Source organism: Brevibacillus sp. NRRL NRS-603 (genome assembly GCF_003013445.1).
Lineage (GTDB): Bacteria > Bacillota > Bacilli > Brevibacillales > Brevibacillaceae > Brevibacillus > Brevibacillus formosus.
The window spans coordinates 1-229,860 of sequence record NZ_PXZN01000024.1 but is presented as its reverse complement, the minus strand read 5'-3'; the positions used below and the strand labels follow the sequence as shown (position 1 = coordinate 229,860).

The following is a 229,860-nucleotide window of genomic DNA, read 5'->3' as shown; positions in this document are numbered from 1 at the left end:
TTAAGATCAGCCTGACCATGCTGGCGGACGACTACTTTTTTCTTCGTGCCGTCAGGGGTCTCCATTTCAAGCGCGGTGACTTTTGCAGAAATCCCGCCTTTTAACTCCCATGCACGAAGGAGCTTGGCTGACGGGTTCATATTATGTACCAGGCGTGTCCATTTCTCATCCATTGTTTTACCCCCTTTATGCTCCACTGTCTGATTGTTTGTACAGCCCTACTTTCATCATATCTATATACGATTCTAATTCCGCAAAAAAGGATTGGACATGTGCAAAGCCTTTGTCACTAGCGTCGTAGTTTTCGCGGACGTACTTTTGCGTCAATGCCTCTACAGCCGACAGCAAAAAATGCAGCGCCTTCTGTGGATCGAACTGCGCTTTGATCATTGATGTATCGACATCATCCAAAAACAAGGGAAGATATCGCGCATTGAACTTGGCCTCCCTGTCTTCGATCTCAGCCCGGCATTCCTCAGGATAATCAAAAAAGGTCGCTACTGCCATTTGATAAATAGCCGGTTCCTCGGCGAAGAGTGCCATTTTCGCATGATTGACGTGAAGAAATCGCGCAAAAAAGTCCTCCGGCGCCGCTTCCATTCGCGTCTGTATATAGGTAAAAAAACGTTCGATACAGGCATCGACAATCGCGAGAAACAGTCCCTTTTTATTCCCGAAAAAGTGGAACAGCATCCCCTTTGATACGCCTGCGTTCTGGACGATTTGATTGGTGGAGCCTCGTTCGTAGCCTTTCGCGGAAAATTCAACAAGGGCCGCTTCCAACAGCATTCGCTTGTTCGGCTCCAACGTTTCGTCTTGCCAGATTTCTTTTATGTCCGCCACCTTCTCCCCGTTCTTCTTTTTCCTATCATAACGCACATTGACCAGGTGGTCAAAGTGGAGTTATACTTTCCTCGAAGACTTCATCATCCCTATTCCACCACAAGGAAGTGAGCCTGATGACACGGACTTTTCCCGTATTCGCCCGTATCATCCTTGGATTGATTTTGCTTGGAGCAGGTGTGAATGGTTACATAGTCTTGTTTGGATTTGAGCCTATCTTCCCAACGAGTCCTGCCGCCATGAAGCTTTTGCAAGGGTACCTGCTTGTCTTGGTCAAAACCGTCGAAATCATCTGTGGATTGCTATTCCTGACCAACCGCTTCGTCCCACTGGCCCTAACCGCCACTGCTCCTCTTGCTGTCAACATCTTGACGTTCCACCTGTTTGTCGATCCCGACATGCTTACTATGGGACTGATTGTCGCGATATTGGAAGTGTATTTGCTGTGGAGCTATCGTCGTAGTTTTCGTCAGTTGATGACGATGTAGAAAAAAGATGTATTCCATCGGTTGTAGCAGGGCTTCCGGACAGCTGTAGATTTTTTCGTGGGTTTAAAACGTTTTGCAAGTTAACGCAAGGAAAGCTTCTGAAAGGCCAATTCAATTAGAAAAAATCATCTTAGAACCACTTCTCAACGAATTAACTTAAGCTACGTAGGAAGAAGCGAATTTCCAGTCCAAGCGCCTCTGGAGCCCAACCCAGCTTCGGAAAAAATGGCGGGGAATTTCAGCTTCACTTATGAATGACCTCCTCGAAACTTCTACGTTTGAAGCGCTCCCGCCATTTTTTTCGAAGCGGACAGTGTATACCCCTTGCGGGGCGTAGGCCGAAGCGTAGACTGGAAATTCGCTTCTTCCCCCCACTACAGTAACGTTTATAAACATAAAAAGGGCCGGTACCAGGAGGTGTACCGGCTTTTCAATATCATCTTTTCGGTAAATTAATCTGCCATGATAATCCGTAACGATCTTGAACCCATCCGAACTTTTCACTGAACGGATATTGCCCGAGCGGCATAAGTACTTGTCCATCCAAGGAAAGCTGTCCAAAAACCCGATCAGTCTCTTCCTCCGTATCGCAGTCCACAAACAATGAAATCGCCGGAGTAAAGGCATGATAGTCACCGTTCGTATTGTCGATACACATGAAGGTCTGATCTTTTAAGGTGAAGGTGGCGTGCAGGACTTGTCCATTCTCGTGATGCATGATCTGCTTGATTTCAGAGCGATCAAAAATAGAAGTGTAAAACTTCATCGCTTCTTCCGCTTGTCCGTGGAACATGAAAAACGTAGTGATAGCTTGCACTGACAATCACTCCTTTTCGTGATGCTATACATATCCATTCTGCCCGTTCCTCCAATATGCATAACTCTGCTTCACACTAGAAAGTCATTGTCGTTATAACATCCTTAACTGAATACTATCTCCCTTTCTCATTTATCGTGATTGATAACAACAGTATCACCAGGTCTTATATCATAAACCGTTAAATCTTTAACATCAGAAAGCAAAGCAGAGAGTTCGCTTGGCCGACCAGTTAAAAAATCAAATACGCCAAAATGTGTCGGGATAACATTTTTTATATTTAGCAATCGGACTGCCTTAGCAGCCTCTCGGGGGGACATCGTATAAGCATCACCGATCGGCAATAGTGCCAGGTCTGGAACGTATAATTCAGCAATTAGAGCCATATCACCAAATACGTTTGTATCCCCAGCGTGATAGACAGTGTATCCATTTTCGAATTTGATTACGTACCCCATAGGCTCCCCACCATAGAGAATCTGATCACCATCAACGAAAGCCGAGGAATGGTCTGCATGTACAGCAGTAACCGCAATATCTTCAAATTGTCGAGTTCCACCTTTATTTATCGCAACAATATTTTGAACACCTTTTTTCTGGAGAATAAAAGCCAGTTCCCAACCTGCCAATACGCTGGCACCTGTTTTTTGCGCAAGCCAAACGGCATCTTCAGCATGATCTCGATGTGCATGTGTTAAAAAAATGTAATCTACTTTTTCTATGTTTTTAATCGTTTCGGGACAGGAGGGATTGTTTTTAATCCATGGATCAATAAGTATTTTTTTATTTCCAGATGTTTTTATATAAAATCCGCCAAAACCAAGCCATGTAAAAGAAATATTTCGGTTTAACATGTTGATACTCCCCCTTTTAAAAACTTCTATCTGTAAAAACTTCCTTAGCTGCGTTCAGTCCATTTAATGCGGCGGGGAAGCCAGCATAAACGGCCATTTGCATCATTATTTCCATGATCTCTTCTTTTGTGCATCCAACATTTAAGGCACCGTTAATATGAACTTTCAGTTGAGGGATTGCGTACCCAAGAGCGGTTAAGGCTGCAACAGTCGCAATCTCACGAGATTTCAAGTCCAATCCTTGCCGGCTATAGATGTCTCCAAATGGGAATTCAACTAATAAACGTTCAAAGTCAGGGGCGATTCCTTTCAAAAACTCACGAGTATGAACACCAGATTCTCCGACAACCTGATTCATTACTTGTGAACCGACTTCATACCTTATTTCTGCCATCTTTAAAATCCTCCGCTTCTTTGTTATCTGTACCTTCAATGTAACTCTCATAAAATGAAATTTTTTGAGTTACGGCATTTATAAACAATTCAATATTCCGTTGTTGCTCGAGCAACTTATTCCGATGATCCATAAGAATCGAAAGTCGATTCCTAACTGGTTCTTTGGGCATCTCCCCGGCTTCCAAACGTTCTAGAATGCATCCATCTTTTGTGAACTCCGAAATATCTTCAAGTGACATCCCTGTTTTTTTGAGAGTCGCCATGAAAATAAGAAAGTTTACATCAGAATCCCTGAATTCGCGTATTCCATTTTTGGATCTCTTTATTTTAGGAAATAATCCACTTCTTTCATAAAATCGAATGGTATGTGCAGAAAGTCCGGTTCTTTCCGCAACTTCTTTAATATTCATTTCGAGGAGCTCCTTCTGTTGTCGACTTGGTCCAATCTTACACCTTTGAGTTGACTCTAAGTCAAGTTGCCTGTTTGCTTAATCCATTCAGTCTAAAACGTTATTTTTGGAGTCTAATTAGTGCTTTGGAATTTTTGTAAGAGAATTAGAAAAAGACAGGCAAATGCCTGTCTTAGTTAATGTTTGGTTTCACACGTAAAGAAATGATGCGACGACTCGCTATTGAGGCTTAGACTCGGTTACTTCCCCTTTTTCGGATATGCTCGCCCCATAGGAAATTCGGTTGAGCTTGTCGATGATCCTCTGTTTGTTTTTTTCGTCCATCGGAGCAGGCTGGCCGTTCGTGAGCTTTACCGGGATCACGCGGCTCTTGCTCCCGTCTTTTGTAAATGTTAGTTGGACCATCACGGCTTCGCGACCTTTCGGATTGCGCGAGGTGGTAAACACAAAATTTCCTACGCTGTAGTAGATCGGCGCCTTTTTATAAAACTCAACGCCCATAATCGAATGGCTGTGCGACCCGACTATTGCATCGACACCGCTGTCGATCAGCTTTTTCGCCATCTCACGCGCATAAGGTTCCGGGTAATCCTTATATTCCCGATTCCAGTGCATGACCACAATCGTAATGTCTGACTCCGCCACTGCCTTTTTTACATGGGAAAGCATCGGCTCGTACGAATAGGCATGTGCGAGACCTGGCTTGTTTTTTCGCGCATACCAACGCTCATTTGGAAGGACACGGCTGATCCCGATGACTGCGACGCGTTTTCCCTTGATCGTTTGGATGTAGGGAGCGAATGCTTCTTCCTCGTTTTTCCCTGCCCCTACGTAACCGATCTTCGCCTTTTTCAAATGCACCATCGTGTCAGAGAGCGCGTCTTGTCCATAATCCAGCGAATGATTATTTGCCAGATTGACGACGTCGAAGCCCGCGTTCACAAGCCCCTTCAACGACTCTGGCTTCGCACGATAGGTATATTCCTTTTTTTCCGGACGCCCCCGCGTACTGACGGGTGTCTCCAGATTGCCAATCGTCAGATCTGCCTGCTTGAGAAAATCCGCTGTTTTTTGAAACGGATAATCTACGCCGTGACGCCCGATCTGATTCCCAACGCTCTTATCCAAAATCATATCCCCGACAAATGCAACCTGAATAGAATCCTGCTCTTGCACATCCTCTTCGCTGCTCGCCTGGACGGCGCCAGATTCCGTTCCCATCGCAATACAGAGCATCACGGCAGCTACCCCGATTATGGCGTGTTTCCATCGTCCAATTTTCATGCCTCTTTCGCCCACTTCTCTTTTTTGCTTCCATTCTAGAAGCCGCGGGATGTGAAGCCTGTTGAAGCATGTCTGGCTTCCTTGGAAATTTCTCGCCGAAAAGTGACGGGCATGCAAAAGATGGCGGTTTGGGTCCTGCTCCTAGAGTCATAATATTCCTTCTTTTTCCAAATGTCGATTTTTGCCGATAACCAGTATAATGGATACATAAGATTCTAAATACATAGGACGGTACAAACATGCTCCATCATTCCATTATGCTGAAAACCAAAACAGCAATGCCCGCCGCTCGGTCGAATAGCGTTCATAGGAGCCGACTGCTGCAAAAAATGGACGCTGGTCTGCAATGCCGACTAACCACACTATACGCTCCAGCCGGTTATGGAAAAACGACCTTGCTCAGTCAATGGGCTCATCAATACGGCGGTTCCACCGTATGGCTCTCACTCGATGAGATGGATAATGACCTGATTCGCTTTTGGAGATACATCGTATTTACACTGTCTGAATCTGACTTCGCTGAACTCTCCGAGCGAATGGAACCCGCCATGAAGGCAACCAGTCATACCTCGATCTTTACCTTCATCGATTGTCTGCTCAATGAACTCGCTGCTACGACACAGCCCCTTGCTATCATTCTCGATGACTATCACGTGATCTCGGATGAGACGATTCACAACAGTCTTGCTTATTTTTTGGAATATGTCCCGAGTCACGTCCATCTGTACATCGCCAGCCGCAATTCATTGCCTTTTTCTTCAGTCAAATGGAACGTACGCCATGAAGTGTGTCACATTGAGGCGAGACAATTTCTTTTCAGTCAACAAGAGACGGACAGCTTTTACCGGCAGGTTCACGATTTACCACTGACCGAAACGCAAATTGAACAGCTGGTGAAAAGTACGGAGGGTTGGGTCGCCGGCTTGCAGCTCGCAGCCATTTCACTGGTGAATACGGAGAATCACGATCAATTTTTTGCCGGATTTAATGGCTCTCATCGCAATATTTCGGAGTATTTGTTTCATGAAGTGATCATGCGACTTCCGGAAAAGGAGCGCAGCTTCTTGCTCAAAACCTCTGTGCTCGCGAGAATGGACGCTCACGTGTGCCACGCTCTCACCGGCCTGAACCAGTGCCAACAAATGCTGACCCACTTGCACCGCCAAAACATTTTCTTAATCCCACTGGATGATTACGGGACGTGGTATCGGTACCATCACTTGTTTGCCGATTTTTTGCGCAGTCAATTGGAGCAGACAACTCCCGGTGAAGCACGTGAGCTGCACCGACTAGCCAGTGAGAGCTATGCGGAGCGTGGAATGATGGACGAAGCGATCGATCATGCGATCGCCGCTGCCGATTACACGCTGGCTGCAAGCTTCCTTGCCCAACATATTCCGGTATTGCTCCAACGCGGCGAGTTTTCCAGCTTTCTCAGAACGCTGGACAGCATCCCTGAACACGCGAACCATTTCTCACCACTTTTTCGCCTGCTCTATGTGTTCCTCTTGGTTGCTTGCGGTTATACGGATCGGGCAGAGCTTGCCCTCACCCAATTGGAACAAAGCGCTGTGAGCCTGGAAGACTCGACGGAGCATCAACAGTTTTTGAGCGGGGTGTTTTTTGTGCGGGCGAATCTGGTGTTTGCAACTGGAGATTTTGAGAGCTGGATTGCCAGTTCATCACAGTTAAGTGGTGAGCTGCCAGAGAGCCCGTTGTTTTACCATTTTAATTACAACACGACTGAGCCCTTTATTCGGCGTACACGATTCGGGTTAAAAGGGATGCTGTCCGATCAGACTGAGGCTGTTGGCAAGCAGTTCTCCGGCATACTCGAGGCACATGGCTGGAAGGATTCCTTGATCAATCTGTATGTCGTTCAGGCACTGGCAGAGGGGCTGTATGAGGAAAACAGGCTGGAAGAAAGCCTCGATCATCTCCAGCGAGTTCGTTTGGTCGCACTGCAAAAGAAAATCCCAGGCCTGCTCGTCCCCTATGCGTTGACATACTCCAAGCACAAGCTAGTGGAGGGGAATTGTGCTGCGGCACGAAAAATCATTTCAGAGGCGCGGGAAACAGTCGCAGGCTGGGGTGTCTCGTATTGGTTAAACCCATTACAAGCATTTCTCGCACACATCGCGATCCAGGAAGGGGACATCGCTTTGGCGAAAACGGAGTTGTCCAAGCTTCCCCCTTCCATTTTGAATCAGCCTAGCATTCAGAGAGAATTAGAAGTTTTGACTTATGTCCGCTTGCTTCTCGCCCAGCAGCAGGAACAGGAAGCCTTGCGTATTTTAACGATCCTAAAGCCAGCTAGTATTCGCGAGGAGCTGTTGATCAGCCAGGTAGACATCGCCATTCTGCAAGCGCTCGCCCACCAGCAGTCCGGCAATAAAAAGGAAGCGCTGGCTTTCCTCCACGAAGCCCTATTGATTGGAGGAAACAACTGCTACGTCCGTAGCTTTCTGGACGAAGGAACGGCGATGTCTCACCTCTTGCACGATTACCAGCTGCGCTTGAAAAAACGATCCCAACAGCCAGGTTCGTCCGTATCGGCTGCGTATGTCAATCAACTGCTATCCCTTTTCCCTAAGAAAATGGAGAAAAGAAAAGCTCCTTTGATCGAGCCGCTAACCGGAAAAGAAATGATCATCCTTTCCATGCTGGCCAAAGGCGCATCCAACAAGATGATTGCCGATGAGTTAGGGAATACGCTCGGGACGGTCAAGGTGTATTTGCATCGAATATATGGCAAGCTCGGTGTCACCAATCGTACACAGGCTCTTCTGAAAGCCCAAGAAATTTCGCTGTTGGAAAATAGCCCTGTTGATTAACGGATCTTTTCAATATGTTCTTGCAGAAAAGCGTCCAACTCGCTAGGTTCTCTGCCGAGGACACACAATACTTCGTCTGTCGGCTTTCCTTGGATTGCTACTGGCATAGCTTGAACCACTCCGGCATGTTTGCATACTCCATTCAAATTATGTCGGAGTGCTTCAGGCGAAGTGCAGCAGATCGCCTTCAATTATTTCGGTCCCATCCTGATTGCCCCATCCAGCCGGATCGTTTCTCCATTCAACATCGGATTGGTGATGATGCTGTTCACGAGCATCGCGTATTCTTGCGGATCACCCATGCGAGCGGGAAAAGGAACAGTCGCACCCAACGCAGCTTTTTCAGAGCGCGGGAGCTGATCGAACATCGGTGTGTCAAATAAGCCCGGAGCAATCGCCATCACGCGTATGCCATACCAAGCCAGATCTCTTGCTAGCGGCAGGGTCATGCTTACAATTCCGCCTTTGGAGGCGCTGTAGGCAACCTGCCCTACCTGCCCTTCAAAAGCCGCCACCGATGCAGTATTAATGATGACACCCCGCTCCCCCTGTTGGTTCGGCTCGTTTCCTGCCATTTGCTCCACTGCCAACCGAATGACATTAAAAGTACCGATCAGATTGACTGAAATGACTTTGCTGAAGGATTCCAGTGGATGTGGCCCGCTTCGCGACAGCGTTTTTTGTGCCAAACTGATGCCCGCACAGTTAACCACGGCGTGAATCGTACCGAATGTGCCAGCAGCCTGATCGATTGCCTCTCGTACACTCACCTCACTCATGACATCCGTATGCACGAACAAAGCATTCTCGCGCCCCAGCTCATTCGCCAGCGCTTGCCCCTTCTCTACCGTCAAATCAAGAATGGCTACTCTTCCCCCGTGTTGAACTACATTCCTCACAGCGGCTTCTCCCAAACCGGAAGCACCACCCGTTACAATGGCAACGACTTCCCGCATATTCAAGCCATTCTCTCCCTTCCTCTGCAATTGCATCCGCATTCAGAAAAAAGCACTGCAAGTTGGATACCAACCGAGTTCCCCCTCGTCGTACGTGGTTTTTACAAGTGACAAGCAGTCTGCACCTTCTCAAATCCAGACAGGTGTGAGACATCTGTGTCCGGGCAAAGGACAGTTGTGCTTCTCCATCTCCAACATTTTAGTGCTTGCTATTTACAATCTAGCCCATTATATTTTACTTACCGGTAAGTAAATAAAAGTGGAGAGGAAAGAACCCTGATGAAAGTGTCTTCTACCAGAGTCATTGGTCTCGATTTTGCGAGGGCGTGGGCCATGCTGGGCATGATGATCGTCAATTACGTCGTCATCTTGAACGCAGAGCATAACGGACCTGACTGGCTCATTGCTTTATCCAGTTTGTTTCAAGGCAGAGCCTCTACCGTATTTGTTGTTTTAGCGGGAATTGGCATTGCGTTTATGACAAAAAAAGCGAGGATCTCAGGCGACTCGGCCCTCTTGCAGACTAGCCGCCGCGTCCTTTGGAACCGCTCCTTGTTTTTATTTGTGGCCGGGATGTTGCTTTATCTCGGTGGTTGGAGCGGTGACATCCTGCATTACTACGGTGTGTATATGCTCATCGCCTCTTTCCTCCTCGTCGTATCTGGAAAAACGCTTCTGCTCGCATTTAGCGGCATCCTGCTCACAGCTCAAGCGCTACAGCTGTCGCTCAACTATTTGCAAGGGTGGGACTCGAGGCATCCCTTTATCGAGTATCTTGACTTTTGGACAGTCGAAGGATTCTTGCGCAACCTGCTGTACAACGGTTATCACCCGGTATTTCCATGGATGTGCTTTTTCCTTCTCGGCTTGTGGCTGGGTCGACGAAACCTGCTCGATCGATCTGTACGCAAAAAAATGTTGGGTTGGGCAACTGCCCTGTTCGTCAGCTTGGAAGTTTTTTCGTATGGGTTGATCAAGCTCTCTATTCCGGTCGTCGGAAACGAGATGGCTCTATTTTTATGGGGAACGAAACCAGTTCCACCCAACCTGTTTTATGTGCTATCCAGCTCAAGCACGGCTGTCATCATCATCCTTCTGTGCGTCAGCTTTGCGGAAAAATTCGCAAACAGCTGGTTTACGCAGACATGGGTAAAAACCGGACAGCTGACACTGACACACTACGTCAGCCATATTATTATCGGGCTCGGATTCCTCGCCTTCATTGGCAGACTCGAAAATCAAACGCTCACTTTTGCGATGCTCTACGCCGTAGGATTCTTCCTCTTTTCCATTGTGCTCACGCTTATATGGAGACGTTGGTTCGTGCGAGGACCGTTGGAAAGCTTCATGAGAAAAATAAGTGGGTAACCAATCTGTGGGTTCATCCGTCTGCTATATAGGAGAATTTTACTAATCATTAGTCAGACGAACTGGAGATGATCTCATGAGTCCTATGGTTTTTTTCAAAAAGGCTGTCCCCGCGAATGCAGAGCAACTCACCCAAATTGCTATTCGCTGCTTCGCAGAAGACGTCGAAAAGTACGGAGAGGGCCCTGCCGGACATGACCAGCCTGACCAGCATATTTTGTTCATGCAAAAGGCCCATTACTATACGATCTTGCTGGACGACCAGATCGTCGGCGGTTTTTGCCTCATTCCAGTCGATCATGAGCATTTGGAACTGGGGATCATCTATGTCGATCCTGATAAGCAAAACTTGCGTATCGGCAGCCAAACCATGCAGTTCATGGAGGCCGCGTATCCACACATCAAGAAGTGGACGCTCGATACTGGCTATGAAGCCGTACGCAACCAACACTTTTACGAGAAATGCGGTTACAAAAAGGTCGGCGAGACTGAGCCGAACGCAGCGAATGGTTTTTATAAATTCAGGTACGAAAAACGGATACCTAAATAGATAGATGGAAAAGGGAGAACAGCTACAGGCCATTCTCCCTTTTTCTTTCATCGCCCTCATTTTCGAATGCCCTTCTTGGTCGCCAATTCCAAGTAGTACGTCGTTTCTGCCTGTGTTTCCTTCGTAAATGCTTCACTTGCCGCATAGGCCGGCTCCACTTGGATTTCACTCAGCTTTTGCAAAAAGGCTGGGTCCTTTTCCATTTTGGCAATCGCTTCTTCCCATTTGCGGATAACTGACTCTGGCGTTCCTTTGGCAAAAGACACTCCCGTCCACCAGAAAACCGACAAGCCTTGAATCCCTTGCTCCTCCGCAGTCGGGACATCAGGCAGGAACGGGCTTCGCGTGTCACCGGATACGGCGAGGACTTTGACCTTGCCCGCTTGCAGCATCGGCATGATCTCCCCCACTGTATGCACTGCTAAAACTGCGTGCCCTCCAGCGACTTTCGGGACGGAATCAGAGGCGCCTTTCGTCACGATCATTCTCGTCTTGGCGAAGTCAGCTCCGATCACATCCAGCCACTCTGCTACCCCAAAAGCGGAAAAGCCTGCTGGGCCTACAGAAGTCCATGTTAACTGCTCTGGATTCGCGCGCACCCACGCGGAAAATTCAGCGAAGTCTTTCCAAGGCGCGTCGGCTTTCACAGCAAAAGCAAGCGTCCCTTTGCCAATCCTGGCTGTATAGACTTGATCCTCGTTTGTAATCGGCGGTGTTTTCATCCCGGCAGCGAGCATGGTCGTATTGGATACATTGACAGCAAGAGCTGTGTAGCCATCGTTTTTGGCTTGCTTTAAAGCATACTCCGCTCCTACCGCCCCACCACCTCCCGCCTTGTTGACGACGACGATGGGCTGCCCCCATTCCTTGCTCAAATAATCTGCTGCCGCTCTGGCCACGAGATCGACTCCGCCCCCGGCAGAATACGGCACAATATACTCCACCTGCTTCGATGGATAGGCCGACTCGGCTGTACCTTGATTTCCACATGCGCTGACGGCTACCCCCAAAAGCAGTGACATCATGACAGCCGCCCATTGTTTATACCCTTTCAATGACTTATCCTCCCTACGCGACATCTACTCCCCGATCTCGCTCTTCTTTCAACCGTTGCTGTGTCCGGCGGTTCAGCATCATAGAGATGATCAAGAGTGCTCCTGCTACCAGCAAGATGGTCAATGATAGCGGCCGAAACAAAACAATGCTAAGATCACCCGATCCCATCGCCATCGTTTGAATGAATGATTCTTCCAGAAGAGGTCCCAGGATGAAGCATAAAACCAGCGGAACAACGGGCCATTTATATTTGGAAAAAACATACCCAAGTCCGCCAAACAAAAACGCTACCCACACATCAAACATACTGTTCCGGACACTGTATGCCCCAATCGTGCAGAACATCAAGATGATCGGAGCCATGATGCCATATGGCACCCTCGTCAATTTGACCCACACCCAGACCATCGGGAGGTTCAGCACGAGAAGCATCGCATTCCCCACAAACATCGAGGCGATGACCGTCCAGACAAAGCTCGCATTTTGTTCAAACAAAACAGGGCCCGGTGTTAATCCGTAAATCATCAAGCCTGCCAACAAAATCGCCAGTGGCGGTGAGGATGGAATTCCGAGCGAAAACAGCGGGATGAAGCCCGCACTGCTTGTTGCATTATTCGCTGCTTCTGGTGCCGCCACCCCTTCGATCGTTCCCTGACCGAACTTTTCGGGATGCTTCGATAGTTTTTTCTCCATATCGTACGCCAAAAACGATGTGATCGCAGCCGAACAGCCCGGCAGCAATCCAAGAAAAAAGCCGACAATCCCGCCCCTCAACATGGGCCCGGCACTTGCTCTTAAGTCTTCCTTTTTCGGGTAGACGCTGCCTGGCTTGCCAATCAGGGTGGCTGTGCGTTTTTCATCAATCCCTTTGAGGACTTCTGTAATCGCAAACAATCCGATAATGATGCTAATCATGTCAAAGCCGCCGACCAACGCGGGGACGCCATAATCAAAGCGCGGCATTCCTGAGGATGGTCCCAGCCCAACTAAAGCGAGCGTATAGCCGAATGCCCCCATCAAAAACGATTTGACCAATGATCCTCCTGACAGACTGACCATCAGCGTGAGAGCCAAAATCATCAGCGCAAAATATTCAGGCGGTCCGAATTTTAACGCTTGATCTGCTAGAATCGGAGCGAAAAATACAAGACCGATGACCCCCAGTACCCCTGCACCAAACGAAGCCACTGCGGATATCCCCAGTGCCGGCCCACCTCTCCCTTTTTTCGCGAGCGGATAGCCATCCAGACACGTGGGAACTGATGATAGCTCCCCCGGGATATTGAGCAGAATCGCTGTCGTCGAGCCACCGTACATGGCACCGTAATAAATACCTGCCAGCATGATCATCCCTTGTGTCGGCTCCAGAACGGCTGTCACCGGAAGCAGAATCGCGATGGCAGAGGTGGGACCGAGGCCGGGCAATACACCTACAAAGGTGCCAATAAGAGCGCCGAGTGCTGCCATGAGCAAATGCTCCGGCGTAAGGGCTGAAGCAAAACCAGCCAGTAGTAATTGGAACGTCTCGATGATCAGCACCTCCTTATCATGCTTGCTCTAAAACAAATCTCCTCCAGGCAGTGTGATATGCAGCGAGTAGATAAACACCACATACAGCCCCCCTGTCAAAAGGACGGAGTACACGATGGACGTACGCCACCGATAGCTGCCGATCAGTATAAAAAATGTAAAGGAGACAATTAGCGTAGCCATTGTGTAGCCAATCGCGCCGAGCAGCCAGACATACAGCAACAGGAATAAAAAGCAAAGCAGCAGACGCAGCCTTTTCCCAGGAAAAAGCGGTCCAGGATTTGGAGAAGAGGCTTCCTCCGTCACACGGAATGATTGGACCAGCAGCACACCTCCGAGCAAGAAAAACAATAAGCCGAGAATCGCAGGAAGCGTGTGATCCCCTACGTACAAGGACGTCGAAAATGCCTCCAGACGATAGGCCTCGAATGATATGACGACTCCAAGGAACATACTTAGAAGAGCACCGATAAAATCTGGCTGATTATCCGGGGGTCTCATGTGTATCACCTCAGCAAAAAAGCTACCAACAGCCTATGGCACATGCGCCCATTGTGTGCGAAAGCATAAAAAAACTACCATAGCCAGTCCGCACGGGACACAGCATATGGTAGTCAATTAGATTTCGATTTGGTTGCTCAGACGAATAATGGCATGAGCCACTTTCGCTTCATACGTCTCATTGCTTTCAAGCTCGCTCCAAAGCTCTTTGATATCGCCGTTCGAAACATCGTGGATCATGAGCATTTTCAAAAGCTTCTCCATATTGGCTTGATTGCGGATCAAATGAGGCTCCATCCGCTTTACCACCATCCATAATTTTTGCGAATCGACCATCGTCGTCGTCACCATCTGCATCCGCTACCCCCATACCAATTATAACTATATATAACTATTTATAATTAATTATAACGAATTACTCAAGTAAAAATGTTGTCTTCCGACTTCTGTACAGCTTTGGATTTCTTCGTGCATGAAACATTTTGTACGAATAAGAAATGCCCTCCAATTGGAGGGCATTGATTGTATGGTTCAGTATGTTGCTTATGTTTCTACTGTCAGAGAATAAAAGATGATTACCAAGGCTCCGGCCAGCCATATTGTATAAATAGATTAGATTGCTTGGCTGGTTGTTCTACTAAAACTGGCATTGTAATGAAGGCGGTTAACATACACAAAGACAATATCCATTTCTTCATGACCTATACCTCCTGTTTGGATCTATGATTACTACTTCCATTATACACGTTTACCAATTTATGGAGTATACCAACAGGAAGATTTTTTTTCTGTGACACATAGAATTCAAAAAGAACACTAAGACTCTTATCTGCTTGTTTTATCTCATTGATTGCCCGATAATAATTCACGCTCTCCACAAGACTATCGATTCCCAGGTCTACTTCGTTTTTTTGAATGTAAAAGATGCCCTTCGTTCGGAAATACAGTCCCATTTGATTGTATTGATTCGGAGTAGTTAAATTCTCTGGCAAAATCGATGCTTCTGCCAAAAATAGTTCACGAATTTTCTTTTCTTCTCCTACCTGGAGATAAATCTCCAACAGATCATTCGCGATCACAATTTTGTCATCCTGTGCTTGTTGCGCAAGACACTCTTGTAATACCGGAATGGCTTTATCAAATTTCCCCGTCTTTCCGTATAGTTTCCCCCGAATATGTCTGGCATGTTTATGCACCTCGGGATAATCGAACATTTCGTATCTCTCCAGATAAAAATGTCCCAATGTATAGTCTTCCAGCTCAAAGTAGGAAATGATGATCGCAAGGATCGCTGCTGCTTTTTGCTCACTCTGACTATGATCGATTTCAAGCCCTTGTTTACACAAATGAATGCAATCTGAATAGAATCCTAGACGCAATGCATGGAAGGAAAATTTGTAGTAGGTTAAAATTCGCTCATTGATATGCAGATAGGACGTATAGTGCAATAGCTCCTTCCCTTCTACATAGGTTTGATCTAGCTGGCTTAGGTTTTCGCGTCGAATCATGTATCGTTGGAAAAGCGACCTTGCCAGATACAAAGGAATTCCATTCTCACGTGAGTAGTCACAGATCACGTCATAAAGAGCCAAGCGCAGTTCTTCACTCGCTTCCGTTCCGGCGGTTTGATACAGATAGTCTAAAGAAAGAAATGTATTGCTTTTGGGACAATTTAGCAATTGCAAAGCGACTTTGTTGGTAAGAACCACATTCCTCTCTTGCATCACAGCCTCTAATAGAGTCCGAAGTGTCGCTTCGCGCTTAATTTTATGTAAATAGGGTACGATCGCTGTATAGAGTGGAATATCTAGTTCTTTTGCCAGTTTCATAACATGCTGCATGTTTGGTAAAGTAAAGGCATCGGATTCTATCTTACTAATGGTTCCAGAAGCTACACCTGTTCTTTCTGATAACTCAGTCAGTGTTAAGTTTGCTCTATTTCGATATACTCGTAATATGCCCCCAAAGGTCTTTCCCTCTGAAATCACAGCAAATACACCCTCCTGATGATTCCTTTTTATGGATATGATAGCACAATAAACCACGAATGATATAATCGATTTGAATCATTTTTTAAATAGATTACACTTTTTACTAGAGTAAAGGAAGAAAAATGGATTGATCATACCTATACTTGGCAACATAAAAGGCTTCAATCCAAATTTGAGTGGATGAAGCCTTTATGCGAATTTGAGCAATTGGTTTACTGAATGTGGCATGAATTCTTTTAAGTTGTACTGTCGAATGGATGACTTATCAGACGTCATTACATTGAGAAAGATAAGCTTGTGGAATCCATTCCTTACACAAGCCTCCAAGATTCGGTACTCCACTTGTTAAGAACGACTTGATATGAAACTACGCTCATCAATAATTCATTGTCATAAACTCCAGTATTTCCGCTTCATCCATTTTCTACTTATCTTTTCACTTGGAATTGTAGCGTTCAGTTAATTAGGTTTGTCTAGCTGCAACAGATATTGTTCTAGATTGGTTCATGAATAACTCCAGTAGGAAATCCGTATTTTCTACTGGGGTTTTAGAATTGATTGAGCCTAAAGATTCTTCTGGAAGGAGATTAGGGGAGAATGACCTTGAAAGGGTCCTTCAAGGTCATAAAATCATTCATATCATTCATCAAAATTATCGAGCCAATACATTGGCTTACCAGTATTAGAGATGGATTTAAGTAAATCTAATGTTTCTTTCTTTTTCTGTATTATTGCCTCTTTAAGTTTATTAGGAGCAATATCCTTTATATCTTCCAGCATGCAACATTCTTCGAATAATTCAATCATTTCCTTGTTCGCTTCATTATCAGTTAATAGTTGAGCTACATATGGGCGGTACAGGTATGCATATGCCTCTTCAAACGTTACAGCTCCTTCAAGCAAAGAATCAAGCATACCGATGTTTAATACACATAAAAATTTTTGAATTTCTATTGATTCCACTAATTTAATTTGCATATTGACATTTCCACTCCTTACTAAGGCATACGACTTGACGAATTACTCCAATTATTTTTTACTTTTACATTGAACACCTGACCAGATTGACTTTGGAAGTAGTGGATTGAGATTTTTCTACCGCTTGCATTTACTCCATCCTTATAAACTTTATCCCAAGCGCCCGGTTCAATTTCGCGTAATTGATCAAGTAACTCTAAATTTTTTATATTATGCTTCACTGTTCCATTTTTAGCAGCTGAAAACCCTTGTGGATATTCTGGTGCATCTTTAATTGACTTATATACATGTTTCAATGCACAGTTATGAACCCAAATCCGAAGATCTGATACAAAGTACGAGTGGAAGTCCTCAACCTCAAAGTTATAAACCTTTACTCTTTTTCTCTGTTTTTCTATTTTATCTATTCCGAGTTTAGTACCGTCACTCGATACAAGCAAGTCACCGTTTTTCAGGTCTTCTACTAGAGTCCACCCTTTATTATCAACCCAAAAAGGATGCTCTCCTGTAACCTCTATGATTTCATTCCTTATGTGGATATAATAGATTTCATCTGCTTGTTTTTGGAACAGCCCTACAATTTTTTTATATGCTACTTCGCCAGTTTCATCAGACTTAGCAAGAACCTTATCCCCTACTTTAATTTCCTCGATAGATTTTTCACCTTCGTCTGTTAAAACTAGTGTTCCAGCTGGAAAACAGTTACAATCATCAAACAAATCATCCAAAGTTTTTACGGCTGCTTTTAGTATTTTCCCACCCTTAGTAAATACTCTAAATTGAGGAATGTAGTCTCCTGCTGTTTCATAGATATAAAGGTCGCCAGTAATTAATAATTCTGCAAATTTCCCATATCTATCGTAACCTAATGATGCGCCCTTACCACCATATATTAATAAGCGATCCGTAACTTCCCCTTTTTCCTCCAGAGGTTCGCCTCCAAAACTCATGTTGATATCACCATGAGCACTCCGGTTCATTACCATCTCAAAAGCAATTACAGACATGAGAAACTCTTCGTTATATTCCCCTTTGGTAGGCCCATCGTAAAACAACATCTTGGTTAAGTGTTCTTGCATCAGTTTGATGTTAGCTGGCGAAACAGTGGCATTATAATAGTTTATTGTTTCTTGGACAGTCATTTCTTCTTTTTCAATGGTATTCAATACACTAATTGTTCCAGTAATTTCATATTGGGGTGCATCTGTCGCCCACAACTTTACAAAATACGTGCCATTTCCTGCGCGTTTTCCAGGCTCAAGTCGATTGTATCTGCCATGCCACGTAAATTGATTTGTTTTTGCTTGTACATTATTTCGTGTTTCTTCGTACACCACTTGGCCCTTATGTTGAACCTGAATGACAACAGTAGGGTGGCTCTTATTAAATGTCCATTGTAACGTAACATACTTTTCATTTCCTGCTGTGGTGTCTAGTGTTTTATTTTGCGAAGCTATTTCTAAACCATGAAATCCAGCATTATACCTACCGTCACCCCATGGTTCAGGTTCTGAAAGCAATTGGTTATGTTGGTTTGTTTGTTTTTTATTCCAGATCACTTTCGCATAATAAGTACCCGTTTTTTGGGGAAGAAACAATTTCTCTTCCATATTAGGAGAGAAGATTTTTAGTGGGCTTCCATTTTCGTCTTCTAGAATTAACACATTATTATCAACATATAGGTTTAAGTATGCTAATTCATCAACAGTTAGTTTAAAGTAATCAATATCATACGCCGAGGATAATCGATCCGTGTATATTTCATTCCAGTTAGCTGGAATTGCGCCTTCTCTTGTGCTATCGGCATCCACTGCTTCAACTGTAATACGAGTATTCAAACTGTCATTGGGAGCGCTTAATTTTAAATAGTATGCTGTGCCTGCACTCAAGTGATATTCAAGCTTCGAGAAGAGCTTTCCATATGGCCCCTCCGGAACGTTATCATTTTCTGCCAATAATGTTGTGAACGTATCATCAGAATATAATTGAAGGTACGTATCGTTTTCGGGTCCTTCGTTCTTAAATGGGCTGGTAAAAAATCGATAGTTCCCAGAAACTGGAGGAGTAAACTTGTAGTACAAGCTCTTACCAGAGTTTGCTGTTACATCTATAGGCTCATTTTCTTTCAAAATTTCAATATTCTCAGGTTCTGGGTTAGTAGATGGCGATGTAGAGGGGGGCTGCCATGGTTCTACCCCTTCTATATTGATCGTAACCACATCACCAGGAGCTTTATTCTGATCGGTTATCCGAATAAAATATATCCCCGAAGTCAAGGCAGTATAAGTAAGAGTATCACCCGAAGAAGATACAATTTTTGAACCATTTGGGTCATCTAAAAGAGTTATTGATCCTGTCCAACTGAGTCCTTTTTGCACTATTTTGATAGTTTGATTTGCTTGTGCCTTTACAATGTACCAAATGTCTTTAGATGAGCCAAAAGTATCTGTCTGAGGCGCTGGGAACGATACTGGTGTGGATACGAGCCATTCATACTTATTTTCTCCACCACTTCCTCCAGTTAGCATCTTGATATAGTACGTTCCACTTGTCTCGATCCTTACATCCATACGTGAAGTAGTATCAGATAGGATTTCTTTTTTTGCACTATCATACAAGACCCAGCCTTCAAGCGGTGAAGAGCCTTTTCCCCAAAGATGATAATTCAATCCTTCTTTTAATTCCGTCCGAAAGAAGATACTATCATTACTCGGAGTGGAAAAAGTAGCAATCGTTCCTTTTATCCCATCTAAAGAAACCGAATATGCTTGATTAAGATCAGACCCATCACCAGCTGTGATAGAAACTGTCTTTCCGCTACTTCCTGAAACTACTATAAAATAGGTACTCGTTTCCGTAGGGGTAAAAGTAAGCGTGTCTAAAGAAACCGTTTTTATAGCAGGTTTGTTCGGATCATCGTATAAGTACATACCGGCACCAAAACCACTCAAACCTGGTGTATAAACTCTTAAGGTATGATTTGCTTTTGCTTTCACTTGATACCATATTTTCTTTTCTGGCCCAATCGTATAGCTTTGAGGCGTAGATACCGATAGAGGGATCGATTTGAGAATATAGTATTCGTGCTCCCCAGCATTCTCACCGGTTAACAATTTAATATAGTATGTTCCACTTGTATCAACCTTGATATCAGTACGTGAAGTAGTACCGGATAAAACCTCTCTTTGTGCGCTATCGCACAAAACCCAGCCTTTAACTAATGGGTCTCCCCAAATGTGATAGTTATATCCCTTTGTCAACTCCGCAGCAAAGTAGATACTATCGTTACCAGGACTTGAGAATTTTCCTATACTCTTTTTATCGTCTTTATCAAAAACGATTGCATATGCTTGCTCAATGCTAGATCCATCACCAGCAGAGATAGTAATTTTTTGTCCACTGTTGCCCTTTATTTTAATATAGTAAGTACCGGTGGTTTTGGGTGTATACGTTAAGGTATTCTTTGTTGTGTAAGCTAATGATGGTTGATTTGGATCACTGTAAATGTCTTTAGAGGTCCCTCTCCCCTGAAGATCAGGTGTAAATACGCTTAACGTATGATTCTCTTGTAACGTAATAGAATACCAGTTATACCCTGAAGCTCCGATTGTATCTTCGACAGGACCAGGTGTAATTAATGGTTTGATCTCCTCTGGAAGAACGGAATTCAATGCATTCTTTTGTGAGGTAATTTCTACCTCATTCGAGATAAGCATTTCACCAGTTAGTCATGCCCGTTACTACATAGTATCTAGATTCATCAGAATTTTGATCAATGGAATGATCTACGTAGGAGGTTTCCGTTAGTTTTGAAATTAACTCTTCATAACTTTGAGAATTACTGCTGCGCATTTTTACGCTATAACTCGTAATTTTGTCTTCCGTATTCCAACGAAGAACATTCCCGTTCATTGTTGGAGTTACATCAAGATCAATACCTTCTTGAGGATCAGTTACATCAATTTCAATATCTACCATCTTATCTTCATAATAAACACTGATCAGTGTTGTTCCTTCAGCATGTGCAGTTATCTTGCCATTACTAACACTAATTATCGCTTCGTCTTTTACCTTCCAAAGAGCCTCGTTTGTAACGTCTTTCATTGTGCCATCTGGATTTTGAAGCTCAACGGTTACTTGTTTTTCACCACCTACATCTAAAGCTACGTTATGAAGAGAAGGAATTAATGTAGGTTCATCCTGATGTATCTGTACAGTAGTTACATTTGATAAAGTTTGTGATCCATCGGTGCCAAGCCCAATAATTCTATACTCATGAGTGGCTCCCTTTTGTAATGAGGTATCCTTATAATTTGTTGCCCACAATTCATCCGTTATTTGTTCGAAGTCTTCATTGCCAACTCGACGTTGTACAATATACTTTGAGTTTTCTGACCATTCACTCCAAGTCAACTGGATTTCTTCGTTTTCTTGTTGCGCACTAAGGTGAATAGATTCATCGGTACCAACCGATACTTCCAGTTGGATTTCTTTTTGATTGTAAAAGCCGATGATCCTCGTTTTCCCTGCATTCATTGCTTCTATCTTTTCGGTGGTTATCGAAACAATACTCTCATCTTCGACTTTCCATTCTATCTTGGTGCTTACATCTCTAGTCGTACCATCTGTAAACCTTGCAATTATTTCTACTGATTTGGATTCACCGACTTGAAGGTCAAGCCTAGTAGAATCAGTTTCTAATGTAAAGTCATTCTGTCCTTTTTTCATTTTGATTTTCACTGGCTTTGAAACAACGGAATCGCCATTAGATAAGTTTGCTTCAACCCTATAGTAATAGGTTGTACCAGGTCTGACTGTATCATCAGAAAAAGTGTTCTTCTTCAGATCAACCGCAAGAACTTCGTATTTCCTCTTACTTTCTCCTCGTTTCACTGTATAACTAGTAGCATCTACATTTTCCCAGCTTAAAATGGCACTTCCTTCATTTTCACTTGCCTTAATCTCTAGGTTCTCTTGATTAGGTGATACTTGAACAGGAATTTTTAATTCTTGTTCTCCATACTGAACAGTTACCAAAGTTGAACCAATAGCTGTTGCTGAAAACTGTCCGTCTTTAATAGATACAATGCCTTTCTTTTTTGGGGTCCAAGAGACCTCTTGAGTTACATCGCCACTGTTGCTATAAGAGTCACTGAAGATACGAACGTTTGTCGATTCCCCGAGTCGTAATTCCACTTTTTCATGAGATGCGAATAATGATTTTACGCTTTGATCAATCGTCTCTTCTTCAGAACTTGGGAGATTCACCTCTTGTAAACTGGACGCAGACACTCTTTGCACCGCATTTGGAAGATAGCTTGTTGGGACTGAAACTGTTAATAATAGAACGAAAGCTAAAAATATTCTTAGGTACTTCTTCAAAAAAACGCCTCCATTATCCCTGTTTTTTACATAACATATAAATTTTAGATTATATATCCATGTTTTTACATAGGTCTTTTTTCTGGTTTTTTACAAATTATTGCAGGATACTAAGAAAAAATGAAAGGGTATCCCTTGGCCATAATTAGCCTTATGAGATAGCCATACTACGTTGCTTCACTTCACTGATTCATTTATTATTTTGCTTTTTTAATGATTACCCATTGTTGGCTATCCTTCATACAAATAAAAAGCTGTCGCCCAGCCCATGCTTACGAAAAGCATAGCCCGACAACAGCTTCACCTATCCTTTCATTACTCCATCGTCAAAACAACCCGACCATTGATTTGACCTTTTTCCAAACGCTCCAATACATCATTGATCTGATCAAGCGGCTGCGTCTCGATAATCGCACGAACCTTGCCGCGTGCCGCAAAATCAAGTGCTTCTTGCATATCCTTGCGCGTCCCCACGATGGAGCCTTTTACTGTCACTCCATTCAACACCGTGTCAAAAATCGGAATCGGCAGCTCTGCATTCGGCAAGCCAACAACGACGAGGGAGCCGCCGCGTCGAACGGATTTGTAGGCTTGTTCAAACGCCTTCTTGGTAACTGCCACACTGATCGCCCCGTGGACACCGCCCACCTGCTCTTGAATGGCTTGTACCGGATCAACCTCACTGCCGTTTACTGTCACATCTGCCCCTAGTTCTTTGGCCAAGTCCAGCTTTTCCTTGTGAATATCGACCGCTACGACGTTGTAACCCATCGCCTTGGCATATTGGAGAGCCACATGCCCCAAGCCGCCGATGCCGTAGATCGCTACCCATTCACCTGGCTTCACGTTTGCTACCTTCAATGCTTTATAGGTGGTTACCCCAGCGCACAGGATCGGCGCTGCTTCCACATCGCCCAGCTCGTCAGGAATCCGCGCGACGTAAGCAGCGGGCGCTACGCAATATTCTGCATAAGCACCGTCGGCGGAATAGCCCCCGTTTAACTGCTGCATGCACAGGGTCTCCCAGCCTGTCAGGCAGTAGTCGCATTCGCCGCAAGCAGAGAATAGCCACGGAATGCCTACCCGATCACCAATTTTCAGCGAGGTAACACCTTCCCCCAGCTTTTCGACAACACCTACGCCCTCATGTCCAGGAATCAAAGGCAGCTTTGGCTTTACAGGCCAATCCCCATGTGCCGCATGCAGGTCCGTATGGCAGACACCACACGTCTTGATTTTTACCAGAACCTCACCGTGTCCGACCTCTGGAATGGCGACTTCCTTTACTTCCAGCTTTTGATGGAACTCGTTGACTACTGCTGCTTTCATCTTGACCTTCCTCCTCTTTTATCCCCTTCAGGCATGTGCGCAAAGGGCAGGTGTTCTTCCTGCCTCCTACTAGTTGCAAGCAGTATGCCAACATGAAAGCGCTTTAAAAACGAGTCATTATGCGGCTTGTTTTCTTCCACGCAGCCGATATTGCGGCACATGAGCCGAAAAAACGGCCCACTTGCCAACCTTTTGGCCGAAAAAGGGTATTCCTCCCTGCCTGCGGTATTACTACGTAGTGGAAAAAGGGGGCGAAAGCATGCAAATATCCAAGTTCATGACGCCGGAAATCATTTTCGGGAACCAGTCTCTCGGTCAGGTAGGGGAAAGCTTGCGCAGATTGGGAGCTTCTCGCGTCTTTCTTGTCAGTGATCCGGGGGTGGCAAGCGCAGGCTGGGTCGAGCGGATCATCTCTTACTTGCAGCAGCAAAAGCTCGACTACCATTTATGGACCAACGTGACAGCCAATCCGAAAGATTACGAGATTCATGCCGGGATTGCTGAATATCGCGCCAAGGAATGCAATGCCATTCTCGGTGTTGGCGGAGGCAGTGCCATCGATGCAGCTAAGGCAATTGCACTGTTGGCTACCAACGAGGGAAGCATCGTCCAATACGAAGGGGTCGATAATATCCGGCATCCTCTTCCTCCCATGGTGATGGTACCGACGACAGCCGGCTCCGGTTCGGAGGTTTCGCAATTTTCCATTATTGTAGACAGTGCACGCAAGGTGAAAATGGCGATTATCTCCAAATCGCTCATACCCGATATCGCCATCATCGACCCGCAAACCTTGATGACCAAGGACAAGCTGCTCACTGCCAATACAGGCATAGATGTGCTGACACATGCCATTGAATCGTATATTTCGCTCGCCGCAACGCCGCTGACCGAGGTGCATTCTCTGCAAGCCATACGTCTCATCGCCCAGCATCTGCGCCCATCTGTCGCCAGTCAATACAATACAGAGGCCAAGCAAGCGATGGCCATGGCGAGCCTTCAAGCCGGAATCGCCTTTTCCAACGCCATACTCGGTGCTGTGCATGCCATGTCTCATCAGCTTGGGGGATTCCTTGACGCTCCGCATGGTGAGGTGAATGCCATCCTGCTCCCCCATGTACTCGAGTACAACTACATCGCCGCACCGGAAAAGTACAGGCAAATCGCTGAATGCCTCGGTGAAAACACGGCGGGCTTTAGCACACATGCCGCCTCTCGTCTCACACTCAAAGCGGTCAAGGAGCTGGTAAGCGATCTGGAGGTGCCTCAATCGTTGTCGGACATCGGGGTGCATCCGGAGCAAATCGACCTGCTCAGTTCTCTCGCTGTCCTGGACGTGTGCATGACGACCAATCCTCGCGACATGACCGTCCACGATGTCGCGACGTTGTTTCGCCAAGCCTTGTAGGAGGTTTACCATGCATACTAAACAAGAGATTCTAGAAAAATTGACCGGGATTCAATCTTCGCGAAAAAGCTATTACAGCGAGCTCGTCTATCTGATCGAGGAGATGAAAAAGAAAAACAAGCAGCTCGCCGTGATTAACCAGCTGACACAAATCCAGATCAACGCCACATGGCAACAGACAACCAGTTATATCGCTGCACAGCTCTCGCAAATTCTCGTGTTCGAGCATTTTGCCCTGACGATTGTGAAGGGAGGCATGCTCTCCTCGTATCTCGCCACGTGGAATGACGGAGATTGGCAATGCCATACGCTGACACAGCCTGTTTCAGTGGAAGCCCCTGTGCTCACCAGGCAGGTTCATCTTACCCTTGCGGAAGTGCTGCCAGAGCATCACGCCACCTCTGTTCCACTGCGCAGCCAATTGAATCAGACCTTTGGTTTTCTGACACTCTTACGCCAAACAAAGCAGCCAGTCGATCGGGACGAAACCGAATTGATCCAGCTTGTCGCCAGCCATGTCGGTGTCGTCGTAGAAAACAGCCTGCTTTTTCAAGACGTGAGTGAAAAAATCAAAATCGAAGCCCAACTGATTCAATCTGCAAAAATGGCTGCGATTGGCGAGATGGCTGCCGGCATCGCCCATGAGCTGAACAGTCCGCTCACGGCCATCCTCGGAAACTCTCAATTGCTCATGCGCGAGATGACAGATGCAGATGCACCAGCGGCTCCTTTGATGAAAGACATCTATCAATGCGGGGTGCGCTGCAAAAAGATCATTCAAAACCTGCTCACTTTCTCTCGGCAGGAAGAGTACTTGTTTTCCACTACCTCTATTGACGAGGTCGTAGAGGACGTACTGGGGCTGATTGGCTACCAGCTGTCTGTTTCCGGCTTGACCATAACCCGGGAAATGTCTGAGCCTCCTCTGCTGTTTCATGGAAGCCGTCATCAGATCGAGCAAATTGTCATTAATCTCCTGTTAAATGCACGGGACGCCGTGGCAGGCAGGGAATCTCCACACATCGTCATCCGTTCCTTCCTCGTACAAGAAGACAATAGCTCTTACGTAGGCTTATCCGTTTACGATAACGGCACAGGGATTTGTGCAGAGCAGCTTTCACAGATTTTTCAGCCCTTCTTCTCGACGAAGGAACGGACAAAAGGGACTGGTCTTGGACTTTCCGTCAGTCTTGGAATTGCAGAAGCACACGGCGGGAAGCTGTTTGCCGAAAGCGTGGAGGGAGAATACAGCAAGTTTACGATGCTTTTGCCACTGTTAGCTGACGAGGAGGACAACGATGGAGAAAAAACGGATTTTGATCGTGGATGATGAAACAGAAGTGACTACCTTTTTCACCTATTTCCTCAAGAAAAAAGACTGCGATATCGTCGTCGCCAATTCTAGCAAGGACGTGGAACGGTTGCTTCATACGGATACTACCGGCTTTCATGCTGCACTCGTGGACCTGAAGCTGCCAGATGCCGACGGATTGACGCTGCTCAAACAGATCAAGGCCGTGTTTCCCGCCTGCGAAGTTTTGATCATGACGGGCTACAGTACGATTAAATCGGCTGTTACAGCGATGCAATGGGGAGCGCGCGATTACTTAGAGAAGCCGTTCGACGACCTGAGCAGTCTGGAGCAGGTCATCGACGCGGTGCTCTCCTCTTCCAGCAAACACAGCGATCACCTATCCCAAGAAGCCGCCCAATATGGTATCGTGTATTCATCTGACAGTCCGATGGCCAATGTATGCGCAATTGCCAAAAAATTAGCAAAAAAGGCGATCCACGTGCTTATTGAGGGCGAAACGGGTACCGGCAAGGAGCTGATGGCCCGTTTTCTCCACGGAGCAAGCAATCGTGCCCAGCAGCCTTTTGTCGCTTTTAACTGCGGAGCCGTGCCGGAATCCTTGCTGGAAAGTGAGCTGTTCGGTTATGAAAAGGGCGCTTTTACGGGAGCGCTCAAATCTCGCAAAGGCTTGTTCGAGCTGGCACATAACGGAACGCTCTTTCTTGACGAGATCGGGGAGGCTCCCCCTTCTATCCAAGTGAAGCTCTTGCGGACACTAGAGACGGGAGAGTTCATGCGCGTCGGTGGCGAGCAGATCGGTCAGAGCAATATTCGCTTTATTTCTGCTACGAACCGCGATTTGGAGCATGAGGTCGAAATGAATCGTTTCCGCAGTGACCTGTTGTATCGCCTGGAAGGGATCAAGCTGTCGATTCCGCCTCTTCGCGAACGGATTCAGGATATTCCCACAATCGCGCACTACTACTTGCAAAAGCGCAGTGGAGGGCCATTTGAAATCGAGCAGGATGCCATTGAGCTCTTGCAGCGCTACGATTGGCCAGGCAATGTCCGCCAACTGATCAACGTACTGAATCAAACCATCGCGTTGCACGAATGCGAACGACTGCGTGCCGAGCATTTGCCAGCGAATTTGCGGAGCCGCACGGTACAGGTGCATCCACCCACTGTCCCCAAACGGATCGAGCAGGTCATCGATCACGAATGCGAGCGCTTTGTCGATACGATCAGTCGCCTTGTCACCTCTGTAGACGGGATCGACTTCGATTATTTGATCAAGCGGGTTAAACAGCTCGAAGGCGAGATCGGGCGAACGATTATCGCAAAAGGCTTGACCGAAACGAATGGAAACAGGCAGCTTTTAAGCAAAAAATTAAACATCACCAAACGGACGATTCGCTACATTTTGAACGAAAAAGCATAACGTCTGCATTGGAGCATCTAGGAGGCATTTACGTCGTGGTACCCGAAAAACCTTTCTCGACCCTGAAAAAAATCCCTGCTGACTTCTCTCTATCTGCCGTTATTGTTGGACTCATCGCCACGATGGTCTCCTATGCGGGACCATTGCTGATCGTCTTTCAAGCTGCCAAGGGTGCAGGACTCAGCGATGCTGTCCTCGCCTCTTGGATTTGGGCCATCTCGATTGGGAGCGGCTTAACATGTATTGTGCTCAGTATCTGGTTTCGGACCCCGGTAATCACGGCTTGGTCGACGCCGGGGGCGGTCCTTTTGGTCACCAGTTTGACAGTATACTCCTTCCCCGACGCGATTGGCGCGTATATTTTTTCAGCCGTGGTCATTACACTCGTCGGCGTTTCCGGTTTGTTTTCCGTCTTGATGAAATACGTCCCGCAGTCGATTACGACCGCCATGCTCGCGGGGATTCTCCTGTCCTTTTGCGTAGAAGTCTTTGTTTCCATGCAGCACCTGCCAGCATTGGCTCTGCCGATGATCTTTTGCTATTTATTCGCCAAACGCTGGTCTCCTCGGTATGCCGTTGTGCTTACGCTTTTTGTCGGCTTGGGTGCCGCTTTTCTTTTGGGGCGTTTGCAAATGGACAATGTTCAGATGTCCCTTGTCCAGCCTGTCTTTACGATGCCGACGTTTTCTCTCGATGCGATCATCGGCTTGGGGATTCCATTGTGCATCGTCGCGCTTGCCTCTCAGAATGCCCCAGGAATTAGCGTCTTAAAAGCAGACGGGTACGATACACCTGCTGGACCGCTCGTAACGACTACTGGTATCGCGTCGCTGTTGCTCGCTCCTTTTGGTTCACCGGGAATCAATCTTGCGGCGATTACAGCAGCCATTTGCACGGGAAAAGAAGCCCATCCGGATCATGCCAAGCGCTACATCGCCGGAATTGCTTGCGGGGGGTTTTACTTAATCTTTGGAATGTTTGGGGCTACAATGGCTTCAGTGTTCGCTGCCTTGCCCAAAGAATTGATTGCCGTCATTGCTGGCTTGGCTCTGTTTGCTTCACTCAGTTCCAGCCTCGCACAGGCGATGAGCGAAGCGAAGGAACGGGAATGCGCCCTGGTTACGTTTCTCGTCACGATTTCCGGCATCTCCATTGGCGGAATCGGCGCTGCTTTCTGGGGCTTGATTGCGGGGGTAATCACCCATCTGATTTTGAATGGGAACGTGAAAAGCTGGTTTGGGAAAAAGAAGAATACGCAGCCGTTGGCATAGCTGCCTGAGCGTGAGGAGAGAGTCCCGTGAAAAAATGGCTTGGTGTCATCACTCTTTCAGCTTTCCTTTTGGCGATCGGCTCTGCTTGCATGACGAAGGAGCCCACACACTCCTCACGTGGTTTTGCGCTATCGAAAACTTTTTCATCCGCAGAAGAAATCACCCAAGACGCCATGGTTATTTTGAAAGGCACCGTTCCCAAAGCATACAAGAAGAAAAAAGCGAAGTGCTCTTATTCTATGTGTATGAAGTAACCGTGGACAACGTATTTCAAAACCTCACCGATCACCATATTGAGGCGGGAGATACGATCAAGCTGTACCGCATCGTAGGTTTTCAACCTGATAAAGATAAAGAGATCGCTCCGATTGCGGATCATAAGCAGACTGAAATTCCAGAAGGCGAGTATCTTCTGTTTCTCAACGGTGGTTATGATGAAGAAGTTGGTCACGCGAGATGGTTTCCAAATACCCCCAATCAGTTATTTAAAGCGACTGGTGGGGACAGCGGCACCGAGTATAAGAACGTGTTTGTGTCAGACGAGATTCCATCTATTACGGAAGAGGATGTACTGGATGCAATCTAAGAAACGGCTCCTCGAATGAATCTGAGGAGCCGTTTTGTATGTCTCCTGAAACTAGCGGTAAAACCCTTGCTCCTCGGCGTAATTTCCCCAATGCGGGCGACTGCCGTCTCTATCTGTAAAAGGATACTCCTCCGACAAGCCCCATGTACTGAGCGTTTTCCCTGTTTTTTCTGAGACAGCCGGGTCCGAAGCCAGCGCAACTACCGCTCGACCGATGTACGTAGGTGTTTCCGACATGAGGAAGTGCTTATCTTGCTTCGCTGCCTCTCTCCACGTTTCTTCTGTCACGCCAAAATGATCGAGCATCGCTTCTGAGCGCAGGAAGCCCGGTGTTAAAGCCAACGCGGTAACCCCGTGTGGACGCAGGTCCTCTGCCATCGACACAGCTAGGTGAATCGTCGAGATTTTTGCCAAGCTGTAGTACAGATTGCCTCGGTACCGATAGTCGATTCCGTCTGTAATCTCGATGATCAGCCCTTTTTTCTGTGCCACCATAAGTGGAACCGCATAGTGACTGGTGATCATATGCGTACGAATGGCGCGTTCTTGCATCAATAAGCCGTCTGCCAATGGCTGCTCCCAGAACGGCGTCCCCCAGTGAGTCAACGGATCTCCACCCCAGATGTCATTGACTAATAGATCGAGCTGACCATTTTGCTCTGCTTTTACTCGCTCAAAGAACGCTTTTACCTCTTCTTCCTGCGTATGATCGACTCGCACAGCGATCCCGTTTCCGCCGCTTGCCGTCACGAGCTCTGCTGTCTCTTCTATCGTCTCCTGACGTACCATATCAGAGTGTTGACCACGCACCGTGCGTCCCGTCACATATACCGTCGCCCCTGCTTCTCCCAGACTGACTGCAATCCCCCGTCCTGCTCCTCTTGTGCCGCCTGCTACCACCGCTACTTTGCCTTGTAATGGTTTCATTCGTAATTCCTCCTTTTCGATTCATGCGTCAAGAATAACGAAGTAAATATGACAACTGCTGTCATATTCGTTACGATACAATCAAAGTAATGTTGTGACTTTCTTCTAGGAGGGCTTTTTATGCGGGCAGATCGACTCCTTACGATCCTGTTACTCTTGCAAAACCACGGTCGCATGACATCCAAGCAATTAGCAGAAAGGCTGGAGGTATCCGAGCGAACCGTTCATCGTGATATGGAAGCTTTGAGTGCGTCAGGTGTTCCCGTCTATGCGCTGCGCGGTGCAGATGGGGGCTGGGCTTTGGCAGAAGGGTATCGCAGTAATTTGACCGGAATGAAAATAAATGAGCTGCAATCACTGCTCGTAGCCTCCCCAGCTGCCTTGTTGAATGATCTCGGACTGCATGAAAATTATGAAGCTGCTTTTCTCAAGCTGCTGTCCGCACTGCCAAAAACTGTTCAGCAGGATGCCATCCACGTACGCCAGCTCCTTCATATCGATGGGGCTGGCTGGCATGAATCGACGGAGACGTTTCCGTTCTTGTCAATCGTTCAAGATGCCGTTTGGCTCTCCCGCAAGCTGTTCATTCGTTACATGCGCGATGATGTGGCCGTAGAGCGCATTGTTTGCCCGCTCGGACTCGTCGCCAAGCGAAGTATTTGGTATTTGGTCGCCAAAGTGGACGAGGACATGCGAACGTACCGGATTTCACGACTTTTAGATGCACAACTCCTAGATGATAGCTTCCTCCGCCCAAGTGATTTCGACCTCGCTTCTTATTGGGAACAATCCACTTTGGACTTCAAGTCCAGTCTCCCACGTTATCCTGCGCGGTTGCTCGTCAAAAAAGGGACGTTGCCTGCTGTAAAACAGGAGCGTTATATAAAAATAGCTTCCACCCAAGCCGCAACAGACGACTGGATGGAAGCAGAGGTTGAATTTCACACACTTGCGTCAGCATGCTCGCTGGTGCTCAGCTTTGGCCCGCATATTCAAGTATTGGAGCCACATGAACTGAAACGTGAGGTTATAGAGCAGGTGCGTGCTACACTTGGCCTGTACGAGGCCCCGAATTAGCAAGGACTTTTGTTTCTCGTCCGTAGATGAGCAGGACGATTGCTCCCACAATCAACACCGTGGTAAATACACTAAAAATGAATGTGTAGCTGTAATGATGCGACGAGTAGTAACCGACGAGATACGGTGCGATAATACTGCCGATTCTTCCGACACCAGATGCCATACCAGAACCGGTAGCGCGCAGCGGTGTCGGATAATTTTCTGGCGTGTACGCGTACAAAGCACCCCAGGCCCCCAGATTGAAGAAGGACAAGAAGGCTCCCGTTACCAACAGCTCCATGGTTCCAGTGCTTTGTCCAAAAGCGAAGGCCATCACCCCAGTCATGAACAAGAAGGTCGCCAGCGTCCATTTTCGTCCCCATTTCTCCACGAGATAGGCTGCCGCGAAATAACCTGGCAGTTGGGCCAACGTCATGATCAGCACATACTGGAAGCTTTTGATCATCGTAAAGCCTTTGTCGACCAAAACAGATGGCATCCATAAAAACATACCGTAGTACGAGAAAGCAATTGCAAACCAGACGACCCACAGCGTAATTGTCTCTGTGCGATGGGACGTCAACAGCTTTCCAACAGGAATGTTCTCGGCCTGCTTTTGAAACTGAGGAGATTCAGGAATGCTTCGACGGGCAAACAAAGCGTACACGACGGGCAACGCCCCGATCATGACAGCCACACGCCAGCCATAGTCCGGAATGATGAAATACGATATGACGGCTGCCGCGATCCAACCGACCGCCCAAAAGCTCTCCAGCAGTACAACCGTACTTCCCCGCTTCTCCGGTGGCGCAAACTCGTTTACCAGCGTCGAGGCTACCGGCAGCTCGGCACCCAAACCAAGTCCCATCAGGAAGCGGAACAGCAGCATGGTCGCAAAACCAGTCGCGAAAGCGCTCGCAAAACTCGCCAAGCCAAACAAGATCAAAGTCAGCAAAAACACTGGCTTGCGGCCAATTCGGTCAGCCAAATAGCCACCTGCAATCGCCCCAATCGCCATGCCGACGAGATTGCCCGTCCCTAAGAGCCCGGCCTCTTCCCCCGTCAAACCCCATTCTTGTCGTAATGCCACCATAATAAAAGATAAAAGTGCAACATCCATGGCATCGAACATCCAGCCAAAACCGGCTGCCCAAAAAACTTTTTTGTAAGGCTTTGACATTCTCGTTCCCTGCTTTCCTTTCTTTTGCGCATGATAGTCGCGCCTAGTTATCATTTCACTTTTTCGTCCAATATCCTGCTCACGAAAAAAAGTTCGACTATTGTGATAGTATGCTTTCCCAAGAAGCTCCATTCTAACCGGACCATGCCAAAAAGGCAGTCCAATGATTCGTAAGACCGCCAGTATAAAATAAGGGATTCTTGTTCTTATTGAGGAAGCCGCTGAATGAATCTATTCATGAGCAAAGAAAGAGAAATCAAGATAGGAGGGTCGTCCGGATGAGGCACATGAAGAGTAACTTGCTGATGAGGGACGATTGCAGTTGATGTGACAATGATTGGTTTCTTGGAACGTGTGCGCAATGTCTCGTACGGCAAGAGAAAATCCATCGCCTGCATGCCCCAGGCAACAGATGTCGCCATCAAGTAATACGTGCCCGGCTTGACATTGGTAAAACAAAAGCGACCTAGCGAGGGCAGCAATGTGCCGTATAAAGGAAGACCTTCTGGAATCGGCTTGGGAAACAATCCAATTAAAATGACGCCTTGAAAAGGCTCTGTGGAATCGATTGTCCCTGCAATGGTCATCGGTCGCTCGGGGGCAGGATGTAACCGCGTCCACTCGGTCAACTGCTGCAAGGAACGGAGACGGTTTTCCGCTAGCTGGGCCGTTTCTCGAAATTCGCTAGGCGATACCCCGACACGCTCCGTAAAACGGGTAGAGAACGTCCCCAGGCTCTGCTGTCCAATTTCCAGACCGATGTCGCGAACACTCATGTTCGTGCGTAGCAATAAATCCTTTGCCCGTTGGAGTCGCATGGTCGATACGTAATAAAGAGGCGGGAGACCGATTCTTTCTTTAAAAATCCGCGCAAAATGATACTGACTATACGCAACATGATTCGCCAACCGGGAAAGTGGCAAAGGCTCGTCTAAATGCCGATGTATATAAGCGATCACTTCGTCAATTTCGGTATACCTGTCCATCGATCGAGCTGCTCCCTCCCTCTTCTGCATAGTCATATACAGAACGTTTGTTCTTAAATAAAATTTACCATAATTTTCTGAACGATGGAAGGAGTAAATTACAGCAGCTACGCTTTTGTTTTCTGCAAACGGATTTCGTCCAGAAACGCTTGCATCGTATTCGTTACAAATGAATCTTTTCTGCGAATAAAAACGGTTGTCACCTCATGATAAGGCTCCGGGATGCGATGAATATGCACCGTTCCGCTCTCGACCAAGTGATGTACGGCCGACTTCGGCAAAATAGTAATGCCGATCCCCGCTGCTACGCCCCCGATAATGGTCTCAAACGTACCGAACTCCATCACTTTTTTCGGAATCAAGCCCTCTACCTTCATCCAAGTCTCTAACCGTTCTCGATACCCGCACCCCTTTTTGTAGAGCAAAAGAGCTTTCCCTGTGATATCACTGGCAGTGAAGGAACTGCTTTTCGTTACCAACACAAGCTCCTCTTGAAACACTTGCTCTTGCTCGATCAAAGGATGGTTGATCGGTCCACTCACGAACGCTCCATCCAGCGCGAGATCCAGTACCTTTTGCAGCAAATGCTCTGTCACGCCCGCCTTAAGTGAAATATCCACATGCGGATACTGGCTGCAATACGAGGATAGTAACTTAGGAAGGGCATTGATCGTCTCGACCATTCCAACCTCCAGTACCCCGGAAGGCTCGGAAGCTCGATGGAAGTACTTTTGCATTTCTTCGAATTTGGCGATGATCTCTCGCGAATATTCGAGCAGGCGCTTCCCTTCTGTATTTAAGGTCATGCCTCGCTTGTTGCGATAAAACAAAGGTGTCCCCAGCTCTTTTTCCAGCAGCTTGATTCGCGCCGTCACATTCGACTGAACGTAGCTCAACTCGGCTGCGGTCTTGCTCACGCTGCCCAATGTGGCGACCATCTGGAATATTTTCAAATCATTGATCTCCATGTTTCTCCCCTTCCTTTCATCTATCACTAAAAATGATACATAAAGTTATTATCAATCATTATACTAACATATTTCCATCCAGTATGATGTGGTAAGTCAACATCTAAGAGAAAGTCCAAAAAAGCGTCTTTTTGGACACATATGAAAAGGGAGAAATCGCATAATGAACAAGCAACTTCTTTTGGGGTCTATTTTCTGCATGGTCGCCAGTATGTCATGGGGGGCGATGTTTCCAGTTGCGCACATCGCACTGCAAGAAATCGATCCATTTTACTTCTCATTTCTTCGCTATTTTTTCGTAACGATCATTTTGTGCGGTTTGCTCTGGGCAAAAGAAGGCTTGTCAGCTTTTCGTTTGGAGGGGCGCGGGAAGTCGCTGCTGTTTTTTGGAACAATGGCGTTTACCGTCTACAATATGGGAGTATTTCTCGGGCAGGATTTGATGGGAGAGCCGGGCACGATTGCAGCATCCATTATGGAAGTGCTCATGCCGATGATCTCGATTGTACTTTTGTCCATTACCACTAGAAAGCTGCCGCCGTACTATACTTTGGCAACGATTCTCGTAGCTTTGGTCGGCGCGGTCCTTGTTATTACCAATGGCAATCTTACCTTCTTTACTACAGCAAGTGAGCATTTGATTCCGCTGTTCTTCATTTTCATCGGTGTCGTGGGTTGGGTTGTCTACTCGATCGGCGGTGGGCGTTTTAACACATGGTCTACGCTTCGTTATTCCACGTTGACGTGTCTCTTAGGAACAGGAGTGAATTTCGTGATTGTCACGATTTCCTCACTCTTTCAATGGCTTCCGGTTCCTACCGTCGAAACGGTGATGTCCATTAAATACGAAATGGCGTTCATGGTTCTTTTACCCGGCTTTGTAGCACTTTTGAGCTGGAATGCAGGCATTAAGCTGCTCACTCCGCTCAACGGCATTTTGTTTATCAACCTCGTTCCGATCACAACCTTTGCCATGATGGCGTTTCAAGGTTATGAGATCAGCCGTTACGAATTGTGCGGCACCTTGCTCGTGATCCTTGCCCTGATTGGGAACAACCACTTCCAGAGAAAACAGCTGCAATACCGTACAGTCACCAAGCAACAGCCGAGCGGAAGAAAAGTTCCTTCTACATCGTGATTCTCAAGGTGTCACAACTACTGTCGTGCGTCCCACAAAATAAATGGATAGAAATTCAGCTAACCCTGGATCTCTATCCATTTATTCTTTTGTTAGGCAATTGGTTAAATTCGCCATGTTTCGACATAAACAAATTCAGGGTATCCATTAACTATCTAAGAAATTAACGCAGAGATGCAGACAATGGAGGAATTTTATGGCATGGCGAAACACCATCTCATTTAAAATGATTTTATCTCTGACATGTGTCATTCTCATTACCTTTTCTTTGTTGGGCTACTGGATTTATTCAGAAACACGCGCGTTAATTTTGAGCAATGTTGAAAAAAGTCTCCAGACGAACAGCAAAAGTCTTGTCGCAGAAATAGATGCTCTGTTAGAGGAGAAAGCGGTTCTGGTACGACAAATGGCGACCAATCAACAGGTTCTCAAGCTGCTTGGTTCCGACCTTGACAGGAATACCGTTCATACGGATGCGCGTTATCAGGATGTGATGGTTTCTCTTGATGCGATAGCTGGCACAGACCCGATGCTTTCGTTGGTATGGATTGCCCATGAACGAGGGAACTTTTTGTTGGGAAACGGGAAGACACTTTCCAAACCGGATTGGGATATCCAAACACGTCCATGGCATGAAAAGGCTGGAGCAAAGGACGATGTATGGTTTTCCGATCCTTATGTGGATGCGATGACTGGCAAGCTGGTTATCAGTGCCATTCTGCCTGTTAAAGACGGAGGAAAAGTCCTTGGATTTGTTGCAATTGACCTGCTGCTGGACAAGCTGCCGGAAATCATGAACGTCTATAAGCTGGGAGAGTCGGGATACAACTTCCTGCTGTCCAGCGACAGTACGGTCCTGTATCATCCGCAGACTGAATTGGTGATGAAAGCCAAGTTTACAGAACAGGAAGGGGATCGTGGCCGTATCGCCACCAAAATGATTAAGGGCGAAAGCGGGGTTGAGGAAGCCGACACCGATGGTGTGAAAAAATATGTTGCCTACTCTCCCATCCCCATAACCGGGTGGTCCGTTGGGGCAACCATTACCGTAAAAGAAGCGCTGACAGAACTCGAGCAATACAACACGCTCCTGCTGTTGGGCATGGCTTTATCAGGCATTGGACTTGTACTTGTTGTCTATATCTTAACTCGCCGTCTTCTCAAGCGACTGTTAAGCTTGACTACTGTCCTTCAGGTATTATCCACAGGCAATTTGACTGTGAAATGGCGTGATTCTTCCCGTGATGAGCTGGGAGTCGCTGCGGATAGTCTGAATACGATGATCGATTCGTTCCGCACTACGATTCAGCAGGCGCATGACACGGTTGCGATTCTTGCAGGCTCTTCACAGCAATTGACGGCAGTCTCGGCAGAAGCCGCACAGATGGGCAACCGAATCGATGCGGCGATGAGAAGTATCATGCAAGGGACAGATTCTCAGCATGAAGGGGCGCAGCAGACGGCGCTCGCGATGAACGAAATGGCGGAAGGGGTCCAACGAGTAGCTACATCTGCAACTGAGGTCTCCGCCTTAACCCAGGACTCGCAGGCAAACGCGGAGCAAGGGAATCTTTTGTTGCAGCAGGTTGTCACCCATATGCACGGGATTCGCAAAACAGTAGGTCAATCCTCAGAAGACATGGACAAGCTCGAACAGATGACCAAACAAATCGGAACAATTGTGGCAGTCATCAATGAGATAGCCATGCAAACGCAATTGCTTTCATTAAACGCCTCGATTGAAGCGGCTCGCGCGGGTGAACACGGCAGAGGTTTTTCTGTTGTGGCGAGCGAGGTGAAAAAGCTGGCGGAACAAACAACGAACTCCCTTGGGGATATCACCAGCATGATACATGATATTCAGTCCATGACTGATAAAGCTGCTACAACCCTTTTATCAGGCGTAGCAGAAGTGGAGCAAGGCGTGCATCTGATCGAGCAGGCAGGAGAAATGGTTGGGGGCATCTACCGAAATATCGTAGAGATTACCGCGCAGACGGAAGAGGTTTCTGCATCTACGGAAGAAATCTCAGCGGGTACGGAGGAAGTGGCTGCCTCCATGAACGAGATCGTCGCGATCAGTCGCTCCGCTTCCGAACATACGCGAGAGGTAAAACAATCAGTAACATCACAGCTGGCAGCGATGAAAGAAATTGCGCAAGCAGCTGAATCTCTCAGTATTACCGCTCAGCAGCTTCAAGAAAGTCTGTTCCGCTTTTCGGTAGAAAATGAGGGCAAGGAACAAAATTCGCAAAAATAATACGGGCGAAATGGACAAGGCTTCCTGCGAATACAGGAAGCCTTGTCACCTTTCATCCACTTTAGCACAGGTAATCTGCATATTGCCGTGCCAGCACCTTGTTCGTTTCAATCCAGAGCTTCCGTTGCAAAATCGTCGGCCCCAGCCTTTTTTCCATAAACCGCAGCATCGCCTCGTTCTCTTGTTCGACAAAGCACATGCCAAAGGGAAAAGTGGGCTGTGCCTGCGCGATGGTTTTCATCAGCAAGGCTATTCCCCTTGCTTTCTGCTGATACTCTTTCTGAACATGCATGGCTTTGTACAAAAGCAAATTACTGGCCATTCGCTGCACGATTACCCAGCCGATGACCTTTCCCTGATAACGCAAGCCTGTACTGTAATCAGGATCGAATTTTCCTTCTTCAAAAAATGGCGACAAAAGCGACGTGTACCATTGCCCTTCACCTTGCTCAATTTCCAGGCGCTCTGCTGGGGTCAGGTCTCTCCAGGGAAAAAGGGTAAAACCTTCGGGGAGCGCAAGCCTCTCTACCCACTGGCACTCTCCCAGCCGCATCGAGCCGAGTGTGTACATATAGGTTTTTACCTTTGGCAACTGCCAGCCTTCCCTGATCGCAATTTTGGAGAGCCATGAAAAATCTTGTGCTTTGATGAAACCTGCAAACTGTCCATCGCTGATGCCTTGCTCTCTCATTTTTTGCTCAGCGTGCCACAGCAGCTTCATGCCCATTCCCCGCCGTTGATGCCCCTCTGCTACCACAAGCTCGATGATCTTGGCCTGTCCTTCGCTTACAGCGGATCGCCCCAAAACGATGCCCGCAGGCTGATTGTTGTTAGAAGCCCCAAATCCCCAAATGGATGAGCTGTTGATCTGGTCCAGCCACTCCAAGTGCTTGGGGTGCACCAACGATTTATACGCCCGTGCAGTGCTAGCAGTCAGTTCCTCTAGTTGCAATGTTCGTACCTCCTCGATGGACTTTGGCTTACTCATTGCTTGGGTTTTACAGGTGCTGTTGCTGTCCCTTGTATAAGATTCCCGGCCTTATCCCTCATGAAGCCTGGTCCAAAGGAAACCTTGCTCTGTTCCGTAATGAGAGACCCGAACGTGTTGTAGAACGTATCCTGAAACGTTACGCGAATGGTGTTTCCTGACACCTGGAATCTGGCATACCCTGTTACCTCTCTCATGTCGTCAAAATTCCCGGATGGTGAGAATAACAACCGCAAATTGGGGTTCGGGTCATTACGAAGCGGTTCAGACGCCGACAATGTATAGGTTGTTCCCTCTTCGGTGACGTCTGGGGACAATTGTGGGTTAGTAGCATCAAAGCCGATACCGATCTCCTCTGTATCCAGCAAATCTTGGCCCCGATACAGCTTGAACACCGCATAAGAGTTATCATCTTCTGTAACCGTTGGCTTGGCCTTAATCGTCACGCCATAATCTCCATGGTTCATTTCCAGTAAAGACCCGTCGACCTCAACGGTGATGTATTCCTTTTCGTTGATCACAAAACGGTCCAACTGGTTGTCATATTTGTACGAGAGAGGCTGGTTTTTTACAGATACCTCAAGATATTCGCTCAATGCCCTTTTGTCCATTGCCGGCTCCCATTTGTCGGCAATCGTAACTTGACGGTTCTGAGTCGGAGCAATCGGCAGCTCGATCTTTGCATCTGGCAAACGATCTACGCGGGGAATGTTGAACAACATTTGTGCTTTTGCCACATACGACATCCAGTGTGTTTTTTCTGGACTTTCACTCAGAAGCTCGACCTTGGAAGAGGCCGCATCGATCATTTCCTGAGTGACCTTGGGCCTCAGCTCGATCATATCATTCGTCGTATATAGACCCTCGACTGCTCGCTTCACTTCCTCCAGCAGATTGTTCCCTTGATCAAATAGCTCCTGTGCTTTTTGGATGTCCGCTAACAGTAATACCTTTGTCTCCGAACCATCCTTTAGCTTATTTACCTTTGCCTTCGCCGCATCGATCGTGCTCTGTGTCACTTCTGGTTTTAGCGCTGTCTGGTTTTCATCGGTGAACAGGTCTCGCACGGCTTTTTGGGATTCCTCCAGCAAATTGTTCCCGTTATCCAGCAACGTTTGTGCCTTCTCGATATCGGCGAGCAGAACTGGCTTTTCCGATACACGATTGTCCAGACCCTCGACTAGCTTCTTCGCATCATCGATCTGTTTCTGGGTCGTTCCTGCCCGTAGCTCCTCTTTCTTCCCATCCGTAAACAGCTCTTCGACTGCTCTCTTCGCTTTTAGCAGAGCCGGAATCGGGGGAGGATCGATTGGGGGCGGAATCACAATGACGGGGTCTTTGAAACGGATGGAGAAACTGTCACTCGTGACATCTTTCTGTGCCCGCTTGATGTTTCGCTTGTCGATCGTGAAGCTGATCTCTTTTACAGTGTCCGCGACTGTATGCTTTCTAGCCTGTCCCGTAAACAAAATGGTGAGCTCGTCGTCGCTCTCTTGGTTGACCTCAATATCCAGCCCGTCAGGCAAATTATGTACCTCGATATCATCGGCAGATAGTTCACCAAGGAACTTGCCATTAGACAGCTTGAGCCTCTGTTTGGCTGTGATGCTGCCATCATTTGCTCCTGATTCTTCTATCACCGTCTCGCTGACAGAAAGCGCGGGCAAATCAGGCAGCTCGGCTCCATCTACGGCTACCTCAAAGACAGCTTCTGCATCATCCATTTTTGCCGTAATTTCTACCAGTCCTTCGTTCTTGGCTGTTACCTTCCCCTCAATGTTGACGAAGGCAATTCGTTTATTGCTAGAGCTCCAGAGCAGATCCCGTCCAGTAACAATGCGGTCATTTTCATCGAATGCAACAGCGATCAGCGTCAACGATTTATCCGTATGATCTTTGGTAGATAGCCGGGCATCCTCTGCGACCGTTACCAGCTCGATCCGCTCTGCTTTTGTCCCTCTTTCGGCCATTACGAATGGTTCGAATTCCTCTTCTTCACCGTTATACTGCAAGCGAAGGGAAACCGTCTGTTCTTTTTTCGCGGCACGAATCGGTGAAAAACTGAGCAACACTAGCTGTTCTTCCTCTAGCCAAATAAAGTTTTTGATTTTGATCCGTGTAGGATTTCGATCATCTATAGCGGCTGTCAAACGGAAATCCTTTGCAGCAGGTGCCTTGTCTGGAGCATTCTCCAATCGATAGGCTATAAAACCATTTGTCGCTGTATGCCCCTCTGACTCTAGCAAGGACTCCCATGACTGGTTATCTTCTTCTACTACTTCCACTGATGCCTCTCGTACTTGCTCATCCGTTTGCTCTTCTGCTACTGATGCGCTGGCTGGCCCGATTGTCTGGCTTTCTTTAATCGGATAGGAAACGGCTGCATAGGCATTGCCGACAAAAGAAAGCAAAAAACCCGTGGATACAACCGCTGTTAGGATTGTTTTGGCTTTTGGCTGCTGTTTGCCCATATGTAAATACCCCCTCTTTTTCTTTTGTATGACAAAATCATGCAAACTAATGCTATCAGAGGAGAAAATGAAAAAAACCTAACAAAAGTTAGGTTTTTTGACGTTCTTTTTTTAGACGAGTAACAGATCGACAAAAGACGCTTGATCCAGCTTCCCGAAAAACTCCTGAAGATTGATGCCGGCGAGTCGCTCACTGACCGAGGATCGATCGTACGGCGTATCTCGCAGCACTGCTTCAAGCTCTGCTACATCACGTACACCAAAGAAATCTCCGTATATCTTCGCTTCTTTAATTTTGCCTTTCTCAATATCAAGCTGGATCTCCACCGTGCCGATATCGAAGCGTTTAGATTGACGATAATTGCTTTTCGGTGACTTGCCGTAGTTCCACTCCCAAGTCTGGTAACGGGAACGGGAAAGCTCGTGAATGTTCTCCCAATCCTTTTCAGTCAGCTTGTATTCTTCGACCTCCCCTTCTCCAAAAATCGAACGGAGAATCGCCTGACGGAACTCTTCAATGGTCATCTTCGTCTCCAAAAACTCCGAGATGTTGGCGACACGGCTGCGAATCGATTTGATCCCTTTGGACTGGATCTTCTCTGCGTTTACCTTCAGCGCAGACACAACGTTTTCCATCTCCGAATCAAAAAGCAGCGTGCCGTGGCTGAACATCCGTCCTTTGGTCGAATACTGCGCGTTGCCAGAAATTTTCCGTTCTCCGACCTGTATGTCATTTCGTCCTGTCAGTTCTGCTTCTACTCCTAATGTTTTCAAGGCTTGTACCACAGGAGCCGTAAATTTGCGGAAATTGTGAAAGGATTCGCCATCATCATTCGTAATAAAGCTGAAGTTGAGATTGCCCAGATCGTGATAAACAGCGCCACCTCCAGACAGTCTGCGAACGACATGAATATGATTTTCCTCTACATAAGTCGCATTAATCTCCTCAATTGTGTTTTGATTTTTCCCAATAATAATAGAAGGTTCATTGATATAAAACAGCAAGTAGTCGTCACTATTGGGCAAATGCTTCAAGGCGTACTCCTCAATCGCCAAATTGATGCGCGGATCTGTAATCCCTTGATTATCGATGAATTTCATGAGATAGCCTCCATCCGTAAGCGTTCTATCATCCTAATCATACCATTTCCCGTTGGTCTATACTGCTTTCGAATCCTGCTCAAGTAAGAAGCATTGTTTCCTAATCTAATATTTTTTGTTGATTTTTTGAAAATCCTCTATAAAAACGTTTACATATTGTCGATAATTGACGTAAGTCTAGGGGCAATCATCTTGGTGTTTTCTTTTCTAGATGAAATACTATGGATCAACGAGGTGTTCTTTATGAAAACAGCCAAGTTTTCCCGTTCAAGCTCTCTACGAACTAAGCTCGTCCTGTTATGTCTCCTGCTATTGGCGCTTCCTTGCCTTAACATCGGAATTCAGGGCTATTATTCTGCGAGCTACAGCTTGGACGACTTGGGCAGCCGCATCTTAAAAAACAATGTGAACTTGACGATTGAAATGATTGATGTTCTCCAGAAACAGGTCGAAGCTGGAAAAATCAGCAAAGAAGATGCACAAGAGCAAGTAAAAATTCGCATCCTCGGCCCCAAGCAGTCGGATGGAACCCGCTCGATTAACAAAAATGTCGATTCCGGTGCCAGTGGATACATGTTTGTTCTGGATGAGAAAGGTGTCATGCTGGCCTCTCCTTCCATTGAGGGGAAGAATCAGTGGGATACAAAAGATTCTGACGGTGTCTTTTTTACCCAAGAAATGATAAAGCGCGGTCAGGAAGGTGGCGGCTTTACATACTATCAGTGGTCGAAGCCAACGGAGCCCGATGTTCTCTATCCGAAAATCGCCTATTCCAAGCTAGACCCTCACTGGGGATGGATCGTAAGCGCAAGCAGCTACATGGAAGACTTCAATGCCCCTGCCGAAAGTGTACTGTCTGATTTAATGATCGTGCTGGGAATCTCCTTGATCGTCGGATTCGTCGTCTCGTGGTATGCCTCCGGTTTCATTTCCAAGCCTATTACCCTAGTTGCCGAGCGTGTGAAAGAAATTGCTGGTGGTGATCTGTCCGGCAAAGACATCGTCGTAAAAAACCGTGATGAAATCGGACAATTAGTCCATGACGTGACCCATATGACAGAGAATTTGCGCGAGCTCATCTCTCGTGTCCGCATTAGCTCTCTGCATGTCGCTTCTACCTCTGAGGAGTTGACGGCGAGTGCAGAACAGACGAGTAAGGCAACCGAGCAAATTGCCGTTACGATGCAAGAGATCGCCCTCGGAGCAGAGGATCAGTCCAAAACGATCGATGGAACAGTCAAGACGATCAACGACATGTCCTCGAGTCTGCAACAAATTGCATCCAGTTCCGAACAAGTCTCTCTGACAGTCGATACAACGAACATGCTGGTCTCAAACGGCAATGAAGCGATTGTCGGTGCCATCGCTCAAATGAATTCCATCAACACGACTGTCCAAGAGCTGGCAGAATCAATCAAAATGCTTGGCCACCGATCTTCAGAGATCAGCAATATTGTCGAGGTCATCACCTCGATTGCCGAGCAAACGAACCTGTTAGCGCTAAACGCTGCGATCGAAGCTGCCCGTGCTGGAGAGCATGGACGTGGATTTGCTGTCGTCGCCAATGAAGTACGTATCTTGGCTGAGCAATCAGCAAAATCTACCCAGCAAATTAAAGACCTCATTAGCGCGATTCAGGTCGATACGAACAAAGCCGTATACGTGATGCAGACGACGACATCTGAGGTTTCGGCTGGAATCGAAGTCGTACATGAAGCCAGCAAGGCCTTCCAGGAAATTTTGTCTGGAACAACAGAAGTAGCACGCCAGATTCAGCAAGTTACCTCTGCCACTCACCACATGACAACCGGAGCAGAGCAAGCTGTCCATTCCATTGAAGCGATTGCCACCACTGCGGAGACAACGGCTTTCGGAACACAAAACATTTCGGCTGCCGCTGAACAGCAATTAGCCTCTATGGAGGAAATTTCGTCCTCTGCTGCTTCCTTGTCAAAAATGGCGGACGAGCTGCATGAATCAATTCAACAATTTAAGGTGTAATAGCATCTCTGAAACGAAAAAAGGCTGCCTTTGCTGGTCAACACTGACCTCGCAAACGCAGCCTTTTCCTCTCCCGATCACCCTATTTAAACCCGAGGCGGTTGCTCCGCTTCCCATGTAATCGAAATCGTCGTCCCCTGCCCGACAGTTGTTCTCACCTCAATTGAACCACCAAACGCTTCCACTAATGCTTTTGTAATGACCATCCCAAGGCCCGAGCCTTCCGTCCGAGACTCAGTGTCTGTGCCGCGATAATACCTCTCAAATAGTCGATCTGCTGTTTCTTCATCCATCCCGCTACCGTTGTCACTAAAAATGAGCAGAGCTGTAGATGGCTCGACTGCCTGTACGCTGATGGACACAACCGTACCATTTTCATTGTGAATCAAGGCATTGGCAACCAGATTATCCACGATACGCTGAAACCAAGGCTTGTAGAGGAGCATGTAAACAGGTTCGGCAGAGGGGGTAAACTGGATGCAGCCTTCCGGGTAAAACGGATGTTTTGCTGCTTCCGTAATGGCATCAGCTGTGCAAACATTCAAGTCAACGAGCTCGACTGTAGGGGCGCCTTGTCCGTTCCTCAATCGATACGTCAGCGCCAAATCGTTGATCAAGTCCTCCATATACGCAGACTTGTCCAAAATAATTTTGGCGAAAGCATGTACCTCTTCTGTCGTCCACGTATACTCGGCATTTCCTAACAGATGCGCGTACCCTTTAACAGAGGACAGCGGCGTTTTCAAATCATGGGAAACGCCTGCGATCCACTCATTTCGCAATTGCTCCGTTTCCTGGCGAAGCTTTTCATTGCGGTAAAGCGTTTGCGACAAGGAGTCCATCGAATCGATTACATCTTGGTAGAGACGGTATTTGCGCTTTCTCTTCCCTCGCTTGTCTTGGCTTAACGGAACACCATCCGCATTGGCAGGCTCCTCGTACCTTCCTCCACGCAGTAAGGTCAGCCACCGTAATACGTGAACAATCGGTGCCCCAAATCGCTGTCCGAACAAGTAGGACACAATCCCGAAGACGAACATCGCCGACAAGAGCAACATGCCCATCCCGATAAAAAGGGCCTTACTTTCCGGTGTCAAAAGCGGTTCTTCCCCGGGAGTCGTTCCTGGCAACGGATAACTGAGTACCCAGGTTTGACCGCTATTTTGATCATAATGCGATACGATTGTTGCCCCGTAGCGATCCGGGTATACCGAGCGGAGCGCCAGCTCTTCCAACGAGAAGTCCTTGATCGCTTTTGCAGGCTTATTGAAGGAAGCCAGCTCTGTTCCCTTCGGATCAAGGAGCTGCACCCAGCCCGCCTTACTCTTCAATTGATTTTGGATACTCGGAGGAAGCATGATCTCGTTATTTTTATGGTCTGCCTCCTCGATCACCTGTTGCAAGAAATCGTCATCGCGGTTCGTCATGCCATACAGCAAGGTGTAAACTACGCCGTCTTTCTCCTGTATCCATAATGATAGCTGATACGGGAATGGGCTTTTTCGGAGCCAATAAGCCGTTAACTGGCCAGGACCGTAGTAGCTGGGTACGTCAGGCGGAGTAAAAAAAGAGTCAGTGACATACCCCTTTTCATCAATCCGCTGAAGCCACCCTCCGCTATCTCGCACCTGCTCCAGCAGCTTCGGGTCAAAATGGACATCCTCTCCCTCTACTTCAATGGTCTGGATTAGCCTCTGCAAGCCGACACTCTCAAATTGACGCGAGGACTGTACTTTTGACATTTCTTCAAGCGTCCAATATAACGTAAACCCGGCTAGTACAAAGAGAATCAGGCCAACTAGCACCAGCCACAAGACCAAATGGAGCGCAATTCTGCTCTTAATATTCATAAGGAAGGCCCTTTTTCACCATTTTGTACCCGAGTCCCCTGACGTTCACCAAAAACTCCGGCTGCGCTGGGTCGGGCTCGATGCGCTCCCGAATCCGGTGGATATGTACCATGATGGTGTTGTCATCACGTAAGCTATTTACGCCCCATACTCGTTCGTACAGCTCGCTTTTCGAAAATATCCGATTCGGATTTTTACATAAAAATAGCAACAGTTGAAAAACAAGGGACGGACAAGGAATGACTTTCCCCTCCACATAGAGCTCGCCTGCTGCTTCATAGACTTGAAAACGCCCAAAATCATAGACCCCTTGAACGGGTGCTGTCGGCACAACCGAGTTCGGTTTGTGCGTGCGGCGAAGCAATGCCTTAATCCGTGCGACGATCTCCATCGGATTAAACGGCTTGGTCACGTAATCATCCCCGCCAACGGCAAATCCGGTCAGCTTGTCAAAATCGGTATCTCTCGCACTCAAGAATAGAATCGGCGCATCCGTCAGACGGCGGATGAATGGACAGGCTTCTATGCCGCTCATGTTTGGAAGCGTTACGTCTAGGACGATCAGGTCATAGCTTTTTCGTTCGCATGCACAAAGCGCCTCCTCAGACGTTTTCACCTTGTCGATCGAGTGAAATCCTTCTTTGTGCAGTACGGTTTCAAGCAATTGGAGAATGGCTTGCTCATCGTCCACGAGAAGGATAGCTGCATCTTTCACGATCACTTCGCTCCTTTTGCGCTTTGCGTTATCCTCCATTTTATCATGCGTAGTGCCAGCGCGCGTCCGCAACAACCTTAACGGAATCATAATTTTGCCGCGACAGATTTAAGCATCCTGTAAGCCAGCGTTTCATGTCCGATAAGAGTGGCTTTCTATAATGGAGCTAGCGCTAAGAAAAAGATAGGAGTGGCGACATGAAAAAAGTTTGGATTTCACTCGGTGTAGGAGCAATTCTTTTGACAGGATGTGCTGCGCAATCAGAAGCAACCACAATCCCCTCTACCACTGAATCCCCCACAAAGAAAGAAGAAGGTGCAAAGACGATGACGGTTCAAGCGGAATCTATTGTGCAAGCTCTCCTTAACGGAAAAATAGAGGAGGTCTATGAGCAAACAAGCCCGTCATTCAAACAGCAGGTTTCAAAAGCACAGTTTGTAGAAGGGTATACGGCTTTCAGCTCGGGGTTGAAGTCGTGGAATCACCATTCCCACACGTCTGTAAACGGCAGCTATTATGGTACCTGGGTGGATCAGGACGCCAAACGAGGCCTTGTCCTTTCGATGGATGAAAAAGGGATCATTACGGGTGTTTTATTAAAGCCGCTGCAAAGCTACCCTGACACCGACAATGCTTTGACAAAGCTGGCGTACAGCGCACCGTTTACAGGTGAGTGGTATGTGTTCTGGGGAGGTCAGAATGTCCTTTCGAACTATCACTACGAGGTGGATAGCCAACGCTATGCATACGATCTGATTCAGGTCAAAGACGGATTATCTTACAAGGGTGATCCTGCGAAAAACGAGAGCTACTTCGCATTCGGGCAAGAAATACTCGCTCCGCAGGCAGGAACCGTCGTGCATATCATCAATAATATCAAGGATAATGTCCCTGTCGGAGCGATGAACGCACAGCAGCCCGCTGGCAACGTCGTCATCCTCGATCATGGCAATGGAGAATACAGCTACTTCGCCCATTTGAAGGAAGGCTCCGCTAAGGTAAAGGTTGGCGATCGTGTGGAGAAGGGGGATTTGCTTGGGCAATGCGGCAACTCTGGCAATTCCAGCGAGCCTCATCTGCATTATCAGGTCTCTGACGGAAAAGATTTGTTCCATAGCAAATCCATTCGCGTGCAGTGGGAGAACGGATTGAATCCTCGTCAAGGTGACAGCATTCCTGCGAAATAAATGGTGTAGCTGTTAAACAGAGGCAGTCCATCCTTTTGTATTGTATCCAAAGAGATGGGCTGCCGCTTTCTTTTAGAGGACAATATCATACTCCATTGTCTTCGCAGTCTGTTCTGCTACTTCCGCACCTACTAATCGCTTGATGATGTGAAAGGACATATTGATCCCCGCTGAAATTCCAGCAGAGGTGACGATATTTCCTTCATCCACGAATTTTACTCCTTTTTGCACAACGACCTCTGGAAATTCCTTTTCCATTCGATCGAGACTTGCCCAATGGGTCGTTGCCTTTTTGCCCGATAATAAGCCCGCTTTTGCAAGTAAAAAGGCTCCTGTGCAGACAGAGGCCATCAGCTCCACCTGCTGCATTTGCTCACGAATCCATTTAATCACTTGCTCATTATGCACTTCTCGCTCCCTCGCACCTACCCCGCCAGGAATGATGAGAATGTCAAAAACAGGCATATTGGCAAAGCTGTAATCAGGTTGAACCTTCAGACCATTCAGCGTTTGAATCATGTTCCCTTTTTCCGATACCGTTTCTACACGAAAAGGTATATGGCTGTCATTTTCCATAGATGTCACCGAGAATACTTCAAACGGCCCTGCAAAATCCAACACCTCCACATCGTCAAACAAAAAAATTCCTACTCGCCATTGCTTGGTCTCCATGTGGCTCTCCCCCATTTCGTATTTGGATATATTTTACAATAGACTTTTGCGAGCATCTTTAGTTTTTTTAGCTGTAAGATTCTGCTAGAGTCATTGATAGAGGATAAAAAATGATGGAGGAGGTCCGCTGTCTGATGAGTACCAGCCCAAATATTATAGAGGTCGCGTCCCTCATAGGAGAACCATCCCGCGTCTCCATCCTGATCAGCCTGATGAATGGCAAGGCACTCCCCGCCAGTGAACTCGCACGAAACGCAAAAGTCACCCCCCAAACGGCAAGCACGCATTTGGCAAAGCTGGTGGAAGGCGGTCTTTTGGTCAGCGAATCACACGGTCGACATCGCTACTATCGCCTGGCCAGCCCTGATGTCGCCCATGCCCTGGAATCATTAATGACGATCGCTGCACCTAAGCCGGTTCGTTCGTTGCGCGAGTCTGACCAATTGCGAGCCATCCGCTATGCCCGTACCTGCTACGACCATCTCGCAGGAGAAGTTGGCGTTGCCCTGACGCAGAGAATGCTGGAAATGCAGTTAATGGAAGTATCTGATCAAGACTACGTGCTCAGTGAAGCGGGAAAAACCAAGCTGCAATCACTCGGCGTAGAACTTGTGGCCAAGCCGAAGAGCAGACGTCGCTTTGCTCGTCCGTGTTTGGATTGGAGCGAGCGACGGCACCACTTGGCAGGCAGTCTCGGGGCTTCACTCACCCACCGATTTTTTGAGCTTGGCTGGATCGAGCGAGTGCCAGGCGGGAGAGCAGTCCGTGTCACGCCGTTGGGCAGCTCTGGATTTATGACCGAGTTCGGACTGCATGTAGATGAATGCAAAAAGCACAGCTAGCCCTGGGGAAAAGAACCTGGATGTTGTCAACATCCTAGATGAGTGCTATTATGGGGATAGAATTCCGATAACTTCCAGCGATTACGGAAACAATAAAAAAATCGGCACGGTGCGCCAACACCATGCCGGTCAGTACAATAAACGGTTCCCTGCAAGGGGATCGGCTCAGCAAAAATTTAGATTAGTCAAGAATGACCGCCTTGGTTACCAGTCTCAAGGGCGGTCATTTCTTTTTAGTCAGGGCAACAACGATTGTTACGACTAGGCCCAGCAGTCCGACAATAAAGCCGCCAAACTGGAGCATTAGTGTAAGTGTTTCGTGAGTAATTGCCACGTTCCCACCTCCCTTCGTTTCCGACATGGGAGATGAGCCGACCACCCTTGAGAGCCGAGTCTATGTACTTGTCCAAATTTTACTACAGTTCGGAATTACATTCCAGTCATTGGTAAGTTGATGTAAAAAAGCACAGCTAGCTACTCTGCCAGCTGTGCTTTTTCACTTACTTGGCGTCGTGGAGCAAACGTCCAATTCACCAAAAAAATCCCTGCGAAAATCAACAATCCTCCCACATACACATGCGATTGCACTACCTCACCCAGCAACACCCACCCCGACAAAACACCGAAGAACGGAGCGAGGAATAAAAAAGCACTCGTCCTGCCCGGATCTCCGTGATTCAGCAAGTAAAACCACGTCGCAAACTGCACAATGGAAGCCATGATCGCGAGCCAGAAGACGATGAATACAGCGGTCGGTGTCACAATCAGCTTAGGCGTTTCCAGCGTGAACCCCATCACCAGGAGAAGAATTCCTCCGAACAGCATCTGATAGGCTGTCATCACCCACACATTGAAGCGGACTCCCCACTTTTTGACGAGAATCGTAGCCATAGACCACGCAAGGGCGGACCCGATACCAAACAGCGTTCCCGTCTCCCATTGCAGATGGAAGCCAAGCGTGATGAACACCCCAACCAGTCCAATCAGAACCCCCATCCATTGCGTCAGCCGATAGGATATCCCTAGAAACACCGTTCCCCATATGACCACGAGCAGTGGATTCATAAACGTCAGGATCGAGGATTCACCCGCTGTGATTGTACGCAGACTCAAAAAGATACATCCCATGACGGCGGCCGTCTGCAAAAATCCGATCACACACAGCTTCCCCCAGTCACCCGCCGACTTCGGGAGCGGTTTTTTCCATACCCACGCACCCATGATCAGTCCTGCCAACGTAAAACGCAGTCCTACCAGCAGCAATGGTGAAAAATAGGCCAATCCAATCTTTCCTACCGCAAAAGACGAGCCCATCAATGATGTCGTCACGACGACAAGTATGCCGAACAAAATTCGATTCATGGCGTTGTTCCCCCGTTTCAGGCAAGCTACTTGTTTCCTCTTACATGTAGTGTACCTGACGGTTAGTTCGATGAGGGTCGAAGTGTATTATTGGTTTACAGTTGATACTTCTCTACCATCTTGACCCCGATTCGGTTCAGCAAGATAGCGAGCACCTTCCAAACTGCTTGACGATAGAACGGCAAATGTTTGACATACACCGCTGTATATTCTGGTTCCCCCTCGGCTCCCCTGTCCGCTTTGAATGCGCCTACGCCCGCACTTTGATGGAGCAGGATGCCCTTGCTCTCTGCTTCTAGTACCAAGAGGCACGACAGCATCCGATACAGCCCGGTCTCTTTGGGGAGCGTCGTATCATAGCCGAATAGCGGTGTCGTCATCACACCATTTCGTTCGAAATAGCCAAGAATGCCGTCCAGCCGTCCGTCTTTTTCCAAGCCGATGAGGGTCAATGTTCTCTTTTGCATCGCCAATCGGACGAACTCCACCGAAAACTGCGGATTATGCTGGGAGTATTTATCCAGATATAGCGCGTTGTATAAAGCAACAATTCGCTCGGCATGCTGTTCTCCCAGCTCCTCATGACGCAGGATGCGATAGCCGGATTTCGCAAGCATTTTTCGATCGCGATTGAGCGTATTGCGGACCCGCCACCTGCCCTGGGCTGGCCAATCGGGGTGAAAAAGGTAGACATAGCGGCTGGGAACCATGAGATAGCCCTTCTCGACGAGCCCCTTGTGGAAATCCGGATACAGCCTGCGACAAACAGATCGAAACGCGATGATATGGCCGGAGAACTTTTGGATGCAGTTTTCCGTGATATCCTTTACTTCATCTGCACTCACATCATGATACAGATTCGTTGATAACAGCCAGTTGTTGACGATGACCATTTGGTTGCATTGGCTTTTTTTCATCCAGCGCCCAAGGCCTGTAAGTACGATCGACAATACCCGCCTCAACACCCCTGAATCGAGCATGCTTAGCTCTTCCTTCGCGTACGTCACGTAGTGGGTAAACACCGAACTGACATACGAATTATCGTACTCGGTATCGTTCACCGTTACGGGCATGATCCGATCGCCTAAACGGAGTGCATGCATCTGCGTCTGTACATTTTGCACATAGCGGGATGGCTCTTCCGTCATCATGGGCAGCAAGTAGCTTTTGACGTAGTCGGCATCCTGTGCCTGTTCCCAAGGGATTTGCCCCGCCGCACTCCCTTCATACCATTCAATCCATTGCCTGCTCACCTGGAACAAACATCCTCTCTACCCGCCGCAATTTTTTTGTACCGAGATTCAACTTGTACGGTGCAAACACAATCGCAGGCAATTCTCCTTGCTGATCGGCAATGACCCGCTCAAGACTTTGGCGTACTCGCTCCTGCTCTCGCATGGACGGTCCTTCCCCATTTTTCATGAGAAGTGCTACCTCAACTTGCTCGTAGCTTAGCTGCCGTACCGTATACTCTTCAATCGAATCAGACGAGGTAATGACAGCACGACGGATGAAATCAGGAAAGACCGATATCCATCTTGCTTCGTGTTCATGACGAAAAACAAACAGATCATCTGCCCTGCCCTCAATCGATTCCAACGCCATAAACACCGAGCCGCACGGACATGGCGAACGCTTTTCCGTCAAAATGTCGTTCAATCGATAACGGATAATCGGCTGCGTCGTCCGGGAAAAGTCTGTGATGATCGGAAAGAATCGCTCCTTTTGCTCATCGAGGTATTCCTTTTCCACCACCACGAGGTCTTCATTGACATGCAACGTCCCGTGTGAGCAGCTCACCGCAAGCAGCCCTTCTGTGCATTGATAAATTTGATGCACGATCTGCCCGAACACTTCTGCGATGTACGTTTGATCCAACGGGTCCAGCACTTCCGCCACCGAGATCACCTTGATCGGAGATATCCGCAATTTCCCTTGACGCTGTGCAGTCGCGAGCATTCTCAACATCGAGGCTGGCGCAACCACCACCGTTGGCTGATACTGATTCAAGTGATCAAGGTGCTGATCGAGCGGTATTTGCAGATCGAAGAACGAGAATTGAATGCGACGCCTGTTGACCGCCGTATACAGGTTGCTATTCGCTCGCAAGAAAAAAGCAATCCGATGTGTCGACCATAGCTGACCAGGCAGTGCTTTCGCCAAAATCACTCCTGCCCATTTCGCCTGCTCCTGCGGTCCCACGAGGAAAAGCCCGCGATTGCCAGATGTCCCGGAAGACAAGCCTACGGTCACGCCATTTAATTGGGGAGTAAAATCGCGTGTCGTTTCTGCTTTCAGTGCAATCGTAAAGGCTTCTTCCTTCTTGATTCCGCACGTATTCAGCTCGTTAAAATGGCCCATCATGCACTTTTTATCAATCGGCTCCATTTGTCTCCATTGTTCTGGCGTTCCCAATCTCTTTCGGTAAAAAGGAGAAGCTGGCAAAATGCGTGACAACATCACTCTGACCTGGGCTTCTTGCCATTTCACCAGCTGTTCACGCGAAGAAAACCGACGGGCAAGCCACTTCGTTTTTACATACTGCTTCAAGAGCGTCATGATCTCCATGTGAACTCTCCTCTGCTGGCCTGCCAGACTTCCCCGCAGTGAGTCGGCATGATTTTCATATCGGGACGCTGGCGGGATAGCACATGCAGCTTGTGCAAATGCTCGCGATACGCCTGTCGATCCGCCATGACCAACATAGCAAACGGATGAGGCAACAGGTTGCCGCGGTAGGCTTCACTCGACCAAGCGGCATCCGCGCACAAAAATACGTCTCCATGATCCCGATCGCAAAGGAACACACCAAACTGCCCGATTGCATGTCCGTTCAGATCGACGATGTACAGACTCTGATCCGCAAACAAATCGTAGCCTTCGGTGTATGGCGCGTAAGCTTCAGGCAATGCCACCAGCCCTCCTCGATCAATGAAAGTCACCCGTTCATCGAAATCGTGCGGCATCAAATCAGGCAAGTACGCCTCCCGCAGTGCCGCCCACCCCGTCTTTCCCTTGACGTGGTTGTAGGCACTCTCGAAGCAGTATAGTCGCGCATGCGGAAAATCTCGCAAACCGCCAATATGATCCGCATGAAAATGGGAAATGAGAATACCCGCTATGTCTGTCGTTTTGATTCCGCGTGCCGCGAGTTGCTCAGAAATACTCTCATGTGCCTCTGAGACTACGGGCGTTATTTTGCCGTACAGTGAATAAGGAAGCTTGCTCGTAGCTTCAAAAAAGCGCTGCGAATAGCCCGTATCAAAGAGCAGCAAGCCGTGGACGGGATGCTCGATAAGCCCTGCGATGGCGTGAAACGGGATGTTTTTCATCCGGCCGCCTTTTCGTGAAAACATTTCGAGCTGCTGGCAGTAGCCCGTGTCCATCAGCGTCAGTTTAACGTCCATCATGCGTCCTCCACCATTCTGTAAACGTCTCGATGCCCTCGGCAATGCTCACCCGCGGTTCATAGCCCAGATCGCGCTTCGCCTTTGAGATATCCAATGTTTGTGATTTGGCGAGCACACCGACCGAGTAACGCGTCAAAACCGGCTCGCGATAGCCCAAAACGGTCTTGGAGAGTGTCTCCAGCACCCAAGCTGCCGCATACGCCTTCCAATATGGCAGCTCGCGCGTTTTCAGCGGAACCCCCAAGCGTCGGAACACATCTGACAACACCTCGATCATCGTCACTGGCTCCCCATTTGTAATGTTGTAAGCCTGTCCCAATGTGTGCGCTGGAGAATCCATGCACAAGATCAGCGCATCCACGACATTTTCCACATACGTCAAATCAATGATCGCCTTGCCTCCGTCGATCAGCGGAACGAATTTCTTTTCATTGGCGCGGATCAATCTGGGAAGGATTGCATTGTCCCCAGGGCCAAACAAGGCCCGAGGACGAATCGTAATCGTCGGAAGTCCTCCAAGAAACGCCTTGTCGACCTCCAGCTCCGCCTGGTATTTGGTCTGTGCGTAAGTATTGGCAAACCGTACGGGCATCGGCTCATCTTCGCGGATTCCCAGCTTGTCTTCAAAAGCAAAGTAAATGCTCGGCGTCGATACATGGACCAGACGCTGGATGTCGTGCTGCTTGCAGCCCTCGATGACATGAATGGTTCCTGTCACATTCGTCTCATACATGTCACGGTACGTTCCCCATGGGGAGGAAAAAGCTCCCGCGTGATGCACGATATCCTGACCGCGGCAAGCCTTCACCATGGCTTCTCTGTCTCTTAGGTCTGCCCGAAGGAATCGAATGCCTCGCTCCTGCAATAGCTTCCCGATTCGCTCGTCTCGGCCTTGCGCTGTTACCTCATAGCCCATTTCATTCAGTCGTGTAGCCAGCTTCTGTCCGAGAAACCCTGTCGCCCCTGTTACTAGAACTCGCTTGTTCATTTCTTCCTCACTTCCTTATGCCTCTTCTCCGTTCCACTCGATATCGCTCGTACTGCAAGCGATCATGCTCTTTCCCGTTCGAAAGCTCTGCCAAGCCAAATCTGCCAGCATGGAGAACTGATCAAAAAAAGGCCTTGGATCATCCCGCCTAAACAGAACATCCCTTGCAGAAAGGAGGTCGCTCCCCCAACGCTTTACCTTCTTTCCATTCGTCACGCCAAGAAGGCCGTATGTCAGCATCGCCATCCCTAGCATGCAAGCTTGTTTTCCAGCAGGAACAACGGTTTTTCCACGATCAGAAAAATAGGCAGTAGCAGCCTCTTGCTGTCCTGTAAACAAATGCACACCGCTTGTCAGGCGTGGATTGCACTCAATCACATATAGCTCTCCCTGCTCATTCTGAATGAAATCAAATGCGATTTGTCCGCTAAACGTATTTCGTTGCACGAAGCGACTAACAAAATCTCTTACCTGTGGATGATCTGAATAGGCGAAGTAAATTGAGGCACCCTGCCCTGCTGTATGTGTTGTTTCGTAATCGGCGTACAAGGTGAGCTGTCCATTCTGAGCAACCGCGTAGCTGCACACCTGTTTCCCTTTTATAAACTGTTGAACTAGCCATGGTTGCCTAGCTGTCGGTTCGGGCAGCGTGGACTGCCCTGCCGCAGATGACGGGTCTGCCACGATTTGTACATGAGCTGCGAAGCGAGAATAGACGGGCTTCAGCACCACAGGTCCGCTTGCTTGCAGCATGGCCTCCCGCAATTGAGCCGAAGATTGTACCCGAACCGTCTGTGGAACCAGTGCTCCCGCCTCACGCGCCTTTTCGGCAAAAAGCCATTTGTCGTGCAACGAACGCAGTACCTCGCTTCCTTCTACCAGCACTTCACCATAGTCAAGCAATTGATCCCGCCCGCGCGATACGTAGAAGATCTCCTCGCAAGTCGGGATCAAAAGATCAATGCACTCATGCTGCATGATTTCGCACAGCTTTTCGATATAAGCATCGGGCTCTTGTCGGGGAGGAGGCACTTGGTAGGACCGCTCAACATAACGAGAGTGCTGACATAAATGTCGCCGCGCACTCTCCGCTACAATGACTCGATGTCCCGCAGAACCCAGCAAACGAGCCAGTTCTAACGTAGCTGGAGCTCGTCCTCCTGTCAGCAAGACTGATTGTTTAGTATTCAAGCACAATTCCTCCGAGAGACAAGCCAGCCGATGTGCCCAGCAGCATCAGGTGATCGCCCCGCTGTACTCGATTCTGCCCAATCGCTTCATGCAACGCCATCGGGATCGAAGCTGCGATGACATTACCATGATCCGCCAGAATGTTCACCATTTGCTGGTCGCTAAACCCGAGCTTGCCTGCCATGATCCGCATCGCCATCCCACTGGCCTGATGAGGAATAACTGTACGGATTTGCTCCTTGGTTACGGAGGCTGAGGACAGCAAACGATCCACAAATCCGGTAATCAACTGCGAGGTCAGGCGAAAAATTTTCCGTCCGTCCATATCAAATGCAAAGTCTGCTTCTCTTCCTTGTGCAAATTGGCTCGGGTGAATCAGCGTGCCGCCACCCCTTATTTCGGAATAATGCGCGCCTTCACTGTATGTTTTCATGCTTGAACCCAAGATGCGGGAGCTTTCTGTTTCTGGCGTCCTGCCGATGACAACAGCCGCAGCACCATCTCCGAACAGCACGCAGCTCTCTTTTTGCTCCCAATTCAAACCTGCGGAGGATATTTCTGATGAAATGATCAAAACTCGCTCGTAAATACCAACCGCCATTTGGCAAGACATCACATCCAGCGCAGTGACAAAGCTTAGGCATGTCGCATTTATATCAAAGCAAGGAATACCTGATTTGCTTATTTGAAGCTCTTCTTGAATCAAAGCAGCCGTGCATGGGATTTCCTGCTGCGCCGTCCCGCTTGCACATACGATACAATCGATATCGTGAAGGGAAAGTCCCGCCGCTTCCAAAGCACGCCTAGCAGCGATAGCTCCCATCTGTGCTGCCGTTTCGTTCGTCACAAAATGCCTGACGCTTACCCCGGACTTTTTCTCTACCCATCCAGGCGCAAGTCCCAGCTTTTCTTCTAGTTCTGCCGCTGACACTCGCCGAGTGGGCAAGTATTTCCCTGTTCCGAGGATTTTGATTTTTCTCTCCATGATCTGTGTCTCCCTTAGCTCGCATTACTCATACAATATTCGACATCTGCCATTTATTTTACCTAAGTTTGTCGATTTATGGTAAACAGAATAAACACTTGGTACTAATTACCCAAGTGTTTACGTATGCCGCATTTCCGATGTGCTGGTATATCAGTGATGATAAATAGAGGGTCTAAACACGCTCTAACTCAATTCTAAAAAAGTGTAAAAACAATTCCATATGCTATATTGAAAGGAAGAGAAATCAGTCTGAACCTGAAGTGGAGGCATTATCGATGAGTAAGCAAGAAGACTATATTGACGTTCCTGGCGGAAGAGTATGGTACAGTCGTGTCGGCGAAGGGGAGAGAACGCCTCTGATCGTCCTTCACGGAGGACCTGGCAATACGCATGACCCGCTCAAATCAACGCTTCATGTCTTAGGCAACGACAGACCCGTCATTTTCTACGATCAGCTCGGGTCAGGTAATTCCGACCGCCCGACTGATCTGACTCTTTGGAAAACCGAGCGCTTTGTGGAAGAGCTGGCTTGCATCAGACAAGCCCTTGGCTTAAAAGAGGTTCACATTCTGGGGCACTCGTGGGGCACGATGCTTGCAGCCGCTTATTTGGTGGATGCCAAGCCGGACGGGGTACAGAGCATCATCTTCTCCAGCCCATGCTTGAGCGCAGAGCGTTGGAAACAGGACGCAGATCGTTTAATCGAGCAATTGCCAGTAGATGTGCAACAAACCATCGCCACACACGAGGAGCAGGGCACAACTGATTCACAAGAGTACCAGGATGCCATGAAGGAATACTACAAGCGCCATGTGTGCCGCCTTGATCCAATGCCATCCGTCATGACAGAAAGCCGCCCAAAAGCGAACAAAGAAGTGTACATGACGATGTGGGGACCGTCTGAGTTTTGCCCGACAGGGAATCTGAAAACATTCGACTACACACCCAAGCTGCATCAAATCACCATCCCTTCCCTGTTCGTTTGTGGCCGTTATGATGAAGCGACACCTGAATCGACAGGTTATTATCAGTCTCTGGTGCCAAACGCCGAGCTCCATGTCTTTGAAAACAGCTCGCATGTCGGCTATCTGGAAGAGACAGATGAATACGTGCAGGTTACCCGCCGCTTTTTGCAAAAAGCAGATCCGAAATAAAAACGCCACCACACAAAAAAGACCGAATCTCGCAAGTCCTTTTGCAAGATTCGGTCCCTTCTTTTATACTCCTCTTCTTTTCTCTCGTCCGATCAAATACAAGAAATACGGCGCCCCAATGACAGCTGTCACGATGCCCACGGGAACCTCCATCGGAGGCAAAAGCCATCTGCCTAGCCCATCAGCTGCGACCATGAGCGTAGCACCGAGCAGAGCAGCGACCGGGAGAAGAAGTGCGTGCTTCCCACCTACTAATCGACGAGCGATATGCGGTGAGAGCAGACCGACGAACCCAATGGAACCGACAACCGCCACACATGCTCCTGCAAGTGCGACAGAGGTTACCAAAAGTACAACACGAAGTCTCGTCACATCCTCGCCCAACCCTTCTGCTACATCATCTCCGAGAGACAATACGTCAAGTCGGTACGCCAATGAGTAAGCAATCGGAAGAAAGACGAGTATCCACGGGAGCACCGCCCATACGTGTTCCCATCCCCGCCCCCACAAGCTGCCTGCCATCCAGAGCAGTGCCGCATTGACATCCCCTGGATTTTTGACCATCAGATATTGGATGCCCGCCTGACAAATAACCCCGATGGCGATCCCTACCAGCGCTAGAGTAGCAGGCTGGACGCGTTTTCGCGCGGTATATACATACAAAATAGCAGCGACAACTGCCGCACCCCCAAATGCCGCCAACGGCAGCAAATACGCCGGAGATTTGGGAAAAAGAAAAATGACGATGGCAGAGGCGAGTCCCGCCCCTTTAGTGATGCCGATTACGTCGGGAGAGGCCAACGGATTGCGAATCATTCCTTGTAAAATAGCCCCGGATACCGCCAATCCCGCTCCAGCCAGCATGGCGAGGACAATACGCGGCAAACGATACTGCCCAATAATAAAGCTATGATTTTTTGGTCCCGTCCCGAAAAGCGACTCGACTACCTCACGCGGCGATATGGACACCGCCCCAGTTCCGATGCTGATAATGGCAGTGACGATGAGCAACAGAAGGAAGGCAGGTGCAATACTTTGTCTGCGTGTCATGATGCTCTCCTCTCCTTACCCACTAAGTAGAGGAAAAAGGGAGCGCCCAGAAAAGCGGTCACGATGCCTACTGGCGACTCATACGGATACGCGATAAATCTGGCAAGAACATCCGCATAGACCAGCAGCAATGCGCCGAGCAGCGCTGTAATCGGGAGGTATAGCTGACTCTCTCTTCCTAGCACAAGCCGTGTCAAATGTGGCACCATCAATCCGATAAAGCCGATCGGACCAGCAACGGCAACAGCCGAGCCTGCTAGTACGACGACAATGATTCCACAGATCGTCCGTACCCGGATTACATGTTGTCCAAGATTTTTGGCCACATCCTCACCCATACGCATAATCCCGATGGAGCGAGCCATAAAAAAGGCTGCCACGAGCCCACCGATCGACCATGGCAGCACACGGTTCACATCCGTCCAATCTGCTCCATCCAATGACCCCGCAAGCCAAAACAGGACTTGATCGGTAGAGTGCTGGTGAAACAGGATAAATGCCTCTGTAATCGAAGCGAGAAACAGATGGACGGCTGTGCCAGCCAAAGCCAGCTTAACTGGAGTCATCCCCCCAGCCGCACCTAGATAGTACACCGCAAAGCCACCTATGACAGCCCCGCCAAAAGCGAGTGGCGCTAAAAATGGCACCGGGAGATGGGGCAAGAGTACCAAGGCAGCAACAACAGCCATCGATGCACCTGCGTTAACCCCAAATGTCTGTGGCGAAGCGAGCGGATTGCCTGTCATTGCTTGCATAATCGCACCAGCCACACCGAGACCGGCCCCAATGATTACCGCCAATAGCGCTCTTGGAAGCCTGAGCGTCGTCACAATCAAGTGCTCCTGTGATGTAGAGGGGGCAAAAAGGGATTTTACGCCACTCACCACTCCCATGTCTGTCCAACCAACCGAGATACTAACGACTAAGCCGAAAATGAGCAGGAGCATTCCTGCTGCAAAAACAATGCCCGCCTTTGAAGCTCCCTGCATATGTACTGCCTCCTCCCGCAAAAACGACGGGATCGATGTCAGCTACGACACCCATCCCGAAAACTTCCCTTTATTTGCCGGAAAGAAGCGTTACTGCTTCCTCCGAACTTAACTCCGATCCGATCAAGCCTCGAGACAGCGCCCATTTATTGCGAGCTACTTCAAACACCTTGCCATTTTTTACAGCATTGATGTTTTGCCAAAGTGGGTTCGTCTTCCATTCATCCACAATCGTCTTGTCACCTGTTTTCATCAAAAACAGTACGTCTGGATTGAGGGCAACCAGCTGTTCCAGATTAGTTTTTGGATACGCCTCTTCACTCTTTGCCGCATCCTCCAATCCGAGGTATTCCATCAATGAGCCAGCATAGGAAGCATTGGAGTGAGCGAAAAATCCGGTCGGGTTCACTACTGCCGGCAGAACCTTCAGCTTAGCATCGGTTTTTGGCAGCTTCGCTTTGATGGCTTCCATTTTCGCTTGATGCTCGTCCAGGCGTTTTTTGCCTTCTTCTTTCATGCCTACTGCATCAGCGATTACGGCGTAATTGGCTAGCATATGCTCGTAGTTCGCATGGTGGTCATTCAGTACAATGGTCGGTGCAATTTGCTTCAATTTGTCGTACACAGCCTTGTGCTTGTTCAAATCTGCAATGATGAGATCAGGAGCAAGGGAACTGATCAGCTCCATGTTTGGTTCGTAACGAGAACCGAGCGATGTATAAGTTCCTACTTTTTCTTTCACCTCAGGAATGATCAGATTCGCATCATTGTCATCAGAGATTCCTACAGGAGCTACACCCAATGTCGCCAAAGCATCTGCAAAGGAAAAGTCCATCACGACAATACGCGCAGGCTTGCCAACGATTTCCGTTTCCCCCAGCTCATGCTTGATCACTCGCTTTTCACTTGAAGCAGCTGGTGTAGGTTCTGTTTGGGTAGCAGCTGCTGGCGCTGTTCCCTGTGCATTTTGTGTCGCTGTACCGCAACCACTCAAAAAGACAGATAGTATAAAAATAAGAAGAAATCCGGGTAACAACAGTCTTGCTCTCATGATGAGAAAACCTCCTGCCAAAATAAAACTCTATCGAAATTGAAAATCATTTTCAATAGAGATTATATCGATAGCCACTACACCATACCATGAAGAATCTTGCTCGATTTCATGAATTATCTTGTCTCATATGCGTCTTGACGTATTCCGACGGTGATAAGCCAACCACTTTTTTAAACATCTTGCTGAAGTAAAACTCATCGTTATAGCCTACGCTTTGAGCTACCTCACGCAATCGACTCCCCGACAATCGGAGCAGCACCTTTGCCCGATTGATCCGAAGGCTTGTCATGTAATCGGAAAAGCTCACACCCTTTAACGTTTTAAACATACGTGAATAATAGCTGGGACTGACATTCGCCTTTCCTGCCAACATCTCCAGCGTGAGATTGAGCATATAGTGCTGGTCAACATACAAAATCGTTTCCTCGATGCTAGCCATCGTATTTTCGCTGCTCTCAATCGAAGAAAAATCTTTCACCAGAATGTACAGAATGCGCTCGAATATCAGCCTCTGCCGAAATTGCTCTCTCTCCTCATCGGACGCATAGCTTTTATGTAGCTCCTCCATTAAATGCAAGACCTGCGAATGACTGCGTACTCGGAAAATCCCTTCCAGAGGAAAATTTTCTCCGCCCGGAACAAATACTCTCTCTTTCCCTGTTTCATTTTGTTCGATCCAATAGGAGAACGAAATAACAAAGACTTCCAGCTCTTTGTCTTGTTCCGTCCACATAGAAATGCTCGTCTTTGGCTTGATAAAAAGGACCTCTCCTGCCTCAACCAGCTGTCTCTTCCCGTTCTCTTCCATTGTTCCTTTACTATTTTTTACAAACCCGATTCGATGAGAATCAGCAGGCGAGAGGATCAGTGGTTCATTGTGATGGCAAGTCTCAAGACTGACCGTGCCGAGGGAGTAGATCATCTGTTTTAACTGTCGATAGGCTTCATTTGCAATCAACGCTGTTTCCCCCTCTCCTATTCCTTCTATTATAGCTTGTTTACGCTATCTGACGCATTATTTGAGGGGATGGGAGGGCCATGGTAAATGAAAGAAAGCTGCCCGAAGTAGATTCTCGACAGAACCACTTCGAACAGCTTCTATTTCAATCCGATATGCTTGTTATACACATCGTATACGGAACGTGAAATGATCGCAGCCGATCTACCCCCATAACCACCCTCAGGAACGATTACGGCTACTGCCAGAACAGGATCGTTGACAGGCGCATACGAAATGCTGACACCGTTCGTAATGCGGGCGTGCATTTTCCACCTTGTCTTTTTCTGTCCTGTTTTCTCATCTGTCACTGTCACAGGTACATAAATATCTTGCTCAGATGTACCCGTTTTTGCAGCTACCTGAAACGGCATCCCCTCATACGCTCGGACTGCTGTTCCCCCTGGTTTTGTCACCATCACCATGCCTTGCTCCAATATATCCCAATATTTATCTGGGTGAGGAAAGGTACTCATGGTTTTTGGCGTGTGCGTTTTGACCAGTTTTCCTTTTGCGTCTGTGATCTTATCTACCATCTGCGGCTGCAAACGTACACCTTTATTTGCAAGTGTCGCTGCATACTGTGCCAATTGCATCGTCGTTGCCCGAACTTGCTGCCCGAAGGAAGCCTGCACCATCGCGGCTAATGGCCCATAGTTTTCATCCATCACCAAATAGTCTTCTTTGCCTTTGTTTTCATTCGGCAAATCCACACCAGTCTGAACCCCTAATCCGAATGCGTGATAGTACGATTGCAGCACGGACGCTGATTCTTTTCCTTTTCGACGGGACAGCTCCTCCCCGATTCTCGCCATGTAGGTATTCGATGACTTTTGCAGGGAGATCGCAGGAGTAATCATGCCATGCGCTTTGGAATTGTCGTTCTTAATCCGATCCGTACCACGTCCATAGTGATACACACCTCCATCATTCCAACGATCGAAGGGAGAGATGATGCCTTCCTGCAAACCGAGCAATACCGTTATCGGCTTGAGGACAGACCCTGATGGCACAATTGAACCCGGATGCTTGTAGCCCTCCTGGATGGCCGCCTCGCCCGTTAATGGCCTTGTATCATATGGCGCTTCCCGAATCGTCCCATTCGTCACGGCCAGCTTGATCTCGTCATACATTTTTTGATCCGGTCCCTCAATCCACACGTTTGGATCGTATTCAGGATAGCTGACCATCGCGACGACCTTGCCTGTCTTAACCTCGATTGCCACGGCGTATGCTCCCTTTGCTCTCCTCGCTTCGGGAATGGTTGCACGCATCTTCGGAAGAAACTCTCGGATTGAATCCCGGATACCTAGCTGTACCCGCTGATCAATGGTGAGATACACATGATTACCCGGAATAGATGGAACTTCCTCCACTTGCTTCACAACCGTCTGATCTGCCGCCACCTCATACATCCGGTAACCGTTACTCCCGCGAAGCTCTTTTTCGTAAGACAGCTCAATGCCATCGAGTCCGACCAACTGGTTCGGCAAATACTGTGAACTCTCATCCTTGTAGGAGGCGAGCTTCACATTTTCAGCAATGTGAAAGGGCCGGACATACCCGACCGCCTGTACAGCGATTTGTTTGGGATCGTATTTTCTGATCGGTTTTGTCACCACCTCAATCCCCGGCAGATCGCCACGCTGCTCACCCAGTACCGCGATTTCTTTATTCGTCAAATCCACCTTCAGCTCTTTCTCCAAATAGCGCGGCAATTGTCGCGCCGCTTCCACATACTTGCCTTTCTCGTAGGCATAGCCGACATCCATCTTTTTTAACAGCGTAGCCTTGTCGACGCTCAGTATTTTCTCCAGCTTTTCCACCAGGTCAAAGTACGCTTTCTTCTCCATGACCTCTTGTTCACGGAAGACAGCGAGGTGAGAAGGCCGACTTTCGGCAATGACATATCCGTTGCGGTCATAAATGTTTCCTCGCATAGCGGCAATATAATCTTTTTTATACGATCTGTCTGCCAGCTCATTTGCATAAATGCTCCCTTGCTGAATTTGGATTTGCGCTAATCTCAAAATGATTACCACAAACATCAGAAACACGACGATATAGACGATTTGCAGTCGTTTCACACGGTCGTTTTTTTCTTCCTTCATACTTGCTCTCCCTACTCTTTCAGTACCTTCGTGAAAATCCGTTTGATACGTGCATCGAGTACATGACTGCCACCCCGACCACGGACATCTTCTATCATCATGGTAACCAGCAAACGCGGATCATCTACATTGAAAACGGCGTACCATCCGTTTTCCAACCCGAGCTCGCCCTTTTTCTGTTTCAGCTCAGCTGTTCCAGTCTTGCCCGCCATGCGAATACCAGGCACGCGTGCTCCTCGCCCGGTGCCGCGCGGGTCTTCCATAACCTGTATCAAATGCTGCTTCACCGTGCTCGTCACATCGGCAGGTATGACACTCGCCTTCCAATACCCGTCTTTTTTGTCTTCCTGCAACAGTGATGGATAAACGATATTCCCGTCATTTGCAAAAGCGCTGTACACCAACGCGAGGTGAAGCGGCGTCATCGTTACCTCGCCCTGACCGTAACCGGAGTCTGCCAATTGAATCTCGTTTTGAAAACCGTTGTTATACAGCTTCGACTTGTCCAGTGGATATGGAATCGGGAGAGCTTCATGGAATCCAAACAACTCGCTCTTTTTTGCGAATTGCTCCTTTCCTATGGAGAGCGCTGCTTTCGCGAAATAAATATTGTCGGAGTACACCAATGCTTTTTCCAAATTAACAGGTCCCCCGTAATCGCTGACCCGCGTTACTTCGTATCCACCCCAGGACGCATCCTTTTGCCAATGCAGTCCGCGGATGTGGATACTGTCCGCAGGGGTAATGGCTCCTGACGCAAGTCCAATCGTCGCCGTAATCGGCTTGAAGGTGGAGCCCGGCGCAAACCCACGCGCAAATCGATTGAGAAGCGGCTTTTGCGGGTTTTCATTCAGTTGCTTCCACTCAGTAGCCGACATCCCAAGCACAAACGCATTCGGATCAAAGGACGGAGAATTAACAAGGGCCAGTATTTCCCCAGTCATCGGTGAGATGGCCGCAGCCGTGCCTGCTCCGTTTTTCAGCTCCTGGTAAATCGTCCGCTGTACTTCAGCATCTATGGTTAAGGCCAGTGGCTGTCCATGCTTGGCGAAGCGTTCCGCCACGGTCTTTTTTTCCGTTCCATCTGCATCCGTGATGACGATACGCCCACCTGCACTCCCTCTTAGCTTCTCCTCAAAAATCTGTTCCAGTCCTGATTTTCCAATCACATCGGACGTTTTATAGCCCTGATCCTTTCGCTTCTCGTACTCTTCCTGATTGATTGCTCCTACATAGCCAACCAGATGGGCCGTCGCGTCCTGATAGGGATAGTAGCGGACTTTCTTTTTGTGCAATTTGAGACCTTCTGTTTTTTCTAATTCTTCAATGCGTGCATCGTCCTGCGGCAGCGTAGCGATCCGGATAAACTTGGCCGACTTGCTTGACGTAGCTTGGACCTTCGAGGTGAGGTCATCCAACGGAATTTGCAAAAGCTTGCTGACCGCCATTTTCCCGGTCTGTGACGTCTGGTTCCATTCTCCCGGATTTATCCCGATATCTACCACGACACGCTCTGTTGCCAATGGACGCCCTGCCCGATCCGTGATTTCACCTCGTCTGGGATACACCGTATTGGCTCTTACTTTGTCCCCTTCTTTCATTTCCGGAAAAATAAAAGAAGGATTCCAATGAATGTACCAGTCCTCCAAGTCGTTCTGCGTTTCTTTGACAAGCGTTGCTTTCCCTGTAAAGGAAATTGGTTCGACGAAAGTTTCCATCGTCAGCCGGTAATGAAAGTTGATCTGCCCATTCTCACCAGGCCTGACGTCGCCATTGTACATCGGCTCGATCGCAATCGCTTTGGCCTCGATTCCACCGTAAATGTTTTGGTAACGGGAAACGAATTCTTCTTTGCTGATGGTCTTTTTTGTATGTAAAGAAAGCTGCTCGTACATGTCCGAGAATTTCTGTTCTCCCCACTTTGTCGTATACGCGGTGAATGCTGCCTTTGCCCTCTCGCCTTCCGACTGTGTGGTGTCCTTCCAAAAGTCCCAGAAAAGATAAAAAAATCCTAAAAGAACAACGACAAAAACCGTCCAAAATACTATCCATGTCTTTTTCACTAGTCATTCACCTTCCCTATCACACGATATTACAGTCGGATACCATAATATATGGAAAAAAGATGATGACAAGATGAGACTATTCTCATAGTACGATGATAAGTGTCAGATAGTTACATCAAATGCAAAAAAACACAGGAGATTCATCCTGTGTCTGTCGTACTGTCTACTATTCTTCCCACATGTAACCAAAGCGCGGAATCGTGGTGACATTCTCGCCATATCTGCCCAGACGCTTACGCAAGCGATAAACGAGAGCGTTGATCTCGGCTCGTCCAACATCGGGAACGCTGCTCTTTGCATTCAGCAACCGCTCTGGCCAGACGAGCACCATGATTTCCTCATAGCTGACCGCCTGATTCGCACGTTGGTACAAAAGCATGAGCAAGTCCATATCTTTTCCGGTCAAATGAATTCTTGCGCCATCGAGACGTATTTCTCTGCGTTCCAGATTGATGACCAAGCCGGAAGTGGAGGTAGCTTCTTTTGGATTCGTCAAAGGGAACGAGAACTCCCGCGTCACATCCATCTCGCTGCCCTCTGCGAAAAATATCATTTCTACCACGCCTTTTGCCAGCGTAATATGATCACCATGATAAAGAAAATGCGGTGCTTGCTGTATCGGCATTCCGTTCACTTCTGTCCCATGCTTGCTTTGCAAATCAGAAATCGTATATTGGTTATTGATTTTCCGTATCACTGCATGCCTTCTGGATATATACGGACTGGAAAAAGCAATGTCTGGTTGTAATTGATTGCCCCGTCTCCCAATCGTACACTCTTCCTTATGTAGAAACTGACGCTTTTGAAGCTGTTCGGGGTCTCCCTTTTTGATCAATACATATATGCCGTCGTCCAACATTCATCACCTCGAAAAGAGTTGGAGCTATCAGTATTTATTACATAACAAATTGCACATAAGTCAACACTTTTTTCTATGAATAGAAGCTCAAAAAGTCGTCTTTTTGAACATATAGTAATAGCAAAAAAGCCGCCAATTGTCCAGCCAACGAAAGTGACCGGTCGATTGACAGCTCTATATCATCGCTATCCGCGAACGAATAACGCTTGATTTTCTATGTTGATCGTCCTAGGAGCAGCGCTTGAGAGCAGCGAATTTTTTCGGTTCAATCGCCAGTAGATGACAATCGCCATTCGGGATAAACAGCTTGTAGGAAACTCCCTTTGGCACAACGATAAACTCTCCGGCTTCCACCCATATATTACGCTCGTGATGCATCAGCAGCAGTCTGCCTTTGACGACAAACAGCAGTTCATCTTTCTGGTCGTTTTGTTGCCAAGGATACTCACCTTGCAGCTTCTCTAGTTTAATAGACGTATCATTCATCTCTCCGACAACCAGAGAGCCCCAGGAATCTTGCAAGCGTGATAAATGTTGTGCGACGTTCACCTTTTCCATGATGATCCTCTCCCCTTTGCCTTCTACGATAATATAATTTGCAGGAGAGAAACATAGTAGCGAAATGATAAATCATCTCATACGGCGATGATAAGATGCTGAAATTTCTGATACATAGCAACTGTCATCCAAAATTAATCAGGGAAGTCCCGAAACAGTTAAGAAAAATGGGCAGTTCCCAAATGGACTGCCCCTAGAATAGACTGCTTGTCTTTATGGTCTCACTGCCCTGTCGTGCCAAACCGTTTAGCGTTTCTCGCACGAGCACGCTCGATTTCAACTTCTCGATTGCGTGGCTCTGCATTTGTCACGAGCGAATCCAGGAGATTTTTTGCAACAACGGAGACCTCTTGGACTGCACGGTGAAAAGCCTCTTCATTATGTGTTGAAGCCCGAGAGCTTTCGCACGAATTGCAAGGCTGCTGCTTGAATCTCATCTTCTGTCGCGGGTGGGTCGAAGTTGAACAAGGTTTTGATGTTTCGGCACATCGCTTACACCTTCCGTCCCCTTTTTTGTATTATTTTACTATACACGATCGATGAATCGCTACATGAGAGGAAGGGAGTGAAGTGCAATTATGGCCAAACGAGTAGTAAGCTATGCCCTCCTGATCATGTCCATTCCTGTTGTTGTAGGAGGATGTACGGAGTTCTTCGGAACGATATCAGGCAGGATACAAACGAACCAAGATGCGATTACTTACATCCATCAAAAATATAACATTCCTTTAGAAGATTTGAAGGCTGACATGCCATCATTTCGTTACGGGATGAATCGATATTTTACGAGGGTCCACGATATCAAAAACAAGAAAGTATATGAGTTGACGGTGAGGCCAATGGGCGATAATCATGCGCCTGTTGTGAACGAGTTGCCCTTCCATCCAGTTAAAGAAGAGTGACTTATTTTGTATTTGTTCCTCTGTGCGCCTTGCCCTTCGGTGAGATCGCCAACAAGCCCACTCCATCCGCACTCGCATACAATACCCCATCAGGACCTGCCCAAATGCGCGTAAAAACAAGCCCCTCGTCATTACGTAACACAATAAAGCGTTCCTTACCATTTGGATCTAGCGAGAAAACACTTCCGCCTGTATCTGTAAAGATAACATTCCCTTGACGATCAGAAATGAGACCCAATCCTATTACTCCCGTTTGCCCCTCCGGACGACTGTAGCTCCAAATTTTCTTGCCCGTGCGATCTACCTTCCCAATCGTAAGTTCATCATATTCGATGTAAAAATTCCCCGCTCCATCATGCGGGATTCCTGCTTTATTGAGTGTCTCTTTATCTACTGGGGCTTCAGCACGATCTTTGCCGTCGGAAGCATGGAGAAGTGACAGACCTTTTTCTCCTACGATGTACACCATGCCATCGTCTGAAACATATCTTCTCCCCGGCTGCACGTTTTCCCGCTGCCACTTGATTTTCCCACTTGGGCTGAGAGCAACCAGTTTGTTGTCTGTCTTCTCCACTAGCAATGTTTGAATGGATTCGATCCATGTCAACCGTACCACATCATGTGAGAGGTAGTAATCGTATTTATAGGTGACCGCTTGATCGTTGGCCCAGATCAGTCTTGCATCCTGATCAATTGCCGTAACCCCTCTATCCGTTAGCACGAACATAATACCGTCGGCTGACACATCAAAAGTCGAACCGTAGCTGTACATATGCGGTAGCTCCATTGTCCAGCGTTCCTTCCCAGCTTTGTCTACGGCAAGAATCCAAGCAGGTTCGCCATCTTTAAAATCGTACAAGTTATGATTTTGTGCGTACAACAATCCGTCCTTGCCTAGCTTAAGGTGATTAGCCCAGTCAAGCCCCAGATCACTGTGCCACTTGACCTGTCCACTCGGATTCAGTGCATGGAGCACACCGTCTGCCGAAAGCAAATACATCATACCTGTCGCTTCATCAACAACTTCAGAGAAATATCCTTGCCCTGCATTGTAGTTCCACTTGATCTCGAATCGATCTGCTCCTCGCATCTTCAGCTTCTTCGGTACCCCGTCTTCCAAGATGGTAATCGGCGTAGTTATTTCATTGCTCATGCTCTGTGCAGATGTTCCTATGGGAAATACAAGACTAACTCCCAGTGCCAGAGCGACAATCGTATTATGTATTTTCATCATAGCCCCCTTCCTTTTTGTTACAGAAAAAATGGATACCCTTAAATAAAGATATTCGTTCCGGCTAGAGCCGGTTTAGTGGATTGGTAAAACTAGCAAAACCTACCCCGCTTCACTTCGGAAGGATTGAGTCCATACTGCTTGCGAAACGCCTCGGAGAAATGACTGAAGTTGGAGAATCCGACGATGAGGGCAACCTCACTGACATTCAGATTGCCCTCCCGCAGCAGTCCAAGCGCTTTTTCCAAACGCCTTTCCCGCAAATAGGCAAATACACTTGTCCCGAACTCTTCTTTGAAGCCAATCTTTAGCTTGTATTCATTGAGCTGCGCCAAACGCGCCAGTTCGATCAGAGAAGGCGGAGACTCCATATTTTCGAGTAGAATGTCGCGGGCGTTGTGAATCTTTTCCCGATCACTCCGAGATAGCTGTGTCCTCGGTCGATTCTCTTCCCGCTCGAATAAAAACGTATCCAGCGCCGACGACACTATCTCCAGAATCTTGCCTTCTGTATGCAATCTCCGCAGCTTCTGATGGGAGGATGAAAAATCGTTCAACTGCTGGAGCATCCGAGCCATATTCGGTTGCAACGGCATCCGGAACAAACGATAGGCTTGATTGCCAAGCAGCCCTTGAAATGAATACGCTGCTCCCACATCGCTGTCAGCCACCCATTCATTAAATTGCTCTACGGATATACCAATGCCGACAGAGCGGTGGGGAACATCCGCCCGGTACATAAAATTCGCATGAAAGTCGTTCATCAATTGAAGGGAGCAGCTCCCAGGCAAAAACTCGTGCTGACTTCCCGAAACGACGAACTCCCCGCTCCCCTCCAGACAAAAGCTGAGCTCAACCATGGCTGCCTGCGACTGTAAATTCATGACTCGGTTTTCCTGAAGGGAATAGCTGGATTCGACCAGCTCCAATCCCGGTCGAGGAATCACTCTCCGAAGGTAGCCATCACTATTCGTGAGTGTATACCGATTTGCTTCGGACACAATGCGATCACTTTTAGTAGAGGGCAATGCATTGATATAGCTATCGTATATGGAATGTACAGATGCTTGCTCCATGACCTTCTCCCTGCCTAATCATATGTAGGATAAATTTGCAAATGATTCTTATTCTCATAATAGTTACACAGGCGACGATCTGCAACTACAAAAGCTGCCCCTCAGAGCATTGGGCAGCTTCCATTTTCACGATACGATACTATTTATACTCATAAAAACAATGATAAGAATAGGCGAGAAATTCAAAGCCTTTTTTCTCCAAAATCGGTCGACTCATCGGACTCGCATCCACCATCAACAGCGGATACCCGCGTTCCTGTGCTGCTTGTACCCGTACTGCCACGAGTGCCGTATAATAGCCTTTGTTTCGGAATTCAGGCAAAGTAGAGCCTCCCCACAAACTGCCAAAGGACGTATCCTCATGCAAGTACATCCAAGCTGCACTCACTGCCTGATCGCCACTGTAAGCAGCATACACGAGCAGGTGCTCAGGATCTTCCGCCAAATCCCGTTTTAATCTCGCAGCAAGCTCGGCGTTCACACTGCCCCACAGCTGCTCCTTCAACTGCATGATATCATCAATGCCCGCTGAGTCGGTGATTTGCCGTATCTCTGGGGGAATGACAAGGCTTCGCAACTCCTCTGCCTGCGCTACCTCCAACACAAGCAGCGCCTCCTCCTCATCAACTGTAAAACCATGACCTTTCAGCCTCTCAAGCAAATTAGCCGGTTGGTCATAATCAAACAGCTTCCACTCAAAGGATTGCTGTAGACTTGAGAAATAAGCAAGTTCCTGCTTGATCACTTCCTCTGCATTTTCTTCAGTTAGCCTGGAAAACAAGACGACTCCTGAATCATCCGGGGTCGGTGAGACATGGCGAACAAGGTGATCTGTCTCCTCCCGCCGGAGTGGCGGATAGGTGATTTCCACCCTCATCTCTTTGTCAAAAAGCCGCAATACTTCTGTCTTGTACAAGTTTTCTTCCTCCCTTGTCTACATCAGGACTAGTGCAAAATGTTCAGCAAAAACGTTAATGTACCAATACTGATAACCGTCGTAACCAACACGCTGCTGGAGACGAATTGTGGTCGCAAGTTGAATTGGATTGCATAGATCGCAGTAGTTGCGGCAGAAGGCATGGCTGCCAGAACGACCACCACCTTTTGCAGAAGCGGATCAATTGGGAATAACAGACAGATGAGGTATGCCAAAAGTGGTGATGCCACCAGCCGAATGACACTCGCGGCACTGAGCCCCTGCCACTCTAGCGCTTTGGCAGATACATTGGCGAGCTGCATGCCCAAGATGAGCATCACAACTGGAATCGCCGCCTGTGCAACGAGATCAATCGCCTGGTAGTAGCTTTGCGGGATGACGATTTGTAGCTGTTGCAGCAAAATCGCGAGAACCACAGCGTAATTGGACGGCTGCTTGAAGATTGCCTTGATAGCCGTCCCCATCCCATTGCCGCCTCGGGAGGCAAAATACACGCCGAATACGCCCATCATGATCGAGTGGAGAACCATGATTTGCACCGCATACGTAAAGCCAGCCTCTCCGAAGGCGAACAAAATAATTGGCGTCCCGTAGTTGCCACTGTTCATGAAGGCGGTCGCGAGCATCAGTGCGCTTTCCTGCTGCTTGTCGTATTTGAACAGGCGTGCCGTCAATTGCGTGATCACAACGAGAGCAGCCAGCAAAAGCAGCGAAATCACGACGATATAAAATAATTGCAAGTCGAGCTGTGTCTTGTAAAACGTACGAAAGACAAGCGCCGTTGACAAGATGTAAATCGCCAGGGAAGAAATCGGCTTCAAATCCATTTTGAAAATGCGCTGCAAAATGTAGCCGCTAAGAAAAATGAGCAGGACAGGCAGGATGACTTCCACAAAAATCATGACTCTTCCCTCCTACCGTGCTGCTTCCATGAAGCTTTTGACCTCAGAGAGCGTAGGCATGGCGGGAATGGCACCTGATCTTGTTGTCGTGAGTGCACCCGCGGCATTAGCAAACCGCACCATGTCCTCTAACGTGGCTTGTGGAATATCCAGCATGCTTTCCCGCCCCTCAAGAAGCTGATAGAGCAGCGCGCCCACAAACGCGTCTCCCGCGCCAGTCGTATCGATCGCGGTTACTTGAAAGCCACCGACTGTACCGAATTGATTTCGTGTGCGGTAAAAGCATCCCTTTTCCCCCAACGTGACAAAAACAGCTTGCAGATCATATTGCGCAAGCATCCACGCTGTCGCTTCCACGACATCCTCTCTCCCCACGAGAAAAGCCACCTCTTCTTCGGACAGCTTGACGATATCGGCCTCCACCATTCCTTTGAGGGCCATAGCCTTCGCTTCCTCCAAATCCCCCCATAAGGACGCTCGAATATTCGGGTCAAATGAAAGGAGCCGCTGATGCTTTTTCGCGTACTCGACGGCTTTCCAGGTCGCTGATCTGGCTGGCTCGTGCGTCAAGGACAATGTACCGAAATGAAAAATAGCTGCCTGTGCAATCAGCGCCTCGTTCACGTCTTGCTCCCGCAGCATAATGTCTGCACCCGGATTGCGGTAAAAGTGAAACGAACGATCACCTGTCTCATCGAGATGGACAAAAGCCAATGTCGTAGGTGCTTCCTCCGTCAGTACCAGTCCTTCTGTGCCAATATTCTGTCGGATCAAGGTGTGTTGCAAAAAACGCCCAAACACATCGTTTCCCACCGAACCGATAAAGGAGGTACGCTTCCCGAAGCGCGACAGGGCGGCAAGTACATTGGCAGGCGCTCCTCCAGGGTTTTGTTCAAATGCAATGCTGCCCGGCTTTTCCTTCTGCTTTACAGGTGTAAAATCAATCAATAGCTCTCCACATGCAACCACATCTACCATGTTGATTTCCTCCGATGACCGTGATAGCTCCAGTATGTCACAGGTTCTTTTTTTTGCCAATGAAAGCCAGCAGCTGTATGTTTATTTTCGATTCCGAAGAGCAAAAAACGGCTAAAGATCCAGACATGATCTGTGATCTCTAGCCATTTCTTTTTCCCTCTATCAACCTCTGCGCTTCTATTCAGACGAGCCTTTGCTTACGACCATTCTATACAGATTCACACAAACAAATTCACCCTTCTCCAAACAAATGGGAAGGGATGACATTGGTAAAAGGCGAATAACTCCGGATTCCATACCGAAAGGAGTCGTACCATGAATTTTAATCTGGATGAAGCGATTGAGATTCTAGAGCGTACGCCACAAGCATTGGAATCCTTGTTAACGGGCTTATCGGATGGGTGGTTGCAGCACAACGAAGGCGACGGCACCTGGCATGCTATTGAGGTGATTGAACACCTAATTGAGGCAGAGAAAACGAATTGGCTCCCACGTCTGGAGATCATTCTTCAGGAGGGAGAGAGGAAACCGTTTCCTCCATTTGATCGTTTCGCTCACTTACAGGAAACCTCGGTTAGATCGTTCGAGCAAAAGCTGCTGGAATTCAAAACGCTTCGTGCCCAAAATATCGCCAAGCTGCGAACGCTCGTGGAACCGGAAAAGCATCTGGAATTAACCGGACTCCATCCCGCTTTTGGGGTCGTAAAAATGCGGGAATTGCTCTCAACGTGGGTTGTTCACGATTTAACGCATTCGGCGCAAATCGTACGGGTCATCGCCAAAAGATACACAGCGGATGTTGGACCCTGGCGGGAATATTTAGGTATCTTGGAGAAGTAACGCTTGGTTCTCCATATTGCTGACTTAAGAAAAAAGTGATACGATTTATGGTATAAGATTTCATAAGAGAGCTCTCGGCACTTCCCGGAGCCTGATTATTGATGAAGGGCGACCCTCGTGAATAATCAGGCTCCTTTATGTTTGTAATAGGGGCTGCTCATCTGCCCTATTATGGAAAAGGGAGTGACGAGAGTGAACGAGATTTTTCGCAATCGCAATTTTCGCAGGCTGTTTCTTTCCAATTTGTTTTCAGGCTTTGGCCAGGGGATGACCATGATCGGGATATCTTGGTATTTGGTAGAATCCACAGGCTCAGCCAGCCTACTTGGTTCCACCATGCTTCTCTCCTCGATAATGACACTGTTCATCGGACCTTATTTAGGGACATTGATTGACCGCTTTTCCCGCAAGGCCATTCTACAGCTGGAACAGCTAGGAGGCTTCACGGTGCTTGCTCTTGTAACAGCTTGGGGATTTTGGGGGACTTATCAAGAGTGGATGATGGTACTCATTTTTTTGGCGTCGATGTTCATGTTTCAGGTTCACGAACCTGCACAGTCAGCCTTCATACAGGAAACCTTTGAGCAAAAGCACTACAATGTGATCAATTCTACCATGGAAATTCAAAACCAGACCGCTTTGGTCCTCGCAGGTGCTTTCGCAGGTTTTCTATTGGGGAAATACGGATTACATATAGTGCTGATCCTTAACACTTTGACCTATCTGATCGCTTTTCTCTCCTTAACCGGAATCGATTATGTATTTACACAAGAAAAACAAGTAGAAAAGGACCTCCGAGCATCCTGGGTGTCACAATTTCAGCAAAGCTGGGTCTATATCAAAGAAAAACGAGGGTTTATCGTATTCGGAATTGCTGCGTTGATACCATTCCTCGCCGTTATGCTGACGAACCTGCTTAACCCTATCTTTGTTAGCCAAGTTTTGGGGGAAGATGTGGCGATCTATTCCATGGGAGAGGTTACGTATTCCATCGGTGCAGTGCTGGCGGGATTTCTTCTTACCTGGTTTCGTGGAAAAATCGGTGCTTTTCCTTATATGGTAGGGAATTACATCTTGATGGCGATTGCTCTTGTAATGACCGTTGTGATCCCAGTGGGCTCGGTTTTTGTGTTGCTCTCTGCGTTTATGGGCTGGTGCAATGTATCAACCAGACTGATCCGACAGACCATCTATATGGAACTGCTACCTAATCGTTTTATAGGCAGGGTCCTGAGCTTTTTTCGGTCGATTGGTACATGCATGCGGCTGTTATTACTCGCTCTATTTACTCTCATGCTAGATTCAACAGGCGCATCAGTCGGTTACCTTGTATTGGCAGGTCTTTTGGTAACGGCCACACTAGGAATCGTCTTTTCCATGCGTATGCTGATCCAGCAGGTAGACACCACCGATGCTGTGGCAGACCAAGGCACTATGAAGCACTAAGTCTGTCAGCTTTCCTATAAAAAGACAGCGGTAGCTATGGACGTGAAAGTACATCCTAGACTACCGCTGCCTGCTACGTTATTTGGATGGCAAAAACAGCTGCGGAACGGTATACAGCGCTGGGGCACCACCCGTATGCAGGAACAATACGTGATCACTCTTGTTAAAACGCCCTTCGCGAATCAAGCCGATCAAGCCTGCCATTGCCTTACCCGTATAGACTGGATCTAGCAAAATTCCCTCTGTCCGAGCGACCAATTGAACGGCCTCGATCATACCATCCGTCGGAATTGCATAGCCTGGCCCGACAAATCTGTCGTCGCAAAGCACAGCTTCTGCTCGTATGTCCCCTTGCAAACCGATCAGTGCAGCCGAACTGCGCAGTAACCCCATCACCTTTGCTTCTTGTGCAGCCCGATCGCGGCTGACATTGATCCCGATTACTTTTGTGTTGGACTGGCGCGCCATAAAACCGGCAAGCAGACCGGCTTGCGTACCACCACTTCCCGTTGCCGTCACGACATAATCGTACGGTGTCGTCGTTTCCCAAGCCTGCTGCTCGATTTCTTCCGCACACGCCATGTACCCCAAGGACCCGACTTCGTTGGAGCCTCCTACAGGGATCAGATATGGTTTTCTGCCCTGTTTTCGCAGACCTTCACCGAGCTCTTCCATAGCAGCAAGCAAATCTGCCTCTGCGGGAATGACCTCGATTTTTTCTGCTCCGAGCAAGTGGAACAACAGATGATTGCCGCTCGCTTGCGGTTGGTAGTCGCCCGTCTCAGGCGCAGACAGCACGAGCTGGCAGTGCAGACCTTCGCGAACTGCCGCCGCCAGAGTCAACCGGCAGTGATTGGATTGGACAGCTCCGCATGTAATCAACGTATCCGCCCCTTGCTCAATTGCCTCCGCCACCAAATACTCCAGCTTTCGCGTCTTGTTTCCCCCTGCTGTCAAGCCAAGCATGTCGTCTCGCTTGATAGAAATACTCGGTCCGCCTAACTCCTTGGACAAGCGCTCCAGCCTTTCGATTGGTGTATGACCCTGCGTGTATTTTCTGCGATGGTAACGGATTTGGTTCATGCTTTTCTCCCCTTCTGCTTGGCGTTTGTTATGTGACTTTTTTTCACAATTGACCTTACCCCTTTGATTCTATACCATTATCTGGTATCCATAACATTACGAACAGAGAGGTAAGAAAACATTAAATGAATGTCCAAGTTGAAGCAACTGTAAGGAAGCCAAAAGGATTGGGGGCTGGTTAATCTGGCCGACCATTATGGTCGTTCTCAGCCCACTTTCCTTATTTGCACTCGTTATCCGCATTTTTCAAGATTATGCTGAAGAAATTGAGGGACTCCAACCGTTTATGGAGCAAAGCATGTCGATCACTTTGTACTACTACGGTAACATTTTGTTAGAGGTAGGATTACTCGCATTTTCACTGACCCTTCTCGTTTTTTATTTCCGGAAAAAGAAACGTGCTCCGCATTTATTTGTTGGCCTGATTCTTTTTTATCTCATCTTGAACATGATCGATTTGTTGGCTTGGGCGAGCTTTGACAATCTTTTCGGAGACACAAGTCAGTATGTCAAGCAATCTGGACTAAGCTTGCTTCATACTTGCATCACCGCAATGATCTGGGTTCCCTATTTCCGCTTGTCCGAGCGAGTGAAGAATACATTTGTGAATGAATGAGGGGCCAGCGCTTCCCTCAATCGCTCCCGATGCACCCATAACGGCTTACGCAGTCCTGTCTTCTTCACGATGCCTTCTGCAGTTAGCTCATGGAGCGTCTCTGTTACAGTTTCACGAATACACCCCATCATCGTCGCCAGCTCCTGATGCGTCAGGTTCACTGCCAGCTCGATCCATTCTGGTGCGTCAGCCTGGCGCTCCCCTCCGTATTTTTCACACAGCCTGCCGAGCAAATATACAAGACGCTGTCGCACACTTCCATACGCCATGAGCTCCATCATTTCTTCTACCTCTCGTAAGCGATTTGAAACAATCTCGATAAAATGCAAGGCAAGCCTCGGCTTCTCTAGCATCAGCTCTTCAAATTTTCCTTTATCAATCGAACAAATCAACGAATCTTCCCACGCTTCAGCGTACATATTCGTTGAACTAATCGTAAACGACCCGACCTCGCCAAACACATGGCCTGTGCCGAGCAAATCAATCGTCAGCTCTTTGCCGTCAGCCGACAGCTTGTATAGGCGAACCTTCCCAGCCTTGATCAAAAACAGCCTTTTCTGCTCCTGGTGAGGGGAGGAAATCATCGTTCCTTTTTTGACCACTTCCATAGGAGTCGCCGGCTCCAATTGGGCCAGCTCATCTTCACTTAACGACTGAAACAAATTGATACGGGATAAAAACTTCTCCTTTTCGATCACCGTGTACTGCCTCCTGCTCACTGTAGGCTGGGCTACATATTGTATGGATCACTCCCATTATACTCCTCGTTAAGCAATCGATTTCGAATGAACAAAGGAGTGCAAATCGTTGAACACATTCATAATGATTCTTTCACTGATTTTGGCTTTGATGTTTTCCATCTCTGTGTTCATGAAGTTTCTACGCGCAAAATCTATGCTCCAGCACTGGAAGGAATACAGGTACCCCCTTTGGTTTATGGACGTGATTGCCTCCCTTGAGCTGGTAGGAGTCATCGGCGTAATTAGCTCCTTTTGGATTCCTGGAGCACTAACACTCGCTTGCACCCTGTTCGCCATCCTCATGCTTGGTGCTATCCACGCCCATCTTTTTCGGGCAAAACATAAGCCCGTCATGGCGATAAATGCGGTATTTATGCTAATTTGCTCGTTGCTTCTTCTTTGGCTTTAATCGTTTCCGAGCGCTTTCCAGTACGTCTTTTGTCCGTTACTGATCAAGATTGCCTGTTTCGGAACTTGCTTCATCACCAGAAAAAGATTCAGCATATCGACTGATGAAGCGATTGCGTTTATCAAAATCAAAAATTTTAACACGGTAGCGAGCAGTCCCAAAAAACCTAAAAGGAATGGCAAGATAACCGAAAGAATTATGAATGGGGCGATGGTAATCAGTATGTATCTTGATTTTGGAATCTTTTCTTCCGTTGCTACAAACCCTCCAAACAAGGTAAGCCCCATCCATGTTCTTTCTGATTTTAAGAAATTGGGGATAAAAATCAAATGCAAACATTCATGACAAATGACCAAGCCGAGTAAGAAGAAAATCACATTGATGTCAATGGATATGGATAGAGAGTCAGATGTCAGTCCTATTTCCTGAAAGGTTATTGGCGAAAAAATATGAATGATCCCAAAAGCAATGAGCCCATTGATCAGCATAAAAGGAATCGATAAAAGGATTGCCCTGCCCAAGCTCTGTGGTTCTTTTAGTGGTATCCATTCATTTTTCATCAACTCGACATGTACATTTTCATGATACTGTGGCAATTTCGTTGTGATTCTCATAAAAAAACCTCCTTCTTCTATGTTAGACGTTAACCCTTTGTGTTCAGTTTCTGTAAGGGGATGTAAACAAAAAAGGCTACTCTCCTGAGCTTGCTTGGAGACTAGCCTTTTCTCGTGGTCATTTTATGCTTGCTTGAGCAAAAACTGCTTACCATATTCCCCGTGATCCAGAATTGTCGGGTGCTCGATCTGAATCGTCGAATGGTCAATTCCGTACTTCGTTTGCAAAATGTGATTAATCGCCAGAATGACACAATACGGCTGAATGCCTTCACGAACGAACACATGCGCTGTCAGGGAGTAATGCTCCGTGGATACCGACCACAGGTGCAGCTCATGAACATCCTCCACACCCTCTACTTCACTGAGGTCCTGACGGATTTGCTCGAGATCAAACTGCTCTGGAACAGATTCCATCAACACGAGCAGCGACTCACGAATGATTTTGGCACCACCTGTAAAAATAATTCCCCCAATCACCAAGCTGATCAACGGGTCGAACAAGTAGTAGCCTGTCATGTAAATGAGAATCGCCGATGTAATTACACCGACAGAGCTGAGCAAATCTCCGATAAAGTGCCATAACGCGCTTTTTACATTGAGATTGTCTTCTTCCTTCATACTGCGGGAAAGTACGATCGTCAGCACGATGTTTACAACCAAGCCGATGGATGCAATGGTCAGCATCAACTGCAAATCAACGTCTTGCGGATTGATCATCCGCTTGATCCCTTCAATAACAATCCCGATCGCAATCACGGCAAGAGCCAAGCCATTCAAGAACGAAGCAATGATTTCAAAACGGAGAAATCCGAACGTGTACTTCTTAGTCGGCTTACGTGTCGCCATATAAATAGCAGTCATACTCAACCCTAATGCAAAGACGTCAGAAATCATATGGGCGGAATCGGACAGGAGCGCGAGTGAATTGGACATCAAGCCCCCCACCACTTCCACGATCGTAAAAAACAACGTCAATAAGAGCGTAATCCACAAAGTTTTCTTCGATGTTTGCTGTTCTTTCACATGATCAAGATGATGATAATCACCCTTTTTCATACGTATCACCTCTGTCCATTTAAATTATAAAAATTATAATCTAATAATTAATGTAATCATATACTCTTTTTCAACGATATTCAAATGAACATTTTATGGATCATACAAGTGATTTTCATTACCAGTCATGTCGCATCAAGACAAAAAAAGCCTCATCCAAAAGGATTAGGCTGATCATTCCTGTTTGTGATTCCCTTCCAAAATCCGTCGAATATTGCCCTTGTACTGGGTGAGCAAGCGGCTTGCTTCCTCTGCTTGCAGCCCTGTCTTTTGCATCACGATTGCCAGTTTTGCGTCACCGGCTGCCTTGTTCAACAATACGTCTGCCTCGTCGGCAGAGACGTTGGTCGCTTCTGCCACGATTTGTTTTGCCCGTTCCTTTAGTTTCTCATTGGTTACCTGCACATTGACCATCAAATTTTTGTACACTTTCCCTAACCGCACCATGCATCCGGTCGTAATCATATTAAGAACCATCTTCTGCGCCGTCGCTGCTTTTAAGCGAGTCGATCCAGTCACTACCTCTGGCCCGACTACCACATTAATCGCCACATCCGCACCTTGGCTGATCTGCGCCTCCTGGTTGCAGGACAACGAAATGATTTTGGCCTGCTGCCCTCTTGCTTCCGCCAATGCTCCGATGACATAGGGTGTCCGACCACTCGCTGCAATTCCCACCACGGCATCCCCTGCCTTTACGCCATAGGCAATCACATCTTCCCTGCCGTTCTGCTCCACGTCTTCGGCTCCTTCGACTGCCCTAACGATCGCTTTTTCACCGCCTGCTATGACTCCCTGCACCAATAAGGGGTCCGTCCCAAAGGTCGGGGGGCATTCAGCAGCATCGAGCAAGCCCAATCTCCCACTCGTTCCCGCTCCAAAATAAAAGAGTCTTCCGCCATTTTCCAGACATTCTGCGATTAAGTCAACAGCCGCTGCAATCGAAGCCAGCTCCTTTTCAACGGCAAACGCAACTGTTTTATCCTCTTCATTCATAATCTGGACAATTTCCATCGTAGAGAATTTATCCAGCTCTTCCGTATTCCGATTCCTTGTTTCTGTTGTTAAATCACGCAGGTGAAACTTCATCCAGTTACCTCCCACCCATCTACACTCATCTTCTCTTTCTCCCCCACACCATGCTGCTTTTTCTCCTATGGAAACAGGCTGACCGGAAGATGTCCAACTGCCTTTCTTTCCCCGAACAAAATGTCTGCCACAAGCTCTATGGCATGGTGCGTATGGTCGTAAACGGCGAGATACGCATCGACCTCTGGCATTACCAAGAGATCATACGGGTTTCGCAGGGCGACAGCCACGACCTTTTTCCCCTGTTGAACTAGCCGATTCACCAGCAGCGATTGGCCTTTAAAGATATGGGCATTGTACGTAAAAATGACGATTTGCTCCGCAGCTGACATCACATGCGCCACAAGCTCCACTTCATCCTCTGTCGGGTTGAGCGTCGACATCCTATGGTAGTCAACTTCACGATATTTTCTCAACGGTGCGACCAATTCGCCAGAAGCTGCTTGCCCATCCTCTGCCAAAGTGAGGTTGGCAATCCCCGGAAAAATCACGCCGAGCGGTTGCGTGCCTCTTTGTAAAGGAAGCAGCTGATGTTCATTTTTCACCAAGGTTATGGCTTGGGCGAGCGCACTTCTCGCCATGTCTGCATGCTGAACACGGTCAAAGGAAGGGCCTTTTTCTCGCAAGCAATGCTCCCAGGAAAGAAATCGTTTCTTTAATTGAAGCACGCGATTTACGGCTTCGTTGACCCGCTTATCTGACAGCTCCCCCGAATGAATGGCCGCAATTAGTCGTTCGTACGTTTTTTGCTGAACCTCATGCGTGTGGGACACCAGAACAAGATCGATCCCAGCCTGCACACTACGCACTGCCGCTTCCGCAACCCCGATGGTACCCGCAATGGCGGCCATCTCCATACAATCCGTAATCGCGACACCATCAAAGCCAAGGGACTCACGCAATATTCCCGTCACGATCTTCTTGGAATACGTAGCAGGAGAGCCCGACTCATCCATACTGGGCAAACTGATATGTCCAACCATCACCATGGGGACTCCTGCCGCGATACTGCGCTGGAATGGAACCAACTCGATTTGATCCAGTCGCGTCCGATCATGCCCGAGCACAGGAATGGCTTCATGAGAATCGGTGCTCGTATCGCCATGACCGGGGAAGTGCTTGATAGCGGGAATGACACCACTCGCAAGCAAGCCTTGAATGGCGGCCTCACCAAACCGCGCCACCTGCTCTGGCGCTTCTCCGAAAGACCGCACCCCAATAACCGGATTGTCTACATTGTTGTTCACATCGACCGTCGGGGCGAAATTGACTGAAATCCCTGCTGCACGCAGCTCCTCACCTGTTGCCTGGTAGATGCGCTTGGCTTGATCGAGATCGCCTGTCGCACCCAAAGCCATCGCTCCTGGAAAGCGCGTCGCCCCTTTTTGCAGACGGGAAACCACACCATTTTCCTGATCGGTCCCGATCAACAGCGGATAGGGATGCCAAGACTCATGCGCCCAGCTCTGGAGCTTCTGTACGCGCTGATAGGTCTCCTCCGGTGTCCCGATGTTGCGGCTAAAAAGAATCACGTTGCCAATCTGTTTTTGTTTAATCCATACTTCCATTTCTTCGGGAATATCCAGCGTAGGGTAACCGATCATCAGCAGTTGCCCAACCTTCTGTTCTACTGTCATATGTTCGGCTTGCATGGAATCCTCCTCCCTACCGACTTGCTCTTTTTATGAGAATACTTTGCCGTACTTCGCATACTGCTTCCAGCTGTGATACCCGAGCCTAGCATAGAAATCAACCAGCGTCGTCCAATCGATGACAATGTTTGAGATACCTCGATTCCGCAAAGCTACAATGCCCGCCTCCACAATCGCCAGTCCCAAACCCCGTCCCCTATATTCCGCATCCACGCCCAACGGACCGATGCCGCCCAGCCCATCTGCAAACAATGGTGCCCAGTATACGTTTTGGGCAATAAACGGAGAATCGGCATCATTGATCCGGCAAAAACCGACGATCTCTCCGTGCAGCTCTACCACGACGAATTCGCGTCCGGTTCCTCCTCGCTTAAAATAGTGAATGGCTTCATACTCCCAGCGCCCGGGAAAGCATCGATGCAAGAAGGCCAAAAAGGCATCCTCGTCCGCCCTCGTCAACAGTCGAAAGCGGCCATCCGGCACCTCTGGCAATTCCAACTCTGCCTGTTCGCTATACCGGCCTAACAGATCGTTCTCCAATCGATCCTCCGAGTGATACCCTTGTCTCTCAAACCACGCTTTTACGTCCGCAGATTCATCGGGTATGCCCGGGAAATAATGATACGGATCGCGCCCGAGCAAGATCTTTTCCACCCCCTGCTCTCGCAACGCATTTTCTGCCCTTGCAAGCAATTCACGTCCGACCCCTTGCCCGCGATGTGCGCTAGCCACGATCAGAACCTGAATCCAGCCAATGCCTTTTCCCAACTGAATGTCGAGCTTTTCCTGCCAGCATTTGGCCACGACAAAACCGACAGGACGCCGCGTCACAGCATCTATCGCAATCCACGACCCGGCTTTGACTACATTCTGATCCTCAAAGCTGTTTTGCCGCATAAGCCCGGGTCGCATGGGAAAGCGATCGCCCAACTCCTGATTCCACAGCTCGCACAGAGCGTCCGCATATTGATCGTCCCAAGGTACGTATTGCACCGGATACTTGCCTCCCTTACGCCCTATTTCAATCCAGAAGTTTTGGAGCCTTCCACAAAATATTTCTCCGCAAACAAAAACACGATCAAAATCGGGATCAAGCTAATCAAGGCCCCTGCCACAAGCAGTTGATCCTCTGTCTTGTACTGACCGCTCAAAGACAAAATCCCGATCGGCAGCGTAAAGTTCTCGTCCGAAATGAGATAAATGACTGGGGCCAAAATCTCATTCCACTTTCCCATAAACGTAAAGACCGCCAGTGTAGCCAAGGAAGGCTTGCACATCGGCAAAAACACCCGCCAGTAAATCTGGAACGGATTGCAGCCATCCAGCTTTGCCGCTTCCTCGTAATCCTTCGGGATGTTCAAGAATGCTTGCCTCATTAAAAAAATGGCAAACGGCTGTCCGAGCCACTCCAATATCCAAAGCGGAGCCAACGTGTCGAGCAGTCCCAAATTTTTAAAGATAATAAACTGCGGGACTATCGTGACGATCCCCGGGATCATCATCGTTCCAAGCACAATCATGAACAGCGTGTCGCGGAAAGGAAAGCGCAGCCTGGCAAAAGCAAAGGCAATCATCGAGCTGGACAATAAGGCCCCGATAACCGAAAGAATCGCGACAATCAGACTGTTGATCGTATAGCTGCTAAAATTCGCCTGTTCCCATACCGTTGTATAGTTGCTCCACTGGGCTGGATTGGGCAGCCATTCCGGCGGAAATTGCATGTACTGCTTGTAAGTTTTCAGCGAGTTAAACACAGTCGTCAAAAACGGAACCAGCATAATCAACGCACTCGCTATGACAAACAGGTATCCAACGATTTTATTGAGAGGAAAACGCTTTTGCATGGCTACCTCCTTGCCTCTTAATCATAATGAACCCATTTCTTTTGCAGCTTGAATTGGATGAGCGTAATGGCAAGCAAAATAAGGAACAACACCCACGCAATAGCAGAAGCATAGCCCATTTTGAAAAAGCTGAATGCTTGACGGAACATGAACAGCATCAGGACGAGGCTGGCGTTGTTCGCACCACCTGTCGAGCCTGCCTCCGTAGAACCCCCGGTCATGACAAAAATCTGCTCGAAGTTTTGGAAGGAGTAAATCGTATTCAAGATGACGACCAGAAACGTCGTGCCGGAAATCATCGGGACCGTCACCCGCCAAAACTTTTGCCAAGCGTTCGCTCCATCAATCGAGGCTGCCTCGTACATGTCAGAAGAAATTCCTTGCAGCCCGGCGAGAAAAATAATCATCATGTAACCCACTGATTTCCAGATGGCGATGAGAACCAATACCGGAATGACCCAGAATTCATCAATCAGCCAGTTTTGCGGGGCGATGCCCAGTTTGGACAGAAAAGCATTGGCAAAACCGATCCGCTGGTTAAATACCGCATCCGCTACATACGCGATCACCGTCCACGAGGAGATGACCGGCAAAAAGTGAACCATCCTGAAAAATTTCAGGCCCTTCAGCTTTTGATTCAGGGCTACTGCTAACAGCAACGCCAAAAACGTTTTGGCCGGGACGTACAGGATCGTGAAATAGACCGTATTCCATAACGATTGATAAAACAGCGGGTCTTCAAACAGCTTTTCATAGTTGTCCAAGCCCGTCCATTTAGGGGGATTTAAAATATCGTAGTCCGAAAAGCTGAAGTACAATGACGCGACCGATGTTCCCACGACGAATACGAGAAAGTGGATGAGATAAGGGGAGACCATGAGCAGTCCCCATCTCCCCTCGCTATCCAACCATTTTCTCTTTTTTACAGCAGGCTTCGCCTGTTGCTTGGGTTGCAGCTCTAGCATGGTTGGCACACATCCTCACTGATAGATGACTACTGCTTCTTGAAGAAATCATCCAGAACTTTTTGAATGCCTTGGTCTGTTTTCGTAATGAATTCATCTGTTCCGTATTTATCCATGAACAGCTCAGCCAGATTATCCGTGAACACCTTCACCCACTCGGTAAAGACAGCGTTGGTATCAATCGTGCCCGCGAACTCCAAGGTATCGAGGAAGACTTTTTTGTTTTCCGGCTTCGTGGCTGGGTTGAGGAACATTTCGGAATTCGCCACTGATTTTTTCACCGGAATGGCTTCCCCTACTGCTGTCCACTCTTTTTGTGCTTCATCTGATGTCGTCCAGTAGGTGATCCATTCTTTAGCGGCCTTGACCTTCTCTTCCTCTGCTTTTTTGTTGATGACCCATGAGTTGGCAATTACGGGTGCGAAGCGTTTGCCGTCTGGTCCTTTTGGCATGGGAGCAACATCGTAATTCAACCCTGCACCATTCATCGAGGTTGTTGCTGCGTAAATATCAATTTGCATCGCCACAGCCCCGCTCAAAAACGCTTTGAAGTTGCTTTGAAACGCCTTTAGATCAGCCGGATTCGGGAATAGCTTGCGCTGCATGCCGTCTACCATCCACTCGACCGCTTTTTTGTTCTCCGGGCTGTTGATAATCGATTTTGTCAACGTCGGGTCCAATACCCCGCCACCATACGCTTTCAAGATGTTAAACGCACCGCGTGAGCTGCCGAAAAACGCGAAGCCGTACTGCTTCACTGATTTTTTGTCAAAAGCAGGATCGTCTGCATTTTTCCCGTTGGCATCGAGGGTCAGCTTGACGGAAGCCGCCTTCAAATCATCCCAGGTCCAGTCAGCCGTAGGGTATGGTACGCCCGCTTTGTCGAACAAATCCTTGTTGTAGAAAAGGGCTCCTACTTGGATGCCCTGCGGCACGCCCCAATACTTCCCGTCTGCGTCTTTGTTGAACTCCAGACCGTTGAGCTCCTCTTTGCTGATTTCTTTCGTGACGTAGTCGGTGATGTCGAGTATCGCGCCGCGTTGGGCGTAGCCAAACACTTTTGTCCCGTCACTCTGCCAAAGATCAGGCGCATTCCCGGCCGCGATCTGAGTCGTCAGCTTTTGATAGAAGTCATCATAAGGAGCCGTCATCGTTTTGATTTTGATGTGCGGATGCGATTGTTCGAATTTTGCAATAATTTCTTCCATCTTTTTCTTCGTCGGTGGATCAGAGCTGTAGCCCATATACAATTCGACTTTATCCCCCTGCTGTGTGGAGGACTGGCTGCTACATCCAGAAATAAGCAATGCCGCGGTTAAGCCAATCAAACCGAGTACTGAGAGAAACCTTCTCTTTTTCATGGAAAACCTCCCCAATTGCATGAAGTGGAAAACTTGCATAGCTAATGATATTTCCAAACGCCTCACGTACTTTGAAGACAAGGGACTCTTTACTGACTGATAAGGATAAAAGGATAAAGGCAGGAGTTTGTGTATTCTAAGGAGGATTTGCTTGTTTGTATTGCTCCGGAACAGGTTTGCGTGTCTGGTGCAAGTACGCAGCGGAGATGTCGTAATTTTTGGCAGAAGTGGCGGCACTGCGTTCATCCGCTTCTGTTGAAAACGTGGTTATGATCTGCGAGGTTGCACATGCGCATGATGGCAGCTTGGCTGGATTCGCTTCTTTCCGCGAGCTCCTTGATGGAAAGACGCATCACCTCATCCGGATTGGCTAAAATGCAATACGCTGCGTTTTGTTCAGAACGCTTGATATTGTGCAACGATTCGCGGATGCGCAGCAACCCGCCATTCAACACCATACCACCCCTTTTCGTCCACGAATTATTAAGCGCTTACATTCAAGCGTAACGTTGGTAATTCAATTACATATTTTGTATTATAGACACTCGAAATAAAATATCAAGATCAATTGTCAGATTTGAAATAAAATTTCAAAACTATTTTTCGACACTTTCTCCCTTTCGTCGATTTGTAATAAATTTTTCACAATTTTTACAGTTACTTTTCGAATCTCTTTTCGTAATAAACCATGTACACCCAATTGACAAATACTGGGGATGATCAAAATGACCAAGCGTAAGGCACTAGCATTCACCCTGATAGCGGCACTCCTTTTGCCAAACACACCTGTTCTGTCCAACGAAGCCGCAGCAGCCTCCTCCCACAAAGCGAAAGCAACTGTAACTGCGACCAAGTTAGAAGAGCTTTCCATAAAAGATTTGAATCAAAAAACAAAAGGGACTCTAAATCACGTCAAAGAAGTCATCCCAGACCTGAAGAACTATCACATCACCTCCATCGTAAAAGAGAATGTCGTCACCACTTCTGGTCCGATCGAACGTCTGGAAGTGATCATGTCGAGCACACCAGAGGGTACTACCCCAGACTTCGGAGTTGTCCATGTGAACGCAAGTACAGGAGAGCTGATCAGCATCGACATTCAAAACGGACTCCCGTCTTCGAAAGAAGTGTTGGGTGATGAGGAAGCGATCAAAAAAGGCAAGGAGCATCTCAAACTGCTGTTTGGGAAGCACGCGGAAAAATACAAGTTCTCACAGATCCACTCCTCTACTGTCCAGGATAACAAGACACAGATATTTGTTATATATACTTCCCCGGATCATTCCATCAACGTAACCATGGATCGTGTCGGAAAATTAAAGGCTGTCAAAAAAGACATCTACCCCAAAGCAGCTGGCAAAAACAAATAACATGAACCTTTTGTCCAATGAAAAAGAGACGGTTCTGCCGTCTCTTTTTTGATGCTATGAACTCAACCTTACAACCCTGTAATATTTCGTAAGGTAAATCAATTTCCCATTTCTTTGTTATCGAGTAAGATTCTCCTGTTACATGTAAAGGGGGATCACCAAAAATGAATGGAATGGAAATCAACATTCACTATTTTCGCCTGATTAATGACTTGGGGAAAGAGTATCCGGCTCTCAATCCGGTGGCTTTTTTCGTAGCGGAATATATGGTGTTTATTCTTGCGTTGAGTGCTTTGGTGTATTGGTTTACTAGAAAACATGAGAATCGCATCATGGTCATTTGCGCGACGTTTACGTTTGTCATCGCCGAGCTATTCGGGAAAGTAGCCGGAAGCTTTCATGCAAATAATCAGCCATTCGCCGAGCTTGCGGACGTCAATCAATTGGTACAAAAAGCAATCGACAATTCATTTCCCAGCGACCATACGATCCTGTTTTTTTCCTTTTGCATGACCTACTGGCTTTTTAGAAAGACGACGGGGCCACTCTGGATGCTGCTTGCTGCTTGTGTCGGGCTTTCTCGCATTTTGGTAGGCGTTCATTATCCGGCAGATGTCATTGTGGGTGCCCTGATCAGCATTGGGTCTGCCCTGGCCGTCTATATAATCGTGCCGAGATTGAGTTTTGTCCATACTCTACTTGCTTTCTATGAAAAAGGAGAGCAAGCGATCTTGCCTACGAAATCGAAAACGAGAGACTTTTGATTCACTGCTACGTCTCTGTCATCGTCCCACCATTGACGTGCAATACCTGGCCTGTGACATATCCCGAATCATCCGAGGCCAGGTAGACATAGGTCGGAGCCAGCTCGAACGGCTGCCCTGCGCGACGCATCGGTGTGTCTACACCCAAAGTCGTGATGTATTCTGCCGAATAGCTGGATACTTGCAGCGGTGTCCAGATTGGTCCAGGAGCAACTGCATTCACCCTGATGCCTTGCTTGACCAATTGAAGGGACAAGGAACGGGTAAAGGAGACGATGGCCCCTTTGGTTGCTGAATAATCGACCAATTGCGGATGACCAGCATAGGCAGTAACCGATGTCGTACTAATGATGGAACTGCCTGGCTGCAAATGCGGCAACGCCTCTTGTGTGATGTAGAATAAGGGGAAAAGGTTGGTCCGAAATGTGTCTTCCAGTTGCTCACGACTTATATAGAGAATGCTTTCTTGTGGAAACTGTACGCCTTGATTCAAAACGAGCACATCCAATTTGCCAAAACAGCCAATCGTTTGGCGCACTACCTCCCGACACCAAGCCTCGTCGCGCAAGTCTCCCGGCAGCAGCAAACATTGCCCTCCGTAATACTCGATGACTTGCTTGGTCTCCTCGGCGTCGATGTGCTCATCCAAATAAGGAATCGCTACAGCTGCCCCCTCCTTCGCAAAAGCAACCGCTACGGCACGGCCAATCCCGCTGTCTCCACCAGTTATAATCGCTACCTTTCCCCGAAGCTTTCCACTCCCGATATAGTCAGGATTATCGAAAATCGGTCGCGGAACCATCAAGTATTCCATCCCCGGTTGTCGATCCTGGTGCTGCGGCGGAAACGTGAGAGGAGTCTCTTCGCAAGTCGTCTTGTAACTATAATATGGGTATTTCGGATACATGGAAAATACCTCCTGTACAGATGCAGTCGATATCGCCATGATATTCGCCTACCCTTCTGGGTGTGCGCTGTGTACGCCATCAAGGGCACAGCATGGAAGGAAAATGACATGTATGTATAACATGACCTTTTCCCATTTATGCGACAATCATCTTGATGAACTGAAGAATAAGAGGAACTCCTTGTACAGGAATGTCACTGAGAATCAAAACTCCCGGCTGGACAACATATACATTGGAAGGTTGAAGCATTCCATTGATGAAAAGATTCACAACAGAAACTTCATTCGGGTCTAGAATACCGGAAGTACTGAATGGAATGACAGCATCACTGTTGGTATACATGTTTTTGACTCCATCCGATATTGCTGTATACTGATAGGTTTCTGTTCGTATTAAACCAGGCGTACATGGGCATGGGGGGCACGGCGGCACGATTTGCAAACTCTGTCTCCTCACTGTGTATGACTGTGTGACATAGTGCCTCATGAAATCACTCGTCCTTTCTCGAAGTGCTTCGATCGTTCACTCCAATTGACACATAGGAGTGAACCCCAAGCACTTTCCATCCACCTGGGGCCACCACCCTATTCACCTTAGTTAACGACAAACTCTACAACTATAGGTGTACCACCGTTTTCGGCATCTCCATCTGGAATCGTGATCGCTGTCGTTGTGATTGTGGAAGTATTACCTGCCTGAATGACCCCATTGATGTAGAGATTGTAAAAAGCAAACGTACCAGGAAATGCTGTGGCAGCAGCGCCCGTGTCAGTGGTAAATGCAGTTGCCGCAATGGCAAACGTAGCGCCAGTACCAGTTCCAGCACCCATGGTGGACGTAAATCTCAATGAGGTTAGATACGGTTTAACAATCGGCACTTAGAACCCCTCCTCCTCTAATTATCCCTACTAGTAAATGATTGGTTTCATCCGATTGAAACCGACAAATGACAGTAGAAACACGCACATTTCCCCTCAAAAGAATATAATTGGAAAATAAAGCCACCCTCCCACTTTTACCAGTAGGAGGGCTACATGATTTCTAATCTTGAAACAGTACTCGCAACTGCTCTTTCTCTGCGTCACTCAATACGTATTCTGCCATCGGGAACAGGACACTCTCTTCTTTAAAGAAATGTTCCATGAGTATTTCTATTGACTTCAGCAAATGAGTGTGGACAGCTTCTATTTCAACTGGATCAGATTTCTCCTTTTCTACGATTCGCATGAACGACATCAGGCTTTCATGAATAAGATCATGCTCTTCCTCCATGGCAGCAATCGGTCCCATCTCCCGTTCGATATAATTAGCCATCAGGGGATACAGGTCTTCTTCCTCGCGTCTGGAGTGTTTCTCCAGTTCCGACCGAAACGAGGACGCCAGCTCATGAAGCTCTGTTAAGCCTTTCTTTCTTTTCGTAGGTTCGGCAGTAGATTTCAGGTTATTTGCTAGATGTACGAGCTCATTCATCTGCTCAGCTAATGATAGGTGCTCTTCTTTCAATTTTTCCAGAGCTGGACACAGCTTCCTTCTCCCTTCAAACTCCTGCATCATCCCCATACATCCTATAGGCGGTGGTCCCATTACAATCCCTCCATCTACGTGTGGAAGTTAGTTACCAAAAGAAATATGATACGCTAACTGTCCCCGATTGTCCCTAGCAACCATTCGAATACAGTCATCCTCTTGCGAAAAAACAATCGGTCCATTCTGGATGGGAATCGCAACAAACTGGCAGGGATTAAAATAGAGTCGCAGATGCTCCTCGTCCTCCGTGATCTCCCACTTTGCCAGCTGCCTTTCCAAGAGAGCCGGACTGTGTGGTTCGGCATCATCCGCCAAATCTTGAATGAGTATCCCCATTTTTTTATCCACTAAGGCAGGCAGCTCTTGATGAAGCTCCGCAATCGTTCGCTTACTAGGATTCATGGCACCTGATCACACTTCCTTCCCCGGATTATTTCCCTTGCTCTCTCCGATCTCGCTGGTCTTTTCTCAATACCATCCATGCCAGTGGGAACAACACCACCGTTGCACCGCTAAGCAAAAGCACCTCCATATATCGCTGTGCAAAATACATATTGACTGTGTACTGGGTGCAAACAATGCTGGCGAACAAGATCAATGCTAATAGGATGACCCCTCTATAGCTGCTCTTCATATCTCTTCACCCCTACAGCGTATACGGCTCCATCTTTCTCTTGAAGCACGATTTCCGGAAGTGGTCTTCTTGGGGGACCAGCAAGCGGCTTACCTGTGGCGACATCAAATTTCCCATGATGGCAAGGACATAGCAGCTCTTTCTCATCTCGGTCCCAAAATACCGGACAACGCAGATGGGTGCATGCATTTTGATACGCCTTGTATTCCTTTTCCTTTACATATACGAACAACGCGCTGTCATGCTCTCCTGGATAAGCAAACTCGATCGCATCTCCGGGTTTTATATCGCTGAGATTCGCGATTTTTTGTGTGGGATACGACTTGCTGGATGAACTCATCAGCTCCTTGGCAGCTAATGCTCCCCATGGCAGAGTAGATGCCGCGAAAAGACCGGCCGCTCCTACCATTGTTTTCATGAAACTCCGTCGATCCAGGCTACGTTCATTGGAACGGTTGAGGTTATGTGTATAATTGTCATCCTTCAACGGAATGGGGCGGGTTTTCTCGTTCTCCATAAGGTATATCTCCCCTCTAGAATAGCTTCTGTTTGCCCTGCAGAATGCCAGGCAGGCTAATTTTCACATTGGTTTCGCCTTCCAGCACATCTGGGTCGTGGCTGGCAGTCCATTTGCCATTGGCCAAAGGAATCTGTGCCCGTTTTTCTTCCAGCTCTGCTTCCTCAATCCACTGCAAGGTATTTGTCGGGCAAACCGAAGCGCACATCGGCGGGATTCCCTCTTTCGTACGGTCGTAGCATAGATCGCATTTGTACATGAGATTCTGCTCTTCATCAAATTTAGGAATCCCATAGGGGCAGGCAATCGTGCAATTTTGACAACCGATGCATTTCTCTACCAAGGCTGACAATACGGCCCCATTGTCTGCGATTTGAATCGCCTGAGCTGGACAGCTGCGGGCGCAAGCAGGGTTGACACAATGAAAGCACATGAGAGGAATCGTTTGTCTGCTGATAAACGGGTCCACATCCAGCACGTAATTTCGGTTTCGGTTGTCGTGACCTCCACACTGTGTACACGCCGCCAAGCAACTTCGACAACCAATGCAATTGTCCATTTCGATGTATAAGACTTGTTTACCCATGGCGAACTCCTCCAAGTTTGTGCTTGATGATTTTCGCGGCGCACGCTTTAAACTCAGGCATTTTGCTGTAAGGGTCCAATGCCGGGTTGGTCAGCAGATTGATAGACTGGTCTTTCCCCCAATGGTATGGAACAAACACCGTATCCTCTCGAATCGCCTCGATAACTTTCACACGGTACTGCGCCTCGCCTCTTCTTGTTTTCAGAGTGACCAGCTCATCGTGTTCAATACCGTAGCGTTTCGCTGTTTTTGGGTGAACCTCTAGCAGCGGATCAGGATACATGTCCTTCAAAAACGTGATTCGTCTTGTCTGGTTCCCGGACAAATAGTGGAACACAACTCGTCCCGTCGTTAACCGCAAAGGATATTCTTCATCCGGCTCCTCCGCTGGCGGGCGGTAAGGCAGCGCACATATTTTGGCTTTGCCATCCGGGTGATAAAATTTTTTATCCAGGAATAAATGGGGCTGTCCCTCGTCGCCTTCCTCGCGGCACGGCCAGAAAACACCATTGTTTTGATCAATTTTCTCGTAGGTGACCCCATAATAGTCAGCTATTCCGCCTTTGGAGACCTGACGTATTTCATTGAAAATATCCTGTGGAGACTTCAAGTGAGTAAAGAATTGTCCGCGCCCCATTCTTTTGGCGATTTCTATCTGAATCCACCAGTCAGGCTTGGATTCGGCAAACCATTCCTGTGCCTGACGGTGACGAATGATGCGTCCTTCGAGATTGGTTGTCGTTCCATCGTCCTCTGCCCAAGTCGTAACGGGAAGAACGACATCGGCGTATTCAGCTGATTCCGACAAGTAAAAGTCGCAGCAAACCATAAAATCAAGACTTTTCAGGGACTCCCGAACATGGTTTAGATTTGGCGCACTTACAACCGGATTGGAGCAGAGTAAGTATAAGCTGCGAATCGTTTTATCCTTCATCAGCTGGAACATCTCATAGGCTGAAACACCTTTCTGTGGCATCTCTTCTACGGATATGCCCCAGGCACACGCTATTTCACGTACATGTTCAGGATTGTCGAGCTTGCGGTAGCCAGGCAATTGATCGGCTTTTTGCCCGTGTTCCCGCCCCCCCTGACCGTTGCCTTGACCGGTAAGGGTTGCAACACCTGATTTCGGACGGCCAATCTTGCCTGTGACGAGCGACATGTTGGTATAGGCCGATACGTTGTCTGTCCCTTTCGATTGCTGCTCTACACCACGGCAGAACATTACAATCGCATCAGGTGCCCTCCCGAAAATGTCGGCAGCCCGCACAATCTTCTCCACCGAAACCCCTGTTATTTCGCTGACAGACTCCGGTGTGAAGGCAGCAACCACTTCTTTTGTTTCTTCAAAACCATTCGTATGATTGCGTATAAAGTCTTCATCGATATGCCCATTCTTGATCAGGAGATGAACGATTCCGTTTGCCAGCGCCAAATCTGTACCGGGCCGCAAATCCAGATGAATATCAGCGCGACGTGCCAAAGGTGTTTCCCTTGGATCGGCTACGATCAAATAGCCACCTCGATTTTGCACTTCCCAAATACGAAACATGCTGGTTGGATGACACTCAGCCGCGTTTGATCCAGCCAAAAACAAGCAGTCTGTTTGGTGAATGTCTGTCCAGGGAATGGTAGAACCGCGGTCAATCCCCAAGCTTCGATTCAATCCCGCCGCAGCGGAGGACATGCAGAAGCGGCCATTGTAGTCGATATAGCGGGTTTGCAAGGCGACCCTCGCAAACTTACCCGTGAGGTAGCATTTTTCGTTCGTCATGGAAACGCCAGAATAAACAGATAGGGTATCTTTGCCATAGTTGTGCTGCAACTCCTTGAACTTGGAAACGATCAAGTCAAGCGCTTCCTCCCATGACGCTTCCCGAAAACCTTCCGCCGTGCCTTTTAATGAAGCATCTGTTCGAATCAACGGCCGCTGTATCCGATCCGGATGGTTGACCTGCTGATAAGCCGTCACCCCTTTGGGGCACATCTTTCCCAGATTGACAGGGAAATCGTACCGTGGCTCCACTCCGATAATCTTGTTGGCAGTTGTATCTACACGCAGGTTCATCCCGCATTGCATACCGCAATAGCAGCAGTGCGTGCTGACCAATTTCTCGTTAGGATGAATCTTGTTTTCCACTACTTTAAAAAATTTATCCTTTGGCATGTTGATTTGCCTCCCTGGCATTGATCTCGTGCGTAGGAACTCCTGTGAAGCGGAACATCCGGTATTTTCTGCGGCACGGCAAGCAAAGTTCAGCCAAGTGGAATCCTTCTTCCATTTGAAAAGCCATTTCGTTTTTACCCAGCACGTTGATTACATCTGCCGACTGTTCCGCGGAAACAAACTCATTCCTGCACACTTTGCACTTTTTCATTTCCTGCTCTCCATAGTGCTCGCGATAATTGCGAGCAAACACACTCATGGGACGGAACGGTATGTGAGCCAGTTTTCCAAATGGCAGATAAATCAATGTCACAATCACTGCAAATTGGTGAGTGACTGATATGACTGGATGCCCAAAGCCCCCTAAGAACATGTTGCTTGCTGTTAACATCAATCCTGTCACGCTGATAAACAGTAGCAGATATAAAGGCAAAAAGTCGTAGACAAAGGATTGTTCAGCCCGTGCCTGCATGTTCTTATACCTGCGATACAAAGCCATGACTGCTCCGCCGATGACCATAAAAGCCGTAATGTTCAATGCGTTGTAAAAGAGAAAGGCAACCCAGCCATCTGCTTGTACGGTCAAAACATCCACACCCATGAACACGACCTGATAGTAGCCGTTGTCCGTCATCGTGAAATACATCCAGCCAAACACTAATGGAAACGTGACAAACGCGGCCAAGATGCATCCCCATCCCAGCAAAATGTGCTGCGTCCAGCGGTACCATCCCCGGTTCCAAATAAAGCGATAGATGGCCAGATGATCCACCGCTGTATTCGCCGTGCTTTTACGAAAAAGAAGTCGTAGCCCCTTTTTCAAAATGACATTCGTTGGCGGGCGATCTGCCCACGCAGAAAATCGGTAAAGGAAGCCTCCGATAAAGACAAGAGTCCCCACCATATAGCCGTAAAGCGCCAAATCAATATGCGTGAAAAAACGTGTTCCCACGTAACTTAGGACGAACAAGCAAGCAATGATGATAAAAGCACGCTTCGCCACTTTGGAAGCAAATAGATAGTTCATACAACACCCTCCCTGCTGCTGCTCATTTTTTTCCTTTCGCTTGAGTCCATTGTAGCAACGGCTCGAGACCCAGGTTGTGATTTACCTCACACCACTGCCACAATCAGGACAATTTTCTCCCCCCAACCATTGAATTCGGATGATATAATGAGTTACCTATGTATCCTTGTTGTAGGGGGGACCCACATGACCGGAAATGGCACAACCTTTGTCGAACAGATTTCTTCCGATTTTGTGAATAGCCTTGAAACCTTTTCTGTTCGGAAAAGCTTTGTTCCTGGAGCCGTTCTGTTTTTGGATGGCGAAAGAGCCGATCAGCTATTCTTAATTTCGTCTGGCCAAATCAAGCTCACAAAAAACACAAACGATGGAAAAGAATTAACACTGCAAGTATTTGGTGCAGGAGAGCTAGTCGGCGTCTCAGGGCTCTTCGAACAGGAATTGACGTATACCTCCACAGGCACCATGTTGATGGAGGGTGAGGTATGGATCATCCCGCGACAAGCGTTGGAAAAAATGCTCATCAAAAACGGTCAATTTTGCGTAGACTTCCTGCGTTGGATGGGATTGATGAACAGGCGGATGCAGTCCAAATTTCGCGATTTGCTACTCAATGGCAAAATTGGTGCCTTGTATTCAACGCTCATCCGCATGAGTAACACGTACGGCAAGCCACACCCCGACGGAATCCTCATCGACCTTTCCCTTACGAATCGTGATTTGGCACAATTCATTGGTCTCACACGAGAAAGTGTCAACCGGATGCTTTCCGATCTGAAAAAACAGGACTCCATCGATCTGCTTCCCCACGGGCATATCTTGATAAAGGACCTTGCCTATTTAAAAGAGGCGATTTATTGCGATGACTGCCCTCCAGATATTTGCCAAATGTAAGCACAATCTACATCCTTTCTTGAACAAAAAAAGTCCTGGACTTGTCCGTCCAAGACTTTTTTTCATGAGTTTTCAAGCTTTTTTATCCGTGTCTTTGCTCCGCGAGCTCGCTGAACATGCCAGCATAGTACTCGACGTCTCCCGCATCATCCAGAATCGCGCTGATCGTTAACCATTGGCGATACTGATCTCCATTCTTCCGACGATTCCAGATCTCCCCTTGCCAATAGCCATTGTTCTTGATCGAGTCCCACATTTTTTGATAGAAATCGGCATCCTGCCTGCCAGATTTTAAAATATTGGGGGACTTGCCAATCACCTCATTCATCTCATAACCGGTCACTTTCGTAAAAGCATGGTTCGCACTTTTAATGACCCCTCGTGTATCGGTAATCAATATCGCCTCTCCCGTCTTTTCCATAATGGTGGCGGCGAGCTGCAGCTTCTCTTGATAAAACATCCACATTACCAAGACCAAGCTAACAAGTGCAAACTGAGATAAGGCCATGAAACCGATCGCGTAATGCCCGGTCAGATTAAACAGCATCGTTAAGATCAACGGCGGGAAAAATCCTCCTAATCCCCCCATGGCAGATACGATCCCATTCACAATCCCCGCTTGCCGCGAGAAATACATCGGCACTAATTTGAACACGGCACCGTTACCGATTCCGGCACAAAGCGCTACCAACAGGCAGCCTACCGTGTACATCAAAATCGATGGTGAAAACGATAAGACAATACCAGACAAGGCGAGCCCGGCAAACACAATCATCAATGCCTTGAAGGGGTTCCACCTATCTCCTAGCCAGCCTCCCAATGGTCTCGCAAGTGTCGCCAAAAGAATGAACCCTGCTGTTCTCATACCTGCATCTACTTTATCCAATTGGAAATGGCTTACTAAAAAATTCGGGAGATACACGGTGAAAGCAACGAAGCAGCCAAACGTAATAAAGTAGAACAAACTGATTAGCCACAGCTTTTCGTTTTTGTACACACTCTTTATCTGCTGACCAAGAGGAGTCACTACCTTAGGTTCATTTTTATCCCCCATCAAGAAGGTTAGCACTGCGAATCCCACAAGCAATAACATGAACATCTGTACAGTAGTTGCCCATCCAAACGATTTAGCCAGAACTGGCGCTGAAAAAGTGGTTATCGCCGTACCAATATTCCCCATACCGTAGATTCCGTTTACAGAACCATGCTTTTCTTTCGGATAGTATTTAGGTAGAGACGTGACACCAACGGAAAACACCGCTCCGCCTATCCCTATAAATAGCCCGCCGATTAACAAATCTGTATAAGTGGTCGCCTGGCTAATATAAAAGACAGGAGCCAGCAGCAAGAGAAAGCTTATGCTAAATAATATTCTCGCCCCAAATCGGTTACTCCAATATCCAACAGGGATTCTCAGCAACGATCCTAGAAGAACAGGAATCGCTGTCACCCACGCCACTTCGCTTGCACTCATAGGTACGGTTTCCTTGATAAAAGGCATGAGCGATGACAGAATGACCCATACCATGAAACCGACCGTAAGACTCAACGTCTGTAATGGCAACTGCCATTTTCGTACCATAAACAACACCCCTCACTTGGGAAATCTTCTTCATCCACTATGATAAGAGGCAAAGTTTGGTTTCGTTGTGATTTTAATCACAGCTCCTTCCCAGCAACCCGCTTATAATCAAAGCGAAATCTTGAATCGAAGGAGTGGATTATGCATGTTTTGTTATCAATGTGAACAGACTCCAACAGGTGGTTGTAAGGTCATCGGCGTGTGCGGAAAGAATGAAGATCTTGCGAGTATTCAGGATACCATTATTTTTGCTTTAAAAGGAATTGCGGCTTATGCCACACATGCTCGACAACTAGGCTATATCGATCCTGAAGTGGATGGGATTACGCAGGAAGCTCTTTATTTTACATTGACGAATGTGAATTTTAACTTGGATGAACATTTGCAAATGGCTATGAAAGTAGGGAAAGCCGCGATAAAAGTCATGGAGCTTTTGGATCGGGCCCATACGGATCATTTCGGAGTACCGCAGCCAATCACCGTCTCGCAAAATAAAATAGAAGGAAAATGCATCGTTGTTACGGGACACAATCTGTTTGCTCTCGAAGAACTGTTAAAACAGACGGAAGGCAAAGGAATCAATGTGTATACCCATTCCGAAATGCTGCCTGCCCATGGCTATCCCGCACTGAAGAAATATCCTCATTTGAAAGGTAACATCGGGAAAGCATGGTACGATCAACGCCAATTGTTCGAGAAATTTCCTGGTGCCATACTGGCTACAACAAACTGTGTGATGCCTATTCGAGGCAGCTACGCCGATCGTTTCTTTTCGTATGATATAACCGGTTTGGAAAATGTGACGAAAATTGTAGATAACGATTTTGCGCCGCTCATTGAAAAAGCATTGTCTCTTCCTGAGGTTTCTATCGAATCAGAACTGACATTGACAACCGGCTATCATCACAAAACGGTCCTCGGCATCGCCCCAGAAATTATTCAGGCAGTCAAGGAAGGAAAAATCAAACGCTTCTTCGTCATCGCTGGTTGTGACGCTCCTGGCAAGGGAGGCGAGTATTACCGTGAATTGGCTACGTCCTTACCGCCGGAAACCGTTATTCTTACGACCTCCTGCGGAAAATTCCGTTTTAACGATGTAGATTTCGGCACCGTGCCAGGTACCGGCATCCCACGATATATCGATTTGGGACAGTGCAATAACTCGGTTTCTACCATTACGATTGCGGCTGCATTAGCCGATGCCTTCGAGTGTGAAGTGAACGAGCTGCCGGTAAGTATCGTTCTTTCCTGGTTTGAACAAAAAGCGGTTGCCATCCTGCTCGGTCTGTTTAGCCTAGGGATACAAGATATACGGATCGGTCCAAAATTGCCTGAGTTCATTCAGCCCGGTGTTCTGCAAGTATTGCAAGACTTGTTCCATATTCAGTTGATTGGCGATGCCCAAGAAGATATGAAGCAAATGCTCGGAATCACACAATAGGCTGTCGCCTGTGACCACCAATCATAAAATGAGGCACCTTCTTATTACAGAGAGGTGCCTCATTCTACCTTTTTATAACCATTTTGCAAGCCATTCTGAAACAGCTTGGTGCTGCAAATTGATTGCTTCTCCACCAGGAACACTTTCCCGGATGCTTCCTCGTTGGATGCCTACAGACGTTATGTTAACGAAAATACCGACCAGTTCTCCATATTCATTGACGGCAGCTCCGCCGCTGTTGCCATTCTCCACAGGAACAGAGCAGTCAAATTCCCACGATTGCATCTTGGTACTTAACTGACACAACTCACCAGTCCTTACAATCCAGTCCGTATACTCCGCTTCAACAGTCACTAGCTTTTGACCACTCACAAGTGGATCGGCACTCAAAGGCAGGAATAGTAATTTTGCTGACGGTCGCTCAATCTTATATAGCGCCAGATCAACTGCATCTTTTCCTATTCCCGGGTGCTCCGCAACCAGAGTCGCGTCTAACCAATCCCGAGAGTACGTTTTCGCTCTAAAAGAGACTCTGCCTTTGGATACGTGTTTTGCCGTCAGCAATAGGCCGCCTTTCAATAATACACCCGTTCCGCCGAATCCAATGTCTATGTGAACCGAAGCAGCCTTTGCCAGCTTCTCGATTTCACTCCAAGGCTTCGGTTGCTTGGCAGGCTTCGTAGGTTCTGGAGTTGGTTCAGGCTTCGGCTTTTCTGGCGTTTCGGGTTGAGGAACTGTTGCAGTCAGTTTTTTCGCCATGTTTTGGATGAGGAATGCTACCAAGTCTCCACGGACAACTCCGCCTTCATGAGCATTTTTTACCCAGTATTCAGCTGATTGGATGACTGATTGGTTTTGTAATACCTTTAATGCCTCTATTGTCTGCTTGTCCGCCTGTTTATTCACAGTCTTTCCTCCATCTCTAGTCTCGTGTTCTCCAGTCTTCATTTCTTGCCGGAATCCTTGCTGACCAAGCGGTTGAGATTCTATTTGTTCTATTATTATTTTACCAAACATTTCATTTTTTCCCATTACGATTGATCCAGGTGGAATTAAAAAAAGGCCCTATCCATTAGTAGATAAGACCCTCCTGTTTCCTTACAGCGGCAAATTCGTAACAGCCGTCCATGTTCCCACTTCTCCTGCCCGCACAGATGGGGGCTTCATTCGAACCGTTCCTCGTAATACATAATGTCGCAACCCAAGCGTTGGCTCCTCTTTGTAAGCAAAGGTGCCAACAAAATTAGCATAAGGTGATTCAATCGTGATTTGCCTGGACCTTTCATCCCAGCTTCCTTGTATGGGAATCGGAGTACCACGGAAATTAACGGTACCACTGACCCTGCCATTCGAAACATTGGAAATCACCAATGTGCCCAACGTGGTGGGTCTTCCACCAAAGCTCGCTTGAATTTCCCATGTAGAGGGGTACGGCAAGCTGACCCGAGTCGTCTGTCCAATTGCCACGGTCGACCTCTCCTTTCCATTGACTTGAGCGTGAAGTCAAAATAGTACGTTACAGTATACGTAGTCATCATGAATCTTCCCGTAGGCGGACGCACAACTTTATTTTTGACGAAAAAAGAGACGGTTTCCCGCCTCTTCTCTATTACTTCCATTCTGTTTCCGTTTTGTGTTCAATTATGGGTATGATTTTTTGTTCACTGTCTTTTATCATTTGTTTCAGTAATTCATCGCTGATCGTTACTTTATTTTTTCCGTCTTGAAGTTGTCCTTCAGCCATTGTTCTTCCAATCACATCGATCACTTGTTGTCTCGAGACATTTTTAGATGCTGCAATCTCGACAACAGTTTTCCCTTTGACTAGTTCTTCCTTTAACTCTGTCGCGCTCATTTTTAGTAAAGCAAGCAGTTTTTCATCGTTTAAAATGGAATCAGCGCTATAATCTGGCTTACCATTTAAAGAGAAAAAGCCCTCTACTTTATTGTTTGATGGTTCAAAATCTACCGGAGCAAGACTAATGCTATTCCCCTGAACAAATACTTGGTAACCCTCTCCTCCTGATCCCTTCTTGGTGTAATTCAAGATAAATGTTTTTTGATTGGGATTGTCCATTTGCTCCATGGCAACCTCGTAATCTTTGATGTTACCGTACAATTTATCAATAAGTTGATCTACCTTCCCCTTGATTTCCTGATCGGGTAAAGTAATGAGTGGTTTCTCCTTAGGCTCCCAATTCTCTTGCGTCAGGTCTTGAATCTCATCCGTAATACCGTTTGTATGGAGGGTAATCTTTTTGCCAGTTCCCCCTTTTTCCTGCAGGACGATGCTCAGTTGGACTTTTTTGGTTGAATCATTGGGGTCTCCAAGGTAGCTTGCATCGATAATCTCAAACGATTTTGTTTCGGGAAATGCGCTATACAGCTTCTCAAGTGTTGCTTTCCCAGCCTCATCCAGCTTGACTTGTTCAGAAGTCATTGGTGCTCGCGTAAGCATGTCAATCACAACAGGGGCCGCAAATGCTGCGGTTGGAATCAAAATCGCAGCAGCAACAATTCCACCAATTAATCGTTTTTTCATCGTTATTTCGCTCCTTTTTCGTTGCAAATAGTGAGAATAGGATTGTTCGATTCGTTTGGAAATGGCCGGCGGACACTCCATCGTTTCTGCCTCTTCGTGCAGATGTTCACGGATTTTGCGTTCAATAGTCATTGATCTTTTCCATCCTTTCCAGGGGGAGATTCCCTAAGTATTTTCGAAGCGCCTGGAGGCCAGCATGATATCTGGACTTGACTGTACCCAGCGGAATATCAAGCAAAGTCGCAATTTCCTCAAGAGTATAGTCGTGATAAAAGCGAAAGATAATCACTGTCCGCTGTTTGTCGGTCAGTTTTCGTATGGACTGGGATATCATTTGGTTTGTTCCATCCATCAACGCAGTATGTTCATCCAAATAAGACTCTTCATGAGAGAAGGCACGGATTCGTTCAACAATGCGGAATCTCCTCCAGCTCTTGACCCGAAATCTCTGTACTTGACGGATTACCAGGCCATGCAGCCAGAACTGGAAAGGACGGTTCGTATCGTAATTAGCAAGTGAGGTCCACATCTGCATATAGATTTCATTCATGACATCTTCCCGATCCTGCTTATGATCCACCAGAAAGGAGACGGTCCGGTATACGTCCTGAAAGGTCGCATCATACATCGTATGAAATGCCTGTTCATCCCCCTCTTTCATTTTTATAAGTAATTGGTACATCTCTTCATTTTCCATTCAGAGGGCCCTCCTGAGTAAGCAGCTTACACCCTATATTGTCTCTCGATCGGAAAAAGGTTCGGTTTTCTTCTTAATTTTTTTTAGAAAATGCAACGACCCGTTTGGCGAAGCACGAAAAAGAGGCGGTAGCTTCCGCCTCTTTTCTTACAATCAATCATTTAATCCCTTTCCCTCGAGAATTTGCTGCATGCATTTTTCCACCCTTGACTCTCGCGTTTTGGCTTGTTTGGGTGCTGAAAAGTGAAGAAGGTAGGCTCTTTGCCGTCCCGGAGTCAATGCTTCAAAAGCAGTTTTCAAGGCAGGGATTTCATCCAATTTTTTTTGAAATTCTTCAGGAATGCTGTATTCTTCATGCTTTTTATAGTTCACTTCCAAGCCGGATTTTTCAACTTCAATAGCTTCTTGAATATAGGCCTTCAAAATAGATTCCATTTCCATGATTTCTTCCACATTAGTAAACCGGATCTGGCGCGCAGCCTGTACATTCTCCGTTTGTTGAATGAGAATCCCGTTTGGATCTTTTAACAAGGCACCTTTTTGAAACAGTAGCGCACAATATTCTTTAAATCCATGTATTAAAACGATGTTTTTTTTCTCAAACGTGTAACAAGGATGCATCCACTTAAAATCTTCGGTCAGCTCACAGTCAAGAACAATACTTCTGAGCTTCTCAAATTCAGCCTTCCACTTTTTCGTCTTGCTTAAAAATTCATCAACCTTCGGATTCGTTTTACTTGTTGTCATCAAGGAACACCCCTCATCTAGTTGGTGTCATGTCAATTTTTATTTTTGACATTTTCGTATTTGTATTATTCTATCATCATGTATTCAGGTTCCTTCTTTTAAAGAATAAGCTCTAGCAGAGTGAGAGGTGATGATTGATCGAATCGTCACAGCAACGGATTTTGTCCAAAAGCATGAAGCTAAAGGACAAGAACCCGTTTTCTTTTTACTCGTCAGTGATCTTCATAATCTCCCCGCGCCGAGTCATTGATTATAGTTAAGTAATTTTATTGTGGCAGTGGGGAAAACTAACAGGAAATGTCAAATAGGGGAATACACAGTATTTGTTTGTAGCCGATATCCTCGTCTTAATCATTGGCGGCGGATATCAATGGGCGGTGGGAAATGTGCAAGCTCATCCCCAGAATATGGGGCAGTTGTTTCAGGAATCACTTTATTTCTTCTATTGAGAGCATTTAGTTAAGGGTGTTCGGCGTTAACAGGGGGGTACCATAGGCTGCCGTTCACCACTCGAAAAGATTATGTAGCATTTAGCAAGATTCAATCCTTTGAAGTCATGGAATATACCAAATAACACGCCGAGGCACCTCCTGTAAAACAGGCAGGTGCCTCACCTCTTTTCATCCGATCAATACCAAGCAAACCTCTGCTCTTTCCAAGGATCACCTTAATATACTTATATAACCATTAAGTGATTATTAAACAACCAAACCCGTCTCCTCAACACAGGGACGGGTTGTCATTTGACATTGGGTTATCTAATTTCTGCGGCTATTCCCTAGCTTGTTGCTTTAATTTCTTTTCTTTTTCATCAGAGATATTAAAAGCCTTTTTAAAATTTGGTACTGTTTGATCTTCCAACGGTTGTGAATTAATCCACTTCATAAATTCTTCTTCCCCTACATAATTTATAAGGGTGTCTTCAAAAAAGTATTCTGCACTGTCAAATTTACGTAATAATTCATCTTCCGTATGATGCTCTTCGGTTTGATGCTCTTCATATGGCGCAAAGGTCGGGCCATCAAAGTAGTGAGGCCAGAAGTATTTAGGGTCTATTGTATTTGAATAGGTAATATCCTTCCCATCATACTCCCCTTCATTATTTATATCGATATGCAAGTGAGGGCCAGTAGTATCTGTACCAGTATTTCCTGATACCGCAATTTCTTCTCCTTTCTTCACAGAATCACCCGTAGATACAGATTTGGATTTTAAATGAAGAAACCTAATTACTAGTTTAGTATTCGTGTCAGGGTCCTTGTCTCTTGTTTCAATTGCCACATAATTGCCTGCACTTGTCCAATAACCTGCACTTAATACGGTTCCTTTTTGTGGACTGTATACAGGCTCTTTATTTACTGCAATATCCATTCCTTTATGACTTTTAGAATATCCCCTACTTAATTCACTATCAGTAGTAACCCAACTCCAGTTAAAATCGTCGTATGGATTTATCCCTTCTGCGTAAGCTGTTCCATTGCCAGCACTAACTACAGCTGATACCGCGAGAGCTAAACCAAGAATACCTGCCCTTATCTTTTTCATACATACTTCCATCCCTTTCATTTTATGGTATATTATTACCAATACGATTATAGTATTTATTTGTCGAATTTTCAATTAATTTAGATAATAAATATGTAAAAAGGTGGTAATTCAAGTGTACAAAAAGTTAACGTTATTTATTTTGCTTTCTGCCGTTTCGATAGTTGGCTGTTCGACTAGTAGCAATGCAGTATCAAAACAGGAAAGTCCTCAACCTACGCCCGCAGATTATAGTAAAAAGCTAGAAATTCTTGATCGATTAGAGAACCACGACTCTACCTTAAGTCGAATGACAGAAATACTAGCAATCGAATGGCATCATTTATTTACACAAAAGAATGAAGAGGATCTATGGAATACATATTTTTATCTCACTTGGAATTTGCGTCCAGACGAAAAAGAGCGAGTAAGGAGCGAATTATCTACAACCCATAAAGAGCTTGCAACATACTTAGATATGCAGAAACAAGGCACACTTCCCGCAAAAGAAGTTAGTATTAAAAATATTATGGCTGAGAGAAACCCCAATAATGACGGTTATCTCGTGAAAGCAAGTTACCTTCTAACACTAAAAGACGGTACTACCAAAGAAGTATGGGTTGAACTTAACGCAGACGACTACATGGAAACTTTTAATCCTCGTTTTAACACTATAGCTACAGGAGAAAATCTTCCTGAACCCAAAAATGAACAAGAACGATTACGTCGTGACTTTATACTTAGAGCACTTGACTATAATGTAATCAAAAAAATGACTTATGATGAAATTTTGGAGATGATCGACATGAAATCGGTCGATACAAAGTAAACCTATGTACGTTATACTGCTTAAAAGAAGGACATAAAATTTCCTCCTTCAATCATCGTAAAAAACTATTTGGCTTTCATAAACACCAAATGCCCTCCCCGAATTCCGAAGGAGGGCTTCGTAAAAACACTATGTTCACATAAGACACATAGATAACTTCATTAATCAAAATCAGGATTGGAGGAATGAACATGATAAGGTATTTCCTTGTTTTTCTGCTCACTTGCGTCCTCTTCATCTCAGGATGTACACAAGAAAGACAAACTGCACCTAATCAGGCTATCCCTGAAGGATTTGAGGCATTGACATTAACAGATCAGCAGAAAAACGAGATTTTTGAATCTGCGGAAAAAGTAGGGGTGGATAAAGTCTATGTACCCGCGTTTGTGAGTAAAGGACAGAAGCTAGTGAAGATTGAAACAAGTACGGAGCAGGTAAAATTTTTAGAATTAATTTTTGCTGACGAGAATGAGAGTACTTACCTGGAAATTTTAGAGGCATCTGAGGAGGTCTTACTGGGTGGGGTTGTCATCGAAGAGAAGGAGACTACAATAAACAACGATATTCCAGCCAAATGGATATCTTTTTCAAATCATAAAGACAATATCGAAGCAGCCTCGGCTGGATTATACTTTAAAAAGGATACGTCATTTATTCGAGTTAGAGAACAAAAAGATAATCAAACCTTTAGAGTTTCAAAATCCGTTGAAGAAATAGCTTCATCTTTACAACCTCTTACTAGATAAAAGAGAACCCAACGGGTTCGAGAATTCTATCCGTTGGGTCCTCCTTTATTAGACTTGGAATCCACCCGCGCTTCCATTTGATTCGCAGAAATCCACGATGATGGTGTTTCCGTTATTTAACTTCAGTGATTTATCAATACTGTATTGATACAAGTCACGTGTTTTGAAATCCTTCTTGTCACTCCATGCTTTGCACTGCCAAAAATAGGTGACATCATCGACAGTATTATCAATATGTTCTAAAACGTAGTAACTTCCATATACACCAATTAAATATGTGTCTCCATTATCACGGTTGTAATTGCTCATTTCTTTTGCGATACCACTGAAGTAATCCTCAATCGCATCAAAATGAGCTCTTTTTATGATTTCCATGTCTACTGCAAAATAGATAGGCGTATCATATGGCTGACCAACTTCCTCTGCTTGTCGAATAGCACTCCTGCAAGCCTGCTTTCCGTTACTATACGTGAACTCATTAATATCTCGTCCACCATTCTGATAAACAGCAACGATTTTCAATCCAGCATCAGAAATGAGCCTTGCCTCTTCTTTGGTCAGGCGCTTCCAATCCGACTCACCATAATAACGTCCGATAAATTTGTACCCCTCATCCTTAATAGCTCTCAAATTGCTTTTTGTTGAGTTATTCTTACCTGCGTAATCAATGCCTTTCGCCATGCTTCATTTCTCCTTTTATGGGTAATGGATAAGCAACAGTGTTTGACCGGTCATTGTCGCTTTCACCTATCTAGGAAAAAAACAGGCACAAAACGGAACAACTTTCACGAAAAAAATGCGAATAATTTTTCATCCCCTGATTTGCTCAATAAACCGTGTCGTAATCTCATGAATTCCCTCTTCTTTCGGGAGCTTAAGAAAACCAGCTAGGGAGTCAATTTCAGGTTGCATTTCCTCCAAAACTTTGAGTAACGCCTCGTTATCTCCATTTTTTGCTTGCTCGACCATTAGACTGAATGCTTGATCAAGTATTGTTGTAGTTTCTTCAAGCTCCGGTTTTTGCATTGATTCACTCCCCTTTCCCCCATTTGTAAGCTTTCTCCGACCTCTTTTGCTGTGAAGCCTTCTAAGACGATCTTACGTATAACCTGCCTCTCCTTTTCATTGGATAGTTGCCGTAACAACTCTTCAACATAAAGGCTTCCGCCGTGATTAACCGTGCCCAGCTGCCTGCCAAAATCGTACAGAATCGGGCATTCATTACGAAGCCTCTTTCTTTCTCGATAGTTTAGGTTCCAGGCAATGCGTCGCAAAATTGTTCTGCATTCCTCTTTCGTCAAACGCCCACCTACTTTCTAAGAGTTTCGCAACCACAAAACCAAAAACAGGATCGTACGTTCGCTTTTCGAACAAAAAATAAACGTGCCAGATTCACACTGGCACATCCCGATCTACTGTATCCATTTTACTAAATAATCCAGCTTCCTTGCTTGATATCCCGGTAATGTAAATTTATGTAAGTAAATGTAAAGTTACGCACTCTCACCTCCCCCTTAATTTTAAAGCCCTTTTCATTAGTTGGAGAGGACCTTTTTCATAAACCATAAGGAAACCCGTCTCTTCAAAACAGGGACGGGTTTGATACTTTTCGAACTAATTTTGAACATTTCTGCTGAACGTTCCTTTGATTTGAATTTATTCCTTTTACTGTTTTGCTCGAATCAATAAAATGCAATATATTCCCAAGGAAAATTATCCATTTTAGACACTTCAAGGAGGATTCTGATAAATTTAACAAAAAGGTTCTGGAAGCAATTCTTTAGCTTTGCCCTCATACTTTCTGTTTTATTTTCAGGTCAGAGCATCGGTCATGCTGAGGAACAGTATACAGAGAATGTAGTTCCCGCAATGATAAGTGACACATCTCCTAGTGGTAAAGCAAGTGCGAGTCGAGTATATAATAATAACTTTGCTTACAACGCCTTTGACCGTGATAAAAGCACGTTCTGGTTCTCAGATAAAATTGAATCTTGGCTAGAATACGAATTTGAAACACCAAAGCGAATTGAAAAATATGCAATTCTACCAAAATAGGAAAATCTTGCTCCCAAAAATTTCACATTTGAAGCTTGGAATGGAACAGAGTGGATTGTACTAGATAACCAAAATTTAGTATCGTGGCGTGCTGACGAAAAAAAAGAATTTACATTTACAAACAGTGCTTCCTACAATAGATATCGTATAAATATAACTAAGGGTTTTGATACTTCAGTTGTTAGTATCATACATTTTGAGATGATGGAAAATGCTAATCCGACTAATCCAGACCCAGATCAAAACCAGACCCAAACCCTAACCTAACTGGTGACAATGCACTTCTTGTTATTAAAATGTTCAGTGGTCTTGAAAAAGAATTCGATTTATCTGCGTCAGAAGTTGAGGACTTTATAGATTGGTACAATGATCGCGCCGACGGCAGAGGCAAAGAAACATATATGTTCGATAAGGACTTTAACAAGGGGCCATTTACTTCTAGAAAAGATTATGTAGCTTTCAGCAAGATTCAATCCTTTGAAGTCATGGAATATACCAAATAACACGCCGAGGCACCTCCTGTAAAACAGGCAGGTGCCTCACCTCTTTTCATCCGATCAATCCCAAGCAAACCTCTGCTCTTTCCAAGGATCAACGAACATACACTTATGTAACCATTAGTCGACTATTAATTAATAACCCCGTCTCTACAAAGCAATGACAAGTTATTTTTAATGGAATTTTTTTACTCAAAGGGTGTTTGTACGTTTCGGGAAAGAAATAGTGTGCATTCAATAAACGGTGTAGGGTTTTACCTTACAATACTACAGGTAGGAGTTGGTTGAATGCCGATTACAAAACCATTTATGACGTCGCTCAGGTTCACTTCGACGATGGGGGCTGGAACAGGGACTGGAGCAACATTTGCCATTGCGGCAACTTCGTTTACGAATGATGCAGGTGCTGCTGCCACAGCATTTCCTGGTTCGTTTGCTTTTTACAATCTCTACATTAATGGGGTACTTCAGGCAGGGAATACTTCCACAGTCACAACAACGTCGATTACGATTCCTGACGGTGATGCCGAAAATGGCGGAACACCATTGATCGTAGAATTCGTCATCAACTGACAACCAGAAAGTAAATAAGAAATTCCCCAGGAGAGGATACACGCCTGGGGAATATTCCATCAAAAAAGAGTAATATGTCAAGAACGTGTTGCAGCCTCAGATCTTTGCACATCTTCATTACTTTGAGAAAGGGCTGGAGACCATGCAGCAAAAAAACAGTAAAAGAATAGTTGTGACTCGATCCAATAATCTGAGTACCTGTTACCCAGTAATGCCGCCACTCGGATGCCCTAATATCTTTCCCGGGCAACCTTGCCCGACATGTCCACCATGTCCACCGTGCCCCTGTACGCCCGGACTACTGACGACGGTGGTTTCTCAATACACGACTTTTTCGGATGGACAAAAAAATGTGTATACGAATGCCGACGCCTCACTACAGTTTAGTACTTCCGGAATTCTCGACCCCAGCACCGTATCGATTGTCAATCTTTTTATCAATGGTATTCTTCAGCCTTCAAATACGTATGTAGTCCAGCCGGGCGTCCTGATGCTGAGTGATGTCCCGTTTCAAGGCGTTCCTATCATCCTGCAGTTTATCCAAATCTCCACTTCCTGATATCAAGCCTTGCATATGCGTAATCGTCACGCCGATGGACGTAGGAGATAATGCTACAGTTTGGAGGTGACGTTTGCCATTCTTTTGACTCCGTTCTTCGTAATAAGGTCTGGCAATGGCCGCCGATCTCCAAAACTAAAAAATCCCCGACGAACACGTCGAGGAGAAAATGTAAGGTTATTGGTCGTTGTATCTATTTTAGTATATACATAATGCTATACTCAACAATCAGATATTTACAATTACTTCGTCACACTCACAAGGTCTTCAACGTTAATCCAATCAGCTGCCCATCGCTCACCAGCTTGAATCATTTCCTCATAGACACATCATCCTGGAGAAAACCAGTCACTGACAATACAGTGTCCGGAGTTTCTTCGACCAAACAAATTTCCTAACCCTTTCGAGGTAGGAAATTGCCTCTGGATCGTTAGGACGAGGAGCTTAGGAAATTATCTCCATCAATATAAAAAAGAGACGGATATTCACCGCCTCTTTCCCCCTGATCAATCCCAAGCAAACCTCTGCTCTTTCCAAGGATCACCTTGCGCCACTGCTGATTCTGCCCGTGAGTAGACAAGCATCGACCGAACCTCCACATCCTGTTGGGATTAACGGTCTAGTTGATCATGCCGTTTTCCGGAGTAACGGTAAAATTATAAAAAACCCCTTTTTTATTGATCGATGCCGTAACGGTCGGTTTTCCCTTTTTCGTAAAGGTATATTCGTTGTATTTCGTTGAAACATTGTAGCCTGTCAAATCCATATGAAAGACTTTCTTCACCATTGGATTAACAGCAGCAATCGCTTTTTCTTTCGTATAGAACGGTTTGGCAAATGCTTTTGGAATATCTTCGTCCGAAACATAGTTGCTATCTCTGAATTCATTGTGCATGATGGCTGAAACAACTTTCCCTGTTTTCGCCCCAATGAAGACACTATATGTACGACCGCGATCCATGAAGCTCCACACCTGATCCAGGTGATAGTCCGAATTTTTCAGGAGCGAGACCTCAGGGAGCAATGCTGATGCTTTTCCGTTTGATAGTGCCTTCATTGCCTTTTGTGCTGTTTCGACCACCTTGGGGTTAACTTTTTGGCTTGAATATTTTATCGAAACAACGCTGGGCTTCCCTGTTTTCGCGTCGATGGATGCCGTTACATTCTCCCCCTTAAACACCCAACTATTTTCCATATCCGAGCTGAATCGATCTACCTTATCAAATGTAAAAGCCTGCGTGCTATCCATGCTTTTCAACGTGTTCATGATAGTATTTTGCAAATCTGTAGCCACTTCGCTGAACTTGAAGTTAACATGTACAGATACGACCGTTCCCTCTTTTTTGGTAACCAGAACCTCGCCTCTGTTGTCTTTGGCTGAGACCACCCAGTAATCGGCGTTCATCCCTGTAATCTCATCCAACTCGATCGGCAGACTGCCCGCCTCCTTCTGCATGGCTTGTTTGGCAGCCTCTACAACATTTTTGTCCAATTGTGCGAGTTTCTTCATTGGTTCCGGGGCAGATTGCGCCTGAGTGTCTGCATAAGCTGGTGCTACCATGCTCGCAAATGGAACTGCTGCTGACAACAGCAATGTCATCATACTAACGGCTAAAAACGTTTGTTTTTTCATTTCGTTGACTTCCCTTCTATTTTTAGATCACTTATTTGATCCAGCTGGAGGGATTTCGTGACAGCTGTCTCCATCAATGTAGATGTTTTTTATACTGCTAGACCTCGGCTTCTGCTGCCGTAGCTCGCTGAATCCAATGAGGCAGAGCGGTACGAGCCTCCATGATGAAGTTGATATCTGCTTCTTCGTAAATGGCACTCGGGATTAAGTACAATTACGCCTTCTAACCTTCCCGGGTGCTCTTCAACTTTTCTCCAGATGACAAGTCCTTCATCGTCATCGCTTCAAGTTCATAAGGCCCTGGCGTAGCTGCTTCACACATTGCCAAGTCCATCGCTGAATTACGCTTGTCCAACTCACCTATCTCTTACATGCTCCAGCTAACAACTGCTTCCTGCATTTCTTTTTATCCCCCTTAACTTTCTGACACCCTTCATATTTATTTTTATCAAATACACACCCGTCCGAGAGTCCATATATTTACATATAAGTAATTATTTTGTATAATTTCATTGCTTCCAATATACCGATTTAAAGGAGTGTTTTAAATGAAACGTTTAGGGATCTCCACTGTGCTAGCTTTTGCATTAATGTTAAGTGGAGCAAGCGCTTATGCTTCTGAGAACCTCCAAAATTCAAATCAAATTGAACCACTTGCATCGTACACCTATAAAGTTACTATCAAAACAAACAATGCAGATGACGCAGGAACAAATTCGAAAATTCAAATTAAGTTACATGGCTCCAAAAAGGATTCCTCATGGACTACCTTAGACAGTGCTGGTGATGATTTTGAGCAAGGCTCTACAGGTGTCTATTACGTAACCGCATCCGCCAATCTCGGGAGTATTCAAAAAATTGAAGTTAAATCCGATGGCAAAGGTAACAAGCCAGGATGGTTACCGTACTCCTTTGTAATACAAAAAGACACTTCAACTTGGAAATTCTACAATGATAAGTGGATTGGTGATAATGGGCCTGAAACAGTCACTTTAACTCGTTAATTAAAAGCACAGAAAGCAATTAAGAAAATGCTTTGATTGAAGATCATGGTATTCCCATGGTCTTTTTTCTTTATCAAAGTTAACTAGCTTTCAACAGCCATTCACCGTTTCCCCCAATGCCCCAGAATTCAAATCTCACGTCCTGCAAGCATCCCGTTCCCCTCCCCAATTTCAAAGTCCTTGCTGCCCTTATACTGGCACCGGATCGATCTGTTTTACATCTGCCATTTCCCAGGCGTACCGTCCCGATTCAAACCATCCAAATGAATCCTTCTGGGGACTACTCAAGCACCCCTCACCTAAACTAGGCCAGCACTCCGTGAGGTTTGCAATTGCAACCACCACGCCCACCTGCAGGTTTTCAGCCGTATACCCGTACACTGACCAAAATGATGCGAAAAGGCTCTTCCACGCAAATCCCCTCGTCCACCTTCTTGGCAGCGTGGTTGCAATGGGGCTGTAGTACTTTGTAGATTAGCTGCGGTTTCATATTTCTTTTCACCAAGCGCGATTAGCGTCGCCCATGGCTGGTGAATGGTTTATCGTCGATGACAACGCGGTTGTTGAAATCGAACTAGGCAGACATTCTAAAATGCATACAAGGATTGAATCAGTTTCAGTTGCCAAGTACAAACATAGGCTGAGCAAAGTGAATCAGATCAGGCCGGCTGTTGCAATTGATTTGGCTCAAAAAGATCTTATCTAGTAATACCGTTGCACATTTAACAAATCGTGTGTTTTGTTACCAAATTTCTCAACATACGTTATAGTGGATAAGGAAATGCATTCATGTGAGGTGATTAAATGTTAGAAATATTTAACGATTTTTTCATTTGGGCTTTTGAGAGACATCAAAATATCCTAAGTTGGTATATTCGCCCACTATTCCTTCTTCCTTACTGTTACTTTGCTTATAGAAAAAGCTTAAAAGGTATCATTCTTACTCTAATTGCGCTGTCGACCAGTATGTTCTGGTTTCCAAAACCAGACTTTGTAGATCCATCTGTTCAAGAGTTCTTAAAAATGGAGAGAGATTACCTTGTAGGCGAATGGGATATTTCAAAAATCCTTATTACATTGCTAGTGCCTTTATCCCTATTTGCACTTGCCTATGCCTTTTGGAAAAAATCATGGAAATATGGGGTTTTGGTTATTAACTTAATTGCATTATTAAAAATAGTTTGGAGCATTTACTTTGGTATGGAATCTGGGTTGTCTGTAATTGCTCCTGCAGTCTTGGGATTGTTCATTTGTAATGGAATTATTGGACTTTGTTATTACTTTCTCAAGAACAAGAAGTCACCATAATTACCGTTTTGTTAATTTGCAGATACAAAGCGCGGCTTGCTTACATGGGGCGCGTAAAAATCTGCCTTAACTGATTTCCCGCCCCGCGGTACCTCGATCAATGCCCGCGGAATTGCTGACACGTTTTGGGCTTTGCATTGGCTGCTTGGAGTATCCGCGGGTAGGTACTGATGGAGTCGCCTGCCCGCAGGCAATATTGCAAGCACTTCTCCTCGCTTCGCCTTGGTTGATCCACCTGCCTGGCTTTCCCACTCAACTGTATCGCCGGGCTCGTAATCCAAGTGATAAAACATTTTGCCGTGCGCGATAGTCATCTTGTGTTTCATTCTGCTTCCCTCCCTAACTATTTCGTTAACTTTAACTAATGTCTCCTAATGCTCAGAAGCGTTATAATTTGTATATGACCCTAATTTCTCCGATTGGGATGATGTGAGTATGAGACGCCCTTACCTCGTTGGAATTTTTCTATATATACTTGTTCTGGTTCCAGCATTAGATGTAATACTTTCAAAGCATCATCATGGATTTCAAGTTTTAGTGGTTCTTGGAAAGAAACTAGCTTTTTCCTGGTTAGTAATTGCTACAATCGTTTTCTCCCTGTATTGTTTGCTTATTTTTACCTACCGAAAAGGGCGATTACCGTTTATGAGCGCAATCACTGTTTCTGTTGTTGTAATTAGTACCTTTATTATTTGGGAAGTTTATTTTTGTGATTTATGTTATCCAGCTTTTCATGTAGGTCCAATCAAACCACCTTTTTCTAAGTGAATGTTACTTATTACACATTGTGTTAAATTGCTTGTTCCTTTCAAAAATGTGATTTAAACTTCAACTAAACTCACTGTTTTGCAGAAACATATGGTGATGAATTATAAATAAGAGGCTAAGAAAAAAGATTCATAAACAGCTTTTGGTAGATATCTGTTTTGAGATTAGCGTATCTGCGTATTGGAGAAAAAAACTCAAATACACTCCCTTCCATGTCCCAATCGAAATTAATGTCTCCAACTCAATATATCTGCCTTCTGAGCTTCGCCAAAAGATAAGACAATTCAACCTAAAATATTTTGTTAAAAAGCTGCCATATCACTTTACACACGATTTTGGTTATTATCCGGATGATTATGTGTTTTTTTGCTTCACCCCACTTGAATTTCCTAGGGTAAAACAATTGTCAATAAACAATCTAGCTACAATGTAACGGACATCCTGAAATTGCTTCTACTTCCCCTCAAACCTGTTTTTATATAACAATGAACCATCGTTACAATTTGAGGAGGACCTAGTATGGACGTCGGTCAAAAAGATGGACATGCATATACAAAGCAGAATCTAATCGATTTTATTCAAAGATCGCTCGCTGATTTAGAAAACAATCCAAATTGGGAAAATGTCTCACTAAGCCATTATCTCGAATCGATGGCTGCTTGGCTGGAAACCCACTTAGCGCCAGATAACCCTTCTTGGGAAGCTTTCGCTAAAATCCTAGAGGCATCCAAATACTACGAATAATTTAAAGAGCTAATTAGCATATTGAGCATTTTGATCTATCTGATATATGCCGGGCAGCGAAAAGATTGTCTGCTGCCCCACTTGATCATCTGCCATTGGATTGATCCAGATAACTTCTGTTCTGATGTGGCCCATTTCCGCCAAAGCTTTCTTTTCTTCCCTACCTCAATGCTTTAGGCGAATGTTGTATAAATCATTATCGTAACCACTTAGTGTCACTGGTCCCGGATGTTCGTCTAATGCGTCGAGCAATTCAATATGGTCAGCATCCGTCTTCTCATTTTTGTACAGACGTTTGCTCCTTGTTGATAACAAATACGGTGGATCCGCATAAATCAAAACGCTTGGATTTGTATATCGTTCAATCAATCGCAGAGCTGGCTGTTGTTCTATTTGTACCCTTTTCAATCTATCCGTTACCGTCAATATCCGATCAGGTACTTTCTGTCAGATGATTTTCCACCGCTACCATCCAGCACCGAACCAAAAACATCCTTGTCCTTTCAAGTTCGTTCCCCTCTCCTCTACGTGGCAGGAGTTGTAGTATTCTTCTTGACTATAGGGGGTCAATTTAACCTTGTTTGCTAAATCCTGTGGATGATGACGGATAACTTTGAACAGATTTTCCACATCTCCGTAAATGTCATTGATCGTTTCAAGTGCGGATGATTCTTTGTTGAAAAATACCGCTCCGGATCCGAAGTTTGGTTCCAAATATGTGGTATGTTCTGGAATATGTTCGATTATCCAGTCAGCCATGCTACACTTGCTGCCTAGATAGTGCAAAATCCTTGGTACTTTCACGCTCTCGCTCCCCTTAATTATCAAATCGTGTGTTCTGTTAACTAACTTCAGAGTATATTCCCAAAAGCATGTGTATGGTAAAATACCCCAAATGGTAGACTGACCGATTTGAATGGGAAAACTCTATTAAGTTGTTTAAGAAGGAAGTAAAATATGAAAGAAATATCTTAAGCTCGAACAAAAAACTTATTATGCAACCCTTTTTCTGAAATAGTCATAAACTCATATGGTGAAGCAGTAGGTGGACCAGGACGACGAGTAGCTTGTGAAATTAAATTCTTTAAAACAAAAAAGAGGCGGAATAATCACCGCCTCTTTTCCCCAATCAATCCCAAGCAAACCTCTGCTCTTTCCAAGGATCGCCGTACATATGCTTATGTAACTATTAAGTGATTATAAATCGTGTAAACCCGCCTCCTCAAAACAGGGACGGGTTTGCTATTCGAGGTAGTTCAGTATTTTTTAATGCTATCTCTTCATTCGCATGATTATGACTATTTCTATATGAATATGCAGCAAAAACAATTAATTAAACAGAATTGAAACCAAAGATATAGTGATTACATACCCTGGTATTAAAGCAAGTTGTATATTCATTTTAATATTGTTAATAAAATGAGCCCAGTAAAAAGAAGTTGACCCCAAAACTGACAAGCATAAATAAAATACAAAAGAATTTCCATGCAATAAAAATCTATGTACCAAATATGAATACATAATGCCTGTTAATACAAAGATCAAAGTTACAATAAAACGGTTTACTATCTTGGATGTAAAAGAATATACCAATTCTCCTATCAGACATCCAACAAAGCAAAATGGTAGTAAATAAAACGCCAACATAAATGTCAAGGAAGTTAAAACGTTAAATACTCCTACACCTTGATATGATATGAAGGTTAACATACTAATGATAAACAATACGGCACTGACAAGAAATGCTACACCTGCTGCACTAAAAAAACGTAAAGTCCGCATAAACACCTCCTAATATTGTTCAATGAAGGGAACTTTAAAGATAAATTTTGTGATTTTTGTTACTTTTTCTTGATTGTGGTCCCTGGAAGTTCTACATCTCCTGGACCATCAACGAGTTTATATATTATATCAGTCCAATGATCTGGTTCATACTTATATAAGGTTTGATAACCAGATCCGTCGATATTACCATATACCTCATATGCAGGGAATCCATCGATTACTGATCCTTTTGACCTCTTAATATCTGCACCCGTTTCAATATCGTACTCTTCTTCTCCCTTCACAAGGGTAACTGAATTTTTGGTAACATTAAACTCCATTCTGTAATCAATTGGAGGCGCAAATTCCACCATTGGATTAGCTGCACTCGTTGTCGCTACAATATTAACTTTTCCTCCCTTTTTTGAATCTTCTACTTTCATGCTTGCATTTTTTAATTTTAGTAACTCTGCACCAGTCAAGTTTCCATCCTCATCGTATTGGTGGGTTTTACCAATATAATTTGCAGAATACACTTTGTCCTTACTAGTATTAATTAATATAATTTGTGATGTTCTGACAGCAGTTGATTTATAGTTAAAACTTCTATTATCTCCACCATAATATTGAATTGGAGTAAGTGGAACTTTGTCATACGGAATAAATGTGTTTATCCTTAAAACTGAATAGTGATCTTTACTTTTTCCGATAGACCTGAAGTTATTAGCAAGTTTATTTAACCCACTTTTAACTTCCTTATCTGTTGTTATGCTATACATCTCTTGTAAATGTTTGATTTCTCTTTGGATGTCTTTTGGCAATTTTTTGTCATCATTGCTTGATTTTACAATATTAGCCGAAGAGGATCTTAGGGTTTGCTCATTCAATAAAGCCTTCTTAGCTGCTTCACTAATGCGCACTGTATCATTTCTTGGTACCTCAACAGTAGCTTGATGGAGTTTTTCCTTTATAGCTGTAGACTCAGTTCTAACCGATGATTGCTGAGCACTGCTTTTAAACGCGTTTCTAGCAGCTTCACTAATTTCAATTTTATCTACAATTATATTATTTGTTGTCGTAGGTGGTTTTGATACATTTGAACTACTTGATTGAGAATTACTAGTTTGGCGAACACTGTTACTTGGTTGAGGATGACTAGTTTGCTGAACACTGTTACTTTTTGATTTACTTGATGCACTGGTTTGTTTCTTAGCATTTTCTTGAGCTTTTGCTTGTTGTGCCGCTAGAGCTTGTTGTCTTCTCTCTAATCTTGCATCTCTTCTGTCTTCATTACGTTCGCTACGAGATAACCCCATAAATACCCCTCCAAATACTTGCAATTAAGCTTCAATATATTACTATTAATCTTATGTCTTGATAAAGTATAATAATTCGACATTATTTCACTTAATTCGACAAAACGTTTTAGATTCTAATCATTTCATATGATATATACTCACCTTCACGATTCGACAAAACATTGCTAGCTAAGTTATAAATGATGAAAACTCTGTGACAAATAAAGTATGCGAGCAATCATTTGAAGTGATTGAATATAATAATTAAAGTAACAAAAACAACCCGCTCGGATTTATCTCTAGGCGGGTTGTTTGCTGCAATAGTCCCTCGGTATAAACTATGCAAGCCCAATCGCTTGCTGCTTGGCGTCGTATAAATAATTGTTAAGGCGAACTTGGCACTCAGATTTTAAATGCGACACGTTATAGAGACATTCTTCTTGTCGGCCACGGACAGTCACAACTACAGAGTATACGTGATACTGTGAAATCAGATAAAGTTACAACTGAAGATTTTGTTGAGAATACAGTGGGAAAAGAAGGCACTTGCTTTAGGTACTTTAGTTTTTGGGATTATTAGATTCCTAAAACCTTAAAAAAAGCGCTTAATAGCGCTTTTTTCATTTGCTCTCTTGCCGCATGAAAAGAAGATATCTATGTTTATCCCTGTCGTAAATGTAAAGATGATTACTTTCAATCTCAGTTGGCTTATTGCCCAAAACAATCCGATTTGAATCTAAGGAATACAAAACAAAAAGTGGCTGATTTTGCACTGTTTCTATATGTGGGATAATCATTTTATATGAATTCTTTCCGGCGGGATTCTCTATTTTAAATTCATCACGATACAAATGAATTGAAAAATGAAAATAGACTAAAGCAAAAAGTGTGCTTGCCAAAATTGAGCCAAGTAGAGACAGCCAATCTGTTTCTTTGAACATTAGACGATACGTTGTAAATGCTGAACTGCAATATATGGAAAAGTAAGCACTAACGAAGTGTGTCAGAAGCAGAAATTTATAATATCGTTTGTTTTTGCTGTAATCAAGTTCATATTCTTCTTTACGAATTAGTTTTGAGTACAATGCCACGAACTTTCTTATAGCCAAATGGACCATGATGATACTGAAACTAATTAATAAGGTTATAATAATGAGCACGCCAAGCCAAATTAAAAAATATGAATCGTTGTCATTTTCTGCTATTGAAAGGACTATTCCTCCACCTAGTAAATGCGAGAAAATAATCAGTATCAGTGTAAACATTAGCTGTTTATAGCCGGTTTCCCAACTTTGTTGATCCTTTGTATCGAATATTTTATCGAAGTCAGACTTTTTTACATATCTAATGAATGCTTTGATTAGCTTTACAACTGTCGAAATCAGGAATACCCCAAAGACAATGATCATAATTAAGGGATAATCTCTAGCAAAAATTGATAAGAAAGGTATTTCGTTCATACTTACCACTCCATTAACAAAAGGATATTTCATTTACTTTTTTAGTTATATACTTTAACTTTGAATATTCTCATGTGAAAAAGTCTTTTTTTACAGAAGAGAAAAAGTTAGAGATTACAAATAAAGCCCGACTTTTTAGTGGGGCAACACAGTTATTCTCCAGCCGTCAGGTGGTCCAACTACGAGTGAACTACATCCCCATTCTGCTGGTCCGTACATTTGCCAACCAACACCGCCGTCCAGGCTCAGGTTCCAATCAGGGTCGGATACTTTTAGCTGCCAACCCACCATCAAATTTTACACCTTCCCAATCAGGACCTGAAGTTTTCATAACCCAACCTGGACCGTCATCGAGCTTCATTCCGTCTTCCATCTTCCACTCAGGACCAGTAAATAGAAATTGGGGTCTTTCTCCAAGATCAAAACTCAGTGCGGTGCCGCGTTCACCAATATCCTTTAGAATGTGGTTGAACATTCTATCACCTCGCTTTTCTCAATCATACAATTGTTCTATAAAATGGAAAATCCCTCCTTGGACGTATCCGAAGGAGGGCTTCGTCTGTTTTTACCCATTATTCCTGTTTCCGCTTAATACATGAGGAATGTCCAAATGATAAGCCGAGTCGTTAAAGTATTAAAAGCATTATAGTTTGATTTTCCCGGTTTCTTTCAGTAATTTAACTAAAAGAATAAGGGAATAAGTAATTATTAACAGCGAACTACCCAATCCCGTTAGGCTGCTATAAATTAACTCGTCTACTCTTGTTTCCAATTCTAATGATGATTCTAGGATAATTGACCACCAACGAAATATAATGATTTGAACAAAAGTATTGAGGATCAGTATGGAGATTCTTCGTTGTAACGACAAGAAAACCATAAATAGTGCAAACAATACGCCAGAATACTGTATAAACCGAATAAACTCCCCTTTATTTAGTACTACCGGAATATCTGCGCCCATAAGAAAATGAAGAAATAGTTGAATGCTACTTCCAATTAATAGCACAACGAATAGTAACCAATTAAGAAAAGCTTGCATACTTCCCCTCCTTTATGGTTATTACTCTTTCGTTCTTCGAATAAAAACATACTTTACTCATGATTTCTTCCATCACTAATTCACTAGTCTAAAGCCTTTTTTACTGTATCTTGGACCCAATTAGGTAGGTCAGCTATTGCATCCCATACTATTCTATTTCCATCTTTGCCACTCTCCCCCATGTCTATTTTTTTTGTCCGTTCAATGACTTCATCTAATCCTTCAGAGATTACATCTGGAATTAAAAAATCAACCTTCTTAAGCGCTCTTGCTAATTGTCCAGGATAGATATGACCGATTATTTCCCAAGTTAGAGAGTCGGATGATATATCCAATCGCTTATTGTATTCCTCCCTATAATCACTTCTAATTTGATCTGCGATCTTCTCAGCATTATTTATATCATCTCTAATAGCATTTCTAAGGTCCTTATCATTATCTAAATGTATCACGCCTTTTTCCATCGTCCATGTAATTAAATTATCACCTATCTTAAGCGTTCCAGGTTCACGTTTACTTGAACGAGCTGCTAAAAGTTGTTGTGCCTCAGAAGATATTTGAACTGTGTCAGCGTCAGTTGCATTGTTTTTTAAACCTTGGGTTACTGTTTCTTTTGGTTGAGCCACGGCAGCATTTTTTGCTGTATACATTTCTTGAATGTTTTTTGATGAAAGACCACTTTGAGATACACTAAAAGACATTAAATTACTACCCCTTTACAAAGTATGTTTTTAATCCCACTCTTTACACTTTAAAGTTTACTTGGGATTTATTGCTAATTCTATATCATTTTAGTTTTTTATGTAAATTATTTTTTTCTGATTAAAAAATACTTACTTATACATCTTCAATATTGGTTAAAATTCATAATACATAAATTGTAAAGTAGACCCTCTAGTGAATTGCTCGTAGAGAGGGTCTGTCCAAGATTTATCTATATAACTTCAGCATTGTTCAAAGAGACGTATGATAAGCTTCTTTCACCTTATCGCCAGCACTTGCTAGTCATAAGACGACGCTTAGATCGCTTTTCCTTTTACATCTTTTATTTAATAGTGTTTTGTTTTCTGTTCTCTAAGTCCGTTCTCTTAAATATCGATACATTCTTGTCACCAGCCATGCCCACGCGACCTTACCACCAATGAGCGCAAAGCCACTTTTTATTCGCGAGGGGAGTTGATCATATTTTCTAATGAGCTCCTGCTCTTTCGTAAACAAATATGTTTCAAACTGTGGATATTTGCTTTCGATATGCGCCATAAACGCATATACCCGAGGAAAAAAGTCAGCAGCCATGATACCACCAATAAAAAGGAGCAGAGCCATCAGCCAGCCCCACTCCACGAAGAAACTTATCACATACTCGAGCATCATCATTTACTAACACTTCCTTTCATCATCCGAACTGTTTTTGTTGCTTGGTCCCATTCGATTTGAAGACCAAGGGCAGTAGCCAGCTCACGCGCCGGGGCATAAGCCGAACCTGAAATGACTTTCTCATTTAGGTCCTTACCGTTAACACGAACATCCTTTGTTTGTTCAATCCACTCCACCTTCCCACCGGCAGCATTGGCTACCGCACGGACTGGTAGCATAGAAAGGCCTTCCTGCAAAAAGCCTGCTACCGGGAGCAATACCTCGTTCAACTTAATTGCAACCGGAACTTGCTTGGGCTTATCCACTTTAACCACAGATTTTTGCAAAAATTGTGAGTAATTTGTGCGGAATGTACCCATCGGGAATGCGGGGCAGTTTTTCCATGCGTAGCCGGGGTACTCCTGGTGACCAAGCACCTGCTTCATGGTTGGAATCTGTACCTGTAGGTGCTGTATTATGTGATTCGCCGCCTCGAGCTGTGCTGCAGTTGGTTGCTGTGTCCGGAAATCCCCGACAAGGCAAATGCCCAGCGCATGACGGTTGCTGTTGCCTACGTGGTAGGAGATTGTCTCTGGATCGTTGCACCAGTAAATCACCCCGTCCTTTTGAATCACAAAATGATAGGCAATGCCCGGCCAGCCGTTTGTGCTGACGTGATAGCGTGCGAATGCCTCCGGTGATCCGCTCAATGTAGCCGAATGATGGATGGCTGCCGATCGGATGTCAGTCAGCTTGCGCCGCCCATACCTTAGTGTTTTGTGGCGTGGTAAAGAGGTGCGAACGTCAATCACACGCGCACCTGGTATTGTCATATTCATTTTTATTTTTGCTCCTTTCTTGCGGCTCTCTCAGCCTTTGCTTTGATCTCTGATCCGACCAAGTTAACAATCGACTGTGGTACAGGCCAGCCAGCTCGGTGAGCATTTGCTGTGAGGCTGTTCCATGTGTGATAGAGTAGACCGAATGTAACTCCATAAAACAGAAAACCGGGTGTACCCATCACCCGATCTAGCATGTTAGCAATGGCTGGCAATGCTAAAAGAAACAGCGAACGCGGGATTCGGGAAAGGCCGTAATCAGACGAGTAGGTATGGTCCTTTTTCGCTGCGGAAATACCAGTGATCCAATCGAGTGAAATCATAAGAAAAAGCACAATTAAAATATCCAGCCGCCCTGCTCCGTAGAGGTACTGAAATATCGGGGTAAGAAACACTCCCGTAGTTGCTGCAATTCCGTTTGCTGGGGTCACTACATTCTCTAAACTCTGCAAAAACTTCATCAGCTCATCTTCCTCCTCCCCCCCCTCGGGGCAAAAGTAAAAGGAGCCGCGTTAGCAGCTCCCATGAAAAAACTATGCGATTCTTTGCAGGTGACTGGATTTAACCAGATCTGCAGGTGTTACTTTCCCCAACTCATCAGACGTTAAATTAATGCCTGCGGCTGCAAACATTCGGTCCACCGTCTCCGAGCAATTTAATCGGTTTGGTGCATCACGGATCGGCAAACCTGTGAGCAGATACAGCCCGTTTGTAATCGTCTGCCAGAAGTCGTAGGGCGTGCCGATGTGATTCTGAATGAATCCAGTCATAGCCTCTGCCTTCCATGACTCTATCTCTTCGCGATAGCGATAGACGTCTATTTGCCCTGGGGGGTAATTATTATGATTCCATTGCAACGGAAATCGCCAATCAGTCTCCGCAATGTGGTGCTCATCCAGAACGATGGCAACGTGGCTATATGGCGAGTAGGTCACCCCTTGAATCAGCCGAGCAAGAGGTGAGCTGCCACGAATAAAAAGAAGGTCAAAGCGCTTCAAATTCATACGCTCGACCTCCTACCAGTTGATCCGGTCAACTTCTTCTTTTGTGGTTGCAGCTTCAACGTTTCCTTTTAGTGTCCAATACTTCTCGATCTGTTGCTGCTTGTGCTGACCTGCCTCATATACTACCTCAATAAATTGTTCTCTTGTCAGCGTGACAATACCCGCATCCTCTGTCTTCCATTGGGTTTCTGTCAACTCAGGCTTGAGTAGGAACAGGGTGCTCTGCTGATTAAAGTTTGATTGGTCTTCTTCATTGAAACGGAAGGTGTGGCCGGTTGAGGTAGATGTAAAGCCTGCATGAATTGCTTTGAAGCACTCGGTGTTCAGGAAGTCGATCTTTGCTTTTTTCACCTGTTCTAGTGGTGCTACTGGCGGTGTCAGGTCCCATAGGATTGCTTTCGTTTTCGGATCAACACGATATAGATACTGCGAAAACTTGTCCGCTTCTTGACCAAAATCAAGTTGAAGGCAGCCTACCGTTTCTGGTACTCGGTCCTTTAGAGCTCGGTACGCTTCGAAGTCCTGTTCCAATGTGGTTTCAACAACTGAACCCATTCTTTCTCCTGTGTCTACCAAAACATTTCCCGTTGCCATTTCATAATATATTTTTCTACCAATTTGCATGATTGTTTCCTCCTATTCAAATACGTACCATTCAATCGATCCATATCCAAACGTTGTAGACGTCTCTGGGGCATAATATAATTGCCTAAATCCTGAGTCACTTATGCTACAATATTCGTTCGACCAAGTAGTAGAGTTGTAAACAAAAACACCGTACGGATTTCTTGAGGGCCATACCCAAATCCCTTTCATATAGCCAGCTAAAACATATTCTGGGCTTGTACTATGAGCAGCGTGATACCACTGACAAAATACAATAGAGGGTTTAAACGAAAGCCCCGTAATCTCTAAAACCCCATGCACTTGTCCATTTGTATAGGTAGTTTGAGAACCAGATGCCCACCTTTTTAGACCACTGCCCACGTTCACCTTGATAGCAAGTGCTGCTAATCCCTCTGTTCCTGATGCTGTATTACCCAAAGCTTTGATATTCGTAGCCAATGTATTTTTTGCATTTTGAATCTTCGTGATTATTGTCGCAACATCATCTGTACTTGCCGCAGGACTCCCTACTACAGATGCAAGATCAGCTTTTTGATTGATGCATTGCATCGTTTGGAATGATGTGATTATGTCTTTTATGGTTGCTGTGTTCGGTAGTTGTGCCATGCTCTACCTCCTTTCTACTCAAAAGCGATCCACTCAAATGTTCCAGATGAGGTTGAAACACTATTAAAAGTTATCGTGAAGGATGAAACGTTTAACACGATGTCTACAACCCAATGATTTTGTCCGCCACTGTTCAAGAATTTTGTACCCCATCTATAAGCACCTTCTAAACCAGTTGTTAAGTTAACAAATCAAGAAGTCATCGATATGGCACGTACTATGAAAGAAAACTGGGGCCATTTTGAACTCGAGCACAAAAAACTTATTATGCATACTTTGTTTCTGAAATAGTCATAGACTCATACGGTGAATCCGTAGGTGGACCAGGACGACGAGTAGCTTGTGAAATTAAGTCCTTTAAAACAAATTAAGAGACGGAGATTATCCGCCTCTTAATTATTTCCAATTAATCCCAAGCGAAACGTTGTTCAAGCCATGGGTCGCCGTACATATTATAACCGTTCTTCTCCCAAAACCCTTGCTTGTCTTTCTCCATAAACTCAATCCCACGCACCCACTTGGCGCTTTTCCAGAAGTAGAGATGCGGTATGACAAAGCGCAGCGGCCAGCCATGCTCAGGGGTCAAATCCTCGCCATTATGCTTCGTAGCGAACAGATTGCCGTTTTTCATGAAGTCGACAAGCGGAATGTTCACCGTCCATCCATGCTCGGCGTGCAGCATGACGTACTTCGCTTCCGGCTTCACCTTTACCAGCTTCAGTACTTCCTCTACCGGAATGCCTTCCCATTCATTGTCCAGCTTACTCCAGCCTGTGACGCAGTGAATATCGTTGGTCGTACCGCCTTTTGGCAGAGCCATCATTTGCTCATAGGTCAGTGTTACTTCCTCTTCGACGAGACCGAAAAGACGAAAGCTCCACTCGGTGGACAGGTCTGTATATTCAGGAACCTCCCCGTAGTGCAGGACAGGAAAACCTGTCGTCTGCTTCTGATTAGGGGGAATACGGTCGCGTTTGGTGTCTGATGATGGATTGATAAACATGTTGTTTCCACTCCCCTCGCTGATCAGTGTTCTCGATTATTTCCCAACCCGCAGCAGGGAATGATCTACCTTGATGCACATATCCTGCACAACCTCAATGCCTTGCTCTGCAACCAATTTAGCCGCGTCATCGTTGGCAATGCCTTGTTGCATCCAGAACACTTTTGGCTTGTTCTGCATTTTCAATGCTTCCTGCGCAACAGGCGGGATGTCTTCGCTGCGGCGAAACACGTTGACGATGTCTACAGGCTGATCAATCTCAGTCAGGCTCCCCAATACTTTTTCACCCAAAACCGTTTCACCCGCGATGACAGGATTGACAGGGATGATCTTGTAGCCCGCGTTCTGCATAGCTTGCGATACCATATAGCTGGTGCGGTCCGGCTTGTTGGACAGACCCACTACTGCGATCGTTTTTGCATCCTCCAGCAGTTGACGACGTGCCTCGTTGCTTGGATTTTGTGCCATGTGAAAACACTCCTTTTTATATTGAAATGCGATATTGAACTACCTCTTATTCACTGCGGCTGGAAACAAACTCAACAATGGTGCGCGTCATCGCTCCGGTACCGCCAGCTGGTTGCATGTCGCCAGCACTTGCTGTGTACGCCGTACCCGCGATATCCAGATGTACCCACGGTGTGTCGCCAACGAATTCTTGCAGGAAAACACCGCCGATGATGCCGTGGCCATAACGTCCACCAGAGTTTTTCAAATCGGCAAAACGGCTCTTGTTCAAGCTGCGGTACTCATCGAAGGTAGGCAGCTGCCACAAACGCTCACCCGCCACGTCTGCTGCGTTCATCAGCTCATCCAACAGGGCTTTGTCGTTGGTCATGGCGCCAGAGCAGAAATGACCGAGAGCGACCACAATACCACCTGTCAAGGTAGCAGCATCCACCAGGCAAGACACTCCTTGCTCTTTTGCATAGGTGATGCAATCAGCCAGCACGAGACGACCTTCTGCGTCTGTCGTAATGATCTCTACCGTTTTGCCGCTCATGGTCGTGATGACATCACCCGGGCGGAATGCTGTTCCGGATGGCATGTTTTCCACAGTACCGACGACAGCTAGTACGTTTACTTTTGGTTTGATCTGTCCCAGCGCCTCCAATGCGCCGATCATCGCAGCTGCTCCACCCATGTCTGACTTCATGTCTTCCATGCCTGCTACTGGCTTGATGGAGATCCCACCTGTATCAAACGTCACGCCTTTACCGATCAAGCCGATGACATCGTCCCACGTGTCTCTTCCTTGATATTTGACTACGACCACATAAGGCTCAAGCTCGCTGCCTTTTGCTACAGAGAGAACTCCGCCCATCCCCAGCTCTTCCAGCTTCGCTTTTTCCATTACTTCCACAGTCATGCCATAGCGGTTTGCTACCTCGACCATCGCATCCTTCAAAGCGCGTGGAGTCAAGTAGTTTGCTGGTTCATTGACGAGCGTGCGGGCCAGATTCGTCCCGGATACGAGCGCTGAACCACGTGCAACACCTGCCTGTACCAATGAAGCATCGGCATCTGCTGCCAAAATTTGCACCGTCGCAATTGGGTCAAACTCACGCTTTGCCTTTTGACGGTAGCCCTCGTAATTGTATTCGGCAAGCCCAAAGGCTTCCGTCACTGCCTGTGCCAGACGGTCAGCACTCAGATGCTCTGTAGTAGGCAAATCAATAACCACTGTTTTGCCGTTGCCTTTTCCTACAACCGTTTTGGCTGCACGTCCCCATGCATTTCGGGCTGCGACGAAATCAAATTTGCCTGGTTCACCCATCCCGACGATCAACAGTTTTTTTGCAGCTACGCTGTTCATTCCGTGGACAACCGTAATTTCCTTCGCCTCACCCGTTACTTCCTTGTCCTGTTGCAAGTCACTCAGACTGCCTCCAAAAGCTTCGTCCAATTCCGGGTATACTTGCGAAATCTCCTCGCCCTTCCATAGCGGGACAATCAGTTCATCACACGCAATATTCACAAGCTGTCGGCGTTTTTCTACTGCTACTTTCATATACTCTTCCCTCTTTCTCTGTGGTAGGATACAATATGGGCACATTTGTTTAACACGATGTGTCGACATATAAGCGCAAGGGTGGAAACGTCATGGCTTTTGCCTCTGTGTAAGAAATGACATCCTTTTCCGGCAACAATTTCTCGCATTCATCTATGTAACGAAGAACTCTTGTTACGTCCAGTCCCCAATGAACTGGCTGGTAACGAGTCAAATACTTTCGTGCATTGCCTAACATCCAGCGAGCACCTTTTATATTGCCGTACTCTTGGTGGTACAGTCCGACTGACAATTGCAGCAATCCTTGCAAAAACTTGTCTGACTTGTCTTCCATCCAGATGTCTTCCAACAGATCGTGGCATTCGTAGTATTCTCCATCATTGAATTTTTCAATGAACTGCAAATACTGCTCGGGATACCCCATGGATGCATGCCTCCGTTTCGAACCTTCCATCTTTATGGTAACACAGATTGGCAGTGACTTTACATCCAAACAAAAACTTCACGGATTAAGACAACGCCCTTCTGTTACAATAATCCTAGAGATAAGCGCACAGTAGAAAGGAATGGATTTTCCGTGGCGGATTTTTTTGAAAACTTCCCCTTATGGGCAGCACTGCTTGCCATAGGGATCGCCCAATTTATCAAAATTCCCCTCCATTTTTTTGCAACGAAAACGTGGCAATGGTCACTGCTCATGAGTACAGGCGGTATGCCCAGCTCTCACTCTTCTGCCGTGACAGCACTATCCACAGCCGTGGGACTGCGTGAGGGCTTTGGCAGCAACATGTTCGCTATTTCCGCCATTCTCGGTGTGATCGTGATGTTTGATGCCGCAGGTGTCCGCCGCCATGCCGGTATGCAAGCCGTTGTCTTAAATAAGCTGGTCGATGAATTCAACCACCTGCTAGAAGGAATGAAATCGTTAAAAGTACGACCTAACCAGGAAAAAGCGAAAAAACTGAAAGAACTGCTCGGTCATCAACCGATCGAGGTACTGATCGGCGGTTGGTTAGGCGTCATGATTGCGTTATTGCTCCATCCGTTTTTTTAAAGGAGGGCTCCCATGCGCATTGTTTCCATCTGTCCCAGCAATACCGAAATCCTGTATTATTTAGGCCTGCATGAGCATGTCGTCGGTTTGGATGATCACTCTGACTGGCCGCAGGAGTGGCAGCATCTGCCCCGGGTTGGTCCCGATCTGACAATCGATATGGACCGGGTCGCTGCTCTCCAACCGGATCTCGTCGTAGCGTCGCTCTCTGTACCTGGCATGGAGAATAATATAGAAGCTCTCCGCGACAGGGACATTCCTCATATCGTCCTGAACCCTTCCCGGATCGGGGAAATCGCTCATGATATCCGACTCGTCGGTGAGGCGACAGGAAAACAGAGGCAAGCCGAGCAGCTTGCGGTCCAATTTGACGAAACCATTGAAAGCATCCGACAAAAGGCTTCGACGTACGCTCAACGCCCGAAGCTGTACTGGGAATGGTGGCCAAATCCCATCTACACACCCGGTCAGGAAAACTGGTTGACTGATGTTAGTGACATTGCGGGTGCCATCAATATTTTTGCAGACTATCCTGTCGCGAACGTCAAGGCAACGCGGGAAATGGTCATGGAACGCAATCCGGATCATATTTGCGTCGTCTGGTGCGGAATTGAACTGAAGCGAATCAAGCCTGACATGATCACAAACCGCTCCGAGTGGATGAACATGACCGCGATTCGAAACAATCAGGTCCACTTGTTGGAAGAAGGCCTCTATTGCCGCCCTTCTCCTCGCATTTTGGAAGGACTGGAGAAGCTGGTTGATTTGATTCATACAAAATGACACAAAAAACGTTCAAAGCCTGTGCCTTGAACGTTTTTTCTTTTTTTCTTCCATGCCACCGATGCGGCATCCATTCGTTTTCGCTACTTGCTATTCAGTTTGTTGTTTGCCGCTGACGGGTTCCGCCATGGCTGCGATTCCTTTTTCATTCAAGCTATTCAGAAAAGCTTCCGTTACTTTGCCTTCACCTTTTTTTACGATATACACATCCACCGATTTTTTCCCCCATTGCGAGAATACGTCCTGCTTGGTCTCGAAATAAAGGTCAATCTTATGGCCGCGAATCGCTCCACCCTTGTCAGCGACAACGCCATATCCATAACCGGGAATGTACAAAATGGTCCCCAGCGGGAAAACGCGCAAGTCAGCTGCAATCGTGGAATAATCGTCTCTACGTACTTTTACACCTGAATAGGTAATGCCATAGGACGGGTGAGATGGATTTTTGCCCGTCGACTCGTATCCGGCATAGTAGCCTGTCGCTACTACACGTACTTTTGGATATTGCTCGTGAAATACATCCGCTTTATCAATCACTTGAGTAAGAGAACTGGCAGATACCGTCCGTTTTTTGACGACACGTTGCCCCTCTTTCGTTTCCTTGATTCCAAAAGTGGATGAGACACCGTGGTCTCCCACAACATTATAGCTGTATCCATCGCTTGCGAAGGCCGTCAAGACCAGGATGAACAGCGCGACGATACTTACGAACTGCTTTCCATTCATTTCTTGGTAAACCTCCTCTCGTTTCTAGTCATGTCCCGACGAGGAGGAAAGTATACACAAATTTTGGTTGATTACGGAAATATTCAGTCAGTTGCCCATTTTTCCAATCAAATGCCAAAAGAAAAACAGGCCCGAAACAAAGGCCTGCTTGATCTTATTGTTAAAACATCCGATATCCTTTTTTGCGAAGCGTTTGAATGGTCATGCCACTCGCCACTGTACCTGCCATGCCGCAGCCCAGTATGAGCGCATCCCAAATTCCGGGAACGATTTGTTGATACACAAGTGCCCCTACAACAATTCCAACACCGATCACAACAGGAAACCATGTCGTTTTCAAAATCATGTTTAAAATAAACCCAATGCCAAACCCTAGCACGGAGAACAGAACAATGGATACCATAAATTGCATCAAGTTCATCGACGAAAAAGACCTCCTGCCACCTTCTCCACCTTTTGCCACTATTTTAAGCAAATACAGGAAAGACGGGCTATTTTCGGTATTAAGTGTAGCAAAAAGGCGAGGGGTCGGTCAATAAGAGAAGCCTCGCGTATGTGTTGCACGCCTGACAGAAAAAACCGCCGATGCATTCGCTTCGACGGTTTTCTATAGAGGTTCCGTAATCATTATTGATGAGAAGAAACAGCTTCCTTCTGAGCTTCCTGTGTGCCAGCTCCGTCACAGTTAGGGCAATTCTCCGAGCCCCCCAGGAGCAGTTGGAAATACCCTTGGCCATGGCAGTACGGGCACTGTTCTTGTTTTTGTCTCATGTTGAGCTCCCCTTTCGGCATACATGCTTGAAAATTAATTGCATGTATATTCAGATTATTTTGATGTATCTAACTATATCAGAATCTCCCCTTGGTTAACAATGCAGTTCATTGCGAAAAAAACATAAAAAAACCGCAATGTAAGCGGAAACATTGCGGTTTATCTAGCTTATTCGCAAAATTACTTAAAGATTTTATAAGAAGTGTATTGAAAAATGGGATCGATAGCAAAGGATTGACCTGTCATTCCCTGCTCCCGTTTGATATAGTCCGGCAATATGATTTTCAAATAAGTCGAAGACAACGGATCATGAAGCAGCTCTTGTATCGGCATAAATCTCGCCTCCGCGATCTCACCTTCCTGCGGGCGCGGTTCTCCCCCTATGTAATCCATCCAAAAAACGACCATATTGTCGCTAATGGACTCCCGAATGACGCCTGAACGGATTCCCGCTACTTGTCGTACGACTGCCTCGACACCCGTTTCTTCCAGTACCTCACGCACTGCTGCTTCATCTACTGTCTCACCTTCCTGCACGAACCCCGCGGGAAATGACCATTGTCCTTTTAGTCCGCTGTACGTTTTTTTGACAACCAATGCTTCTTGCCCACGAATGACGATCCCGCAGGCGCCTAGCCAAACCTTCCCTTCACGCATCCAGCTCGCTCCTTTCACATCCTAGCTAAACGAAACCCCCGGCTCTTCTTCGCCGGGGGTACCAATCAATCATCCTCGTCATCAAGGAGCCCATTATCGATCATGTATCGCAGATTTTCCCGATCCCTCTCGCGGCCCTTTTCCTTGAGCCGCTCGATGGCAGGCAGGATGAGAATATCTACTTCACGCTGTACATGCCATGCCAAATCGTGTCGCCCCTGCTCCTCCAGATAAAGGCCCACTTCCATCATAGCATTGTACCGATCCATCTCTTCGCGGACCATGAGCCCCCGGACTTGAATGCTCGCGTGACGCATCGATTTACAGCTTTACTTTCTTCAGCGCGAGACCGACGCCACCAATTTTGTACAAGTAGCGCAGGTCGCTCGCTTTTTTCATCATGGCTGCTGTGCTGCCGAACAGCTTTTTCGAACCAACTTGCCCAATACCCTCGCCTTTTCCAAGAGAGGCCAATGTCCCTTGCAGATGCGGGATGAATTTTTGCGGAAGATCGCCACGAACCAAGGCAGCGAGATTCTCACCCAGCGTCTCGCCTTCCTGTACCGCAATTTGCGCAGTTGGCGGGTAAGGGCGACCTTCTTCGTTGAAAATCAAGGCACAATCCCCTACGACAAAAACATTTTCATAACCAGGCGCACGCAAGTATTCGTCTACCTTGACGCGACCGCGCATGACTTCGAAGCCTGCTTTTTCCACGATGCTGTTGCCGCGGACTCCTGCTGCCCAGATAACGGTCTTCGATTTGATTTCTTCTCCGGTATTCAACAGTACGCCATCTGGGGTGCACTGCTTGATGGGTGTTCCAATTTTGAACTCGATGCCTTTTCTCTCCAATACATCTATTGCGTATTGGATCAGCTCTGGGTCAAAGCCAGGCAATGCAGTTGGTGCTGCCTCAATGCAGTAGACTTTCACCAGTTCTGGATCGACATCAAATTCTCGGCACAGCTCTGGCAGACGATCGCCGAGCTCTCCACAAAACTCAATGCCTGTAAAGCCAGCTCCACCTACAACAAACGTCAGGTAGTCCGTACGATCCGGCTCATTTTTAAATTTGGAGAACATGTATTCAATATGCTCGCGAATATTGCGGACCGCATTGATGCTGCGAATGCTAAACGCATGCTCCTTGAGTCCCTCAATTCCGAACGTTTCTGGCTCGCTGCCCAGTCCGATGACGAGATAGTCATACGACAGCACCTCGCCACTTTCGAGTGTGACGGTCTGCTCCTCTGGCTGAATGGCTTGCACCGTTCCTTTGACAAAGTTAACTTTATCCTTGTTCAAAATGCCATCCAGACTGACGCGAGCATGATCGGCCGGTGCTGTACCTGCAGCCGGCTCATGCAGCCATGTCGTGATGTAGTGATAGTTGTGCTTATTGACCAAGGTGATTTCTGCCTCATTGTAGTTGAGCTTTTTCTGAAGCTGCAACGTTGTGAGCAAACCACCGTACCCAGCGCCAAGAATCAGGATTTTGGGTGTACCCATCAGTATCCCTTCCAATCATGTATGATGTCATTGTCCATGGTAACTTAAGGAAGATTGTGCGATTTTTCACGTGGTCTGGTACAAATTAAGATGCCCCAATTCATGACCCGTGTAGTATCGGAATTATTGCCCTGTCATGCCATCCGAACCACTCTGTGAAAAAATGCACAAAGTCAGACATAGAAAAATGTGACAAATTCTTTACAGTCATCCTCATCTTATCGACAACCGATTGGATTTGCAAGGTTTTTTTGCCTATCATCTTTCGAATTTTCTCTCCTGTTTTTCCACTTGTATGGGTTATAATGGTTGAGGAGTTCGCTTACGATTAATTCGGAGGTGCTTTGGGTTGAATTTTCTGCAAAAGGACGAGCAAATCTACGACATTACGATCATTGGTGGCGGCCCTGCCGGGTTATTTACCGCTTTTTACGGCGGGATGAGACAGGCCAGTGTAAAAATCATTGAGAGCATGCCCCAGCTAGGCGGGCAGTTATCCGCTCTTTATCCGGAGAAGTACATATATGATGTAGCCGGATTTCCAAAGGTTTTAGCACAAGATTTGATCAATAATCTGAAGGATCAGATTTCACGCTTTCAGCAAACCGTTTGCCTGGAAGAGAAAGTGGAAAATGTCGTAAAAAAAGTAGACGATGTGTTTGAAATCACAACGGACAAAGGCACTCACTACTCCAAATCCGTCATCATCACTGCTGGGGTAGGAGCGTTCGAACCTCGCAGGCTGGAACACCCAGATGCCGTCAAATATGAAAAATCCAATCTGCACTATTTTGTTACCGATTTGAACTCCTTCAAGGGACAGCGTGTAGCTGTTATTGGCGGCGGTGATTCCGCACTGGACTGGTCCCTCATGCTAGAACCTATCGCAAAAGAAGTACACCTCATCCATCGCAGAGACAAGTTCCGCGCACATGAACACAGCGTAGAAATGCTCATGTCCTCCAAAGTAAATGTCACGACACCTTACGAAATTTCAGCTTTGCACGGCGAGGAGCGCATCGAAAAACTCACGCTGGCCAATTGCACGACAAAAGAAGAAATCGATCTGGAAGTCGATGCAGTCATTGTCAACTTCGGCTTCATCTCCTCTCTCGGTCCGATCAAGAACTGGGGACTGGAGCTCGAAAAAGGCTCAATCGTGGTCGATACCCGCATGGAATCAAACATCCCAGGCATTTTCGCAGCAGGCGATATCGCAACCTACCCTGGTAAGGTGAAGCTGATCGCAGTTGGATTTGGTGAGGCCCCTACCGCTGTAAACAATGCGGTTTCCTACTTTAATCCGGATGCCAAATTGCAGCCTGGCCATTCTTCCAGCATGGACAACTTCAAATCATAAAAATGTTTTGTCCCTGTTGTTGCCTCCTATGGCTGCGACAGGGATTTTTTATTCCTTTGCATAACCGCTTTTGTTCGCGTGCAAAGTAGGAGGAGCGAGGAGGCGATACGCTTTGAATCATCTCTGCCCAGTTTGCAATGGCTTTACTGCCCTCCAACAAGCGTGTTCAACGTGCGGTCAAGCTCTGCAAGATGAAGGCCGTCTGTATGACTTTTATGGCGACTACAGTCCTTACCGGGAGATAGACGATTCCAAGATGGATAATGGTTACATGGATCGTACGCACCACCAGTGCATCCATACAGGCTGGTGTCCCTCCTGCCAAACCGAACAGATGGTCTTTCTGGATGAATGGACCCCTGCTATGCTTGTAACAAATATGGAAAAGGACGCGTACCAGTAAGTCGGTCACGTCCTTTTTTTGTTCGAAACGTTATTTTTTCTTCATGGCCAGCTTTTCCGCCATGCGAGAATTGTTTGCTTGCATTTGTTCCAACATTTGCTGGAGTGATTCCTTAATCTTGGCTGTATCACCAGATTCAATCGCAGAGTCAAGAGCTTCGTGTGTTTTCTTCATTTGCTCAATCCGAGCTTTTCGGACGTCACGCTCTTCTTTTGGCCCCATGTTTTTGTCTTTCCATTCCTTAAACTGCTTTTCCATCTGTTCGTTGGTGATTTCGCCCTTTTTCACTTGTTCATTCAGCTTGTTGATCAGTTGCTTGCGTTCTTCACGCTTCGCCTGCCACTTCGGATCGTCACTCAGCGCCTCGAACTCGCTCATTAACCGATCGCGTTCTTTAAACGCTGCCTGCCATTTCCCCACGCTATCCGGTGTGTATTTTTCGGCTAGCAAGAGCATGTACATTTTTTGATGAACGCCTCTGTTTGAGCTGTGGCGCACCTTCATGTGCTTCTCTCCATGCTCATCATGGCTGTGAGTCGGCTTGCTCAACTGGGCAACTGTTGCAGATACATCTTGGGCCAACGCGACACCTGGCATAACAAGCCCCATTACCAGCGCTGTTGTCATCATTCCATGCTTCCACATCTTCATGCTGTTCACTCCTTCTTCTTAGAAAACTTCTATGATTGACCCGTTAAAAAGGGCGCAACTCTTCTCTATCCAGCCCCAATAGTTTTACAAGGCCCATTTGCTCGAGATCACTTTTTGTTTTTTCGGTGCCATACTGATAAATAAGCTGGTAGATGGCTCGCAGGTTGTCATCGTATTCGTCGTTGTCCCGATCCGGCATGTCAGACCATAGCGTATGCCCATGCATCCACATCATGAAATCCCCATGGACACAGTTATTGAACAAATCTCGCATCATTTCCACTTGTACGTCGGTCGCTTCGATCTCAAAATCGTACGTGGCGGAGCCTTTTTCATCGCGAATTTCTGCCACGGTCGTTCCTGCTTGTAAGGTCACGTAGTAGTGTTTCTTATCCAGTGTCACTCATCTCCTTTTTGGGACGCATCACCGACTTGAAAACTTTTCCTCCTTACCATGTGCAAAAATCGCGAAAACATGTATATAACAAGCAAAAAGCCCTCCGTCATGGGGAGAGCTTTTCCTACGTGAATCTACTCCTGTATGTTACGATCGATCTTCTTTCCGCAAATTCTGCCCGGTGTTCTCTCCCGTTTTCGGAGGAGTGCTGCGTGAGCCGGCGGATGCTTCCGTTGGGCGCTTGTCTTTGTTGTTGTGCTTGGACATGTGGTTTCCTCCCTTACTCGATGAGTAGCTGCCCATGTAGTATGTCCCCACCTGTGAAATGAAAAAACACCTTGACCCGATATGCAGGCCAAAGTGCTTGTTTGTTGTTTTATGCCAATAAGAGAATCGAATTATTTCACGACTAATTTTGCTACCATTTTGGCATGATCTGGTCCACAGATCACGTTGCAAAAGATGGTGTACTCGCCTGCTGTATCGATTTTCATCGTCTTGCTGCCATCTTTTTGGAGATCTACATCCAGCCCTTGGATACCAATACCATGAAAGCCTTCTGTCGACTTGAAGTTGATCGTGAACTCTTCGCCAGCTTTTACTTCATAGGTTTCTTGATTGAATTTCCAGTTACTAGCTTCGATATTCACTTGTGTGCCAGTAGTTGCTGCAGGAGCCGTGCTAGCAGCTTCCTTGTCTCCGCCGCATGCTGTCATCAACATTGCAGACAATGCAACTGAAGAAATCAATAGACCCCACTTCTTGTTCACTTTTGACCCCTTCTTTCTTCTTTTTCTACACTTCCATCTTACTCGATGAAACCAATCCAAAATCTGGGATCATGTGAACGAACAGTGACGAATTGGGGAACGATTGTTGAACATGAGTGTTCATGATTGATTGACCGCGTATACCGTTATCTCTGGAAAGCAATTCAGCCGGATTGGCAGTCTCGAGGTACCAAGCCCGCGACTGATGCCAAATACACCAACGGATTGATCCTGTTTTTGCCCGACATGAAAATGCTTGTAGGCACCAACAGTCCGATTGAACAAGCGAACTTGTCCACCGTGGGTATGTCCGGTCAAGAGAAGGTCAGCTTTCAAACCCTCGTTGTGAATTAATGAGATTATATTGGGAGAGTGGGCCAAAAATATCGTCATGTTCGCCTGCTGGATCTCTTGTTCCGGACGTTGTTCATTGCCGTAAATCGAATTATCGAAGCCGTATATCCAAATACGACTGCCGTCCTTTTCTATCACGGTACTCTTGTTTTCCACCACCGTCATTACCTGCTGCCAGGCCTCTTTTTGGGAACGGTAGACAGCATCCGAATAGACCTTTTTGTGAAATCTTCCCGCTTCTCTCTCGTAATTGCCAGGAACGAAGAATATTCCATCCTTGCTCTTTACTTTCACTAGCTCATTCAACACACGCGTCAACTGCCCGCTGTGCTGTGTCAAATCTCCCGTCACCATCACCAAATCCGGATCGTGGACATTCACCAGTTTGTGAAGCTCTCCATTCCAAAACCGTATTCGTCCATGAGGATCGGAAAGATGAACCAATGTAAGTGGGGGAACAGAAGGAATCGTCAGCTTCACTGTCAATGTTTTGACATAAGTCGTATGGTAGGTGAAAAAAATTATTCCCACCAGAGTACATAAAATAATCGTTGTCATCATTCTCGGAACAATCCTCTCTTTCCTCCGTCTTATGGTTTAGAGGAGTGGATCAGTGATGATGTTCAGGAACATTCAAGGTATTCTTACCGTTTTCTCGTTCGTGCTTCTTTTCACCTTTTTCATCCAGCCTATTCCTGCGTCGGCCTGTTGTTGTGCCAGACCTCCTGACCCTTTAACAGCAAAGGATCAGTCTGCTGCTGTGTTTACAGGCAAGGTTCTCCAGGTAAATGAACGAACAGACTGGCTTCGTTGGCTTCCCTTTTGGGATAAACCAGAGCGAGGGGGCTTTGACATTATTTTCGAGGTGCAGTCCACGTGGAAAGGAGTGGATCAGACACAAGTTCAGATCGTCACCAGCGGTCTTGGAGGTGCATGCGGCATTCCTTTTCAACCAGGTCAAGAATACCTTGTCTATGCCTCTTATTGGGAGCTAAATGAGCTCGAAACCAATATCTGTACACGTACTGCCATGAAGTCAGATGCCGGAGAAGACTTGCTGGCGTTAGGTCCTGGTGCCATGCCTATCAGTTCCGCCAATCTAGTATGGAACGATTATGTCTTTACAGGCACCGTGGTCATCACCTCTGCGGGAATCTTTCTTTATCTCTTTTGGTTCCAAACAAAACGGAGACGATAGATCACCTCGTCTCCGTCCTCCCTATTTTCATGGAAGATAAGCTTTTGCCCGATACTCCGAGAGATTAAAGGACTGCCAGCTATTGTCCTCATACAAAATCTCTTTTCGCTCTTGCAGCATCTCCATAAATTTCTCTTCTATCTTTTTGTCCTGCACAAGCTCCATAACCACCGGTATGGCGTCATAAGACAGCTCGCTCAAATACTCGATGTCGATGTTTCCGGTCGCATGATAGCGCTGTACATTGTTTTTGGCAATGATGACGTCCATATTGATGTAATTCAGAATGACGTAGCTCACGAGTGTCAAAATCGCGTAATACTTGATCAAAGAGAATTTATCTCGCCAAATTTTCAAAAGAGCAATGATAAACAGCACGAACAAAAAGATCATGAAAACGTGAGCTAACAGCCGCGTATGCGTATACCCGTAAGCATCCTCGTACAGCGAAAGGCGAAAATAGGCGGACACGAGCATGAAACCCGTACAAATCGTCAGCATACTCAGCAGTACTTGAATAATCCGGTAGAGCATTGGTTTTGCCCGGGATGCGAAATGCATTGTGCATAGGAGGATCAAGAAATTAATAACGGTGACCGTCACCAGCTCATTGAAGCCATTTCTAGCATACTCGGCGTACGTCAATTCATCTGGTAAAACTCGCTTCGCCCCGCTGAACAAATACGATATCTGAATGTATGTAAACGCTGTGTACACAATATTGATGATCGCCAGAATCGTTACAAGGATAACTCCGTCCCAGACGATCTTTTTGTCATCTTCGGGCACAGGCAGTTCTACTACTTCCTCTCGTTTCCCGAAAAGAGAATACATGTAAGCAAATACAAGGATCGTAATGAGCCCGATTAGCATCATTCGAAAGATTGCTTCAAGTGAATCGACATCAATCACCCTTCGCGGGATTTGACCCAGAAAATGTCCAAACACACTATCCGCATTTGAGAGCAAGGAGAGTACAATCACCAGAAGAGGCAGCGAGATGCCGATTCCGATGAAAACCTTCTTCATTACGCCATACTTCTCCTGGTCCAACCTGTCCTTGATCCGTTCCTTTATCAGCCTAAATGGCAGGCGCGTATACTTCGGAGTGTAAAGAATCAATGTCTCTACTATCTCCATGAAAAAGCCTGCCTCGTACCATTTCGCTTGATGACGCTTGGTGATCAGGATCGTTTGGATCACGAATAAAAATGGAATCAGTACCAGGTTGAACAGATGAAAATGCGGATTGGAAAATAGAAAAAAGGTTAGCGCCAGCAGAAAAATCGGAAGCGTCCATATCCAGTCGAATACTTGCTTTCGAGAAAAGCGTAAATGAATGCGTTGCCTAGCCTGCCAAATAAAAAGGCCATACAAGCCGATTACGAACAACAGATAGGAGATGCCCAAGCCTTTCCCGTAAAACATCCAGTCAAACAGTATGCCGATCCCAAATGCCCCCAGCAAAAGCCACTGTAAGCCTTTTTGTTCTTGCGCAACATCAGCCAATCTCTTCACTCCCTACATTGACTTTTTGCCCGAAAAAATAACGTAAGAGCAGACTCCATAAAAGAGCTGCTCTTGTAAGTACGTGCAAAATTGGTTAAATGTTACAATTTTAACCTGAACTGTTTTACTTTAAATTCTCGGCAATCAACAGCAATTCTTTTTTCGTCAATGCTGGATTATTGGCACCCACTTCGATGAGTCTGTTTTTGTCCTCTTGATAAACCTTTACAAGTTTTTGTTCTGTTCCATCCAATAGCTTCTGGGCTACATACATTCCCTCATATTTCTGGACTTTCACTTTTTCTACAATTGCATCCTCTCCTGCTGCTTCTTCGATCCATTTCACACCTTCAAAGTTCGTGATGGCAATGTACACGTCCCCGTCCGTCCCTGCTCCTTCACTCCCTTTGTACAACGTAAAGACTCTATTTATTGTCGGCTTAGGAGATACTTTTCGCATGACGATTTGTTTTTTGTCCTTCTCCGCCTCCTTGTGCATTTCTGCGAATAATTCTGGTTGGCTATAATCAAATGGATACTCGACATGCCCTTTTAAGAATTTGTAGCCACCCGCTATCTCTGCTGGTACCTCATAAAAGCTGCCCACTTCTTTCTGCAACGGTGGTGTAGTCAAATGTTCAACAGGAATATATGTGAAGGAAACACGTTTTTTCGGATTGTCCGGTCCAGGTATATAAATAGCTGCCCCTTCCCCTGGCTTAAGCGAGTTTCGTGCGTCTTCAAAGGTTTTCATCGTTTCAGCGCTGCTTTTTTCTTGTGGAGTAGCAGTTTGCTGCACTTTCACTACCGCTTCCCCTTTTTCATTCTTCAATTCGTATACCTTCATGGCTGCATAAGCGGATGTTCCTCCAAACACAAGAATAGCCGCAACAAGTAATCCTAATCTTTTTTTCATCTGTTTTCCCTCCGATATATTTTTTCGTTCCTTAATTTTTTGAAGGACTTGATCCTTGACATCGAAATCATCGGCGGCTGCTAGTAACTGCTGTTTCCAATCATCAGGTTGCTGAGATCGAGTCATGTCTATCACCGCCTTCACTCACGAGCATGTAAGATTTACATTTTTTCAATGCACGCTCATACTGTTTTCGCAGCGTAGCTGGCTTTCTATCAAACAACATAGCCAGCTCGTCGTAGCTGCGTTCTTCCACCACACGCAAGATCAGGAGATTCCGCTCCTTTACGGATAGCTTTGATATCGCTACATGAAGAGGGTTGTTCAAGTACTCGGTATCTTCTATCTTCTTTTCACCTTCATGGCGACTGACCGTCTGAATCCCCGCACGCAAAAAAGTGACTACGCGATTCAGCTTCGCCCTGTTTAACAAGTTCAGGCAATGATGATACGCGATCTTATACATCCATGCCGAAAAAGAAACGTTGTGTCGATAGCTGTCCAGCTGCTCGAATGCCTTCAAGAAAACCTCCTGGACAGCATCCTCCGCTTCCTGTCGGTGTCCCAGCATGTGATAGCAATACACGAACAACGGCTTTTGCATCGCATCGATGATCAAACCAAATTGGTCGATATCCCCGGCTCTGACCTCCTTTAGCACTTGCTCCATTTCGTTATGATCCAAGCCCTCTCACCTCCGATTCGCACGTATAACAAACAAAGGCGTCATTTTGTGACAGGTTGCCGCAAAAAAATCCATACCGAAGTATGGATTCCTTGTGTTATTTCCACTGAACCTTGTAAAGCTCATTGTTCGTTTTGGCATAGAGAATGTAATGTGCGGGTACGTTTATCTCTACAATCGCATCGTTCTCCAAGTCTATGATTTTCTCTGTTTTATCTGAAGCGAGCTGTGTCCGATACAAAGCTTTGTCGCTGTCCAGATAGAAAATGTTGTTACCAACGACATCAACGATCTTGCCCTTGATTTGCTCGCCATCTTGCAAGTGCTTACCCTCTTTGGAAATCAGCACATGCCGAGAGCTGCTATCCACGTAGGCAATCCCGTCCGTATAAACCACAAAGCTGCCGCCCTTCTCAACATCTATTTTCGTGTCATCTTTGGTAAGCTTCGTTTTTTCGGTCCCATCCAGCTTCATTTTATAGAGTCCTTGATCACGGGTGTCATGGAAGTAATACCAGCCATTTGAAACCGTTGCATAGTCTACATTTTCAAGAACTTCCTCTTTTTTGTCCGAATTGGTTTTCGCTTTATACAGCATCGCTCGGTTGTCGTCAGTATAAGCCGTAAAGTACATATCACTTCCATCCATGACAAAGGACGTAATCTTTTCACCTGCAAATTTCACAGCTTCTGGCGTGCTGCTACCTTGCTTTACCTTGTAAAGAGAGCTTTGTTGCAGCCCTTTTTCCCCTGCTGAATCGTTGACCTGCAAGTAATAAATCTCTTGATTTCCACGATAGATTTTACCGGTCACCTGCTTGGCTTGAGTCACTTTCATCGGACTCTCGTTGACCAATTTATCCTTGTAGATCGTACCTTTCAGCTTGTTGTCTGCATCTGCGACAAAGAAGTATTTCCATTCATCTCCTACCCGAATGATGCCAGACGCAGCACCCGTTGTCTCTTGCTTTTCCTCACCCTTCATGGTTAGTGTGAGTTTAATTTCATATTTTCCTTTTTCCGAGGGAGTAAAGGTTCCCGTTACCTCGTACGTCTCTTTTCCTTCTGTGACCTTCACATCTTCCATCACGAGATCCTCATCGGGACCAGTGAAGTGAAATTCCGCATCTCCTTTTAGCTTCCCTTTTTTCGCAATCGTTGCTGTTACCGTGACTTTCTCCTCCACATTCACATCGAGCTGTGGAAACAGCGTCAAATTGCCTGCCACATATCCTTTTGACTTCACCTGTGGTGCCGCATCAATCGTAGCTGGAATGGCAGTACACAAAAGGATGGCCGAAAATACGCAAGCAGTAAGCCGTTTGAATTTCTTCACCATAACAATCCTGCCTCTCATCTATTTATTTCACTTCCAATTATTCCTAACTATAAAATCCAGTCCTTATTTTGTAAATTTTTTTCTTTTCGCACAACAAAATACCCCTTCAACTCGTGCGCAATCATTCACACAAGTCGAAGGGGTTCCTGTCTCATTTATTCTTAGTCGTCACATTTCTCCGCTTTTCCTTCAGCCAACGCTGTTTTGAACGAAGATCCGCACCCACAAGAAGCGACTGCATTCGGATTCTCGATGGAGAAGCCTCCACCCATCATCGATTCCTTGAAATCGATCTCTGTACCTTTAATGTATGGATAGCTGTCCTTATCGACAACAATTTTTACACCGTTTTGCTCGAAGGTCTCGTCGCCTTCCTTCATCTCTTCGTCCCAGCCCATCCCGTAGGTAAAGCCGCTGCAACCACCTGTTCTGACACCTACCCGCAAAAACACATCGGGCTTGCCTTCTGCCGCCAGCATTTCTTTTACTTTCAGACTGGCGCGCTCTGTCAATGTAATCATGCTTCTTTCCCTCCTTCACAGGCTCATCATTCCTGCACTTGTTACAACCAGTATATTCAGTTTACTAAGAAACGCTTCTTCCCACAAGGTTCCCCTGCACTTTACGCGCTCATTCTCTCTTTTTAAAATAAAAAAGAAGGGTTTCCCCTTCCTATGCAAAATGTGCATTGTTTTCCATTAAATAAAATCTATACGCTTTCTTCCGGTTCTCTGCCTTAGACAGACTATGATCGATCTGGTTCAGTTCGTTGTGTAGTTGATCAATTTGTATACTGTATTCTAGGACATCTGGATGATCTAACCCAAACTCTAACCCCATATTTACCATACGCTGTCGAAGGAGTTCGATTTTCTCGAGCAAAACGTCCCGCATTTGAAGCTCCTCCTAATAATAGATCAGGCTTTCTTACTATATTTTACAAGAATAGCTAGAATTTCGCAAACGGAAAATTCCTACTTTCCCCAATTAATGCCGATATTTGTTAGTTTTTTACAATATTTCGCACTTAGAAATATCGGCTTTTCATCACCATTAGAAGGAAAATCTGGCGAAGAGGAACCGAGTGTAGAGTTGGAGAACTTATGATATTGTTCGTACTTACCAAGAGGTTTATAATATAGGTGCTCTTGTTGCCCGAGATTTACTCTATTCCTAAGAGCCTTTCCACTCCCATGGAACGAATATCGATTGGGTACGACTGGATTAAAGCTCTTTCATCTAAGAACCATTGACTTTGAAAGGAAGTGTTTGGAATGGCGCTTGAAACGATTGCCATACAGGACAAATCTCTCGCCGGAATCGCTGAAAAAGTTATGCATGGCGAAAGACTTACCTTGGAAGACGGTGTCACCCTTTTTAATTCCAACGATCTTTTGACGATTGGACAATTGGCTAACGTTGTTAACTATCGCAAGAATCAGGATAACGTTTACTTTTTGCAAAATCTGTACATCAACCCAACCAACGTGTGTGAAGCTCATTGCAAATTCTGTGGCTTCCGCCGCGATGAAGGGGATGAGGGTGCCTACACGATGAGCATGGAAGAGCTGCTTCATTATGTAGAAACGCGCTTCCATCCGGGTATCCGTGAATTCCATATCGTTGGCGGACATAACCAGCACAAGCCATTTGAATACTACCTCGACACCCTTCGTACCTTGAGAAAGGCGTACCCGGATGTGACGATTAAATCGTATACAGGTGCAGAGATCGAGTTCTTCTCCCGTATCTCCGGTCTATCCATCCGCGAGGTTTTGCAAGAGCTGATGAAGGCTGGTCTTCAAAGCCTTACTGGCGGTGGCGCTGAGATTTTGACTGAGCGCTATCGCATGAAAATGAGCCCGGAAAAAGCAAGTACAGACATGTACCTGCAAGTACACCGCACTGCTCATGAGTTGGGCTTGAAAACACATACCACTATGCTGTACGGCTCCATCGAGACATTGGAAGAGCGTGTAATCCACATGCTCCGCCTGCGCGAGCTGCAAGATGACACAAACGGCTTCATGGTGTTCATTCCATTGGCAGTTCAACCGATCAAAGCAACAGCTGGCATCAAACGCCGCAACTCTGCCATTGATGATTTGAAAACAATGGCGATCAGCCGTCTGATGCTCGATAACTTCCAGCATATCAAAGCATACTTCATCAACATCGGTACCCAGCTCACACAGCTTTCTTTGCAAATGGGAATTTCCGATGCTCATGGAACCTTGATCGAGGAGCGCATCAGCCACTCAGCCGGTGCACTTACCCAGCAAGCTCTGACTGTAGATGAGTTGGTTTGGTTGATCAAAGGCGCTGGAAAACGCGCGCTGGAACGCGATACCTTCTACAACGTGATCAAAGAACATTAATCCATAAAAAAGCTGATGCTCCAAATCACTTGGGCATCAGCTTTACTATTTTGATACGTGCACGGTTGATCATGCTCCCCAATGAACATCCTAAGAGAACAATCTTACAGAGGAAAGTCTGCATCCAGCAGCTCTTCTTCCTCCCGTAATTTATTCTTGATTTTCACCAGTAATTCATCCGCTGTTGGAGCTTGTACCAATGTGCCGTTTACAAGCGCGAATGGCTCCATGTAGCATTCACCGCAATACCCCAGACAGCCGTACTCGAGTACGTCCACATCCAGATCAGGATCATTTTCCAATGCATCCACGACGGATTGCGTATAGGAGGAAACATTGCTCGCGCAAAATTCGACTAGTGGTTTCATCTATTGTCACCTACCGATTATTTCGACATCATCACGTACTTTATTGTACCTCGACTTTGATAAAAATCCAGCGGAGAAAACGGGAAAAAGATTCTGCTTGCATTTTTAGTGAAAGAGACTAAAAATAGAGTGGGTGCTGTAAAAAACGGACAGAAGAAAGGACTAGACCTTCTATGAAACGACTTGTGATCCTTGGAGGAGGATACGGGGGTCTTCGTATTATTGAGCGAGTCCTGTCCCCTGATTTACCAGATGACGTATTTATAACCCTCGTAGACCGTATGCCGTTTCATGGCTTGAAAACAGAGTATTACGCTCTGGCGGCAGGTACTACACCGGAATCTCACCTGCGTGTTACTTTTCCAAACGATCCACGCCTGACCGTCAAATACGGTGAAATTGCTGGCGTGGAATTGGACGAGCAGGTCGTCAATTTTGCTAACGGGGACACCCTCTCCTACGATTGGCTTGTAATCGGATTGGGTTGTGAGGATCGTTACCATGATATCCCTGGTGCTGATCAATTTACGTGTTCGATCCAAACCATGGGAGCTACTCGCAACACATACATGGCAATCAATAATGTGAACCCATACGGCACGGTTAGCGTTGTGGGCGGTGGTCTTTCCGGAGTGGAAATGGCTGCTGAACTGCGCGAGAGCCGTCCCGACCTGAATGTACGCATCATCGACCGCGGTCAAAGCATTTTGAGCCCATTCCCGAAAAAGCTTCAGGAATATGCTTCTCAATGGTTCATTGAGCACGATGTACAGCTTGTTTCCATGGCCAATGTCACTGGCATCGAGCAAGGGATCGTGTACAACCACAACCAGCCTGTTGAAAGTGATGTTATCGTATGGACAGCAGGTATTCAAGCTAACAAAATCGTGCGCTCTCTACCGATCGAAACAGACAACATCGGACGCGCCAAACTAAATCAGTATCATCAAATCCCATCCCATACGAACGTGTATGTGGTAGGTGACTGTGCAAGCACCATCATCGCGCCGAGCGCACAAACAGCTGAGATCCAAGGCGATCAAATTGCCTTGATGTTGAAAAAAGACATTAAAGGTGAGGAGTATCCAGCTTCGTTGCCTGCTCTCAAGCACAAGGGCTTCCTCGGTTCCCTCGGCAAAAAGGAAGGCTTTGCCAGCATGGGAAAAATGTCTCTGGTCGGTCAGATGGCTCGTGTCATCAAGAGCGGTCAGCTATGGATGTACAAAAAGCATATGGGATAGTGCACAAGCCTGTTGGCCGGATGGTCTAACAGGTTTTCTTTTTTATATAATCTCCAAGCTGAATCGGCATAATATCGTAGACCGGAATAACCAGCTTGGAGGTTTTTTCAATGGAACCAAACACATATGAGGATATGAAAGATACGCTGGCTGATAACTACATGCCGATGACTTCCTTTCGAAGCGGAGTCGAAGAGACAGTCAGACCAGATGTAGAATGCTACACCATTCAAATTGTGAACATCGCGCTGGTCGGTGATTCAAAATCATGGGTTCTGGTAGATGCGGGGATGCCACAATCGGCGGAACAAATCATCGAAATTGCCCGGGAACGCTTTGGTGAGGAAGCCAAGCCAAGAGCCATCCTGCTCACTCACGGCCATTTCGATCATGTCGGGGCAGTCATTGAGCTCGTAAAAGCGTGGCGGGTTCCCGTCTATGCCCATCCTCTAGAAATCCCTTATTTGACAGGCCAAAAATACTATCCGGAGCCAGATGGAACTGTTGAGGGCGGGCTGCTTGCGAAGCTGTCGCCGTTGTTTCCAAATGAGCCAATCGATTTGGGCAGCCATGTTCATCCTTTGCCCGAAGACGGGAGTGTTCCCGGAATGCCTGGATGGCGCTGGATACATACACCTGGACATTCGCCCGGGCACATTTCCTTCTTTCGTGATGAAGACAAAACTCTCCTCGCAGGAGACGCTTTTGTTACGGTAAAGCAGGACTCGCTGTACCAAGTCGTGACCCAGCAAAAGCAATTAACCGGTCCTCCTGTTTATTTGACAACCGATTGGCAGGCAGCATGGCAATCCGTCGAAAAGCTTGCCAATCTCGCCCCTGCGTATGCAATCACTGGTCACGGTCCACCCATGTATGGCGAGGAATTGGCCGATGGATTGGTCCAATTGGCTGCGGAGTTTGATCGGGTAGCTGTCCCCAAGTATGGACGATATGTGGATATGGAGATGTAGACTGGCACAAAAGCTGACGTCGGGATCGTATGGACGTCAGCTTTTCATTCCTATTCAACCAACTCAGGCTGGAATCGCTGGGCCAATAATCGCGTTGCTTTCGCAGGATCAATTTCGTATACAAGCAGTTCCTCGCTCCCTGAAGCCGCCACACACAGTCGTTCCCCAGTAGGTGAGATCAGCGTCGTCGTCACTTGTTGATTCAGAATCGCGTAGTTCACACTGGCGAAGTAGATGTTGTTTTCCAAGCTTCGGCAAACCATTGCCCCGTTGTAAAAATCGGGATTGCTGACTTCTCCTGTAAACATCGGATGGAAAACGATGCTCGCCCCACGGCGTGCCGCCCACCGTACCGTCTCTGGATATCGCCATCCTTCATGGCAAATGACAATGCCAAACGCCACATCCTCTATCGTAAACAATTGGCGCCCTTCGCCCGGGACATAGTCAAACTGATCCTCATCTGGATCGATCTGATTTTTGATTTGCAGCCCAAGATCTTCTCCCTGTTTCCCCACCACAAAGGCGACTAGATGGTAGCCGCGCTCATCCTTCCATTCCATCGGTAAAATGACGGCGAGCTGGCGTTCCTGCGCCAGAGTACGGATCTCTTCCAAAGCTCTCTGTTGTACCTCATGATCGTATGCCTCCACCTCATAGCCTACACCGCGCAGCCCCGGAATCACCGATTCAGGAAAGCAAATCAAATCGCAATGGTTTTGTGCAGCGTTGATCATCTGCTGCTTGATGATCGCGAGCCCCTCCGCCGCTGATTGGGGGAACCTCGTCTGAGCCAAGCCTATTTTCATGGGGAATCCCTCTTTCTATGGAAGATTTCTTTTTAACCTCGTGAAAAATTCAAATCTATCAGCCTGTTCAGGCAGAGCAGACACCTGTGCATCCCCTAGCTCGAGGATGGTCCACGAGCCATTTTCCAGCTTGGCGATGTCCATAGTAAAAAAGCGGCTCTTGATTTTTTTCGCTACCTCTAAAAATGGCTGGAGGTCTGGCGGCGTATCGTCATATTGTCCTTCCTCCCAGTAATTTTCCATGTACATGGGTTCGCCATCCAAAAAGAAAACGCGATATTCCTGGGATAATGGCATGTTGCTCTGAGAGTGATGGGTCAAAAATTGAAGCTTCACAAATTCTCGAAAGACGACTCCCTCATTCAACTCATCCTGTTGCAGCTCCAAAAATCGGCTGGTCACTTGCTGTACCTTTTCTTTATCGGAAGCATCGGGAATATAGCAAGCCTCATTCCAATCATGCTTTCGAGATTTCACATAATCTTTGATCATGATCGGAGCCTGTCCAAATCTATTTACGATCCGATGCACGTTTTCAAATGACGCGTCTATCTCTTCTTTGTGCAGCCAGACCGACAGCGGGGTGAAATCTTTGATGACCTCATAAGATTCAGGCAGGTAATGGCAATGCACGTACTTTTCGGGTGAATTGATTAACTCTATATTTTTGGCTAACAGGGCGTCGTACAATTTTTGGTACAGGAACGGTTTTAGCATCCATCCCCTGTAGATAGCCATTACTTTTTCAGGAGAGGGTTGGATTTGTTTCACAGCAGCTAATGGGTTGTCCTGGTATATCAGTTGTTCCAAGCTGATCAGCTGAATGTCCAAGCCGAGTTGTTTTGCGCACGTATACTCATATTCGTAGGTTTCATCGACTTTGTTTTCTTGAAATGGCTGACTGCAAAATAAGACTTTCATCTGCACCATCCTCCTCTCAGAAATTGGCAATATCCTCCCATTATACAAGATATTTCTTTACACGTAAAAAAACCGTCAAGACGAATCCTGACGGTTCCCTCATTTTGCTGGTTTATCGCTTTTGAACACGTAAAACAGGTACTTTTTTCGGTTCAAAGGTGTCTGCCAGTACCTTCTCTTGAATGACATTCAGCTTCAGCAAACTCGAAATTTTTCCGGTATCGGCCTTCGACATGAGGCGCCAAAGCGAAGGATCTGGCAAGGCATTGTAAAGGCGATCATCGTTGTATTCTCGCCGCTCCTGATAGGAGATCACTAGCTTGTATTCGCCTTCTTCTGCGCTGCCTGCTTCGCTGTAAGCTTCGATCAGTTTACTCCGCAGCTCGTTTAACTCTTCCTCTACCTGCTTCTGAATTTCCTTCAACTCGTAGTAGCGAGCAATCGGTTGGTCCATCCGCTCTTCCTCCTTTGGTTACCCCTGTACCCAAAATCCATATGAGAAAAAGTCGGTTGATAGAACCAGTCGCTGGCAACGAAAAACAGCCTCCTTTTTTCATTTCCGTCATGAAAAAGGAGGCTGCTGATCAAGCTCTACCATTATTACTTTTCAATCATCGTGTTGATCGCTTCACCCGGGTGTTTTTTCAAGAAAGTAGAATACTCCACTTCCCATGGATTCCATTTGCCGTCACCTTGGTAGCCCCATACGGAGTTGATGCGGGAAACGGTATCTGTGTTGTTCATTCCTACAAGTCGTTGCTCCCCGACCAGCTCAAATGTGCCGTTCGCATCCATATCGACTGGAGTCAAAGAACCGAATGGATAGGAGAATACAGAAACAGCATCTTCTGTTGGCTGTACTTTGCCCGCTTTGTCATACAGCTTGGCAGCTACGTATACATCCTGGTTCGCACTTACGTCAAGCGTCAGCGGCTTATCCAAGTGGGAGCCTTTGCCCTCTACTTTAAAGCCATCCACGAATTTCCCCTCGTAACGGATTCCTTCGTTTTCTTTTTCACCAAAAATCACGGCTGGTTTGTTGTTTTCAAAAGTAGCGATTACGTGGCTGTAAACACCGCCGCTTCCGCCAGTCGCTGTTTTCACGAAGGCATCCGCAACATGATCACCCGTGAAGTCTACGAGGGTCAGCTCGCCTTCATAGCCTCCCAGCTCTTTGATATCGGTTTGGCTATAAGCGCCGGATTTTCCGTCTTTCACTACGATGTTCATATTGGAAGAATAGATGTCATCCGCTTTTTCTTTTTCACCAATCAGGTATACGACGTCATCCTTCTTATCGCCATTCACGTCAGCCGTTTTTTGATCGATCACATAGGTGTTTTTCGCAAGCTTCAACTCAGCTGCGGCAGAAAACTGCTTTCCTTTTTCAGAATCTGCATGAGCTATTTGTGTATTCATTGCAGAAAATCCAGCTACGCCTACAACTCCTGCAAGCAGCAAATATGTAACAGGCTTCATCCATTTTTTATTCATCGTTATGGCCTCCACTAAATGTTAGGTTATTGGTTACATTTACTACTATAGGACGAAGCCTGCTCTATTTCGTTACAGAATGTTTACGAATGATATACAAAAAGTAAACAGCACGTTACTTGATGTTATCCAGCACACTTTTGATTATGGCTGGCGAGTCCTGACGGATGTTCAGATTGTAATGCTGTCTGACCGCATGATAGACGGCATCTACGTTTTTGCCGCTTTTATTTTTGCGATAGGCAGCCACTTGCTTGGCAAACTTCGGATGATGGATGAGATCACGGCTCCAGTCCCATACGCGGGGCTTCATCGCATCCTTTCGTGCTTGGTCGAGCAACTGCGGGAATCGCGGGATCATCCATTCACGGATGCTTCTCGCTGCATTTTTGTATTCGGCTGTTCCATGAAGTGCGTAGTTTCGATAACTCAAATAAGGCTCTCCATTCAACTGGATGAACTGTGCCGCGTAGTCGGACAGCATGCTTTCATTCAGCTCCACTTGATAATACTCCCATCCCCTGTCCGTCTTTTTCCCCGGCATAATAAGCGTGATAAAATAAAACAGGTCACCATACGTACCAGAATCCACGTATGGTTCCGGACCAGGGTTCATACTAAGTAGTGTGTGCGGATCAAGGTTCATAGTAAGTAGTGTCTGCGGATCAATATACTTTTCTTTGTCTACTACAAAACCAGGCACCCCTACCTCAACAGCCCAGCGAACGGCAACATTTTCTGAATCCTTCAGGTCAATTCCACCGTGATAGGGTCGGGTCTTCCCAAACATGCGATAAAGCACTGTAGCTACGAATTCCTTTGTCGCTAATCCATCGTCAATCTCGTTTGGCATGACGTATCCAGCCTGAACGAGTGGCTGCAAACGAGCGTTCATTTCGATTTGCGCACGGGCTTCCCGTAATTTTACCCGCTCATCCGAAAAACCCTTTACATTGTCGATCTGGCGGTCCATGTCTTCCATATTGACGTCTGTGGGATATGCTGGAGAGAGTATTCCGATAAAGTGATAGACATTCCATAGAAAGCCTTTTTTAGAGGTTTGAAATTCATCGATATTAACGTGCATGTCATTTATATAGTCAGTAGAAGAATAAGGACGTAGTCCAAAAGGTATCGGTTGTGGATTCGTAATCGATATTTCCTGTTCTTTCGAAAACAAGTACTTTTCTGGATTCGGCGGAATCTCGTATGTAATCATGTAATCAGATTCTGCTTCTGCGATATTTTGAGTGGAAGTAGGAGCCAGTATCCCCGCAAAACACAGCGTACAAATTAGCACACCACTCAGTATTGTTTTTCCATCCATACCAAAAAACACCCTTCGCTATCAATATTGTTAGATAGACGTAAAAATGAGCTGTTCGGTTTCGCACAGATTGAAAAAAAGCGACCAGGCTCATGCATCTGGTCGCTTTAAAAAATGATTGTAGTTCCCTCTATGGTTTATTCGGCATCTGCTGTCGAAGCAATCGGCTGCACGCCCATGCTCTCCAGCTTTTCATAGATATCCTTTAATTTCGGATTTCCCTCACCGACAATTTCCCCGGAAATTACGACAAGCGGATACCATAAATCTTCCTCGATAATGCGATTCGCCCAGCTTTTGTCATCGTCTGTCTGCGGCTGTTGAAAGTCGCTATAAACGATGCGGATGCTGTCACTCCCATACTTGCGAGAGAGTGCCGCCTCCAGCCACTCGGCTGTTTCCTTTGCAGATGGCAAATTGACGCAGCTTGCGCACAATTGCTCTGTCCCAAAAACCTTGATATCGACAGTCACTATATCCGCCCTCCCCCGGGTCAGCTAGCTTAGGACAATGCTTGGTCCAGGTCCTCGATCAAGTCCTGAACATCTTCAATACCAACAGAGATGCGTACCAAGCCATCCGTAATACCGAGCTCAGCACGGCGCTCTGCCGGGATAGAAGCATGTGTCATACGTGCAGGTACGCTGATCAAGCTCTCCACTGCACCCAGCGATTCTGCCAGCGTGTAGTATTTTACCTTTGCCAACACTTCGTCAGCACGCTCTGCGCTGCCTACGTCGAAGGAAATCATGCCACCGAAGCCACGCGCTTGCTTTTTGATCAGCTCATGACCGGAATGGCTGGACAGACCAGGATAAATGACGCGTTTGATGTCGCTGCGCTCAGACAGCCATTTTGCCAGTGTACGAGCATTATGCTCATGCTCTTCCATCCGAATTCCCAGCGTCTTCATACCGCGCAGCAAAAGCCAAGAATCCTGTGGTCCAAGCACACCGCCAATTGCATTTTGCACAAAATGGAGGTCTTCGCCCACTTGCGCATCTTTTGCTACAACCAGACCTGCTACCACGTCGCTGTGTCCGCCCAAATATTTCGTTGCGCTGTGGAACACGATGTCAGCACCGAGATCCAGCGGATTTTGCCAGTATGGTGTCATGAACGTATTGTCTACGACGAGCAGTACGCCTTTTGCTTTCGCGATGCCTGCCAATGCGCTGATGTCGCTTACTTTCAGCAGCGGGTTCGTCGGTGTTTCCATAATGATTGCTTTGGTTTCCGGGCGAATTGCTGCCTCTACTGCTGCCAGATCACTCGTATCTACATAGGTTGCTTCCAGACCCATACGGGAGAATACACGCGTAACGACGCGGTAAGTACCACCGTATACATCGTCACCTACCACGAGATGGTCACCTTTGTTGAACATGGAGAGGATGGTAGAGAGTGCCGCCATACCAGAACCAAATGCAAAGCCGCGTGCGCCGCCTTCGATTTCTGCGATGTATGTTTCCAATGCGTGACGGGTCGGGTTCCCGGTACGGGAGTATTCAAAGCCCTTGTGAACGCCAATGGCTTCCTGTTTATAAGTACTTACCTGGTAAATTGGAACGGATACGGCTCCTGTATGTGGATCTCCATCGATTCCGCCATGGATCAGACGAGTTTTGATACGCATCTTAAATTCCTCCCTGGTAAATTTTCTTGCTCAGATAACGTTCGCTGCCGTCGGCAAACAGTGTAACAATATTCGTCCCTGGAGCTGCTTCTCTTGCTTCACGCAGTGCCGCTGCCATGGCTGCACCTGAGGAGCTGCCTACGAGCAAGCCTTCCTTGGCAGCCAGTTGCTTGACCAGATCGAATGCTTCCACATCGAGAATCGTGTGAATGGCGTTGAAGTAGCTCGTATCCATGAACGGAGGCAAAAACTCCATGCCAATCCCTTCTGTTTTGTGCGGGCCGGATTCTCCTCCATTCAAGATGGAACCTTCTGGCTCGACAATGACCGTTTTTACGTTTGGGTTTTGTTCTTTCAGGTAGCGAGCAGCCCCCATGAAAGTACCGCCTGAACCAGCGCCTGCCACAAATACGTGTACTTGGCCGTCCATTTGACTCCAAATTTCCGGACCTGTTGTTTTGTAGTGTGCGTCCGGATTCGCCGGGTTAGCAAATTGCTGTGGTACAAAAGCACCCGGAATGGATTCTGCGAGTTCTTTTGCCTTGGCGATTGCCCCCTTAATCCCCAGCTCTGTCGGTGTGTTGACGACTTCCGCTCCGAGGGCACGCATCAGCTCTTGCTTTTCCTCAGAAAACTTCGCTGGTACGCAGAAAATGACTTTATAACCAGTTCCTACAGCGGCCAGCGCTACACCAATCCCTGTATTTCCTGCTGTCGGTTCGATAATGGTACCACCTGGGGCCAATTGGCCGTTCTCTTCTGCGGCACGAATCAGCTCCATGCCCAGTCTGTCTTTTACGCTGCCCCCTGGGTTAAAATATTCCAGCTTGGCGAACAAGCGGACACCCTCTGGAAGCTCAAATTGAGTAATTTCGACGATCGGCGTATTACCAATCAGTTCCTTCACATTGCGAAATACGTTCACGAAGATCTGACTCCTTATATTGAAGTACTTGCTTCTTTCTTTTTCATTATAACATGCAAAGATTACAAAAAGTCCATGCTGCTAAACTTCGGTGTGTCCACGGAACTTCAAAGTGTCAACAGGGCATGTAAGCCATGGATTTCTCACCATGGTATGATTATAATAAAGGAGAGGTTGGAAAGGAGTGAATGTAACATGGATATCATGGATCAAGTACAAGAAGTTCTCGATAAACTGCGTCCTTACCTGCAACGTGACGGCGGAGACGTACAACTCGTTGATGTAGAAGATGGCATCGTGAAGCTGCGCCTGATGGGTGCTTGCGGTAGCTGCCCTTCCTCTACCATCACCCTGAAAGCAGGAATCGAGCGTGCACTGGTGGAAGAAATCCCAGGCATCAAAGAAGTTCAACAAGTATTCTAATCCAGTCACATCGACATGAAAGCAGCTACAGCAACCGCGTAGCTGCTTTTTTCATTTCCTCTTTTCCCTTCCTTTTTCAAAAAAGGCAATGATACGCTTCCCGTATTCGTCAGGAACTAACGCATAGCTGCGGACGTGACCCGCTCGCGGTACGATCCAAATCTCGGAATCCTCGTCTTGGGTCAGCTCAAAGAGTCGTTCGCTGTTTGCCATGGGGATCGTCGTATCGCCTGTCCCGTGTATAAAAAGAATCGGTTTTTTCGCTTGCTGAACTGCCTGATACGGATTGACGTCTCGTGGGTTGGCTCCTAGCAAAACAGGACACAAGGTAAGTATGAGCCAGTTGAATGGAAATCGGGGCAGGCCCGTCCACTGCGGCAAGTTCTCAGCCAAGTATTCACGCAAGGAATAAAACGGTGAATCTGCCACAATCGCTGTGATGCGTTCATCCACCCCGCCAACCATCAGTGAGGTTGCTGCCCCCATCGAAAATCCGACGAGACCAAGTCTGTGCTCCGGCTTCTTCGCAGCTGCAAAATCGATGGCCCCAAGGAGGTCTTGCTGTTCTCGAAGTCCAATCGTAGTCAGTGCTTCGCTGGACTCCCCGGAATTGCGAAAGTCGAACATCAATACATCAAAGCCGGCCTGAACCAGTCTTGCAGCCAGAGACAACGCTGGCAGATGTGGCTCTAATCTGTTTTGACTATATCCGTGAGCAAAGATCAGCGTGGTTCCATTCGAAACTCGCCCATTTTTTTCTGCCGACAAGTACCATCCAGCCAACGAAATCGTCGTTTCCCTGCTCGAAAAAACAACCGGCTCCACCTGTTCGATTCCAAAATCTCGGGGGTCCATATGAATCGGTTTTCGTACAGGATGCGTCAAGCGCCAGGTTACATGAAACGAAACGGCTACTGCTGCAAGCAAGAGCAGCGCGAAGAGCCCTGAAAATAAAGCAAAGAACGTGTTCATACCGCAGTCAGTGGTCCCCTTCCACTTAGCACCTCTACGATGTTAGCAGCAGCCAGCCTCGCCATCTCCGCCCTCGTTTGCACAGTTGCACTACCGATATGAGGCAATGCGACTACATTCGGCAGTTGCAAGAGCGGGTTATCCATCGGGACAGGCTCGACCGCAAAAACGTCCAGGCCAGCCGCCCAAATTTTCTTATCTACCAACGCTTGATACAATGCGGACTCATCGACTGTCCCACCACGAGAAACATTGATAAACACAGCGGTTTCTTTCATGAGCGAAAACTGTTTTTCCCCCATCAGCATGCGCGTGTCCTCTGTCAATGGTGTAAGCAGAACGACGTAATCGGACTCTTGCAGAAGCTCCGCCAAATTCGCATACCGTGCCCCTGTCTCTTGCTCAGCCTGCGGTTTGCGATTCCGGTTGTGATACAAGATTCGCATGCCAAATCCTTTGGCGCGTCTAGCCACAGCTTCCCCAATTCGCCCCATTCCGATAATCCCCAGAGTCGAACCATATACATTTTGTCCTGCCATCAGAGTCGGACTCCACGATGTCCATTCCCCCTGCAATAAAAATCGGTTGGCTTCCGTCAATCGGCGGCCTGTCGCCATCAGTAAAGCGAAAGCCAAATCAGCAGTGGACTCTGTCAGCACATCAGGCGTGTTGGTTACGATGACCTCGTGTCGTCTGCACGCTTCCAAATCAATATTGTCGTAACCGACCGCCATGTTCGCCACGATACGGAGTCGCTTTGTACTCGCCAAAAATTCTTCGTCCACTCGTTCTGTCAGCATGGTCAAGACGGCATCTACATGTTTAATCTTTTCCAGCAACAATTCACGCGGGATTGGCGCATTTTTTGTCCATTGCTCGACCTCGGCTACCTTTTCAAGCATCGCGATCACTTCAGGATTGAGTTTCCTCGTTACGAAAACTTGTTGCTTGATCATCTTTTTTCCTCCACAACCAATCAATTTGTGGAATGGATACGTCATAACGCTGTGCAATGAATAATGGGTACTTTCGAAGTCCGTCTTCCATTTTGGTTAGCTCGTCTTCCAGCTGCGTTTGCCATGCTTGAATGTTGACTTCCTGACGCTCTTCTACCGGCAACTCCATATAAGTCTCCACGAGCTTCAAAAACCTGCCTGGGTAGAGCATGAGCGCATAAATCACGGCATATTCAGAGGGAAGCAGAGCAGAGACGCTGTTGTAGCCATCGAGAAAGCTGGACACAGCCTCTTCATTCCAGCCGTTTCGCTTTGTCTCGGCTTTGATCCACTGCCCCACATCGCGAGTACGCATATCAAGAACCCAGTTCCATTCACCTGCCATTAGACGTACATCCTTCTCTTTCCATAGCATATACCCTTGATCAAAATTTTGGTAGGCTACTTTCCCGAGACTCGCTGTTTCCTTCACGACTTTATCGTATCCGGCGTCCAACAAATATTGAACGGACAATTCCCCGAGCTGAGTAATGTACGTGAAGCAGGTCAACAAATATTCATCCATCGGTGCGAGCTCTACATTTTCTTCATCCATTTCATCCCGGTACTCATTAAAATTCCGCAGCTTTTTACGCCACATGCTCGGCCAGTTGCCAAGAGAGCTATAGGGAATAAACATCTTGTCAGATGAAAAATCACTCGTGGCCTGATGGAACTTCGCGAGTGACTGACCACTGGAATAATATGGATTTTCAGGAACCGCCTCTCGCACGCCTCTGTATAAATAGTAAAGCTGCTCATCATCAACGATGTGAGCCTGCCCGCTTGTTGTATTGACCAGCTTTAACAAGCGAATGTTTTGCTGTTGGCTTAAATGTTTTTTTACTTTCTCAATAAACTTACTTTTGTATTTATATCCGGCTGGCGCCTCGAACATGTAGAAAAGGCCTCGATCCGTTTCCAGTACCTTGCTTGCCCCCGTCGTGCGATATCCCTGAAGTTCAAATCCGTACTTCTCTTGAAGAAGCTCTTTTTCTTCCATACAGTTGTTCACCCTCCTTGCATACTGCTCTTCTGGCATTGTATGTCGGTAGATCGGGATAGGTGCCTATCTGTATGCAGATACTAGATGCATTCATGCCGACTTTCTGGGTGCTGAAAAGTCGAATTTTTGAACACGCACGTGAAAAAGGAGGAACCGCAAGCATGAGTGAGCATCCACTAAATAGCGAGAGCTGTCTAGATTTCGTTATTGAGCTATTAGAAAAACGAGGAGTTAGTTTGAACGACATTGCTGAAATTGTCATGTTCCTGCAGTCACAATACATCCCGGACATCACCTTGGAGTTGTGTCTCGAGAGTGTCGCGTCCGTCTTGAAAAAACGTGAGGTCCAAAACGCGTTGCTGACCGGGATTCAGCTCGACATCTTCGCAGAACAAAAGCAGCTGCTGCCTCCGCTCCAGGCGATTATCGAAACAGACGAGCCCTTATATGGTATAGACGAGGTACTCGCCCTCGCCATTGTCAACCTGTACGGGAGCATCGGATTCACTAACTTCGGTTATGTAGACAAGCTGAAGCACGGCAAACTCGCCGAACTCAACGACAAGCGTTTCGGTGTCCATACTTTTTTGGACGATCTCGTCGGAGCGGTCGCAGCCGCCGCCTCCAGCCGCATTGCCCACCGCCAGAAGCAGCAGGAAGAATGCGCCGAATCATAGTGAGATTCGCTGCTGCCATTCCGGCAAATCTTCCGCAATATGGGTAGGCGAAACATGATGCTGGTCTGCTTCTTCGCGCGTGGAATAGCCTGTCAAAACGAGCAAGCTGTCCAAGCCGCTGTTGGCACCTGCCTCAATGTCCGTATATAAATTGTCCCCGACGATCAGCGTGTCAGCCGCCGCAGTACCAAGCTGATTCAGAGCGTAACGGACAATAATGGACTCTGGTTTGCCAATCACGATTGGTTTGGTCGCGGAGGCAACGGAGACGGCTGCCACCAGTGAACCATTGCCAGGGAACAGACCGGCATCTGTCGGCAGGGCTGCATCTGCATTTGTAGCGATAAAAGTTGCTCCTGCACGGATAGCACGTGCGGCGATCGCCAGTTTTTCATACGTAAACGTACGATCAATCCCGACAATGACATAAGCCGGGTCTTCCTCTGTAATCACATAGCCTGCATCCGTGAGCTGATCATGCAAGCCCGCCTCTCCAATCACGTACACGCGTGTTCCCGCTGATGCCTGCTCTTGTAAATACGTAGCAGTCGCCATACTCGTGGTATACACGTCCCGAGCCTGTGCTTCTATGCCCATTGCTACCAGCCGTTCTGCCACGTGCTGTGCAGAGGCTGAGGAATTGTTCGTCAGGAACAAATACGGAATCTGGTGAGTTTTTAAGTGGGTGATGAATGCTGCTGCTCCCGGAATCGCTTCTTTTCCCCGATAGATCGTTCCATCCAAATCAAGCAAATAGCCTTTATATTGTTTCACGTTGTTCCATCTCCCATCTGTTGTCGTAAGCCGTTTGAACAAGCTCTCCCCTCTTAGTGTAAACCTTCGTCCTTCCTATCGCAAAAAACAGGAAACGGCATTATACCGCTTCCTGCTTTTTGTTTAGGACCCGATCGGCCCTCTTCTAACGAATCATGCACGTCAGTCCCGTTATTTCTTGAATTTGACCATAATTGGTGTGCCGGCTTCTAGGTTCATTTCCCCTTTATGACGGACATACACGACCTGGTTTCCTGGAAATGTTGGTGGATTTTCGGGATCAAAATCCCGCCAGTTTTTTTGCTTGCCAACTGCGTACTCCATGTATTGCGTCGCGTTGACAAGCACATTATCATCATCGTCTGCCTGTACATCCGGCGGCAACTGCTCGATTTTTCCATTACGGATGCTGAGCTTCTTAATTACTTTGTCATGTTGGTAATCATACGCTTGGATGACGACATCATTACCGTACACTTGCAAGCGCAGCCCTTGCTTGAAATCCCCTCCATCCGGCGTGACTTTCTCGCCACCGTCTGGACCAGCTGACATCCAACCCTTTTCAATGCCGGCCGTGTTTACGACAGTAAAGCCGCGTTTGTCTCCGCCTTTGACTTTCTTTTTGCCTGCCCAGTCCGGCAGGTTCAGATCCCAATGGGTGTGGCTCGAGAAGAAAACAACTTGCGGATAGTCTTTCAAGATGTCAAGGAGCTTGTCCACATCCAGGTAATCGTTCTTGTATGGATTTTGCCTGGAGCCCGAGACACTGTCCGGAAGCACATGGTGCGAGAATACAAAAATGGGCTTATTCTTGTCCTGCTTGCTGTAATGCTTCAGATTATCTTTCAGCCAATCCAGTTGCTCGTCGCTCATGTATACTTCATCCCATAATTTTGAATCGTGGTATTTCATGTATTTTTCTGTGCCGAGGAAGAGAAAGGGATATCCATTGATTTCTTTTTGGTGATAGACCTTGTCTTCTCCGCTGAATTGATAAAAGTTATCGAACAACTCTTCTTCCGTTGTGCCGTTTGGCCAGCTACTTTGTGCAAGCGTTTGGGGATTCTTCCACTTCGGCACATAAAACTCATGATTACCGATGCTGTACCACACATTTTCAGGGTGAGGATTGTTATCGAGCACATCTTGCACGGCTTCATATTCAAAATCGTAGCCGCGAGGAGTAATATCACCGTTAATGATCAGTGCTTCGGACTTTGGATTTTCTTCATTGATGTCTTGCAAAACGTGATCAAAATCTCGGAGGTCTCCTTGAATGTCACTGATCACGTCAAATGTCATCGTCATCTTTTTCTCAGAAAATTTGTCTTTTGCATGTGCGGAATCAACAACTGGCAGAATTCCACCCAACAAGATGGCAGAAGCAGCTATACTTGATACCATTTTTTTCATTACGGATCTCTCCTCATCTGTTTTTCGTCACGACAGCTATCCGGTTACCCAAAATTATCTTGATATCATTCCGCCTTTCCGTTGTTTTTCTGTGTGTTTTGTTGTTTTTTACACCATAAATAGTAAATGTCCAACATAAAGAAAACGTTAAACCAACATTAAGATTGCTAGAATGAGAGCAAAAAGGTACTTAATACCTGCGTGATTCTAGAAAAAAAGGCACAGGACGTGCCTGCCTCGTTCTTATTTGTTTACAGCCGGTTTTAAACAAAAGAAAAAATCCACCCGATTCGAGTGGACTGTCTTTATAGCTTTTTTATTTCGCTTCCTTGATGTGAAACACGCATTTGTCTCCGCCTTTTGCCATGCATGTGGTTTGCTCGACATTGGCTTTCAAAACCCGACGGAACAAGGAAAGCTCACAGCTACACGCTTGGTTGAATTCACGAGCTACTTGCGAGATTGGGCAATTGAACTCTTGAATCCGATAGCCGTCTCCATTTTCGTCCTTTTCCCATTCGACCATATAGCCTTTATCGTTTTGTAGCTCGGCCAGCTTGGCTACACGATTTTCCAAGTCACCTTGCATGTGGGAGCGATAAGTCTCCTCCAAGCGATTCTCGCGGCGTCTAAACAGCATCTCTATTTTGGACAAACCGTCGATTTCCTTTATGTCCTGTAAAAAATCTAATGTCAAATGAGAATAATTGCGCGGGAACAGCTCGTCTGCTTCCTGCGACAATGAATAAACATTCGTTGGGCGTCCCATCGCTTGCCGAACAAGCGTAGACTTGATCAAATTATCTCTCTCCAGGGTGTTCAAATGACGCCGTACCGCCATTTCAGTAATCCCTAGCTCGACGGCCATGTCGCTGACAGGGAGTGAACCTTTGACCTTGAGCATGTGCAGGATTTGATCACGAGTGGACGTTCCTTCGTTTGTCATACGTATCACCGTCCTTTCTCCCTATTGTAGTGGATGAAGACGTTTTAGTAAACAAACGAAAGTCTTTTGTATAAAATATCCGCTGCGTTTGTGGATAGATTGAAAACACCTTTTTAAAAAAGTTCTTTTTTCAAGAAAGCTCTAACCTGTGGTTCAAACTGACGAATCGTACCGGCAGCTTCTTCTACCAGGCTGTACATCTCATTGACTGGCACACTCGTATAATCATTCACCAGATGCTTGCGGAAATCAGTCACACGTGTCAGGATCAAAGCCTGTTCATCCGTGATGACTTGCTCATCCCGCAAAATTTCCACGATGTCGCTGTAGCTTCCTGGATCTCGCATAATGAATCCGTCGATCAGCGCATTTCCGACATCTACTATTCCTTCGATAGACAAGTGCAGGGCTCGCTCCATCGCAGCAACAGCTACTTCATCTGCCAAAACCGCTTTGGCTCCTCGCTCGCTGAGCTTGTCCAACAGATCAAGCATACGAGACATATGTTCCAATACTTGGTCGATTCGTTTTGTATTCACGTCGTACATATATTTCTCCTTACTTTCGCTTTTTTGATTTGCGTTTTGAGTAGTAAACGGTAAACACAAATGTTAGCACCAGGACGAGAAGCACCAATTCCCCTTCCTGCAAATAGGAATTGCTCACCGGTTTCACCTCTTTTCATCCCTCAGTATACCAAATTTGTACGACCTGTCACGAATCGGTGATAACTTTATGTTACAATGATGGGGTGAATTTTTGCCGGCAAGAATAAGGGGAGGAACATACTGTGGAACGCGAATTGGCTCTGGAAATTGTGCGGGTAACGGAAATGGCTGCACTCGCCTCTTCTCACTGGATGGGACGCGGGAAAAAGAATGAAGCAGATGGAGCAGCGACCAGCGCCATGCGCGCCATGTTTGACACGATCAACATGAGGGGTACCGTCGTCATTGGCGAAGGTGAACTGGATGAAGCCCCCATGCTCTATATCGGAGAAAAGCTCGGTAACCCGGAAGCAGGCGGACCTGAGGTAGATGTGGCGGTTGATCCGCTAGAAGGAACGACGATTGTCGCCAAAGGTCACAACAATGCCATGTCTGTTATCGCCATCGGCGACCGTGGAACACTGTTGCATGCACCTGACATGTACATGATGAAAATGGCCGTCGGCAAACGTGCTGCCGGATTAATCAACCTTTACGATCCCGTGGATAAAATGATAGAGGTTGTAGCAAAAGCAAACAACAAGCGCGTGCAAGATGTGACGGTCATTATTCAGGAACGCGACCGCCATCAGGAGATTATTGACGCCATTCGTGAAAAGGGTGCGCGAGTGAAGCTTTTTGGAGATGGCGATGTGGGTGCAGCGATTGCTGCCTGTCTGCCGCATACAGGGATTGACCTGTTCTTGGGGATCGGTGGTGCGCCAGAGGGTGTGATCAGTGCCGCAGCGATCAAGTGCCTGGGTGGTGACATGCAAGCCCAGCTCAAGCCGCAAAACGACAGCGAACGCGAGCGCTGCATCAAAATGGGGCTCGACAATCCGGAGCAGCTTTTAATGCTGAACGATCTGGTCAAAGGGGACGACGCCATTTTTGCGGCAACAGGCGTTTCTGATGGAGAGCTGTTACAAGGCGTGCGCTATCTCGGTGATGATATGGTGGAAACTCATTCGATCGTCATGCGTGCCAAAACCAAAACCATCCGCTTTGTCCGCGCTGTACACAATACCGAACACAAACCAAATCTATTATGGAAGTAGAGGGACACCTATATGGCAAATGATTTGTTCTACTTGTACGACGAGGCTGAGGATACTCGAACGCGCTTCGTCAGCTTCATGGGAGAAGCTACCCGTTTTGACCTCGCAATTACGACGACCAACCGTTTTTATGGGAAAGCGATTGTCATCAACATTCAAAATGGGCGCTCCGCTATTATTGGACATGATGATCTGGAAGAAGAAGGCTATCTGGAATTCGCTTTCAACTTGAACGAGCGTGAAGCCGAAGAATTGAAAGCATTTTTGGAAGCAGCCATTTAATTCACCGAAGGAAGAGCGATTGCGGGCTCTTCCTTTTTTTATTTGTAGGGCCCCGCCCATTTCCTGCTGGACAATGCTCCTTACAGGCAAATGCCTCGTATACTGCTACTGCACAGATGCACAGACAGATAACGAGAGGAGTGCCAATCGCAACATGCAACCTTATCCATACGATCAAAACCAATACGATCAAACTCAATATGATTCAAACGAATACGATCAAAACCAATTTGTTCCTGCGCAATATGACCAGTCACCTTATTACTCAACAGACCAGGATTTTCAATACATTCCTGAGGATCAGGCTCACCCCGTTTTTTTCCGAAGAAGACGCGGCCCTGAGGTCGTTGTCGTCCCACAGCCATATCCTTGGTGGGGATGCAATACATGCTGGCCTGGCTACTGGCCTACATGGGGAGGCTGGCCTGGTTACCCTGGCTGGGGTGGAACTCCTGGCGGCTGGGGTGGAACACCCGGTGGCTGGGGTGGGGCACCCGGTGGCTGGGGCGGATCCCCTGGTGGTTGGGGCGGATCCCCTGGTGGTTGGGGCGGCGGTTATTAGATCAAAAAACGAAAAGAGCCCTGACATACAGGGCTCTTTTTTTATGCTTTTGTTATTCTGATTCGTTTTTAGGAATCGCGCTTTGGCGTATTTGGTCCTGTTTGGACTTTATCGCGTTCACGATTGGGTTTCAATTGATTGGGACGGCGGTCTCGTGAGCTGGAGTCCTTGCCATTTTTATCGGGGCGATCCTTTTGGAACTTTGGCTTCTCCCCACGTTCGTTTCTCCCTGCCCCGTTGCGTTCAGCACCAGCATTGTTCTGGCGATCCTGTTTATTTTGACGCGGGTGATAGCGTCTGCGTTCTTTTCGTTCTACATAGGGCGAGGAGCTACCCTCTTCACGAGGAATGTCCTGACGAATATCAATGATGACATCAAAGCCAGCTTCGTCTTGCCCGCTTTGGTCGTCACTGTTGCCGACGTTTGCTTTTACCTTGCGCAAAACGAAGTACGGACAACCAAAATTGCAGAACTCATGCAGGTACTCATCCAAAGCGGCGATCCGCTGCTCGAACGGTACTTTGCGATTGGCGTCAGTATAAAACCCACGAAGACGAAGCTGACCATAGCCCCAGTCCCCTACAATATAATCGTACTTGTCGAGGATGTCGCTATAGCGCTCCTTGAACGCTTCAAGGTTCCAGCCGTCTCGATTTACTTCCATGACTTCATAAGTACCGGCTTGCGTGCGAATCAAACTCGCTTCCTCCTTACGCATGTATACTATGTCCATCTTAACATATTTCACGCAACATGAGCTAAATTTCCCACGATAACTGACCTGTGCCTTTGGACATTCTATCGTGTAGGGGGTGTTACCATTGAAAAAGACATGGTTGTATTCTGCAATTGCAGGTATTGTGCTCTTGGCTTCTGGTTGTAACAACAACGCTGCGCCTAATAACACACAACCGAACAGGACAATGACAAATCAAGCCGCGCCTTACACCAGAAACGTTGATGGAATGCACGTCCGCAACTACGACGGGATGGGTTTGAACAACTTTGACTGGTTCAACGGCGACAACAACAACGGAGTACGTTCCAACAATTTTGGCGGTGGTCACGTCCGTAATGGCATGGGGCTTACCAACAACAATGGAATCAACAATGGCTTGTTCCCAAATGGTACCTATCCACGTGCAAATGTCAACAACTACAACGCCTTCACGAGCGGTATGAGACCGTATAATGCCTTTACGGATCATAACGCAGGAATGGGCACGACAGGAATGGGTACGATGGGTATTAACAACGGGCCAGCCGGTGCGAACCAGTCCATTTATCAAAATCGTGCCTGGAACCGCGGCGGTGCAGGTGTCATGCAAACCGGAATGCCACGAATGGGCTATGCACAGACTGACCGTCAGCATATGCGTACCGCTGGCGTAACCAACGTCTATGTAGATCGTAACACATTGGCGCAGGCTGTTGGGAATGTTACTGCGAGCTGCCCTGGCGTTCAACGGTCTACCGTCTTGGTAACGGATCGAGAAATCTTTGTGGGGCTGAACACACAAGGAGCAGATGCACGTACAGCGAAAAAACAGGCAAAAATGAATGCAGAATCGGTATCACCACGCTATTACAGAGTGTATGTAACCGATAATCCAAATGATATCCAGGAAATCGCTCGTGTCGCCAGCCGCTCCAGCAATGTGAGTACAGCGCGTACAGAAGATGCGACTAGCATTGATACGCTAGTCAAGCGTATGGGTGGAACACCCCAGCCTACGAAGACTACTCATAAAGCTCATACAGGTACAACCAGTCGCTAAAGCGCTTTTCTCCCCCATAGAAGTAAAAAACCCCCTCATTTCCGCTCGTTTTGGGCGGCTGAGGGGGTTACTTATTATTGTGCTTTTGGCATGGATTCTTTCGCAATCGTTTCCTTCGCGGCACTCGCCTGCTCGTGAGCGTGATACGAACTGCGCACTAATGGCCCTGACTCCACGTGGCTAAAACCACGCTTCATGCCTTCATCCTTCAAACGAGCGAATTCATCTGGATGGTAAAACTTTTCTACCTTCAAATGCTTCTTAGTCGGTTGCAAATACTGACCAATCGTCATGATATTGACGTCGACAGAACGCAAGTCATCCATCGTTTCGATGATTTCCTCCATCGTCTCGCCTACACCAATCATCAGACTGGACTTCGTCGGAATGCTCGGCTGAAATTCCTTCGCCTTCTTCAACAATTCCAGCGTCCGATCGTATTTGGCTCTTGCCCGTACGCGATCTGACATTCGGCGAACCGCCTCAATGTTGTGATTTAGTACGTCAGGCTTTGCGTCCATGACCACTTTTAGCGCATCCCAGTTCCCCATAAAATCAGGAATCAATACTTCTACCGAGGCAAACGGCAGTCGGCGTCGAATCGCACGAATCGTATCGGCAAAAATCTGTGCGCCTCCATCTGCCAAATCATCACGAGCAACAGAAGTAACAACGACATGCTTCAAACGCATTTGTTCTGCTGCTTCTGCTACACGTTCTGGTTCAGCTGTATCCAGCTCCGTCGGCAGTCCAGTTTTTACTGCACAAAACCGACAGGCACGGGTACATATATCACCCAAAATCATGAAAGTTGCTGTACCGCTTGCCCAGCATTCATGAATGTTGGGGCATTTTGCTTCTTCACAAACGGTATGTAGCGTCTTCGTGCGCATGGTTTGCTTGAGCTCTTTAAAGCTGGCTAGTTCTGATCCTGAAACAAGGTTGATCTTGAGCCACTCCGGCTTGCGTTGCGTCATAGGGCTCACTCCTCATGTGACATCATGGTACAAGACAATAACAATCTCCATTATAGAGGTTGGATTTCGGAGGGGCAACCTCTTTCCTGCCCCGGAAACAATTACCCAAGCCGGTGAACGGCATGACGCTTCTCTTGACGAAGCAATGGCGCTAGCATGCGCAGCTCTCGCTCATGACAGGTGAAGAGAAACACTTGATGTTCTTCTGCCAGCATCGCGATATAGTCAAGCGTTCGGCGCAGACGCTCTTCATCATAATGGACAAAATGATCATCGAAAAAGAGAGGCAATGGCTCCGACTGCTTGGCATGATGCACCAATGCCAAACGCTGAGCAAGGTATAGCTGATCAATGGTCCCGGTAGAACATTGATCCTGTTCGAGCACCATTTGTTTGGTCGGCGCAAGCAAACGGATGGCAAATCCTTCACGGGGATCGAGTCTGACATCCCGATACGCTCCCCCTGTAATATGCTCGATGATCTCCGAAGCCTGCTGATTCACCGCGGGTGTGCTATCCCGCTTCCATTCCCCTACTGCCTCCTGTAACATTTCCCGAGCCAATTGAAGGGCATCCCGCTTATTTTGCAATTGGCGGAGTGCTGCCTGCGCTTCCGCAAGCTCATCAGTCGCGCGAGATAATGACAAGCTCTCGTGAACCGCCATCTCCCCATTTCCTCTGGCTATTTGTTCCCGCAGCTCCTGCAGTCTCTCCTCCATCTCCACCAACTCGATGCGCAATTTGCCTTGCTCAGTCTCAAAGGCGTTTTTTTCCTGATCCAGCAAGGTCCGAAGTGCCTCGCCCCAGCTTGCAGACAGCTCAGCCTCCTGCTTCGTTTTCGCCATTTCCGAAAGAAGCTGCTCTGATTGTTGCTCGCTTGTGCTTTTCAGTAGCTCTTCCCGTCTTTCCAAAAATGTATCCCAATTACTCGCACCCCATCTCTGTACGAGTGTGGCGATTTCAGCATCGATGGAGGCGATCTCTTCTTGTACCCTTTGAGTTTCCTGCATCGTATCATGATCTGCTGTCTGTTTGGCTCTGCCCTCACCCCCTCCTGCTCGCAGCAAGAAAACCCCAAAGCCGAACAGCAACAAAGCGGCAGTTACAGAAATTCCTCCCAGAACGGGATGCCCACTTATGAAACCGATTAACCCGAGAACAGACAGTATCCCTGCGCCGCTCCACATAAGTGCAGCTCCCCGCTTCCTTTTCGCCAGATTGCCTTGTCGGGTACTGCGTGAGGCTGCACTTCGCGGAGTTGTAGAAAGGGCGGCTACAGCCAATGTCGCCAAACGAATATGCAGTGCTTCTCTCTGTTTGAGCAAGTTTGTACCTTTTTCATAATCGTGCTGTAAGGGTATAAGCTGGTCATCACTCCGTTGTACGGCGACCGATGGCATGTTTACCTGCGTGAAACCTCGTCTTGCCTCTTCGTGAATAGCCAACTCTGCCTCAGATCGAGCTGTTTGCTCCCACCACGTCCAGTCTTGTTGACTGACAGGAGCATGGCTTCGTTGCCAGCGTTCCTGCAACGCTTTTGCTTGTCGGATTGAGCGTTCCAGACGCTGCTGCAATCGGCTGCGCCGCAGTTCTACTTGCTGATATTCTTCTGTGGCTTCCGCTATTTGCAGCGTCAGTTGGCTGATCGTTCGCCACGCTGCTTTTGCGATTTCCTTCTCCTGCTCTTTTTGGGCCACCTTCGTAGCGGCTTTTCCCAAAAGTGTATTTTCGGCCCGTTCTTTTTTGCCGATGAGGGCAACCTCCCGATCCAGCTCCGCCAAAATTTGTTGGACTGCCGGATTGGCTTCTTCCGCAGTCGTAAAGGTCGGAATCAAATGCTCAGCCGCTTGAAGCGGTTCTCTCCTGATCCACGTCAAATCCGTAAATAGACTGCGTGTAAGTCCCGTATGCTTTTCGATAAAATTCCGTTCCTTGCGTCTGTCTTCCAAATAAAGATCAGTCAGCTCCGTCCATTCGGGGTCCAAAAAGAGGCGCGCCTCCTCCCGCTCCTTTGTCAACTGACGATGTAGGCGATAGGTTTTGCCCGCTAATTTGTACGTAATAATCGTTTCATAAGAACCACTCTGCCACGGACGGTACTTTTCATATTCAGGCAAGTATCGCGCCGTTTTGACGTAATCGCGTTTCATCCCATACAAGGCAGCGAATATCCCCTGAAGCATGGTTGATTTCCCTGACTCATTGGGGGCATAAAACAGATTAATGCCTGGAGCAAAACGGAAGGAAGCATCCTGCCATTTTCCGAAGCCCACTAGCACTAGCTCCTCCATTTTCATCGAATGGTTCCTCCAATCCGCGCTAAAGCCTCCTGCTTTGCTAACCTGACAATTTCTCGTTCGTCCTCATTTTGCGCACGGGACTCCGCCTCTGCCAGCTTGGAAAGCCATCTCCCCCAGACACCACCATCTGCGATCAGCTTGTCCTCATCCACATCAGGCCAGGTCCGGTCCGTCAGCTGCAGCACAAAAAAACGGGAGAATCGCTGTTGAAGGACGGACAATGGAGGCTGAAAATGGGCTGCGCGCTCCCCTGTCAGCGTGATGTACATCATATCAGAATCCTTTTCCTCTATGAGTTGCTGCTCCATCCGATCTATGAGCTGCTCAGTCGTTTCTACTCCATTCCCTGCGATTTCCAGCTTTCGAATTTTGCGTGACTGGACAGGAATCGCCGTGAGCTGCAATCTGCCATTTTGATCCAGCTCTCCATACAAAACATTTCGTTCTCCCGCTTCCTTGCTCGTCAATCCTTCTGGAGAGCCTGGGTAAGCGGCGAACGGTTGTTTTTTGACAGGATGCATGAACTGTTCCGGCTTGTGAATGTGTCCCATCGCAACATAGTCCATGTCCGTCTGTACGAGCTGCTGCAAGGTGACAGGCGCATACGGATGATGCTCTTCGTCTCCTGAACTGGAAAGCACACTGGCATGCAAAACCATCAGATGATGGGCATACCCTTCCAATTTGCCTGGAAACGTATCGAGCGGCGACTCGTACACATGTGGCTGCCCGAAGCCCCAACCGTAGATCACGCACGATTTTTCGGGAAATTCATACACACCCCACTCCGGTGTAAACCAGTAGACATTCCCCGGCCATTCCAATGTTTGATAAAACGAATCCGCTCGCCACGGATCGTGATTGCCAGGTGCGATTACGACAGGGATTGGTGCGATACTGGCAAAAAGATCACGTAAAAAAATCGCAGTGGATCGTCTTCCCCCGTGGTATTCCAGCAAATCTCCGGCAATGAGCCAGAAGTTCGCTCCCTTTTCTCGAACGAGGTCACGTATTCTTTTCATCGTCTGACGAAAATCATCCTGACGGAGCTCGTAACGCTCTCCCAGCATTTGAAGCGGCGCATCCAGATGGACATCCGCTGTATGTATAAATGACAGCACGATCAATTTCACTCCTCACTTGAAACAGACGAACATACTTTCCCTTTATGATACAGAGGAAAAGGCTGGATGAAAAGCATCTGTCAGAACGAAAAAAACTTCCGCCAGCAAATGACGGAAGTTTGAAGGACTGGTTGTTTACTTGAGCAAACGGAGGAATTCACGCATGAAGCCTGGCAGGTCTGGCCATGCATGGCCGGAAACAAGATTGCCATCGACATGGAGCGTTTCCGTTTGATAGATCGCTCCGCACGCTTCTACATCGGGCCTGCAAGCCTGGTAAGCTGTGATTTCACGACCGGCTAAGTGCTCGCGAACGATGGTCAATACTTGGGAGCCGTGGCAGATGGCTGCGACCGGCTTGTTCGTCTCGAAAAAGTGCGCCACAATCGGCTTCAAATGCTCATTGAGCCTGATATGCTCAGGTGCTCGTCCCCCCGGAATAATTAAGGCGTCAAACGCCTCAGGGTTAATGTCTGAAAATGCAACATGGGCTGGAAGCTGATAAGCTGGCTTTTCTGTGTAAGTATCACTGTGTGCTTCGAAATCATGGCAAACAGTGTGCAGCGTTTTCACGCTTGGTGCTGCAATGACCGTTTCATACCCTTCCTCCAAGCAGCGGTAATACGGATAGAAAACCTCCAGTGCCTCTACAGCGTCGCCTGTTACTATCAACACTTTTTTGCTCATCACACAGCCTCCTCATGGCGATTTTTAAGGAATACACTCCTCCTGATTTCAATTCTTTGACGATATGGTGTGCTCCTGCCTCTTTTTTCCGCAAGTTTACAAAACTTTCCTCAATAACAACCAAAAGCTCTTCCAAAAGTATCTTGGATATTCCACTACAACTGGCAGAAACTACAACCAAAGACTAGGAGGCTGGAGGTGAAGGCATGCGAGTTTTCCGCCTAATCATTCAGATCAGCTTGTGCGTGGTTGCAGCAATTTCTCCACTAGAATCCGCCGCCGGAATCGCTCCGTCCGCCAAAGAGCCAGACCCTGTTCTTCAAGAACGCTTGCAACTCTTTTTGCGCTTGGAATCGATGTACGGCATTCCGTGGAATTATCTAGCAGCCATTGATCAATACGAGCGAACCATGAAAATACGCAGGAAGAAGCAGGAGCAAGAAAATGTCTCGCGGCTAACAGCCGTGGAGATTCCAAGCGATCGTTGGGCAGGTGCGCTCAACCCTGATGCGGAGGATACGAATCCGGTATCTATTCAGTTTTTTGAAGGGATCGGGATGGACGGGGATGGCGATGGTGCCGCGGATCGTCATAACGATCTCGATGCACTCATTACTTTTATTCACTACCTATCCCAATACGGCTTCTCCCATGAAGACTGGCAAATTGGTCTCTGGTCGTACTACCAACGGGATCGGTCCGTGAAGACGATCAGGCAATTCGCTCAGGTGTATGCAAAGTATCAGCATCTGCACTTAGATGAGCGCCATTTTCCCATCCCAGCGAGGTACGAATACAGCTACCGCAGTACATGGGGGGCACCACGGGGCTGGGGTGGTCGTCGTATCCACGAGGGGACCGATATTTTTGCCAGTCACGGCACCCCTGTCCTCAGCACAGCGTACGGAGTCATTGAGGTAATCGGCTGGAACAGGTATGGCGGATGGCGAATCGGCATGCGGGACATGGGCAATGTGTACCATTACTTCGCACATCTGTCCTCGTTTAAAAAGGGCTTGAAGCCGGGTGACATCGTGGAGCCGGGTGAAGTGATCGGATATGTTGGCAGCTCTGGATATGGGAAGCCCGGCACCTCAGGCAAATTCCCTCCCCACCTGCACTACGGTATGTACAGGGAAACGGGCGACGCAGATTGGTCATTTGATCCTTATCCGTATTTACGACGCTGGGAGCGGCAAAAGAAGCGGCAATGAAGCTGCTTCTTTTTTTATGGGCAGCTCTTTTCATTGACAGACATCACCCGTTAAAAATACAATAAGAACAGAAAAACTGGACAGTCGTCCAAAAAAGAGGTGAGAAATTGACTACCCAGAAAAAAGCCGAAGCAAAACGGGCATTTTTGATTGAGCAAGCGACTACTTGTTTGGCTGAAAAAGGGTATGCACATGTTTCCTTGCGCGACATTGCCAAGGAATCTGGCGTCTCACTTGGGATTCTGCATTATTACTTTGCAAGCAAAGAAGAGCTTTTGCTAGCTGTAATCTCTAGCTACAAAGGACGTTTTATGGAGGAGTTGGAACGCGAAGTGCTCGCAGCTCCATCTGGAAAGTGGTCAGCAGCTCTAGCTCGTGTCCTGTGCCGGAGTCTGCAAGAGGATCGAAAGCTGCATCGGCTCTGGTATGACTTGCAGGTACAAGCCATGTACGTTCCTGCGTTTGGTGAACAGGTAAAAGTCATTCGTTCCCGTCTGCATCAGCTCATCTCTCGTATGCTCGTACGATTGCAGCGCGAAGAACAATCCACATTGATCATCGACGAAAACTCCGCAATCTCACTCATCTACTCTGCAATCGACGGATTTCTTTTTCAATTTTTGCTCGATGAATTACAGAAGCCGGAAGATGCGATTGCCCATTTTGAGCAGGCCTTTGCCCATTTGATGCATGCACTCTTCTCTTCTGAATCTTTATCTCCTGAATCGAGGTGAATCATGATGGCAGTCATGTCCATGCAAAATCCCGCCACTGGAGAGTTGCTCGGCTCTTTACAGGAAGCGACTCCAGAACAGGTAGAACACGCGATGGCACGTGCGCGTCTTGCCTTTCCAGCTTGGTCCACTACATCGTTGGCCGAGCGTCTGGACTATTTGACACGGTTGCGGCACTATTTAGTCGATCACGGTGAAGAAATCGCCCGAAAAATTAGTGAGGCTACCGGAAAAGTTACATTGGAAGCCTACATGACCGAAATCTTTGTCACTGTCGACACGATCCGTTTTTATGAAAAACATGCCTATCAGATGCTGGCCGATCAGCCAGTACCAACCTCTATCGTGCTGTGGCCGAAAAAATCGTATATCCACTACAAGCCAATGGGTGTCGTCGCGGTCATCTCTCCCTGGAATTATCCGTTTCAGCTTGCCATCATTCCTGGATTATCTGCCCTCGTAGCAGGCAATACCGTTATTTTAAAACCTTCCGAGGTGACTGCTTCTACCGGACTGCTCCTTGAAGAGGTGTTTTCTGCTGTTTCTATGCCAGATGGAGTCGTGACTGTCCTGCATGGAGGACGCGAAACTGGACAGGCGCTGGTGGCAGCGTGCCCGGATAAAATATTTTTCACAGGCTCTGTCGCGACAGGCAAAAAAATTATGGCGGCAGCCTCGGAGCATCTGATTCCTGTTGAATTGGAGCTGGGCGGTAAAGACCCGATGATCGTGTTTGAAGACGCTCATTTGGAACGGGCAGCAAATGGCGCGGTGTGGGGGGCTTTTACGAACTCCGGACAGGTATGTATGTCTGTTGAACGGCTGTTTGTCCATGAAAAGGTATATCCTGAATTTCTCAAGCTGGTCACCGAAAAAACAAAAGCCTTGCGCCAAAGCTATCCGAATCAGGCCGAGGTCGGGTCGATGACGTCTTCCCAGCAAATCGGCATTGTCCGTGAGCATGTGAGCGAAGCAATGGCTGCGGGTGCGACTGCAATCACCGGAGGACTTCCTTCCACCGACAGCATGTATATCGCGCCGACCATCCTCACAAACGTGACGACTGACATGAAGATCATGCGGGAAGAGACCTTTGGTCCGGTACTGCCCATCATGACTTTTGCCACCGAAGAGGAGGCTGTCCACCTGGCTAACAGCTCACCGTACGGGCTGAATGCCTCGGTATGGTCAGCCGATAAAACAAAAGCGGATCGCGTAGCTCGTCAGCTCGACAGCGGCAATGTGTGCATCAACGACGTCATTATCAGCTACGCCAATCCCCATCTTCCTTTTGGCGGGGTCAAACAGAGCGGTATCGGCCGTTATCGCGGGCCTTCAGGGCTGCAAGCCTTTACGCAAAGCATCTCTGTCATCCATGATCCGGGCAAACGCAAGCGCGAGTTCAATTGGTATCCGTATACGAAAGATCAGGAGCTCACCTTCATCGGTTTGACGAACCTGCTATATGGCAAGCTCCAAAATGTAAATCGCCGGACTTTGGGTGCGATCTGGCGTGAATTCAAGCGTCTGTTCTAACCACACCAGTATGCTGCTTATTTCAGTGTGCCGAAGCCGACTATATCCACATGAACCTTGACGTTGAATTTCGCTTTTTTATAAAGGGCGAGACCCGTTTCGCGTGTCCATTTGCCATGATATTTTTGGCGAATGCTCTCCTCTAGCTGCGCCGGGTCAACCCCTTGCTTTTGAAAACGTAGCAACATCTCCAAGCTTTCCTTTTTGATCCGTTTCTCAAGCTCTTGTACCAAGGTCCGAAATTGAGCCCGCTTCTCCAAATCCTTGCTGCCTGAATAGCCCACCAGCATTCCTCTTACCTTAAGATCGATGTGGATAACAGGCTTTTTCAGGCTGCCTTCGCTTCTTACTTTCGTTTTTGCCCGCACAAAATCGAACACGACCTTTTCCGTTTGTTTTTTACCTGTCTTCGTCTCGTGCTGAAACTCGAAGCTCATACGCGGTAAGCGTTCTCTTCCCAGAAACCCCTGAACCATCTTTCCCTCTCGCTGTGAATAAAATCCGATCATCCTGTCTACTCGAAAAAGGGCCGCCTTGAAAATCTGAATTTCTCCGTTAACATGGATGAGATATGGAAGATTGGGGTCCATCGTGTTGCTGGTCATCATAAAAACAAAATCATGAATGGTCGCAAAAGACGTAAAGGCCGTTTCCACTCGCGGACGGAGCAAGTTGTTCAAATACGTATTGATCTCCGGCCTGTGGTTATAGGTTCCTTTGATGACATCTTTCGCTTTTCCTTGTACGACGGCAATGTATACATTTTCTCCTACAATCGGATTGCGATAGAGATCAAGGATGACCTTTCCGATCCCTACTTTGCGAGCGTATTCTTCACTGAACAAAATCACACGCAATTGCGAAAGGGACATGGTCCTCTCTGCTTTTGTCGCGAGATTCAGCATTGCCTCGCTCGTCATCGAGGCATAAGTCGAGTACACCTGTGTCGTTTCTTTATTCTTGGCTGGTACCGGTACCGACACGGTAACATTTATCTTTTCACGATCCACATAATCAAAGCCCATAACCCCAATCATAGCCATGTCTTCCAGTGCTGGCCGTTCGAGTTCGCCCCCGCACCCGCAAAGGCTGAGCAAGAGGATAACCGTAACAATGAACCAGCTCGCCCTCTTCATGATACTCGCTCTCCTCTACCGAACCTCAAGGAATGAAGCAATAACAAAAAAATCGGCCACAAGATCAATCCATAGGCTATATAAACAGTCACCTTGTCATAAATGTAGCGTTGTTTTTCTACAGATAATGGCCCCACAATGAATAAAAACGAAATGATGGTCGGTAAAAGCAGATGCCACAGCCGAGTCTTTTCCGCCATTTCTTCAAGACCTGTACGCGCAACCCACAAATATCCCGTACTCGTGCTGAGAATGAGGAAGACCCAGAGACCAATCCCAAGATTTTCGATCCGCTCCAAAAAAGACAGCTCTACAGCCTTAAATAAATTCAAAATGGGATAAATGAGATTGTCCATTTGCCATTCGGAAAAATAAGCTACGCTCGTGATCAGGATCATGACGTACAGCAAAACAACGATCCATATCCCAATCAGCACATGCTTGTGTGCCTTGTTCTTCTCTTGGATATACGGGTAGAAAAACAGGACCAATTCATACCCAAGCATACTCGCGTAGGAATTGTGCACGGTTTCGGCTATACTGCGCCAATCTGTATTAAACAGAGGAAAAATATGCGTGAATCCTCCCTTTTGAAAACCATACTGCAAAAGAAAAACCATCCAGCCCGTAAAAAAGAAGGTTAGCAGGCAAAAACGCGCGATCAATTTGATGCCGCCATTTGTAATGTAGACCATGGTCAATGTCAAGCCGAGCAATGGCAATGTGGCTGTCTGATTGCTCAGCATGGAGGTTTGCACCAGCCTGATGTATCCTTCATTGGCGGTTGATACATTCAGAATGGCATAGACGATAATCAGGATATTGAAACAACGTCCCAACCATTTTCCCAACAGCTTTTCATGAATCCGGAAAAGATTATCCTCTGGATAGCGTCGGCACAAGGCCATCATGGGAAATAGCGTTAGGCTGACGATGCATCCCAGCAAAATCGGAGACCACCACAGATTGTAGCCCATTTTGCTTGCATGATGAGCCAATCCAAGTAAATTAACCCCCACCATCGTATTCATAATCAATCCGATTACCAGGATCGGATTCAGGCTGTGAATTCTCCCTCTATCCATCTCCCTAGTCCTCCCCAACTGGCCGGACATGCTTTTGCTTTGCCCGGGACATGCGGTTGCGATTGACGATAAACTTCAATGGCGCACGTACGAGACTATTCATCAAATCGGTCCATTGACGCGGAACCCCCGGGGCCATGTACGGCGTCCCGAGTGACGTCAGATTGAGCAAGTGCGCGAATAAAAAAGCCAGCGCCAGCATCTGGCCGTACATGCCCAATAATCCTGCCATCAAGATGAAACCATAGCGAACGAGCCGAATCGCATTACTCATCAAAAAATTGGGTGGCACGAAAGAAAGCAGTGCTGATACTGAAACAAGAACAATCAGGATATTACTGGCTAATCCCGCTTGTACAGAGGCTGTCCCGATCACGATACCGCCAACGATACCGATTGTCTGGCCGATTTTAGTCGGCATGCGTATCCCTGCTTCCCTCAGGATCTCGATGACGAGCTCAATAATGAGTACCTCAATCACGGGCGGAAAAGGCACCCGACTGCGTGATTCAGACAAAATCGTCAGTAAAGCGGGGGGAAGCATTTCCGGATGATACGTCAGGACAGAGACGTAGCTGGAGGTGAGCATAATGGTGATAAACAAACCGAAGAAGCGAATCATTCGCAGCAAGCTCGCCGTTGACCATCGATTGTAAAAGTCTTCGGGGCTGCTAAACATCTCTAGAAAGGAAGTCGGACAGATGGCAGCATCCGGACTGCCATTCAGCATGATCACGATCCTGCCGTCTAACAAGGCTGCTGTTGCATTGTCAGGCCGGCCCGTCAAGCCAAATTGCGGGAATGGAGAGTACGGCTTGTCCTCCAGCATTTGCTTTAAGACAGGCATCCCGACAAATCCAGGGTAAATGACATTGTCGAGCCGTTTTTTCACGCGCTCCACATTTTCTGCGTTCGCGATGTTTTCCAGATAAATGATAGCTACCTTGTTCTGCGCCTCCGTGCCAATCGTGTAGCTCGATACTTTCAGATGAGGCGTAGCCAGTCTTCTCCGAAGCAAGGACAAATTGATCTCCAGCATTTCAACAAAGGAGTCTTGCGGTCCAAGGACGGTCGCCTCCGTCTCGGATTTCGTAATGGAACGATGTGGGACCTGAAATGTATTCACATGCAGAATGAGATCCCTTTCTAGAAAAAACAAGATGGTATGACCCCGCAGCAAGTTACTCATCAACGTCTCCATATCGTCAAGAAGACATTCCTGTGAGAAAGGAAGCACCTGCATCGGATCTCTACCATCGGAACGCTGCAACGGAAGAAAGACATTCTCATAAATCTGGGACACATCCACCAGCGTATCGAGAAAAAAAACGTGTACCTCTTCGTCATTCATCTTCAATGACAAGCTGCTGAGGTCATCCACGTTTTGCATGCATTGTTTTACCATATCCGGTGTAATTTGTTCGCTTCGCCGCGCTTGAACCGAACCGATACGCCGCTTTCCTTGTATGGCCTCTACTTGCGCTTTCCACCAATCAGTCGGCTTCACGGTAGATCCCCCTTTTTTTCAGGAAAATCTTTCTTACTTTGACCCGCCCGTGGTGATTTTATCCAAAAAAATAGAAAACGGGAGCCGAAGCCCCCGTTGAAACATCTGGTTCTATTCTGAAATGATTAAGCAAACTGCTTAGATAAATTAGCCATTTCGATTGCTGCCGTTGCTGCTTCCCAGCCTTTGTTGCCTGCTTTGGTTCCTGCTCGCTCGATAGCTTGCTCGATATTGTCTGTCGTCAAAACACCAAAAATAACAGGTATCCCAGTAGATAGAGATAGGGACGCAACTCCTTTTGCTGTCTCATTGCAAACATAATCGAAGTGTGGAGTGGAGCCACGAATGACAGCTCCCAATGTAACAACAGCATCATAGCGACCCGATTCCGCCATTTTTTTGGCGATCAACGGAATTTCAAACGCCCCTGGTACCCATGCCACGTCTACCTGCTCATCTTCTACGCCATGACGCTTCAAGGCATCGAGAGCCCCTCCGACCAGCTTGCTTACGATCAATTCATTAAAGCGTCCTGCCACAATCCCTACACGCAAACCTGTTCCAACCAAATGTCCTTCGAATGTTCTCATCGCTTATTCCCTCTCCTTATCCGTGCAGATGAAGCAGGTGACCCAGCTTCTCTTGTTTTGTCGTTAGGTACTGTTTGTTGTGCAGATGCTCCGGCATTTGAATCGGCACCCGTTCTTCTACTGTTAATCCATAGCCGGTAAGCCCGCGGATTTTTCGTGGATTGTTGGTCAAAAGCCGCATGCGTTGCACGCCTAAATCTCGCAAAATTTGCGCACCGATACCGTAATCTCGCAGATCAGCGGCGAACCCTAGCTGTTCATTGGCCTCAACCGTATCCAAGCCTTCCTCCTGCAGCTTGTAGGCACGCAGCTTGTTAATCAAGCCAATGCCTCTGCCCTCCTGGCGCATGTACAATAAAATGCCGCGTCCGTTCGCTTCGATCTGTTCCAATGCAGCGTGCAGCTGTGGACCGCAGTCGCAGCGATGTGAGCCGAAAATATCGCCTGTCAAGCATTCCGAGTGAACGCGGACGAGAATGGGCTCATCCGGTCCGATCTCTCCCTTGATGAGAGCCACATGCTCTTTGCCATCCAGCTCGTTCGTATAGGCCGCTATCCGAAAATCACCGTAGGCGGTCGGAAGCTGCACTTCGATTTCCTTTTTCACCATAGATTCCGTCCGCATCCGATACGCTATCAAGTCTGCAATCGTAATCAGCTTGAGATCAAAGCGGTGTGCGATCTCTACTAATTGCGGCAGACGTGCCATGGAGCCATCCTCATTCATAATTTCGCAAATGACTCCCGCCGGTATGCCCCCCGCCAAGCGAGCCAAATCAACTGCCGCCTCCGTGTGACCCGCTCTGCGCAATACACCGCCAGACTTCGCGATTAACGGAAAAATATGTCCCGGTCTGCGGAAATCTTCTGGGGTCTTCTGATCGTCCAGCATCGCCAGGACCGTCTGAGAGCGCTCATGAGCGGAAATCCCTGTGTGTGTACTCCCTTCATCGATGGACACGGTAAAAGCCGTTCCTTGCTTGTCTGTATTGGCATTCACCATCGGAGCCAGCTCCAAGCGAGTCGCGTGCTCTTCTGTCACCGGTACGCAAACGAGTCCCCTGCCATGTGTGACCATGAAGTTGATCATTTCCGGCGTAGCCGCTTCGGCCATGCAGACAAAATCTCCTTCGTTTTCCCGATCCTCATCATCAACCACAATGACTGCCTTGCCCTGACGCAAATCTTCCAATGCTTCTTCTATGCGATGAAACATACTTTCTCCCTCCTACTCACGCGAAGCCATTTTCCTGCAAAAAGGCTAGACTGAGCCCGCCAGATTTTTCTGTACCGCCATGGTTTTGATAGCCTAACAAACGCTCGACATATTTGCCGATGACATCTGTTTCGAGATTCACCAAGTCCCCAGGTCGTCTGTCTGCAAGACTCGTATTCGCCAGCGTATGCGGAATGATCGAAACGGTAAAACCGCTATCGTTTACGTCCACCACGGTGAGACTGATACCGTCTATGCAAATCGATCCACGGGCAATGACGTACTTCAACAGCTGCGGTTTGGCCTCAATCCGAAACACGACTGCATTCGCATTCACCTCTCGTGAAGCAACCACTCCGGTCCCGTCTACATGTCCAGAGACGATATGCCCGCCAAATCTGTCTCCTAGCTGCATCGCTCTCTCCAAATTCACTCGCTGTCCACTGCGTAGTTGGCGCAAGCTAGTCTTGTTCATCGTCTCTGGCATCACATCGACGCTAAACTGACGATTGGTATAAGAAGTAACCGTAAGGCAAATGCCATTGACCGAGATACTGTCGCCGAGCTTCACCCCTTCGAGTACCTGCTGTGCGCGGATGACCAGTCGACTCGCCTGCTCGTTCCCTTGAATCGATTCCAACACGCCCACTTCTTCGACCAGTCCCGTGAACATGCTCTCTCCTCCTCACTCGCTACGTCTGATCCTCCCATTGTGGGTACCCGCTGATCTGTACATCACCTTTCCCAATAGGAGTGATCGTGACATTTGTCAGCTGTACCGCTTCTCCCATCGTCGCAAAGCCTTGACCACCGAATGGCGAGGGCGCACCGCTTCCTCCGATCAGCTTTAAAGCGATATGACTCACGACCTTTTGAATCGCTCTCGCTTGCAAAAAGGAGCCGTTTACTTCCTGCCCACCTTCCACTAGCAACGAGGTAATCCCCAGCTCTCCCAACGTATCCAGCACCTTTTCCACGCGAATTGGCCCTGCCGTTGTAATGATCTTTACTCCTCTTGCCTCAAGCTGCTCCTGCTTTTCCCTTGGGGCTGCACCTGTCGTAAAGATCCATGTCTTCGCATCTGCATTCTGGACGACTCGGGCATCCAACGGCGTCCGTAAATGGCTGTCCAAAATAAAGCGAACTGGCTGGCTTCCAAAACGCTGCTCTTCCTGGCGCGCCGTCAACAGTGGGTCATCCGCGAGAATCGTCCCAATCCCAACGAGGATCGCATCGTGCTGCCTGCGCAGTTCATGCACCTCTGCCCGAGCCTCTGCTCCCGTAATCCACCGACTGTGTCCCGTGAACGAAGCGATTTTCCCGTCCAATGTACTGGCCGTCTTTACCGTCACAAATGGACGTCTGGTTTGGATGTAATGGAAAAAGACTTCATTGAGCGCCTTCGCTTCCTCTTCTCTCACGCCGACCGTCACTTCCAGCCCTGCGGCCCGCAGCATCTCCACTCCTCGTCCCGCTACCAGTGGATTCGGGTCGAGCGTCGCTACAATGACACGACGTACATCAGCTGCGATCAACGCCTCTGCACACGGCGGTGTTTTCCCGTAGTGACTGCAAGGCTCCAGCGTCACGTACACGGTCGCACCTTGCGCTTTTTCCCCAGCCATCCGCAGTGCGTGCACCTCAGCATGGGGTTCTCCTGCCCGCAGATGCGCTCCCATTCCCACGATGGTTCCATCCTTCACAATTACAGCTCCGACCATGGGATTCGGACTGGTTTGGCCTCGTGCCGATCGTGCCAGCTCCAGCGCCAGATCCATGTACTTGCTGTCCTGCTCCATACCGCACTCCTTTCTGTTCCATCATTCCAGCCAAACACAACGCAAAAAGCCCTTGAAACCTCAAAGCGTTTCAGGGCATAGGGAAAGAAGCCTTACCTCATCCGTTTTTTGAAAAAAACAAATGAAGAAAGCAAAAAAATCTTCTTCCATCCGGACTGTACCGTCGGCTCTGGGATTTCACCAGATCAGTCGCTGCAAAAGCGTGGTCAGCGAGTCGCGGGCTCAGACGTACGTACGCCATTACCGCCGGTCAGGAATTTCACCTTGCCCTGAAGATTGTCGCTATGAAGTTTTATGAAAAATAAAAACGCCCATGAATATTATGCTCAGGGCGTTCAGAAAGAAGCCTTGCTTCTGCCGTTTTTTTGAAAAAAACAGCGAAACAGGCCGTTCCAAATACCTTCTCCCATCCGGACTGTACCGTCGGCCTTGGATTTGCACCAAGTCAGTCGCTATCAACTGCTTCGATAGCGAGTCGCGGGCTCAGACGTGCGTTCGTCATTACCGCCGGTCGGGAATTGCACCCTACCCTGAAGGCTGGTATTCAGTTATGCAAAGTATAGCATACTTTTCGCTATTGTCTGTAATCATTTACTGGAGAAGTGCACTTTACTCTTGCTCAAACTTTTCAAGAACGGTCAGGAGTTCTTCCAAATCATTTATGTACGCCCTTGGTACAACACCATTTCGCTCCATGTCCAGTTCATTCCCTTGATAGGCAATAAAAGCAACTTGTCCGTCACATGCCGCCTTTCCATCGATCCACGAATCCCCGATCATCGTCCAAGCCGAAACAGGCCAGTCCGGCTTGCGGCTGCGGATATAGTGAATGCCCGATGGAGATGGCTTCAAGGTCGTCATCTGCTCGCGTGCTACGATTTCATCAAAGTAGGAGGCGATTCCCGTCCCGTTCAAAGCCTCCTCAGCGGCAGCATAAGCGTTGTTTGTCAAGATATACAGCTGATAGCGGTTCTTTAACTCTTCTAGAACTTCTACCGCGTGCCGCTCCAGAACAGCGCCATGCATCCCTTCCTTCTCGATCGCGGTTACCGCATCCCACATCGCTTGCTCCAGCTCTCTCGTCATCTGCTCCGCTTTTCGCCCGATCTCAATGAGCTGCGATGCAGTATGCATTTCCCACTCAAGTGTAGAAGAAACGATCCCATTGTCCACCCATAACTGAAAAATGGCCCGCTTCATCTCGGTAAAATCGATCCTGGATTGCAACAAGGTATTGTCCATATCGAAAATAATGCCTTTTTGAAAGGTTTTAAGCATTTTGCGCCTCCTTTTTTGACAATTCGCCACTTCCATTTTATCAAAAAGAGGACTATCCCTCCGTCATTTTATAACTTTTGGGACAGCCCCCTTTTTGGGGTTAGGTATTGAGTTCCTATTGCTTCTTCTTTGAACTGTCTACTGCATACGGCACATCCTTTGGAACGCCTCCAGCTGGCCAGTCTTGTGCCTTTTTGGCAAAGTCCGGACGCGGCTTGGACAAAATATAGGCAGCTAGGTCCGCTGCTTCTTGATCCGTTAACGAACCTTGCTTGATACCGCCCATTTCCCCTAGAGGCATATTGCGCTGAATATAGCCAGCAGCTTTGGAAATTCGGGCCATGCCTGCACCAATATTGAAGGAGTTATCCCCCCATAGCGCTGGTCCGGAGTTTGGACCTGTACCTGAACCATCAGCTGCATGGCATTGCATACACGATTTTTGAAAGAGGGCTTCTCCATTGGCCACATTCGGTTGAGGTACGCTCTTCATATCATTTTTCTCTATCCACGGGCGCTCTTTTATGCCTACTGGTACATCTGTTGAGATATACGTCAGATAGGCGACCATCGCTCTCATTTCATCGCTGTTGTAAGGCAATGGCTTTCCGTTCATGCTTCGTTGAAAGCAACCATTGATGCGATCCTCAATGGTAAGCACTTTGCCAGACCTTGGAATGTACTGGGGATAGACTGCTGTGACACCTGTTAAAGGAGAGGTCGCATCCATTCCGGCATTACCGTGGCAGCTGGAGCAAGAGAGCTTATTCCCTGTGTATTCAGGGATCACTGTGCTCGTTTCATTCATTAACTTATGTCCATACTTAATCGATTCTCCCAATGGCCCTTCTGGCACCTTGTCCATACTAGGCGGGGTGTAGGAATCTAGATTGATCGCTCCCGTTGCCCCACTCGCTGTTTTATCTTTGGCCTCATTCACTGTTGTGGGTTGAGCGGTCGGCTGTGTAGCGCAGCCTGCAAAAACCAGCATCGCCACTACTACCATAGACAGCTTCTTCCAGCCTGTCTTCTCTTTTTTGATCATAGGTCTCACTCCTCCATGTTGATCGTGCATTCACACCATGAGAGTAGCAAGAGGCATGCCAAACTATAAAAGCAAGAAAACGAACGACTTGGCGCTCCCAAACTGCAAGAAAAAGAAAAGACCATGCCAAAATGTCATGGTCAGTATGCGACAAAATGTCACGGTCGCAGCTCGTACTCTTCGATTTTGCGATACAGATTACGTACGCTGATCCCCAGCTTTTCAGCTGTCTTGGTCTTGTTCCATTGCAGAACGTCCAGCACATGCTTGATATGTTCTCGCTCTACATTTTTCAGTAAAAATACCTCTTCCTCTTCCGTTTCTGCTGATGAAAGGAGCTTCCTATCTGACGGGTTGTGAAGTACTGGCTGTTCGTGAGGAAAGAGATCCTTGTCCTCAATCTCCACTCCTTTTGCCAAAACGACAGCGCGTTCAATCATATGAGCCAGCTCCCGGACATTCCCTGGGAATGAGTAGGCCAAAAGAGCAGCCTGCGCTTTCAAAGAAAGCGGTTTGACTGGGTACTTGCGCTTGAGTCGATTCAAAAAGAAAGCGGCCAGTGGCAAAATGTCCTCTCTTCTCTGGGTGAGGGGTGGAATCGTTATATCCATGACATGCAGCCGGAAATATAGATCGGATCGAAACGTTCCTTCTTCCACTTTCTTCTCCAGATCGGCATTGGTAGCAGCAATGATACGGACATCCACCTTGTGCAGAATCGGGCTCCCTATTCGGCGAAATTCACCGGTTTCCAGAAAACGGAGCAGCTTGACCTGCAAAGGAAAAGGCAAGTCCCCTACTTCATCCAAAAAGAGTGTCCCTAGGTGGGCAATCTCTACCAGTCCCTTTTTCTGAGCAGTTGCGCCTGTAAAAGCTCCCTTTTCATGCCCGAACAGTTCACTTTCCAGCATCGTTTCTGGTATCGCCCCCAAATTGATCGGCACGAATGCCTCTGATGCTCGCTCACTACATTCATAAATGAGTCTCGCGATGACATCCTTCCCTGTCCCGCTTTCCCCTTTTAAGAGAACGAGAAAATCCGTACTGGCTACTCGCTTGGCCGTTGCTAGGACCTCTTTTAACTTCGGGCTTTCCGCAACGATTTGAAACGTCGTTTTCCCATTTGTCGATAGAACTTCTCTCAACTGTTGGTTTTCCTCGGTCAATTGCTGTTTTTCGAGGGCCTTGGATATCAGAACCTCCAATTCATTGAGGTTGTAAGGTTTTGTCAAATAATCATAAGCGCCGCGTTTCATCGCTTCGATAGCTGTTTCGATGGTTCCGTGTCCCGTCACCACAATGATTTGAATGGCAGGTGAGGCTTCCTTGCACCATTGCAGAAAGGCGAGACCGTCCATCCCGGGCATTTTCAAATCAAGCAGAATCACATGTATCGTTTCACTGGTCACTAGCTTCTGTGCGCTGATTCCGTCAGGTGCTTCCAGCGTGGTATATCCCTTTCTCTTTAATCGACTGGTTAATAGATGGCGGAAATCTGCTTCGTCATCAACAATGAGTATACGAGTGTCAGCGTGCATCTTTTGTTCCTTCCCCCTTTGCCGATGGCAGGATGACCGTAACAGTCGTGCCTATGCTTGGCGTACTTTCGATCTCGATTTCTCCGCCTAAATTCGTCACAATCCCGTAGCAGACCGATAACCCGAGACCAGTTCCTTTTCCAGGAGGCTTGGTTGTATAAAAGGGCTCCAAAACATGTGGCAAATCTGCTGCAGGTATACCGCATCCATCATCTCTGATCCGCAAACGGATTTGATCATTCGATGGAGAGTCAGTTGCTATCTCAATATTTCCATGCTCCTGGATCGCGTACAGCGCATTGGTTAACAGATTAAGCAAGATCTGCTGAAGCTGTCCGGGCGTAGCGAGAAGAAACGGAGCAGAGGCCGACAGGGATTGGTTCACGGTTACCTGTTTGACACGTATTTCATGGGACAGGAGGATGAGAATGTCTGATAGGACTTGATGAATATTTACTTTTTCTTCGGTAACGGGTGATTTTCCCGAAAAGTGCAGCAATCGAGTCGTGATTTCCTTGCAACGGTTAATTTGTTTGTCCATCGTATCCAAGTATTGGGTAAGCTCTCCTGTGTCCTGTAAATCTCGAATATCCTCATCCACCAGACGGTCTCGCAAGTCTTGTCCATACAACGATAGAATGCCTAATGGATTATTGATTTCGTGGGCGAAGCCAGACGCCAAGAGTCCAATAGCAGCGAGCTTGTCTGCTTGTGCGATTGCGGCTTCTAGCTCTCGTTTCTCCGTGATGTCCTCGATGACCTCCAGAAAAGCAGACGATTCTTTTTCCGGATGCAGAGGGAAAACCTGATGGCGATAAGAACGGACACGTCCATCCTGATCGACTCTGGAGGAAATAAGGTCAGTCTGCTTTTCGTTTACCATTTGTCGCGTTCGAAGCATGCAACTGCTGCATGAACTGAATTGCTGACCAATCGTCAGATGGCAGTCTTTCCCTAGGAGATTAGCTGTATCCTGGAACCACGCTGACGCCGTTTGGTTAATCCAGCGAATGCGAAAAGACTCATCTACGAGAATCAACCCCATCCCCATGCCACTGACGACTAGATCAAGCCGTTTCTTTTCTTCCAGAAGCTGATTGGTCTTCATCTCCAGACTCTGTGCCATTTCATTGCAGGACGCTGCTAGTCTGCCAATTTCATCTGAGGTCGTTACTGGTATTCGTACGGATAAATCGCCACCTGCGATTTTTTGCACAGCGGATTCAATCTTTTCCATTAATCGGCTAAACGAGACAGAAAACACAATGCTAATCCCCAACACGATAAGTGCGATGAATAAGGTCGTAAAGAGCAGAGATTGTTCTAATTTTGAAAAGGCAGCAAACGCCGTTTGGCTCGACTGTTCCAGCATAATGACCCAATGTGTGACTGAGGAGCGCATCGCATAGTTGACCATGACATCTCCATTGGAAGCTTGATATGTACGGATAACAGGCTTTTCAGTTCGATCTGGCAGTACCCATGAGGGAGGAATCGCTTGTTCATAATAGGTCAAAGAGCCATCAGAAGGCTTGCCCAACATAAACGGATCTGCAAACCTATCGCTTTTCCCATCCGTGACGAATAAATAGGCCTCGTTTTCATATCGCGCTCGCAGTGTGACCTGTTCGAGCAACTGTTTTACATTGAGCTTTGCGTACATGCCGCCTTTTACACCGTTGGCAGATACATGAGGGATCGCAACAGTTACCAGCAGCTTCCCTTCCGCTGATCGGACAATGCTTCCGATGTATGGTTTTCCCGACTGGATCGTGGAAAGAAGTTGGTTGTCTTTCTCCTTAGGTGTGTCCAGCCTTTGGTGTTTCCAGCGATTCAGCATAAACTGCGGCTCTCCATCCTGATGAAAAAGCACGACCTCCTCTATGTAAGGGGAGGTTTTCAACAACGTATTTAGTAAGAAATAAGCATCATCATCGCGAGGGCGCTCATTGAGAAAACGTTGCTGGACCACCTCCATGGATTGGGAGGTATGTAAAAAAAGCATATCCAACTGTGCCAACGTATTTTCCACGTAGATCTGATTGGCTCTGTCTACCTCTTCTCGAACCTTTTCTTTACTGGTATGCAAATTGATATAACCAAGAATCAGAAAAGGGAGGATGGACATGCATAACCCAAACAGGAGCATCTTTGTCTTCAGTCGATTGATACGCGGCAGTCTGCTCCTCCTCATTTGTTCCTCACTCCATACCAGTCTTGTGCCAGTGACCACTGTTGGTCGGTTACGGTAATCGGAAGCTTGGACAAGGAAGTGGCATTGACAGCCAGCCGCACGTCATCCGGCCATTCGATTGACAGAGCGGTAGGAGGGACTCCATCCAACACCCGAGCCACCATATGAGCAGCCTGCATGCCTTGTGCATGAAAGGAGACGCCGTAAGCGGCATACAAGCCAGCCTTCACCTGCTCGGGGTATGCGCCCATGACAAACAATTGCTTCTCGATCAAAAGAGGCAAGCAATCCGTAATCGCGTCTTCCAGAACATAGCTAGGTAAAGGAAGCATGGCGTCGTATTCTCCTGGAGAGAGCCTACTGAGCAATTGCTCTAAATCTTTTGGGGAAGCAACCTGCTTCACCTGCAAGTGAACACCAAGCAAGGTTGCAGCTGACTCTGCTTCTACGATGGCTTGCTCTGTCGTAGGAGCATGAGAATCGGCAATGATCAGAATGCGCTTGGCTTCAGGCAACAAACGAGTTGTCAGCTCCAATCTTTTCCCAATCACATTCATTTGGCCATTGCTGATTCCACACGTAACCGTCCCCTCTGTCTCAACAAGCGGCAGCTCGACCATTGAGGCGACACCAATAAAAACGATAGGAACCGTCGTTGTCTCCTGTTGAATCAAAAAGGTCTCGTGCGCTCCAGTCGTGACAATTACATCCGGCTTTTTTGAAATCAAACTCTGGACAAGGGAGCGCTCCTCCTCTTGCGTCTGAACCGTATTCAAATAAACGGGTACATACTGAACACGCGCTCCTTCACTGAGACCTAACGATTGCAATCCAGCCTTTAATCCCGCTACTTTATCTTTTCGATCCTCATTGGCAATCACAATTCCTATCGTGTACAGATCGACGTCCTGTTTTAGCTGACTACTGGACCAATCGAACAAAGTTCCTGCCACTAACAAGATGAAAAAGAGGATTTTCTTTTGTTTCTTCATAGGTATCACATCCAACTCTCATCATAGCGGCAAATGATTGCTGAAAATGTGAATAATTAACAAACCTTGGCCAATGTATTATGAAAAAAGCGACAGCAATGCGCTGCCGCTTTTTCCTATTCAACGATTACGGAGTGCCGTCTGGTGTATCTCCAGGGGCACGCGGCACATCCGGCTTGCCTTCCGGGTTGTTGTACAAATACGTCGGTACATCGCCAATGATCAAGGAGTGGGTGATCGGGATTTTCGTCGTGATCGTCTGCTCCTCAGTCGCAAAAGGGATGACGATGCGCAGATCGACCTCTACGAAAATATAAACCGTCGCCAGCACCATATTGATGCCTGCTTCCTTCAGCTCTGTCTCAAGCTTTGTCTTGACCGAGCCGATGGGCACGAAAGTCACTGGCAAATTCGGCCCCATCGATGCCAAAAAGGAGTTTCCGGTAGCCAAACCAAGCGGGATCGTGCGGTCTACTTTTTCTTGCTCGAACTCTTGGAGCTTGTTTTGGACTCTCGCTGTTGTTTCGCCCACGATTCTTGCATATTCCTTGAAGTTGAATTGATACGCCTGAATCTGCCCCTCGTTGTTCTTCTCAATTTTGACAATCTGATTGAAGTCGACGCCTTGCTGCGAAATCCGCTTGGTTACGGCATCTGTTATCGCTTCTTTCGCCAATTGCTCGGCTTTTTGCGTCGCCAGGATCAAAAGAGTAGGTTCCAATCGATTTTGCAAAAACACAAGGGTCTGTATCGTCAAAACAAAAAAGATAATGAACGCGATCAAAAACGCTTTCGTACGTGAAAGCGGGTTTCTCCAACGCCGACGGGGTCGAAATACGGCCAATCCCGACACCTCCCAACTGGTACATCCTATGGTTAGAAGGTGGAAAAAAGACTACGTGTATCGAGAGGCCAGATTTCTATTTTTTTGGAAAAAAAACGAGATACAAGCCAAATCCGATCAGCCCTGCGACAAACATCAATTGAGCAAAGACCAGCATCCCAACTAAAGTGAAGGCACCCGCCAAGAATGGAGCTATGAGAAAACCAACGAAGTACCCGCTTCGACTCAAAAGCCCCTGCACCCCCATCACCTTGCCGCGCAGCTCGTTATGGGCTTGTTGCAAAAGTGTGCTCTCATAAACCTGCGCTGCCCCGGAAAAAAGACCCGCGAAAACCAAGAGCAATAGCACAGACACAGCATGGTTTGCCGCGAATGCCCCTACGATGCCCACGGAAAAAACAGCATAAGCGACGAGCATCCCATTCACCAGCTCCACCCGCAAACGAGCTGCCACATAGGAGCCAATCAAGGCTCCGACGCTCATTGCCGTCCACATCAATCCGTGAAGGGTAGCGTCACTACCACGCAATTTGTCCGCCAAAAAAGGCAACCCGTAATTATAGGCAGACGTACTGAGCGATACGAGAAAAGCTAACAGGCTAATCGTCAATAGCACAGGTGTTTCCCGCAAGTAACGGAGGGTGACACAAAAACCGCTCGCTGCTTTTCCCCCGATATTCGCATCAGAAAACGTAGCTAGCGCATTGTCCCGCTTTTCCTCCCAACGAAGTCTCGTCAGAATCCACGCAGAGAATAGAAAGCTGGCGGCATCCAAGATGATCACAATGATATAACCGTAGTGGTCTGTCAGCCATCCTCCCAGAATGAAGCCTATGATGCCTACCAATGACTCCAGCCTGACCTTTAATCCATTGACCTGGACCAGTTGCTCACTCCCAAATATTTGTGGCAAGGATGCCTGAAAGCTAATATGAAATAGCGTATACAGCATTCCATTGAGAAAAGCCGCTGCGATTAATACATACGGCGTCGGATAAAAAGCGATGGCCAAAATAGCAAGACCTGCCCCCATGTCGCTTGCGATCATGGTACGCCTTCTGTCCATTCGATCAGCCAATATGCCTGCCAAGGGACTAAACAGCATTCCTCCTAGTTGTCTTGCAACGAAAAAAGCAGTCATCCAATAAGCACTATGTTCAAATGTAAAAATCAATGCGCTACACGCGATCAAGTTCATGCGTGATCCCAAGGATGACAACGCATTGACATACAAATACCATTTTATATTCATCTGCATTCAAACCTCCCGATCATGACAGGTGGTTTGAATCAACGCCCCCCTCTAGTGGGTGCGTACACTGATTATGGCAGTTGACATGCGCATGCCTCCTCTTAAATGAAAATCAGAATGCTCTTGTTCTCGAAACATTTGATGGGGGACGTTTCCCCAAATCGTCCTGTACGGCATTTGTTGCCGTACCTTCATAATAGGTGGTGAGTGAGCTGGTTGTCGATAGCACAAAAAGGACGCTTTTTCTAAAAAAGCGCCCTAAACCTCAAGTAATCCTGTTGATTTACAATGTAATAATAATGGTAAATAATTTCCTTTTGGCCAAGCTCAGACTATCACTACTCTTGAAATTTGATCATATGGTGTAGGAAGTATGACTTTCGTTTGGGAGGTTATTTATGAATCTGGAACGTCTGGAACAAGCATTTGGGGCCCTCGTTTCGCCTACGCCTGCCCAGCTTAGACGCGCTCTTATTTCCTTGTCTCCTTGCATGGAACAACTCGGTCCATACATCCCGGAGCCGTTAAACCTGCCTTATGGACGCAAAGTATTATTCTCCACGCCACATGTAGAGGTTGTCTTGATCCATTTGCCAGCAGACCAGGAATCCATTCCGCATAATCACGGTGACTCTTTTGGATGGGAATTGGTAGTCTCAGGCACGTTAACAAATATGATTTATGTCCAAACGAATAATGAAAATGAAGTTCAACGAGCACAAACCACTCATGTCAGCACGGGTGAATGCTATTTTGTAGAGCCTGGGGAAATTCACGCCATCCGCAACAATGGACAAAGTCCGGTTGTCTCCATAAACGTTTACAGTCCTCCATTGCGCAATTGCCGCCAATATTGCCCCTTTGAACCGACAACGTAATACTGATTTTTCTTTTCTACAGGTTTTCTGTTATTTCCGATAGCTCATCCGCAGAGCTGGCTACCTGTGCCACCGCTTGGTTCATATCCTCCATGACTTTAAAGAAGTTTTCCAGCTCCCGCTGAATCCGTGAGCTCTGCTCTTTACTGTCTGAGACAGCGCTCATAATTCCTTCAAAAAAGGCATTCGTCTCGTTTACTACCGTCGTGCTCGATTGTACCAGCGCCTGGATTTCTACCACGACCGATGAGAGGACTGCTGTCTGTTGGTTCGTCTTCTCGATCAGCTCACGAACACCAAATACTGACTTTTTGGTCTGTTCTGCCAGCTTGCGCACCTCATCGGCAACGACGGCAAATCCGCGTCCCTGTTCGCCAGCACGTGCTGCTTCAATCGCAGCATTTAGCGCCAAGAGATTTGTCTGCTCGGCAATCGCCGTCACGACCTCTACAATCCCTTGGATTTTTTCTGCGTTTTCCTCCATTGCGTTCATTTCTTCCGAGATTTGCTTGACGCTGCTCTGAATCAAGCACATTTGTTCCTGTTGTTTTTCTAGCTTCTCTTTGCCTTCACGGGAGAGGTCTTGTGCTTTCGTGGAAAAGCCCGTGCCATTTTCTGCAAAACGGAGCACTTCTCTCGACTGTTCTGTTAATTGCACAACAGACGCGCTGTTTTCTTCTGAGACCGCTGCCAGCTCATGCGCTGAATTGGTCAGGAGGATTCGCAGCTCGTCCTTTTTGTCTTGATCCGCTCTCCGTGCCTTTTCATGCTCGTTTTCATATTCCTCCAGCACAATTTGCTGTTCGATGCTGAGAATCTTCGTGACAGCTGTGAGAGCTTGTACGAATTCGTCCTTGTTCGGGATGTTTTTTTGCAAGAGATCAATCAAGGAAACCATAATGTTTTGGAATGCACCCAAGTACCATTTTGGTTCCAAGCCAATTCGCATATGTATAACCGCAATTCTACTGCGCTGTTCAATGTAAGCGCTGTCGATGCGTCCGCTAAACATTTCGCAGATATGGCGGTTCAACGTTAACTTCAACCGTTCAATCGTGCTGTTTTGGTTTACAATCTTCATTAAAAGCGGCTCTTTCTCAATACTGGCATAAAAATAGTCCACAATAGCGTCAATATTTTGAATGATAAGTGGCTGAAGTGCTTTCACAATGCTCAGTTCTTCTTCGGTCAGGTTGATCATTGCTAGTTGCTTCGCAAGGGTGCTCTTCCCTACAACTTGCACTTCCCCCTTTTCCTTCACCCCCTGAAAAAAAGATTCACTTTTTCCTTTCCCTTTCAAACCAAAAAAGGTGGAAAACGGACATGTGCTCATAGCCTGAACTCCTTTTATCCGAGTACATATATCTCTGGAATATCCTTTCAATTATATACCCCTTTACAAACGGGTGTAAACCGTCCACCTTGACAATGGACGGTTGAATGAGCCTAGCTACGCCTACATTTCCGCTTTCCTCACAACTACTCGCTGCAGCTTCCAGCTTGTCTTGTCCCACTTCCAGTACGACTCCACATAGGCGATCGTATCGGCGTTGGCAATACCGCTGACTCTCTGCTCCCCTTTTAATTCACAGATGCCATCGCGGTTCTCATCGATAGGCATGAGTACACTGAATGTGTTAGGCATGACCTCTACTGGAGAAACCAGCTTCCCGTTCTTGTAGACACCATTTTCTTCATAGATTTTTTTGCGATCAGACAAATCGAGAACGACAGTCTCCCCCGTCTCCTTGATCGTCAATGGCACCTTGTATTGGTCCTGATAGGAGCCCGAAATCGTCAAGGACTGTGGAACAGGCAGAATCGCCGGCTTGTTGTCCTTGTCTGCGAACAAATAAAACTCAGACGTCCCTGCGCTACCCCCAGTCGGCGCCTGAAGCAAAATTTGCTGCACACCCCCTCCGGTAAAATCACAAAAGAACATCTCCGGCTGATAAGCGCCATACGGTGTTGTAAAAAAGGTTGTTTTTTTCGCAACGGGGTCTTGAACCATGATTTTTAAGTGTTCAAAGTAAGGACTGTCTGCCGCAAACCTCTTTCCTAGCAATGTTATAAGATCCGGTCGACCATCGCCTGTCACATCCTGCCGTTTGATCTGGATTTCCTCAAAAACAGTCGGAGGAGGCTGTACGTCTCTCGTCTCCAAGGCAAGAGCTGCTTGTCCCCACCCGGCTCCCGTCAACATCCATACGATACAGCCAATTATACCTGCCCTCTTGTTTGTCCACATGTCGATACATCCACCTTTTCATCTGTTCAGCATATCTGTAGTATGCAAAAAATGGCTTTGGTCATACCGTCCTAAACGGTAAAATAAGAGAGAGGGATCGTAGAAAGTGAGAAACACTATAGCAATGAAACATGCGGTATTATTTGGAGCGACCGGACTCATACGAATCAAAGGAATTACCACAGCTAGCAGCAGCGGGAAAAAGGACGGGTTGACGTTCATACATATAGGATGAAGGCTTTCATCAAGGAGGCGAACTTGCATGACGACTCCCAAGCAACAGCGTCCATCAAAGGCTCCGCCTAGCCGCCGAGCACTTCGCTCTGCTTATGAACTGATTCTCACACAAATCTGGCCCCGTCTCCCCACCGCAACCGAATCCACTTGCAGGAGAATCGAACATGAAGATCAGACTTGTACAAAACGGAATCATCACTGAAATAGAGGACATCGAAGAGACTACTACTCCACCTGTGAACGGGTTTTACTGGATTCATGCCGCGCCATTCGATTTGGATATTTTACAGCCGCTGTTCGGACTGCATCATCTGGCTGTTGAGGACTGCATCGACGAGGAAGAACAGCGGCCCAAGCTGCAAAACTACGATGATCATTACTTTATGGTCATCAATGGTATTACCTTCCACAATCATGATATCTTCCTGCGTGAGATCAATATTTTTTTGGGAAGCAGCACCATCATCACCGTAACGAAGCAGGAGGCCCCGGAATTCACTACCATGCTGTCGATCATCCGGGAAAAAGAAGTGAATCGCCCCGATGCGTTTCTGTACTACCTGGTAGATCAAATTGTCGATCGTTATTTTGATGTGACCGAAAAAATTGAAGACCTGCTTGAAAATCTGGAAGAGCAAATTTTGATGCACACGAAAAAATCCCATCTGGATCAAATTATCGGGCTGCGCAGTGAAATCTTGTACGCCCGTAAAATGCTCGTTCCCCAGCGGGATTTAATTGACGCCTTACATAAAAAAGAACTCCCGCTCATTCAACCTTATCTGCGGAAGTACTTTGGCGATATTGTAGAGGATGCCAGCAAAATTGTAGAGAGCTTTGAAGCTTTTCGCGATCTCATCGGGAACTTGCGCGAAGCGTATCAAGCGGCGCTTGCTGGCAGAGCCAACGATATTATGCGTGTTTTTACCGCCTTGACGACGATTTTTATGCCGTTGACGATTGTGACCGGTATATACGGGATGAACTTTGATGTAATGCCTGAGCTGCGTTCACCCTACGGCTACTACATCGTGCTGGGATGTATGGCGGCTATCGGCACGACGATGTTTGTCATTTTTAAAAAGAAGGACTGGCTCTGATTATACCAAATCGCCACTGGCGATGATCATGAGCGTCAGCATTTTGGACAAGTCATACTCATAGGGATGCTCGATATCCCGACCTTCCTCATCCACCAGCACTCTGATGATCGGACGGCTCGGCATTCCCTTGTTCGAGTCGACGACGACACCAGACATGCCATTGTTCAGAGTGACGGTCAGACCTACAGGGTAGAGAGCAATCGTATTTCGCAAAGCCTCTACATACACTTGGTCAAACAGTTTGCCTGAACCGGAGTAGAGCACCTCCATCGCTTCGTGAGGGAGCATTCCACGACGGTATACCCGATGCGACGTCAGGGCATCGAATACATCCGCCACTGCCATCAAGCGACCAAACGGATGAATCTCTTCCTTTTTCAGGTGCCGGGGATAACCAGAGCCATCCCAGCGCTCGTGATGCTGAAAAGCGCAGTGGGCTGCAAGCAACGGGATGTCGTCTTGCCGACGAAGCATTTCAAAACCGATCTCCGTATGTCTTTTCATGATTTCAAACTCTTCTTGCGTAAGGCGGCCCGGCTTTTTCAATATGTTGTCTGGGATATGCACTTTTCCGATGTCGTGGAGCATACCGCCAATACTAATCTCCAACACGTCTTTTTCCGAACAGCCCGTATTTATGGCGAGAGCTGTACTATACAAGGCAACGTTAAATGAGTGCGTGAATATGTAATTGTCGAAGGCGCAAGCATCTGCCAATAAATTCATGGCTGAACCACAGTTGTTCAATTCATCCGCAACGGCTTGCATGACATCCCGCAGCTTACGTCCCAAACCTTTGTCCGAAAAAAGCTGCTGCCATTTGTCCGGGACTTGATGAACAGTTCGGAATGTATCATGAATCAGGGACATTGCTTGTCTGCGAGTATTTTCGGAAATGACTGTCTCCACGATGATATCATCCGTGCGCTTGTCTTGGATGTAGAGACTGTTCACGTTTTTATTTTTGAGTCGAGCTATCATTCGTTGGGTTAGTTCTACTCCGGCGCCAACGAGAATCGTTCCATTCTCTGTATAGATGGAACGAGCCAGTTTATCACCCGGCTGGCATTTTTGAATGGATTTCAGTCGCATTTCCTTTCCTTCGCCTTTCCTCAGGGTATCCCTATTATAGCGTGATTCGACTTGATTCTACATGAAATTTTTTCTAGATTTTCTTTCATGTCTATCGAGGAAAAACACTTGAGACGCATTTGTCTGGAAGAATCCTTGTTTGCAAAGGAGATGATCGTATGCCGCTTATTGAAAAAGAATTAACGCAGCCTCTTTCCTTATGTGATCAGAATGGTCGCTTGCTTCCCGAAGCGGTTGGCTGGTCCCGTTATCCGTTGCATGACTGCCAATTTAGCAGGCATTGGCTTCGCCGGAAAAAATGGAATTTTTGGTTTATCACCGCGCCTGAATGTGCGATGTCGATTGCGATGGTCAATCTGGATTACGCTGGCATTGTCTTTGTCCATTTTATTGATCTGACGACAGGAGAGACCGCGGACAATGCCGTTACGGTTCCTTTTGGTGCAGGGATTCGGCTTGGTGCCGCCGTAGATGAGCCTTGCCATTTTGCGAGTCGCAAGCTCTCTGTCTCCTTTCTGCCAAAAGCCAGCGGAACGAGTGTAGAAGCGACTGCCATTTGTCCCGGCGATAAGCATCTCTCGCTCAACATCGTGATTGATCCACCAGCCGAATCCTTAAATGTCGTGATTCCGTGGAGTGCGGAGCGCTTTCAGTTCACGTCGAAGCAAGCGGCCCGGCCTGTGCATGGCACCATTGCCTATAACGGGAAATCCTATTTGCTCGATCGGCAGAATGCTTTTGCCAGTCTGGATTTTGGGCGTGGCGTTTGGCCGTATCACACTCGTTGGAATTGGACGACCTGCTCTTTCCGTCATGCGGAGGGTGTCGCAGGCTTTAACTTTGGCAGAGGCTGGACGGACGGAACGGGAATGACCGAAAATGGCTTGATGATCGATGGTGTCCTCTATAAGCTGAGTGAACAAATTCGTTTTACCTACGATCCTGACAACCGGATGCTCCCTTGGACGCTTGCGAGTGAAGAATCGTCTGCCGTACGCCTTACCTTTACACCACTTTTTATTCGAACCGAGCACAAAAATTTTGTGTTGGTGCGAACCACTCTGCATCAAGTAATCGGCCGATATGACGGGACACTCTCAACACCTGATGGAAAAATAATTACGGTGCAAAGCAAGATCGGAATCTGTGAAGAACAAAATGCCCGTTGGTAAAAAAGCGTGAGAAAACTAAAAAACCTTTGTCCTGGGACAAAGGTTTCTTCTATAGGCAAACCATTTGTTGTTTTACAGCATTTTCACGACAGCATCCCGCCCAATCATGCCAGCCGTAATCCCCTTCTTCTCCGCCGTCGTCGTCACGGACTCCAGCGGCGCATCCAGCAATTCCTGTATGGTCTTGACCCCCACCGCACGACCGGCAAGAATTTCTCTCGCTGCTAACCTTTCGTTTAATAGCCCCACATCCAGCGCTCCACACATGATGTAGCCATGATCGGTCGTTACAGCCAATAGCGTCGTCTTGGGCAAACGAACGGTGACAGCAATAGCCGTCCCCTCTGGAAAGTGGATTGGCACTACCTCGACCATCAAGATTCCTCCTTTTCCTGTCATGTCTGTTGGCGTTACCATCCTATGACATTCAGAAGAGAAATGTGAGGTTAATGCATCATGGTTGTGGGGGATTGTTCATCATCCATTGCAACCTTTCGTTTCATCACTTCAATCATATACGTCGCGAGCATGTGAAATAGCTCTTCCTCGTCCATTTCCTCGACCAAGTCCAGCAAATCATCCCGAGACTGTTCCGCGAGAATGCCGACGACAATCGCTGTAATGTCCTCTTCATCGCCATTAAAATGTCCTTTGTACAGCTTGTATACCTCATCAATGAAGCGCATCGCTCGTCTCCTCCCGTTTTTCGATAGCATTCCCGAAAACCCGGTCTCTACGATTGGTTTTTTGACGGGGACGATATCTTTTCCCAACGTGGACGAAACGCATTTTGCAGCATCTGCTGGTCCTTGATCGTGGTGGCGAGCACTTCACGCAGCATCTCGGGCAAGAAAAACGTAACCTCACTGCCGAGCAGCAAATCAGGAAACATGCGATTGTACATAAACATGTCGATCGTCCCGACTCGATACAGACGCTCGCGATCAAGCGGTTGCCCGTTGACTTCAATCTGGATAATTTGCGGCTGGTCATCCTCGCTGTAGCGGATGTGCAATCCGTCCACACACATCCAGCCTTCTATTTTGCCGCGAAAGCCGTACCCTCGCAGCTCCCGATGGACCATTTCCGGTTGAATGGCTTGCTCCAGAACAGTGGCGAGCTGCGCGCCTGTAATCGTGACCGCACAGGCATTGATCGGGTGGGGCATACTGTGCAGCAAATCAGCAAAAGACAAGCTCCCACGCGGCAAATCTGCAAGCAGCAGCCCTCCATTTGCCATGCCGATCTCAGCACCGGTCCATTTGCGAATACTTGCTGCAATGAAGGAACCATAGGGGGTCTCCTCCGTCCAGCCTATGTGCATGTCTTGCTCCAGTTGAACAATCGGCTGAAACAAACGATTCTCTGCCCATGCTTTTTCACGCTTAATGAATTGGTTCAATGATTCGTCTACCTGATACTGTTCTGGCTGTAGAAGCTCTGCTTGCATATCTGTAATCCTTCTACGCTTCCCGTCCCAAACGAGCTTCACATGACCGACATACTCGCCAAATCGCCCAGCTTGTGTGATCAAGGTGCCTCCCAGGCGTTCTCCATGAGGCAGCACCCGGTGGGAGTGTCCGCCCAAAATGATATCCAGCCCATCGATTTCATTTGCCAGCATACAATCTGTCTGATAGCCGAGATGCGAAAGCAAAATGACAACATCCACTGACGAGCGCAGCGCGGCAATCTGCTCACGCAAAATCGGGATCGGTTCCTTGATCTCCCATCCCATACTTTGATAAGAGGGACCAAAGGGAATCGTCATCCCCAAGATCGCCAGCCGCAGCTCGCCTACGGTATGAATAGCGTACGGTACAGCCCAAGACGGGACAGAATTTGTTGTCGGTTCAAACAGATTGCCCGTAATGATCGTGAAGCGCGCATCTGTGTACAGTTCATTCAGCTTGTCTTTCGGGAGTGTGATGCCTTCGTTGTTTCCGATCGTCGCGTATTGAATCCCGCTTCGGTTCATGATCTCGACGTTTGTTTTCCCAAAGCTCGCTTCCGATCGGATATCCATTCGATCCATATGGTCTCCAATATCGACCGCCAGCACATGCTCTCCCTTGCCCTCCCACTCTTCTCGGTGCTTGCTCAGGCAGGTTGCAATTCGCGGCATCGTATCAAAATGGCTGTGCAAGTCATTCGTGTGCAAAATGTGTAAGGTACAGGTGTCAGCCACGACTTTCCCCTCCCTCTCGTCTCATTATCCAAAAATCGCTTCTCCGATCATTTGTATGGCAATTCCCAATATCAGGACACGCAAAAACAGCACGATGGTGCGACCTTTCATTTTACTGGCGGCAATCGCTCCGAGCTTTCCGCCCGCCCATGCTCCAGGTGCGAGCATCGCCGCATACAGCCAGTGTACGTTGTCGTGGAAAATATTCGTAATTGATCCAACCACGGCTGATAAAAAGATGACCACCATAGACGTAGCCGTGGCAATATGCGGCGGGAAGCGAAACAAAATCATCATGGCTGGAACCATCAGGATGCCGCCCCCCACGCCAAATAGCGACGAGGTAATCCCGACAAAGAAGGCAATCGTAATCACGGACCATTTGCTATACCCGTACACATATTCATTTCCTTCGTTGTCGACGAAGTGGCGTTGGACTTCCCACTCGATGCTGCGTGGTTTGATTTTGTCTTTGACCATCAATACGACGAACATGCAGAGCTGAAACAAGCCAAACAGCAGCGAAAAGCCCTCCACTGCTAGTAATGTATTAAGATACACGCCCACAATAGCACCTGGGGCACTCCCGATAAAAAAGAGCATAGCGCTCTCTTTATCTACTCTTTTTTGCTTGAGATAAGAAAGGGAGGAAGATAGGGCCGTTACCGCAATCACAATTAGCGAAGTCGCCGCTGCTACTTGTGGGTTCATCGATCCAGGCATGTACCAGTTCCCAAAATATAGCAGGGCGGGCACGAAAAAAATCCCACCACCCAGACCCGCAATACTGCCAATGATGCCAGCCACGACTCCGATGATGACAAACAAGATAGCTATTATTGCAAGCATGAAACTTCCCTTCTTTCTTGCTACGTGGAGAACAGGTCCATCTGACGAGGATTCAGACCAGTAGGTGCAAGGCCAAGCATCTCCGAAAATTGCTTCGCATTCGCTGCTGCATCTCCTCCAGAATTATTGTTGAACAAAATGCAGACTTCATCCGCTTCCCGTTCGAGCAGCCTGATGTGTTCAACCCACTCTGCAAGCTCTGTCTCACTGTATCGATATAAATAACGGACATCTCGCCAATTTTGTCCCTCTCCCGGATCTCGCCAGCCCGCTTTGTTGCGCCCATGAAAGCGGACCAACGCCAAGGATGGCTTCGTCACGGCAGGAACAATTGGAACCGAGCCTTTTCCGACTTGCGGTTCATCACATACAACATGTGTCGCTTCGATCTTGTGCAAGAAATCCAGCGTTCGCTCCGAATACCGTGATTCAAACCAGCTTTGATGGCGAAACTCCACTGCAAACGGATACGCCTGCATGGCTTGGCGGCAAGCAGTCACATACTGGACATGCTCTCGGGTACAATCGAACCACGGCGGAAACTGAAACAGTAATGCTTTAAGCTTGCCCGCCTCCACGACTGGCTGAATGCTCTCTTCGAACTGACGAAACAATTCCCGTCTGCTTCCCGAAGCGTCCCCCCGTTGATGCCCCGTCATCCCTTGATGAGGCTTGACGATAAAGCCAAATCGTTCAGGTGTATCCTTCACCCACGATTCGTAATTTCGCTGTGGTAAAATAGCGTAAAAAGAACTATCCACCTCTACAATTGGAAAGTGGCTGGCATATACCGACAGCTTGTCCCGATTGCGCACACCTTGTACGTACAATTCATGCTGATCGCCCCAGCCGCAAACTCCCACATGTATCGTAGTCATCGATTGTTAACCTCCAAATCATGCCGAATAAAGAAGAAGGACGAAAGCCGAATGAAAAATCCCGCTTGGTTGGGTGACCCCTTTGCGATTAAGAATAACAAAATATTCCTGACGAAAAAAGTAGCGAAACGCCTCCTGGCCGAAGCACAAGAGGCGTTTCCTTATGAGTATTCTGCTTTGCTCGCAGGTCGTGGCGCAACGATTACGGCCTATGTACCGATGCCCATCTCACCTGACAAGCACGTATTCGCTTGGGATGGGACAACGTTTCTACAAGCCTTGCAACACATCCGCAAGAACAATCTTCAATGGTTAGGTGTCTTGCATACACACCCCCATACACCGCCAATCCCTTCTGTACGCGACATAGCTGGCTGGCATTATCCCACGCTCAGCTATTGGATTGTGGGACTCGCATCTGCACTGCCAGAATGGCATGTATATCAATGGGTACAGGATGCAAATAGCGGGTTATTTGAAGCACGCAACTACACAATGACAGAAGCGGCTTGTGACGATGAGGATACCACTGGTTCTTCTGCTCCAAAAAACTCTTGATACAATGCAATCACAGCACGATCTGCCTCTTCGGCTTTTACCCCGAACATCATGCTTACTTCTGATGACCCCTGATTGATCATTTCCAAATTGATTTTCGCAGCAGCCAACGCTGTAGTGGCTCTCGCAGTTGTCCCCACAGATTGACGCATGCCCTCTCCGACAATCATAACGAGCGCAAGACTATGCTGAACAGCGACGTCATCAGCGAACAGCTCTCGGCGGATGCGCTCTACAATCCGCTGTTCCTTCTCTTCCGTGAGGTCGCGCTCGCGCAGAATGACGGAGATGTTATCAATTCCAGATGGCGTATGCTCATACGAAAGCTCTTCCTCCTCCAGAATTTGCAGCAGCTTGCGGCCAAAGCCAATTTCTCGGTTCATCAAATACTTGCTGACGTAAATACTGCAAAAGCCGCCGTCACTTGCAATCCCCGACACCCTGTTTGTAGCAGATCCTCGCTCAGCCACAATCATCGTACCAGGCGCAGATGGATTGTTCGTATTCTTGATGCATACGGGTATATCTGCTTGATACGCCGGAATCAACGCTTCCTCGTGGAACACACTAAAGCCGGAATAGGACAACTCCCTCATCTCTCGGTACGTAATCTCTGTTACTTTTTTCGGATCGGCAATCAGGTTTGGATTGACCACATACACTGAGTCGACATCGGTAAAATTCTCGTAGACCTCTGCTTGAACCGCCGCAGCTAGAATCGATCCCGTAATATCCGAGCCACCTCGTGAAAAAGTAACCAGATCACCTGCACGCGAATAACCGAAGAAGCCAGGGAAAATAACGATTCCCTCCCGCTCTCGCAATGCCGCCAATTTGGCATACGCTTCAGGGAGGATATGAGCATTGCTTGCTTCATCCGTAACCAGCATTCCTGCATCCTTTGGATTCATGTAGGTCGCCACCTCACCCAAGCTCTGCAAATAATGAGCAACAACTTTGGCGCATGTATCCTCTCCGGCTGCTTTGACTGCATCCATGAATCTATCTGCGGACAAGCCCGCCTTGTTTGCGAGAACCTCCTCGAGCTCTGCTTCGATCGCCTGACCGATCTCGGCAGAAAGCCCGAGATCTGCCACAATCTCCCGATAGCGCAAGAAAATTGCTTGTTTCGCTTCCCCTATAGGCTCCCCAGCCAAAGATCGCTCAGCATAGGCAATTAACAAATCAGTAACCTTCGTGTCTTCCTTGTGCCGCTTCCCAGGTGCCGATACAACAATCAATCGTCTGTCCCGATCCGCCATAACAATTTGGCATACTTTTTTTATTTGCTCGGCATTCGCCAGAGATGTTCCCCCGAATTTTGCTACCTTCATGATTGATTCCTCCACCCAACTCTCACGTTTTATACTTTTACTAGCTTAAATTATCCACACAAAAAGAACAAGTGTCTTTTCCGCGAGGACACAAAGAATATTCATTAAGATTTGTCGCATAGTAACGGTGAGTACATCATCACCTACAGCTACCTAGTTCGAAAGTCTCTGCAACGAGGTGAACGAATGAATAAGCATATCCTCTTTTTCCCCCTTTTGTTAGCTGTCATTCTAGTTCCTTCCTTCAGCGAGACAGCCAATGCCATTCGGGGAAAAAATCGTGAGTATTACGAAACAAGAGGAGATATCGTTTGGGAAGTGCCGACAGAGAGCAAGGTGATTGCCCTTACCTTTGACGATGGTCCTGATCAGGTATACACTCCTCAGATCGCAGCGTTGCTGAAGCAATACCAAGCGAAATCTACCTTTTTTGTCGTGGGCAATCGCGTGAGCCAGTACCCGGATATTGTCAAATCTCTCGCGAATGATCACCATGAGATTGCCAATCACACTTACAGTCATCCAGATATTCGAAAGCTGTCAGCGAAACGACTGTTAGAAGAGGTGCAAAAAACCCAGGAGACAATCTATTCGACAACAGGGGTTCGTCCCACCCTCTTTCGTCCCCCAGGTGGATATTATGACGAGACCGTCATCGATACAGCCAAGCAAGCCGGTTTTCTCGTGATCATGTGGTCATGGCATCAAGACACACGTGATTGGAGCGATCCCGGTGTAAAAAAAATCGTTAACAAGGTTTTGAACAACGCGCGGAATGGAGACATCGTGCTATTTCACGATTACGGAGGCAATCGCAGACAGACTGTTCAAGCACTCGAGCAAATATTGCCTGAACTAAAAAATAGAGGGTATACATTCGTCACGGTCAGCGAATTGTTGAGAGGATACGGACGTGTGAAGCAGGTAGACTATCCTTGATTTTCTTCCCACAAAAAAGTGCCCCTCGCTAAAAAGGGGCACTACTCTTCTGATCGATTTGATTATTTCTTTTCGTCCTCTGAAATAGAATCGGTCTCAACCTGAACTTTTACAGGTACAGGCGGTTGCTGGGCTGGCACGTTACCACCCTTTTGCATAAAGTCCGAGATCATCTTATTCATATCCAAGCCAGACACGTCTTTCAGCATCTCAGGCAGTTGGGCCATCAGCTTCGTAACATTCCCGCTCAGACGATTGACGCCATCTCCCTGACTGCCTCCCGCATCCACGATCGTTACTTTGTCGATCGCCTTCATTGGCTCGGCAATTTTTTCAGCCAGCTCAGGGAGCATTTTCGCAATAATATCGAGGACAGCCGCATGACCGAATTTTTCAAATGCTTCAGCCAGCTTCTCTTTCCCTTCTGCTTCGGCTTCGAGCTTGAGGCGCGTGACTTCTGCCTCAGCGCTACCGCGGGCTTTTTCAGCCTCGGCAATCGCCAAGCCTTCCAGACGCTTCTGCTCGGCATTTGCTTTTGCCTCAGCTTCAATGCGGTACTTGATTGCGTCTGCTTCTCTCAGCTTCTTCGCTTTTTCCGCTTCTGCCGCCTGTTCCACAGAGTAGCGGTCGGCGTCGGCCTTTTTCTTCACTTCTGCATCATATTGCTTTTCGCGGCGAAGAATTTCTTTTTCCTCCAGCTCGATTTCCTTCTGCTTGCGGACGAGATCGATCTTCATCTCTTCTTCTGTAACCTGCTGCTTGGCGACAGCTTCTTGCAGCTTGTAGGCTTGGTCCGCGCTCGCCTTCGCCTTATCCTGCTCTTGCTTAAACGCCGCTACCTTCAGCTCTTTTTCCTTTTCAGCTTCGGCAATGTTCGTTTCCTTCAGCAGCTCTGCCTTACGTGCCTCTTCCTCTGCCTGTGCCTGCTTGATCCGCGCTTCTTTGTCCGCATCAGCCTGTGAGATGGTCGCATCGCGCTTCACCGCAGCGATTTGCGGTATTCCAAGGGCAGCTAAATAGCCGTTTTTATCCCGGACATCCTTGATCGTGAAGCTGACAACGGACAGCCCCATTTTCTTCAAATCCTTTGTCGCTACCGCTTGCACCTCTTGTGCGAAACGCTCACGGTTCTTGTAAATTTCCTCTACCGTCATACTGCCGAGGATTGCCCGCAAATAGCCTTCGAGTACTTCCTGTGCTTCACCGCGCAGTGCCTCGTCACTCTTGCCCATAAATTGCTCGGATGCGGTCGCTATATCTTCAATCGAGCCGCCAACCTTGATGATCGCTACACCGTCTGCCATGACAGGAACGCCCTGTTCGGTATACACCTCAGGAGTCGATACGTCCAGCTTATGAGACAGAAGACTCAGAAAGTTTGCTTGTTGAAAAATAGGGAGGATAAATGCGCCGCCTCCGCGGACGATCTTCATCTTGCGCCCAGATTCGTCACTGAGTACGTTTTTCGAGCCGAGATAGCTACCCGTCACGATCATGGCTTCATCTGCACCCACTGTTTTGTAACGAGCCCAAAAGGCAATACCCAAAACAAGAAAGACTGCGACGACAACACCTACTATCGTCAAAATGCCGGGATCTACCATCATTTCTCATCTCCTTCGCCAGATTCAGTGTAAAAGGGGATCACATACAAGACATGGTCACGCACCTCGACTACAACGACACGGGTTCCTTGCGGGATAATCTGGCCCTCCAGACTCGCTGCCATATGGTAAGTGGTTCCACTAATCATCGGCAGCAGCACCTCTCCCAGTCCTTCCGCAGGGATCGTCGTCCCGACTTCCCCCAGCTTTCCTCCTAGTTGACTCATGGAATAGCTCGTGGAATTTTCCGCGTGACTCATTGGCTTTACCCACAGGAAGTAAGAGACGAGAGCCAAAGCGATGCCAATGACAGCAGCCAGCATCAACACGACAAGCGTAGCCAGAGAAGTGTACCGTGATAACAGATACCCCGCTCCGCCAAAGGCAGTCATGCCGCTGACCAACAGAATGGGCTGAGCAAAAGGCAGATGCAGATGTCCCAGCCAATCCGAGAGCGCATCGCCAAACAACAGCGAGATGACCGTGTAGATTAGACCAAGTACAAGGCAGACCATGTAGACGGTTTCAAGTACGCCCACGACTGTCCCCCCTTTCTAAAATTGCCTCTATAGTGCATACGAGTGAGGTGGAAATTAGTTTCATAAATAAGGAAATAATCCCTTTTCTTATCGCTTTTTCTGCTGAAGTACTCTTTGGATGCGTTGAATTCCTTCCTCGATATTCGCCGGGCACTCCCACGAATAGGTCAGTCGCAGCCACCCCGCTTCCGCTCCATAAACGCTGCCAGGTGTAAAGACAACGCCCTCTCTGATTGCATCATCCAGCAATTCTTTTTCGTCCCTGGGAGCAAGCAACCGACACCAAATATGATAGCTGCCACCCGGCTCGTTCCATACGGCAAAATCGGAGAGATGCTTGCGCATAGCGCGTACCATCGTTTGTTGCTGCTCCAACAAGTAACGAGACATCCGCTGCTGCTGATTGTTCCAGCTCTCTCGCTCAACAAAATGCCGGGCGAACTGCTGGGAGACGCTGCTCGTGCCAAAGTCCATTTGCTGCTTGGCATCGGCTAGTCTTTCTACGACAGATCTTGGTCCCACCAGCCAGCCAATCCGCAAGCCCGGCGCAATCGTTTTCGAAAGACTCCCGACATACAGAACAGCACCTGTCTTGTCGATGGCTTTGATCGGCTTGGGCGGTCTAGGGCTTCCAGCCAGTGTCAGTGCACCATAAGCGTCGTCCTCCACAAGTGGCAAGCGCAGCTCCTGACAAATATCGAGCAACTGGGCTCGCCGTGTCTCACTTAAAATCGTCCCAGTTGGATTATGATAGGTCGGGTTGGCGAAAACCATGCGAATCCGATGCTCCCGCTGCAAGTCGTAGACAGCCTCGGGTACAATACCGTCCTCATCCATCGGCAGGCGAAATAAACGCAGGCCAGCTGAACTGAATAAGGGCAAGGAATACGAATAGGAGGGTCCCTCCATTGCGATTGTATCTCCAGGATTCAAAAGACAGAGTGTAATCAAATGCAATGCCTGCTGCGCTCCTGACGTCACCAAAATTTCGTCGGAAGAAGCGTGAATGCCGTAGTTTTCTTGCAAATGCACAGCCAGCGCCTCACGCAGACGCGGCTCCCCCTTTGGATGCGCGTACCCCAGCTCAAGCTTGATCTCGTCTTCTTCCCCCGGCGTCATTGGTATCAATGCTGGGATCATCGTCGTTGCCAATTCAGCTTTTGCCAGATTGATGATCGAGGAGTCGAAGCACGCATCCTGAATTCGTTTCGCGAGTGGATAGGCTGGCAAGAATGCCCCGCCGTTCGTGTAGGTATACCAGTTTGGCATTTGTTTGACGCCCCATAAATCACGACTGACCCAAGTACCGCTCCCTTGCCACGATTGCAAAATACCTTTTGCTCGCAATTCTTCGTACGCTGCCGATACTGTCCCACGATTGACGCCAAAGCGCCGCGCCAACACTCTTTCTGGCGGCAGAGATGTACCTGGGGACAGCACTCCTAGCACAATCTGTCGTTCCAGCTCTTTGGCGATTTGCATATAGATCGGAACTCCCGCATCTTTGTCCGGCTTCCATTCCATCCTGATCCGCCCTCCACACTTCCTGTTTACGTTTTCCTCATTTTCGACAAATTGGCTTACTGCTCCTGCTGCCAATTGGCTCTACCGTTTATGCTCGGTCGCCTCTAAGATGGAACAACAGAAAACTTTTATTCGATAAAGGATGGGATTCGGATGAGTGCACAGCTTCCTATCGAGAAGCAAACCGTACAAACAGAGCAGCCAACCACTCCTGGGCAGCTCCATACAGAGAAAATGGGATTGCTCTATGGCTTCATCGGGGTGCTTAGCTTCAGCTTGACCTTGCCTGCAACGAAGGTGGTTGTAACCGCGCTCTCTCCCCTCTCAGCAGGGTTGGGACGAGCGTTGATCGCGGCTGTACTGGCTGCTTTGGTGCTCTTAATCAAACGAGTATCGTTTCCTACTTGGCAAGAGACAAAGAAACTGTTTCTTGTATCCGCCGGAGTAGTAGCAGGCTTCCCGTTTTTCTCGTCGTGGGCGATGGAGAGAGTGCCCGCTACGCACGGCGCAGTCATCATCGCATTATTGCCATTGGCCACAGCTGGCGCAGCGATATTTTTTTCAGGAGAACGCCCCACCCGGAAGTATTGGATTTCTAGTGTGATCGCCTGTGTGACGATTATCGCCTACGCGATCAGTTCTGGCTTTGGTGCCCTCCAATGGGCAGATCTCGCCTTACTCGGGGCGGTCATTAGTGCTGCGATCGGATACGCGGTTGGCGGTGAGCTCTCCAAGACAATGGGTGGTTGGCAGGTCATCAGTTGGTCGTTGATCTTTGCCTTTCCTTTTCTCATCGTTCCGCTCGCAGGTCCGCTGCTCGCTGAATTAAAACTAGCCACTTGGCCTGTCTGGATCGGTTTTGGCTATATTAGCGTAATTAGTATGTTTCTCGGTTTTTTCGCCTGGTATCACGGCCTGGCACTCGGTGGCGTCTCCAAGGTCAGTCAAATTCAATACCTTCAACCCTTTTTATCGATCATCGCCGCTTGGCTCCTCCTGTCAGAGCCATTGACACTCGGTGCCGTTCTCTCGGCAGTCATTGTCGTGTTCGCTGTTGCAAAAGGAAGAAAAGCTTCCGTACAGCAAAAAGTGTAAGAAAAAAACACCGCTCCTCTTCATTAGGAAAAGGGCGGTGTCTCTTGTTTTTATTCTGCTTGGCTCAGCATATTTCCTAAGTACATCGGTTGATAAGAGGGATCAGACAAGACTTGCTTGACTTGATCCGGGCGTGTTTTGTGGTCGTTCGGCAGTTGTTTCCACTCGTCTATCGTGACCCAGCCAGCCCATTCGATTTCTTCATCGACGATACCACCTGGCGTAGGGGCTGTCTCATCACCGACGAGCTTCGCCAGAACTCCTACTCCGACTGTATGCTTTCCGTTCCCTTCCTGATCGATCCGATCGTCTATCCAGATCAATCGCTCCATTTCCACGAGGAGTCCGGTCTCTTCCATCACTTCTCTTTTCGCCGCGTCTGGAATCGCTTCCAAATATTCTACGATTCCCCCCGGCAGGTTGTAAAAGATGCCTCGTTGTGTCTGCTCACGGATGAGGAGGACTTTCCCTTCGTGTTCCACTACTACGGTGACTCTCAAGCGAATCGCTGACATTTCGCTCGCTCCCTTCTCAGATGGCAGGCGTACGCGTAACATTCAGGGAATCGACACCGGAGTGCGCTAACCATTCCTGTAATGCCATAAGTCCATATTGTTCCAAAAACTTTGCTTCAGAATCCGCGATTGCATGAAGCATCATGAACCTGATTACGTCCTTGCCGTTTGTATAATATTCAAGTCCAGCCTCTTCATAATAGGCAGGGGTCAGTACCATATGATTCAAAACCGATTTTTCCACGATTGTATCCCCGAGCGAAAAGATACTCCCAGACTCCATACGGGTAGATTGACTCTCCCACTGACGAATTACCTGGGCTGCTACTCTTGCCAAATGCGTGATCATTCTCTGCTCAAACTGATAGGAATAGACGAGGTACTCTGTGGCTCCCATCTTATGCAGCTCAAGCGTGGCATACGTCCACCATCCTCGCTTGCGCGTAGCTGGATAGACAGCAATCAGGATATCCGCATCCTCGGATTGATACAGCTCTCCTCCACTTCCAAAAAAGCGGTGGCAATGATCCATTAATTGCTTTACCACTATCATATGTGCAACCCCGCTCCAAAAAGTATGAAAACCTCTACGGCTGCCTTCTCATAAAAGAGCAGCTGCACATTTGTGAAAAGGTTTGTGCTCGCCCGAAAAAAGCATGCCTGGATACGTTGGCATACTTCGTTGATGTTAGGCAGCGTTATCTTGTATATACGAACATTTTATCATTGTGTGAAGTGAATGTACATGTTTGAACACGTACAAAAAGCCCCCGATTATCCCGAGGGCACTGTGCTTGTTTCTTTCGTGACCTTCACCGAAATCGTCTTGCTTTTTCCTTGGTACTTCACCTTCTGCAATCGTGACAGATCGGTTACTGATGTAAAGTCGACTGATCAGCTCTACACAAGCCCACATAGACTGTCAGCTTGGATGTTTTTCTGGCATATTTGCTAAAATGACGGTCACACCCGGCGCAAGCCCGATGATTTCTCCGTTCTCATTGACCGTATCGAACAAGTAACCAATATTCTCCATTTACGTAATAAAACGTGAAGGAGTGAATTCCGCATGACCGACTTCTTATCAATCCTTTTGATAGCAATACTCCTACTTAGTTGGGGTTTTATCGTAAATTCCCAGTCACTTCGTAAAAGATGGCTGTATGTACTGTTCACATTCATCCTTTTTTGGGGGATTGTCGAATTTCTATATTACTTTGACCCTCCATCCCCTCACTATGAGTAATCCATGAACTAAACTAATGGTGCCATTTTCCACAATTCTTATATATCAACTTGAATACAAGGAGTAATTTATCTATGAAATTATTTTTAAAGCTCACAGTGGGCACTTTAGCAACTGGCTGGTTCTTTCTTCTTTGGTGTAAGCAAATGCTTCTTTCAAGTGATATTCCAGTAACAATTTCATTCGATGAAATGCAAGATTTCCTTCAGATTTTTAGCATTTCTACTATCCTTGCCCTTGTCTATATCAGGTTTGTTAATGATACAAAGTTGCATTATTTTCTTGTAATCCCCATCCTACTATGGAGTGACAACACAATTCGGGATTTGGAGTACAATTACCATCCATACGATACCTTGATAAGCTGTGTAAGTCTTATTGGATGTCTGCTCATCTTTCTATACTCAATATTAAGACAGCGTCATAGGTTAAACTGACTCGATCATTACGACTTTGACATGGTATGATTTAGGAAACGCTTTTGGAGGTGTTCCCTTGTTTAAAAAGTTTCAGGAGTACACTTACATCGTAGTTATGTCCATTGCGTTTGTCATCGATTGGATAGCTTCATAGAAGGATTTCTTTTGCCCGATCCAATGGTCGGGTTTTTTATTTTCCCGTTCTAGTGTTCCCCCTCCAGTTCTCATGTTTTCCTCGCTGTAAGGTGGATCAACATAAATCAAGACGTATCTTTACATCTTTCAGACTGCCTGGATATCCGTGGCACTTCATTTGGTAATTTGTAAATAAACAAATTTCATGATACATTTTTTGTAAATTCCTATACATAGGTGAGTATTATGAAAAAAACAACTTTGCAAAAGACAGGTTCAATTATCATTTGCTTGATAGGCCTATATTTATTGGTAACGAGTGTTGAAAAAGGGTTGTTTGGTTTCCTCTATTTAGTTATTGGAATTTGGTGTGTTTTTACTTACTTTGGTAAAAGTGACGAGTGATTTAAATTAACTAGCCCCGTGCAGCAGAAGATATCCCCTTCCTTTCTCCTCATGCAGTTAAAAATTACCTCGTAATCCATTTATTAGGGCCCCAGTACAGTAAAAAAACGTATCTGAACGAATCAGACACATTTTTACACGTTATCGAAACGGTTATCCGATAGAACCTTACATCTCAAACTTGAATACTGATTAATTTCATAGCGTTGCATCGAAGAAGGAAAACATTGATTTACGCCATCTCTGAGATGTTAACTCATCAAAACAATTTATTACTTTTCTTCTTGAGTCGGCACAATATCGGCACGTTAGAGAGTCCTAGAAATTATGTTCTAGGACTTTTCTTTTTTACTCCGCCTTCACAAATTTTTCAATGTATTTTGCGCGTTCTTCCTTGGTGAAAAACTTGTTGACTACTTCGTTATACCACTTATCATTATCAACTTTTGTTTCGGCTTGGTTAACCTTTAAATAATCCTCGATAGTCGCTCTATCAATCTCAGTGGTATTTTTTTTCATGATTCAGTGTTACCTTCACCTTTTGCAGTTCAGGGAACTCCTTTAGCAGTCGGATCGGCTCTTTCATCAAGGCTTTGTTGATCGCGTCTCTAGACTCCCAATAGTTCTTTGCATCTGCTACTGTCATTCCGGTTTCAGGTTTAGCCTTTTTCTAAGTTGCAAAGTCTGCATAGGTGATTACCGCCTCGTTTTGGTTAACAATCTCTGCCTCTATAATAAATAGTCCACGCTTTAAGTTTGGAGCGTACTCCTTAAATCTACTCACTTCCTCGGCTGACATACTAGTGCAAATTAGGCACTCTACAAATTGCCAAAACCCGTCACAAGCTCTATCAGAGTCGAGGCGGGGTTTAACGGTATAACGTACTTTTTAACTTCTATGGTTCCTCATTTGCAAACATTTTCCTCATTACCGTCTACCGAAGTCTAATCAAGGTCATAAATAATACCTATTGTTGTTTGGTCTTTGTCCCAACATCTTATGTTCTCCAACAAATGCCTTAAACAGAACTGCAAACAAATAAGCCCGCCCTTCTATCAGAACCTGGCGGCTGTAATCTATATTGTTTCAAGTTATAACAATGGTAATTCTGGTCAATCCACTGACTATCCTTATTGTCAAAAGTTTAATTATTCCGTCAACTTATACCACCTGCAATACTAATAAATTCAGCAATAGTTGCCAAGCGCTCAATGATCTTATCTATTCTGATTGCTATATAAGCTGAACTGAACGCTATTACCACGAAACAAACAGTAATTATCCAAGACTGCACATTATTAAACGACATAATCATCACACCTTTACTTTTTTGTAAATTTCCATTTTTTAGTTGTCTATACATATCCTACATGGTAAATTATATACCATAAAAAGGGAGGTATGTTAGAATGTCCAAAAAAAATATTAAATCATCTGTTACTAGCTTCGTTTTGGCTGGTGTTTTAGTATCTGCTGTAATGTTACCAAATTTATCAGTTCAGAGTGCATTTGCAAAATCAACTAAAGAGTTGCTATTTTCACCCGAAATTAATTCTGAAAATACAGAAAAGGAATTGAATTTCAATCACGACTCTCTGAAAAGTGTCAAAAAGACTCTGGAAGATAAAAAAATCCAAGTAAAATCGATAAATCCAGAGGATAAAGTGGATTTATCAGAGTACAATTCTATTGCATATAATTTTAAAGATGTAGAAAAAAACAAAAAACTACAGAAGGCATTACAAGAAGAACTTCAAAATGGTAAGAAAGTGTATTTATTTGGAGGACTTACTATAAAAGAATATTGCGATCTGCTAGGTATTGACAAATTGTATACTCAAACAAATATAGAAAGTGGAGATTCCCAAGACTCAATCGAGCTTGCTTTCTTTAATGAAGAGGATGAGAAAAAAGAAAAGAAAAAGAAAGATGGTACTGATAAGAATAAGGAATCCGAGAAACATGAAATTATAGGTTACACATTAGATGAAGATACCCCTTATAAAGTCTTTATTTCAGATATAAACAGCTATGATGATGAGGGTAAAATTGAAATTGAAGATGAAATTTATCTCTCAGAAATCTTGCAGCACGAAAATAAAATTATTGAAAAGAGTGAATCCGAATTTTCTACTCGATCGAGCCGAGTTGTAGATAGTGATTACGATATTATTGCCTCCGCTTACTATATAACAAAAAAAGCCGGAGAAATTAATTCACAATGGAAACTGTACAAAGTTACCGATGAAGACGATAAAGAATATGACTATTTCTATGTAAAAGATACAAGCACTATTGAAACATATGAATGGCTTTGGGATGCAGAAGAGTTTACTATCAGACATGATCTGGTATTTGATAGTGACGAATTAGATGATGCTGAACCAAATGATACCTCCAGTAACCCGTATAAAGTAAGTTTAGGTTACCCTTATAGCATTGGTTTCGAATATGAAATTGACACAGAACCAGACATGGATCTCACATTGAATAAATCTAATGATTATGCAAAATGGGAGGTTACTGGAAGTCAATTAGAATCATCAGATGACTATGAATTCGTGACTGCATGGGCTGCAACAGGTAGCTACACTAAACTGGATATCAGCCATAAAGTTAATTTTTATGCGGGTATTGACGTTGAAACAGATGCAGACCAATCTATTTCTATTAGTTACAATTACTAATATGCCTACTTTGTTGCTGTAGTTTCATTTTACAATTTGACTCACATGTTATTGCCCTCCCCGGATTCTTTCCGAAGGAGGGCTTAGTCATTATTTTGGGATACCTACTGCATAACGCAAAGCGTCCGCAGCATAGTGAGCTACTTCCCTCACTCCTAGATCGTTGTCACTCGCCATTCAGACCGAGCCAAGAATCGCGATTACTTCCTCTGCCGATTCTTTGTCAAACTTATTCACAGGTTTTTCCACAGCGGGTGGATGAGTGTTCCACCAACCCTCACCAAGGCTCCTCGCTTCGCCATTTCCTCAACGACTGCATAAGAGCCATACACACCAACCGAATAACCTGGCAACTCCTTGGCTGTGCGTCATATTCAACAGCAAAGAAAATTTCTGTACCTACAGGCTGACCGATCTGCTTGGCTTCCTTGAGTGCTGCTCTGCCGTCCCTTGTATCGTTGGCTGCTCCTCCAGCAGCATCGTTATTGCCACGTTGGAAAACAGAGACAACCTACATCCCTGCTGCCGTGATCGCTTCGGCCTCTGTCCGTTTTGCCGTTTCCACTCCATAGTGACAGGAACAAGATATCTACAGACAAATTTCATGCCCGCCGCCATAGCCTATCTGCTGTCAAAGGTACTGCACAATCGATTCCTTTGATCTTCATTTTACATCTTCCTTTCTCTTATCGAAAGTCTGCTTCCACAACTGATGCCCCAGCGTTGCGATCACGGCTGCAAGAATGCCCTGAATCGTGGCTTGAACAGTAATTGCCCCCATCACTCCCCAGGCTAGCCCAACGCTAGCCTTGCGATGGACTGACATTAATGGTAATCAACTCACAGTGGAACGCCAAACGAGTAGAGACGATAATAACAACGTGAAACTGACTACTCTTAAAAATTCTTCATCTTATCGCACAATCGGCCTGGAAGATGATCTGTTAAAAGAACTTAAAAAGTTCAAAGCGAGACAAAACGAGCTTATTCTTGGAAGTAAAACATTTCGTCAAAACGAGGATCAAATTATTTTTCAAAACTATCTAGGGAACTATTTAACACCCTCGACAATACGTGAATCGATTCAGGAGTATTGTGAAAAAGCGGGAGTGGAGTACAAGGGTACCCATGGTTTTCGGCACACTCACGCCGTCCTATTGCTCGAGTCTGGTGCCAGTCTAGTATATGTATCAAAGCGACTTGGACATAAGACGATCAAAACGACCGCCGACACATATCTGTCCATCACCGAAAAAATTGAAGAAGACGAACTTAAAAAGTTCGCCTCCTACACCAAAAGAACAATTTGAATCGGCACCAAATCGGCACGATTATTTATTCTTACCTCGTATTCCACTTATAAAGCGTTGGAGCAACAACGTTTTATAGTTTCTTACCCAATACTGCCTTCCATCTCAAACTTAATGAGACGGTTCATCTCTACCGCGTACTCCATCGGCAATTCTTTTGTGAATGGCTCGATGAAGCCCATTACGATCATCTCAGTTGCTTCTGCTTCTGACAAACCGCGGCTCATCAGATAGAAGAGTTGATCCTCGGATACTTTGGATACAGTCGCTTCGTGCTCAAGCGTGATGTTGTCGTTCATGATCTCGTTGTACGGGATCGTGTCGGACGTGGACAGTTTATCCAGAATCAGCGTATCGCATTTGATGTTGGACTTGGAGCCTTCCGACTTGCGTCCAAACTGCGACAGACCACGGTAGGTTACTTTTCCGCCATCACGGGAGATCGACTTGGAAATGATCGTCGATGTGCAATCTGGCGCCAGGTGAATCATTTTCGCACCTGCGTCTTGGTGTTGTCCTTTGCCTGCTACTGCAATGGAAAGAACGGTACCTTTCGCGCGAGGTCCTTTCATGATAACAGCTGGGTATTTCATCGTCAGCTTGGAACCGATGTTACCATCGATCCATTCCATGTTCGCATCCGCGTAAGCAACCGCACGTTTGGTAACGAGGTTGTATACGTTGTTGGACCAGTTTTGGATCGTGGTGTAGCGGCAACGAGCGCGTTCTTTCACGATGATTTCTACAACAGCGGAGTGCAAGGAATCCGTGCTGTAGATTGGAGCTGTACAGCCCTCTACGTAGTGAACGAAGGAATCTTCATCGGCGATGATCAGCGTACGCTCGAATTGACCCATGTTCTCGGAGTTGATGCGGAAGTATGCTTGCAGCGGAGTTTCCACTTTTACGCCTTTTGGTACGTAAATGAAGGAACCACCGGACCATACTGCCGAGTTCAACGCAGCAAACTTGTTGTCTGCTGGCGGAATCACTGTCGCGAAGTATTCTTTCACGATTTCTGGGTGCAGTTTTACTGCGGAATCCATATCGCAGAAAAGAACGCCCAGTTTTTCCAGGTCTTCCTGCATGTTGTGGTACACTACCTCAGATTCATACTGAGCAGATACACCTGCGAGGAACTTTTGCTCTGCTTCTGGAATACCCAGCTTGTCAAAGGTTGCCTTGATTTCTTCCGGCACTTCATCCCAGCTACGGCCTTGCTTTTCAGAAGGCTTTACGTAGTAGGTGATGCTGTCAAAATCGAGGTCGTCCAGATCGCCGCCCCATTTTGGCATCGGCATGCTGTTGAAGATGTCCAATGCTTTTAGACGGAATTCCAGCATCCATGCTGGCTCATCCTTGATCTTCGAAATTTCTTCGACGATCTCGCGAGTCAAACCCTTTTTCGTACGGAATACAGAAACGTCCTTATCGTGAAAGCCGTACTGATATTCCTGTAATTCTGGGCCTTTAACAGCCATCGTTGCTCACTCCTTCGTGTTCATGTCCCTTACCCATCACTATTCCTGCTCCGCTTGTTTGACACCTTGCTCCAATGCTTTCCAAGCCAATGTCGCACACTTGATTCGCGCTGGGAACTTGGCTACGCCAGACAAGGCTTCGATATCACCAAGATCAATCGAGTCATCGATTTCTTTGCCTTGCATCATATCGGAGAATTTTTGCGACAGCTCCAGTGCTTCTGCTACTGGCTTGCCTTTGATAGCATCCGTCATCATGGATGCAGATGACATACTGATTGAGCAGCCTTCGCCGAGGAACTTCGCGTCCACCACTTTGCCGTCCTCCACTTTCAAGGAGAGCGAGATGCTGTCGCCACAGGTCGGGTTATTCAAATTCACAATGAGTCCGTCGGATTCTTCCAGCTTGCCGCGGTTGCGCGGTTTCTGGTAGTGATCCATAATGACGCGGCGGTATAAATCATCAAGAGAAGACATTGCCGAAATACTCCTTCGTCTTCTTCAAGCCCGCGATCAGCACATCTACTTCTTCTTCTGTGTTATACAGGTAGAAGCTTGCCCGAGCGGTAGCTGTCACATTCAGCCAACGCATCAGCGGTTGTGCGCAGTGATGACCGGCACGAACTGCGATTCCGTAACTGTCCAGCACCGTCGCCAGGTCATGCGGATGTACTGTATCCAGGTTGAATGTAATTAAACAGCTGCGGTCCTGCTGTGGGCCGTAAATCTTCAATCCTTCTATCTCGCGCATTTGTTCCATCGCGTACTTGACGAGATGTTTTTCATGACGCTCGATATTGTCCATACCGATCTCTTCCAAAAAGTCGATCGCTGCTCCCAATCCGATAGCTCCTGCGATGATCGGAGTTCCTCCTTCAAATTTCCAAGGAAGCTCCTTCCATGTGGAATCGTACATATCCACATAGTCGATCATTTCTCCGCCGAACTCCATCGGCTCCACACGCTCCAGCACTTCACGCTTGCCGTACAGAACACCTACGCCTGTCGGACCTGCCATCTTATGCGCTGAAAACGTATAAAAATCGCAATCCAAATCCTGGACGTCGATTTTCTTGTGTGGAGCACCCTGCGCTCCATCAACAAACAAAAGCGCGCCATGCTGATGAGCGATTTGGGCAATTTCCTTGATTGGAGTAGTATCCCCCAATACGTTGGAAACATGGTGAATCGCAACGATCTTGGTATTGTCCGTAATCGTTTCCTTGACCGCCTCCAGAGTAACGGTACCGTCCTCTGCCAGCGGAATGAACTTAAAGGTCGCTCCGGTCGCCTTGGCTGCCTGCTGCCATGGAATGAAATTGGCGTGATGCTCCACCAAAGTGGTCACGATTTCATCTCCCGGCCCCAGGTACTTGCGAGCATAGCCGTACGCTACCGTATTACAAGCAGAGGTCGTACCACGCGTAAAGACGATTTCTGCGGCTTCACGGGCGTTGATGAAGGCGCGGACTTTTTCACGCGCGCCTTCGTACCCATCTGTCGCTATGTTACCCAAGGTGTGCACGCCACGGTGCACATTGGAGTTATACTCCCTGTAGTATTTATCCATCGCCTCAATAACCTGAATCGGCTTTTGAGAGGTTGCACCATTATCCAAATAAACGAGCGGATGCCCGTTTACTTCTTGGTGTAGGATGGGAAAATATTTCCGAAGCTCCTTGGCGTTCATTAGCCTAACTTCCTTTCAAGCGCCTGACGGAGTCTGTTTTTCACTTCTTCTACTGGAATCTCAGCGACAACTGGCTCCAGGAAGCCGAGAATGATCAGACGTTCTGCGCCTTGACGGGAAATACCACGGGACATCAAGTAGAAGATAGACTCTTCACTAAAACGTCCTACCGAAGCTGCGTGTCCCGCTTTAACGTCATCCTCATCGATCAACAGGATCGGGTTGGCATCACCGCGAGATTTATCGCTCAGCATCAGGATGTTTTCCGCCTGTACGCCGTTTGCCTTTTCAGCGCCTTTTTCGATTTTCGTGATACCGTTCAAGATACTCACTGCTTCATTCGTCATAACAGCCTTGCTCACCATGTCAGACTCTGTGTGCGTGCCGATATGCTGAACTTGGGAAGTGAGGTTTTGGCGTTGGGAACCAGTACCTACAGAAATGGATTTGGTCTCTGCGATCGAAGCAGTTCCCTTGAGGATAGTGGTGTTGTTGGCAACGGTGTTACCATCGTTCATCTCACCCAAAATCCATTCCATTTTTCCATCGCGCTCAACGGTTGCACGACGGAAGCTGTAGTCGTGAACGTCTACAGACAGAGAACGTACAGAAGCTACTTGCACAGATGCGCCCGCGCCTACATATACTTCAACTAGGCTGTTCGCAACCATGCTTTTGCCTTCGCCAGATACATAAGTGTCCACGTAGGTTACTTTGCTGTTGGCTTCTGCCACGATCAAAACATGTGGAGCCAACAGAGCGTTGTCGCCTGCGATTTCATACACAGCTTGCAGTGGAACATCTACTTCCACGTTTTTCGGAACGTAGAGGAATACGCCACCGTTTACAACTGCAGTATGCAAAGCAGTCAGCTTGTGCTCATCAAGTGCGATAACGTTCAGCAAATATTTTTGCACGAGATCGCCATGTGATTGCAGAGCATCAGCAAAAGTCGTGAAGATCACTCCTTGTGCCTTCAACTCATCGGATACTGCTTGAAAAACGGTAGAAGCATTTTTTTGTACCAACAGGTTTTTCACGCTGTCGACATCGATTTGTGCTTTTACCAAATCGCTGAGTTCATTCGCCGCTGCCACCTTCGCAGTGGTTTGGAACGGATCGAAATCAACGGTATTCCATTTATCAATCTTCGTTTTCTCCAAGGCAGGGAGCGCCAGCTCTCCCGCCGCCTTCAGTCCAGCGAGGCGCTTTTCCAGGAACCAGGCAGGCTCCTGATTAGCTTTGGAGTACTGGGTGATCGCCTCGGAATCGAAGCGTAGCTGTACATCCACACTCATTTCACTGCTGCCTCCTTCTTCCTACACGTTGGCGTTTACGGTTTCGTCCTCGATGCCGAGCTCTTCCTTGATCCAGTCGTAGCCTTCTGCCTCCAGGCGTTCAGCCAGCTCAGGACCACCGGACTTCACGATACGACCTTGCATCATGACGTGTACGAAGTCAGGCTTTACATAGTTCAGCAAACGCTGGTAGTGCGTAATAATCAAGAATCCACGGTCTGCGGAGCGCATTTCGTTTACACCAGCTGCAACGATTTTCAATGCGTCGATGTCCAAACCGGAGTCGATTTCATCCAAAATACAGATGCTTGGCTCCAAGAGCATCATTTGCAGAATCTCGTTACGCTTTTTCTCACCGCCAGAGAAACCTTCGTTCAGGTAACGATGGGAGAAAGACTCATCCATTTCCAGCGTGTTCATCTTTTTGTCCATCTCACGGATGAATTTCATCAGGGAGATTTCGTTTCCTTCGCCACGGCGCGCGTTGATTGCGGAACGCAGGAAGTCAGAGTTGGTTACACCACTGATTTCGGACGGGTATTGCATCGCCAGGAACAGACCTGCACGTGCGCGCTCGTCTACTGCCATTTCCAACAAGTCTTCGTCATTGATCAGCACTTCGCCATCGGTCACCTCATATTTTGGGTGACCCATCAGCGTCGATGCCAATGTCGATTTACCGGTACCATTTGGTCCCATGATCGCGTGCACTTCGCCGCCCTTGATCTCCAAATTCAGGCCTTTGAGGATCTCTTTGTCCTCGATCTTGGCGCGAAGGTTTTTTATTTGCAAATGCGGTACTGCTGTCATCTGAATTCCCTCCATACACGTCAAAAGTGAGTTGGTAAATTCTCAATCCATTCTCAATAACTATCTTATAATAAGAATAATTATAAATCAAGGAATGAAACATATCTGTATTTTTTATATCATTATATTTAGAAAGTCCGATTTTGCGCATGAATCCCTTCCTAAATATTCTTGCCTCCGCTGCATTTTTCCCTTTGTAACTTTTAGGCATACATTTCCGTCTAAATTCCAGGTACTTTTTGTAAAAAACACCACTGGATAACTGGAAAGGGATGGATCATTTTGAAAAAGAGTAACAAAAAACTCGCTATTGGACTAGCTGCTGTCTTACTACTCGTAGGTGGCACCACAGTCTTAGCAAAAACGGGCACAGAGAAAATATCTGCTCGTTTCTCCAACATTAAATTGATAGTCAATGACCAGGTCATCAAAACGAAAGCAGAACCATTCATATATAATGGAAATGTTTATGCGCCTGTAGCAACTGTTGCCAATGCACTCGGCATCAAGCAGGAATGGGACAATAAAACTCCTGCTGTCCGTTTTTCAGGCGCTGGCGGAAACAACGGTGGCAGTAGCATTCCAGAAGCAATTGTCAAGCAGGCAAAAGACACCTTGCCGCTTCCTTGTGACACTTCCGATGTAAAAGGCAGCTTGTACTATTGCGGACCAGAGAAAGAAGTCGTTTCCAAAGGGTATGTCAATCTGACAGGAATGAGTGATCAGGAGTTTCTCGTTATGTATCGCTATCACACTATTGAAGGGCTCCCTTGGGAAGCTTACCTGACTCTTTTCCGTCAGTCAAATGGAAAAGTTGTACCAATCAATACTTCGAAAGTATTCGATGGCAGCCAGTAACATGAGATAAAACCGTCCGTCACAGGCTGACGGTTTTTTCTATTTTCATGAACAAAAAACGGATAGACCTTATCGTCTACCCGTTTCTTTCCTGTTCGATTACTTTACTTTAGGGCCCGCATTCGCGATATCTGTTGCATTCGGGAATTTCTTCTCGAAATTCTCAATGAAGCGTGCAGCCAGATCAGCCGCTTGCTTGTCGTAATCTTCCTTGTTTGCCCATGTATTGCGTGGTTGCAGAACTTCAGCAGGAACGTTCGGGCAAGAAGTCGGCACTTGTACCCCGAAAATCTCATCAGCTACATAGTCTACCTTTTCCAGCTCACCGTTCAATGCTGCTGTTACCATCGCACGCGTGTAGGACAGCTTCATACGTTGCCCAACACCTACCGGGCCACCAGTCCAACCAGTGTTAACCAGGTATACTTGAACCTTGCGCTCGTCAATCTTCTTACCGAGCATTTCTGCATATACGACCGGATGCAGTGGCAAGAATGGAGAACCGAAGCAAGTAGAAAACTCTGTTTGCGGAGCAGTTACGCCACGCTCTGTACCTGCCATTTTGCTAGTGTAACCAGACAGGAAGTGGTACATCGCTTGCTCTTTATTCAGCTTGGAGATTGGCGGCAATACACCGAACGAATCGGCTGTCAAAAAGACGATGACATTTGGTTGCCCGCCCACGCCTGGAATCACAGCACCCGGAATTGCTTCTACTGGGTACGCAGCGCGTGTATTCTCTGTATATTTGGTGCTATCGTAGTCTGCTACACGAGTCGCTTCATTTACGTCTACATTTTCAAGTACGGTACCGAACTGGATTGCTTTCCAGATTTGTGGTTCGCCTTCTTCAGACAGCTTGACGCATTTTGCATAGCATCCGCCTTCGATATTGAACACGCCATTGTCAGACCAGCCGTGCTCATCGTCACCGATCAAGAAACGGTCCGGGTCAGCAGACAGCGTTGTTTTTCCTGTACCGGACAATCCGAAGAAAAGAGCAACGTCTCCGTCTTTGCCTACGTTTGCAGAGCAGTGCATCGAGAGTACGTTGCGCTCTGGAAGCAGCATGTTCATTACGCTGAAGATCGACTTTTTCATTTCGCCTGCATACTCAGTGCCACCGATCAACACTGTCTTTTGCTCAAAGCTCAATACGATGAAGGTCTCGGAGTTCGTGCCGTGTACCGCAGGATTGGCTTTGAAATTAGGTGCATAGATAACCGTGAATTCTGATTCGTGCGCAGCCAGTTCTTCTTCGGACGGACGGATAAACAACTGACGTGCAAACAGGTTATGCCAAGCGAATTCGTTGACCACTCGGATTGGCAGGCGATAGGTTGTATCTGCCCCTGCAAAGCCATCGAAGACAAACAATTCATCTTTGGATTGTAAGTATTGGAGCACGTCTTGTTGAAGTGCTTGAAATTTTTCGGTACTGATTGGTTGGTTAACAGGACCCCAGTTGATTTTATCGTGTACGGAAGCTTCGTCCACCACAAATTTGTCCTTTGGCGAACGGCCGGTAAACTTCCCTGTTAGCGCATTGAGCGCCCCCTTATCGGTCAAAATCCCTTCGCCACGCTTCACTGCCATCTCAACAAGATTAGCTACAGGCAAGTTATGATACACTTTCGTAGCTCCAAGAATGTCAGTAAGCTTTTGAACCGTATTGGTTTCCATGTGTGAACGATCTCCTTCCCAAAATGTGTACCATTTATTGTGACTTTCTAATTGTCGCTCGATTTGTAATTAGTATATCACATTTAGCTAAATAAGCTACATAATTTTATAATCTCTTATGGAGAATGTGTGAATAACCCTCCTCATGCGTATTATTCCCCAACAGCAGTATTTTGTCCACAAACCAACCAGTCTATCGACTATTCGTGAGGTACGCAGAGACATTTCCCACAAAAAGAGCAACACCAAGAGTTTACTCTCTCAGTGTTGCTCTCACAAGGCATAAAGATTTACGTATTTTCAAACGTTTTTACGACTGTCTGACACAAAATCGCCACACCTTTTTCCAAGGCCGAGCGTTCAAAATGCATCAGCGGATGATGCAGCCCTGGTACCAAATCACATCCAAGAGCCAGCATCGTCGCCTTGATATGAGGACGTTCCACGGTATAGTAGTGGAAATCCTCCGCTCCCGGACTGACAGGCGCCGCTCGCAAATTCTCTTGACCGAGCACATCTACGATCGCCTGCTCCATAAATGCCTTCGCTTGATCATCAACCTCTGCCGCTACCATGCGAGACCCGGCCTCTACCTCTATGCGTGCCTGAAAAGACATCGCGACTCCGTCAATCATTTGACGAACTCGATTCACCAGATCATCCATCGCCTGATTCGTCTGCGCTCGCAGATCGAGGGCAAAACGCGCCTTGTCCGGAATAATGTTGTAGCTCTCTCCCCCGGCTTGCAGCATGGTCATTTTGACGGTGGCCGGAACCATTGGATTAATATGTACTTGACCGAGACCTGAAATAATCGCTCCCGCTACTTCAATCGCATTGATCCCGAGATGCGGTCTCGCTCCGTGGGCAGCGACTCCTGTGATTTCCCCGTAGAGAAACATGGCTGCACCGTTGTAGATGGCGGGTCCTGCCGTTCCATTTGCCATCTCCTGAATCGGTCTTAGGTGAACACCGTACAAATAATCGATGTCATCGACGACCCCCTTCTCCACCAGCTTCAATGCTCCCGTTCCTTTTTCTTCTGCTGGTTGGAACAAAATTTTTAACGTTCCCGGCGGTTGAAATCCAGCGGCAACCAATGCTTCTACCGTTTCCACGATCAAGGTCATATGGGCGTCATGACCGCAGGAATGATTCGCGCGCCACTCACCGTTCACTTCTTGCCAGAGAGCATCGATATCTGTGCGCAAGCCAACAACTGGTTTCCCTTCGCCCCATTCAGCCACTAATCCTGTACAATCGTCAAAAGTCGTAACACGCAGTCCCAAGGCACGCATGCGCTCCGCCAAATAACGAGTCGTTTCTACTTCCTTCCAGCTTATCTCAGGATTCTCATGCAGATGACGGAATGTTTCGGCAATAGCATCTTTACGTGCGGCAACCGCCTGTTGCAACGACATCACAGTAGACATCAAAGCGCCTCCTCCAAAACCGTTTCTTCCTATTATATCACAATGCCCATTGGACAGTTCACCGACAGGTCAGTCGCAAAATGGCATCGAGCTTTAATTGGTCGCGCAATGGCCCTGCTATTTGCACCTTTTCTTTGGCTAAGACATAGACGAGCTCATCGCCGCCGAACAGCATGTGCATTTGTTTCTCCTCTCCTCTGATGATCAAATCGGCAGGCTGCTCTTCTGTCCATACATCCCAGGATGCAACGCCTTTTGCTATCGTCAATTGCCATTGTGACGGTGAATCATCCACTACAATTCCGATCCTGCGCTCCCATCCTGCTGTTATGAATCGCAAGTGTGCTTTTCCTTGCAGTCGCTCACCCAGTTCAAAAAGCAGTCTGCCCATTCCGATCATCTGCACGCCACCCCTCCCTTCCCAATTGGGTTCGTGGCCAGTCAGGTCGAATCCTTTGGCGAGGAATGAGAGTCACTGTCGGCTGTTGTCAGGGGTGACATCTTTTTCTCGACATTTTAGAAAGAGCTTTAGAGAAGGCTTTTTTAGTCAACATAGTGGAGGAGAAGAAAAAGCACAGTTCTCTTCGACTCTGACACGCCCGCAAGGGGGATTCACTGGCCGTCTCCACTTAAAAAAGGGGACCGTCGAGCCAAAGCCACCCTACGGGCGGACGTTTCTCAAAGAAGAAGTGTTCGACAAGCGTGGTCCCCTTTTTTAAGTTCCGACTGGGGAGGCTTTGTCAAGGTTGAACTACTACCCGTTAGAT

237 protein-coding genes, 2 pseudogenes and 2 riboswitches (1 of these 241 only partly in view) are annotated in these 229,860 nt (G+C 46.9%); of the genes and pseudogenes, 61 read left to right on the top strand and 178 right to left on the bottom strand.

All coding sequences use genetic code 11. The features are described from left to right. Positions 1-173, bottom strand: the 5' end (the start) of a protein-coding gene (locus C7R94_RS20280) for a phosphotransferase family protein (RefSeq protein ID WP_106784122.1). The gene continues 772 nt to the left of window position 1, outside the view; 173 of the gene's 945 nt are visible here — the first part of the coding sequence; its start codon is at positions 171-173; its stop codon lies off the left edge, out of view. A gap of 13 nt (positions 174-186) precedes the next feature. Continuing rightward, entirely contained in the window at positions 187-843 is a 657-nt protein-coding gene (locus C7R94_RS20275) for a TetR/AcrR family transcriptional regulator (RefSeq protein WP_106784120.1), read from the bottom strand. A gap of 116 nt (positions 844-959) precedes the next feature. Here C7R94_RS20275 and C7R94_RS20270 point away from each other — a divergent pair, with 116 nt between their 5' ends. Continuing rightward, positions 960-1,331, top strand: a complete 372-nt coding sequence (locus tag C7R94_RS20270; RefSeq protein WP_106784117.1) for a hypothetical protein — start codon at positions 960-962, stop codon at positions 1,329-1,331. A gap of 436 nt (positions 1,332-1,767) precedes the next feature. Here the strand turns inward: C7R94_RS20270 and C7R94_RS20260 are convergent, their stop codons facing one another. The 5 genes from C7R94_RS20260 to C7R94_RS20240 form a co-directional block, all read right to left on the bottom strand. Beyond that, positions 1,768-2,154, bottom strand: coding sequence for a VOC family protein (locus C7R94_RS20260; protein ID WP_083995231.1), 387 nt, complete (start codon positions 2,152-2,154; stop codon positions 1,768-1,770). A 122-nt stretch (positions 2,155-2,276) separates the two neighbouring features. Next, positions 2,277-3,002, bottom strand: a complete 726-nt coding sequence (locus C7R94_RS20255; RefSeq protein WP_106784112.1) for a metal-dependent hydrolase — start codon at positions 3,000-3,002, stop codon at positions 2,277-2,279. 16 nt (positions 3,003-3,018) lie between these two features. Beyond that, a complete protein-coding gene (locus C7R94_RS20250) occupies positions 3,019-3,396 on the bottom strand; it encodes a carboxymuconolactone decarboxylase family protein (RefSeq protein ID WP_106784109.1) in 378 nt (125 codons plus the stop codon). Then, the gene (locus tag C7R94_RS20245) at positions 3,377-3,808 is read right to left on the bottom strand and encodes a MerR family transcriptional regulator (RefSeq protein ID WP_106784107.1); all 432 of its coding nucleotides are present in this window, start codon (positions 3,806-3,808) and stop codon (positions 3,377-3,379) included. Before C7R94_RS20245 ends, C7R94_RS20250 begins: the two co-directional genes overlap by 20 nt. Before the next feature lie 219 nt (positions 3,809-4,027). After that, positions 4,028-5,092 (bottom strand): CapA family protein, encoded by a 1,065-nt coding sequence (locus tag C7R94_RS20240; RefSeq protein WP_106784104.1) that lies wholly within the window; start codon positions 5,090-5,092, stop codon positions 4,028-4,030. Positions 5,093-5,331: 239 nt separating this feature from the next. Between C7R94_RS20240 and C7R94_RS20235 the strand changes: the two genes are divergently transcribed. Beyond that, a complete protein-coding gene (locus C7R94_RS20235; RefSeq protein WP_106784102.1) occupies positions 5,332-7,926 on the top strand; it encodes a winged helix-turn-helix domain-containing protein in 2,595 nt (864 codons plus the stop codon). Positions 7,927-8,117: 191 nt separating this feature from the next. On the opposite strand, the gene C7R94_RS20225 is transcribed toward C7R94_RS20235, so the two are convergent. Continuing rightward, positions 8,118-8,888: a 3-hydroxyacyl-CoA dehydrogenase gene (locus C7R94_RS20225; RefSeq protein ID WP_106784100.1), complete on the bottom strand. Its 771-nt coding sequence runs from the start codon at positions 8,886-8,888 to the stop codon at positions 8,118-8,120. Between the two features lie 273 nt (positions 8,889-9,161). Between C7R94_RS20225 and C7R94_RS20220 the strand changes: the two genes are divergently transcribed. Both C7R94_RS20220 and C7R94_RS20215 read left to right on the top strand, forming a co-directional pair. Beyond that, complete coding sequence (locus C7R94_RS20220; RefSeq protein WP_106784097.1) at positions 9,162-10,250, top strand: DUF418 domain-containing protein; 1,089 nt, start codon at positions 9,162-9,164, stop codon at positions 10,248-10,250. Between the two features lie 76 nt (positions 10,251-10,326). Continuing rightward, positions 10,327-10,800, top strand: a complete 474-nt coding sequence (locus C7R94_RS20215) for a GNAT family N-acetyltransferase (RefSeq protein ID WP_106784095.1) — start codon at positions 10,327-10,329, stop codon at positions 10,798-10,800. A gap of 56 nt (positions 10,801-10,856) precedes the next feature. Here C7R94_RS20215 and C7R94_RS20210 read toward each other — a convergent pair whose 3' ends face one another. The 10 genes from C7R94_RS20210 to adhP all read right to left on the bottom strand — a co-directional run bounded on the left by C7R94_RS20210 (position 10,857) and on the right by adhP (position 23,567). Continuing rightward, positions 10,857-11,879, bottom strand: a complete 1,023-nt coding sequence (locus tag C7R94_RS20210) for a tripartite tricarboxylate transporter substrate binding protein (RefSeq protein WP_106784092.1) — start codon at positions 11,877-11,879, stop codon at positions 10,857-10,859. Then, a complete protein-coding gene (locus C7R94_RS20205) occupies positions 11,869-13,395 on the bottom strand; it encodes a tripartite tricarboxylate transporter permease (RefSeq protein ID WP_106784090.1) in 1,527 nt (508 codons plus the stop codon). Before C7R94_RS20205 ends, C7R94_RS20210 begins: the two co-directional genes overlap by 11 nt. Before the next feature lie 18 nt (positions 13,396-13,413). Next, on the bottom strand, positions 13,414-13,887 hold the full coding sequence (locus C7R94_RS20200; RefSeq protein WP_106784087.1) for a tripartite tricarboxylate transporter TctB family protein: 474 nt from the start codon (positions 13,885-13,887) through the stop codon (positions 13,414-13,416). 117 nt (positions 13,888-14,004) lie between these two features. Further along, complete coding sequence (locus C7R94_RS20195) at positions 14,005-14,244, bottom strand: HD domain-containing protein (RefSeq protein WP_106784085.1); 240 nt, start codon at positions 14,242-14,244, stop codon at positions 14,005-14,007. A 218-nt stretch (positions 14,245-14,462) separates the two neighbouring features. Next, entirely contained in the window at positions 14,463-14,585 is a 123-nt protein-coding gene (locus C7R94_RS30865) for a hypothetical protein (RefSeq protein ID WP_255322501.1), read from the bottom strand. 3 nt (positions 14,586-14,588) lie between these two features. After that, positions 14,589-15,875, bottom strand: coding sequence for a helix-turn-helix domain-containing protein (locus tag C7R94_RS20190; RefSeq protein WP_106784083.1), 1,287 nt, complete (start codon positions 15,873-15,875; stop codon positions 14,589-14,591). A 642-nt stretch (positions 15,876-16,517) separates the two neighbouring features. Further along, positions 16,518-16,856 carry a DUF3969 family protein gene (locus tag C7R94_RS20185; protein ID WP_106784081.1) on the bottom strand — a complete coding sequence of 113 codons (339 nt, stop codon included), beginning with the start codon at positions 16,854-16,856 and terminating at the stop codon, positions 16,518-16,520. A gap of 20 nt (positions 16,857-16,876) precedes the next feature. After that, the gene (locus tag C7R94_RS20180; RefSeq protein ID WP_106784078.1) at positions 16,877-20,572 is read right to left on the bottom strand and encodes a polymorphic toxin-type HINT domain-containing protein; all 3,696 of its coding nucleotides are present in this window, start codon (positions 20,570-20,572) and stop codon (positions 16,877-16,879) included. A gap of 1 nt (position 20,573) precedes the next feature. Further along, complete coding sequence (locus tag C7R94_RS20175; RefSeq protein WP_106784076.1) at positions 20,574-22,238, bottom strand: fibronectin type III domain-containing protein; 1,665 nt, start codon at positions 22,236-22,238, stop codon at positions 20,574-20,576. A gap of 315 nt (positions 22,239-22,553) precedes the next feature. Next, on the bottom strand, positions 22,554-23,567 hold the full coding sequence (adhP, locus tag C7R94_RS20170; RefSeq protein ID WP_069848475.1) for an alcohol dehydrogenase AdhP: 1,014 nt from the start codon (positions 23,565-23,567) through the stop codon (positions 22,554-22,556). A 259-nt stretch (positions 23,568-23,826) separates the two neighbouring features. On the opposite strand from adhP, the gene C7R94_RS20165 reads away from it, so the two are divergent. Genes C7R94_RS20165 through C7R94_RS20140 form a run of 6 tightly spaced genes read left to right on the top strand, consistent with a single transcriptional unit; the run spans position 23,827 to position 29,567 of the window. Then, positions 23,827-24,975 (top strand): iron-containing alcohol dehydrogenase, encoded by a 1,149-nt coding sequence (locus C7R94_RS20165; RefSeq protein WP_106784074.1) that lies wholly within the window; start codon positions 23,827-23,829, stop codon positions 24,973-24,975. 10 nt (positions 24,976-24,985) lie between these two features. Beyond that, positions 24,986-26,305 (top strand): ATP-binding protein, encoded by a 1,320-nt coding sequence (locus C7R94_RS20160; RefSeq protein ID WP_106784072.1) that lies wholly within the window; start codon positions 24,986-24,988, stop codon positions 26,303-26,305. Then, a complete protein-coding gene (locus C7R94_RS20155; protein ID WP_106784070.1) occupies positions 26,274-27,710 on the top strand; it encodes a sigma-54-dependent transcriptional regulator in 1,437 nt (478 codons plus the stop codon). The genes C7R94_RS20160 and C7R94_RS20155 overlap by 32 nt, the downstream gene beginning before the upstream one ends. A gap of 35 nt (positions 27,711-27,745) precedes the next feature. Continuing rightward, on the top strand, positions 27,746-28,981 hold the full coding sequence (locus C7R94_RS20150; RefSeq protein ID WP_106784068.1) for a benzoate/H(+) symporter BenE family transporter: 1,236 nt from the start codon (positions 27,746-27,748) through the stop codon (positions 28,979-28,981). 26 nt (positions 28,982-29,007) lie between these two features. Further along, positions 29,008-29,235: a hypothetical protein gene (locus C7R94_RS20145; RefSeq protein WP_106784065.1), complete on the top strand. Its 228-nt coding sequence runs from the start codon at positions 29,008-29,010 to the stop codon at positions 29,233-29,235. After that, positions 29,208-29,567 (top strand): hypothetical protein, encoded by a 360-nt coding sequence (locus C7R94_RS20140; RefSeq protein ID WP_158264696.1) that lies wholly within the window; start codon positions 29,208-29,210, stop codon positions 29,565-29,567. The genes C7R94_RS20145 and C7R94_RS20140 overlap by 28 nt, the downstream gene beginning before the upstream one ends. 51 nt (positions 29,568-29,618) lie before the next feature. Here the strand turns inward: C7R94_RS20140 and C7R94_RS20135 are convergent, their stop codons facing one another. Next, the gene (locus tag C7R94_RS20135) at positions 29,619-30,494 is read right to left on the bottom strand and encodes an SDR family oxidoreductase (protein ID WP_106784060.1); all 876 of its coding nucleotides are present in this window, start codon (positions 30,492-30,494) and stop codon (positions 29,619-29,621) included. Positions 30,495-30,614: 120 nt separating this feature from the next. Between C7R94_RS20135 and C7R94_RS20130 the strand changes: the two genes are divergently transcribed. Next, positions 30,615-31,571 (top strand): helix-turn-helix transcriptional regulator, encoded by a 957-nt coding sequence (locus tag C7R94_RS20130; RefSeq protein WP_106784058.1) that lies wholly within the window; start codon positions 30,615-30,617, stop codon positions 31,569-31,571. On the opposite strand, the gene C7R94_RS20125 is transcribed toward C7R94_RS20130, so the two are convergent. The 3 genes from C7R94_RS20125 to C7R94_RS20115 all read right to left on the bottom strand — a co-directional run bounded on the left by C7R94_RS20125 (position 31,540) and on the right by C7R94_RS20115 (position 34,687). Then, positions 31,540-32,733, bottom strand: a complete 1,194-nt coding sequence (locus C7R94_RS20125; RefSeq protein WP_106784055.1) for an MFS transporter — start codon at positions 32,731-32,733, stop codon at positions 31,540-31,542. The genes C7R94_RS20130 and C7R94_RS20125 overlap by 32 nt on opposite strands. Before the next feature lie 206 nt (positions 32,734-32,939). Continuing rightward, positions 32,940-33,719 (bottom strand): helix-turn-helix domain-containing protein, encoded by a 780-nt coding sequence (locus tag C7R94_RS20120; RefSeq protein WP_106784053.1) that lies wholly within the window; start codon positions 33,717-33,719, stop codon positions 32,940-32,942. A gap of 107 nt (positions 33,720-33,826) precedes the next feature. After that, the gene (locus C7R94_RS20115; protein WP_106784051.1) at positions 33,827-34,687 is read right to left on the bottom strand and encodes a LysR family transcriptional regulator; all 861 of its coding nucleotides are present in this window, start codon (positions 34,685-34,687) and stop codon (positions 33,827-33,829) included. A gap of 163 nt (positions 34,688-34,850) precedes the next feature. Here C7R94_RS20115 and C7R94_RS20110 point away from each other — a divergent pair, with 163 nt between their 5' ends. Next, complete coding sequence (locus tag C7R94_RS20110) at positions 34,851-35,825, top strand: DMT family transporter (protein WP_106784048.1); 975 nt, start codon at positions 34,851-34,853, stop codon at positions 35,823-35,825. 196 nt (positions 35,826-36,021) lie between these two features. After that, the gene (locus tag C7R94_RS20105) at positions 36,022-38,085 is read left to right on the top strand and encodes a methyl-accepting chemotaxis protein (RefSeq protein ID WP_106784046.1); all 2,064 of its coding nucleotides are present in this window, start codon (positions 36,022-36,024) and stop codon (positions 38,083-38,085) included. 61 nt (positions 38,086-38,146) lie between these two features. On the opposite strand, the gene C7R94_RS20100 is transcribed toward C7R94_RS20105, so the two are convergent. The 3 genes from C7R94_RS20100 to lplA form a co-directional block, all read right to left on the bottom strand. Further along, entirely contained in the window at positions 38,147-39,037 is an 891-nt protein-coding gene (locus tag C7R94_RS20100; RefSeq protein WP_106784043.1) for a GNAT family N-acetyltransferase, read from the bottom strand. Between the two features lie 32 nt (positions 39,038-39,069). After that, positions 39,070-41,544 (bottom strand): toxin Cry1Ac domain D-VI-related protein, encoded by a 2,475-nt coding sequence (locus C7R94_RS20095; RefSeq protein ID WP_106784040.1) that lies wholly within the window; start codon positions 41,542-41,544, stop codon positions 39,070-39,072. Positions 41,545-41,655: 111 nt separating this feature from the next. Then, entirely contained in the window at positions 41,656-42,645 is a 990-nt protein-coding gene (gene lplA, locus C7R94_RS20090; protein WP_106784037.1) for a lipoate--protein ligase, read from the bottom strand. Positions 42,646-42,888: 243 nt separating this feature from the next. Between lplA and C7R94_RS20085 the strand changes: the two genes are divergently transcribed. Further along, entirely contained in the window at positions 42,889-44,646 is a 1,758-nt protein-coding gene (locus C7R94_RS20085; protein WP_106784151.1) for a methyl-accepting chemotaxis protein, read from the top strand. An 86-nt stretch (positions 44,647-44,732) separates the two neighbouring features. Here the strand turns inward: C7R94_RS20085 and C7R94_RS20080 are convergent, their stop codons facing one another. Beyond that, positions 44,733-46,496 (bottom strand): sensor histidine kinase, encoded by a 1,764-nt coding sequence (locus C7R94_RS20080; RefSeq protein ID WP_106784035.1) that lies wholly within the window; start codon positions 46,494-46,496, stop codon positions 44,733-44,735. Next, a complete protein-coding gene (locus tag C7R94_RS20075; RefSeq protein ID WP_047074326.1) occupies positions 46,486-47,211 on the bottom strand; it encodes a response regulator transcription factor in 726 nt (241 codons plus the stop codon). Before C7R94_RS20075 ends, C7R94_RS20080 begins: the two co-directional genes overlap by 11 nt. Before the next feature lie 197 nt (positions 47,212-47,408). On the opposite strand from C7R94_RS20075, the gene C7R94_RS20070 reads away from it, so the two are divergent. Then, a complete protein-coding gene (locus C7R94_RS20070; protein ID WP_106784032.1) occupies positions 47,409-48,398 on the top strand; it encodes a M23 family metallopeptidase in 990 nt (329 codons plus the stop codon). A gap of 72 nt (positions 48,399-48,470) precedes the next feature. Here C7R94_RS20070 and C7R94_RS20065 read toward each other — a convergent pair whose 3' ends face one another. Next, a complete protein-coding gene (locus tag C7R94_RS20065; protein ID WP_106784030.1) occupies positions 48,471-49,070 on the bottom strand; it encodes a DJ-1/PfpI family protein in 600 nt (199 codons plus the stop codon). Positions 49,071-49,204: 134 nt separating this feature from the next. Here C7R94_RS20065 and C7R94_RS20060 point away from each other — a divergent pair, with 134 nt between their 5' ends. Further along, positions 49,205-49,912: an ArsR/SmtB family transcription factor gene (locus C7R94_RS20060; protein ID WP_106784027.1), complete on the top strand. Its 708-nt coding sequence runs from the start codon at positions 49,205-49,207 to the stop codon at positions 49,910-49,912. Positions 49,913-50,135: 223 nt separating this feature from the next. Here C7R94_RS20060 and C7R94_RS30720 read toward each other — a convergent pair whose 3' ends face one another. The 8 genes from C7R94_RS30720 to C7R94_RS20020 form a co-directional block, all read right to left on the bottom strand. Continuing rightward, positions 50,136-50,246: a putative holin-like toxin gene (locus C7R94_RS30720; RefSeq protein WP_255577108.1), complete on the bottom strand. Its 111-nt coding sequence runs from the start codon at positions 50,244-50,246 to the stop codon at positions 50,136-50,138. A 140-nt stretch (positions 50,247-50,386) separates the two neighbouring features. Continuing rightward, positions 50,387-51,274: a DMT family transporter gene (locus tag C7R94_RS20050; protein WP_106784022.1), complete on the bottom strand. Its 888-nt coding sequence runs from the start codon at positions 51,272-51,274 to the stop codon at positions 50,387-50,389. 95 nt (positions 51,275-51,369) lie between these two features. Continuing rightward, positions 51,370-52,527, bottom strand: a complete 1,158-nt coding sequence (locus C7R94_RS20045) for a GNAT family N-acetyltransferase (protein WP_199197947.1) — start codon at positions 52,525-52,527, stop codon at positions 51,370-51,372. After that, positions 52,508-53,842, bottom strand: coding sequence for a F390 synthetase-related protein (locus C7R94_RS20040; protein ID WP_106784020.1), 1,335 nt, complete (start codon positions 53,840-53,842; stop codon positions 52,508-52,510). The genes C7R94_RS20045 and C7R94_RS20040 overlap by 20 nt, the downstream gene beginning before the upstream one ends. Further along, entirely contained in the window at positions 53,830-54,684 is an 855-nt protein-coding gene (locus C7R94_RS20035; RefSeq protein WP_233220618.1) for an MBL fold metallo-hydrolase, read from the bottom strand. Before C7R94_RS20035 ends, C7R94_RS20040 begins: the two co-directional genes overlap by 13 nt. After that, positions 54,671-55,672 carry an NAD-dependent epimerase/dehydratase family protein gene (locus tag C7R94_RS20030; RefSeq protein ID WP_106784016.1) on the bottom strand — a complete coding sequence of 334 codons (1,002 nt, stop codon included), beginning with the start codon at positions 55,670-55,672 and terminating at the stop codon, positions 54,671-54,673. Before C7R94_RS20030 ends, C7R94_RS20035 begins: the two co-directional genes overlap by 14 nt. Before the next feature lie 15 nt (positions 55,673-55,687). Further along, positions 55,688-56,863, bottom strand: a complete 1,176-nt coding sequence (locus C7R94_RS20025; protein ID WP_106784013.1) for an ATP-grasp domain-containing protein — start codon at positions 56,861-56,863, stop codon at positions 55,688-55,690. Then, on the bottom strand, positions 56,853-57,848 hold the full coding sequence (locus tag C7R94_RS20020; protein WP_106784011.1) for a beta-ketoacyl-ACP synthase III: 996 nt from the start codon (positions 57,846-57,848) through the stop codon (positions 56,853-56,855). Before C7R94_RS20020 ends, C7R94_RS20025 begins: the two co-directional genes overlap by 11 nt. A 278-nt stretch (positions 57,849-58,126) precedes the next feature. On the opposite strand from C7R94_RS20020, the gene C7R94_RS20015 reads away from it, so the two are divergent. Continuing rightward, a complete protein-coding gene (locus C7R94_RS20015; RefSeq protein ID WP_106784008.1) occupies positions 58,127-59,005 on the top strand; it encodes a proline iminopeptidase-family hydrolase in 879 nt (292 codons plus the stop codon). Positions 59,006-59,068: 63 nt separating this feature from the next. Here the strand turns inward: C7R94_RS20015 and C7R94_RS20010 are convergent, their stop codons facing one another. The 9 genes and pseudogenes from C7R94_RS20010 to C7R94_RS19970 all read right to left on the bottom strand — a co-directional run bounded on the left by C7R94_RS20010 (position 59,069) and on the right by C7R94_RS19970 (position 69,178). Then, positions 59,069-60,055: a FecCD family ABC transporter permease gene (locus tag C7R94_RS20010; RefSeq protein WP_106784006.1), complete on the bottom strand. Its 987-nt coding sequence runs from the start codon at positions 60,053-60,055 to the stop codon at positions 59,069-59,071. Next, complete coding sequence (locus tag C7R94_RS20005; protein WP_106784003.1) at positions 60,052-61,044, bottom strand: FecCD family ABC transporter permease; 993 nt, start codon at positions 61,042-61,044, stop codon at positions 60,052-60,054. Before C7R94_RS20005 ends, C7R94_RS20010 begins: the two co-directional genes overlap by 4 nt. 70 nt (positions 61,045-61,114) lie before the next feature. After that, positions 61,115-62,095: an ABC transporter substrate-binding protein gene (locus C7R94_RS20000; RefSeq protein ID WP_106784001.1), complete on the bottom strand. Its 981-nt coding sequence runs from the start codon at positions 62,093-62,095 to the stop codon at positions 61,115-61,117. 109 nt (positions 62,096-62,204) lie between these two features. Continuing rightward, positions 62,205-63,056, bottom strand: a complete 852-nt coding sequence (locus tag C7R94_RS19995) for an AraC family transcriptional regulator (protein ID WP_106783999.1) — start codon at positions 63,054-63,056, stop codon at positions 62,205-62,207. 140 nt (positions 63,057-63,196) lie between these two features. Then, positions 63,197-65,206, bottom strand: coding sequence for a peptidoglycan D,D-transpeptidase FtsI family protein (locus tag C7R94_RS19990; RefSeq protein WP_106783997.1), 2,010 nt, complete (start codon positions 65,204-65,206; stop codon positions 63,197-63,199). Between the two features lie 11 nt (positions 65,207-65,217). Then, positions 65,218-67,269, bottom strand: a complete 2,052-nt coding sequence (locus C7R94_RS19985) for a penicillin-binding transpeptidase domain-containing protein (protein ID WP_106783995.1) — start codon at positions 67,267-67,269, stop codon at positions 65,218-65,220. 169 nt (positions 67,270-67,438) lie between these two features. Beyond that, complete coding sequence (locus C7R94_RS19980; RefSeq protein WP_106783992.1) at positions 67,439-68,131, bottom strand: FHA domain-containing protein; 693 nt, start codon at positions 68,129-68,131, stop codon at positions 67,439-67,441. Positions 68,132-68,359: 228 nt separating this feature from the next. Further along, on the bottom strand, positions 68,360-68,689 hold the full coding sequence (locus tag C7R94_RS19975) for a cupin domain-containing protein (RefSeq protein ID WP_106783990.1): 330 nt from the start codon (positions 68,687-68,689) through the stop codon (positions 68,360-68,362). 221 nt (positions 68,690-68,910) lie between these two features. Further along, positions 68,911-69,178: pseudogene (locus tag C7R94_RS19970) on the bottom strand (DUF2277 domain-containing protein). Between the two features lie 89 nt (positions 69,179-69,267). Between C7R94_RS19970 and C7R94_RS19965 the strand changes: the two are divergent. Beyond that, on the top strand, positions 69,268-69,591 hold the full coding sequence (locus tag C7R94_RS19965; protein ID WP_106783988.1) for a hypothetical protein: 324 nt from the start codon (positions 69,268-69,270) through the stop codon (positions 69,589-69,591). A 1-nt stretch (position 69,592) separates the two neighbouring features. On the opposite strand, the gene C7R94_RS19960 is transcribed toward C7R94_RS19965, so the two are convergent. From C7R94_RS19960 to C7R94_RS19940, 5 genes are all read right to left on the bottom strand, one after another. Beyond that, positions 69,593-70,825 (bottom strand): outer membrane protein assembly factor BamB family protein, encoded by a 1,233-nt coding sequence (locus C7R94_RS19960; protein WP_106783986.1) that lies wholly within the window; start codon positions 70,823-70,825, stop codon positions 69,593-69,595. 89 nt (positions 70,826-70,914) lie between these two features. After that, positions 70,915-71,898, bottom strand: coding sequence for a helix-turn-helix transcriptional regulator (locus C7R94_RS19955; protein WP_106783983.1), 984 nt, complete (start codon positions 71,896-71,898; stop codon positions 70,915-70,917). A gap of 139 nt (positions 71,899-72,037) precedes the next feature. Beyond that, positions 72,038-72,814, bottom strand: coding sequence for a GNAT family N-acetyltransferase (locus C7R94_RS19950; protein ID WP_106783981.1), 777 nt, complete (start codon positions 72,812-72,814; stop codon positions 72,038-72,040). 29 nt (positions 72,815-72,843) lie between these two features. Continuing rightward, positions 72,844-73,737 carry an AEC family transporter gene (locus C7R94_RS19945; protein WP_106783979.1) on the bottom strand — a complete coding sequence of 298 codons (894 nt, stop codon included), beginning with the start codon at positions 73,735-73,737 and terminating at the stop codon, positions 72,844-72,846. A 12-nt stretch (positions 73,738-73,749) separates the two neighbouring features. Next, complete coding sequence (locus C7R94_RS19940; protein WP_106783977.1) at positions 73,750-74,715, bottom strand: PfkB family carbohydrate kinase; 966 nt, start codon at positions 74,713-74,715, stop codon at positions 73,750-73,752. Between the two features lie 315 nt (positions 74,716-75,030). On the opposite strand from C7R94_RS19940, the gene C7R94_RS19935 reads away from it, so the two are divergent. Together C7R94_RS19935 and C7R94_RS19930 are read left to right on the top strand one after the other, a co-directional pair. After that, positions 75,031-75,555: a DinB family protein gene (locus tag C7R94_RS19935; protein WP_106783975.1), complete on the top strand. Its 525-nt coding sequence runs from the start codon at positions 75,031-75,033 to the stop codon at positions 75,553-75,555. Positions 75,556-75,747: 192 nt separating this feature from the next. Then, entirely contained in the window at positions 75,748-77,001 is a 1,254-nt protein-coding gene (locus C7R94_RS19930; protein ID WP_106783973.1) for an MFS transporter, read from the top strand. Between the two features lie 78 nt (positions 77,002-77,079). On the opposite strand, the gene cuyA is transcribed toward C7R94_RS19930, so the two are convergent. Beyond that, positions 77,080-78,084 (bottom strand): D-cysteate sulfo-lyase, encoded by a 1,005-nt coding sequence (cuyA, locus tag C7R94_RS19925; protein WP_106783971.1) that lies wholly within the window; start codon positions 78,082-78,084, stop codon positions 77,080-77,082. 196 nt (positions 78,085-78,280) lie between these two features. On the opposite strand from cuyA, the gene C7R94_RS19920 reads away from it, so the two are divergent. Then, positions 78,281-78,700 carry a DUF2569 domain-containing protein gene (locus C7R94_RS19920; protein WP_233220617.1) on the top strand — a complete coding sequence of 140 codons (420 nt, stop codon included), beginning with the start codon at positions 78,281-78,283 and terminating at the stop codon, positions 78,698-78,700. On the opposite strand, the gene C7R94_RS19915 is transcribed toward C7R94_RS19920, so the two are convergent. After that, positions 78,652-79,398, bottom strand: a complete 747-nt coding sequence (locus C7R94_RS19915; RefSeq protein ID WP_106783969.1) for a Crp/Fnr family transcriptional regulator — start codon at positions 79,396-79,398, stop codon at positions 78,652-78,654. The two genes, C7R94_RS19920 and C7R94_RS19915, sit on opposite strands and share 49 nt — an antisense overlap. A 109-nt stretch (positions 79,399-79,507) precedes the next feature. On the opposite strand from C7R94_RS19915, the gene C7R94_RS19910 reads away from it, so the two are divergent. Then, the gene (locus C7R94_RS19910; protein ID WP_106783966.1) at positions 79,508-79,849 is read left to right on the top strand and encodes a DoxX family protein; all 342 of its coding nucleotides are present in this window, start codon (positions 79,508-79,510) and stop codon (positions 79,847-79,849) included. Here the strand turns inward: C7R94_RS19910 and C7R94_RS19905 are convergent. The 9 genes from C7R94_RS19905 to C7R94_RS19865 form a co-directional block, all read right to left on the bottom strand. Then, complete coding sequence (locus tag C7R94_RS19905; RefSeq protein WP_106783964.1) at positions 79,846-80,463, bottom strand: DUF3267 domain-containing protein; 618 nt, start codon at positions 80,461-80,463, stop codon at positions 79,846-79,848. The genes C7R94_RS19910 and C7R94_RS19905 overlap by 4 nt on opposite strands. Before the next feature lie 123 nt (positions 80,464-80,586). Continuing rightward, positions 80,587-81,522, bottom strand: a complete 936-nt coding sequence (locus C7R94_RS19900; RefSeq protein WP_106783962.1) for a cation diffusion facilitator family transporter — start codon at positions 81,520-81,522, stop codon at positions 80,587-80,589. Between the two features lie 174 nt (positions 81,523-81,696). Further along, a complete protein-coding gene (gene murQ / locus C7R94_RS19895) occupies positions 81,697-82,611 on the bottom strand; it encodes an N-acetylmuramic acid 6-phosphate etherase (RefSeq protein WP_106783959.1) in 915 nt (304 codons plus the stop codon). A 65-nt stretch (positions 82,612-82,676) separates the two neighbouring features. Continuing rightward, positions 82,677-84,263 carry a glycoside hydrolase family 3 protein gene (locus C7R94_RS19890; RefSeq protein WP_106783957.1) on the bottom strand — a complete coding sequence of 529 codons (1,587 nt, stop codon included), beginning with the start codon at positions 84,261-84,263 and terminating at the stop codon, positions 82,677-82,679. Between the two features lie 30 nt (positions 84,264-84,293). Further along, positions 84,294-85,256, bottom strand: a complete 963-nt coding sequence (locus tag C7R94_RS19885; RefSeq protein WP_106783955.1) for a GNAT family N-acetyltransferase — start codon at positions 85,254-85,256, stop codon at positions 84,294-84,296. Positions 85,257-85,279: 23 nt separating this feature from the next. Next, positions 85,280-86,107 (bottom strand): carbohydrate ABC transporter permease, encoded by an 828-nt coding sequence (locus C7R94_RS19880; RefSeq protein ID WP_048034482.1) that lies wholly within the window; start codon positions 86,105-86,107, stop codon positions 85,280-85,282. Between the two features lie 17 nt (positions 86,108-86,124). After that, the gene (locus C7R94_RS19875; protein WP_106783953.1) at positions 86,125-87,072 is read right to left on the bottom strand and encodes a carbohydrate ABC transporter permease; all 948 of its coding nucleotides are present in this window, start codon (positions 87,070-87,072) and stop codon (positions 86,125-86,127) included. A 29-nt stretch (positions 87,073-87,101) separates the two neighbouring features. Continuing rightward, the gene (locus C7R94_RS19870) at positions 87,102-88,433 is read right to left on the bottom strand and encodes an ABC transporter substrate-binding protein (protein ID WP_106783950.1); all 1,332 of its coding nucleotides are present in this window, start codon (positions 88,431-88,433) and stop codon (positions 87,102-87,104) included. 242 nt (positions 88,434-88,675) lie between these two features. Further along, complete coding sequence (locus tag C7R94_RS19865; RefSeq protein ID WP_233220616.1) at positions 88,676-88,885, bottom strand: hypothetical protein; 210 nt, start codon at positions 88,883-88,885, stop codon at positions 88,676-88,678. 273 nt (positions 88,886-89,158) lie between these two features. On the opposite strand from C7R94_RS19865, the gene C7R94_RS19860 reads away from it, so the two are divergent. Both C7R94_RS19860 and C7R94_RS19855 read left to right on the top strand, forming a co-directional pair. After that, positions 89,159-89,803: a hypothetical protein gene (locus C7R94_RS19860; protein ID WP_106783948.1), complete on the top strand. Its 645-nt coding sequence runs from the start codon at positions 89,159-89,161 to the stop codon at positions 89,801-89,803. A gap of 164 nt (positions 89,804-89,967) precedes the next feature. Next, positions 89,968-90,567 carry an undecaprenyl-diphosphatase gene (locus tag C7R94_RS19855; RefSeq protein ID WP_106783945.1) on the top strand — a complete coding sequence of 200 codons (600 nt, stop codon included), beginning with the start codon at positions 89,968-89,970 and terminating at the stop codon, positions 90,565-90,567. 7 nt (positions 90,568-90,574) lie between these two features. Here the strand turns inward: C7R94_RS19855 and C7R94_RS19850 are convergent, their stop codons facing one another. The 10 genes from C7R94_RS19850 to C7R94_RS19805 form a co-directional block, all read right to left on the bottom strand. After that, the gene (locus C7R94_RS19850) at positions 90,575-91,474 is read right to left on the bottom strand and encodes an SDR family oxidoreductase (protein ID WP_106783942.1); all 900 of its coding nucleotides are present in this window, start codon (positions 91,472-91,474) and stop codon (positions 90,575-90,577) included. 136 nt (positions 91,475-91,610) lie between these two features. After that, on the bottom strand, positions 91,611-91,961 hold the full coding sequence (locus C7R94_RS30860) for a DUF4183 domain-containing protein (protein WP_106783940.1): 351 nt from the start codon (positions 91,959-91,961) through the stop codon (positions 91,611-91,613). 107 nt (positions 91,962-92,068) lie between these two features. Further along, positions 92,069-92,353 (bottom strand): DUF4183 domain-containing protein, encoded by a 285-nt coding sequence (locus tag C7R94_RS19840; RefSeq protein WP_047074272.1) that lies wholly within the window; start codon positions 92,351-92,353, stop codon positions 92,069-92,071. A 163-nt stretch (positions 92,354-92,516) separates the two neighbouring features. Then, on the bottom strand, positions 92,517-93,029 hold the full coding sequence (locus tag C7R94_RS19835) for a hemerythrin domain-containing protein (protein ID WP_233220614.1): 513 nt from the start codon (positions 93,027-93,029) through the stop codon (positions 92,517-92,519). Positions 93,030-93,086: 57 nt separating this feature from the next. Next, positions 93,087-93,404 (bottom strand): hypothetical protein, encoded by a 318-nt coding sequence (locus C7R94_RS19830; RefSeq protein ID WP_106783935.1) that lies wholly within the window; start codon positions 93,402-93,404, stop codon positions 93,087-93,089. A gap of 28 nt (positions 93,405-93,432) precedes the next feature. Next, positions 93,433-93,636 (bottom strand): hypothetical protein, encoded by a 204-nt coding sequence (locus C7R94_RS19825; RefSeq protein WP_048034491.1) that lies wholly within the window; start codon positions 93,634-93,636, stop codon positions 93,433-93,435. After that, entirely contained in the window at positions 93,620-94,153 is a 534-nt protein-coding gene (locus tag C7R94_RS19820; RefSeq protein WP_106783932.1) for a Rieske 2Fe-2S domain-containing protein, read from the bottom strand. Before C7R94_RS19820 ends, C7R94_RS19825 begins: the two co-directional genes overlap by 17 nt. A 16-nt stretch (positions 94,154-94,169) precedes the next feature. Further along, positions 94,170-94,739 carry a 4Fe-4S dicluster domain-containing protein gene (locus C7R94_RS19815; protein ID WP_088909171.1) on the bottom strand — a complete coding sequence of 190 codons (570 nt, stop codon included), beginning with the start codon at positions 94,737-94,739 and terminating at the stop codon, positions 94,170-94,172. Then, a complete protein-coding gene (locus C7R94_RS19810; RefSeq protein WP_106783929.1) occupies positions 94,732-96,906 on the bottom strand; it encodes a molybdopterin oxidoreductase family protein in 2,175 nt (724 codons plus the stop codon). The genes C7R94_RS19815 and C7R94_RS19810 overlap by 8 nt, the downstream gene beginning before the upstream one ends. After that, the gene (locus C7R94_RS19805; protein ID WP_106783926.1) at positions 96,893-97,933 is read right to left on the bottom strand and encodes a hypothetical protein; all 1,041 of its coding nucleotides are present in this window, start codon (positions 97,931-97,933) and stop codon (positions 96,893-96,895) included. The genes C7R94_RS19810 and C7R94_RS19805 overlap by 14 nt, the downstream gene beginning before the upstream one ends. Positions 97,934-98,119: 186 nt before the next feature. On the opposite strand from C7R94_RS19805, the gene C7R94_RS19800 reads away from it, so the two are divergent. Continuing rightward, positions 98,120-98,827, top strand: coding sequence for a Crp/Fnr family transcriptional regulator (locus tag C7R94_RS19800; protein WP_047074289.1), 708 nt, complete (start codon positions 98,120-98,122; stop codon positions 98,825-98,827). Positions 98,828-98,909: 82 nt separating this feature from the next. Here the strand turns inward: C7R94_RS19800 and C7R94_RS19795 are convergent, their stop codons facing one another. Next, on the bottom strand, positions 98,910-100,409 hold the full coding sequence (locus C7R94_RS19795; RefSeq protein WP_106783924.1) for a nitrate/nitrite transporter: 1,500 nt from the start codon (positions 100,407-100,409) through the stop codon (positions 98,910-98,912). Between the two features lie 145 nt (positions 100,410-100,554). On the opposite strand from C7R94_RS19795, the gene hcp reads away from it, so the two are divergent. Beyond that, positions 100,555-101,850: a hydroxylamine reductase gene (gene hcp / locus C7R94_RS19790; RefSeq protein ID WP_106783922.1), complete on the top strand. Its 1,296-nt coding sequence runs from the start codon at positions 100,555-100,557 to the stop codon at positions 101,848-101,850. Between the two features lie 72 nt (positions 101,851-101,922). On the opposite strand, the gene C7R94_RS19785 is transcribed toward hcp, so the two are convergent. The 6 genes from C7R94_RS19785 to C7R94_RS19760 form a co-directional block, all read right to left on the bottom strand. After that, a complete protein-coding gene (locus C7R94_RS19785) occupies positions 101,923-102,756 on the bottom strand; it encodes a S1 family peptidase (RefSeq protein WP_106784146.1) in 834 nt (277 codons plus the stop codon). Between the two features lie 192 nt (positions 102,757-102,948). Continuing rightward, positions 102,949-103,317 carry a hypothetical protein gene (locus C7R94_RS19780; protein ID WP_106783919.1) on the bottom strand — a complete coding sequence of 123 codons (369 nt, stop codon included), beginning with the start codon at positions 103,315-103,317 and terminating at the stop codon, positions 102,949-102,951. A 142-nt stretch (positions 103,318-103,459) separates the two neighbouring features. Beyond that, the gene (locus tag C7R94_RS19775) at positions 103,460-104,524 is read right to left on the bottom strand and encodes a hypothetical protein (protein WP_106783917.1); all 1,065 of its coding nucleotides are present in this window, start codon (positions 104,522-104,524) and stop codon (positions 103,460-103,462) included. Then, positions 104,514-105,089 carry a sigma-70 family RNA polymerase sigma factor gene (locus tag C7R94_RS19770; RefSeq protein ID WP_047074299.1) on the bottom strand — a complete coding sequence of 192 codons (576 nt, stop codon included), beginning with the start codon at positions 105,087-105,089 and terminating at the stop codon, positions 104,514-104,516. The genes C7R94_RS19775 and C7R94_RS19770 overlap by 11 nt, the downstream gene beginning before the upstream one ends. Positions 105,090-105,242: 153 nt before the next feature. Then, on the bottom strand, positions 105,243-105,836 hold the full coding sequence (locus C7R94_RS19765; RefSeq protein ID WP_106783915.1) for a YdeI/OmpD-associated family protein: 594 nt from the start codon (positions 105,834-105,836) through the stop codon (positions 105,243-105,245). 771 nt (positions 105,837-106,607) lie between these two features. After that, positions 106,608-107,381, bottom strand: coding sequence for a M23 family metallopeptidase (locus C7R94_RS19760; RefSeq protein WP_106783912.1), 774 nt, complete (start codon positions 107,379-107,381; stop codon positions 106,608-106,610). A 115-nt stretch (positions 107,382-107,496) separates the two neighbouring features. On the opposite strand from C7R94_RS19760, the gene C7R94_RS19755 reads away from it, so the two are divergent. Beyond that, positions 107,497-108,189 (top strand): hypothetical protein, encoded by a 693-nt coding sequence (locus tag C7R94_RS19755; protein ID WP_106783910.1) that lies wholly within the window; start codon positions 107,497-107,499, stop codon positions 108,187-108,189. 191 nt (positions 108,190-108,380) lie between these two features. After that, positions 108,381-108,935: a hypothetical protein gene (locus tag C7R94_RS19750; RefSeq protein ID WP_106783907.1), complete on the top strand. Its 555-nt coding sequence runs from the start codon at positions 108,381-108,383 to the stop codon at positions 108,933-108,935. Between the two features lie 48 nt (positions 108,936-108,983). Here the strand turns inward: C7R94_RS19750 and C7R94_RS19745 are convergent, their stop codons facing one another. The 3 genes from C7R94_RS19745 to C7R94_RS31025 form a co-directional block, all read right to left on the bottom strand. Beyond that, positions 108,984-109,616: a DUF1906 domain-containing protein gene (locus C7R94_RS19745; RefSeq protein WP_106783904.1), complete on the bottom strand. Its 633-nt coding sequence runs from the start codon at positions 109,614-109,616 to the stop codon at positions 108,984-108,986. A 129-nt stretch (positions 109,617-109,745) separates the two neighbouring features. Further along, on the bottom strand, positions 109,746-109,961 hold the full coding sequence (locus tag C7R94_RS30345; protein ID WP_199197948.1) for a hypothetical protein: 216 nt from the start codon (positions 109,959-109,961) through the stop codon (positions 109,746-109,748). Continuing rightward, positions 109,904-110,080, bottom strand: coding sequence for a sigma factor-like helix-turn-helix DNA-binding protein (locus C7R94_RS31025; protein ID WP_369835015.1), 177 nt, complete (start codon positions 110,078-110,080; stop codon positions 109,904-109,906). The genes C7R94_RS30345 and C7R94_RS31025 overlap by 58 nt, the downstream gene beginning before the upstream one ends. Before the next feature lie 1,695 nt (positions 110,081-111,775). Here C7R94_RS31025 and C7R94_RS19730 point away from each other — a divergent pair. Beyond that, positions 111,776-112,060 carry a DUF4183 domain-containing protein gene (locus C7R94_RS19730; protein WP_106783899.1) on the top strand — a complete coding sequence of 95 codons (285 nt, stop codon included), beginning with the start codon at positions 111,776-111,778 and terminating at the stop codon, positions 112,058-112,060. Positions 112,061-112,202: 142 nt separating this feature from the next. Next, positions 112,203-112,619, top strand: a complete 417-nt coding sequence (locus C7R94_RS19725; protein ID WP_106784144.1) for a DUF4183 domain-containing protein — start codon at positions 112,203-112,205, stop codon at positions 112,617-112,619. Positions 112,620-113,238: 619 nt separating this feature from the next. Here C7R94_RS19725 and C7R94_RS19720 read toward each other — a convergent pair. Next, positions 113,239-114,252 carry a hypothetical protein gene (locus tag C7R94_RS19720; RefSeq protein ID WP_106783896.1) on the bottom strand — a complete coding sequence of 338 codons (1,014 nt, stop codon included), beginning with the start codon at positions 114,250-114,252 and terminating at the stop codon, positions 113,239-113,241. Positions 114,253-114,475: 223 nt separating this feature from the next. Further along, complete coding sequence (locus tag C7R94_RS30855) at positions 114,476-114,607, bottom strand: hypothetical protein (protein WP_255577084.1); 132 nt, start codon at positions 114,605-114,607, stop codon at positions 114,476-114,478. A gap of 193 nt (positions 114,608-114,800) precedes the next feature. Between C7R94_RS30855 and C7R94_RS19715 the strand changes: the two genes are divergently transcribed. Continuing rightward, the gene (locus C7R94_RS19715; protein ID WP_106783893.1) at positions 114,801-115,256 is read left to right on the top strand and encodes a PLAT/LH2 domain-containing protein; all 456 of its coding nucleotides are present in this window, start codon (positions 114,801-114,803) and stop codon (positions 115,254-115,256) included. A gap of 361 nt (positions 115,257-115,617) precedes the next feature. Here C7R94_RS19715 and C7R94_RS30850 read toward each other — a convergent pair whose 3' ends face one another. Then, positions 115,618-115,746, bottom strand: coding sequence for a hypothetical protein (locus tag C7R94_RS30850; protein WP_255577083.1), 129 nt, complete (start codon positions 115,744-115,746; stop codon positions 115,618-115,620). Positions 115,747-116,060: 314 nt separating this feature from the next. Here C7R94_RS30850 and C7R94_RS19705 point away from each other — a divergent pair, with 314 nt between their 5' ends. Further along, positions 116,061-116,564 (top strand): hypothetical protein, encoded by a 504-nt coding sequence (locus tag C7R94_RS19705; protein WP_106783891.1) that lies wholly within the window; start codon positions 116,061-116,063, stop codon positions 116,562-116,564. An 11-nt stretch (positions 116,565-116,575) separates the two neighbouring features. Here C7R94_RS19705 and C7R94_RS19700 read toward each other — a convergent pair whose 3' ends face one another. Continuing rightward, positions 116,576-116,890 carry a hypothetical protein gene (locus tag C7R94_RS19700; protein WP_106783888.1) on the bottom strand — a complete coding sequence of 105 codons (315 nt, stop codon included), beginning with the start codon at positions 116,888-116,890 and terminating at the stop codon, positions 116,576-116,578. Positions 116,891-116,999: 109 nt separating this feature from the next. On the opposite strand from C7R94_RS19700, the gene C7R94_RS29915 reads away from it, so the two are divergent. Both C7R94_RS29915 and C7R94_RS19695 read left to right on the top strand, forming a co-directional pair. Next, positions 117,000-117,332: a hypothetical protein gene (locus tag C7R94_RS29915; protein ID WP_146142810.1), complete on the top strand. Its 333-nt coding sequence runs from the start codon at positions 117,000-117,002 to the stop codon at positions 117,330-117,332. 519 nt (positions 117,333-117,851) lie between these two features. After that, on the top strand, positions 117,852-118,076 hold the full coding sequence (locus tag C7R94_RS19695) for a DUF7660 family protein (RefSeq protein WP_106783885.1): 225 nt from the start codon (positions 117,852-117,854) through the stop codon (positions 118,074-118,076). Between the two features lie 165 nt (positions 118,077-118,241). Here C7R94_RS19695 and C7R94_RS31020 read toward each other — a convergent pair whose 3' ends face one another. From C7R94_RS31020 to C7R94_RS19615, 17 genes are all read right to left on the bottom strand, one after another. Continuing rightward, positions 118,242-118,502, bottom strand: a complete 261-nt coding sequence (locus tag C7R94_RS31020) for a DNA adenine methylase (RefSeq protein ID WP_327935222.1) — start codon at positions 118,500-118,502, stop codon at positions 118,242-118,244. A 39-nt stretch (positions 118,503-118,541) separates the two neighbouring features. Further along, positions 118,542-118,880, bottom strand: a complete 339-nt coding sequence (locus C7R94_RS31015; protein ID WP_327935223.1) for a DNA adenine methylase — start codon at positions 118,878-118,880, stop codon at positions 118,542-118,544. Positions 118,881-119,405: 525 nt separating this feature from the next. Beyond that, entirely contained in the window at positions 119,406-119,858 is a 453-nt protein-coding gene (locus C7R94_RS29910) for a hypothetical protein (RefSeq protein WP_146142809.1), read from the bottom strand. 59 nt (positions 119,859-119,917) lie between these two features. Continuing rightward, on the bottom strand, positions 119,918-121,156 hold the full coding sequence (locus C7R94_RS19685; RefSeq protein ID WP_106783883.1) for a hypothetical protein: 1,239 nt from the start codon (positions 121,154-121,156) through the stop codon (positions 119,918-119,920). A 602-nt stretch (positions 121,157-121,758) separates the two neighbouring features. Beyond that, on the bottom strand, positions 121,759-122,598 hold the full coding sequence (locus C7R94_RS19680) for a hypothetical protein (RefSeq protein ID WP_106783881.1): 840 nt from the start codon (positions 122,596-122,598) through the stop codon (positions 121,759-121,761). 256 nt (positions 122,599-122,854) lie between these two features. After that, positions 122,855-123,073, bottom strand: coding sequence for a hypothetical protein (locus C7R94_RS19675; protein ID WP_106783878.1), 219 nt, complete (start codon positions 123,071-123,073; stop codon positions 122,855-122,857). Between the two features lie 650 nt (positions 123,074-123,723). Continuing rightward, positions 123,724-124,341: a hypothetical protein gene (locus C7R94_RS19665; RefSeq protein WP_106783873.1), complete on the bottom strand. Its 618-nt coding sequence runs from the start codon at positions 124,339-124,341 to the stop codon at positions 123,724-123,726. A gap of 373 nt (positions 124,342-124,714) precedes the next feature. After that, complete coding sequence (locus C7R94_RS19660) at positions 124,715-125,017, bottom strand: hypothetical protein (protein ID WP_233220613.1); 303 nt, start codon at positions 125,015-125,017, stop codon at positions 124,715-124,717. Further along, positions 125,014-125,835, bottom strand: a complete 822-nt coding sequence (locus C7R94_RS19655; RefSeq protein ID WP_106783870.1) for an N-acetylmuramoyl-L-alanine amidase — start codon at positions 125,833-125,835, stop codon at positions 125,014-125,016. The genes C7R94_RS19660 and C7R94_RS19655 overlap by 4 nt, the downstream gene beginning before the upstream one ends. Before the next feature lie 2 nt (positions 125,836-125,837). Next, positions 125,838-126,296, bottom strand: a complete 459-nt coding sequence (locus C7R94_RS19650; protein ID WP_106783868.1) for a phage holin family protein — start codon at positions 126,294-126,296, stop codon at positions 125,838-125,840. 72 nt (positions 126,297-126,368) lie between these two features. Beyond that, positions 126,369-126,839 (bottom strand): C40 family peptidase, encoded by a 471-nt coding sequence (locus tag C7R94_RS19645; RefSeq protein WP_106783866.1) that lies wholly within the window; start codon positions 126,837-126,839, stop codon positions 126,369-126,371. A gap of 12 nt (positions 126,840-126,851) precedes the next feature. Beyond that, entirely contained in the window at positions 126,852-127,463 is a 612-nt protein-coding gene (locus C7R94_RS19640; RefSeq protein WP_206767865.1) for a DUF4376 domain-containing protein, read from the bottom strand. Positions 127,464-127,475: 12 nt separating this feature from the next. After that, on the bottom strand, positions 127,476-128,072 hold the full coding sequence (locus tag C7R94_RS19635; RefSeq protein ID WP_106783862.1) for a hypothetical protein: 597 nt from the start codon (positions 128,070-128,072) through the stop codon (positions 127,476-127,478). A gap of 406 nt (positions 128,073-128,478) precedes the next feature. Next, the gene (locus tag C7R94_RS19630) at positions 128,479-129,075 is read right to left on the bottom strand and encodes a sulfite oxidase-like oxidoreductase (protein WP_106783860.1); all 597 of its coding nucleotides are present in this window, start codon (positions 129,073-129,075) and stop codon (positions 128,479-128,481) included. A gap of 36 nt (positions 129,076-129,111) precedes the next feature. Next, a complete protein-coding gene (locus C7R94_RS19625; RefSeq protein ID WP_106783858.1) occupies positions 129,112-129,543 on the bottom strand; it encodes a CoA-binding protein in 432 nt (143 codons plus the stop codon). Positions 129,544-129,589: 46 nt separating this feature from the next. After that, positions 129,590-131,086, bottom strand: coding sequence for a leucyl aminopeptidase (locus C7R94_RS19620; protein WP_106783856.1), 1,497 nt, complete (start codon positions 131,084-131,086; stop codon positions 129,590-129,592). Between the two features lie 49 nt (positions 131,087-131,135). Then, complete coding sequence (locus C7R94_RS19615) at positions 131,136-131,510, bottom strand: DUF309 domain-containing protein (protein ID WP_017251328.1); 375 nt, start codon at positions 131,508-131,510, stop codon at positions 131,136-131,138. A 153-nt stretch (positions 131,511-131,663) separates the two neighbouring features. Between C7R94_RS19615 and C7R94_RS19610 the strand changes: the two genes are divergently transcribed. Both C7R94_RS19610 and C7R94_RS19605 read left to right on the top strand, forming a co-directional pair. After that, positions 131,664-132,140: a divergent PAP2 family protein gene (locus C7R94_RS19610; protein WP_047074924.1), complete on the top strand. Its 477-nt coding sequence runs from the start codon at positions 131,664-131,666 to the stop codon at positions 132,138-132,140. Between the two features lie 12 nt (positions 132,141-132,152). Continuing rightward, positions 132,153-132,923, top strand: coding sequence for a cobalamin-binding protein (locus C7R94_RS19605; RefSeq protein WP_106783854.1), 771 nt, complete (start codon positions 132,153-132,155; stop codon positions 132,921-132,923). A 90-nt stretch (positions 132,924-133,013) separates the two neighbouring features. Here C7R94_RS19605 and C7R94_RS19600 read toward each other — a convergent pair whose 3' ends face one another. From C7R94_RS19600 to C7R94_RS19580, 6 genes are all read right to left on the bottom strand, one after another. Next, the gene (locus C7R94_RS19600) at positions 133,014-133,649 is read right to left on the bottom strand and encodes a 3D domain-containing protein (RefSeq protein ID WP_047074920.1); all 636 of its coding nucleotides are present in this window, start codon (positions 133,647-133,649) and stop codon (positions 133,014-133,016) included. Between the two features lie 160 nt (positions 133,650-133,809). Beyond that, entirely contained in the window at positions 133,810-134,070 is a 261-nt protein-coding gene (locus tag C7R94_RS19595) for a YuiB family protein (protein WP_047074919.1), read from the bottom strand. Between the two features lie 206 nt (positions 134,071-134,276). Beyond that, the gene (locus tag C7R94_RS30080) at positions 134,277-134,441 is read right to left on the bottom strand and encodes a YuiA family protein (protein ID WP_157966770.1); all 165 of its coding nucleotides are present in this window, start codon (positions 134,439-134,441) and stop codon (positions 134,277-134,279) included. Between the two features lie 160 nt (positions 134,442-134,601). Further along, positions 134,602-135,078 (bottom strand): NUDIX domain-containing protein, encoded by a 477-nt coding sequence (locus tag C7R94_RS19590; RefSeq protein WP_088909214.1) that lies wholly within the window; start codon positions 135,076-135,078, stop codon positions 134,602-134,604. Between the two features lie 65 nt (positions 135,079-135,143). After that, positions 135,144-135,395, bottom strand: coding sequence for a hypothetical protein (locus tag C7R94_RS19585; protein ID WP_007716742.1), 252 nt, complete (start codon positions 135,393-135,395; stop codon positions 135,144-135,146). Positions 135,396-135,399: 4 nt separating this feature from the next. After that, complete coding sequence (locus C7R94_RS19580; RefSeq protein WP_047074914.1) at positions 135,400-136,590, bottom strand: NAD(P)/FAD-dependent oxidoreductase; 1,191 nt, start codon at positions 136,588-136,590, stop codon at positions 135,400-135,402. Positions 136,591-136,939: 349 nt separating this feature from the next. On the opposite strand from C7R94_RS19580, the gene C7R94_RS19575 reads away from it, so the two are divergent. Both C7R94_RS19575 and C7R94_RS19570 read left to right on the top strand, forming a co-directional pair. Beyond that, positions 136,940-137,950, top strand: coding sequence for an NAD(P)/FAD-dependent oxidoreductase (locus C7R94_RS19575; RefSeq protein ID WP_106783852.1), 1,011 nt, complete (start codon positions 136,940-136,942; stop codon positions 137,948-137,950). Positions 137,951-138,062: 112 nt separating this feature from the next. After that, positions 138,063-138,353 carry a hypothetical protein gene (locus C7R94_RS19570; RefSeq protein WP_106783849.1) on the top strand — a complete coding sequence of 97 codons (291 nt, stop codon included), beginning with the start codon at positions 138,063-138,065 and terminating at the stop codon, positions 138,351-138,353. Between the two features lie 30 nt (positions 138,354-138,383). Here C7R94_RS19570 and C7R94_RS19565 read toward each other — a convergent pair whose 3' ends face one another. The 4 genes from C7R94_RS19565 to C7R94_RS19550 form a co-directional block, all read right to left on the bottom strand. After that, positions 138,384-139,004: a hypothetical protein gene (locus tag C7R94_RS19565; RefSeq protein ID WP_106783846.1), complete on the bottom strand. Its 621-nt coding sequence runs from the start codon at positions 139,002-139,004 to the stop codon at positions 138,384-138,386. A 43-nt stretch (positions 139,005-139,047) separates the two neighbouring features. Continuing rightward, positions 139,048-139,407: a hypothetical protein gene (locus C7R94_RS19560; protein ID WP_047074907.1), complete on the bottom strand. Its 360-nt coding sequence runs from the start codon at positions 139,405-139,407 to the stop codon at positions 139,048-139,050. A gap of 392 nt (positions 139,408-139,799) precedes the next feature. Continuing rightward, positions 139,800-140,171: a cupredoxin domain-containing protein gene (locus C7R94_RS19555; protein ID WP_047074906.1), complete on the bottom strand. Its 372-nt coding sequence runs from the start codon at positions 140,169-140,171 to the stop codon at positions 139,800-139,802. Between the two features lie 120 nt (positions 140,172-140,291). Then, positions 140,292-141,086, bottom strand: a complete 795-nt coding sequence (locus C7R94_RS19550; protein ID WP_106783844.1) for a metallophosphoesterase — start codon at positions 141,084-141,086, stop codon at positions 140,292-140,294. Between the two features lie 55 nt (positions 141,087-141,141). On the opposite strand from C7R94_RS19550, the gene C7R94_RS19545 reads away from it, so the two are divergent. After that, a complete protein-coding gene (locus tag C7R94_RS19545; RefSeq protein ID WP_233220612.1) occupies positions 141,142-141,723 on the top strand; it encodes a hypothetical protein in 582 nt (193 codons plus the stop codon). 27 nt (positions 141,724-141,750) lie between these two features. Here C7R94_RS19545 and C7R94_RS19540 read toward each other — a convergent pair whose 3' ends face one another. From C7R94_RS19540 to C7R94_RS19515, 6 genes are all read right to left on the bottom strand, one after another. Next, positions 141,751-143,241: a DUF4153 domain-containing protein gene (locus C7R94_RS19540; RefSeq protein WP_233220611.1), complete on the bottom strand. Its 1,491-nt coding sequence runs from the start codon at positions 143,239-143,241 to the stop codon at positions 141,751-141,753. Between the two features lie 115 nt (positions 143,242-143,356). Next, entirely contained in the window at positions 143,357-144,274 is a 918-nt protein-coding gene (locus C7R94_RS19535) for a hypothetical protein (protein ID WP_106783836.1), read from the bottom strand. Beyond that, on the bottom strand, positions 144,252-144,833 hold the full coding sequence (locus C7R94_RS19530; protein WP_106783833.1) for an RNA polymerase sigma factor: 582 nt from the start codon (positions 144,831-144,833) through the stop codon (positions 144,252-144,254). The genes C7R94_RS19535 and C7R94_RS19530 overlap by 23 nt, the downstream gene beginning before the upstream one ends. Before the next feature lie 97 nt (positions 144,834-144,930). Further along, positions 144,931-146,172 carry a DUF5050 domain-containing protein gene (locus C7R94_RS19525; protein WP_158264695.1) on the bottom strand — a complete coding sequence of 414 codons (1,242 nt, stop codon included), beginning with the start codon at positions 146,170-146,172 and terminating at the stop codon, positions 144,931-144,933. Between the two features lie 161 nt (positions 146,173-146,333). Further along, on the bottom strand, positions 146,334-146,693 hold the full coding sequence (gene erpA / locus C7R94_RS19520) for an iron-sulfur cluster insertion protein ErpA (protein WP_007716763.1): 360 nt from the start codon (positions 146,691-146,693) through the stop codon (positions 146,334-146,336). 151 nt (positions 146,694-146,844) lie between these two features. Further along, positions 146,845-147,066, bottom strand: coding sequence for an aspartyl-phosphate phosphatase Spo0E family protein (locus C7R94_RS19515; RefSeq protein WP_056491752.1), 222 nt, complete (start codon positions 147,064-147,066; stop codon positions 146,845-146,847). A 380-nt stretch (positions 147,067-147,446) separates the two neighbouring features. On the opposite strand from C7R94_RS19515, the gene mqnE reads away from it, so the two are divergent. Continuing rightward, positions 147,447-148,550, top strand: coding sequence for an aminofutalosine synthase MqnE (gene mqnE / locus C7R94_RS19505; RefSeq protein WP_047072973.1), 1,104 nt, complete (start codon positions 147,447-147,449; stop codon positions 148,548-148,550). 104 nt (positions 148,551-148,654) lie between these two features. On the opposite strand, the gene C7R94_RS19500 is transcribed toward mqnE, so the two are convergent. Next, on the bottom strand, positions 148,655-148,918 hold the full coding sequence (locus tag C7R94_RS19500; RefSeq protein ID WP_047072975.1) for a DUF1450 domain-containing protein: 264 nt from the start codon (positions 148,916-148,918) through the stop codon (positions 148,655-148,657). Between the two features lie 173 nt (positions 148,919-149,091). On the opposite strand from C7R94_RS19500, the gene C7R94_RS19495 reads away from it, so the two are divergent. Both C7R94_RS19495 and C7R94_RS19490 read left to right on the top strand, forming a co-directional pair. After that, entirely contained in the window at positions 149,092-150,159 is a 1,068-nt protein-coding gene (locus C7R94_RS19495; protein ID WP_047072977.1) for an NAD(P)/FAD-dependent oxidoreductase, read from the top strand. 110 nt (positions 150,160-150,269) lie between these two features. After that, positions 150,270-151,130 carry an MBL fold metallo-hydrolase gene (locus C7R94_RS19490; RefSeq protein WP_106783826.1) on the top strand — a complete coding sequence of 287 codons (861 nt, stop codon included), beginning with the start codon at positions 150,270-150,272 and terminating at the stop codon, positions 151,128-151,130. A gap of 50 nt (positions 151,131-151,180) precedes the next feature. Here the strand turns inward: C7R94_RS19490 and C7R94_RS19485 are convergent, their stop codons facing one another. From C7R94_RS19485 to C7R94_RS19450, 8 genes are all read right to left on the bottom strand, one after another. Continuing rightward, positions 151,181-151,939, bottom strand: a complete 759-nt coding sequence (locus C7R94_RS19485) for a carbon-nitrogen hydrolase family protein (RefSeq protein ID WP_106783824.1) — start codon at positions 151,937-151,939, stop codon at positions 151,181-151,183. A 15-nt stretch (positions 151,940-151,954) separates the two neighbouring features. Then, positions 151,955-152,860, bottom strand: a complete 906-nt coding sequence (locus C7R94_RS19480) for an ATP-grasp domain-containing protein (RefSeq protein WP_106783822.1) — start codon at positions 152,858-152,860, stop codon at positions 151,955-151,957. A gap of 112 nt (positions 152,861-152,972) precedes the next feature. Further along, positions 152,973-153,314 (bottom strand): hypothetical protein, encoded by a 342-nt coding sequence (locus C7R94_RS19475; protein WP_047072982.1) that lies wholly within the window; start codon positions 153,312-153,314, stop codon positions 152,973-152,975. A 146-nt stretch (positions 153,315-153,460) separates the two neighbouring features. Then, positions 153,461-154,354: a hypothetical protein gene (locus tag C7R94_RS19470; protein WP_047072984.1), complete on the bottom strand. Its 894-nt coding sequence runs from the start codon at positions 154,352-154,354 to the stop codon at positions 153,461-153,463. A gap of 115 nt (positions 154,355-154,469) precedes the next feature. Next, complete coding sequence (locus C7R94_RS19465) at positions 154,470-155,681, bottom strand: hypothetical protein (protein ID WP_106783820.1); 1,212 nt, start codon at positions 155,679-155,681, stop codon at positions 154,470-154,472. Positions 155,682-155,818: 137 nt separating this feature from the next. Then, complete coding sequence (locus C7R94_RS19460; protein WP_047072988.1) at positions 155,819-156,154, bottom strand: YuzD family protein; 336 nt, start codon at positions 156,152-156,154, stop codon at positions 155,819-155,821. Between the two features lie 29 nt (positions 156,155-156,183). Continuing rightward, positions 156,184-157,317: a bifunctional cystathionine gamma-lyase/homocysteine desulfhydrase gene (locus tag C7R94_RS19455; protein WP_047072990.1), complete on the bottom strand. Its 1,134-nt coding sequence runs from the start codon at positions 157,315-157,317 to the stop codon at positions 156,184-156,186. Between the two features lies 1 nt (position 157,318). After that, a complete protein-coding gene (locus C7R94_RS19450; protein ID WP_047072992.1) occupies positions 157,319-158,242 on the bottom strand; it encodes a PLP-dependent cysteine synthase family protein in 924 nt (307 codons plus the stop codon). A 195-nt stretch (positions 158,243-158,437) separates the two neighbouring features. On the opposite strand from C7R94_RS19450, the gene C7R94_RS19445 reads away from it, so the two are divergent. Continuing rightward, complete coding sequence (locus tag C7R94_RS19445; RefSeq protein WP_007715787.1) at positions 158,438-158,665, top strand: NifU family protein; 228 nt, start codon at positions 158,438-158,440, stop codon at positions 158,663-158,665. A 51-nt stretch (positions 158,666-158,716) separates the two neighbouring features. Here C7R94_RS19445 and C7R94_RS19440 read toward each other — a convergent pair whose 3' ends face one another. From C7R94_RS19440 to C7R94_RS19430, 3 genes are read right to left on the bottom strand one after another with little or no spacing between them, the layout of a single operon-like run. Beyond that, positions 158,717-159,637: an alpha/beta hydrolase gene (locus C7R94_RS19440; protein WP_106783818.1), complete on the bottom strand. Its 921-nt coding sequence runs from the start codon at positions 159,635-159,637 to the stop codon at positions 158,717-158,719. Then, positions 159,634-160,593 (bottom strand): 2-hydroxyacid dehydrogenase, encoded by a 960-nt coding sequence (locus tag C7R94_RS19435; RefSeq protein WP_106783815.1) that lies wholly within the window; start codon positions 160,591-160,593, stop codon positions 159,634-159,636. Before C7R94_RS19435 ends, C7R94_RS19440 begins: the two co-directional genes overlap by 4 nt. Continuing rightward, a complete protein-coding gene (locus tag C7R94_RS19430) occupies positions 160,550-161,635 on the bottom strand; it encodes a protein kinase family protein (protein WP_106783813.1) in 1,086 nt (361 codons plus the stop codon). The genes C7R94_RS19435 and C7R94_RS19430 overlap by 44 nt, the downstream gene beginning before the upstream one ends. A gap of 164 nt (positions 161,636-161,799) precedes the next feature. On the opposite strand from C7R94_RS19430, the gene C7R94_RS19425 reads away from it, so the two are divergent. Beyond that, positions 161,800-162,315: a phosphatidylglycerophosphatase A family protein gene (locus C7R94_RS19425; protein WP_106784140.1), complete on the top strand. Its 516-nt coding sequence runs from the start codon at positions 161,800-161,802 to the stop codon at positions 162,313-162,315. Here C7R94_RS19425 and C7R94_RS19420 read toward each other — a convergent pair. From C7R94_RS19420 to C7R94_RS19405, 4 genes are all read right to left on the bottom strand, one after another. Beyond that, positions 162,310-163,089, bottom strand: coding sequence for a TIGR01457 family HAD-type hydrolase (locus C7R94_RS19420; RefSeq protein ID WP_106784138.1), 780 nt, complete (start codon positions 163,087-163,089; stop codon positions 162,310-162,312). The two genes, C7R94_RS19425 and C7R94_RS19420, sit on opposite strands and share 6 nt — an antisense overlap. Before the next feature lie 171 nt (positions 163,090-163,260). After that, on the bottom strand, positions 163,261-164,502 hold the full coding sequence (locus C7R94_RS19415) for a DUF4073 domain-containing protein (RefSeq protein WP_106783811.1): 1,242 nt from the start codon (positions 164,500-164,502) through the stop codon (positions 163,261-163,263). Positions 164,503-164,818: 316 nt separating this feature from the next. After that, a complete protein-coding gene (locus C7R94_RS19410) occupies positions 164,819-165,448 on the bottom strand; it encodes a helix-turn-helix transcriptional regulator (protein ID WP_047073393.1) in 630 nt (209 codons plus the stop codon). Positions 165,449-165,561: 113 nt separating this feature from the next. Next, the gene (locus C7R94_RS19405) at positions 165,562-165,996 is read right to left on the bottom strand and encodes a DUF86 domain-containing protein (RefSeq protein WP_048034536.1); all 435 of its coding nucleotides are present in this window, start codon (positions 165,994-165,996) and stop codon (positions 165,562-165,564) included. Between the two features lie 242 nt (positions 165,997-166,238). Here C7R94_RS19405 and glpX point away from each other — a divergent pair, with 242 nt between their 5' ends. The 3 genes from glpX (at position 166,239) to C7R94_RS19385 (ending at position 168,057) form a co-directional block, all read left to right on the top strand. Then, a complete protein-coding gene (gene glpX, locus C7R94_RS19395; RefSeq protein WP_106783809.1) occupies positions 166,239-167,213 on the top strand; it encodes a class II fructose-bisphosphatase in 975 nt (324 codons plus the stop codon). A gap of 12 nt (positions 167,214-167,225) precedes the next feature. Next, positions 167,226-167,495, top strand: coding sequence for a DUF3055 domain-containing protein (locus C7R94_RS19390; protein ID WP_047073008.1), 270 nt, complete (start codon positions 167,226-167,228; stop codon positions 167,493-167,495). 154 nt (positions 167,496-167,649) lie between these two features. Then, on the top strand, positions 167,650-168,057 hold the full coding sequence (locus tag C7R94_RS19385; protein WP_106783807.1) for a hypothetical protein: 408 nt from the start codon (positions 167,650-167,652) through the stop codon (positions 168,055-168,057). Between the two features lie 68 nt (positions 168,058-168,125). Here C7R94_RS19385 and C7R94_RS19380 read toward each other — a convergent pair whose 3' ends face one another. Then, positions 168,126-168,791 carry a YutD family protein gene (locus tag C7R94_RS19380; RefSeq protein ID WP_106783805.1) on the bottom strand — a complete coding sequence of 222 codons (666 nt, stop codon included), beginning with the start codon at positions 168,789-168,791 and terminating at the stop codon, positions 168,126-168,128. Positions 168,792-168,870: 79 nt separating this feature from the next. On the opposite strand from C7R94_RS19380, the gene C7R94_RS19375 reads away from it, so the two are divergent. After that, positions 168,871-169,836 (top strand): YhcN/YlaJ family sporulation lipoprotein, encoded by a 966-nt coding sequence (locus C7R94_RS19375; RefSeq protein WP_233220609.1) that lies wholly within the window; start codon positions 168,871-168,873, stop codon positions 169,834-169,836. 74 nt (positions 169,837-169,910) lie between these two features. On the opposite strand, the gene lipA is transcribed toward C7R94_RS19375, so the two are convergent. From lipA to C7R94_RS19355, 4 genes are all read right to left on the bottom strand, one after another. Then, positions 169,911-170,813: a lipoyl synthase gene (lipA, locus tag C7R94_RS19370; RefSeq protein WP_047073014.1), complete on the bottom strand. Its 903-nt coding sequence runs from the start codon at positions 170,811-170,813 to the stop codon at positions 169,911-169,913. 101 nt (positions 170,814-170,914) lie between these two features. Next, positions 170,915-173,110, bottom strand: a complete 2,196-nt coding sequence (locus tag C7R94_RS19365) for an ATP-binding protein (protein ID WP_106783800.1) — start codon at positions 173,108-173,110, stop codon at positions 170,915-170,917. Beyond that, positions 173,107-174,234: a metallophosphoesterase family protein gene (locus C7R94_RS19360; protein ID WP_106783798.1), complete on the bottom strand. Its 1,128-nt coding sequence runs from the start codon at positions 174,232-174,234 to the stop codon at positions 173,107-173,109. Before C7R94_RS19360 ends, C7R94_RS19365 begins: the two co-directional genes overlap by 4 nt. A gap of 138 nt (positions 174,235-174,372) precedes the next feature. Continuing rightward, complete coding sequence (locus C7R94_RS19355) at positions 174,373-174,924, bottom strand: DJ-1/PfpI family protein (RefSeq protein ID WP_047073020.1); 552 nt, start codon at positions 174,922-174,924, stop codon at positions 174,373-174,375. Between the two features lie 206 nt (positions 174,925-175,130). Between C7R94_RS19355 and C7R94_RS19350 the strand changes: the two genes are divergently transcribed. The 3 genes from C7R94_RS19350 (at position 175,131) to C7R94_RS19340 (ending at position 178,408) form a co-directional block, all read left to right on the top strand. Beyond that, positions 175,131-176,138 carry a M23 family metallopeptidase gene (locus tag C7R94_RS19350; protein ID WP_106783796.1) on the top strand — a complete coding sequence of 336 codons (1,008 nt, stop codon included), beginning with the start codon at positions 175,131-175,133 and terminating at the stop codon, positions 176,136-176,138. A 107-nt stretch (positions 176,139-176,245) separates the two neighbouring features. Beyond that, a complete protein-coding gene (locus tag C7R94_RS19345; protein ID WP_106783793.1) occupies positions 176,246-176,872 on the top strand; it encodes a TetR/AcrR family transcriptional regulator in 627 nt (208 codons plus the stop codon). A gap of 3 nt (positions 176,873-176,875) precedes the next feature. Then, the gene (locus C7R94_RS19340) at positions 176,876-178,408 is read left to right on the top strand and encodes an aldehyde dehydrogenase family protein (protein ID WP_106783791.1); all 1,533 of its coding nucleotides are present in this window, start codon (positions 176,876-176,878) and stop codon (positions 178,406-178,408) included. A 17-nt stretch (positions 178,409-178,425) separates the two neighbouring features. Here C7R94_RS19340 and C7R94_RS19335 read toward each other — a convergent pair whose 3' ends face one another. The 14 genes from C7R94_RS19335 to C7R94_RS19270 form a co-directional block, all read right to left on the bottom strand. Further along, on the bottom strand, positions 178,426-179,544 hold the full coding sequence (locus C7R94_RS19335) for a Ger(x)C family spore germination protein (protein WP_106783788.1): 1,119 nt from the start codon (positions 179,542-179,544) through the stop codon (positions 178,426-178,428). Further along, a complete protein-coding gene (locus C7R94_RS19330) occupies positions 179,541-180,629 on the bottom strand; it encodes a GerAB/ArcD/ProY family transporter (RefSeq protein WP_047073026.1) in 1,089 nt (362 codons plus the stop codon). Before C7R94_RS19330 ends, C7R94_RS19335 begins: the two co-directional genes overlap by 4 nt. 4 nt (positions 180,630-180,633) lie before the next feature. Then, positions 180,634-182,136, bottom strand: coding sequence for a spore germination protein (locus C7R94_RS19325; RefSeq protein WP_106783786.1), 1,503 nt, complete (start codon positions 182,134-182,136; stop codon positions 180,634-180,636). A gap of 125 nt (positions 182,137-182,261) precedes the next feature. Then, entirely contained in the window at positions 182,262-182,726 is a 465-nt protein-coding gene (gene ribH / locus C7R94_RS19320; RefSeq protein WP_015893048.1) for a 6,7-dimethyl-8-ribityllumazine synthase, read from the bottom strand. Between the two features lie 16 nt (positions 182,727-182,742). Next, positions 182,743-183,942 (bottom strand): bifunctional 3,4-dihydroxy-2-butanone-4-phosphate synthase/GTP cyclohydrolase II, encoded by a 1,200-nt coding sequence (locus tag C7R94_RS19315; protein ID WP_106783783.1) that lies wholly within the window; start codon positions 183,940-183,942, stop codon positions 182,743-182,745. Positions 183,943-183,958: 16 nt separating this feature from the next. After that, positions 183,959-184,615, bottom strand: coding sequence for a riboflavin synthase (locus C7R94_RS19310; RefSeq protein WP_106783780.1), 657 nt, complete (start codon positions 184,613-184,615; stop codon positions 183,959-183,961). A gap of 19 nt (positions 184,616-184,634) precedes the next feature. Then, entirely contained in the window at positions 184,635-185,741 is a 1,107-nt protein-coding gene (gene ribD, locus C7R94_RS19305; protein WP_106783778.1) for a bifunctional diaminohydroxyphosphoribosylaminopyrimidine deaminase/5-amino-6-(5-phosphoribosylamino)uracil reductase RibD, read from the bottom strand. Positions 185,742-185,875: 134 nt separating this feature from the next. After that, positions 185,876-186,022: riboswitch (FMN riboswitch) on the bottom strand. Positions 186,023-186,135: 113 nt separating this feature from the next. Beyond that, a riboswitch (FMN riboswitch) is annotated at positions 186,136-186,283 on the bottom strand. A gap of 67 nt (positions 186,284-186,350) precedes the next feature. After that, the gene (locus C7R94_RS19300) at positions 186,351-187,019 is read right to left on the bottom strand and encodes an HAD family hydrolase (protein WP_106783776.1); all 669 of its coding nucleotides are present in this window, start codon (positions 187,017-187,019) and stop codon (positions 186,351-186,353) included. Between the two features lie 115 nt (positions 187,020-187,134). Beyond that, positions 187,135-188,064 carry a c-type cytochrome gene (locus tag C7R94_RS19295; RefSeq protein WP_106783774.1) on the bottom strand — a complete coding sequence of 310 codons (930 nt, stop codon included), beginning with the start codon at positions 188,062-188,064 and terminating at the stop codon, positions 187,135-187,137. Positions 188,065-188,222: 158 nt separating this feature from the next. After that, complete coding sequence (locus tag C7R94_RS19290) at positions 188,223-189,602, bottom strand: sigma-54-dependent transcriptional regulator (RefSeq protein WP_106783773.1); 1,380 nt, start codon at positions 189,600-189,602, stop codon at positions 188,223-188,225. Next, entirely contained in the window at positions 189,592-191,796 is a 2,205-nt protein-coding gene (locus C7R94_RS19285; RefSeq protein WP_106783769.1) for an ATP-binding protein, read from the bottom strand. Before C7R94_RS19285 ends, C7R94_RS19290 begins: the two co-directional genes overlap by 11 nt. Further along, the gene (locus C7R94_RS19280) at positions 191,793-192,788 is read right to left on the bottom strand and encodes an ABC transporter substrate-binding protein (protein ID WP_106783767.1); all 996 of its coding nucleotides are present in this window, start codon (positions 192,786-192,788) and stop codon (positions 191,793-191,795) included. Before C7R94_RS19280 ends, C7R94_RS19285 begins: the two co-directional genes overlap by 4 nt. Before the next feature lie 127 nt (positions 192,789-192,915). After that, positions 192,916-193,641: a sporulation protein YunB gene (yunB, locus tag C7R94_RS19275; protein ID WP_106783765.1), complete on the bottom strand. Its 726-nt coding sequence runs from the start codon at positions 193,639-193,641 to the stop codon at positions 192,916-192,918. 67 nt (positions 193,642-193,708) lie between these two features. Next, positions 193,709-194,884, bottom strand: a complete 1,176-nt coding sequence (locus C7R94_RS19270) for an MFS transporter (protein WP_106784136.1) — start codon at positions 194,882-194,884, stop codon at positions 193,709-193,711. Positions 194,885-195,282: 398 nt separating this feature from the next. Between C7R94_RS19270 and C7R94_RS19265 the strand changes: the two genes are divergently transcribed. Continuing rightward, a complete protein-coding gene (locus tag C7R94_RS19265; RefSeq protein ID WP_047073042.1) occupies positions 195,283-195,762 on the top strand; it encodes a cysteine dioxygenase in 480 nt (159 codons plus the stop codon). Positions 195,763-195,778: 16 nt separating this feature from the next. Here the strand turns inward: C7R94_RS19265 and C7R94_RS19260 are convergent, their stop codons facing one another. Both C7R94_RS19260 and C7R94_RS19255 read right to left on the bottom strand, forming a co-directional pair. Next, positions 195,779-197,095 (bottom strand): globin-coupled sensor protein, encoded by a 1,317-nt coding sequence (locus C7R94_RS19260; RefSeq protein ID WP_106783763.1) that lies wholly within the window; start codon positions 197,093-197,095, stop codon positions 195,779-195,781. A 123-nt stretch (positions 197,096-197,218) separates the two neighbouring features. Then, positions 197,219-198,010, bottom strand: a complete 792-nt coding sequence (locus tag C7R94_RS19255) for a hypothetical protein (protein WP_106783760.1) — start codon at positions 198,008-198,010, stop codon at positions 197,219-197,221. Between the two features lie 401 nt (positions 198,011-198,411). Here C7R94_RS19255 and corA point away from each other — a divergent pair, with 401 nt between their 5' ends. Continuing rightward, the gene (corA, locus tag C7R94_RS19250; RefSeq protein ID WP_047073047.1) at positions 198,412-199,347 is read left to right on the top strand and encodes a magnesium/cobalt transporter CorA; all 936 of its coding nucleotides are present in this window, start codon (positions 198,412-198,414) and stop codon (positions 199,345-199,347) included. Here the strand turns inward: corA and C7R94_RS19245 are convergent, their stop codons facing one another. Further along, positions 199,348-200,442, bottom strand: a complete 1,095-nt coding sequence (locus C7R94_RS19245; RefSeq protein ID WP_106783759.1) for an HD-GYP domain-containing protein — start codon at positions 200,440-200,442, stop codon at positions 199,348-199,350. A gap of 158 nt (positions 200,443-200,600) precedes the next feature. On the opposite strand from C7R94_RS19245, the gene C7R94_RS19240 reads away from it, so the two are divergent. Further along, positions 200,601-201,614, top strand: coding sequence for a DUF2804 domain-containing protein (locus C7R94_RS19240; protein ID WP_106783757.1), 1,014 nt, complete (start codon positions 200,601-200,603; stop codon positions 201,612-201,614). A gap of 72 nt (positions 201,615-201,686) precedes the next feature. Here the strand turns inward: C7R94_RS19240 and C7R94_RS19235 are convergent, their stop codons facing one another. From C7R94_RS19235 to C7R94_RS19215, 5 genes are all read right to left on the bottom strand, one after another. Beyond that, on the bottom strand, positions 201,687-201,989 hold the full coding sequence (locus C7R94_RS19235; protein WP_047073052.1) for a YunC family protein: 303 nt from the start codon (positions 201,987-201,989) through the stop codon (positions 201,687-201,689). A 71-nt stretch (positions 201,990-202,060) separates the two neighbouring features. Next, on the bottom strand, positions 202,061-202,300 hold the full coding sequence (locus tag C7R94_RS19230) for a DUF6154 family protein (RefSeq protein WP_047073055.1): 240 nt from the start codon (positions 202,298-202,300) through the stop codon (positions 202,061-202,063). A gap of 47 nt (positions 202,301-202,347) precedes the next feature. Next, complete coding sequence (locus C7R94_RS19225; protein WP_106783754.1) at positions 202,348-203,802, bottom strand: bifunctional metallophosphatase/5'-nucleotidase; 1,455 nt, start codon at positions 203,800-203,802, stop codon at positions 202,348-202,350. A 24-nt stretch (positions 203,803-203,826) separates the two neighbouring features. After that, positions 203,827-204,651 carry a sulfite exporter TauE/SafE family protein gene (locus C7R94_RS19220; RefSeq protein ID WP_106783751.1) on the bottom strand — a complete coding sequence of 275 codons (825 nt, stop codon included), beginning with the start codon at positions 204,649-204,651 and terminating at the stop codon, positions 203,827-203,829. A 20-nt stretch (positions 204,652-204,671) separates the two neighbouring features. After that, positions 204,672-205,529, bottom strand: a complete 858-nt coding sequence (locus C7R94_RS19215) for a DUF72 domain-containing protein (RefSeq protein ID WP_047073061.1) — start codon at positions 205,527-205,529, stop codon at positions 204,672-204,674. Positions 205,530-205,580: 51 nt separating this feature from the next. Here C7R94_RS19215 and C7R94_RS19210 point away from each other — a divergent pair, with 51 nt between their 5' ends. Next, entirely contained in the window at positions 205,581-206,087 is a 507-nt protein-coding gene (locus C7R94_RS19210) for a M67 family metallopeptidase (RefSeq protein ID WP_106783749.1), read from the top strand. On the opposite strand, the gene C7R94_RS19205 is transcribed toward C7R94_RS19210, so the two are convergent. Continuing rightward, the gene (locus C7R94_RS19205; protein ID WP_106783747.1) at positions 206,018-207,421 is read right to left on the bottom strand and encodes an aspartate kinase; all 1,404 of its coding nucleotides are present in this window, start codon (positions 207,419-207,421) and stop codon (positions 206,018-206,020) included. The genes C7R94_RS19210 and C7R94_RS19205 overlap by 70 nt on opposite strands. 186 nt (positions 207,422-207,607) lie before the next feature. Here C7R94_RS19205 and C7R94_RS19200 point away from each other — a divergent pair, with 186 nt between their 5' ends. Further along, on the top strand, positions 207,608-208,360 hold the full coding sequence (locus C7R94_RS19200; RefSeq protein WP_106783745.1) for a polysaccharide deacetylase family protein: 753 nt from the start codon (positions 207,608-207,610) through the stop codon (positions 208,358-208,360). Positions 208,361-208,422: 62 nt separating this feature from the next. Here the strand turns inward: C7R94_RS19200 and C7R94_RS19195 are convergent, their stop codons facing one another. The 3 genes from C7R94_RS19195 to C7R94_RS19185 all read right to left on the bottom strand — a co-directional run bounded on the left by C7R94_RS19195 (position 208,423) and on the right by C7R94_RS19185 (position 212,027). Continuing rightward, the gene (locus tag C7R94_RS19195) at positions 208,423-209,964 is read right to left on the bottom strand and encodes a flotillin lipid rafts scaffold protein FloT (RefSeq protein WP_106783742.1); all 1,542 of its coding nucleotides are present in this window, start codon (positions 209,962-209,964) and stop codon (positions 208,423-208,425) included. Then, positions 209,964-210,503: an NfeD family membrane protein gene (locus C7R94_RS19190; RefSeq protein WP_106783740.1), complete on the bottom strand. Its 540-nt coding sequence runs from the start codon at positions 210,501-210,503 to the stop codon at positions 209,964-209,966. The genes C7R94_RS19195 and C7R94_RS19190 overlap by 1 nt, the downstream gene beginning before the upstream one ends. An 87-nt stretch (positions 210,504-210,590) precedes the next feature. Next, positions 210,591-212,027, bottom strand: a complete 1,437-nt coding sequence (locus C7R94_RS19185; protein ID WP_106783737.1) for an aminotransferase-like domain-containing protein — start codon at positions 212,025-212,027, stop codon at positions 210,591-210,593. 153 nt (positions 212,028-212,180) lie between these two features. Here C7R94_RS19185 and C7R94_RS19180 point away from each other — a divergent pair, with 153 nt between their 5' ends. Further along, entirely contained in the window at positions 212,181-213,122 is a 942-nt protein-coding gene (locus C7R94_RS19180) for a DMT family transporter (RefSeq protein ID WP_106783735.1), read from the top strand. A 50-nt stretch (positions 213,123-213,172) separates the two neighbouring features. On the opposite strand, the gene C7R94_RS19175 is transcribed toward C7R94_RS19180, so the two are convergent. From C7R94_RS19175 to C7R94_RS30710, 3 genes are all read right to left on the bottom strand, one after another. Then, positions 213,173-213,637: an NUDIX domain-containing protein gene (locus C7R94_RS19175; protein ID WP_233220608.1), complete on the bottom strand. Its 465-nt coding sequence runs from the start codon at positions 213,635-213,637 to the stop codon at positions 213,173-213,175. A 16-nt stretch (positions 213,638-213,653) separates the two neighbouring features. Then, on the bottom strand, positions 213,654-214,190 hold the full coding sequence (locus C7R94_RS19170) for a suppressor of fused domain protein (RefSeq protein WP_106783731.1): 537 nt from the start codon (positions 214,188-214,190) through the stop codon (positions 213,654-213,656). Positions 214,191-216,190: 2,000 nt separating this feature from the next. Continuing rightward, positions 216,191-216,361 carry a hypothetical protein gene (locus C7R94_RS30710; RefSeq protein WP_233220607.1) on the bottom strand — a complete coding sequence of 57 codons (171 nt, stop codon included), beginning with the start codon at positions 216,359-216,361 and terminating at the stop codon, positions 216,191-216,193. A gap of 891 nt (positions 216,362-217,252) precedes the next feature. Here C7R94_RS30710 and C7R94_RS19155 point away from each other — a divergent pair. Further along, entirely contained in the window at positions 217,253-218,530 is a 1,278-nt protein-coding gene (locus C7R94_RS19155; protein ID WP_106783727.1) for a hypothetical protein, read from the top strand. A gap of 277 nt (positions 218,531-218,807) precedes the next feature. On the opposite strand, the pseudogene C7R94_RS30705 reads toward C7R94_RS19155, so the two are convergent. After that, positions 218,808-218,981: pseudogene (locus C7R94_RS30705) on the bottom strand (hypothetical protein); the annotation flags it as partial. Here C7R94_RS30705 and C7R94_RS30700 point away from each other — a divergent pair. Then, positions 218,950-219,102, top strand: a complete 153-nt coding sequence (locus C7R94_RS30700) for a hypothetical protein (protein WP_233220606.1) — start codon at positions 218,950-218,952, stop codon at positions 219,100-219,102. The pseudogene C7R94_RS30705 and the gene C7R94_RS30700 overlap by 32 nt on opposite strands. Positions 219,103-219,194: 92 nt before the next feature. Here the strand turns inward: C7R94_RS30700 and C7R94_RS19145 are convergent, their stop codons facing one another. After that, complete coding sequence (locus tag C7R94_RS19145) at positions 219,195-219,356, bottom strand: phage holin family protein (protein ID WP_233220605.1); 162 nt, start codon at positions 219,354-219,356, stop codon at positions 219,195-219,197. 19 nt (positions 219,357-219,375) lie between these two features. Here C7R94_RS19145 and C7R94_RS19140 point away from each other — a divergent pair, with 19 nt between their 5' ends. After that, entirely contained in the window at positions 219,376-219,840 is a 465-nt protein-coding gene (locus tag C7R94_RS19140; protein ID WP_369835013.1) for a tyrosine-type recombinase/integrase, read from the top strand. Positions 219,841-219,923: 83 nt separating this feature from the next. Here C7R94_RS19140 and sufB read toward each other — a convergent pair whose 3' ends face one another. The 5 genes from sufB to sufC are packed head-to-tail and all read right to left on the bottom strand — an operon-like array spanning position 219,924 to position 225,119. Beyond that, positions 219,924-221,321 carry a Fe-S cluster assembly protein SufB gene (gene sufB, locus C7R94_RS19135; RefSeq protein ID WP_047073084.1) on the bottom strand — a complete coding sequence of 466 codons (1,398 nt, stop codon included), beginning with the start codon at positions 221,319-221,321 and terminating at the stop codon, positions 219,924-219,926. Between the two features lie 39 nt (positions 221,322-221,360). After that, on the bottom strand, positions 221,361-221,798 hold the full coding sequence (gene sufU, locus C7R94_RS19130) for a Fe-S cluster assembly sulfur transfer protein SufU (RefSeq protein WP_106783725.1): 438 nt from the start codon (positions 221,796-221,798) through the stop codon (positions 221,361-221,363). Then, a complete protein-coding gene (locus C7R94_RS19125) occupies positions 221,785-223,011 on the bottom strand; it encodes a cysteine desulfurase (protein ID WP_047073086.1) in 1,227 nt (408 codons plus the stop codon). Before C7R94_RS19125 ends, sufU begins: the two co-directional genes overlap by 14 nt. Then, positions 223,011-224,309 carry a Fe-S cluster assembly protein SufD gene (gene sufD / locus C7R94_RS19120; RefSeq protein WP_106783723.1) on the bottom strand — a complete coding sequence of 433 codons (1,299 nt, stop codon included), beginning with the start codon at positions 224,307-224,309 and terminating at the stop codon, positions 223,011-223,013. The genes C7R94_RS19125 and sufD overlap by 1 nt, the downstream gene beginning before the upstream one ends. A 21-nt stretch (positions 224,310-224,330) precedes the next feature. Next, positions 224,331-225,119, bottom strand: a complete 789-nt coding sequence (gene sufC / locus C7R94_RS19115) for a Fe-S cluster assembly ATPase SufC (protein WP_047073088.1) — start codon at positions 225,117-225,119, stop codon at positions 224,331-224,333. Between the two features lie 282 nt (positions 225,120-225,401). Here sufC and C7R94_RS19110 point away from each other — a divergent pair, with 282 nt between their 5' ends. Next, a complete protein-coding gene (locus C7R94_RS19110; RefSeq protein WP_158264694.1) occupies positions 225,402-225,977 on the top strand; it encodes a stalk domain-containing protein in 576 nt (191 codons plus the stop codon). Positions 225,978-226,076: 99 nt separating this feature from the next. Here the strand turns inward: C7R94_RS19110 and pckA are convergent, their stop codons facing one another. From pckA to C7R94_RS19095, 3 genes are all read right to left on the bottom strand, one after another. After that, positions 226,077-227,660, bottom strand: coding sequence for a phosphoenolpyruvate carboxykinase (ATP) (pckA, locus tag C7R94_RS19105; protein WP_106783719.1), 1,584 nt, complete (start codon positions 227,658-227,660; stop codon positions 226,077-226,079). Positions 227,661-227,950: 290 nt separating this feature from the next. After that, the gene (locus tag C7R94_RS19100; protein ID WP_106783717.1) at positions 227,951-229,093 is read right to left on the bottom strand and encodes a M20 peptidase aminoacylase family protein; all 1,143 of its coding nucleotides are present in this window, start codon (positions 229,091-229,093) and stop codon (positions 227,951-227,953) included. Between the two features lie 58 nt (positions 229,094-229,151). Beyond that, a complete protein-coding gene (locus tag C7R94_RS19095) occupies positions 229,152-229,493 on the bottom strand; it encodes an SCP2 sterol-binding domain-containing protein (protein ID WP_106784133.1) in 342 nt (113 codons plus the stop codon). Between the last annotated feature and the right edge of the window lie 367 nt (positions 229,494-229,860).

What these genes read in the sequence shown, in the direction of transcription:
- C7R94_RS20270 (WP_106784117.1), top strand. Translation starts at nt 960, where the DNA reads ATGACACGGACTTTTCCCGTATTCGCCCGTATCATCCTTGGATTGATT.
- C7R94_RS20255 (WP_106784112.1), bottom strand. Translation starts at nt 3,002, where the DNA reads ATGTTAAACCGAAATATTTCTTTTACATGGCTTGGTTTTGGCGGATTT.
- C7R94_RS20250 (WP_106784109.1), bottom strand. Translation starts at nt 3,396, where the DNA reads ATGGCAGAAATAAGGTATGAAGTCGGTTCACAAGTAATGAATCAGGTT.
- C7R94_RS20245 (WP_106784107.1), bottom strand. Translation starts at nt 3,808, where the DNA reads ATGAATATTAAAGAAGTTGCGGAAAGAACCGGACTTTCTGCACATACC.
- C7R94_RS20240 (WP_106784104.1), bottom strand. Translation starts at nt 5,092, where the DNA reads ATGAAAATTGGACGATGGAAACACGCCATAATCGGGGTAGCTGCCGTG.
- C7R94_RS20235 (WP_106784102.1), top strand. Translation starts at nt 5,332, where the DNA reads ATGCTCCATCATTCCATTATGCTGAAAACCAAAACAGCAATGCCCGCC.
- C7R94_RS20220 (WP_106784097.1), top strand. Translation starts at nt 9,162, where the DNA reads ATGAAAGTGTCTTCTACCAGAGTCATTGGTCTCGATTTTGCGAGGGCG.
- C7R94_RS20215 (WP_106784095.1), top strand. Translation starts at nt 10,327, where the DNA reads ATGAGTCCTATGGTTTTTTTCAAAAAGGCTGTCCCCGCGAATGCAGAG.
- C7R94_RS20210 (WP_106784092.1), bottom strand. Translation starts at nt 11,879, where the DNA reads ATGTCGCGTAGGGAGGATAAGTCATTGAAAGGGTATAAACAATGGGCG.
- C7R94_RS20200 (WP_106784087.1), bottom strand. Translation starts at nt 13,887, where the DNA reads ATGAGACCCCCGGATAATCAGCCAGATTTTATCGGTGCTCTTCTAAGT.
- C7R94_RS20195 (WP_106784085.1), bottom strand. Translation starts at nt 14,244, where the DNA reads ATGCAGATGGTGACGACGACGATGGTCGATTCGCAAAAATTATGGATG.
- C7R94_RS30865 (WP_255322501.1), bottom strand. Translation starts at nt 14,585, where the DNA reads ATGAAGAAATGGATATTGTCTTTGTGTATGTTAACCGCCTTCATTACA.
- C7R94_RS20185 (WP_106784081.1), bottom strand. Translation starts at nt 16,856, where the DNA reads ATGCAAATTAAATTAGTGGAATCAATAGAAATTCAAAAATTTTTATGT.
- C7R94_RS20180 (WP_106784078.1), bottom strand. Translation starts at nt 20,572, where the DNA reads ATGCTTATCTCGAATGAGGTAGAAATTACCTCACAAAAGAATGCATTG.
- adhP (WP_069848475.1), bottom strand. Translation starts at nt 23,567, where the DNA reads ATGAAAGCAGCAGTAGTCAACGAGTTCCATCAAAAGCTGGAAGTAAAG.
- C7R94_RS20165 (WP_106784074.1), top strand. Translation starts at nt 23,827, where the DNA reads ATGCAAATATCCAAGTTCATGACGCCGGAAATCATTTTCGGGAACCAG.
- C7R94_RS20160 (WP_106784072.1), top strand. Translation starts at nt 24,986, where the DNA reads ATGCATACTAAACAAGAGATTCTAGAAAAATTGACCGGGATTCAATCT.
- C7R94_RS20155 (WP_106784070.1), top strand. Translation starts at nt 26,274, where the DNA reads ATGGAGAAAAAACGGATTTTGATCGTGGATGATGAAACAGAAGTGACT.
- C7R94_RS20135 (WP_106784060.1), bottom strand. Translation starts at nt 30,494, where the DNA reads ATGAAACCATTACAAGGCAAAGTAGCGGTGGTAGCAGGCGGCACAAGA.
- C7R94_RS20130 (WP_106784058.1), top strand. Translation starts at nt 30,615, where the DNA reads ATGCGGGCAGATCGACTCCTTACGATCCTGTTACTCTTGCAAAACCAC.
- C7R94_RS20125 (WP_106784055.1), bottom strand. Translation starts at nt 32,733, where the DNA reads ATGTCAAAGCCTTACAAAAAAGTTTTTTGGGCAGCCGGTTTTGGCTGG.
- C7R94_RS20120 (WP_106784053.1), bottom strand. Translation starts at nt 33,719, where the DNA reads ATGGACAGGTATACCGAAATTGACGAAGTGATCGCTTATATACATCGG.
- C7R94_RS20115 (WP_106784051.1), bottom strand. Translation starts at nt 34,687, where the DNA reads ATGGAGATCAATGATTTGAAAATATTCCAGATGGTCGCCACATTGGGC.
- C7R94_RS20110 (WP_106784048.1), top strand. Translation starts at nt 34,851, where the DNA reads ATGAACAAGCAACTTCTTTTGGGGTCTATTTTCTGCATGGTCGCCAGT.
- C7R94_RS20105 (WP_106784046.1), top strand. Translation starts at nt 36,022, where the DNA reads ATGGCATGGCGAAACACCATCTCATTTAAAATGATTTTATCTCTGACA.
- C7R94_RS20095 (WP_106784040.1), bottom strand. Translation starts at nt 41,544, where the DNA reads ATGGGCAAACAGCAGCCAAAAGCCAAAACAATCCTAACAGCGGTTGTA.
- lplA (WP_106784037.1), bottom strand. Translation starts at nt 42,645, where the DNA reads ATGAAATTCATCGATAATCAAGGGATTACAGATCCGCGCATCAATTTG.
- C7R94_RS20085 (WP_106784151.1), top strand. Translation starts at nt 42,889, where the DNA reads ATGAAAACAGCCAAGTTTTCCCGTTCAAGCTCTCTACGAACTAAGCTC.
- C7R94_RS20080 (WP_106784035.1), bottom strand. Translation starts at nt 46,496, where the DNA reads ATGAATATTAAGAGCAGAATTGCGCTCCATTTGGTCTTGTGGCTGGTG.
- C7R94_RS20070 (WP_106784032.1), top strand. Translation starts at nt 47,409, where the DNA reads ATGAAAAAAGTTTGGATTTCACTCGGTGTAGGAGCAATTCTTTTGACA.
- C7R94_RS20065 (WP_106784030.1), bottom strand. Translation starts at nt 49,070, where the DNA reads ATGGAGACCAAGCAATGGCGAGTAGGAATTTTTTTGTTTGACGATGTG.
- C7R94_RS20060 (WP_106784027.1), top strand. Translation starts at nt 49,205, where the DNA reads ATGAGTACCAGCCCAAATATTATAGAGGTCGCGTCCCTCATAGGAGAA.
- C7R94_RS20050 (WP_106784022.1), bottom strand. Translation starts at nt 51,274, where the DNA reads ATGAATCGAATTTTGTTCGGCATACTTGTCGTCGTGACGACATCATTG.
- C7R94_RS20040 (WP_106784020.1), bottom strand. Translation starts at nt 53,842, where the DNA reads ATGGAGATCATGACGCTCTTGAAGCAGTATGTAAAAACGAAGTGGCTT.
- C7R94_RS20035 (WP_233220618.1), bottom strand. Translation starts at nt 54,684, where the DNA reads ATGATGGACGTTAAACTGACGCTGATGGACACGGGCTACTGCCAGCAG.
- C7R94_RS20030 (WP_106784016.1), bottom strand. Translation starts at nt 55,672, where the DNA reads ATGAACAAGCGAGTTCTAGTAACAGGGGCGACAGGGTTTCTCGGACAG.
- C7R94_RS20020 (WP_106784011.1), bottom strand. Translation starts at nt 57,848, where the DNA reads ATGGAGAGAAAAATCAAAATCCTCGGAACAGGGAAATACTTGCCCACT.
- C7R94_RS20015 (WP_106784008.1), top strand. Translation starts at nt 58,127, where the DNA reads ATGAGTAAGCAAGAAGACTATATTGACGTTCCTGGCGGAAGAGTATGG.
- C7R94_RS20010 (WP_106784006.1), bottom strand. Translation starts at nt 60,055, where the DNA reads ATGACACGCAGACAAAGTATTGCACCTGCCTTCCTTCTGTTGCTCATC.
- C7R94_RS20005 (WP_106784003.1), bottom strand. Translation starts at nt 61,044, where the DNA reads ATGCAGGGAGCTTCAAAGGCGGGCATTGTTTTTGCAGCAGGAATGCTC.
- C7R94_RS20000 (WP_106784001.1), bottom strand. Translation starts at nt 62,095, where the DNA reads ATGAGAGCAAGACTGTTGTTACCCGGATTTCTTCTTATTTTTATACTA.
- C7R94_RS19990 (WP_106783997.1), bottom strand. Translation starts at nt 65,206, where the DNA reads ATGAAGGAAGAAAAAAACGACCGTGTGAAACGACTGCAAATCGTCTAT.
- C7R94_RS19980 (WP_106783992.1), bottom strand. Translation starts at nt 68,131, where the DNA reads ATGTTGGACGACGGCATATATGTATTGATCAAAAAGGGAGACCCCGAA.
- C7R94_RS19975 (WP_106783990.1), bottom strand. Translation starts at nt 68,689, where the DNA reads ATGGAAAAGGTGAACGTCGCACAACATTTATCACGCTTGCAAGATTCC.
- C7R94_RS19965 (WP_106783988.1), top strand. Translation starts at nt 69,268, where the DNA reads ATGGCCAAACGAGTAGTAAGCTATGCCCTCCTGATCATGTCCATTCCT.
- C7R94_RS19960 (WP_106783986.1), bottom strand. Translation starts at nt 70,825, where the DNA reads ATGATGAAAATACATAATACGATTGTCGCTCTGGCACTGGGAGTTAGT.
- C7R94_RS19955 (WP_106783983.1), bottom strand. Translation starts at nt 71,898, where the DNA reads ATGGAGCAAGCATCTGTACATTCCATATACGATAGCTATATCAATGCA.
- C7R94_RS19945 (WP_106783979.1), bottom strand. Translation starts at nt 73,737, where the DNA reads ATGATTTTTGTGGAAGTCATCCTGCCTGTCCTGCTCATTTTTCTTAGC.
- C7R94_RS19940 (WP_106783977.1), bottom strand. Translation starts at nt 74,715, where the DNA reads ATGGTAGATGTGGTTGCATGTGGAGAGCTATTGATTGATTTTACACCT.
- C7R94_RS19935 (WP_106783975.1), top strand. Translation starts at nt 75,031, where the DNA reads ATGAATTTTAATCTGGATGAAGCGATTGAGATTCTAGAGCGTACGCCA.
- cuyA (WP_106783971.1), bottom strand. Translation starts at nt 78,084, where the DNA reads ATGAACCAAATCCGTTACCATCGCAGAAAATACACGCAGGGTCATACA.
- C7R94_RS19920 (WP_233220617.1), top strand. Translation starts at nt 78,281, where the DNA reads ATGGTCGTTCTCAGCCCACTTTCCTTATTTGCACTCGTTATCCGCATT.
- C7R94_RS19905 (WP_106783964.1), bottom strand. Translation starts at nt 80,463, where the DNA reads ATGAGAATCACAACGAAATTGCCACAGTATCATGAAAATGTACATGTC.
- C7R94_RS19900 (WP_106783962.1), bottom strand. Translation starts at nt 81,522, where the DNA reads ATGAAAAAGGGTGATTATCATCATCTTGATCATGTGAAAGAACAGCAA.
- murQ (WP_106783959.1), bottom strand. Translation starts at nt 82,611, where the DNA reads ATGAAGTTTCACCTGCGTGATTTAACAACAGAAACAAGGAATCGGAAT.
- C7R94_RS19890 (WP_106783957.1), bottom strand. Translation starts at nt 84,263, where the DNA reads ATGCAAGCCGAACATATGACAGTAGAACAGAAGGTTGGGCAACTGCTG.
- C7R94_RS19880 (WP_048034482.1), bottom strand. Translation starts at nt 86,107, where the DNA reads ATGCAAAAGCGTTTTCCTCTCAATAAAATCGTTGGATACCTGTTTGTC.
- C7R94_RS19875 (WP_106783953.1), bottom strand. Translation starts at nt 87,072, where the DNA reads ATGCTAGAGCTGCAACCCAAGCAACAGGCGAAGCCTGCTGTAAAAAAG.
- C7R94_RS19870 (WP_106783950.1), bottom strand. Translation starts at nt 88,433, where the DNA reads ATGAAAAAGAGAAGGTTTCTCTCAGTACTCGGTTTGATTGGCTTAACC.
- C7R94_RS19860 (WP_106783948.1), top strand. Translation starts at nt 89,159, where the DNA reads ATGACCAAGCGTAAGGCACTAGCATTCACCCTGATAGCGGCACTCCTT.
- C7R94_RS19855 (WP_106783945.1), top strand. Translation starts at nt 89,968, where the DNA reads ATGAATGGAATGGAAATCAACATTCACTATTTTCGCCTGATTAATGAC.
- C7R94_RS19850 (WP_106783942.1), bottom strand. Translation starts at nt 91,474, where the DNA reads ATGTATCCGAAATACCCATATTATAGTTACAAGACGACTTGCGAAGAG.
- C7R94_RS30860 (WP_106783940.1), bottom strand. Translation starts at nt 91,961, where the DNA reads ATGAGGCACTATGTCACACAGTCATACACAGTGAGGAGACAGAGTTTG.
- C7R94_RS19835 (WP_233220614.1), bottom strand. Translation starts at nt 93,029, where the DNA reads ATGATGCAGGAGTTTGAAGGGAGAAGGAAGCTGTGTCCAGCTCTGGAA.
- C7R94_RS19830 (WP_106783935.1), bottom strand. Translation starts at nt 93,404, where the DNA reads ATGAATCCTAGTAAGCGAACGATTGCGGAGCTTCATCAAGAGCTGCCT.
- C7R94_RS19825 (WP_048034491.1), bottom strand. Translation starts at nt 93,636, where the DNA reads ATGAAGAGCAGCTATAGAGGGGTCATCCTATTAGCATTGATCTTGTTC.
- C7R94_RS19820 (WP_106783932.1), bottom strand. Translation starts at nt 94,153, where the DNA reads ATGGAGAACGAGAAAACCCGCCCCATTCCGTTGAAGGATGACAATTAT.
- C7R94_RS19815 (WP_088909171.1), bottom strand. Translation starts at nt 94,739, where the DNA reads ATGGGTAAACAAGTCTTATACATCGAAATGGACAATTGCATTGGTTGT.
- C7R94_RS19810 (WP_106783929.1), bottom strand. Translation starts at nt 96,906, where the DNA reads ATGCCAAAGGATAAATTTTTTAAAGTAGTGGAAAACAAGATTCATCCT.
- C7R94_RS19805 (WP_106783926.1), bottom strand. Translation starts at nt 97,933, where the DNA reads ATGAACTATCTATTTGCTTCCAAAGTGGCGAAGCGTGCTTTTATCATC.
- C7R94_RS19800 (WP_047074289.1), top strand. Translation starts at nt 98,120, where the DNA reads ATGACCGGAAATGGCACAACCTTTGTCGAACAGATTTCTTCCGATTTT.
- C7R94_RS19795 (WP_106783924.1), bottom strand. Translation starts at nt 100,409, where the DNA reads ATGGTACGAAAATGGCAGTTGCCATTACAGACGTTGAGTCTTACGGTC.
- hcp (WP_106783922.1), top strand. Translation starts at nt 100,555, where the DNA reads ATGTTTTGTTATCAATGTGAACAGACTCCAACAGGTGGTTGTAAGGTC.
- C7R94_RS19775 (WP_106783917.1), bottom strand. Translation starts at nt 104,524, where the DNA reads ATGACTATTGAACGCAAAATCCGTGAACATCTGCACGAAGAGGCAGAA.
- C7R94_RS19770 (WP_047074299.1), bottom strand. Translation starts at nt 105,089, where the DNA reads ATGGAAAATGAAGAGATGTACCAATTACTTATAAAAATGAAAGAGGGG.
- C7R94_RS19765 (WP_106783915.1), bottom strand. Translation starts at nt 105,836, where the DNA reads ATGACAACAAGTAAAACGAATCCGAAGGTTGATGAATTTTTAAGCAAG.
- C7R94_RS19760 (WP_106783912.1), bottom strand. Translation starts at nt 107,381, where the DNA reads ATGAAAAAGATAAGGGCAGGTATTCTTGGTTTAGCTCTCGCGGTATCA.
- C7R94_RS19750 (WP_106783907.1), top strand. Translation starts at nt 108,381, where the DNA reads ATGATAAGGTATTTCCTTGTTTTTCTGCTCACTTGCGTCCTCTTCATC.
- C7R94_RS19745 (WP_106783904.1), bottom strand. Translation starts at nt 109,616, where the DNA reads ATGGCGAAAGGCATTGATTACGCAGGTAAGAATAACTCAACAAAAAGC.
- C7R94_RS30345 (WP_199197948.1), bottom strand. Translation starts at nt 109,961, where the DNA reads ATGCAAAAACCGGAGCTTGAAGAAACTACAACAATACTTGATCAAGCA.
- C7R94_RS19730 (WP_106783899.1), top strand. Translation starts at nt 111,776, where the DNA reads ATGCCGATTACAAAACCATTTATGACGTCGCTCAGGTTCACTTCGACG.
- C7R94_RS19725 (WP_106784144.1), top strand. Translation starts at nt 112,203, where the DNA reads ATGCAGCAAAAAAACAGTAAAAGAATAGTTGTGACTCGATCCAATAAT.
- C7R94_RS19720 (WP_106783896.1), bottom strand. Translation starts at nt 114,252, where the DNA reads ATGAAAAAACAAACGTTTTTAGCCGTTAGTATGATGACATTGCTGTTG.
- C7R94_RS19715 (WP_106783893.1), top strand. Translation starts at nt 114,801, where the DNA reads ATGAAACGTTTAGGGATCTCCACTGTGCTAGCTTTTGCATTAATGTTA.
- C7R94_RS30850 (WP_255577083.1), bottom strand. Translation starts at nt 115,746, where the DNA reads ATGAAACCGCAGCTAATCTACAAAGTACTACAGCCCCATTGCAACCAC.
- C7R94_RS19705 (WP_106783891.1), top strand. Translation starts at nt 116,061, where the DNA reads ATGTTAGAAATATTTAACGATTTTTTCATTTGGGCTTTTGAGAGACAT.
- C7R94_RS19700 (WP_106783888.1), bottom strand. Translation starts at nt 116,890, where the DNA reads ATGAAACACAAGATGACTATCGCGCACGGCAAAATGTTTTATCACTTG.
- C7R94_RS29915 (WP_146142810.1), top strand. Translation starts at nt 117,000, where the DNA reads ATGAGACGCCCTTACCTCGTTGGAATTTTTCTATATATACTTGTTCTG.
- C7R94_RS19695 (WP_106783885.1), top strand. Translation starts at nt 117,852, where the DNA reads ATGGACGTCGGTCAAAAAGATGGACATGCATATACAAAGCAGAATCTA.
- C7R94_RS29910 (WP_146142809.1), bottom strand. Translation starts at nt 119,858, where the DNA reads ATGCGGACTTTACGTTTTTTTAGTGCAGCAGGTGTAGCATTTCTTGTC.
- C7R94_RS19685 (WP_106783883.1), bottom strand. Translation starts at nt 121,156, where the DNA reads ATGGGGTTATCTCGTAGCGAACGTAATGAAGACAGAAGAGATGCAAGA.
- C7R94_RS19680 (WP_106783881.1), bottom strand. Translation starts at nt 122,598, where the DNA reads ATGAACGAAATACCTTTCTTATCAATTTTTGCTAGAGATTATCCCTTA.
- C7R94_RS19675 (WP_106783878.1), bottom strand. Translation starts at nt 123,073, where the DNA reads ATGTTCAACCACATTCTAAAGGATATTGGTGAACGCGGCACCGCACTG.
- C7R94_RS19665 (WP_106783873.1), bottom strand. Translation starts at nt 124,341, where the DNA reads ATGTCTTTTAGTGTATCTCAAAGTGGTCTTTCATCAAAAAACATTCAA.
- C7R94_RS19660 (WP_233220613.1), bottom strand. Translation starts at nt 125,017, where the DNA reads ATGATGATGCTCGAGTATGTGATAAGTTTCTTCGTGGAGTGGGGCTGG.
- C7R94_RS19655 (WP_106783870.1), bottom strand. Translation starts at nt 125,835, where the DNA reads ATGAATATGACAATACCAGGTGCGCGTGTGATTGACGTTCGCACCTCT.
- C7R94_RS19650 (WP_106783868.1), bottom strand. Translation starts at nt 126,296, where the DNA reads ATGAAGTTTTTGCAGAGTTTAGAGAATGTAGTGACCCCAGCAAACGGA.
- C7R94_RS19645 (WP_106783866.1), bottom strand. Translation starts at nt 126,839, where the DNA reads ATGAATTTGAAGCGCTTTGACCTTCTTTTTATTCGTGGCAGCTCACCT.
- C7R94_RS19640 (WP_206767865.1), bottom strand. Translation starts at nt 127,463, where the DNA reads ATGCAAATTGGTAGAAAAATATATTATGAAATGGCAACGGGAAATGTT.
- C7R94_RS19635 (WP_106783862.1), bottom strand. Translation starts at nt 128,072, where the DNA reads ATGGCACAACTACCGAACACAGCAACCATAAAAGACATAATCACATCA.
- C7R94_RS19630 (WP_106783860.1), bottom strand. Translation starts at nt 129,075, where the DNA reads ATGTTTATCAATCCATCATCAGACACCAAACGCGACCGTATTCCCCCT.
- C7R94_RS19625 (WP_106783858.1), bottom strand. Translation starts at nt 129,543, where the DNA reads ATGGCACAAAATCCAAGCAACGAGGCACGTCGTCAACTGCTGGAGGAT.
- C7R94_RS19620 (WP_106783856.1), bottom strand. Translation starts at nt 131,086, where the DNA reads ATGAAAGTAGCAGTAGAAAAACGCCGACAGCTTGTGAATATTGCGTGT.
- C7R94_RS19615 (WP_017251328.1), bottom strand. Translation starts at nt 131,510, where the DNA reads ATGGGGTATCCCGAGCAGTATTTGCAGTTCATTGAAAAATTCAATGAT.
- C7R94_RS19605 (WP_106783854.1), top strand. Translation starts at nt 132,153, where the DNA reads ATGCGCATTGTTTCCATCTGTCCCAGCAATACCGAAATCCTGTATTAT.
- C7R94_RS19600 (WP_047074920.1), bottom strand. Translation starts at nt 133,649, where the DNA reads ATGAATGGAAAGCAGTTCGTAAGTATCGTCGCGCTGTTCATCCTGGTC.
- C7R94_RS19595 (WP_047074919.1), bottom strand. Translation starts at nt 134,070, where the DNA reads ATGAACTTGATGCAATTTATGGTATCCATTGTTCTGTTCTCCGTGCTA.
- C7R94_RS30080 (WP_157966770.1), bottom strand. Translation starts at nt 134,441, where the DNA reads ATGCCGAAAGGGGAGCTCAACATGAGACAAAAACAAGAACAGTGCCCG.
- C7R94_RS19590 (WP_088909214.1), bottom strand. Translation starts at nt 135,078, where the DNA reads ATGCGTGAAGGGAAGGTTTGGCTAGGCGCCTGCGGGATCGTCATTCGT.
- C7R94_RS19585 (WP_007716742.1), bottom strand. Translation starts at nt 135,395, where the DNA reads ATGCGTCACGCGAGCATTCAAGTCCGGGGGCTCATGGTCCGCGAAGAG.
- C7R94_RS19580 (WP_047074914.1), bottom strand. Translation starts at nt 136,590, where the DNA reads ATGGGTACACCCAAAATCCTGATTCTTGGCGCTGGGTACGGTGGTTTG.
- C7R94_RS19565 (WP_106783846.1), bottom strand. Translation starts at nt 139,004, where the DNA reads ATGAAGATGTGGAAGCATGGAATGATGACAACAGCGCTGGTAATGGGG.
- C7R94_RS19550 (WP_106783844.1), bottom strand. Translation starts at nt 141,086, where the DNA reads ATGATGACAACGATTATTTTATGTACTCTGGTGGGAATAATTTTTTTC.
- C7R94_RS19545 (WP_233220612.1), top strand. Translation starts at nt 141,142, where the DNA reads ATGATGTTCAGGAACATTCAAGGTATTCTTACCGTTTTCTCGTTCGTG.
- C7R94_RS19535 (WP_106783836.1), bottom strand. Translation starts at nt 144,274, where the DNA reads ATGACTCGATCTCAGCAACCTGATGATTGGAAACAGCAGTTACTAGCA.
- C7R94_RS19525 (WP_158264695.1), bottom strand. Translation starts at nt 146,172, where the DNA reads ATGGTGAAGAAATTCAAACGGCTTACTGCTTGCGTATTTTCGGCCATC.
- erpA (WP_007716763.1), bottom strand. Translation starts at nt 146,693, where the DNA reads ATGATTACATTGACAGAGCGCGCCAGTCTGAAAGTAAAAGAAATGCTG.
- C7R94_RS19515 (WP_056491752.1), bottom strand. Translation starts at nt 147,066, where the DNA reads ATGCGGGACGTTTTGCTCGAGAAAATCGAACTCCTTCGACAGCGTATG.
- mqnE (WP_047072973.1), top strand. Translation starts at nt 147,447, where the DNA reads ATGGCGCTTGAAACGATTGCCATACAGGACAAATCTCTCGCCGGAATC.
- C7R94_RS19500 (WP_047072975.1), bottom strand. Translation starts at nt 148,918, where the DNA reads ATGAAACCACTAGTCGAATTTTGCGCGAGCAATGTTTCCTCCTATACG.
- C7R94_RS19495 (WP_047072977.1), top strand. Translation starts at nt 149,092, where the DNA reads ATGAAACGACTTGTGATCCTTGGAGGAGGATACGGGGGTCTTCGTATT.
- C7R94_RS19490 (WP_106783826.1), top strand. Translation starts at nt 150,270, where the DNA reads ATGGAACCAAACACATATGAGGATATGAAAGATACGCTGGCTGATAAC.
- C7R94_RS19485 (WP_106783824.1), bottom strand. Translation starts at nt 151,939, where the DNA reads ATGAAAATAGGCTTGGCTCAGACGAGGTTCCCCCAATCAGCGGCGGAG.
- C7R94_RS19480 (WP_106783822.1), bottom strand. Translation starts at nt 152,860, where the DNA reads ATGAAAGTCTTATTTTGCAGTCAGCCATTTCAAGAAAACAAAGTCGAT.
- C7R94_RS19475 (WP_047072982.1), bottom strand. Translation starts at nt 153,314, where the DNA reads ATGGACCAACCGATTGCTCGCTACTACGAGTTGAAGGAAATTCAGAAG.
- C7R94_RS19470 (WP_047072984.1), bottom strand. Translation starts at nt 154,354, where the DNA reads ATGAATAAAAAATGGATGAAGCCTGTTACATATTTGCTGCTTGCAGGA.
- C7R94_RS19465 (WP_106783820.1), bottom strand. Translation starts at nt 155,681, where the DNA reads ATGGATGGAAAAACAATACTGAGTGGTGTGCTAATTTGTACGCTGTGT.
- C7R94_RS19455 (WP_047072990.1), bottom strand. Translation starts at nt 157,317, where the DNA reads ATGCGTATCAAAACTCGTCTGATCCATGGCGGAATCGATGGAGATCCA.
- C7R94_RS19445 (WP_007715787.1), top strand. Translation starts at nt 158,438, where the DNA reads ATGGATATCATGGATCAAGTACAAGAAGTTCTCGATAAACTGCGTCCT.
- C7R94_RS19440 (WP_106783818.1), bottom strand. Translation starts at nt 159,637, where the DNA reads ATGAACACGTTCTTTGCTTTATTTTCAGGGCTCTTCGCGCTGCTCTTG.
- C7R94_RS19435 (WP_106783815.1), bottom strand. Translation starts at nt 160,593, where the DNA reads ATGATCAAGCAACAAGTTTTCGTAACGAGGAAACTCAATCCTGAAGTG.
- C7R94_RS19430 (WP_106783813.1), bottom strand. Translation starts at nt 161,635, where the DNA reads ATGGAAGAAAAAGAGCTTCTTCAAGAGAAGTACGGATTTGAACTTCAG.
- C7R94_RS19425 (WP_106784140.1), top strand. Translation starts at nt 161,800, where the DNA reads ATGAGTGAGCATCCACTAAATAGCGAGAGCTGTCTAGATTTCGTTATT.
- C7R94_RS19415 (WP_106783811.1), bottom strand. Translation starts at nt 164,502, where the DNA reads ATGAAAAAAATGGTATCAAGTATAGCTGCTTCTGCCATCTTGTTGGGT.
- C7R94_RS19410 (WP_047073393.1), bottom strand. Translation starts at nt 165,448, where the DNA reads ATGACAAACGAAGGAACGTCCACTCGTGATCAAATCCTGCACATGCTC.
- C7R94_RS19405 (WP_048034536.1), bottom strand. Translation starts at nt 165,996, where the DNA reads ATGTACGACGTGAATACAAAACGAATCGACCAAGTATTGGAACATATG.
- C7R94_RS19390 (WP_047073008.1), top strand. Translation starts at nt 167,226, where the DNA reads ATGGCAAATGATTTGTTCTACTTGTACGACGAGGCTGAGGATACTCGA.
- C7R94_RS19385 (WP_106783807.1), top strand. Translation starts at nt 167,650, where the DNA reads ATGCAACCTTATCCATACGATCAAAACCAATACGATCAAACTCAATAT.
- C7R94_RS19380 (WP_106783805.1), bottom strand. Translation starts at nt 168,791, where the DNA reads ATGGACATAGTATACATGCGTAAGGAGGAAGCGAGTTTGATTCGCACG.
- lipA (WP_047073014.1), bottom strand. Translation starts at nt 170,813, where the DNA reads ATGACGCAACGCAAGCCGGAGTGGCTCAAGATCAACCTTGTTTCAGGA.
- C7R94_RS19365 (WP_106783800.1), bottom strand. Translation starts at nt 173,110, where the DNA reads ATGAAAATGGAGGAGCTAGTGCTAGTGGGCTTCGGAAAATGGCAGGAT.
- C7R94_RS19355 (WP_047073020.1), bottom strand. Translation starts at nt 174,924, where the DNA reads ATGAGCAAAAAAGTGTTGATAGTAACAGGCGACGCTGTAGAGGCACTG.
- C7R94_RS19350 (WP_106783796.1), top strand. Translation starts at nt 175,131, where the DNA reads ATGCGAGTTTTCCGCCTAATCATTCAGATCAGCTTGTGCGTGGTTGCA.
- C7R94_RS19340 (WP_106783791.1), top strand. Translation starts at nt 176,876, where the DNA reads ATGATGGCAGTCATGTCCATGCAAAATCCCGCCACTGGAGAGTTGCTC.
- C7R94_RS19335 (WP_106783788.1), bottom strand. Translation starts at nt 179,544, where the DNA reads ATGAAGAGGGCGAGCTGGTTCATTGTTACGGTTATCCTCTTGCTCAGC.
- C7R94_RS19330 (WP_047073026.1), bottom strand. Translation starts at nt 180,629, where the DNA reads ATGGATAGAGGGAGAATTCACAGCCTGAATCCGATCCTGGTAATCGGA.
- ribH (WP_015893048.1), bottom strand. Translation starts at nt 182,726, where the DNA reads ATGAGAACATTCGAAGGACATTTGGTTGGAACAGGTTTGCGTGTAGGG.
- C7R94_RS19315 (WP_106783783.1), bottom strand. Translation starts at nt 183,942, where the DNA reads ATGTTTCATCGCATAGAAGAAGCATTGGAAGATTTGCGTCAGGGCAAG.
- C7R94_RS19310 (WP_106783780.1), bottom strand. Translation starts at nt 184,615, where the DNA reads ATGTTCACGGGACTGGTCGAAGAAGTGGGCGTGTTGGAATCGATTCAA.
- ribD (WP_106783778.1), bottom strand. Translation starts at nt 185,741, where the DNA reads ATGGAGCAGGACAGCAAGTACATGGATCTGGCGCTGGAGCTGGCACGA.
- C7R94_RS19300 (WP_106783776.1), bottom strand. Translation starts at nt 187,019, where the DNA reads ATGCTTAAAACCTTTCAAAAAGGCATTATTTTCGATATGGACAATACC.
- C7R94_RS19295 (WP_106783774.1), bottom strand. Translation starts at nt 188,064, where the DNA reads ATGATCAAAAAAGAGAAGACAGGCTGGAAGAAGCTGTCTATGGTAGTA.
- C7R94_RS19290 (WP_106783773.1), bottom strand. Translation starts at nt 189,602, where the DNA reads ATGCACGCTGACACTCGTATACTCATTGTTGATGACGAAGCAGATTTC.
- C7R94_RS19285 (WP_106783769.1), bottom strand. Translation starts at nt 191,796, where the DNA reads ATGAGGAGGAGCAGACTGCCGCGTATCAATCGACTGAAGACAAAGATG.
- C7R94_RS19280 (WP_106783767.1), bottom strand. Translation starts at nt 192,788, where the DNA reads ATGAAGAAACAAAAGAAAATCCTCTTTTTCATCTTGTTAGTGGCAGGA.
- C7R94_RS19270 (WP_106784136.1), bottom strand. Translation starts at nt 194,884, where the DNA reads ATGAATATAAAATGGTATTTGTATGTCAATGCGTTGTCATCCTTGGGA.
- C7R94_RS19265 (WP_047073042.1), top strand. Translation starts at nt 195,283, where the DNA reads ATGAATCTGGAACGTCTGGAACAAGCATTTGGGGCCCTCGTTTCGCCT.
- C7R94_RS19260 (WP_106783763.1), bottom strand. Translation starts at nt 197,095, where the DNA reads ATGAGCACATGTCCGTTTTCCACCTTTTTTGGTTTGAAAGGGAAAGGA.
- C7R94_RS19255 (WP_106783760.1), bottom strand. Translation starts at nt 198,010, where the DNA reads ATGTGGACAAACAAGAGGGCAGGTATAATTGGCTGTATCGTATGGATG.
- corA (WP_047073047.1), top strand. Translation starts at nt 198,412, where the DNA reads ATGAAGATCAGACTTGTACAAAACGGAATCATCACTGAAATAGAGGAC.
- C7R94_RS19245 (WP_106783759.1), bottom strand. Translation starts at nt 200,442, where the DNA reads ATGCGACTGAAATCCATTCAAAAATGCCAGCCGGGTGATAAACTGGCT.
- C7R94_RS19240 (WP_106783757.1), top strand. Translation starts at nt 200,601, where the DNA reads ATGCCGCTTATTGAAAAAGAATTAACGCAGCCTCTTTCCTTATGTGAT.
- C7R94_RS19235 (WP_047073052.1), bottom strand. Translation starts at nt 201,989, where the DNA reads ATGGTCGAGGTAGTGCCAATCCACTTTCCAGAGGGGACGGCTATTGCT.
- C7R94_RS19230 (WP_047073055.1), bottom strand. Translation starts at nt 202,300, where the DNA reads ATGCGCTTCATTGATGAGGTATACAAGCTGTACAAAGGACATTTTAAT.
- C7R94_RS19220 (WP_106783751.1), bottom strand. Translation starts at nt 204,651, where the DNA reads ATGCTTGCAATAATAGCTATCTTGTTTGTCATCATCGGAGTCGTGGCT.
- C7R94_RS19215 (WP_047073061.1), bottom strand. Translation starts at nt 205,529, where the DNA reads ATGACTACGATACATGTGGGAGTTTGCGGCTGGGGCGATCAGCATGAA.
- C7R94_RS19210 (WP_106783749.1), top strand. Translation starts at nt 205,581, where the DNA reads ATGAAAAATCCCGCTTGGTTGGGTGACCCCTTTGCGATTAAGAATAAC.
- C7R94_RS19205 (WP_106783747.1), bottom strand. Translation starts at nt 207,421, where the DNA reads ATGAAGGTAGCAAAATTCGGGGGAACATCTCTGGCGAATGCCGAGCAA.
- C7R94_RS19200 (WP_106783745.1), top strand. Translation starts at nt 207,608, where the DNA reads ATGAATAAGCATATCCTCTTTTTCCCCCTTTTGTTAGCTGTCATTCTA.
- C7R94_RS19195 (WP_106783742.1), bottom strand. Translation starts at nt 209,964, where the DNA reads ATGGTAGATCCCGGCATTTTGACGATAGTAGGTGTTGTCGTCGCAGTC.
- C7R94_RS19185 (WP_106783737.1), bottom strand. Translation starts at nt 212,027, where the DNA reads ATGGAATGGAAGCCGGACAAAGATGCGGGAGTTCCGATCTATATGCAA.
- C7R94_RS19180 (WP_106783735.1), top strand. Translation starts at nt 212,181, where the DNA reads ATGAGTGCACAGCTTCCTATCGAGAAGCAAACCGTACAAACAGAGCAG.
- C7R94_RS19175 (WP_233220608.1), bottom strand. Translation starts at nt 213,637, where the DNA reads ATGTCAGCGATTCGCTTGAGAGTCACCGTAGTAGTGGAACACGAAGGG.
- C7R94_RS19170 (WP_106783731.1), bottom strand. Translation starts at nt 214,190, where the DNA reads ATGATAGTGGTAAAGCAATTAATGGATCATTGCCACCGCTTTTTTGGA.
- C7R94_RS30710 (WP_233220607.1), bottom strand. Translation starts at nt 216,361, where the DNA reads ATGAAAAAAAATACCACTGAGATTGATAGAGCGACTATCGAGGATTAT.
- C7R94_RS19155 (WP_106783727.1), top strand. Translation starts at nt 217,253, where the DNA reads ATGTCCAAAAAAAATATTAAATCATCTGTTACTAGCTTCGTTTTGGCT.
- C7R94_RS19145 (WP_233220605.1), bottom strand. Translation starts at nt 219,356, where the DNA reads ATGTCAGTCCATCGCAAGGCTAGCGTTGGGCTAGCCTGGGGAGTGATG.
- sufB (WP_047073084.1), bottom strand. Translation starts at nt 221,321, where the DNA reads ATGGCTGTTAAAGGCCCAGAATTACAGGAATATCAGTACGGCTTTCAC.
- sufU (WP_106783725.1), bottom strand. Translation starts at nt 221,798, where the DNA reads ATGTCTTCTCTTGATGATTTATACCGCCGCGTCATTATGGATCACTAC.
- C7R94_RS19125 (WP_047073086.1), bottom strand. Translation starts at nt 223,011, where the DNA reads ATGAACGCCAAGGAGCTTCGGAAATATTTTCCCATCCTACACCAAGAA.
- sufD (WP_106783723.1), bottom strand. Translation starts at nt 224,309, where the DNA reads ATGAGTGTGGATGTACAGCTACGCTTCGATTCCGAGGCGATCACCCAG.
- sufC (WP_047073088.1), bottom strand. Translation starts at nt 225,119, where the DNA reads ATGACAGCAGTACCGCATTTGCAAATAAAAAACCTTCGCGCCAAGATC.
- pckA (WP_106783719.1), bottom strand. Translation starts at nt 227,660, where the DNA reads ATGGAAACCAATACGGTTCAAAAGCTTACTGACATTCTTGGAGCTACG.
- C7R94_RS19100 (WP_106783717.1), bottom strand. Translation starts at nt 229,093, where the DNA reads ATGTCTACTGTGATGTCGTTGCAACAGGCGGTTGCCGCACGTAAAGAT.
- C7R94_RS19095 (WP_106784133.1), bottom strand. Translation starts at nt 229,493, where the DNA reads ATGATCGGAATGGGCAGACTGCTTTTTGAACTGGGTGAGCGACTGCAA.